This window comes from Micromonospora sp. NPDC049107, assembly GCF_040648595.1.
Lineage (GTDB): Bacteria > Actinomycetota > Actinomycetes > Mycobacteriales > Micromonosporaceae > Micromonospora.
In genome coordinates this window covers 500618-671357 of record NZ_JBEZEC010000002.1, presented here as the reverse complement: position 1 = coordinate 671357, position 170740 = coordinate 500618, and the positions used below count along the sequence as shown (strand labels likewise).

159 protein-coding genes, 1 tRNA gene and 5 pseudogenes are annotated in these 170740 nt (G+C 69.3%); 67 read left to right on the top strand and 98 right to left on the bottom strand.

Annotated elements, in window-relative coordinates; genetic code table 11:
• Positions 1-54: 54 nt before the first annotated feature.
• The 10 genes from AB0B55_RS08220 to AB0B55_RS08175 all read right to left on the bottom strand — a co-directional run bounded on the left by AB0B55_RS08220 (position 55) and on the right by AB0B55_RS08175 (position 10105).
• Positions 55-234, bottom strand: a complete 180-nt coding sequence (locus AB0B55_RS08220; RefSeq protein ID WP_357171211.1) for a hypothetical protein — start codon at positions 232-234, stop codon at positions 55-57.
• Positions 235-312: 78 nt separating this feature from the next.
• The gene (locus tag AB0B55_RS08215; RefSeq protein ID WP_357171209.1) at positions 313-1344 is read right to left on the bottom strand and encodes a DnaB-like helicase N-terminal domain-containing protein; all 1032 of its coding nucleotides are present in this window, start codon (positions 1342-1344) and stop codon (positions 313-315) included.
• 23 nt (positions 1345-1367) lie between these two features.
• Positions 1368-2144 (bottom strand): hypothetical protein, encoded by a 777-nt coding sequence (locus AB0B55_RS08210; RefSeq protein ID WP_357171207.1) that lies wholly within the window; start codon positions 2142-2144, stop codon positions 1368-1370.
• Complete coding sequence (locus AB0B55_RS08205; protein WP_357171205.1) at positions 2141-3928, bottom strand: type IV secretory system conjugative DNA transfer family protein; 1788 nt, start codon at positions 3926-3928, stop codon at positions 2141-2143. The genes AB0B55_RS08210 and AB0B55_RS08205 overlap by 4 nt, the downstream gene beginning before the upstream one ends.
• Before the next feature lie 41 nt (positions 3929-3969).
• On the bottom strand, positions 3970-4443 hold the full coding sequence (locus AB0B55_RS08200) for a hypothetical protein (RefSeq protein WP_357171203.1): 474 nt from the start codon (positions 4441-4443) through the stop codon (positions 3970-3972).
• A 41-nt stretch (positions 4444-4484) separates the two neighbouring features.
• Positions 4485-5981 (bottom strand): type VI secretion protein, encoded by a 1497-nt coding sequence (locus AB0B55_RS08195; protein ID WP_357171201.1) that lies wholly within the window; start codon positions 5979-5981, stop codon positions 4485-4487.
• Between the two features lie 64 nt (positions 5982-6045).
• A complete protein-coding gene (locus AB0B55_RS08190) occupies positions 6046-7581 on the bottom strand; it encodes an SCO6880 family protein (RefSeq protein ID WP_357171199.1) in 1536 nt (511 codons plus the stop codon).
• Positions 7578-9077 (bottom strand): hypothetical protein, encoded by a 1500-nt coding sequence (locus tag AB0B55_RS08185; RefSeq protein ID WP_357171197.1) that lies wholly within the window; start codon positions 9075-9077, stop codon positions 7578-7580. The genes AB0B55_RS08190 and AB0B55_RS08185 overlap by 4 nt, the downstream gene beginning before the upstream one ends.
• On the bottom strand, positions 9074-9736 hold the full coding sequence (locus AB0B55_RS08180; protein WP_357171195.1) for a hypothetical protein: 663 nt from the start codon (positions 9734-9736) through the stop codon (positions 9074-9076). Before AB0B55_RS08180 ends, AB0B55_RS08185 begins: the two co-directional genes overlap by 4 nt.
• A 69-nt stretch (positions 9737-9805) precedes the next feature.
• On the bottom strand, positions 9806-10105 hold the full coding sequence (locus AB0B55_RS08175; RefSeq protein WP_357171193.1) for a hypothetical protein: 300 nt from the start codon (positions 10103-10105) through the stop codon (positions 9806-9808).
• A gap of 222 nt (positions 10106-10327) precedes the next feature.
• On the opposite strand from AB0B55_RS08175, the gene AB0B55_RS08170 reads away from it, so the two are divergent.
• The 6 genes from AB0B55_RS08170 (at position 10328) to AB0B55_RS08145 (ending at position 15982) form a co-directional block, all read left to right on the top strand.
• The gene (locus tag AB0B55_RS08170; RefSeq protein ID WP_357171191.1) at positions 10328-10783 is read left to right on the top strand and encodes a helix-turn-helix domain-containing protein; all 456 of its coding nucleotides are present in this window, start codon (positions 10328-10330) and stop codon (positions 10781-10783) included.
• 437 nt (positions 10784-11220) lie between these two features.
• Entirely contained in the window at positions 11221-11451 is a 231-nt protein-coding gene (locus AB0B55_RS08165) for a hypothetical protein (RefSeq protein WP_357171189.1), read from the top strand.
• A complete protein-coding gene (locus AB0B55_RS08160; protein WP_357171187.1) occupies positions 11444-12598 on the top strand; it encodes an MAB_1171c family putative transporter in 1155 nt (384 codons plus the stop codon). Before AB0B55_RS08165 ends, AB0B55_RS08160 begins: the two co-directional genes overlap by 8 nt.
• Positions 12595-13188 (top strand): hypothetical protein, encoded by a 594-nt coding sequence (locus AB0B55_RS08155; RefSeq protein ID WP_357171185.1) that lies wholly within the window; start codon positions 12595-12597, stop codon positions 13186-13188. Before AB0B55_RS08160 ends, AB0B55_RS08155 begins: the two co-directional genes overlap by 4 nt.
• Before the next feature lie 151 nt (positions 13189-13339).
• Positions 13340-14413 carry a M23 family metallopeptidase gene (locus AB0B55_RS08150; protein WP_357171184.1) on the top strand — a complete coding sequence of 358 codons (1074 nt, stop codon included), beginning with the start codon at positions 13340-13342 and terminating at the stop codon, positions 14411-14413.
• A 612-nt stretch (positions 14414-15025) separates the two neighbouring features.
• The gene (locus tag AB0B55_RS08145; RefSeq protein WP_357171182.1) at positions 15026-15982 is read left to right on the top strand and encodes a DUF4238 domain-containing protein; all 957 of its coding nucleotides are present in this window, start codon (positions 15026-15028) and stop codon (positions 15980-15982) included.
• Between the two features lie 224 nt (positions 15983-16206).
• Here the strand turns inward: AB0B55_RS08145 and AB0B55_RS08140 are convergent, their stop codons facing one another.
• The 10 genes from AB0B55_RS08140 to AB0B55_RS08095 form a co-directional block, all read right to left on the bottom strand.
• Entirely contained in the window at positions 16207-16953 is a 747-nt protein-coding gene (locus tag AB0B55_RS08140; RefSeq protein WP_357171180.1) for a hypothetical protein, read from the bottom strand.
• Between the two features lie 403 nt (positions 16954-17356).
• A complete protein-coding gene (locus tag AB0B55_RS08135) occupies positions 17357-17617 on the bottom strand; it encodes a hypothetical protein (RefSeq protein WP_357171178.1) in 261 nt (86 codons plus the stop codon).
• Between the two features lie 105 nt (positions 17618-17722).
• A complete protein-coding gene (locus tag AB0B55_RS08130; RefSeq protein ID WP_357171176.1) occupies positions 17723-18412 on the bottom strand; it encodes a hypothetical protein in 690 nt (229 codons plus the stop codon).
• 41 nt (positions 18413-18453) lie between these two features.
• Positions 18454-19596 (bottom strand): hypothetical protein, encoded by a 1143-nt coding sequence (locus tag AB0B55_RS08125; protein WP_357171174.1) that lies wholly within the window; start codon positions 19594-19596, stop codon positions 18454-18456.
• 29 nt (positions 19597-19625) lie between these two features.
• Positions 19626-20294, bottom strand: coding sequence for a tetratricopeptide repeat protein (locus AB0B55_RS08120; RefSeq protein WP_357171172.1), 669 nt, complete (start codon positions 20292-20294; stop codon positions 19626-19628).
• A gap of 306 nt (positions 20295-20600) precedes the next feature.
• Positions 20601-21470 (bottom strand): hypothetical protein, encoded by an 870-nt coding sequence (locus AB0B55_RS08115; RefSeq protein ID WP_357171170.1) that lies wholly within the window; start codon positions 21468-21470, stop codon positions 20601-20603.
• A gap of 76 nt (positions 21471-21546) precedes the next feature.
• Positions 21547-22191: a GNAT family N-acetyltransferase gene (locus AB0B55_RS08110; RefSeq protein ID WP_357171168.1), complete on the bottom strand. Its 645-nt coding sequence runs from the start codon at positions 22189-22191 to the stop codon at positions 21547-21549.
• A gap of 53 nt (positions 22192-22244) precedes the next feature.
• A complete protein-coding gene (locus AB0B55_RS08105; RefSeq protein ID WP_357171166.1) occupies positions 22245-22922 on the bottom strand; it encodes a GPP34 family phosphoprotein in 678 nt (225 codons plus the stop codon).
• Between the two features lie 11 nt (positions 22923-22933).
• Complete coding sequence (locus AB0B55_RS08100; RefSeq protein WP_357171164.1) at positions 22934-23947, bottom strand: acetamidase/formamidase family protein; 1014 nt, start codon at positions 23945-23947, stop codon at positions 22934-22936.
• Complete coding sequence (locus AB0B55_RS08095) at positions 23944-25347, bottom strand: APC family permease (RefSeq protein ID WP_357171162.1); 1404 nt, start codon at positions 25345-25347, stop codon at positions 23944-23946. The genes AB0B55_RS08100 and AB0B55_RS08095 overlap by 4 nt, the downstream gene beginning before the upstream one ends.
• 514 nt (positions 25348-25861) lie before the next feature.
• Between AB0B55_RS08095 and AB0B55_RS08090 the strand changes: the two genes are divergently transcribed.
• Positions 25862-26467 (top strand): hypothetical protein, encoded by a 606-nt coding sequence (locus tag AB0B55_RS08090; RefSeq protein WP_357171160.1) that lies wholly within the window; start codon positions 25862-25864, stop codon positions 26465-26467.
• Here the strand turns inward: AB0B55_RS08090 and AB0B55_RS08085 are convergent.
• Positions 26457-26726 carry a hypothetical protein gene (locus AB0B55_RS08085; RefSeq protein WP_357171157.1) on the bottom strand — a complete coding sequence of 90 codons (270 nt, stop codon included), beginning with the start codon at positions 26724-26726 and terminating at the stop codon, positions 26457-26459. The two genes, AB0B55_RS08090 and AB0B55_RS08085, sit on opposite strands and share 11 nt — an antisense overlap.
• A 9-nt stretch (positions 26727-26735) precedes the next feature.
• Here AB0B55_RS08085 and AB0B55_RS08080 point away from each other — a divergent pair, with 9 nt between their 5' ends.
• The 8 genes from AB0B55_RS08080 to AB0B55_RS08045 all read left to right on the top strand — a co-directional run bounded on the left by AB0B55_RS08080 (position 26736) and on the right by AB0B55_RS08045 (position 34307).
• Positions 26736-27527: a metal-dependent phosphohydrolase gene (locus tag AB0B55_RS08080; protein ID WP_357171155.1), complete on the top strand. Its 792-nt coding sequence runs from the start codon at positions 26736-26738 to the stop codon at positions 27525-27527.
• Positions 27524-28504, top strand: a complete 981-nt coding sequence (locus AB0B55_RS08075) for an aminoglycoside phosphotransferase (RefSeq protein WP_357171153.1) — start codon at positions 27524-27526, stop codon at positions 28502-28504. Before AB0B55_RS08080 ends, AB0B55_RS08075 begins: the two co-directional genes overlap by 4 nt.
• Positions 28501-29604 carry a radical SAM protein gene (locus AB0B55_RS08070; protein WP_357171151.1) on the top strand — a complete coding sequence of 368 codons (1104 nt, stop codon included), beginning with the start codon at positions 28501-28503 and terminating at the stop codon, positions 29602-29604. Before AB0B55_RS08075 ends, AB0B55_RS08070 begins: the two co-directional genes overlap by 4 nt.
• Positions 29601-30200, top strand: coding sequence for a dTMP kinase (tmk, locus tag AB0B55_RS08065; protein ID WP_357171149.1), 600 nt, complete (start codon positions 29601-29603; stop codon positions 30198-30200). Before AB0B55_RS08070 ends, tmk begins: the two co-directional genes overlap by 4 nt.
• A 15-nt stretch (positions 30201-30215) precedes the next feature.
• A complete protein-coding gene (locus AB0B55_RS08060; protein ID WP_357171147.1) occupies positions 30216-31010 on the top strand; it encodes an endonuclease/exonuclease/phosphatase family protein in 795 nt (264 codons plus the stop codon).
• Positions 31011-31222: 212 nt separating this feature from the next.
• Positions 31223-32743 carry a helix-turn-helix transcriptional regulator gene (locus tag AB0B55_RS08055; RefSeq protein WP_357171145.1) on the top strand — a complete coding sequence of 507 codons (1521 nt, stop codon included), beginning with the start codon at positions 31223-31225 and terminating at the stop codon, positions 32741-32743.
• A 60-nt stretch (positions 32744-32803) separates the two neighbouring features.
• Entirely contained in the window at positions 32804-33838 is a 1035-nt protein-coding gene (locus AB0B55_RS08050) for an asparaginase (RefSeq protein WP_357171143.1), read from the top strand.
• Between the two features lie 10 nt (positions 33839-33848).
• Positions 33849-34307: a DUF296 domain-containing protein gene (locus AB0B55_RS08045; RefSeq protein WP_357171141.1), complete on the top strand. Its 459-nt coding sequence runs from the start codon at positions 33849-33851 to the stop codon at positions 34305-34307.
• A gap of 166 nt (positions 34308-34473) precedes the next feature.
• On the opposite strand, the gene AB0B55_RS08040 is transcribed toward AB0B55_RS08045, so the two are convergent.
• A complete protein-coding gene (locus AB0B55_RS08040; RefSeq protein WP_357171139.1) occupies positions 34474-35061 on the bottom strand; it encodes a CYTH domain-containing protein in 588 nt (195 codons plus the stop codon).
• Positions 35062-35249: 188 nt separating this feature from the next.
• Here AB0B55_RS08040 and AB0B55_RS08035 point away from each other — a divergent pair, with 188 nt between their 5' ends.
• On the top strand, positions 35250-36512 hold the full coding sequence (locus tag AB0B55_RS08035; RefSeq protein WP_357171137.1) for a helix-turn-helix transcriptional regulator: 1263 nt from the start codon (positions 35250-35252) through the stop codon (positions 36510-36512).
• On the opposite strand, the gene AB0B55_RS08030 is transcribed toward AB0B55_RS08035, so the two are convergent.
• Positions 36509-37345 (bottom strand): HAD family hydrolase, encoded by an 837-nt coding sequence (locus AB0B55_RS08030; protein ID WP_357171135.1) that lies wholly within the window; start codon positions 37343-37345, stop codon positions 36509-36511. The two genes, AB0B55_RS08035 and AB0B55_RS08030, sit on opposite strands and share 4 nt — an antisense overlap.
• A 101-nt stretch (positions 37346-37446) precedes the next feature.
• Here AB0B55_RS08030 and AB0B55_RS08025 point away from each other — a divergent pair, with 101 nt between their 5' ends.
• From AB0B55_RS08025 to AB0B55_RS08015, 3 genes are all read left to right on the top strand, one after another.
• Complete coding sequence (locus tag AB0B55_RS08025; protein ID WP_357171133.1) at positions 37447-37986, top strand: AAA family ATPase; 540 nt, start codon at positions 37447-37449, stop codon at positions 37984-37986.
• Complete coding sequence (locus tag AB0B55_RS08020; protein WP_357171131.1) at positions 37983-38504, top strand: hypothetical protein; 522 nt, start codon at positions 37983-37985, stop codon at positions 38502-38504. The genes AB0B55_RS08025 and AB0B55_RS08020 overlap by 4 nt, the downstream gene beginning before the upstream one ends.
• A 72-nt stretch (positions 38505-38576) precedes the next feature.
• Entirely contained in the window at positions 38577-38717 is a 141-nt protein-coding gene (locus tag AB0B55_RS08015) for a hypothetical protein (RefSeq protein ID WP_357171129.1), read from the top strand.
• 114 nt (positions 38718-38831) lie between these two features.
• Here the strand turns inward: AB0B55_RS08015 and AB0B55_RS08010 are convergent, their stop codons facing one another.
• The 5 genes from AB0B55_RS08010 to AB0B55_RS07990 all read right to left on the bottom strand — a co-directional run bounded on the left by AB0B55_RS08010 (position 38832) and on the right by AB0B55_RS07990 (position 46180).
• Entirely contained in the window at positions 38832-39653 is an 822-nt protein-coding gene (locus AB0B55_RS08010; RefSeq protein WP_357171127.1) for a sugar phosphate nucleotidyltransferase, read from the bottom strand.
• A gap of 167 nt (positions 39654-39820) precedes the next feature.
• A complete protein-coding gene (locus tag AB0B55_RS08005; RefSeq protein WP_357171125.1) occupies positions 39821-41950 on the bottom strand; it encodes a hypothetical protein in 2130 nt (709 codons plus the stop codon).
• Complete coding sequence (locus AB0B55_RS08000; RefSeq protein WP_357171123.1) at positions 41947-43536, bottom strand: hypothetical protein; 1590 nt, start codon at positions 43534-43536, stop codon at positions 41947-41949. Before AB0B55_RS08000 ends, AB0B55_RS08005 begins: the two co-directional genes overlap by 4 nt.
• On the bottom strand, positions 43533-44585 hold the full coding sequence (locus AB0B55_RS07995; protein WP_357171121.1) for an Ldh family oxidoreductase: 1053 nt from the start codon (positions 44583-44585) through the stop codon (positions 43533-43535). The genes AB0B55_RS08000 and AB0B55_RS07995 overlap by 4 nt, the downstream gene beginning before the upstream one ends.
• Entirely contained in the window at positions 44582-46180 is a 1599-nt protein-coding gene (locus AB0B55_RS07990; protein ID WP_357171119.1) for a glycoside hydrolase family 3 N-terminal domain-containing protein, read from the bottom strand. The genes AB0B55_RS07995 and AB0B55_RS07990 overlap by 4 nt, the downstream gene beginning before the upstream one ends.
• Before the next feature lie 259 nt (positions 46181-46439).
• Between AB0B55_RS07990 and AB0B55_RS07985 the strand changes: the two genes are divergently transcribed.
• From AB0B55_RS07985 to AB0B55_RS07970, 4 genes are all read left to right on the top strand, one after another.
• Complete coding sequence (locus AB0B55_RS07985; RefSeq protein ID WP_357171117.1) at positions 46440-47852, top strand: hypothetical protein; 1413 nt, start codon at positions 46440-46442, stop codon at positions 47850-47852.
• A gap of 197 nt (positions 47853-48049) precedes the next feature.
• Positions 48050-49084 (top strand): methyltransferase domain-containing protein, encoded by a 1035-nt coding sequence (locus AB0B55_RS07980; protein WP_357171115.1) that lies wholly within the window; start codon positions 48050-48052, stop codon positions 49082-49084.
• A gap of 180 nt (positions 49085-49264) precedes the next feature.
• Entirely contained in the window at positions 49265-50725 is a 1461-nt protein-coding gene (locus AB0B55_RS07975; RefSeq protein WP_357171113.1) for a hypothetical protein, read from the top strand.
• A gap of 387 nt (positions 50726-51112) precedes the next feature.
• A complete protein-coding gene (locus AB0B55_RS07970; protein WP_357171111.1) occupies positions 51113-52702 on the top strand; it encodes a hypothetical protein in 1590 nt (529 codons plus the stop codon).
• A gap of 41 nt (positions 52703-52743) precedes the next feature.
• Here AB0B55_RS07970 and AB0B55_RS07965 read toward each other — a convergent pair whose 3' ends face one another.
• On the bottom strand, positions 52744-52962 hold the full coding sequence (locus AB0B55_RS07965) for a helix-turn-helix domain-containing protein (protein ID WP_357171236.1): 219 nt from the start codon (positions 52960-52962) through the stop codon (positions 52744-52746).
• 1217 nt (positions 52963-54179) lie between these two features.
• Positions 54180-55046 carry a CBS domain-containing protein gene (locus tag AB0B55_RS07960; RefSeq protein ID WP_357171109.1) on the bottom strand — a complete coding sequence of 289 codons (867 nt, stop codon included), beginning with the start codon at positions 55044-55046 and terminating at the stop codon, positions 54180-54182.
• Between the two features lie 894 nt (positions 55047-55940).
• Between AB0B55_RS07960 and fxlM the strand changes: the two genes are divergently transcribed.
• From fxlM to AB0B55_RS07930, 6 genes are read left to right on the top strand one after another with little or no spacing between them, the layout of a single operon-like run.
• Positions 55941-57182 carry a methyltransferase, FxLD system gene (gene fxlM, locus AB0B55_RS07955; RefSeq protein WP_357171107.1) on the top strand — a complete coding sequence of 414 codons (1242 nt, stop codon included), beginning with the start codon at positions 55941-55943 and terminating at the stop codon, positions 57180-57182.
• A complete protein-coding gene (locus AB0B55_RS07950) occupies positions 57179-57730 on the top strand; it encodes a kinase (RefSeq protein WP_357171105.1) in 552 nt (183 codons plus the stop codon). Before fxlM ends, AB0B55_RS07950 begins: the two co-directional genes overlap by 4 nt.
• A complete protein-coding gene (locus tag AB0B55_RS07945; RefSeq protein ID WP_357171103.1) occupies positions 57727-58638 on the top strand; it encodes a phosphotransferase in 912 nt (303 codons plus the stop codon). Before AB0B55_RS07950 ends, AB0B55_RS07945 begins: the two co-directional genes overlap by 4 nt.
• Positions 58635-60026 carry an MFS transporter gene (locus tag AB0B55_RS07940; protein ID WP_357171101.1) on the top strand — a complete coding sequence of 464 codons (1392 nt, stop codon included), beginning with the start codon at positions 58635-58637 and terminating at the stop codon, positions 60024-60026. Before AB0B55_RS07945 ends, AB0B55_RS07940 begins: the two co-directional genes overlap by 4 nt.
• A 52-nt stretch (positions 60027-60078) precedes the next feature.
• Entirely contained in the window at positions 60079-60471 is a 393-nt protein-coding gene (locus AB0B55_RS07935) for a hypothetical protein (protein WP_357171099.1), read from the top strand.
• Positions 60472-60513: 42 nt separating this feature from the next.
• Positions 60514-61083, top strand: a complete 570-nt coding sequence (locus tag AB0B55_RS07930; RefSeq protein ID WP_357171097.1) for a nucleotidyltransferase family protein — start codon at positions 60514-60516, stop codon at positions 61081-61083.
• Between the two features lie 58 nt (positions 61084-61141).
• Here the strand turns inward: AB0B55_RS07930 and AB0B55_RS07925 are convergent, their stop codons facing one another.
• The 6 genes from AB0B55_RS07925 to AB0B55_RS07900 all read right to left on the bottom strand — a co-directional run bounded on the left by AB0B55_RS07925 (position 61142) and on the right by AB0B55_RS07900 (position 65572).
• Positions 61142-61855, bottom strand: a complete 714-nt coding sequence (locus AB0B55_RS07925) for a sulfotransferase domain-containing protein (protein ID WP_357171095.1) — start codon at positions 61853-61855, stop codon at positions 61142-61144.
• A 323-nt stretch (positions 61856-62178) separates the two neighbouring features.
• Positions 62179-62820: a hypothetical protein gene (locus tag AB0B55_RS07920; RefSeq protein WP_357171093.1), complete on the bottom strand. Its 642-nt coding sequence runs from the start codon at positions 62818-62820 to the stop codon at positions 62179-62181.
• Complete coding sequence (locus AB0B55_RS07915) at positions 62796-63311, bottom strand: RusA family crossover junction endodeoxyribonuclease (protein WP_357171091.1); 516 nt, start codon at positions 63309-63311, stop codon at positions 62796-62798. Before AB0B55_RS07915 ends, AB0B55_RS07920 begins: the two co-directional genes overlap by 25 nt.
• Before the next feature lie 493 nt (positions 63312-63804).
• Positions 63805-63975, bottom strand: coding sequence for a hypothetical protein (locus AB0B55_RS07910; protein WP_357171089.1), 171 nt, complete (start codon positions 63973-63975; stop codon positions 63805-63807).
• A 228-nt stretch (positions 63976-64203) separates the two neighbouring features.
• Positions 64204-65022, bottom strand: coding sequence for a carbon-nitrogen hydrolase family protein (locus AB0B55_RS07905; RefSeq protein ID WP_357171087.1), 819 nt, complete (start codon positions 65020-65022; stop codon positions 64204-64206).
• A gap of 16 nt (positions 65023-65038) precedes the next feature.
• Positions 65039-65572 (bottom strand): 8-oxo-dGTP diphosphatase, encoded by a 534-nt coding sequence (locus AB0B55_RS07900; RefSeq protein WP_357171085.1) that lies wholly within the window; start codon positions 65570-65572, stop codon positions 65039-65041.
• Between the two features lie 340 nt (positions 65573-65912).
• Here AB0B55_RS07900 and AB0B55_RS07895 point away from each other — a divergent pair, with 340 nt between their 5' ends.
• Positions 65913-66773 carry a phosphotransferase gene (locus AB0B55_RS07895; protein ID WP_357171083.1) on the top strand — a complete coding sequence of 287 codons (861 nt, stop codon included), beginning with the start codon at positions 65913-65915 and terminating at the stop codon, positions 66771-66773.
• A 522-nt stretch (positions 66774-67295) separates the two neighbouring features.
• Here the strand turns inward: AB0B55_RS07895 and AB0B55_RS07890 are convergent.
• A complete protein-coding gene (locus AB0B55_RS07890) occupies positions 67296-67799 on the bottom strand; it encodes an NUDIX hydrolase (RefSeq protein ID WP_357171081.1) in 504 nt (167 codons plus the stop codon).
• 660 nt (positions 67800-68459) lie between these two features.
• On the opposite strand from AB0B55_RS07890, the gene AB0B55_RS07885 reads away from it, so the two are divergent.
• The 3 genes from AB0B55_RS07885 to AB0B55_RS07875 all read left to right on the top strand — a co-directional run bounded on the left by AB0B55_RS07885 (position 68460) and on the right by AB0B55_RS07875 (position 69885).
• Positions 68460-68987, top strand: coding sequence for a DUF6244 family protein (locus AB0B55_RS07885; protein ID WP_357171079.1), 528 nt, complete (start codon positions 68460-68462; stop codon positions 68985-68987).
• Between the two features lie 74 nt (positions 68988-69061).
• Positions 69062-69472, top strand: a complete 411-nt coding sequence (locus AB0B55_RS07880) for a DddA-like double-stranded DNA deaminase toxin (RefSeq protein ID WP_357171077.1) — start codon at positions 69062-69064, stop codon at positions 69470-69472.
• Positions 69469-69885 (top strand): Imm1 family immunity protein, encoded by a 417-nt coding sequence (locus AB0B55_RS07875; RefSeq protein ID WP_357171075.1) that lies wholly within the window; start codon positions 69469-69471, stop codon positions 69883-69885. Before AB0B55_RS07880 ends, AB0B55_RS07875 begins: the two co-directional genes overlap by 4 nt.
• 205 nt (positions 69886-70090) lie before the next feature.
• Here the strand turns inward: AB0B55_RS07875 and AB0B55_RS07870 are convergent, their stop codons facing one another.
• Both AB0B55_RS07870 and mobF read right to left on the bottom strand, forming a co-directional pair.
• Complete coding sequence (locus tag AB0B55_RS07870) at positions 70091-70219, bottom strand: hypothetical protein (RefSeq protein ID WP_357171073.1); 129 nt, start codon at positions 70217-70219, stop codon at positions 70091-70093.
• Between the two features lie 268 nt (positions 70220-70487).
• On the bottom strand, positions 70488-75092 hold the full coding sequence (mobF, locus tag AB0B55_RS07865) for a MobF family relaxase (protein WP_357171071.1): 4605 nt from the start codon (positions 75090-75092) through the stop codon (positions 70488-70490).
• 487 nt (positions 75093-75579) lie between these two features.
• Here mobF and AB0B55_RS07860 point away from each other — a divergent pair, with 487 nt between their 5' ends.
• Together AB0B55_RS07860 and AB0B55_RS07855 are read left to right on the top strand one after the other, a co-directional pair.
• Positions 75580-76029: a hypothetical protein gene (locus AB0B55_RS07860; RefSeq protein ID WP_357171069.1), complete on the top strand. Its 450-nt coding sequence runs from the start codon at positions 75580-75582 to the stop codon at positions 76027-76029.
• Positions 76030-76051: 22 nt separating this feature from the next.
• On the top strand, positions 76052-76879 hold the full coding sequence (locus AB0B55_RS07855; RefSeq protein ID WP_357171067.1) for a hypothetical protein: 828 nt from the start codon (positions 76052-76054) through the stop codon (positions 76877-76879).
• A 113-nt stretch (positions 76880-76992) separates the two neighbouring features.
• Here the strand turns inward: AB0B55_RS07855 and AB0B55_RS07850 are convergent, their stop codons facing one another.
• From AB0B55_RS07850 to AB0B55_RS07825, 6 genes are all read right to left on the bottom strand, one after another.
• Positions 76993-77154, bottom strand: coding sequence for a hypothetical protein (locus AB0B55_RS07850; RefSeq protein ID WP_357171065.1), 162 nt, complete (start codon positions 77152-77154; stop codon positions 76993-76995).
• Positions 77155-77633: 479 nt separating this feature from the next.
• Entirely contained in the window at positions 77634-78074 is a 441-nt protein-coding gene (locus AB0B55_RS07845) for a hypothetical protein (RefSeq protein ID WP_357171063.1), read from the bottom strand.
• 26 nt (positions 78075-78100) lie between these two features.
• Positions 78101-78319, bottom strand: coding sequence for a hypothetical protein (locus AB0B55_RS07840; protein ID WP_357171061.1), 219 nt, complete (start codon positions 78317-78319; stop codon positions 78101-78103).
• Positions 78320-78433: 114 nt separating this feature from the next.
• A complete protein-coding gene (locus AB0B55_RS07835; protein ID WP_357171059.1) occupies positions 78434-78880 on the bottom strand; it encodes a single-stranded DNA-binding protein in 447 nt (148 codons plus the stop codon).
• Positions 78881-78967: 87 nt separating this feature from the next.
• Entirely contained in the window at positions 78968-79396 is a 429-nt protein-coding gene (locus AB0B55_RS07830; RefSeq protein WP_357171057.1) for a single-stranded DNA-binding protein, read from the bottom strand.
• Positions 79397-79847: 451 nt separating this feature from the next.
• Positions 79848-80720, bottom strand: coding sequence for a bifunctional DNA primase/polymerase (locus AB0B55_RS07825; protein WP_357171055.1), 873 nt, complete (start codon positions 80718-80720; stop codon positions 79848-79850).
• Between the two features lie 181 nt (positions 80721-80901).
• Here AB0B55_RS07825 and AB0B55_RS07820 point away from each other — a divergent pair, with 181 nt between their 5' ends.
• Positions 80902-81234: a hypothetical protein gene (locus AB0B55_RS07820; RefSeq protein WP_357171053.1), complete on the top strand. Its 333-nt coding sequence runs from the start codon at positions 80902-80904 to the stop codon at positions 81232-81234.
• A 126-nt stretch (positions 81235-81360) separates the two neighbouring features.
• A complete protein-coding gene (locus AB0B55_RS07815) occupies positions 81361-84192 on the top strand; it encodes a DUF6042 family protein (RefSeq protein WP_357171051.1) in 2832 nt (943 codons plus the stop codon).
• A 1286-nt stretch (positions 84193-85478) separates the two neighbouring features.
• Here AB0B55_RS07815 and AB0B55_RS07810 read toward each other — a convergent pair.
• The 12 genes from AB0B55_RS07810 to AB0B55_RS07755 form a co-directional block, all read right to left on the bottom strand.
• Positions 85479-86420, bottom strand: coding sequence for a hypothetical protein (locus AB0B55_RS07810; protein ID WP_357171049.1), 942 nt, complete (start codon positions 86418-86420; stop codon positions 85479-85481).
• Positions 86420-86944, bottom strand: coding sequence for a hypothetical protein (locus AB0B55_RS07805; protein ID WP_357171047.1), 525 nt, complete (start codon positions 86942-86944; stop codon positions 86420-86422). The genes AB0B55_RS07810 and AB0B55_RS07805 overlap by 1 nt, the downstream gene beginning before the upstream one ends.
• Entirely contained in the window at positions 86941-87345 is a 405-nt protein-coding gene (locus tag AB0B55_RS07800; protein WP_357171045.1) for a hypothetical protein, read from the bottom strand. Before AB0B55_RS07800 ends, AB0B55_RS07805 begins: the two co-directional genes overlap by 4 nt.
• On the bottom strand, positions 87342-87782 hold the full coding sequence (locus AB0B55_RS07795) for a hypothetical protein (protein WP_357171043.1): 441 nt from the start codon (positions 87780-87782) through the stop codon (positions 87342-87344). Before AB0B55_RS07795 ends, AB0B55_RS07800 begins: the two co-directional genes overlap by 4 nt.
• Positions 87783-87935: 153 nt before the next feature.
• A complete protein-coding gene (locus AB0B55_RS07790) occupies positions 87936-89576 on the bottom strand; it encodes a ParB/RepB/Spo0J family partition protein (protein WP_357171041.1) in 1641 nt (546 codons plus the stop codon).
• A 281-nt stretch (positions 89577-89857) separates the two neighbouring features.
• Positions 89858-90985 carry a DUF932 domain-containing protein gene (locus AB0B55_RS07785; RefSeq protein WP_357171039.1) on the bottom strand — a complete coding sequence of 376 codons (1128 nt, stop codon included), beginning with the start codon at positions 90983-90985 and terminating at the stop codon, positions 89858-89860.
• A gap of 412 nt (positions 90986-91397) precedes the next feature.
• A complete protein-coding gene (locus AB0B55_RS07780) occupies positions 91398-91802 on the bottom strand; it encodes a hypothetical protein (RefSeq protein ID WP_357171037.1) in 405 nt (134 codons plus the stop codon).
• Complete coding sequence (locus AB0B55_RS07775; protein WP_357171035.1) at positions 91775-92089, bottom strand: hypothetical protein; 315 nt, start codon at positions 92087-92089, stop codon at positions 91775-91777. Before AB0B55_RS07775 ends, AB0B55_RS07780 begins: the two co-directional genes overlap by 28 nt.
• Positions 92086-93078 (bottom strand): DUF4192 domain-containing protein, encoded by a 993-nt coding sequence (locus AB0B55_RS07770; RefSeq protein WP_357171033.1) that lies wholly within the window; start codon positions 93076-93078, stop codon positions 92086-92088. Before AB0B55_RS07770 ends, AB0B55_RS07775 begins: the two co-directional genes overlap by 4 nt.
• Positions 93079-93275: 197 nt before the next feature.
• Positions 93276-93782, bottom strand: a complete 507-nt coding sequence (locus tag AB0B55_RS07765) for a hypothetical protein (protein ID WP_357171031.1) — start codon at positions 93780-93782, stop codon at positions 93276-93278.
• 557 nt (positions 93783-94339) lie between these two features.
• A complete protein-coding gene (locus AB0B55_RS07760; RefSeq protein WP_357171029.1) occupies positions 94340-94885 on the bottom strand; it encodes a hypothetical protein in 546 nt (181 codons plus the stop codon).
• Positions 94886-94996: 111 nt separating this feature from the next.
• On the bottom strand, positions 94997-95632 hold the full coding sequence (locus tag AB0B55_RS07755) for a hypothetical protein (protein ID WP_357171027.1): 636 nt from the start codon (positions 95630-95632) through the stop codon (positions 94997-94999).
• Between the two features lie 150 nt (positions 95633-95782).
• On the opposite strand from AB0B55_RS07755, the gene AB0B55_RS07750 reads away from it, so the two are divergent.
• On the top strand, positions 95783-96382 hold the full coding sequence (locus AB0B55_RS07750; RefSeq protein WP_357171025.1) for a hypothetical protein: 600 nt from the start codon (positions 95783-95785) through the stop codon (positions 96380-96382).
• A 17-nt stretch (positions 96383-96399) separates the two neighbouring features.
• Here the strand turns inward: AB0B55_RS07750 and AB0B55_RS07745 are convergent, their stop codons facing one another.
• From AB0B55_RS07745 to AB0B55_RS07730, 4 genes are all read right to left on the bottom strand, one after another.
• Positions 96400-97149: a hypothetical protein gene (locus AB0B55_RS07745; protein ID WP_357171023.1), complete on the bottom strand. Its 750-nt coding sequence runs from the start codon at positions 97147-97149 to the stop codon at positions 96400-96402.
• 170 nt (positions 97150-97319) lie between these two features.
• Positions 97320-97637, bottom strand: coding sequence for a hypothetical protein (locus AB0B55_RS07740; RefSeq protein ID WP_357171021.1), 318 nt, complete (start codon positions 97635-97637; stop codon positions 97320-97322).
• Positions 97637-97996 carry a hypothetical protein gene (locus AB0B55_RS07735; protein WP_357171019.1) on the bottom strand — a complete coding sequence of 120 codons (360 nt, stop codon included), beginning with the start codon at positions 97994-97996 and terminating at the stop codon, positions 97637-97639. The genes AB0B55_RS07740 and AB0B55_RS07735 overlap by 1 nt, the downstream gene beginning before the upstream one ends.
• A gap of 157 nt (positions 97997-98153) precedes the next feature.
• Positions 98154-98621, bottom strand: a complete 468-nt coding sequence (locus AB0B55_RS07730; protein WP_357171017.1) for a hypothetical protein — start codon at positions 98619-98621, stop codon at positions 98154-98156.
• Between the two features lie 585 nt (positions 98622-99206).
• On the opposite strand from AB0B55_RS07730, the pseudogene AB0B55_RS07725 reads away from it, so the two are divergent.
• Positions 99207-99347, top strand: a pseudogene (locus AB0B55_RS07725) (IS630 family transposase); the annotation flags it as partial.
• A gap of 35 nt (positions 99348-99382) precedes the next feature.
• Here the strand turns inward: AB0B55_RS07725 and AB0B55_RS07720 are convergent.
• From AB0B55_RS07720 to AB0B55_RS07690, 7 genes and pseudogenes are all read right to left on the bottom strand, one after another.
• A complete protein-coding gene (locus AB0B55_RS07720; RefSeq protein ID WP_357171015.1) occupies positions 99383-100237 on the bottom strand; it encodes a hypothetical protein in 855 nt (284 codons plus the stop codon).
• Between the two features lie 62 nt (positions 100238-100299).
• Positions 100300-101344: pseudogene (locus AB0B55_RS07715) on the bottom strand (IS630 family transposase).
• A 110-nt stretch (positions 101345-101454) separates the two neighbouring features.
• Positions 101455-102111, bottom strand: coding sequence for a hypothetical protein (locus tag AB0B55_RS07710; RefSeq protein WP_357171013.1), 657 nt, complete (start codon positions 102109-102111; stop codon positions 101455-101457).
• 5 nt (positions 102112-102116) lie between these two features.
• Positions 102117-103196, bottom strand: coding sequence for a GGDEF domain-containing protein (locus tag AB0B55_RS07705; RefSeq protein WP_357171011.1), 1080 nt, complete (start codon positions 103194-103196; stop codon positions 102117-102119).
• Between the two features lie 238 nt (positions 103197-103434).
• Positions 103435-103950, bottom strand: a complete 516-nt coding sequence (locus AB0B55_RS07700; protein ID WP_357171009.1) for a hypothetical protein — start codon at positions 103948-103950, stop codon at positions 103435-103437.
• Between the two features lie 187 nt (positions 103951-104137).
• On the bottom strand, positions 104138-105253 hold the full coding sequence (locus AB0B55_RS07695) for a DNA-processing protein DprA (RefSeq protein WP_357171007.1): 1116 nt from the start codon (positions 105251-105253) through the stop codon (positions 104138-104140).
• 381 nt (positions 105254-105634) lie between these two features.
• The gene (locus tag AB0B55_RS07690) at positions 105635-106264 is read right to left on the bottom strand and encodes a helix-turn-helix transcriptional regulator (RefSeq protein ID WP_357171005.1); all 630 of its coding nucleotides are present in this window, start codon (positions 106262-106264) and stop codon (positions 105635-105637) included.
• A gap of 154 nt (positions 106265-106418) precedes the next feature.
• Between AB0B55_RS07690 and AB0B55_RS07685 the strand changes: the two genes are divergently transcribed.
• Genes AB0B55_RS07685 through AB0B55_RS07675 form a run of 3 tightly spaced genes read left to right on the top strand, consistent with a single transcriptional unit; the run spans position 106419 to position 108215 of the window.
• Positions 106419-106652, top strand: a complete 234-nt coding sequence (locus AB0B55_RS07685; RefSeq protein ID WP_357171234.1) for a helix-turn-helix domain-containing protein — start codon at positions 106419-106421, stop codon at positions 106650-106652.
• Entirely contained in the window at positions 106639-107163 is a 525-nt protein-coding gene (locus AB0B55_RS07680; RefSeq protein WP_357171003.1) for a hypothetical protein, read from the top strand. The genes AB0B55_RS07685 and AB0B55_RS07680 overlap by 14 nt, the downstream gene beginning before the upstream one ends.
• Positions 107160-108215: a site-specific integrase gene (locus tag AB0B55_RS07675; protein ID WP_357171001.1), complete on the top strand. Its 1056-nt coding sequence runs from the start codon at positions 107160-107162 to the stop codon at positions 108213-108215. Before AB0B55_RS07680 ends, AB0B55_RS07675 begins: the two co-directional genes overlap by 4 nt.
• 153 nt (positions 108216-108368) lie before the next feature.
• Here the strand turns inward: AB0B55_RS07675 and AB0B55_RS07670 are convergent, their stop codons facing one another.
• On the bottom strand, positions 108369-108704 hold the full coding sequence (locus AB0B55_RS07670) for a hypothetical protein (RefSeq protein WP_357170999.1): 336 nt from the start codon (positions 108702-108704) through the stop codon (positions 108369-108371).
• Between the two features lie 14 nt (positions 108705-108718).
• Between AB0B55_RS07670 and AB0B55_RS07665 the strand changes: the two are divergent.
• Positions 108719-109316, top strand: a pseudogene (locus AB0B55_RS07665) (hypothetical protein); the annotation flags it as partial.
• Positions 109317-109430: 114 nt separating this feature from the next.
• Entirely contained in the window at positions 109431-112349 is a 2919-nt protein-coding gene (locus AB0B55_RS07660) for a hypothetical protein (RefSeq protein ID WP_357170997.1), read from the top strand.
• Between the two features lie 202 nt (positions 112350-112551).
• Here the strand turns inward: AB0B55_RS07660 and AB0B55_RS07655 are convergent, their stop codons facing one another.
• The 4 genes from AB0B55_RS07655 to AB0B55_RS07640 form a co-directional block, all read right to left on the bottom strand.
• Positions 112552-112938 carry a hypothetical protein gene (locus AB0B55_RS07655; protein ID WP_357170995.1) on the bottom strand — a complete coding sequence of 129 codons (387 nt, stop codon included), beginning with the start codon at positions 112936-112938 and terminating at the stop codon, positions 112552-112554.
• Positions 112939-113096: 158 nt separating this feature from the next.
• Positions 113097-115049, bottom strand: coding sequence for a hypothetical protein (locus AB0B55_RS07650; RefSeq protein ID WP_357170993.1), 1953 nt, complete (start codon positions 115047-115049; stop codon positions 113097-113099).
• Positions 115046-115618, bottom strand: a complete 573-nt coding sequence (locus AB0B55_RS07645; protein ID WP_357170991.1) for a hypothetical protein — start codon at positions 115616-115618, stop codon at positions 115046-115048. The genes AB0B55_RS07650 and AB0B55_RS07645 overlap by 4 nt, the downstream gene beginning before the upstream one ends.
• Positions 115611-116942 carry a hypothetical protein gene (locus AB0B55_RS07640; protein ID WP_357170989.1) on the bottom strand — a complete coding sequence of 444 codons (1332 nt, stop codon included), beginning with the start codon at positions 116940-116942 and terminating at the stop codon, positions 115611-115613. Before AB0B55_RS07640 ends, AB0B55_RS07645 begins: the two co-directional genes overlap by 8 nt.
• 806 nt (positions 116943-117748) lie before the next feature.
• On the opposite strand from AB0B55_RS07640, the gene AB0B55_RS07635 reads away from it, so the two are divergent.
• Both AB0B55_RS07635 and AB0B55_RS07630 read left to right on the top strand, forming a co-directional pair.
• Entirely contained in the window at positions 117749-118105 is a 357-nt protein-coding gene (locus tag AB0B55_RS07635) for a DddA-like double-stranded DNA deaminase toxin (protein ID WP_357170987.1), read from the top strand.
• Positions 118102-118515, top strand: coding sequence for an Imm1 family immunity protein (locus AB0B55_RS07630; protein ID WP_357170985.1), 414 nt, complete (start codon positions 118102-118104; stop codon positions 118513-118515). Before AB0B55_RS07635 ends, AB0B55_RS07630 begins: the two co-directional genes overlap by 4 nt.
• A gap of 439 nt (positions 118516-118954) precedes the next feature.
• Here AB0B55_RS07630 and AB0B55_RS07625 read toward each other — a convergent pair whose 3' ends face one another.
• The 3 genes from AB0B55_RS07625 to AB0B55_RS07615 all read right to left on the bottom strand — a co-directional run bounded on the left by AB0B55_RS07625 (position 118955) and on the right by AB0B55_RS07615 (position 120696).
• Positions 118955-120034 (bottom strand): site-specific integrase, encoded by a 1080-nt coding sequence (locus AB0B55_RS07625; protein ID WP_357170983.1) that lies wholly within the window; start codon positions 120032-120034, stop codon positions 118955-118957.
• Positions 120031-120639: a hypothetical protein gene (locus tag AB0B55_RS07620; protein WP_357170981.1), complete on the bottom strand. Its 609-nt coding sequence runs from the start codon at positions 120637-120639 to the stop codon at positions 120031-120033. Before AB0B55_RS07620 ends, AB0B55_RS07625 begins: the two co-directional genes overlap by 4 nt.
• Positions 120613-120696, bottom strand: a tRNA-Leu gene (locus AB0B55_RS07615). The genes AB0B55_RS07620 and AB0B55_RS07615 overlap by 27 nt, the downstream gene beginning before the upstream one ends.
• Before the next feature lie 208 nt (positions 120697-120904).
• On the opposite strand from AB0B55_RS07615, the pseudogene AB0B55_RS07610 reads away from it, so the two are divergent.
• Positions 120905-121327: pseudogene (locus AB0B55_RS07610) on the top strand (tetratricopeptide repeat protein); the annotation flags it as partial.
• Here the strand turns inward: AB0B55_RS07610 and AB0B55_RS07605 are convergent.
• Complete coding sequence (locus AB0B55_RS07605; protein WP_357171238.1) at positions 121315-121803, bottom strand: hypothetical protein; 489 nt, start codon at positions 121801-121803, stop codon at positions 121315-121317. The pseudogene AB0B55_RS07610 and the gene AB0B55_RS07605 sit on opposite strands and share 13 nt — an antisense overlap.
• A 1438-nt stretch (positions 121804-123241) precedes the next feature.
• Between AB0B55_RS07605 and AB0B55_RS07600 the strand changes: the two are divergent.
• The 5 genes and pseudogenes from AB0B55_RS07600 to AB0B55_RS07580 all read left to right on the top strand — a co-directional run.
• Positions 123242-123676, top strand: a pseudogene (locus AB0B55_RS07600) (fibronectin type III domain-containing protein); the annotation flags it as partial.
• A 201-nt stretch (positions 123677-123877) separates the two neighbouring features.
• Positions 123878-126505, top strand: a complete 2628-nt coding sequence (locus AB0B55_RS07595; RefSeq protein ID WP_357170979.1) for a fibronectin type III domain-containing protein — start codon at positions 123878-123880, stop codon at positions 126503-126505.
• A 27-nt stretch (positions 126506-126532) separates the two neighbouring features.
• Positions 126533-127528 carry a MoxR family ATPase gene (locus AB0B55_RS07590; RefSeq protein ID WP_357128317.1) on the top strand — a complete coding sequence of 332 codons (996 nt, stop codon included), beginning with the start codon at positions 126533-126535 and terminating at the stop codon, positions 127526-127528.
• A 14-nt stretch (positions 127529-127542) separates the two neighbouring features.
• On the top strand, positions 127543-128697 hold the full coding sequence (locus AB0B55_RS07585; RefSeq protein WP_357170977.1) for a DUF58 domain-containing protein: 1155 nt from the start codon (positions 127543-127545) through the stop codon (positions 128695-128697).
• Positions 128673-131060 carry a transglutaminaseTgpA domain-containing protein gene (locus AB0B55_RS07580; RefSeq protein ID WP_357170975.1) on the top strand — a complete coding sequence of 796 codons (2388 nt, stop codon included), beginning with the start codon at positions 128673-128675 and terminating at the stop codon, positions 131058-131060. The genes AB0B55_RS07585 and AB0B55_RS07580 overlap by 25 nt, the downstream gene beginning before the upstream one ends.
• A 50-nt stretch (positions 131061-131110) precedes the next feature.
• On the opposite strand, the gene AB0B55_RS07575 is transcribed toward AB0B55_RS07580, so the two are convergent.
• Together AB0B55_RS07575 and AB0B55_RS07570 are read right to left on the bottom strand one after the other, a co-directional pair.
• Complete coding sequence (locus AB0B55_RS07575; RefSeq protein WP_357128308.1) at positions 131111-131917, bottom strand: SDR family oxidoreductase; 807 nt, start codon at positions 131915-131917, stop codon at positions 131111-131113.
• Positions 131914-132897 carry an LLM class F420-dependent oxidoreductase gene (locus AB0B55_RS07570; protein WP_357128607.1) on the bottom strand — a complete coding sequence of 328 codons (984 nt, stop codon included), beginning with the start codon at positions 132895-132897 and terminating at the stop codon, positions 131914-131916. The genes AB0B55_RS07575 and AB0B55_RS07570 overlap by 4 nt, the downstream gene beginning before the upstream one ends.
• Before the next feature lie 153 nt (positions 132898-133050).
• Between AB0B55_RS07570 and AB0B55_RS07565 the strand changes: the two genes are divergently transcribed.
• Together AB0B55_RS07565 and AB0B55_RS07560 are read left to right on the top strand one after the other, a co-directional pair.
• Positions 133051-134271 (top strand): low temperature requirement protein A, encoded by a 1221-nt coding sequence (locus AB0B55_RS07565; RefSeq protein WP_357128305.1) that lies wholly within the window; start codon positions 133051-133053, stop codon positions 134269-134271.
• Positions 134272-134360: 89 nt separating this feature from the next.
• Positions 134361-135224, top strand: coding sequence for a DUF1028 domain-containing protein (locus AB0B55_RS07560; RefSeq protein WP_357128302.1), 864 nt, complete (start codon positions 134361-134363; stop codon positions 135222-135224).
• Positions 135225-135245: 21 nt separating this feature from the next.
• On the opposite strand, the gene AB0B55_RS07555 is transcribed toward AB0B55_RS07560, so the two are convergent.
• Both AB0B55_RS07555 and AB0B55_RS07550 read right to left on the bottom strand, forming a co-directional pair.
• On the bottom strand, positions 135246-136133 hold the full coding sequence (locus tag AB0B55_RS07555) for a phosphatase PAP2 family protein (RefSeq protein ID WP_357128604.1): 888 nt from the start codon (positions 136131-136133) through the stop codon (positions 135246-135248).
• Positions 136134-136618: 485 nt separating this feature from the next.
• A complete protein-coding gene (locus tag AB0B55_RS07550) occupies positions 136619-139516 on the bottom strand; it encodes a glycoside hydrolase family 48 protein (RefSeq protein ID WP_357128601.1) in 2898 nt (965 codons plus the stop codon).
• A gap of 851 nt (positions 139517-140367) precedes the next feature.
• Between AB0B55_RS07550 and AB0B55_RS07545 the strand changes: the two genes are divergently transcribed.
• Entirely contained in the window at positions 140368-141711 is a 1344-nt protein-coding gene (locus AB0B55_RS07545; RefSeq protein WP_357128299.1) for a GH1 family beta-glucosidase, read from the top strand.
• 77 nt (positions 141712-141788) lie between these two features.
• Here AB0B55_RS07545 and AB0B55_RS07540 read toward each other — a convergent pair whose 3' ends face one another.
• The 3 genes from AB0B55_RS07540 to AB0B55_RS07530 form a co-directional block, all read right to left on the bottom strand.
• Positions 141789-142202, bottom strand: coding sequence for a roadblock/LC7 domain-containing protein (locus AB0B55_RS07540; protein WP_197281421.1), 414 nt, complete (start codon positions 142200-142202; stop codon positions 141789-141791).
• A gap of 5 nt (positions 142203-142207) precedes the next feature.
• Entirely contained in the window at positions 142208-144754 is a 2547-nt protein-coding gene (locus AB0B55_RS07535) for a nitrate- and nitrite sensing domain-containing protein (RefSeq protein WP_357170973.1), read from the bottom strand.
• Positions 144755-144853: 99 nt separating this feature from the next.
• The gene (locus AB0B55_RS07530; RefSeq protein WP_357170971.1) at positions 144854-146266 is read right to left on the bottom strand and encodes an FGGY family carbohydrate kinase; all 1413 of its coding nucleotides are present in this window, start codon (positions 146264-146266) and stop codon (positions 144854-144856) included.
• 263 nt (positions 146267-146529) lie between these two features.
• Between AB0B55_RS07530 and AB0B55_RS07525 the strand changes: the two genes are divergently transcribed.
• A complete protein-coding gene (locus tag AB0B55_RS07525; protein WP_357128290.1) occupies positions 146530-148443 on the top strand; it encodes an anthranilate synthase family protein in 1914 nt (637 codons plus the stop codon).
• A gap of 97 nt (positions 148444-148540) precedes the next feature.
• Here the strand turns inward: AB0B55_RS07525 and wrbA are convergent, their stop codons facing one another.
• From wrbA to AB0B55_RS07505, 4 genes are all read right to left on the bottom strand, one after another.
• On the bottom strand, positions 148541-149158 hold the full coding sequence (gene wrbA, locus AB0B55_RS07520) for an NAD(P)H:quinone oxidoreductase (protein WP_355047649.1): 618 nt from the start codon (positions 149156-149158) through the stop codon (positions 148541-148543).
• Positions 149159-149461: 303 nt separating this feature from the next.
• Entirely contained in the window at positions 149462-149830 is a 369-nt protein-coding gene (locus AB0B55_RS07515) for a DUF3037 domain-containing protein (protein WP_357128287.1), read from the bottom strand.
• A complete protein-coding gene (locus AB0B55_RS07510; RefSeq protein WP_357128284.1) occupies positions 149827-150585 on the bottom strand; it encodes a HipA family kinase in 759 nt (252 codons plus the stop codon). Before AB0B55_RS07510 ends, AB0B55_RS07515 begins: the two co-directional genes overlap by 4 nt.
• Positions 150586-150611: 26 nt before the next feature.
• Entirely contained in the window at positions 150612-151175 is a 564-nt protein-coding gene (locus tag AB0B55_RS07505) for a TetR/AcrR family transcriptional regulator (RefSeq protein WP_357128598.1), read from the bottom strand.
• 157 nt (positions 151176-151332) lie between these two features.
• On the opposite strand from AB0B55_RS07505, the gene AB0B55_RS07500 reads away from it, so the two are divergent.
• Positions 151333-152283, top strand: a complete 951-nt coding sequence (locus AB0B55_RS07500; RefSeq protein ID WP_357170969.1) for a chlorophyllase — start codon at positions 151333-151335, stop codon at positions 152281-152283.
• 53 nt (positions 152284-152336) lie between these two features.
• On the opposite strand, the gene AB0B55_RS07495 is transcribed toward AB0B55_RS07500, so the two are convergent.
• Complete coding sequence (locus AB0B55_RS07495) at positions 152337-152729, bottom strand: DUF4190 domain-containing protein (protein ID WP_355047644.1); 393 nt, start codon at positions 152727-152729, stop codon at positions 152337-152339.
• A gap of 124 nt (positions 152730-152853) precedes the next feature.
• Here AB0B55_RS07495 and AB0B55_RS07490 point away from each other — a divergent pair, with 124 nt between their 5' ends.
• A complete protein-coding gene (locus AB0B55_RS07490) occupies positions 152854-153957 on the top strand; it encodes a winged helix DNA-binding domain-containing protein (RefSeq protein ID WP_357170967.1) in 1104 nt (367 codons plus the stop codon).
• Between the two features lie 59 nt (positions 153958-154016).
• Here AB0B55_RS07490 and malQ read toward each other — a convergent pair whose 3' ends face one another.
• The 6 genes from malQ to AB0B55_RS07460 all read right to left on the bottom strand — a co-directional run bounded on the left by malQ (position 154017) and on the right by AB0B55_RS07460 (position 161167).
• Entirely contained in the window at positions 154017-156179 is a 2163-nt protein-coding gene (gene malQ, locus AB0B55_RS07485) for a 4-alpha-glucanotransferase (RefSeq protein WP_357170965.1), read from the bottom strand.
• A gap of 158 nt (positions 156180-156337) precedes the next feature.
• Entirely contained in the window at positions 156338-157525 is a 1188-nt protein-coding gene (ugpC, locus tag AB0B55_RS07480) for a sn-glycerol-3-phosphate ABC transporter ATP-binding protein UgpC (RefSeq protein WP_357128272.1), read from the bottom strand.
• Between the two features lie 10 nt (positions 157526-157535).
• Positions 157536-158372, bottom strand: a complete 837-nt coding sequence (locus AB0B55_RS07475) for a carbohydrate ABC transporter permease (RefSeq protein WP_357170963.1) — start codon at positions 158370-158372, stop codon at positions 157536-157538.
• A gap of 1 nt (position 158373) precedes the next feature.
• Positions 158374-159357 (bottom strand): sugar ABC transporter permease, encoded by a 984-nt coding sequence (locus AB0B55_RS07470; RefSeq protein WP_357170961.1) that lies wholly within the window; start codon positions 159355-159357, stop codon positions 158374-158376.
• On the bottom strand, positions 159354-160646 hold the full coding sequence (locus AB0B55_RS07465) for an ABC transporter substrate-binding protein (protein WP_357170959.1): 1293 nt from the start codon (positions 160644-160646) through the stop codon (positions 159354-159356). Before AB0B55_RS07465 ends, AB0B55_RS07470 begins: the two co-directional genes overlap by 4 nt.
• 299 nt (positions 160647-160945) lie before the next feature.
• Positions 160946-161167, bottom strand: a complete 222-nt coding sequence (locus AB0B55_RS07460) for a flavin reductase (RefSeq protein ID WP_357128264.1) — start codon at positions 161165-161167, stop codon at positions 160946-160948.
• A 306-nt stretch (positions 161168-161473) separates the two neighbouring features.
• Here AB0B55_RS07460 and AB0B55_RS07455 point away from each other — a divergent pair, with 306 nt between their 5' ends.
• The 5 genes from AB0B55_RS07455 to AB0B55_RS07435 all read left to right on the top strand — a co-directional run bounded on the left by AB0B55_RS07455 (position 161474) and on the right by AB0B55_RS07435 (position 164705).
• A complete protein-coding gene (locus tag AB0B55_RS07455) occupies positions 161474-162274 on the top strand; it encodes a helix-turn-helix transcriptional regulator (RefSeq protein ID WP_357128260.1) in 801 nt (266 codons plus the stop codon).
• Entirely contained in the window at positions 162262-162450 is a 189-nt protein-coding gene (locus AB0B55_RS07450) for a DUF397 domain-containing protein (RefSeq protein WP_357128257.1), read from the top strand. Before AB0B55_RS07455 ends, AB0B55_RS07450 begins: the two co-directional genes overlap by 13 nt.
• 569 nt (positions 162451-163019) lie before the next feature.
• Positions 163020-163721 carry a VOC family protein gene (locus AB0B55_RS07445; protein WP_357170957.1) on the top strand — a complete coding sequence of 234 codons (702 nt, stop codon included), beginning with the start codon at positions 163020-163022 and terminating at the stop codon, positions 163719-163721.
• Between the two features lie 187 nt (positions 163722-163908).
• Positions 163909-164340, top strand: coding sequence for a hypothetical protein (locus AB0B55_RS07440; protein WP_355624547.1), 432 nt, complete (start codon positions 163909-163911; stop codon positions 164338-164340).
• Between the two features lie 47 nt (positions 164341-164387).
• A complete protein-coding gene (locus tag AB0B55_RS07435; protein ID WP_357128251.1) occupies positions 164388-164705 on the top strand; it encodes a hypothetical protein in 318 nt (105 codons plus the stop codon).
• A gap of 364 nt (positions 164706-165069) precedes the next feature.
• Here the strand turns inward: AB0B55_RS07435 and AB0B55_RS07430 are convergent, their stop codons facing one another.
• On the bottom strand, positions 165070-165780 hold the full coding sequence (locus tag AB0B55_RS07430) for an HAD family hydrolase (RefSeq protein WP_357170955.1): 711 nt from the start codon (positions 165778-165780) through the stop codon (positions 165070-165072).
• A gap of 213 nt (positions 165781-165993) precedes the next feature.
• On the opposite strand from AB0B55_RS07430, the gene AB0B55_RS07425 reads away from it, so the two are divergent.
• Positions 165994-166620 carry a hypothetical protein gene (locus AB0B55_RS07425; protein ID WP_357170953.1) on the top strand — a complete coding sequence of 209 codons (627 nt, stop codon included), beginning with the start codon at positions 165994-165996 and terminating at the stop codon, positions 166618-166620.
• A 17-nt stretch (positions 166621-166637) separates the two neighbouring features.
• Here AB0B55_RS07425 and AB0B55_RS07420 read toward each other — a convergent pair whose 3' ends face one another.
• Positions 166638-167213, bottom strand: a complete 576-nt coding sequence (locus AB0B55_RS07420) for a TetR/AcrR family transcriptional regulator (protein WP_357170951.1) — start codon at positions 167211-167213, stop codon at positions 166638-166640.
• Positions 167214-167390: 177 nt separating this feature from the next.
• Here AB0B55_RS07420 and AB0B55_RS07415 point away from each other — a divergent pair, with 177 nt between their 5' ends.
• A complete protein-coding gene (locus tag AB0B55_RS07415) occupies positions 167391-168593 on the top strand; it encodes a low temperature requirement protein A (RefSeq protein WP_357170949.1) in 1203 nt (400 codons plus the stop codon).
• A gap of 13 nt (positions 168594-168606) precedes the next feature.
• Here AB0B55_RS07415 and AB0B55_RS07410 read toward each other — a convergent pair whose 3' ends face one another.
• Complete coding sequence (locus AB0B55_RS07410) at positions 168607-169482, bottom strand: RNA polymerase sigma-70 factor (protein ID WP_357128237.1); 876 nt, start codon at positions 169480-169482, stop codon at positions 168607-168609.
• A gap of 158 nt (positions 169483-169640) precedes the next feature.
• Between AB0B55_RS07410 and AB0B55_RS07405 the strand changes: the two genes are divergently transcribed.
• Both AB0B55_RS07405 and AB0B55_RS07400 read left to right on the top strand, forming a co-directional pair.
• A complete protein-coding gene (locus AB0B55_RS07405; RefSeq protein WP_357128234.1) occupies positions 169641-170024 on the top strand; it encodes a DoxX family protein in 384 nt (127 codons plus the stop codon).
• 40 nt (positions 170025-170064) lie between these two features.
• Complete coding sequence (locus AB0B55_RS07400) at positions 170065-170433, top strand: hypothetical protein (RefSeq protein WP_357128231.1); 369 nt, start codon at positions 170065-170067, stop codon at positions 170431-170433.
• Positions 170434-170740: the final 307 nt, after the last annotated feature.

Sequence of the window (170740 nt, the reverse complement as noted above, 5' to 3'; positions counted from 1 at the left end):
GTTGAACGCCTTCGCCATCACCTTCAGCGACCGCTTCCCAGCCGCTGAAACCTACTAACCAAGATCGCCGGAAACACCGTTAGCGAGACAGCCCCGCATGCCGTTGAGGACGTCGTCGACGATGAGATGCCAGCCGTCGCGGTCGGCGATCCACCATCGGTTGTCGTATCGGACGTGATCGGTGATCAGTCGCGACAGTGGCGTTGCCAGGCCTTGGCCGTGCAGTTCGCGCATGTTCGCGTGGCTGATGAAGCCGTCGGTGGTGTCGTTTGATGGTGCTGTCAGGGGTGTTCATCGCAGCCGGTCCCCTTCTCACAGCTCGAATGTTGGCTGCTGGCCGCGCTGGACCGCACTTGGCGGGTTGAGGGTCGGGGCGTGCTGTGGCGCGGGCTGGGACTGAGGGGTGGGGCTGACGTCGGGGGCCTCGCGTCCGAGCGCAGCGGCGGCGCTGAGCTGGAGCTGATTACGGACGTCTTCGACGACGAGTTCGTGGCCGATGGTGATGGCGGTGCCGTTGATGACGGTCATGGTGGCGAGTCGGGCGACGTAGGCGGCGTTGGGTTCGGGGCTGTGCGCGTCGGCGCGGTAGGTGTTGCCCCAGTTGTCGGTTCCGTAGAGGTCGGCGGAGGCGCGGAGCCGCTCGAATTCCCAGAGCAGGATGATTTCGTCGATGGGTTCGCCTTCGGCGGCGAGGGTGACGAAGGTCATGAACACCTCGCGACGCTGGTCGCTGCTGAAGGTCTCCGGTGGAACGATCTGGGAAACCGTGCGGGCCTGCTCGGGGTGAGCGAGGAGGTCTGCCAGGAGTTGGTCTTCGCGGGCGGCGCGTTCGCTGGTGGTGACCGCAGCATCGAGTTCGTCCGGTGTGCGCCAGACTCGCAGGGCCTGTTGTTCGTCGATGGTGGTGAACGCCTGGTATGCCTGGGCTTGGTGGGTGAGTGCTTGGGCCATGCCGGTCATCTCGGTGCGGGTTTGTTCGGTGGGTTGTCCGGTGATGGCGGAGACGGCGATGCGTTCGCCGTGCTCGGCGATTGTGCGTCGGAACCCGGAGACCTGGACCATGCGCGCGTACGAGGCGATATGCGTGGTGGAGGGGCATGCGCCGCGTAGTTCTTGCAGCCAGTCGGCGTCGACGCCGGGCTGGTCGACGCGGTTGGCAACGTGCCAGGTGAGTTCGTCGCCGTGGTGGTAGTCGCGCAGGTCCAGGACCGCGGTGTAGATCTGGCGCAGCACGCGGTGGCCGAACGACTCCGGGCGCAGGTAATCGAACTCGGCGGGTAGTGGCTGGTCGGCGAGCATCGCGCCGACCAGGGCTTGTTCGGCCCGTACCGTCAGGTAGCTCATGGTCGTGTCCTGTTTCCTTCGTTCTACGGCGCGTCGTGGTGGCGGTGGCTGTCGTCGACCAGGGCGTCAGCGATGGCCATGCGTTCGGCGCTGGCGTCGAGTTCGGTGCTGAACAGCGGGTCGGTTACCTGTTGCCAGCCGTCTCCGTCGGGGCGGGGCATCCACCAGACGCCCTCGTAGTGTTGGAAGTCGCTGATCTTCGCTCCGACTGGTCGGGCCTTGCCGGCGTCAATCGCGGCGTACATCTCGGGGTTGGACAGGGTGCGCGGGTTGCCGGCGATGGGGTCGGTGGCTGTCATCAGGCCGGGTGGTACGCCGAGGAGCGGGTCACCGGATAACCACTTGGTGCGCAGGGCTTCGTCGGCGGCGGCGAGGTGGCCGGGGCTTTTGTGTCCGGCGCGGCATCCCTTGGCGTAGAAGGTGGCGGCGGCCTGCACGACCTGGCGCATCTCGTTGTGCCAGTAGCGGGCGGCCTGCCCGGAGGGCTCGTCGGCGGCGTAGATCTGCTCCCGCCAGACCTTCAGCGCGAACAGTTCCTCGATCAGGCCGGGGTGCAGGTGCCAGCACGAGGGGACTCGGGTCTCGGTGGCCAGTTCGTAGCGGTCGTGCAGCCAGACGACCCATTCGACGAGTTCGACCCAGGCAGCTTTGCGCTGAGTGGGGGTCTGGGCGTGCCATTCACGCAACAGGGCGCCTGTGCCGACCGGTTGGCCGTCAACGGGAACCATCTGGCTGCGGGCGGCTACGGCATCGGCGCGTCCGCCGGGCCGTAGCCGGGCGGTGGGCAGGTCGGGGTTCATGGGGTGCCTCCGGTGCGCAGCGCGCGTGCGGCGGCGCGGGCTGCGGCGAACTGTTTGCGGTGCGGGCCTTGGTAGTGGCGGGTCATCCGGGTTTTGATCGCCGGGGTGTTGGCTTCGATGATCAGTGCCTCGCGGTGGCGTTTGGACAGGGTGCGGATCTGGTCAGGGGTGATGGTGTCGCGGTCTTGGAGACTGGGCGAGGACGTGATGCCCTGTGGTCCGCGTTGGATGGTGGTGACGGTCTCGCGGTATTTGCCGGCTAGCCGGGCGAAGTCGTCGAGTTCGTCGCCGGACAGGCCACCGAGGGCGATCTTGATGGTGGCGTTGCCCCACATGATGTCCGCGCCGTCGCGGCCCCACCGTTTGCGGGCCTGGGCGAGGCTTTGGAACACCGCGACGATGAAGATCCCTGAACCGGCGGCGGTGGACATCTGGGTCGCGAGATCCGGCAGCGGCACCACGTTGGCGACCTCGTCGAGGATCATGCCCAGCGGGGGTGAAAGCCGGCCGCCGTTGCGCTCGGCGAGGGTCTTGGCAGTCTCGGTGACCTCGTCGACGAACGCCGACAGCAGCGGCGCGAGGTCCGCGGCGTCCTTCTCCGAAACGGTGATGTAGATGGTGCCGCGTTCACGCAGGAACGCCTCGATGTCGAACGATTCCCAGGCGGGTGGGCAGAACACGTCGCGTGCGGTTTCGCCGACCAGTGGGGCGACCGCGGTCATGACGGTGGCCCACATGTTGGAGCGGGTCTCGGCCGGGGCGGCGTAGATACCTTCCAGCATCGGCGCGACGTTCGGGTTCGCGCCCGAGTGGTCGGCCAGGAGCTTGATCGGTTCGTCGTCGCCTTCGTTGAGCGCCCACGTCAGGACGTCGGTCATGGTGCGGCCGGTGATCGCCGCGACGTGCATCCAGCCGCCGAGCAGGTTGGTGGCGGTCATGCCGAAGAAGGCCGCGTTGGTGGAGTCCCCGGCGCCGTCCTTGCCGACCCGCACCATTGTGTTGGCGCGCTCGCGGGCTTTGTCGTAGCTGTCGCAGCCGGCCAGTGGGGACCAGCGCAGCCGGTAGGGCCAGCCTTCCCGGGCGAAGTCGATGATCGCCACCGGGCCGAGGTCGCGGCGGATGGTCAGGGTGTTTTCGATGACGTCCCCACGGACCGAGGTGACGAGCGCCGGCCCAGCCCAGTCCCGTAGCCACGGGATGATCACCTGGGAGGTTTTGCCCTGACGCGGCGGAGCGAACAGCATCACCGCGTGCTCGACAGAGGCAAACAGGCGCATCCGCGACGGGATCGCTCTACCGAGCTGCACGGCCACGTCGGTGATCTGCACGGCTTTGCGCGGCAGGTCGGGCCGGATCACTGCGGCGCTCTCGAGCGCGGCGGCGGCGCTGAGGTTTTCGGCCAACTGCGCCTTGGAGGCGAATCCGCGCTGCTGATGGCCACTGGCGACCTGCCGGCCGATGAACACTCCCGCCGACACGAGGACCGCGAGGACGAGCAACGCGGCGAGGTAGAACCCGACCGGGCCGGGCAGGTCGGGTTGCGCGTGTTCGGGCCAGGCCAAACGCGGGTCGTCCCAGTGCTTTGGCAGCCGGGAGGCGATGCCGAAGGCATCGGTGAACGGCACGTCGGGCCAGGTCCGTGAGAACAGCAGCCCGGCGACCTGGCCGCTGCCCCAGGTCCCGACGGTCAGCAGCCCGAGACCGCCGATGAGCACGACAATGAGGTAATCGGAGGCATTGGTGAAGGTGCCACTGCCGGTCGTGGTGGTGGTGTTGGTGCTCAACGCGCACCTCCTCGTTCGTGGTCTGGCCAGGCTCGGACGCGTTACGGGCGCAACCGTGGTCCGCCGTCGTCCGGTAGGACCGGACCCGCGGGCTGGTTGGGCGGTGCTGGATCGGCGGTACCGGTTGGTAAGCGCAGATTCTCGGTGATGTCGCGGGCGAGCAGATCGCGCGCCGTGGCGGCGCACTGCGCCGGGTCACCGGTACGGCGGCGACATCGGCCAGCTCGCGGTGTTCCTGCTTGCAGATCGCGGGGCGTCACCGCGGGGATGTCCCCGGAGGTGCGCGGCGTCTTCTCGATGCGCGTCCACACGGTGTCGAACATGCTCGCGCCGGCCGAAGCTTCGTGCTGTGCGGCGTAGAGCAGTACCTCGAACGTGTCCTGGAACAGCGGAACCGAGAACGTCCTGTTGTCCAGCCAGCCGCCGATCGACCAGACGAGCTGCGGGTGCTGGACGAGCCCGGCCACGATGGTCCGTTCCGCGTTGGCCCACTCCGGGTCCGACTTCGCAGGCACCACGACATCGCCAAACTCCCTCTATCCACCAGGCGGTTTGTCTAAACGGCCATGCGTTCGTTGGTGTAGAACAGCTGCCGCTCCTGGGCGGAGAGGATCGTCTGCACGATCTGGCTGGGCTGGCGTCCGACCTTCCACAGCGCGCGGCCGACGTGTTCGCCGGACCAGGAGGCGATGTGGGCGCATTCGGTGTCGGTGAGCCCGATCTGCTCCTTCGTCATGGCGAGGGGTGCGGTGTCTTGGCGCAGGCAGACCCGCACGTCGCAGGAGGCGATCAAGTTGCTGGCGATCATGACTTCTTCGCTGCCGGCGGCGCCGACGGCTTCGAAGTCGGCGAGCCGGTGGGTGCTGAGCATCTGCAGGGTGCCCTGGGCGCGGGAGAGCCGTAGGTCGGAGTCGACCTTGCGGATCATCGCGGGGACGCGCATGGCCCGCCAGAGTTCGTCGCGGATGACCATGCGTACCGGGCCGCCGGGTTCGTCGATCGCCGCCTGCCCCCACGACGACACACACGCGAGGGTCATCGCCACGGTCTCGTCACCGCGCCCGTCGATCCGAGACAGGTCAACGGTCTGGATCGGTGCGTCGAAGTCCAGGTTGACCGTGGTGGGTCCGTCGAACAGGCCGCTGAGGGAACCGTGGATCATGTTGCCAAGCGCGTCGGCGGTAGGCCGGATCATCTCCCGCAGTTCCGCGGTGTCGTCTCCGCGGATACGCAGTTCGGTCGCCATCTCCGGCAGCGGATCACGGAGCAGTGCCCAGACGGCAGGGATGGTCGGATCGGTCAGATCGCTGTGACCAGTGGCCTCGCCGGAGGCGTGTTTGATCGCCAACGACAGGGCCGCTTCCTCGGTCGGTGACAGGGCACGGCCGAGGCGCATGACCAGCAGCGAGGACAACAGAGTGATCCGACGGCGGTGGATCTCGTCCAGTCGCTCGCGTAGCTGTTCAGGGTCGGCGGGCAGGTTGCGGCCGAGGGGTCCGCTGTCGAGGGGGTTGAGCCGGTTGCCGAGGCCTGGCCCGAGTTCGAGGGGTTCGACGCCGAGGTGCCGGGCGAGGGTGGCGTATTCGTTCTTGATGTCGCCGAGGACGAACGCTTTCACCCCATACGCCATCAGCCGGTAGCAAAGCAGCTTGATGGTGGCCGACTTACCCGACCCGGGTACGCCGGTGATCAGGAAGTTGGGGTTGGTGATCAAGCCGAGTCGTAGCCATTCGATGGGGTGGCAGGAGAAGCTGCCGCCGGATTGGGTGTCGATGCCAATGTAGGTGCCGGTCGGGGGCATGGTTTGCCCGTACAGCCAGGGGTAGAGGCCCTGCATCTGGCCGGTGGAGCTGCGGAAGACCGGGACCTGCGGTGCACGGGCGGTGCGGCCGGCGAACGGGCGGGCCCAGCCGCGTCGCGGTGGTGTCGGCTCAGGCCGGACCCGCTCCGGTGCCGCTTGCGGTGTCCGGACCGTGGTTGGGGTGGGCAGGCGTCCGAGCACGTCGGCCAGGTCCACGACGGGCAGGTCGTCGCCTCGCTTACGCCGCAACATGCAGATCACCGCCCTCGGTTTCGGTTGGGGTGGAGGCACTGCGGGGTGTGGTGTTCATGGCGGCTTACCACCTCTTCTGCGGTAGGCCGAAGCCGAGCGGGAGGGCGCCCATGACGAAGCCGACGTCGTGGGCGTACCACATGCGGCGGATTTCGATCCGGGCCGCGGCGGCGTCGGCTTCCAGGGCAAGGCAGGCGTCTTCGAGCTGGTCGGCGTCGGTGACGGTCAACGTCACGTAGCCGGTGAAGCGGACCAGTCCGTGGCCGGCGGCGAGTTCGGCGTCCTGCGCCTCCGCGCGGGCCAGTGCCTGGCGTTCGTGTTCGGGCACGATTTGCTTGGTTCGTTGGCGCATGCCGACGGCGACGGAGCGTTTGGTCCGCTCCCCCATCACCTTCCGCGACGCCTCCCGAGGGCCGAGGGGTTCGATGTGCATCGAGAACGACCGGCGGTGCACACCCTCACCGAGCAGTGGCGCGAGGACGGTGGCGTACACCTGGTTACGCGGCCAATCGTGAATCCAATAAGTCACGGAGTGGGCGCCGTCGTGGGCGTAGGCGTGCGGTTTGGTCTCCGCTGCCGCCGGGCCGGCGACGGCCGGGTCGACACCAGCGGCCAGGCCATCTGCGTTCACGGCGTTCGCGTTGGCGCGGCGTTCGGCCAGGTGCCGCCCCGAGTGCGGGTCATAGGCGGTCCGGATCACCTCGGCGAGATCACGTGGGCCGAGCCACGATTCGATTTGCAGGTCCGCTCCGGCGATCGACGCGCCCAGGGCACGCAGGTGCCGGGTGAGGATGCCGGCGGCGGCGGCGCTTCCGCCGCCGGCGCCCTTGATCGCCCCGGCGGCGCGGCGTTCGTCCATGGTGAACGCGAGGTACGCCTCCCGGCCGCTGGTCGACAGGGTGGCGCCGGCGAGTAGACCTGAGGTGACCTCGACCGCTTGCCGTGGTGCTCCGTCGGCGATGTGGTCGGCGTGCCAGCGGCGCAGCGCGGCGCCGGACTCCGGCACGATCCGCTGTAACGCCTGCACCCGCGTGATCGGGTTCCCTTCGGTGCACAATCCGGCGAGGAGTGCCCCCCAGCTCGCGACGCGTTGGTCGCGGCGGCTGGAGTCGACCAGGCTGATGCCGGAGTACCGCACTCGGGCGACTGCGGTGTAGGTGCGGTCGAGGCGGTGGTAGGCCACGGCCAGGGGTGCGCCGGTTGGCCCTCGCCCTTCCATGATTTTGATGGGGGCGAGGAGGCCGGGTAGGTCCATCGGTTTCGGCGCGGTCTTGTCTGCCGTGGCCTCGGGGGCGAAGGCGGCGGACAGGAATCGGTGGCGGGTGCGGGATCTGCCGAGGTGGTAGGAGGTGAAGGCGAGGACCCACTCGTCGACGGTGCGTCCACCCAGGCGCAGGAACGCCAACGCTGTCAGGATCGCGGCGACGGGCCAGAGGGCCACGCCGGCCTGCATCCGCGCGGACGCGAGGGGCCAGATCGCGGCGAGTACCGCTGCGGCAACCATGACGACGCGTTGGAGTGTCATCCCGAACAGGAATGCGACCTTTTCGTGCTGCCACCCGAAGTAGGTGCGGGTGCTGTGGTCGGAGTTGGTGCTCACTTGCCGACCTCCTCAATCGGGCTGGTGTACGTGGGCTGGTGAGGGACCGGCGGCGGCCCGGGATCCGTCGACACCGGTTCCGTGCGGGTTTCCGGCATCGCTCCCGGCGCGACGGGATGCTGGACGTCGGCCACGACAGAGTTGCTGCGGTCGGTGTCGACTGGCGGAGTCGGCTGCGGACTGCCGCCGGAACCACCGCGAGTGGCGGCACCGGTCCAACTTCCCCCGTACTGCGGGTAGCCGGCGGGTCTGGCGTGCGGATTCGCCCCGTGGATTCCGGCGTGCCCGGCGGTCTGCTCCATTCGCCCGGCGAGGGAGTTCACGGCGCGTTGGGCCATGTCGATACCGGCGGCGGCGACCGCGATCGGCAGAGCAACCGCTCCCAACGCCCCGGCAGCCCCAGCCGCTCCGGCACCAGCCGCGGCGGATCCCCCGGTCGCAGCAGCGCCGGTCGCACCGGCTCCCGTCGCTCCGGTGGCGCCGGCCGCGCCGGTTTCGGTGCCGGCGGCGGCCATGGTGCGGGCCTCGGTGGCCTGGCTGAACTGGGCCGGGTTCACCCCGACCGGGGATCCGCCGCCGCTGTTGGTGCGACCGGCCGCGAACCCAAGTAGCCCGGCCATGCCTCCGCCAGCGGCGGCCTGCACGGTGGCGAAGGTGAAGAAGCGGGCGATGACCGGCCACGCCACGACCGCGAGCAACAGGATCAGCATGCCGGTCAGCAGGGTGGTGAGGTCCTTGGCCCGGGTGGGGTCAGTCGGGTCACCGAAGACCCCGAATCCGATCGCGAACACCATCGCGATCACGGGCTTGAGGCCGATCAGCTGGATCGTCGCCGCACAGAGCTTCGGCCACCAACTCCTCGTGGTCTCCGAGATTTCCCCGACCGCGGCGATCGGTGAGGTCGCCAGCAGCACCGCGATCGCGGCGTTGCGCAGCAGCATCTCGAACCAAAGCACCAGCGTGAGCACGATCCCGACCAGGGCCAGGATCAGCACCAGCGAGGCGGACGTGCCGTTGACGCTGCTGAGCTGGAAAAGAACGGTCAGCTTGGCCTTCAGTCCGTCGTTGCCTCCCAGGGATCTGTCGACGATGCCCTTGGTGATCTCGTCAGAGGCGATCAGTGCCGCGTTCGCGACGAGCATCGTCGCCAGGAACGCCAGCACCGCTTTGCCGGTGCCGACCAATCCCTGGGCCAGGGCGGAACCGTCCTGGGTGACCGCGGTCCGGATGATCTGGATCAGCAGCAGCAGCGCCCCGATCCCCATCGCGAGCCACTTCGAGATCGCGTACGGCCCGTCGATGCTCATCAGGTCGATGTTCGGGAAGGCCACGAACGCGTCCGCGAACGTCTTCAGCAACGACGTCGCCGCGTCAGCGAACGACTTGCAGACCGACTCCCACGCGTTGCCCGCGACACCACCGACGATGCCGCCGATGATGTCCCCGGGGTTGCAGCCGCTGGCGCCGGTGTCGAGGGGGTCGCAGGCGGCGATCATGGGGTGAGCACCTGCCACCCCTTGGCTGCGGCGTCGGCGGTGTTGGGCCGGGCAACGAGGCTGTTGTAGTCGGCGTACTTGCTCGCCCCGGCCTTGAGGGCCTTCCAGTCGGTGCCGTCCCAGTGCAGTTCTATGGGGTACGCGCCGAGCGTGGACGTGACCTGCCCGCCGGTGGTGGTGGTGAGGTAGGCCAGGATCAGCACCGTGACGGTGTCCGGTGAGGCGTCGCGCAGCTGGTAGGCGGCGGGTCCGAAGGTCATCGACGCACCGGGCGGGACCGGGCCGGTGGTCGGCAGTCCGAGGGAGTGGCGGGTGTTGAGCCTGCCCCGCGCCAGGGAGTCCTCGGCGTCGTCGTAGGAGGGGTCCGCGATTACCGAGGCGATCTCCCGGCCCCGCTGCGGGTCGAGGGTCGACATGACCTGGGTCAGGTACTCCACGCCCGCTACCGCCGCACCCTGCATGGAGTGGGGATAACCCACCGAAATCCCCGCCTTGGTCCGCTTACCCTTGACCAGTTGGAGCGGGCCTGCGGGAACCTGCTGGACCGGGGGCTGCGGAGCCGGGGACGCCGACGCCGCACTGCCCCTCGGTGGGGCACCGGCGGAGCGGGAGAGCGTCCAGGTGATCAGCACGGCCGTTGCGGCCACGACGATCGTCACGGAGACGATCACTGTTACGCGTCGTGTACGACGGGTTTCGTCCAGGAATGTGTTCATAAGCGCTGGTGGTCAGCCGGCCGCACCGAAGACGGTGTTGACCAGGGGAATCGCGATCGCGGTAGCGATCACACCGGCGAGCGACCAGATGAAAGCGCTCTTGCCCTTCTCGGCCGTGTCGGGCCGGTTGGAGAGCTTGCCGGCGGCCATCAGGCCACCGGAGGCAAGAGCCGCGATGGCGCAGGCGATCAATGCGCCCCACTTGACGTAGGACAGCAGCAGCGTGACTCCGTTGCTGCCACCGGTCGGATCGGCGGGGGCGGGATTGGGCACGTCCGCGAACACGGACAGCGCGGAGGCAAGGTGGTGCATGGGGTCTCTCCTCGCGAGCAGGGGTGTCGCCGCCGCGTGTCTTCCCTGGTCAACCCAGGTCGTAAACAATCACGAACAGCGGGGGAACTGTAAGCGGTCCCCCACCCCGGCGCGATAGTCTCCAGCGGAGTGACATGGCTCATAGGCCATGGAGTTGCGTCTACGATCGTGAACAACGCATCCTGAGTCGGAACGTCAACAGTCGAGAGGCCAACCACTGGGATGACCACCGACGATGACGGGCCAAACTTCGTCGCGGCGCGCTTGGACCACCTGTTCCGGACGGTCTATCCCGCCTCGCTCGGCCGCCCCTACAGCTACCGCGAGGCCGCCGCGAAGATCGCGGAACTCGCCGGCCACCGGGCCGTCTCCCCGGTGTATCTGCAGCAAATCCGCACCAGCAAGCGCGCGACCCCAAGCCTGGACAAGCTGATCTGGATCGCCCGCCTGTTCGGCGTCCCGGTGACGTACTTCGCCGACGGCGTCATCGCCGATCGTGTCGACGCGCAGTTGGCGATCGTCACCGAGCTGCGCGATCACGGCGTGCGTGAACTGGCCCGGTTGGCCACCGGACTGTCCGCCGAAGCCTTGGAGCCGATCAAGGCTCAGCTGCGCTACGCCCGGCGTTCGGAAGGGCTGCCGGAGATCACGGACGACCCGGCGGAACCGTCCGTCTGATTGTGAGATGTTCCTCTGACCTGCACTTTCCCCCTGGTCGACACTCACATTTCCTCGCTACTCTCCCGAATGCGGATATTCCAGCCCGGTGGCTTCTGTCGCCGGGCTTACCCATGCGACACGGGGAGAAGCTGTGCGCCGACCACGCACCCCACAGCACAACACCGAACCCCGCCCACGCGACCTCCGGCGCCGGTGCGAACGTCTGCTCGACGACAACGGGATCGTGGTGCCGTCGCCGTTCGACCGGCACACCCTGGCCGCCGTCATCGCCCACCACCGCGGGCGCCCCGTCGAGGTACGGGAACTGCCCGTGCCCGTACGGGCAGACCAGCACTCCGGCGTCTGGGTACACCACGACCCGGGACCTGATCTTCGTCGACCCGACGCGCAGCCCCTGGGAGCAGGACCACATCACCGCCCACGAGGTCGGCCACATGCTGTGGAACCACGAGGCATCCGACGTCGACCTCGGCGAGATCCTGCTACCTGACCTGGACATGAGCGTCGTACGGGCCATGCTCGGCCGGCACGACTTCAGCACCGAGCAGGAACGCGAGGCCGAGATGATGGCCACCGTCATCATCGACCGGGCCGCCCGCACCACCCCCGCCGCTCGCTCCCCCATCGACCGGGTCACGTCCGCCCTGTCGCTCGACGATGTCTGAGATCTCGGGTTCCGAACTCGTCGTCGTCGCCGTCCTGTGGCTGGCCTCCGCCGCCCGCGTGCACACGGTGCGCGCCGGCCCGGCCCACCGCGCGCTGTTCGTGGCCATCACCGCCCTGGCGCTGTCGATGACCGCCCGCGTCGACGTCATCGCCCACGACATCGACCAGGTCACCGGGATCCACGGCGCGGGGGTACTGATCAAGCACGTCAGTGGGCTGATCGCCGTGGCCGCGCTGTTCGACCTCGCCGTCCTCGGCACCACGACCCGAATTCGCCGGCACGGCCTGCCCCTGGCCGGACTGGTGGTCACGACCGTGACCATGACCGCCCTGTTCTGGGCGATGCCCCGCGACGATTCCGCCGACTTCGCCGACCGCGCCGCCGGTCACACCCTCACGACCTGGTACATCCTGATCTGGACGACCTATCTCGGCGTGGCGATGGCCCTGTCGACCCGGCTGTTCCACCACGGCCACACCGCCAGCCGCAACCAGGTCGTGCGCGCCGGGCAACTCATGCTCACCATCGGCTGCGCCATCGGCACCGGATACGCCCTCTACCGCCTCGCCTACTTCGCCGCCCGCCTCGACCACGGCCCACCGGCCCGAGGCGACACGTTCTACGTCGACCTGTCCGACGACATCAAATATCTCGCCATCCTGTTCATCGCGGGAGGTCTCAGCACCGCTGGTATCCCCGCGACCCGGGCCAGCCTCCGCGCCCGCCGTCACCTGCGCGCCCTGCAACCGCTGTGGCAGGCGCTCGTCCCGGCCAACCGCCGCCTCGACCAGCCCGGCCTCACTCCCCGCGACCGGCTGACCCGACACACCGTCGAGCTCTACGACGCCATCCACGTGCTGCACCGCAACGCCGCCCCACACCTCGCTCCCCTCGCCCGCACCCGACTGGCCGGGCGTGGACTCGTCGGCGACGACCTCGACATCGCCACCTACGTCTGCGTGCTCCGCGCCACCTGGCTACAGACCACACGGCGGTCCACCGTCATCCAGACCACGTCACCACCGCTGTCCGCCGACCCGGCCAGCGGACTCGCCTGGCTGCTCGACCTCGCCCACCTCTGGGACACCCCCGCCGTCAACGACACCCTCGCCGACCTGTTCACCGCACCGGAGGCCGCCCGATGACCACGGTCACCGCCACCGAATCCCGCACCGCCCGCCTGCTCACCGACTGGCTCGACCCCAAAACGTGGATCATCGCCGTCAGCCTCATCACCGGATGGACCGCCGAGCGGTGGCCCGGCCTCGGTTGGGGAGCACTGAGCGCGTTGTTCGCCGCGATCATCCCCGTCCTGATCATCAAGCGCGGTGTGCAGGCCGGACGATGGGCCGACCGGCACCTCGGCGTCATCCGCGCCCGACTCATCGTGATGGCCCTCATCCTCACCTCAGTCGCCCTCGGCATCGCGATCATGCTCCTCGGCGGCGCGCCCACGTCCCTCGTCGCGCTCACCGTCGCCATGTTCGCCACCCTCGCCGTGCTGACCGCCATCACCCCACGCTGGAAAATCAGCGTCCACGCGGCCGTCTCCGCCGGAGCGACCACCATGCTCGCCGGCCAACTACCCCTCGCCGCGATCCTGATCCTCAGCCTGGTCGTGGCGGCCGTCGCTTGGTCCCGCGTCGAGCTCCGTGATCACACCCCAGCCCAAGCCGTCGCCGGCGGCATCATCGGCGCACTCATCGCCGGACTCGTGTTCACCTCACTGAGCTGACCAACCGGGAAACATCCGTTAACAATAGTTGACAGCCCTGCTTCCGCAGGGGTTACCCTCGGCCGCGCGCCTTGCCGCCAGCAATCGCGTACACCCTTGATGGCTTGTCCCCGAGGTAGCCCGCAATGACCCCACGCCCCCGGCAGCCACGATGAGGCGGCTGCTCACACTCGCACCCCTCGCCCCCGTAGCGCTCGCGCTCGTCGTCGCCGTCTCCGCGACCGGCAGCGGCGCCCTCGACCCCGTCGCATCCACAACCGGCTGCCTCCCCGCCGTCGCGGAGGGCAGCGAAGCGCAGAGCGCCCTCAAAGCGCTCACCCCGACCGCCCTGGCCAACGCCAAGACCATCTACGACACCTCAGCGCAGATGAAACTGCCCGCGCGGGCCGCGGTCGTCGGCATCGCCACCGCGCTGCAGGAGTCCTACCTCAAGAACATGGCCAATTCAAACGTGCCCAGGTCACTCACCCTGCCGCACGAGGGCGTTGGCTCCGACCACGACAGCGTCGGACTGTTCCAACAACGCCCCCTACCGCCGGATGGCGAAGGCGGATGGGGCACCGTGCAGGAGCTCATGACCCCCACCATCTCCGCCACCAAATTCTTCTCCAAGATGCGCACCATCGACGGCTGGGAAACCATGCCCCTCGCGGTCGTCGCCCAACGGGTCCAGGTCAGCGCCTTCCCCGACGCCTACGCCAAACACGAGCCCCTCGCCACGGCGATCGTCAACGCCATCACCGACGGCACCCTCACCTGCACCGCCCCCGGGTCCCCCTCGACCTCGGGATGGATCAAACCCGTCAACGGCACCTTCACCAGCGGCTTCCGTACCCCCGACCGACCAGACCACGACGGCGTCGACGTGGCCGCACCCAAGGGAACACCGATCTACGCCGCCGGCGCCGGAATCGTCATCACCGCCAAGTGCGACAGCGCCAACTGCGACATCGACGGCTCACTCAACACGCCAGGCTGCGGATGGTACGTCCAGATCCGCCACGCCGACGGCACCGCGACCCGCTACTGCCACATGCTCCACCGCCCGTACGTCACCGTGGGCCAAGCCGTCAGCACTGGCCAGCAGCTCGGCGTCGTCGGCACCAGCGGCCACTCCAGCGGGCCACACCTGCACTTCGAAACCCACACCAGCAACCCACCAAGTAGCACCAACGCCACCGAACCATTCACGTTCATGGCCGCTCGCGGCGTCCGCTTGAGTTGATCATGATAATTGTAGGTTCTCACCGCCGACGGCGATTCTCCCGATCTTGGCGGCCGCGTCGGCGGTTCCGCCATGATCACGAGAATTCGACGGCTACCGGCGAGAAGCGAGCGCCTCCATCAACGCATCGGCCTGAGCCGGCGAAAAACGAACTCGACATAGTCCGCCTCCTCCGGGGGCCCACCAGCCGCCCCGACCCCGAGGCTAAACAACACGCTCCCATCAGGGTCGCCGATGACCTCCAGATCCCCTGACACAATCCCCGGTTCGCCATCGATACTGGAACCAGGCCAAGAATTCGCAACCTCAAGCAACACGCGTCGTTCCGTCACCCGGAGCACGCTATACGCCTACAGGCCGGGGTCCAAGACGCAGGCCCGCGACGGCCAGCCCCGCGCCCGGGCTTGGCACCGCCCGCCACAAACGCCTGGTCACCCACGCTCTCAATGGCGACCCCGTTCCTACCGAGACGGCCGGACAGGTCGGCCATGGTCTATGTTCGTGGAGTCGCTCCACGGTGATCGTTCAGCCAGCCTCCTGCGGCACCAGCCGATCAGGATGAGGCGGCAGGTTCCTTTGAATTCTCCTTGACCCTGGTGTGACCATGGAAACGTGCCCGCTCAGCCTCTTCTTGACCGCTTCGCCGCAGCCCGGCGTATCGCTGAACTTCGCCTGCAAGCCGACGACAACATCCGTGAGCAGCACGTTGTCTCGCGCGTCGTCTTGAAACAATGGACGGACCGCACACGGTGCCTGCACGCGGTGAGCGTTACGGACAGGACGGCGAGGGTCATCGCTCGCGGTCCAGGAGGACTGGGTAAAATCCCGAGCTTCGTGCCGCGGGCCTCCCGATCGGCGGAGGAACGATGGGCCATGACCGAACGGCACGTGCCACGGCTGGTTCGGCTCTGTGATACCGATGCGATCCTGGACGACCCAGATGCGGCAGCGACACTGCGCGATCTCGTGGCCCTGCACCTGGTACGAACCCGGAGTTTCTGGCGGGTCCACGTCCAGGGCTTTCGGCACGAGAGGGAGGCTTTGAGGCAACGGGCTCGGACCTTCCCTGGGTACGCGAACGACTTCCAGCGCCGTTTCGGCCGGCCGCCACGAACCGACGAAGATCACGACTTCTACTTCGAGATGGTGCTGGCGCAGCGTTCGGACATCGACTTCCACAGCGGCCTGACATTCCGGTACAGCGTCGAGCGAATGTTCGACAGATGCCGTGCGTGGATGGCGGACCGCCAGATCCAAATCGTTCACCCGTCATCAGGAGAGTTCCTCGTCGGCGACGCCCCGGTGGTGCTACTCGATCGAAGAGGGCGATTGGAACCAGGAGTGGGAGTCACTCTCGGCAACGCCAGTCAGATCTTGATGCCCGTCACTCCGCAGTCGTTGGTGGCGTTCGGCCCAACTGCGAAAGGTGAGGTGGCGGCACACGTGGTCGACGAACTGAATACGTACCAAGTCCGGGCGGCACACACGCACGTCTTCGTCCGCCCCGGCAGCGGACTCGAGAATTTCGTTCGCAGCACCCGGTTTGACTCCATCGCTGCCACGGCGTAACTCCAGAGGTGTCTGCGGACCCTTGATCCGATTCGTCGAGACCGGCTGCCAGGCCACTACCGAGTCCTTCCCGTCAGGAGCTTGTGCCCCGACAGGAAGAGCGATTTCACGTACTCAAATCAGCACGTCGCCGGATCAGACACCGTCACGCTCCGCATTTGCGTTCTTCGCGCGCGGCCGTCGTCTCGCCTGACCGCGCGGCGGTCCCCGACGGGGCGGGTGGCTCAGGGTCGTGTGGGGGGTGTGGCAGTGTCGTTGGCGGTGTGGCCGCGTTCGAGGATCAACACGTAGGAGAACAGTCCCGGCTTCGCGCCGGATACTTGTTCGTGCGCGGCCAGGATCTCGCCCGTGTGTGGGTGAACGACGAGCTGGGTCGTTGAGCCGCCCGCGATGACGGTGAGGCTGATGCCGATTCGGCCGGCGAGGTCGGCCTGTTCGCCCTGGTAGGTGATGTTTGGTACGTCGGCCAAGACGCGCAGGGTGGCCGCGCGTTGGGTCTGGTTGAGGTACTGATTGGTGGCCAGTCCGATGATTCCGTGGACCAGCATCCGCGGGTAGGCGGGCTCGCCGGCCATCTGGCGTGGGGCCAGCATGCCGGCGAGGGCGGTGGGTTCGGTGGGAAAAGGGTCCGCGAGATACGGCCGTAGGTCCCCGCGCAGGTAGGGCGTGTCCGTCGCTCGGGCTGCGGTGAACTGGTCGCGCTCGCGAGACGTCGGTCGGTAGGCGAGGCCAGGCACATCGGGAAGCCGGCGGGTGACCTCGCGACCGGAGTCGTCGGTGTCTCGGCGCCAGCGCTGCAGGTCGATGCGGGCGATCACGTTCGTGGCGCGGGCCCACGACTGGGTGTGCAGGTAGGTGTAGGGAAGGTCGGTCGAGGCGTCGGCGGGAGTGGCCTCGACGCTCGCGGCGAGAGCCATGAGGCGTTGCCGCGCGCTGAGGCGGACCTGGGCGGAGGCGGTGGGCGTGGTCATGGTGGGCTGCTGTCCTGGTGCTGGGGATGTGGGCGATGCCGGGGCGTGGTCAGCGGGGGTGTGTGGCTGGCAGGCGGCGAGCAGGATTCCAACAACGCTCGCAGCGGCCAAGTGGGCACGCATGGGCAGTCGGGGCATGGGCATCGGGGCGTTGATTCCTCGCTGGGTAGCGGGTCGTGTGGACGTTGGTTCGCATCGACGATGCGGCGGCCTGGCGTTGGTGATGTCGGTACGTCGGCCGGGACGTCACTTGTTCTCGGGCGGACCTGGGCACGTCGACCGCTGGCGAGGCTTTCGCCTCCGCGCGGGTGCGGGATTTGTCCGGTCGGGCTGCCCGCAGTTGGAGTTGCGGCATGGGCGGCAGGAGACCGTCCGCTCCCCCGTCGCAGCAACTCGCGGGCCATCAGGTGACACCGCGCAGCAGCCTGGTCAAGGATTGTTTGCCGTGGTCGGTAAGCATGGCTGTCAGGGCCCGCCGGTAGGGCACCGGCCGCAGGAACCCGTCGGCGAGCATGCGGTTGAAGGTGTCGCGGACGGTGCCTTCGCCAACGGTGTTCACCGCGGCGGTCAGCGCCCGCACCGTCCACTCCCGCGCGGGATCGTCCAGCAGCACCATGTAGATGCGGCGCCGGTTGGCCTCCGCTGACTCGCCACCAGAGTGCATGCTCGCCCGCCTTAGCTCAGATGTACCCGCCGCACGGGGCCGGGCCGCAGTCGCCGCGTGCCTCGACCGAGGATGTGCGAGAGCACTGGATTCGACCGGCCGGCATCAGGGGCCCATCTGGGCGTGGAGGGTGACGGTGTTGCTGAGGCGCAGCACGACTGCCGGGTCCTCAAGGATTCGGTCGAACTGGCTGAGTTCCGCGGTAGTGAATCCTGCGACGTCGGTGAGCTGGTCGTTCAGGTGGTGGGCGATGTGGCGGTAGAGGGTACATCCCGGGCCGCCGCCGCGGCTGGTCTCGGTGTGGGTGGTGGTGCAGACGTGGTCCATGCCGAGGGCGATGAGGAGTCCAATGGTGTCGTCCACCGAGGGAGGCGCCGCCGGAGACGAAAGAAAGGTGTGGATCGCCCGGATGACCCGGTCGATGACGCTGGTGCCACCCGGGACAGAGGTGTAGACGACAGGCGGGGCAACGACGGTGCCGGCGAGGATCAGCCATCCGCCGCTGCGGAGCAGATTGGCCATCGGTGCGAGCGTGTCGATGTGGTCCGGTTGCCGGTCAGCGAGCACGACGTCATAGCCGCCTGCTCCTGCGAGCAGGTGTGCCTGCTCGGGATTCTCGACGACGTCGACGCGTCCGCTCGGTCCGACCAGGCGAGTCAGCTGTGCGATGTCGGCGACGCCCGTGATGTCCACGACTTGCTGACCGGCGCTGACCTGGACTCGGCCAAGCTCGTCGGTCAGTAGCCGCGTGAGCGTTCTGCGCGCCGCCGTACGCCACTGCTGGTCCCCGGTCACGTCGGCGCCGCTGGCCGGATCGGTGGGGCGGGTGTCATCGGTCATGTGGACGGGCTCCTATCGGTATCTGCGGTCGGGGGATCGAGTGGCGGGTTATCGACTTCTGACGAATGGCGGTGGCCTTGCGCTGTGCAGCTGGCACGCATGCGGGCGAGTTCGTGGCGCAGGCGCGGGCCGTCGCGGTGACCTGCGTGCGCGGCAAGGTGGTCGGCGGCGGTGCGGGCGAGGAGTTGACGCGCTTGGGCGCAGTGCCCGTCCTGGTACAGGACGAGAGCGAGAGTCGCTTGGGCAGCGAGGGTAGGCAGCGCCCGAGGACCCTCCGCGGTGCTGTGGTGGCAGGCGAGGTCGCGGTAACAGTTCGCGGCTTCGGTGAGGTCACCCGTGCGGCGGTGCGCGTCGGCGAGGACCTTGAGGGCGGCGCGCGCCTGCGGTGAGGTGGCAGCGAGCAGGTGGCGCAGGAAGCGGTACGCCCACCGGGCCCACGGAAGCGCAGTGGCGAGGTCGTCGGCGGTGAGGGTGAGTTCCGCGAGCAGGGCTGCGGCGCTTGCGGTGGCGACGTCCAGAGGAGGATTGCGATCGGTGGGATCGACGTAGAGCAGTCCGGTACGCAGGGCTCCGACGGCGCGCTCGTAATCGCCGCGGCCGGCGCGGCTGTGGGCGTAATCGAGGCGCTGTGCCATGGCCATCCGGGGTCCGACGAGCTGCCACGGGCTGGACCGCCAGATGATGTGCAGGTCAGTGGGTTTGGCGCCGACGGCGACGCGAAGGATGCCACCGGGGGCATAGGCGGCAGCATGATTGATCATGCCGCGTGGCACGAGGTGCGGAATGTGGTGCAGGACCGTCTGGGCGACCGCGTTGCCCAGCGGCTGCGCCGGGACGGGTGTCCGCCCGCAGGTGGGCATGCAGAGGTAGACCGGCGAGCTCTCGGGAAGCTGCACCAGGATCATCGGATGGTCACAGGTGTGGCAGGTCGCCAGACCTGGCGGGACCGGGGCGCCCGGCACCGCTCGTGCCCGCGCCACCCACTCTCCGATCGTGGCGGATGACACGCCCAGCTCGCTGGCCACCGCGCTGATCGCCCTTAACAGGCCGTGCTCGACGGCACGATCGAGCGTGGCTGCCACCGAATCGACGACGAACGCCGGCGTCCACGAGGCCACCGGCACGGACCGCGTCGGCATAGTGCGCTCCCCCCTTTCTGATCTGATCGCTATGCGGCCAATGAGGTGGCCCGCACCGACCACGACGGCGTGAGCTGCATGCAGACGGCGCGATGGTTCTCGCTGGCCGGAGTTCGCGCGATGTCGCTGATGTGGGTGCGAAGAGGGTCGCCGATCCTCAGGTAGCGGGCGGCGATGGTCGCGGCGACCCTGAGGCAGCGCTTCGAGATGTCGGGTGATCCGCAGTCGCGGTAGAGGCACGCGAGCCGGGTGAGCGCTTTCAGGGTGACGGATGCTTCTGGTCCGTGGCGGCGTTCGGCGGTGGTGTAGACGTCGGCGAGGTCCCGGATTGCCTGGTCACAGCAGCCGATGCGGTGGTGTGCGTCGGCCAGGCCGGCGCGGGCGTGCAGGGTCCGCTCGTGGTCGGCGCCGAGTGCGGCGGTGGCGAGGTCGACCAGGTCGCGGTAGGCGGTGACGGCCTGATCGGCGTGTCCGGTCAGCACCGCCAGGGGTGCCAGCAGCACCACCGCGTCAAGTTGCTCCGCCGCGGACGTGCCGGGGTGGGCGAGTGTCCGGGCGTAGACGGCCCATTGGTAGGCGTCCGTGAGGTCGCCGAGCGTCTGCCGCGCTGCGGCGTAGTCGATCGCCGCGCGCGCCGGCGTCTGGTGTGCTCCGCGCGCCGGTTGACGGGTCCGGGGCATCGGCGTCCGCGTTGGCATGTCGTTTGGCTCCCGATCATGTTCGGCATTAGGCAGGGGTGGGTCTGCGGGGTTGGTGTGGCCGGCGGCGGCAGTTAGGGCTGGTCACCGCCGGCCACGTCGATCGCCGCTGCCCTCCCCTTGCTGGGCGGGCGACCGGCTTGTGCACCCCCCAGGCGCGGACTGAGCGCGACGGGCGGGCAATGATGCCGACGACGGTGAGACGTAGGCATGGCGGCTGGCTTGGCCTGGCGCCTCAGCGTCGGCATCCGGGTCTGCCGCCGGTGACCTCAACGGGCAGGGTCGTGAAGCTCACCAGCGGCGCTGTCATGACGGGGCGTGCGTCGGTCGGTGGGTGGTGTCGGCGGAGGCGAGCTGCCGCAGGGGATGAAACTGCGGGTGGGGCCTCGGTGGGCGGCGCAGGAAACGCTTGGCGAGGCTGATGGGCATGCTGGGAAGGTGCCCGACGGTGTGCCATCGCGGGTCGCCCTGTGGGTAATAGCCGTGCTCGGCGAGTGCGGTGGCGATGCCAAAGCGGTGTGCCGCGCCCCAGACCAGGACCGCCGGGCGTTTGGTCGCGAGGGCGGCAGCAACCACGACCGCCTCACGCGCGTCGAGGAGAACCCGGTCGAAGGCTTCCACCTGAGGATTGCGGTGCGGCCGACGGGTGCCAACGCCACGGGCCAACATGCGGTTACTCGCTGCGAAGACGACACGCATCGAGTTATCGCGCCAGGGCCGCTCGTCGGGCCAGTCGAGCATCTGCCGCCTGCGGCGAAGGAAGTAGGTCATGGCGTCGGCGCCGGCTGCGCGCAGGATGTCCGGGTCGGTCAAGTCACTGGCCTTCCACGACGGACGCCGCAGTTCCTCGCGCTGGGACACCCAGCCGAGCGCTGTCGTCATCCGACGCTGTTCAACGTCCCGCAACCTCTTCATCTCGGTGAGGATCGCCTGCTCCCCCGCTGTCGGCGCGCCGACAGCAGGGTCGTGTTCGGTGCCCTCCAGGTAGACCTCGAACTCGCGCTGCTCGTAGTCGGTGACGTCGTCGACTATCTGTTGGAAGTAGGTGCGCTCACCGAAGTGGGCGGTCGACACCACGACGACCTGCCGGCCGGATTCGGTGTGGATGAACGTGGTGACGGGTGTCTGGACGACCGACAGGCTCCCGTCGACTTCCTGGATCCTGAGCGGCTTCATGAGGTGCATCCCTGTTCCCTTGTTTCCTTGCTTTGGTTGATGATCGGTGGGGAGCTGCCGCCGCGTGACTCGCCGGTCAGGTGCCGGCCGCGGCGGCGGTGGGGTTGGCGGCGACGATCGGCCGCGATTCGCGGGCCGTGCGTGGAGGGCGGTACATCAGGGTCACCGTTGGCCCGTCGGGGAGGGTGAGCGTCGCTCGGGGTAGGTATTTATGCCGGAGGTACATGTCCTGGGTGTCGGGAAGGGTTTCGGTCCAGGCGGGCAGGTTGATGCGGTCGAGGCGGGCTTCGTGGTGGGTGAGTATCGCCGCGCCGAGGCCACGCCGCTGGGCGTCGGGGCGCACGGCGAGGATCGCCAGGTGGTGGTGCGGGTCGAAGGGACGCTGGTTGGTGAGCAGTTGGTCGAGGACGGCGAAGCGCTGCGCGTGGGTGCTATCGACGGTGTCGAGGCGGCTCTGGAAGTTCGCTGGTGGCGCGATGGGCCGATAGCGGTGAAAGGCGACGGCGGTAGCGCTCAGGTCGTCGGTGATCTGGATGTCGCCGTGGAACATGGCGTGCTCTACCCAGATCGCCGCGACGCCGGCCAGGATGCGGCGGCGCGCGGCCGGGTCGGGCACCAACCATTCGCCAAGCGAGCTGGGGTGCATGGCGTCGGCAATGAGGGCGGCGACCGGGTCTTTGTCCACCCAGCGGGCGGTACGGATGCGCGGAATGACGTCCATTGAGTTCTCCAAGCGCGGCGGGGCAGATGGAACTGCCGGTGGTGTCCGGGAGGTCAGCGGTATGCGGCGGTGGCGAGATCCCCCACGGCGGCGTCAACCGCCGCGGTGATGTCGCGTACCGGCTGGTAGTGGCGTTCGGCGATGGCGCGTAGCTGTGCGGCGAGCACGGCGACGTCATCGGCGAGGTAGAGATGGTTGAGCAGCCCGAGGGTCGTGACCAGCCCGGCGAGAGCGGCGGTGTGGTTGTCAGGCTGGTCGCGGCCAGTGGCGATGTAGTGCAACCGTGCCCGAGCGACAACCGGCCACTTGACGTCCAAGAGCAGGTAGCGGTCGCTGCGGGCAAGCCCACCGAAGCGGCGGCGCTGCTCGTGGCGCAGGATCCCACCGGCGACCAGGCCCGCGCGGGTGCGGTCGTAGAGGCCGGGGGAGAACCCCCGCAGCCACATGCGCAGCAGCGGGTGAGCGTTGCGGATGGTGGCGGCTGCGGCGTCGGCGATTAGGTCCCCGACCGGGCGGTCGACGTTCGGGTGTACCCGCTGGTGGCCTGCCGCGCGCGCCTCAGCGTTCAGGTCGAGAGCCACCCGCCCGGCGAGATACAGGTCGATCAGGACCGCGCCGGCGAGCCCGAGCGCGAGGGCCTGCCGGTGCACGTGGAGATGTCCGGTGTCGTCGTCGTGGCCGAGGAGGAACAGCTCATCGCGCAGCGGCAGGCGCGGGATCGACGCGGGCATCGGCGGGGCTCCTACCGCAGTCCGGCGGTGAGCCGCCGCAGCCGCTCGTGTGCCCCGCCGTACGCGGGTCCAGGGGCGGGGAGCAGCGTTTTGTCGACGGCGGCGAGGACGGTGTAGTTGGGGTCGCACACGTTGCCGATCGGCGCCCGCCCCGCCTGCGACACGAGCTGGTAAGCGTCCAGGGCTTCCAGGCCGGTCAGGCCGCTGGCCCAGCCGACGAGGTCGTGCTGGGCGATGCGGTACGCGTCCTCCAGGGGCCTCGCGCAGCCGATCGTCAGGATGTCCCGGTCGGTCTCCAACCGCGGCCAATGTGTGGTGACGCCTTTGATGACGTCGATGGCGAGGGTGGTGGCCGTGGCGATCTCCACGCCGACGCCGCAGGCCTCGCCCTCACCCTGGCGGGCGTGCCCGTCGCCGAGGGCCAGCATCGCCCCGTGAACGTTCACCCCCAGGTAGAGAGTGGTGCCGGCGCGCAGGTGCGGGGTGTCGAGGTTCCCGCCGTGTGTGTCCGGCACGAGTGTGGAGCGGGCCTCGAAACCGCCGGGGGCGACACCGATCGTGCCGATCATCGGGTCCAGCGGCAGATCCACGCTGTGGTCGCTGCGGGTAGCCTCGAACCGGACGGTCCCGGCCTGCCGGTCGATGCCGTACACCCACACCCGCTCCTCCAGCGGCGACTGCAGGGTGGCGGTGTGGGAGGTGGACGTCAGCGCTCCGAAGTGCGGGAACGTCGATGACACGCCCCAGTCCCGCGCCGGCACGATCGACACGACATGGACGGCGAGGGTGTCCCCCGGTTCGGCGTCCTCGACGAAGAACGGCCCTGACACCGGATTCAGGTACGGCATCCTGCACACCTGCGACGGCAGGTCCGCCGGACCGCGCACGAGACCACCGAAGCAGTCCTCGGTGTGCACCTGCAGGATGTCGCCGGAGCGCACCTGAGCCACCGGCAGCCGCCCGCCGAAGGTGTAGGCGAACTCGTCGCGAACCGGCCGGTAGGTGATCGTGTCCACGGCCGTCACACCCGCTCCACGTCACGCGTCGGCACCTGCGTGGGCGCCAGACCCGACAGGGCAGGCCGACGCCCGGACGCGTACAGGCCGGCGAGAACGACGACCCCGAGCGCGAGCCACGCCAGGCCGAGGCGCTGCGCGGCGATGTTCGCGTTGACCACGACATAGGCGAGGATCGCGAACCCGACCCCGGGCATCACCAGGTGCGCCCACCAGTTGCCGCTACGCGAACGGATGAGGTGATGCACCACCACCGAGACATGCAGGACCAGGAACGCGACCATCGCCCCGAAATTGATCAGCGACGACAACAGGGTGATCCCGTCCGCTCGGGTCGCCAAGTACAGGCCCAGGGTGAGGGACACGAACCCGGTGAGCAGAGTCGCGTTGATGGGCACGTTGCGCCGGATCGACACCTTCGCCAGGAACGCCGGCAGTTGCCGATCCCGGGCCATCGCGTACAGCAGCCGAGACGTGGCGACCTGCGCGACCATCGAGTTCGGCAAACCCCACGCGATCGCCGTCGCGACCGCGCACAGGGTCGCCAACCAACCGCCACCGGCCACCCGCGCGGCGTCGTAGAAGGCAGTCCCGTTCGGATCCCCCTCCGCAAGAAGACCAGCGGGGTCGGGGACGAGCATCGCGGCCAGCCACGTCTGGGCAACGAACAACACCCCAGCCAGAACCAGAACCGCGGCCATCGCGCGACCGATCTGCCGGGAGCCGCCCTTGGACTCCTCGGCCAACATGCTGATCCCGTCGAAGCCCAGGAACGACAGCACCGCGATCGACACCGCGCCCGCCACCACCGACCAGGTGAACGTGTCGGCGTTGTAGAACGCCTCCCAGCTGAACCGGCCCTTTCCGGTCGCGAGGGCCCAGCCGGCGACGGCCAGGAATATCGCCAGGACGATCAGTTCACCGACGAGCATCACCCGAGTCACCACCGCCGTCATCCGGATCCCCACCGAGTTGACGACCGTGTTGACCGCGACGAAACCGAGCAGCCACAGCCACACCGGCACCGCCGGCACGGTGGAGTGCATCGCCACCGATGCCACCAGATACAACAGCCCCGGTACGAGAACGTAGTCGAGCAGGATCACCCAGCCGGCGAGGAACCCGACCGGTGCGCTGATCCCCCGCCCGGCGTAGTTGTAGACGCTGCCCGACATCGGGAACGCCCGCACCATCTGCGCATAGGAGAACGCCGTGAACACCAACGCCACCACGCCGATCACGTACGCCAGAGCGACCATGCCGCCGGAGCCGGCGTAGACGCTGCCGAAGATCGCCATCGGTGCGATCGGCACCATGTACACCAGGCCGTACGCGATCAGATCCCGGAACCGCAGTTGCCGACTCAGCTCTTGGCGGTAGCCGTAGCGGGCCAAATCCTGCTCGTGCACAACATCCTCCGCGGGTTCAGGTATCAGTGGGATGGAGATTTGCGCTTGCTAAACACGCCGGCCGGGCGAAGGAGCCTCAGCGGCCCTGCCTGCTCGACGGCAGCAGCTGTGGCGCGATGACCGAATGCGCCGCCAGCGGTGTGATCAGCAGTGGCATGGAACTCCTGGCGACAGGCACGGTGAATCTTTTTCGGTGAGCGGTTTCGCTGGCTGGTGAGTACCGGCAGCAGCGATGACGCCGACATAGACCGACCTAAGACGAGGTCGATCAATGTCGGCCAGCCCCGTCAGACGGTTCTGACATTCCGTTGACATTCACGGCACCCCCAACATCCTCCGTAGGTGAATGTCAGCGGATTGTCGGAGATGGACGGCAGCCCTTATCGACACGGTCAGCGGCGACTTTTGATGTTCTAGTCATCGCCCGCGTCGATGTCGCAGGCGATGAGGGACCGCAGCCGCGATGCGGGGCGACGGTCTGCCGTGTCCACGACCGCTTGGGAGGGCATGCACCATGACCAGTTCATCCATGCCGGAGGTCGGAGAGGTTGGCCGTCGGGCTGCCGAGATCCTCGACAAGATGCAGGCGCACCCGGCCTACGGCCGGCTGCAGAGCTCGTCGATGAAGTACTCCACCTGCTGGGCCACGTTCACCGGCTACCCGGCTATCAGCCGTTGGTCGCTGGAGCGCGATGCCGCTCCGCTGCTGGACGAAGCGCTGCGCGTGCTGGCGCTCAAAGCTGCCGTGTTCGAGCTTTCCGGCGGGGACGAGCACGCCGCCGAACTGCTGGTGCCGGCGCCGGTGGACGAGATGATCCACGCCGTGCTGGCCCAGTTCACGCTGATGACGCGCCTGCAGAGCGACCTGGACGTCGCCTTCCCCCATGCCACCGAGTTGGAGGAGTTCACCTACACCCGCGGCGGCATCACCGACGCCTACTACGCCGCCGCCGGGTGGGGAGAGCAACCACTGCGGTACTGGCTGGACTCGGCCGAGGTGAGTCGACGTCTCGGCCTGCTCAACCAGCACTACCAGGCGGCCGGCCTCGGCCGGGACGGACGCAGCCACGACTTCGACTTCGACCGGAACGAGCCGGTCGCCGCCGGGGTCAGCGCTTAACCAACTCCACCGACAGCACCCGCCGCAGGGCCGTCACCGCTTCCTTCGCTCCGAACCGTTCGGCGGCCAGCCGCTCGGCGCGGGCAACAGCGGCGAAGATCCCTTCGGCGGGTGCCTCCCGCAAGACGGCTACGAGCCAACCTTCCAGGTCCACCAGGTCGTCGGGCAACTCCAGCGCCGCCGCCGTCGGCGCCGGTCGGGGCGCCTGATCGGGGACCAGTTCCCCGGCCGAGGTGTACCGGCCGGCGGGAAGGCCCACCCGGAACGGATGAACACAAACGGCGACACCGTCCGCGGTTGCCCGCCAGCCAAGGTCAGATCGGTACGCGAATTCGGGTCCCGGCCGGTCAATGACATCGAACTGGCCCGGCCCGAGCTGCTGAGCCGGACACACCACGCAGGTCTGTTCACACCACTGCGGAAGGGGCCCCGACATGCCGCCGATCGTACGGCAATCAGGAGGTATCAGGGTATGACGGTCTTATCGCTTCCCCGCACCGCCGACATCGAGCGCGCCCTGCGCGACGCTCGGACGTGGTGCGCGGGGCACACCATCGACGACCGGCCGGCCCTGGTCCACGCGCTGCGCGTCGCCGTGACCATCGGGCAACACGTCCCCGCCCCATCGCAGGACGTCATCGTCGCCGCGCTCCTACACGACGCACCAGAGTTCGCCCCGATAGAAGCGGACGTCTACCAGGCCCTCACCGCCGCATACGGGATCGAGGTCGCCCGGATCATCGCCGTCCTTCAGGCCGAACATCGTTCCCTTGATGAACCCAACCCGCCCATCCACGTCGACGACCAGTCCGTCTTGCTGGCCTCGACCGCCGACAAGATCGTCGCCCTGACCTCGCTGCTACGGCGGGCCCAGAGCACCGGCAATGCACCAGACTTCTTCGACCGGCGCCCTGTGTTACGCGGACTACTGCCGTACTTCCGGGCCTTCCAACGCGCCGCACATCCTCGGGTGCCCGCCAGCATGTCGGCGCACCTCGACGCCGCCCTCACGCCGCTCGAACGCGCCAGCGCATATCCGCAGCGAGTGGGTGCGCGGTGAACAGCACCATGCTCGACGAGCAGCTCCGCACGCGACTACGAGTCGACCTGCTCGCCGCATCACGACGAGTACCGACGCGGCGACACATCATCCAGACATGGGAGCTGTCTTCGGTCGAGCGCTGGTTCTTCCCCGATGGCAGCAGCTTGGTCTGCAAGCTCGCCACCGCACCGTTCACCGGCGAAGCGACCGTCCTTCGCGCGCTCAACAACCGGCAAGCCCCAGTCCCGCTGCTGGACGGCTACACAATGCGCCCCGACGGGGTGGGCATGCTGATGGAAGACCTTGGCGAGCCTCGCCGGCCCGCGACGTCCGCAGAGGTTGCCGCCACGGCCCGATGGGTTCACGCCACTGCCGGCATCCCCAACCTCCCGACCTTCGACGAAGCGGGACTGGCGCGGCTGCCAGAGCAAGGACTCGACGCGTTAGACGAGCTCCGTCGACAAGGGCGCTTCATCCACGACGCGAAAGGGATCGAAGCGGTGCTGCAGCGACTCGCTGCCACCGCACAACACAGGGCCGACGGTGCCGAGCGGCCACCGTTCGGGCTGTGCCACGGCGAGTTCCACCGCACGTCGCTGCACGTCAGCCGCACCGGCTGCCGCCTCGTCGACTGGGCCAAGGCATTCACCGGACCGGGCCTCCTCGACCTGGCCACCTGGTTCGGCACCCGCACATCCACCGAACCCCGACTCCTCGCCAGACTTATCAAGGCCTACGTCGCCGCAGGCGGGCATCCCGACGCCGAAGTCCACCGGGGCGGGCTTCCCGCTGTCCGATGGGCGCTGGGCTGGCACCGGGTGTGGGCAGCCTGGTGGCTGCTGACTACCGCCGCCGCTGGCCACTACCAAGCTTCTGCCGATCGGCGCCATACCGAAGTCGTCCTCCGGCAACTCCGAGCCGCAGTGGACCTACTCGGAGCACCGCCGCTCATCAGCCCCAGCCGCCCATCGCCTACTGCAGGAAGATCCTCGTGAAGCGCCTCGTCGTCGACACCCACGCCTCGTCCTGCTATTTCCGCACCTCCGTCGGTGGCGACGGACGCAAGGCGTTGGTGCAGGTCACCGAACGGTGCAACCTGCACTGCGCCCACTGCTTCGTTTCGTCGACTGCCGCCGGGTCCGACCTGTCCCTGGCAGATTTCACCACCCGCGTGCTGCCGCGGCTGCTGGACGCCCGCGTCGAACGCCTCACGCTCACCGGGGGCGAGCCGTTCGTGCACCCCGACCTGATCGCCATGTGCCAGGCAGTAGCCGACCGAGGACTGCCGGTGGGCCTCTGCACCAACGCGACGCTGACCCGCGACGCGGACATCGACGCCCTGGCCGCACTCGGCAACGTACACATCAACGTGTCCTTCGACGGATTCCGGCCCGAAAGCCACGGCAAATTCCGCGGCGACCGGTCGTCGTTCGACACCACCGTCGCGACCACCCGCAAGTTCGCCGACGCCGGCTTACTCAAGGGCCTGCTGTCCACGCCCAACGCGCTAACCACGCCGGAAGAGTTCGCCGATCTGTGCGCTTTCGCCGTCGATATCGGCGCCGAATACGTCCTGATGAACCCGCTCTCCTCCTTCGGCCGAGGAGTGAAGAGCCGCGGCAAGCTCGCCGCGACCACGACTGCCATGGACGCGATCCGGGCGGTAACCGACCGTTTCGCTGACCAGCTCGATCTCGTACGTATTCGCTTCCCCAACGACAACCTGCCGCTGGGTGGCTGCGACGCCGGCAAGCTGATCTACGTCTTCGTCGACGGGCAGGTCGCTGTCTGCCCCTACCTGGTCTTCGCCGCCCGCACACCCGCTTCAACGCACCGTGACACCGAGTTCCTGACTGGCAACATCCTCGATGGGGAGGCCGCCCCCAGCCTCGACGCCTACGACTTCCACACCCGCTACCAGCTCGGCGCCAACCCGACCTGCGGCTCCTGCGACATGGCCGGGCAGTGCGGCAAGGGCTGCCCGGCCGCGGTCGTCGCCGCTGGTGGCCGCATCGGCGACGTCGACACCGAGCAGTGCCCCATCACGGCACCCAACGGCCGTCGCTTGCTACCGCTGTCCCTGTCGAAGGGGTGAGCAGTCTGTTCATCGCCGTCGAGGGCCCAAATGGAGTCGGCAAAACCACGATTGCCCGCCTCCTGGCCGACCGCCTCGCCGAACACGGATCGACCGGGGTCCACCTGACCGGCGAGCCCACCCGCACACCCCTGGGCCAACTGCTGCGCAGGCAGGAGTCCTTCCTACATGGCAAGGCCCTGGCCCTCGCCCTGGCCGCCGACCGTGCAGCGCACATCGAAACAGAGATCATCCCCCGCCTCGACGACGGACTGCACGTCGTCACCGACCGGTATGTCGCCTCATCGCTGGTGCTGCAGCGGATCGACGGGCTCGACCTCGGCGAGATCTGGTCCTACAACCGCTACGTCCTGCCCGCCACCGTCGTCTACCTCGAAGACCACCCAGAGGTCATCCGCACCCGCCTGGCAGCCCGACAACAACTGACCAGGCTGGAGCTCGCCGGCTCACCCGAGAAGGAGCTCGCCCTCTACCGCGAGGCCGCAGCTCACTTACACCGGCAGCAGTGGCGCCAGCACGTTGTCGTCTGCCACGGCCTCACCCCCGAGCGGGTCGTGGACACTATCCTCGGCCTGCTACCCGCCGACGGCCCCTGACCAGCGAGGCTCACCGTGCTGTCCATCCTGACGATCAACGTGCAGGCCGCCGCGCTCGCACGCGCGCAGAATTTGCTGACCTGGCTGCTCCAGCGCGACGACCACCTGGTCATCCTGACCGAAACCAGCAACGGACCCGGCACCCAGCACCTACTTGCCGGCCTTCGTGCGGCCGGCATGTCCGTCACCCACCAGCCCTCACTCGACGGCGACCGAGGCTGCGCTATCGCCAGCCGCATCCCGACCCGGCCTGCCCCAGACCTCAGCGCCGGACTCAGCCTGCCCGGCCGCGCCCCCGCCGTCACCCTCGACACCCACCCAGCCGTCACGATCCTCGGCCTCTACGTCCCCTCCAGCGACCGGGCACCAGCCAAACTCGCCAAGAAACGGGACTTCCTCACCACCGTCACCGACGCACTCACCCGACTATCCGCCGCCGACCGCGCACACCTGGTCGTCGGCGGGGACTACAACGTCATCAGCCGCGACCACCAACCCCGCTACCCCGGCTTCCGACCCTTCGAGTACGACTTCCTCGACGCCCTCGACGCACTCGGGCTCATCGACGTTCACCGCGCTCTACACCCCGGAGTGCAGGCGCACAGCTGGATTGGTAGAAACGGCAACGGATACCGCTTCGACTATCTCCACGCCGGCGCCGCGCTCATGCCTACGGTGGTGTCCAGCACCTACCTACACCAGCCCCGCCAGGCGAAGCTCACCGACCATGCGGCACTCACCGCCTGCCTCAACGTCACCCCGGGCGCCGTTGCCGAGCGGCTAACTACTGCCGTGCCAGCACTGTTCTGAACAGTGTCGGCCTCGAATACTGTCTGCGGTCATCGCCGAGTCTGCTTCCCGCCTGCTGCGGGTATGGAGCCGAGCAGAGCGGAAGGCCGGCTGAGCCTCGTGACCCCGGACTTCCCTGGCCTGTTTCTTTACGGAATCCAGCTAGAGTCGTGACGGTAGGTCACCTCAATGCTCATGTCTTGGTAGCTTGTCCCGCTCGTCCTCCTCGGAGCGTGATCGTGTCCGTTGCCCCGCCGCCGCAGCTGGCCCAAGCCCGGGCTGACCTCGGCAAAAGACTCGCCGAAGCGCGCAAGTCCGCCGGCTACACGCAAGAGACGCTGGCGCCGCTGACGCACTACGTGCGCAGCACGATCGCGAACGTGGAGCGCGGTCGCCAGAGCATCGGCCGAGAGTTCTGGGTTCGTTGCGACGAGATCCTGCATACCGGCGGTGTGCTCGCAGCGGAGTACGACCGGCTCCGAGTATTGGTAACGCGCAACACCGCAGGACATTTCGACGGTGGACGGGCACGCGGGGCCACGTTCGCCACCCGCACAGAAACACCGGCGCCAACGGCGCTTTCCTTGCTCGCGCCCCAGACAACAAATGGCGATTTCGCCCCCCAGACATACGTCGTTGACCTGTGGGCACCCGACGGCAGGTTCTTCCCTGGACTGGCGATACCGGCCTACGTTCATCCTGCTGTGGCCGAGGACGGCCGAGTTCTCACGGCGGTACCGGCCGGCTACTGCGACGACCGGCTACTGCGCACACCGCGACGGAGTCTGGTGGTAGGGCGGATCGAAACCGATCAGGGTGCCCAACTGTTCGGCTTGGACGCCCGCCATGCCCGCCAACGCCTCGCCCAGGCGGCCCCTGACGCGCGGCTCGTCATCCCGCAGGCGTACCAGCTTGACGAACTGGTCCTCGCACTGTTGTGGGCTGTGGCGAACCTTGACGAAGCGCTTCTGGCCGACGACGCCCGTATTGAGCAGGCCACCGCTGAACTGGCCTCCTACGAGCAGATGAGCCGATCCGCAGTCAGCCACGATCTTGCCGCGGATCTCAGCGACGTCGGCAGGATGTGGCTCGGGTCGGTCTTCTGCGCCGGACACATCCACCGACACGCAGATGCCCTCACCTCGACCCCCGCCTACTGGACCCGCGAACAGCGTGGCGAGGAAGCCAGCACCTGGCTGCTGTTCGCCCATAAGCACAGGTATCTGGACCTCACCGCCGCGCGCGCCGGTAATCACCGCATCATCCGCGCCTTCTGCATTCCCCGCGCGGCAGTCGACGCCTCCCCTCGCGGAGAGCGGATTCTCCTGCTGTTGGCGGTGGCACTGATGGAGTCATACGGCATCGAGATCGTCATCACCGACGAGCCGGAGTACGCAGGCACACCCGGCTTCGTGACTGATCGCGACCGTCACGCGGTGCTCGCCAACTGGGTCGGCGCCCAGGGCATCTGGCACGTCGACGTCACCGACGACCACCGCACCGTGCGCCAGTACGGCGCGGCCATCAACCACGCCAGCGGCCGGTCGGTTATCGCCGCTGCGTCTCCGCCCGCACGCCTGCGTGTCCTGACCGAGTACCTGGATCTGAACTGGGAAAATCTCGCCAGGCGTTGCCGAGACCTCGCCGACCAGGGGTGCGCCGCCGTTGTGCAACCCCGCAGCAGACATCTGTCCACCGCCGGCATCGACCGCGCCTGCCGCTACCTCGCCGACGTCGCTGCATTGACCGACTAGTCTTCCCGCAGCGATGATCGTCGCCGTTGGGAGGCCAGGGAATTGTCATCAGGAAAGCGCGTGTCGCCGCGGGTGACGGTCTTCGGGCTTGGCGGCACTATCGCCATGACCGCGTCAGAGGGCGGCGGCGTTGTGCCCGCGCTGACCGCCGGTGATCTTGTGGCCGCTGTGCCCGGCCTTGCCGATACCGGCATCGCGGTCGACGTCGTCAGCTTCCGTAGCCGCCCCGGTGCCTCCCTGACATTCGCCGACTTGGCTGACCTGAGCCGGAGCGTCCACCAGGCGGCAGCCGCGGGCGCCTCCGGCATCATCGTCACCCAGGGCACGGACACCCTCGAAGAAACCGCCTACTACCTGCATCTCCTGCACACCGGACCGCAGCCCATCGTCGTCACCGGTGCCATGCGCAACCCCACCCTCGCCGGTCCAGACGGGCCCGCCAACCTTCTCGCCGCCACCAGGGTCGCTGCCAGCCCTCATGCCCGAGACCGGGGCGCTCTCGTCGTCATGGCCGACGAGATCCACGCCGCCGACCGTGTCCGCAAAACGCACTCCGTCAGCACTCAGGCGTTCACCTCACCCAACGGCGGCCCACTCGGCTACGTCGTGGAAGGCGAACCCCGCTTCCTCAGCCGCACCGCCCCCCGCCACGCTGTACCGACACCCGTACGCCAGCCGCGCGTGGGCCTCTACACCGCCACAGTCGGCGACGACGCGACTTACCTGTCCGCAACGGCAGCACACCTTGACGGCCTCGTCATCGCTGGCTTCGGCGTCGGGCACGTCCCGGACACCTGGGTCTCCACTCTCACTGCGCTCGCCCAGCAGATCCCCGTGGTCCTCGCCTCCCGCATCGGTGCGGGACCTGTGCTCACCAGCACCTACGGCTTCCCGGGCTCCGAGCGGGATCTCACCGAGCGGGGACTCGTTCCTGCGGGCTTCCTCGACCCCTACAAGGCCCGGATCCTGCTCCATCTCACCCTTGCCGCAGGCGCCACCGCCCACGAGACGGCAGCGGCGTTTCGCGCCGTGGCCTACCCCGGCGAGCCGTGGCCATGGCCGCAGCAGCCGGCCACCAACGCCCCGACCGCCTGAAGGAGCCCTCTTGCGCAGCCGCGAAGTCGTCCCCGGACGTACCATCGTCGCCGTCTTCGACCACGGGGAAGACTTCTACGACGCCCTCGACCGCACCTGCCGCACCTATGGCATCCGCCAGGGCTACATCCCCACGTTTATTGCGGGCCTCGCCACCGCGGACATCGTTGGCACCTGCGAACGCCTCGACAACCCCGACGCCCCCGTGTGGACCAAAGTCCACCTGACCAATATCGAGGCCCTGGGCGGCGGCACCCTCGCCTACAACCCCGACACCGAGACCGTCGAGCCGCACATCCACCTCACTGTCGGCTTGAAAGCACACAGCGCCACCGCCCACACCAGCCACCTGCTCGCCGCGACCGTTCAATTCCTCACCGAAATGATCATCGTGGAGATCGCCGAACCACCGATGACGCGCGTCCGCCAAGCCGACCTCTACGAGGTGCCACTCTTGCAGTTCCCATGAAGACAATCGAGCGCGGCGGCGTAACGGAAGCGAGTTGAGGCGCTCGATCAAGGGGGCGGTCAGCCTGAGCTGCCGCACCCGTTAATCGGGCACCGGTGTCATCAGCAGATCCAACCTGGCGGTCAGGTTCACAGCCGGGACGGCGTCCGGTGTGGGTTCGACCACGTCAGACCGGGGCCGACATCCTGGCGGCGGCGCTAACCAGGTTCCAGATCAACGTGTCGTAGGTGTCCACGACGCGCAGCACCGGCACGCTCAGTGAACGAATCATCGCATCGAGTCCGTGCTGCACCTGCTCACCCGAAAGCTGGGAGCTAACCAGGCGCTCCACTTCGACGAACGTGCCTAGGCCGTCGACTACGTCTACGCATACCGTCGCGCCGTCCCATTCGCCGGTTCGGCGCTGCTTGACGATTCGCACGGTTGGCACCCAGCCCATCGTGGCGAGGGCAGCGTGCATCGCGTCGCGGTCGGAGATCACGCATTCGTGCTCCAGACACGCCATCTCGTTGTCGACCGGCTTCTTCACGGTGAACAGATGGCGGCCCCCCTGCGTGCGCAGACGCGCGAACGGAACACCGATCTTCGACATCCCGTACGACCAGCCGGCTGGCGCGTACGCCTGGTCGTCCTGCACCGACGGCTCCGTCAACGCCACCTGCCGCTGGGCGAGCGCCGTGATCAACTCTCCCAGGTCGCTGACCTGGTACTTGGCTTCAACCTCATGATCATTCTTCTCTGGCGCACGGGTCACGAGCAGGGAGCATACGAAAGTCGCAGGTCACACGAGTTCCGGCCAACGCGAGAGCGATGTCGGAATTTTGTCGGAAGAATGTTGGAAGAAGCCGCTGAGTAACCGACGCACCACAGCTCCGCACTAGAGTGTCCTCACGCCACCACGTGTCGCCTCGTGCGGACGTTCGTCTCCATCGGGAGCTGCTGATGCCGAGCGTTCCACCGCAAGAAATTGCCAAGGCATGGATCGCTCTTGGCCAGCTGCTCGCCAGCAGCCGTAAGGCCGCCAGTTACACGCAAGAAGCGTTTGCGCCTCTTGTCAACTACGGACGAAGCACGATCGCGAACGTGGAGACTGGCCGTCAGCGAGTGGGGCGAAACTTTTGGTCCCAATGCGATGAGCTCTTGCGGACCGGCGGCAGTCTGGCCCGAGAATACGATCGGATCCGCCACGCCAGCGCCCGACACGTGCCGAGCAGTATGCCGGCACCTCAGCCGCTTGAGGTTGCTCCAGAGCCGTCGTCCTCCACCGCTCTTGAGGCGCTAGCCGGCAGGGTCGGCGGCGACTACCTGGCAGGCGAGTGGCACACTTTCTCCACGCTGACCAGCATGCTGGCGCAACAACGCCAAGCCGTGTCACCCGACGCGCTGCTGGGCCTGATCGAGGCGCACCGTGAATGCCTGTCGACGCTCTACCGCAAAGCCGGCCGTGCACCCATCCGTGCTGATATTGGGGCCATGCTCGCCGAAGCTTCCGTCGTCGCCAGCAGGCTGTGGAGTGCGCAAGGCAATCGTGCTCTCGCAATCGCTCACTGCGCCTACGCCCGCCAGTTGGGCGACAGGCTCGGTGACCGCAGGATCAGCGCCACCGCACGAATCTTCGAGAGTAACCTTCAAGCCGCCACGCTGATCGAAGCCGATGGTGACGTCATGATCGGCCTGCGGCTTCTCGACGAGGCCGACCGCGCCTCCGCAGATCTCAGCCCCGCCGCGCGAGCTCGCATAGCCGCCGAGCAGGCCCAGGCCTACGCCTCTCTGCGACTTCCGCGCGAGGCTACCGCTGCCCTAGCGCGAGCAGAGGCAGCGGTCAACGACTTGTCACCGATTGACTGTGTCGGCCTCTACAGCGACTGGAGCAACGCCCGTCTCCACGTCTACGCGGGCACATGCCATCTCCTCCTCGGCCAGCCCGAGCAGGCTGTCGAGGTGCTCGAAGGCGTAGTACAGGCCCTCGAACACAACTCCGCGAACATCAACGTCGCCCTCGCCGCAGCGGTCGACCTCGCGAGCGCCTACGCCGAGACCGGCGAGCTAGAGCAATCCTGCACTCTGCTCGGCGACACCTACGGTCAGCTGAAGGCCGGCGGCAACCAGCGGGGCATCGCCCGAGCTCAACGAGCCCGAGAGCGGCTGGCCCGCTGGCGCGCTGAGCCGGTTGTACGCGAACTTGAGGAGCAAATGGCTGCCTAAGAGGTAGCCGGCGACCCGCCCGAAGCCCACAGCGAGTTAACCGCCGCCACTACCGCCGTTGGGTCAAGACTGTCGAGTACCACGTCAGGGTGGTGGGAGGCCAACTCTTGATGTCCAATCCGGTGAGCGACAACAGCGACATGGAAGCCTGCGTGACGTGCGCAGGCGATGTCGTTGGGCGCATCCCCGATGACGATCACTCGATCAGGATCGAGCTGTTGGCCGTAGGTCGCGAGGTAGCGTCCAGCTACGACCGCCGGGAGTTGGAAGCGGTCTCGCGCGTCCGACCCGAACCCGCCGATGCGGAGATCGAGAAACTCGTCCAAGCCCGACACCTGCAGCTTCACCTCGGCGGCCGAGCGCAGGTTGCCGGTCAGCACGGTCTGGTGGAAACCACGGCCGTGCAGCTCCGCGATGCTCGCCGCAGCACCTGGATACGGTGGCTGCACCTCAGCCAGCTCCCGCCGGCCCTCTTGCATTACCGCGGCGATGGCCTCGCGGAAGGCGGGTATGCCGGCCTCCGCAGCCAACGCGTCGACGCCCGAGGTGATCGCCGTGTCGATGGCAATCGACTCGTCCGTATAGCCGTGCACCTTCTTGTCAGGGAAGACAACCTCCGACTCGGCCATGCCGTAGGCGCGAGAGATCGCTCGCGTCAGCCAGCGCAGGTCTGCGGGGATGAGCGTTCCGTCAACGTCCCAGATGACCAAGCCGGTGCCGCCGTGGTTCATCGAACCATCGTCGCACGCACGCCGAAGCAGGCAACTCGACAGCACCATCGGGTTCTTCGGAAGGAACGTAGCGGTGCTGACATAGACGCACGGTCTGCTCACGATCTCCTGGCCGACTGCAAACTGGCCGCCCTCGGCTGGCCGAGCCATCCCCTGCCCAGATCAATCACTAGTGCATCCGCCGGAGGCCTGAGGAGGGGTACGTGCGCGTGATCTGGATCAACGGTGCGTTCGGCGCTGGGAAGACGACTCTGTCGCAGCAGTTGACGACGGAGGATCCCCGGCTGCTGATGTTCGATGCGGAGTTGCCAGGCTTCATGCTCCGCGAGATCGTTCCGCCGCCCGTGAGCGGCGATTTTCAAGACCTGCGGGTGTGGCGTCGCACCGTCGCGGACACAGCTATCGCACTGCTTGAGGAGTACGGACGCACGCTTGTCGTACCGATGACCGTGGTGGTGCCGTCGTATCTTGACGAGATTTTCGGCCGGCTGCGCGCCCACGACGTGCTTGTCGACCACTTCTTCATCGACGTGCCCACCGACGTCCTACGGACGCGCATCGCGGCGCAGTCGGTCTGGCCGGATGACCCGGATCGTGATGCGCAGGTACGTGCTTGGCGGCTGGAACAGGTAGCCCGCTGCGCTGCGGCTGTCAGCATGCTGCCGGCCGACACGGTGGTGCTGGATGGTCAGCTGCCGGTGGCGCAGTTGGCCTCGGAGGTCCTGGCACGGTCAGCAACGTGATCTCTCTTAGCGGCCAACCGAGCTCATTCGGGAACGGCGACGCGGCTGACGACGGCCGCGAGCCCATCCTCATGTCGCTGAATCCCCTGTACTACGACCTCCTCTGGGCAGGCGAGAAGACGCACGAGTTCCGACGCCGGTTCCTGACCGGCCAGTCAGCGCGTTGGTACGTCTACCTCACCTGGCCCGTCGCCCGGCTCGACGCGGTGATCGACCTCGGACCCGCCATCATCGACACTCCGGAGCGAATTGCCGAGATCGCCGAACGGTCTCGCCCCGGCAACGGCGCCTCGGTGCTCGAGTACGTCCAGGACCTGGACCAGGCCTTCGCGATCCCGATCCAACGAGTTACGGAGTACCCCGGGATGTCGCTGGAGCAGCTCAGGGCTCAGCTGGGCGCATTCCATCCTCCCCAGGGGTATACCAAGCTGCGCAACCACTCTGAGCTGCTCAGCATCTGCGAGAAGATCACAGCCGGTCCACCGAGCCGCGAGATGACCGTGCCTGATCACACCTAGCTAGGCGGTGCCGTCAACCACGACCCGGGCCCTGTTACTGATCCTCGCCGTTTGACGGCCAGCCTGAATGCCATGAGCGCCGGTTGGATCTCCTGGGCGAACGAGCGGGGGGCGGGCAAGACCATCATCGCCGCATGGGCCGCATTCGGTGGCGCGCTGGGCCTGATGATCGGCTCGTACAACTTCGTCATGCACCCCGGAAACCTAGGCTGAGCCGTCGGTTCAATCACCCTGGCAGGCGGAACGCGCATTGAAGAACCGACGTGCGTATCCGCCGGGCTGGCCCCCGACGTGGGGCGTTGTGACATCCCCGGGAAGGCCAGGCCCTCAGGCTAGAGCTGCAGCGGTGTTGGCAGCGAGCCAGCCGGCAGGGTTGCCGCAGTCGTGGTACTCGCCGCTGACGGGGTGGATCAGTACGTCGTTGTCGCGGGCGAAGGCGATGACGGCGTCGGTGGCCTGGTACTCGCCGTTCGGCGCCGGGGTCAGCTTCTGAAAGTAGGCCATGGCTTCGGCGGGTAGCAGGGTGCGGCTGATGTTGATGTACGCGGTTGGCTCGCCGTAGTCGTCCGGCTTTTCGAGCAGCTGATCGAGTAGTTGGTGACCCTCGGCTGCTCGCGGGTGCAGGATGCCGTAGCGGTGGGCTTCGGCGCCGGGCACCGTGGCGGCGGCGAGTGCGGCCGGTACTCCGGCGGCGGCTCGGGCAGCGGCGAGGTCGGCCAGGTCTGACCCGCCGTCGTTGCGGAGGAGGAGGTCGTCGCCGGCCACGAGGAGGAAGTCGTCGCCTGCGATGAAGTCAGCGGCGACGATGGCGGGCAGCGCGGTGCCGTACCGGTCGTCGCGTGGTTGTTCGATGAACGTGAAGTCGGCTTGGCTGTGCAACTCGGCGAGGGGCGTGTACTTGTCCTGCCAGCCGCGTGCGGTGAAGTAGTCCTTCAGGTCGTGGTCTTCAGTGAAGTAATGACGCACCTGGCGGCCGATCTCGCCAGGGGCGGTGACGATCGCGATCTCGCGGGCGCCTGCGGCGACGCAGTCAGCGACCGCGTAGGCGACGACTGGTTGGTTGAGGATCGGCAGCATGCACTTGTTGATGGTTTTGCCGATGGGGAAGAAGCGGCTGCCCATGCCGGCGACAGCGATGACGGCCCTCACGTGCTTACCTTTCGGTTGGGTTGCACCGGCCGTCAGAGTAAGGCGACAGTGAGCCGGGCGGATCTGTGCAGTTTACGCATCGCACTGGTCCGATTCGGGGCACATGAGGAAGGCGCGCACAGGTGCAGGCCGCCGGCGTGTCGACGCCGGCGGCCCGCGATGATTCGTCAGCGTGAGGTGGGTGCCTTGAGCATGGTGGTGGTCGTGGGTTCGGCGGCGGCTGCGGCCAGGGAGCCGGCCTGACGGATGCGGTCCCACGTCGGGGTCCGGCGTGTGTCGGGGTCGAGGCCGTGGCGCAGAGCCTGCCGGTAGACGCCGTTGAGCATGGTGTCGTAGTCGTGCGGGCTGCTCCGGTGACCTTCGACGTAGTGGTGGAGGGCGGCGACGCCGACCTCGGCCACGGTGTGTCCGCTGCGCGCGATGGCGGCGAGCAGGTCGGTGTCGAACGCCAAGCTGTGGTCGGCGGTGAGGGGCAGTGCGGTGCGCAGGGCGGTGGCTGGGAAGGCTTTGAAGCCGGCCTGCGGGTCGGTGGCGTCGAGGTGCAGGAGTTCCCGGACGGCTCGTTGGTAGAGCCAGGTGGTGGGGGTCGGGCCGGTTGGCGGGTAGTAGCCGTGGGAGTCGGGGCGGCGGCGGGAGCCGATTGCGGCGCCGACGCCGGGTTGGTCGAGGGCGGCGACGTGGAGACCGAGTTGCTCTAGTGGGTAGGTGAGGTCGAGGTCGGTGTAGGCGAGGGTCGTGCGGCCGGCGCCGGCGAGCTCGGTGAGGCCCCAGAGCACGGCGCCGCCTTTTGCGCTGGTGTCGTCGGGGCGTTGGGCGACGGTCACGCGGATCTGCGGGTGGTCGACGTCGATCGCGTGGGCGGCGCGGGCGGAGGCGCCGTCGGTGCTTTCGTCGACCAGGAGGAGGTCGGCGTGGGCGTCAGGACAGGCTTGCAGGAGCCAGCCCAGTTGGGCGACCTTGACGGTGAGCGCGTCGTCGCAATGTATGGCGGTGAGGCGGTGGGCTTCGGCGCGCATCGGCACGACGATGCCGAGGTCGGCGGGGACCGGCCGGGTCAGGAGGGCGGCTTTGGACCGGGCGGCCTTGATGGCGGCGATCAGGCCGTGCAGGTGTAGGTCCGCGGGGATCTTGTCGTGGCGGTTCTTGGCGAGGCCGTGCACGAAGGCGATGAGGAGTTGGTCGTTGTAGTGCGGGAGGGGGCTGTGTGTCTGGTGGCCGGTGAGGTGGTCGGCGACCAGGTGCAGCAGCGCGCGGCCGGTGGGGTCGGCGGCCCAGTACTGGTCGGGGGTGGGCGGGGTGTGGGGTGATCCCCAGGTTTTCCGGACATGGTCGGCGAGCAGGTCGTAGCCGGCCACGAGGGCGCGTTGGGTGTCGTCCCACCGAGCGCCCTCGTCGGTGAATTCGGCTGCCTGCCACGCCTGCTTCCAGCCGCCCGGCTGGGCTTCGGCGGCGCTTGCGGCGGCGGTGACGTGCAGCCAACGGCGACGGACGGCGGGCCAGGCGCAGGACTGGTCTTCTCCCGAGGCGAGGGTGTTGGTGGCGTTCTCGGCCAGGGCGAGGGCCTGGCTGGCTTGAGTGGGGGTGTCGGCGGTGGCCGTGAGGGCGGAGTACCACAGCTCGGCGGCCAGGGTCAGTCCGGCGGTGTGGTCGGCGAGGTCACGGATCGTCTGTTCGCGCCGTGTGAGAAGCGCGGCGCGAACCTGCTGCTGGCGGGCGCGGTCGAGGGCGGTCGCGCCCGCCAGGTCGATGGGGGCCATCGGGACGCGGCCTGCGCGGGCGCCGAGCAACGCGAGCAGCCCGGTCTGGGCTGGAGCGGCCAGGGTGCCCCCGTCCAGGATCGGAGCCAGCAAGTGACCCAGGACCACCGGGTCCGCTGCGGCGGCGGATGCGCGGAATCGTTCACTGTCGAGGTACGCATCGTCGACCGATGCGGGCTGATGGACGAGGGTCGCCATGGTGCGGGCGAATCGATGACACGCCCCGGGTGAGGTGCTGTTGGGGAAGAGTCTGCCCCGCAGGGCACCGATCGCCTGCTTAGCGTCGGGTTGGTGCGCCACGAGCAGCGCGAGTGAGGTGAGGGGCAGGTCCGTTCGCTCGTCGAGCGCGCGGGCGATCCGGTCGGCGGCCGGCACGGCGGTGATCGACAGCAGCGCCCGTACGGTGGCCGGTTCCGGGTCGGCGGTCGTGGCAAGGAGCACGGCGAGGTCGACGTCCTCGTCGTGGCAGTGGTTCAGCAGCGGGGACTCGGCCAGGGGTAGGAAGTTCCGCTTAGGCGCGGGACGTGCTGGGGCGGTCATCGGGTGATCCTTCCGGCGACGAGTTCGGCGGCCTGCCGGGCGGTGTGCACCGGGTAGAGCAGGTTCTGGCGCAGGAACGTTCGTTCGAACGGGCTCAGCTCGGCGTGCACGACGACGGTGGTGCCGGCGATGTCCACCCGGGCGTCAGGCCTGCCGATGCGTGCCAGGAGGTGCCGGACTGTTTCCTCGTTCGGCGGCTGCGCTGCCGCGCACACCTCATGCTGGGCTGCGGGGCAGCGCAGGCGGCAGTTCGTGGTGGGCTGGTCGTAGTGGCCGTTGTAGTCGGGGATGTGGCTGCCGCGTTCCACCGCTCGACCGCACGAGGACCGTTTCAGGACCGCGGGGCGCCGGTCGGGGGCCACGTCGGCGTACACCTCGTCGAAGGCAGCCATGATCCGCGCCTCGGTGCCGGCGGTGAGCAGCTTCTTGCCGGGGGTGAAGGACCCTGCCGGCAGGGGAAGCCCGTAGGACATGAAGGAGTGGACGTGGTCGTCGGCGAACTTCAGCCCGCCGAGGACCACGGTGCGGGCGTCGGCGTCCTTGAAGGTCTGCCAGACGTGACGCAGGTGGGCGTCGGTGGTGTTGAGCCCTTCGGCGATCGGCCGGTAGTACGCCAGGACGTTGATTTTGTCGGAGTGCAGGATGCGGCGTAGGAACCGCAGGCGGCGCCCACGGTTGGGCGGCTCGATCGACTCGGGCATGGCTGCGTAGCAGACGTTGATGTCGAGGTCGACGTGGACGAGGGATTCCAGGCAGTCGATCTGCTCATCGGAGAGGGTGTACTTCGTGATGCACGAGACGCGGTTGGTCAGACCGAACTGGTCGAGCAGCTGCAACGCGCGCCAGGTTCGCGGCCACAGCTTCGGCAGGAACGTCTCGGAGGTGGACATGTGCAGGCCGATGGGCGTGTGGTGCGGGGTGAACCACGGGTGCGACAGCAGCCGCGCGACGACGTCCTCCGGTTCGAGGAACCCGGTCGGCTCCCAGGAGCCGAGGTAGCCGTCGACGGTGTCGCCTTCGCGCCGGTAGCAGTAGGCGCACATTAGCGGGCAGCCGATGCCGAAGTCGGCGGACATGCCGCCCTTCATCTGCGAGATCATGTAGCTGGTGTTCAACCCGTCAGGCCCGGCGGTTGCCTGGCTCGCGGCGATCTGCTCGACCGTTGCTTTCGGCGCGAATCCGGCAGGGAGCACCGACTTGAGCGCGTGCGGCGCGTCCGGGGTTCCGACGACGCCGGGCCACGCGAAGGCGCAGCGCAGCGCGAATCCCAGGGCGTCGCTCTGGTCCGCGTCGAGGTGGTGGGTGCGGGTGAGCGCAGCGATCGTGCGGGCGGGCAGTTCCTGTAGCGGGATGCGGCGGCCGGTGGGCTCGTGCAGTAGCCGGCCCGCAACGACGTCAGCCAGAACCCGCTCCAGCGCCCCGGCGGCGAGTTCGCGCGCCGCGTTCACGACCGGGTAGGGGTCGGCTAGGTCGAGGATGGCTTGCAGGCGGTGGGCGACCTCGGCCCGGGCCGCACCGCGGTAGAGGGCCGGTTGGTCGGCGGCCGGTGGGCCGCCGAGGGTCGGTGTGCTGGTCGGACTGCTCACATCTGCTCCTTCTGTGATCCGGTGCTGGCGTCCAGGGGTTCGGGTTGGATCCATCCGTGGGGAGCACGGACGTTCACGCGGCGACCGGCCTCAATGAGCGCGGCGAGATCGTCGGCGTCGAGGGCGATGCCGTCCTGGTGAGCCCGGTCGCGCTGGGACCAAGCGCGGTCTCCGGGCATCCGGGCGCCCTGCTCGCGCACCGCGTGAGCGACAGCGGCTACGCCGGTGGCCAGCGACTCGGCGACGGCGAGGCTGCGAGGGTCGACCGCTACGACAATCAGCCCGCGGCCGTCGTCTCCTGCCGGCAAGGGGGCGCTCCCGGTCAGCGCGCCGACCAGCAGTTCCAGGACGATCGCCAGGGCTTGGCCGCGCTCGCCCGCAGGCAACAGCACCTTGGCGAGATTCGAATCGTGGACCCGGTGCCCGCTCGCGTCGAGGGCGGACCCGGTGGGTAACGCTTGTCCCGTGCGGGCCAGGTGGTGCAGGCGGCCCCAGGACATCGCGGCGGCGGCCAGGTCCACTAGCACCGGGCGCTGCGGGTCCGGACTTGGAACGGCGACCGCCAGCGCGCTGCTGCCCAGGACCGGCGTGCTAGTGCCTCCGCGCAGGGCCACGCTGCGTGCGGACGCCTGCGCGGCGGCCACGCCCACCAGGCCGCGCCGGGCCAACTGCGCGGCGGGAATGCCGAGCGCGCCGACGTGACCGGCCCGGCGAACGGTCACGGCGGCGATGCCACAGCGCCGCGCACGGAGCATGGCTGCGGCGACCGCCAGGCGGGCGGCTACCGGTCCCGGGGCCAGGTCGGCGTCCACGACCAGGACCGCTTCCTCGTCCTGCATGATCCGAATCAGGGGCCGCGGGTTCAGGTGCCTGGTGCGCAGCTTGTCCAGGTAGCCGGGGGCCAATCGGCTGCCGTGGCCGGGGATGCCGCGAAGGTCGGCCTCCACGTGGGTATCGGCCATCACTCGCGCCCCGACTCGGGTCATCCCCGCTGCCTCATACAGGCACCGCAGGAAACTGGCGAGCTGGCCGGCCGGAACCCGAGTCACCACGACACACCAGAGACGGGCACGACACCGTGGGCGCGGCCGTCGCCGAGCAGGACTCGGGCCACCACCGCGACCGAAGCCCAGTGCGGGCTGAACGCGGCTACCAACACCGGCGCGGGCGAACCGCCCAGGTCGTCGACATCACCGAACGCGACCTGAACCACCGTCCGGCCGCACTCGACCAGCCGGGTGGCTTCCTGTGCAGCTCTACTCGGACCCGCCGTCGTGGTGCGGGTGTTGTAGCCGTAGACGACGACCGGGCCGGCGGTTGGCACTGGAGCGCCGACCGGCACCTGCACCACGCGGTGGTGCGCGGCGAGCAGCGCGGGTAGATAATCCGGCGTGTAGCGGGCACTGTCGGCGCGCCGCTGCCCCTCGTCAGGCACCCGCACCAAGGCCAGCACCTTGCCGGACGGCACGTCCAGCGGAAGGAGCCGGTCTCCACGCACGACCGCCACCGAACGGTCGGCAATCCCTTCCGCCGCACGCCAGGCCGCCGGGTTCGCTGTCGGCCAGTCCGGCCGGACCGAGCCGGGCGTCAGGCCGTACCGCCGGTGCAGCGTCTGTACACGGTCCACGGCCTCACCGATGCGGCGGCGGTCGATCACGCCGTGCTCGACCGCCGCAGTCAGCGCCTGCACCACCTCCGCGCGGCGCCGAACCGCCGCCGTCTGTGCCGCCGGCGAGCTATGCCCCCGGGATACCTCCGAGTCCAGCATCACGATGTCCACCCCGGCGGCCACCGCGGCGACCGCCGTCCGGGCCGGACCGCCGAGCGGCTCGTGCACCGCCCGAATCGAAAGGTTCTCGCTCACCACCACACCGCCGAAGCCCAGCTCGTCGCGCAGCAGGCCAAGCACGCGCGGCGATGCCAACGCCGGCTTGTTGTCCACGGCGAGCACGGTGTGACTGCCGACCATCACGCACGCCACCTGCGCGCCAATCGCCGCTCGAAACGGCAGCAGCGCACCCGGGCTGAGTCGGTCGACCACCGGCGCGACGTGGTGCGGGTCCCCACCAACCCCGCCCAGCCCCGGGAAGTGCTTGGCGGTCGCCGCGACGCCAGCCGCCTGCACTCCGCGTACGAACGCTGCCGCCAACAGCCCAACCCGTTCAGGATCGGAGCCGAAGGCGCGAGCGCCAACCGCAGCAGACGCCGGCCACCCCGTGGTGTCGCACACCGGCGCCAAATTCCAGGTCAACCCCACCGCCCGGAGCTGCTCACCGATCGCCGTCCCTGCCAGCTCGGCCAGGTCCTCGTCCCCCGCCGCCCCAAGCGCCAGATTCCCTGGCAACTGGGCCACGCCTGGCCAGTCCAGCGCGTTCAACCGGCCGCCCTCCTGATTCACGCTCAGCAACAGCGGCAGCGAGCCAGCGGATTTCTCGCTCGCCGTCCGGGTGACCTGACTCAACCGCGCCGGGCCGGCGACGACGGCTTTACTGATCCGGCCCGGCTCACTACCGGCCTGCTCGTGCAATGACTGAGCGCAATCGTCGGGCCGTAGGAACATCCGGCCGGGACGCACCAGCAGATCAATGTCAGCGGCAAGGACGGGATCGACTCCTACCGGCAGGCCGGGAAACAGACGTGGCATGGCAGCTCTCCCTTGCGACCGCAGGTCGACTAGCGGGCATCAACTGCAGGAATCCCGGAGTGACAATCGAGGCCCTGACCGTGCCCACACATCGACCTTTGTCGGTGCCGAGCGCCTGGGGCAGGCATCGACGCAGTGCCATCGGTGCCGCTCGCTCGGAACCTGGTGCGGATGGTGCGCTTCGCTCCCCGCCACTGACCCTGGCCGCTACTGTCAGGCCCGCGGCTGCACTACCGGCACCCGGAAGGGGGATCCCACCGTGGAAGCCGAACCCACAACATCCCGCGCCAACCAACGGCTGGCCGGCCTCCTCCGCGATGCGCAATGGGGACCCGAGGCCCTCGCCCGACGAATCAACTCCGCTCTGGTGACCCGAGGCAGCACCCGCAGAATCCACCCCAAAACCCCCTACAAATGGGTCGCAGACGGCGCGGTGCCGCACGGTGACATACCCGAACTCGTCGTCGAGGTGCTATCCGCCAAGCTCAGAACCGATCTGATGTTCGAGGATGTCTGGGGGGTAACCGCCCCACGTTCGCATCCAGCGATGCCGGCGAATCACGCGATGGATCTACCCTGGGACAGCAACGGACTGCTCAGCCTCGTAGGAGGACCCGTGCCGACCCGTCGCACCGTCATCGCAGTCACCGGCGCCGCGCTCACCGCCCACGCCTGGACCGCGCTGCACCAGCCAAACCCAGACCTGATCGCGGCTGCCGGAGACGGCGGACCGGTCACCCCACCGCTACTCGACATGATCGACACAGTCGTCGCCCACGCACAACAGCTCGACGACCACCAGGGCGGCGCCGCCCGCGGCTTCGTCAGTGACCAGTTCACCGCCGTGGCCCGGCTCCTGCGCCGAGCTTCCTACAACGCGGAGGCCGGCCGCCGCCTTGCCGCCGCACTAGCGCAACTCGCCCAGACCGCGGGGTTCATGGCGTTCGATGCCAACGAGGACGGCCTCGCCCAACGCTGGTACCTCACCGCTCTCCGCGCCGCACACGCCGCTCGCGACCCCGGCCTAGCCGCCAGCATCCTGGCCCTCATGTCCAACCAAGCCGCCGACCGAGGACACGCCCTCGACGCCCTGCAACTCGCCTCAGCAGCCCAAGAATCAGCGGCAAAGGCCCCGCCCGCCGTCCGCTCGCTGGTAGCCGCACGCAGCACCCTTGCCCACGCCGCCGCCGGCGACCTCACCAGCTTCTTCCACACACGCGAGAACACCCTCGCACTCCTCGACACCACCCCCGACGCCCCACTGCCCCCATGGGCGTCGTACATCGATCGGGTCGAACTGGACGCGATCACCGGCCGCGGCCTCGTCGTACTGGCCGAGCAGGTGCCGACTCAACGGCCAGCACTCCTTCGCCAAGCTGAACGGCTGCTTCACGCCCGCGCGCACACCAGTCCAGCCGACTCCCCGCAACGCTCCGCACTACGCCACGGCGCCTGGCTCAGCCTCGCACACAACGCCGCCGGCGACCTCGACCTCGCGGTCAGCACAGCCCGCCTCGCCCTTGGCCGCCTACCCGCCGTCAGCTCCGTACGCAGCGTCGCACTGCTACACCGACTTCACGACGAACTCGCCCCCGCCGCACCGCGCTCACCAGCGGTCCGCGACATCCTCCGCGAACTTCGTGAGTTGCCGCGGACATCACCCGCACGGTGATCACTTCGAAGGTCGTGCATGCCTCCTACCCGCTGCATCACCCGTGCACACTCACTGGGCCACATCGGGCTCTCGTTCGCCAGCTCTTGACATCGCGCAAGCAAACCGCCGCACATGCCCTTGGCAGAGCGAATGTCCGCAGGCGGATCGCCTATGCACGGCATGGGCAGGCCATCTCACGTCACGAAAGGGGTCCCGTGACCGCCGTCGATCCGGTGTTTGATCGTGTGCCGGAGCGCTACTACACCCACAATGAGCACCGAGGCAAAACCCTGCACCGGTCCGCCGCAGAAGCTATCCAACGCGACGTGATCGCCCTCGACGTCAACGAAGGCGCCCGCGTGCTGGAGATCGGCACTGGCACGGGATACTCCGGCGCGTTGCTCGCCGCGCGAGCCGGGACCACCGGCCGCGTGACCAGCATCGACATCAGCGACCACCTAGCCGGCTGGGCAGACCGGCTCCACCGCCATCGCGGCGTCACCACGATCACCTGCCACGTCGCCGACGGGATGTCCGGCTACTCACCGCACGCTCCGTACCAGCGGATCGTGGCGTGGTGCGCGCCCCCACGGCTTCCCCGGGCGTGGGTGGATCAACTCACCCCGGACGGCCGGATCGTGGCCTGCCTGCCCATTGCCGCGCAGCCATCCACCACCCTGATCGCGACCATCACCCTGTCCGTGGGACAACCGCGTGTCGAGACGGTCACCTTCGGCGGCTACGCCCAGAGCACCGCCACCGCCGTTCACGACGCCCTGACCATTCCGGGACGCTGGGTGGACCACCACATCGACCAGCCCCAGCCGGCATGGATATCCGTCGGCTGGCGCTACCACGACGATCCGCAACACACCGGTGCCCGCACAGCCCTCAGCCTGTTACTCAACCCCGGCCATACCGAAACCTATGAGAGCGCACCCCTGGACTGGCTGTCATGGACGGCCTACTCCCTCGTCGCTGGCGGACCACGCCGGACCGTCGCCGCCCTGGGCAGTGGAATGCGCGGCATCGGGCACACCACCGTGAGCACCGCCGCCGTCATCCTGACCGACGGCACCATCCTCGCCGACACCGCGGACTCCCCGTCCCTGACCGCCCTGCGGACCTGGCTACGCCAATGGGAGCAGGCGGGACGCCCGGACGCCGCGTGGTTCGACACGAACCTTGTGCCCAACGACGGGGATGACCTGCCTGGATGGGACCTACGAATCACCGCCGGTACACCGTAATCTTATCGAGCACAGGGATCGGGTCGATCTGCGACGAGAGTGACTTCCCGTCAATTTGCTGAAAGACCCCAACCGAGGCCTGCGGTGCCACTTCGCGTTGCCCGGTACGGTGCGAGGGCAGGTTCAGGCAACGCGGATATTGCAGCGGGAGCTTGAGCGCCGGGTACTACGGTGGGACAGATGAGCTCGCCGACCAATGGTCTGGTGTTCGTACACATCGGCCAACCCGAACCCGGCTCCCAACGGGAGCAGCAGATGCTGGTGCAGACCGAGTACGACCGGGAGCGGTACGGAGTACGCTCCTTCCGCGTCCCCGGGAACCTGGACTGGCAGGGCAAGGGCCTTCAACCGCGGTGGCTCGGTATGGAGACCGGCGACTGCACCGTGGCCATCGAGCCGAGCCGCTTCCACGGCCAGGGCGCGGACGAACGTAACCGCTTCCTCGCCGGAGCGCGCCAGCGTGGGGAACTTGCCGTGGCCGTGACAACAATCGGCACCGTCAACGACGACGCCACACACCATTCGCTGTTCTCCGCCAGCGCTAGCGTTCACCTCGGCATGCAGTACACCAAGGTCAACGGTCGTCGTCTGCCGACCGGCACTCGACCCGAAATCGTCCCAAGTCTGGGCGCCGCCGACCGCGACCTCGCAATCCGGCTCCTCAGCCGTTCCCCGGACGCCCCGTGGTGGGCGCTGGAACTTGACGGCAACCGGCTCAGCCGGGCCGGTTACGGCACCGAGATTCACGAGCCGGAAGGGCAACTCCACCCGATCCTGGTCGACACTCTCGGCAAGCCGGTAGTCGCGGCCTGGACCTCGCCGGAGGACGACCAACGGTGGTATATCCTCCCGGCCTCTCCTCCCTGGAACAACGTCCTTGGATGGCTTGTCGATCGGGCGCTACCCGAGTACGTTCCCAACGCCCTTCGCCGAGCGCGCTCACCACACTTCGAAGACCCCGATCTGCGGACCATCGACGAGCTGGCCGCCCGCCAGGCCCTTGACGACCTTGAGGCGCGGTACGCCGAGGAGAAGTTGCGTATTGAGGAAGAGCTGCGCGAGGCGAAGGACCGCGCCGAGCCGGTCCGGTACGGGCTGCTCTACGGCAGCGGCAACGAACTCGTGCGCGCGGTCACAACGGTGCTCAACGCGGCCGGCATGCGGACCGTCGACCTAGACGACGAGGTCGGCACCAAGTCAGCCGATCTACTGGTGGGCGGCGAGGACTCCCTCCGCCGCCTCGTCGAGATCAAGGCGGCGGGTGGCGCCGCCCAGGAGAACCTCGTCAGCTACCTCCAGCGGCACCTCGAGACCTGGCCCCAACTCCGCCCCGACCAGCCCGTGACCGGCGGCGTCCTGGTTGTCAACCACCAACACAAGCTGCACCCATCCGAACGCACCGCGCAGGTCTACTCCCGGCCAGAGTTCGTCGCCGCGCTGCCCTTCACCGTCCTGAGCACCGTCGCCCTCTTCAACTGGTGGCGTACCGGAAACTGGGCCGAGATCCGCAAGACATTCCTCGGCAACGAGCCACTCCGAACCGCGGCCGGCGCCGTCGAGCCAGCAACCGAGCAACACGACACGAAGCCTGCTGCACAACCGCGACGTCCGTGGTGGCCGTCAAAGGCACGAACCTCGTAACAGCAGCGCCCGGAGTTCAACACCCGGTGCCCTACCACTCCGGCCAGGGCCGGCGGGGCGAGGCAGACCAGGCAGCCTGACCAGTCGATCACGTTCGAACGCGACCACGCCAACGCACCCGGCACCAGCCTCGTCCGGCTCACCTCGCCGAGGAGGTCATCGAGGACGGCACTCTCGCCTACCCCACCTCCGCCCAGCCCAATGCGAACCAGCCGCCGCCCCGACAGCGGGGCGCCCGCACCAGATCGGCGTCATCGGCTGCGGCCCCGGCGGCGGCGATCTGAGCTGATCACGTTCGACCAATTTCAGCGCCACCTGCGCCACGGGGTCTGAACTCTGTCCGTCCAGCCGAAGCTTCCAGGTTGCGTATCAGTCTAGGTTCTCGTCATGACCAAAGCTGTTCGCAGCCGCCGCTCCGAATCGGCACTACAGTTAGATGGCCAGACGCGTGAGCAGCTATTGGCGGTGGTTCTGGACGCGAATGCCTACGGCCGCGCTAGGCCGGATCTGACCGATTTGGCGCGCATGGCATTACGGCTGCACGGAATCGGCGTTGAGACGTGGGTTCCGGAGCCGGTGGCATGGGAATGGGCTCAGCACCTGGCAGAGGATTGGAAAGCGGTTGCGACTGCCGCGTCGTATGAGCGGAAGAATCTCGCCCGCGCCAAAGTCCCAGTGCCCGAGCTCCTATACAAGGACGCCGGCGAGGTGATCGAAGCATTCATGCAGGCAGTCCAGGGAGTCGAGCACGTGCGCGTGATCGCCGCGACGGCCGAGCACGCGTTAGAAGGCCTGAAGGATCAGATAATGCTACGGGCGCCGGGAAAGCATAAGGGACCGGACAAGGATCGGGTCAAGACCGGAGCCAGTGACGGCACCTGGCTCCGTGACTCCATAGCCGCCGCCGATGGCGCCCTAAATCGATTGCTGTTCCTCACCGAGGACAAGGACCTCGCACTAGCATGCGAGGCTTGGGGGCTTCCCGCGCCGGTGACACGAAAGCGGCAGGAGCTTCGGCCAACACTGTTCAACGTCACTGTCGATGACGGCCACGCGACGCCGGCGGTCGTGCGTTACATCCTTCAACGTCTCCCCATCCATCTGAACACTGAGGGGATCGGTGGCGCTGACAGCTTCGACATCGGCAGCACTCCAAGCCTGGACCAAGCGATTGAACTCGGCGGCGAAGGCACTGATGACACTCGCGTCTACGGCGCGGACGTCACAAGCCTGACCTGCCTGGTCGGCCTTGATGGCGTGACCGTTGAATCCGGAGACGCCGACGGCCTACTCGAGCCTCGTTGGTCAGGCGATCTCGGTGAGCCCCGTCGCGATCAAGTCTCGGCGACGGTGTATTTTCTCGGCAATGCAGAGGCAACGATCAACCGTCTCCATCTGGGCGACGACCCCGAGACAACGAGCGTGGAGTACAACGATCTGTTTATTCGCACGCAACTTGCGTTTCATTTCACCGACGGCGTGATAACGGAGGTTTCTTCCGAAGGCGACGCCGTCGTCTCCTTGCCGAACCCCACCTACAGCGATGCACATGATGCGGTCGACGACATCCGTGATGCACTGTCGTGCGTGCCGGGGCTGGCAGTTCCCGACGACTTTGGATCTGACTCTCAGAACGGTGAGCACCGTCTACAGATCGACGGCCACAACGTCGAGTTGCTTTTTTCGTGGCAGCCGGACGACAACTGGCGATTCACGCTGCAACTCGAAGGCGGCGACAAGCATGAACATGTGGAGATGCTCTGCGAATACGACCGCGGTTCCTGGGTCGGAGGCCGGGAAGGGTTCCACGCATACGACCCCTACTACGTCCGCGTCGAAGAGGGCGACCTGGCATCCAGAAATCCGATATGGTCGATAGGAGCTTGGGTCGTCAGGCATCTTGATTGGACCACTCGCTTGGCCAGTTCAGCTGACTCCCGTGCCGAGCGGAGCGAGGAGAGCGACGTGGAGGACTAGCTTGCTGTGGCAAGGAACTCGGCGGAAGTCCTTTCTCCCGTTTAGGCCTTCTTTCGCCTTCTAACACCCCCTCTTTGCCGCAGTTGCACGCCTGATTCCGTGAGGATCCGGTGGATATAGCCGTAGCTACGGCCGGTTGCCTCAGCGAGCGCGCGGATGGACTCGCCCGCGGTGTACCGCCTAACGAGCTCTCCAGCGAGAGTCAGCCGTTCACTTCCGATCAGGCGTCGCCCCTTCGCCGTCGGCGCTAAGACGGCAATAGCTTGCGTGTTTGTGTTGGACGAGAACGCTCGGGCGCTGGACTCGGGCATGAACCCTTGCGTTGCCACGGACGTCGCCGCTGACTCCACGCGGACAGAGTCGGTTATCACGACGACTCTGACGCCGGGACCGGGCAGGGCGATGCTCGACAGCAGGCGGTCACTAAACGGCGCCGGCCACAAAATCAGAGTTGTGTTTTCGGGCCAGCGGTCGAGTGGCGTCACTATAGGCGTGGCTACCACGCAGTCCCCCGGACCTACGGAGGCCATTGCTGATCGCCGGTCGTCGGCGCGCATCCTGCTGCTGATGACCGCGCGCGGAGTTCTGGTCGTGCCGTTTAAGTGCTCGGCGATGTAACTCGCATCCGTCGTCGTTGGTGCTATGACGACGCATCGCGCGTCCCTGGCAAGTGCTACATCCAGAACTCGGTCGAGTGCCGGCAATCGTGAGTCGGGACCGGGGAAAGCGTCCATGCGGTCGAGAACATTCCACATTCGGTCCGTCAGATCGTCTCGGGGGGAGGCGCCGGTCGCGGCGATCAGGAGCCGCGAGTGCAGCGCTGGCAAGCTGTCGCTCGGTAAGACCAGCGGTGCGCCGTCTTTACGTGCGTGTTCCGTCAGGGCGGCCACTGCGGCGCCGCGGAGTTCACGCTCTTCCGGCTCTTCCTCGTAGAAAAAGGCAGTTACGTTTATCAACCCCTTGTTGACCATGCCCTGCAGGGTCATGCGCCAGATCACCGGAAGCGCCGGGCCGCTCTCCTCCCGATCGACAAGCGTGACGGTCCGGCGAGCGCTGAGGCGCGATTCGGCTGTTTCGGTGGGAGGCGGCCCGAGAGAGTAGTCATAGATCGCGAGCTCGAATTCCATCGCCGAGAGCGCTTCGCCGCTGAGCTTGCGCTGAACCGACGCGCTTGTGGTGACGATGACTCCGTTACTTGGCACATCGAGTTCCTCAAGAATCGTCAGTGCTGCACTTGCGCCGGTCAGCAAAACGACAGGCTGGACGCTAGCTGCCTCCAGTCGTGTGGCCCACTGTGCCGCGAGCGTCTCGTTCGCGGCCACGACAAGACAGAGCGCCTCTGGCGCGATCTCCGCCAGGTGAATCTGGAGTGGTAGGCGAGCGCCGCTGCCGGGCGGGGCCACCACGACAGCACGTGTGGGGCACGCCGGGTCATGGAGCCTGTCAAGCAACTGCCGGTGGTCAGGGCGCAGAGCGGTCACTTCGCCTCCCCTCTGATCATCACGCGACGACGGACCCAGGTCAGCGCCGCAGCTAAGTTTTCCAGTTCATCGGGTGACGGCTCGGCTCGGAAGTGGAAGACTTTGTTCCTGATCTCGCGTACGGGGTCGAGGGTGCTCCGAACCAGATCGCGATTGTTGCCGAAGCGCAGACGGAAGAATCGGCCAAAGTTCTCGCCGTTCAGTAGCACTGATAGCAGCTCGGCCATCGTCAGGTCCTCCAGTCGGCTGCGCGAGCGGCCGGGATCCGCCGGGACCGAAGCCGCGATCAGACCGGGAAGGGAGCCGGCGTCGCAGGCCGAGCGCATCAGGTCGCGTACACCGAGCTCTATGTCCTGCAGCAGCACGAAGGGACGCGTCCGGTGCCACAAAAAGCGGCTCACGTCCGCGGGCGTCACGATCGCGAGTAGGCGGTCCTCGTCGCCGACCAGGAGAGCATTCCCCTGCTCAACGAAGGTGAGCACCTCACCGAGCTCTTGCGACGAGCGGACGAACCGAAGTTCCTCCAGGTGGTCCTCTACCGTCGCATTGAGGGCGTCGTTGCGCAGGAGCGGCAGCCCTCCGGCCATCGACCTATAGGTGAAGACGCCGATCACGCGCTGCGCGGCAGTGACGACCGGAAGCTGATCGTAGTCGTGGGCCCGCATTACATCGAGCGCGCTCCCGACTTTCGTTCCCACGGGGACGGTGAGGAGCTCTTGGTCGTCGGGCACAAGCTGGCCGACCCTGGCAAATCCCGGCGTCCTGAGCACGCCGTTGACATGTCGAATGCTCCGCCACCCACGCAGCCGTGCCTCCTCCAAGTCGACGGCGACTCTATCCGGCGCAGCGGCGTCCACTTCCATGCGCCTGCTGCCTAGGATTCCAGGGTGCGCCCAGCCCGTCGACCGCCCAGCATGGTGGACCGGGCGACCGTTCTCGTCGGCATCGAGGGACAGCCCTTCTGCCAGCGGTTCCAGGGACGAGCGGCGCTGGTCGATGCGCTCAGACGGGACCTTCGCCTGCCCGATTGGTGGACAGCCGCGTGGTCCGCTTCGACTAACCCCTCTCCGATGGGCGCACCGCCCTCAGAGCTCGACGCAGAGACGTACTGCCTCGCGACTCGCCGAGGCGGCGCGCGTTATCGGTGGCCAACCCGCCGGCTGAGCGCCGCTGCCACAGCGCCTAGGAACGTCGCCGTCGTGGGCGCCGCGGCCGGGGACGTGGGCGACGGTCCTTGGGATGGTCGTGCGCCGGTCGGGTTGGCCGGCTGGTTGCGTCGACTCGATGTTGCCAGGCCCGCAACTAATGCGTTGAGGATGGCCGACACTTCCCGGCGGTCGTACTGGGCGGTCAGCGCGCCGCCCGTTCGACCGTAGCGGCTCGTTGTGACATCTATCGGGCCGACAGGCGGCGCATCACGCGGCCAGGCAGGACCATCAGATATTACCGAATGCGGTCAAGATTGCGGGTGTTGAAGTTGGTGTCGGGATGTGCCGACATTGTCGGTGTGTGGCGCTGCGGGCGTGTCGGCTGCCGGGAGTTCTACCGTGCCCACATGCCCTCCGACCCCAGGAATTCACCGCTGGCCCGCCGCGTCAGCGAATGCCTCCAGGCGCGTGTCGACGGGTCGACCCGCCACCTCGAAGACGGCGTGCCCGCCTCCTGATCTCGACCTGCCGTATTCCAGCAAGGGGCCGATGCTCGTCGCGGTCGGCCGGCTGCTCACCTGATATTCGTTCGAGGGAGGAGATGTCCTCGTGGCACCTGGAAGCGGAACGACCGAGACGTTAACGGCGGAGGACGCTCGCCGGCATCTGGTCGACAAGCTGCGCAGTCAGGGTTGGATTACCCGACCGGAGGTGGCGGCGGCGTTCGCCGCAGTGCCGCGGCACCTGTTCGCTCCGGCCGGCACCAGCATCGAGAGCGCGTACGCGAATGATGTTGTCGTCACCCGACGCGGCCCGGACGGAAAGGCGACCAGTTCGATCTCCGCGCCGTGGTTGCAGGCGTACATGCTGGAGACCGCCGGGCTGAGGCCCGGAGCCCGGGTCCTTGAAATCGGCTCGGGAGGGTACAACGCGGCGCTGATCGCCGAGGTCGTCGGCCCGGCCGGAACGGTCGTCAGCGTCGACATCGACGTGCAGGTCGTCACCCACGCGCGAGCGGCGCTGGCGCGGGCCGGCTACCCGCAGGTCGAGGTGGTCCACGCCGACGGCGTCCACGGCCATCCTGGCGACGGGTTGTGGGACGCGGTGCTCATCACGGTCGAGGCCAGTGACCTCCCTCCCGCGTGGACCGAACAGCTCGCACCAGCCGGCAGGCTGGTGGTGCCGTTGCGGATGCGCGGCAACACCCGCTGTCTCACCCTGCAGACCGCGGGTGATCACCTGGCCGCGACGGCGTCCGTGCAGTGCGGTTTCGTCGCGATGCAGGGCCACGGCCGGGATCCGGCCCGCCGGGTGCCGCTGCGCGGCGATGATGCCGTTCTCACCCTGGATGACGACACCACCACCATCAACGCCGAGGCTCTGCGCGCTGCGCTTGATGGCCCGCGGGTTGAGGTGTCCTCGCCGGTGACCGTGGACATGAGCATGGGCACTTACTTTGAGAGCCTGCACCTGTGGCTGGCCAGTCAACCTCGCCCGTACGGCGTGCTCAGAGTCGATCGGGACCGCACTGCCGGCCTGCTGGATCCACAGGACCGTTTCTTCTGCCCCACCCTGCTGACCAGTGACAGCCTTGCCTACCTGACCATGCGCCGCCACGACACGACGACGTGGCAGTTCGGCGGGCACGGCTTCGGTCCGCACGCCACCAGACTGACAAGCGATCTGATGGACCTAATAGTCGCCTGGGATCAGCAGTTCCGGGCCGGCGTCGTCCCGGACGTCACCGTGCACCCGGCCGGCACGCGACTGCCCGACAGCGAACGATTGCGCCTGCTCGTGCCCCGCCGCCACACGCTGACCGCGATCACCTGGCGGGAGACCGACCGATGAGCAACACGGAGTTGCCGATCCTGGTCTGCCTTCGGGGGAACTCCGGTGCCGGTAAGAGCACGATTGCCCGTGCGTTGCGGTATCGGCACGGCCGCGGCTGCGCCCTCGTCGGCCAAGATCATATGAGGCGGATCCTTCTGCGGGAACGCGACAAGCCAGGTGGTCTCGCACCCACGCTCATCGCGCAGAACGTTCGCTTCTGCCTCGACCACGGCTACCACGTGATCCTCGAAGGGATCATGCACACCGCCCGGTACCGGAGCATGCTCACCGAACTGCGCGACACGCACCGCGGCCGAACCCTGTTCGTGTACCTCGACGTGTCGTGGCCGGAGACTCTGCGCCGACACCAGACCCGTCCCGAGGCGCAGGAGTTCACTGCCGACACGATGCTCGGCGTGTACGCCCCGCGCGACGTCCTCGGCTGGCCCGACGAACTCGTCCTCCCCGAGACCACCACCCTGGAGCAAGCGATCGAGCGCATCGCCACCACCGCCGGCCTGCCGTTGACCGGCCGCGACGACGACCTGCTCCCTGCCGTCCCATGACTTCATCCCAGACAGCCAGCGCAGGCAGTGCCGGTCTCGGGGCGGACGGGGCGGATGATGTGTTCGCGGCGCTGATCGCCCGTGCCGCTGCCGCAGGGGTGGGCACCGGCCGGGTTGTGCACCGCACCGACAAGGCCGTCGTCGCCACCGGCCGCCGCGACGGCCGACCGGTGATCGTGAAGCTGTTGACCACCGACGACCCGTACTGGGTCGGCCGGCGCCAGCACGAGCTGCGCATGTACGAGCTGTTCACCGATCAGCCGCCCCCCGTGCGCGTGCCGCGTGTCCTCCACGCCGACGCCTACCTGACCGTCCTGACTCAGCTACCGGGGCAGCGCCTGGACGACCAACGCCACCTCACTCGCGACGTCAGCCCGGCCACCGCACAGCTGGTCCTGGACACCCTCGACACCTTCGCCGGCTGGTCGCCAGCACCGCCACTACCGCAACCGCTCGACTACCACGGCCGCATCGACGCCGAACACGCCGCCGGGCTGCTCGACGACGCCGACCAGCACGCCCTGCACACCCTCGTTGACCAGCTCGGCCCGGGCCGGGTCAGCGCACACGGCGACCCCCTACCCGCGAACCTGCTCCTCGACCGCGAGCACTGCGCCCTCATCGACTTCGAGCACACCGGCAGCTACCTACCCGGCTATGACCTCGCAATGCTGCACATCATCGGCACCGCAGCCAGCCCGACCCTCACCGCCGCGATCGCCGAACGCGTGCACACCGCCAACATCACCACCGCCTACTCCGTCAACCTGCTCCTGCTGACCTGCCGAGAGATCCGCCTGCACACTGTGCTGCCAGCACGCGGCGCGACAACGTCCCGGCTCGCGTACCTACGACAGCTACTCAGCCAGGCACGCCACGACGTTCAGGCGCTGATGCGATGGGCTTGAACCGGACAACCGCCGGCGCAGCGATCCAGCGCGGCCTCGCGGGCGGCTCACAGGCACCTGCCCCGCTGAGCCGTGACTTTCACCGACTGTGGGGCGCCTACTCGGTCAGCCACCTGGGATCCGCCGTCGGGGCAGGCGCGCTGCCGCTGGTCGCGATCCTGCTGCTGGACTCATCGGCTCTGCAGGTCTCCCTGCTCGCGGTGATCTCCGGCCTCGCTTCGGCAGTGATCGTCTTACCCCTGGGTCCCTGGATCGAGTTCCGGCGCAAACGGCCTGTGATGATCGGCGCCGACCTGCTGCGCTGCGCGGCCCTGACCAGCGTCCCCATCGCCGCCGCGCTCGGCGCCCTGACGTACGAGCAGCTGTGCGTCGTCGCCGTCGTGCAGACCGCCGGCACCATCGTGTTCAGCGCCGCCAGCGGCGCGCACCTGAAGCACCTCGTCACCATCGATCAACGTGTCACTGCCAACAGCCGATTCGAGACCTCCCAGTGGACGGCCAACAGCCTCGGCTCACCCATCGGCGGTGTCCTCGTGTCCTGGCTCGGCGCTACCGCGTCCATCACCGTCGACGCCGCGAGCTTCTTGATGTCCGCGCTCGGGATCCGCCGCCTCCGCAGCCCCGAGCCGCCGCCACCTGCCCGGCAAACCGCCCCGAGTCGGGGACGGGAAGCCATCGAAGGATGGCGGCACATCCTTCACCATGCGGGCCTGCGAGCCCTGTTCGTCAACGCCGTCATCTTCGGCGGCGCCATCACGGCCACCACGCCCATCATCGCGGTGTTCATGCTCCGCGACCTCCACCTGGCTCCCTGGCAGTACGGCCTGGCCCTCGGACTGCCCTGCCTCGGCGGCATCCTCGGCTCCCTCACCGCCGGCCCCCTCACCACCCGATACGGCCTCCGCGCAGTCCTACTCACCACCGGCGTCGCCCGCACACTCTGGATGGGACTCATCCCCCTCGCCCCACCCGGCACACCGGGCCTGATCATCATCACCCTCGCCGACACACTCCTGCTGTTCATGGCGGGAACGTTCAATCCCACCTTCGCCGCCTACCGAATGAACCACACCAGCGAGCACTGCCTGTCCCGCGTCCTGACCGCCTGGTCCATCACCAGCAAACTCACCCAACCCATCTTCATCGCCGCCGCCGGCATCCTCGCCGCCGCCACCGGCCCCCGCACCGCCCTCACGGCAACCGCCGCCCTCACGCTCACCAGCGCCGCATTCCTGCCGTGGAAGACAACCCCGACCAGCCCGCCGCGAGCCCGCCCAGCGGAGGTCGCCTACCGGCACGTCGTTCCGGTAGCGCGAGCACCGGCCTGCCTACCGCCGTCACGGCCACCGCCACCACCACACCCAGGGAGAACGCAGAACGAGCGATGACAACCCGCAGCTGCGGGCACCCCGCCGCTACACCGGCACCACGACCGATTTCGTGCTGGACGGCACCACGGGACGCCTCACCACGGCCACCTCGTCCGGTCAGCTCACCCACGTCGACCTGCGCGTCGGCAAGCACGGCTCCACCCTGGCCGGCTTAACCGAAGCGCTGTCCACGGCGATCACCGCCGGGCTGCAAGCCGGCGCGCCCCCGTCCGAGTTCGTGGCCCCACTGCGGCACACCCACTACACCCCCTCCGGCGCCACCACCGACCCGGACGTACCGCACGCGACCTCGCTGAGCGACTACCTCGCACACCGCCTCCACCAGCAGCACACCAGCAGCGCGCCACCGCACCCAGACGCCGCGCAGCTGCCTGGAGCCGCCCGAGCCAGCACGCAGCCACGACTTCCAACGGCGAGCTGGGTGCCGCACCCGCGCAGCTGAGCCGACCTCGATCAACCTGGACCTGTCGGAGGTGAAGAGGGCATGCGCGATGACGAGTTACGCGGTCTGGTTGGCGGGAGCCAGCCGCTGATGCGGGCGCTGCGCACCGTGCGGGACTCGGGCCTACCGGACGCCTGGATCGGCGCTGGTGTCCTCAGGGACCTCGTCTGGGAGCAACGCTACGGGCACGGATTCGACTTCTCCCAAGCCCGGGACATCGACGTGGCATTCGTCGACCCCACCGACCTGACCCAAGCCAACGACGAGCACGCCACCGAACGGCTGGCGACGATGTGGCCGGGACCGCCGTGGGAGGCGAAGAACCAGGCCGCCGTGCACACCTGGTACCCCGCCCGATTCGGAAGCGACCCCGTACCCGCGCTGCGAAGCATCGCCGACGCGGTCGCGACCTGGCCCGAATACGCCACCGCCGTCGCAATCCGTCTCGACGTCGGCGGGCACGTGGCTGTCTGCGCACCACACGGACTCGATGACCTTCTCGACGGCATCTGGCGCCGCAACCCGACCCGAGTCAGCCTGGTCGTGTCCGCGCAACGACTAGCGCGGCAACGCCCCGCCCACCGCTGGCCCCGAGTCCGAGTCCTCACCTGACCACCCGCGATCGCCGCCAGGACGCTGACCCCCATGATGTTCGACTCGCCGCGGACGCTCACGTTCGTTGCGAACCGTCCGCCCTCGTCCCGTAGCCGAGTAGCTGCATCGCGGTCACGTTGTCGGGTTGGGCCCAGAAGAGCTGGTGTAGCTCGTCGGGCAGTTCGTCGCGATGGGTGCTGTTGAGCCCTCTACGGAAAAAGCGGTCATCGGCCTGTTGAAGCTCGGTGAACGACGGGATCTGGGCGCCGGCGTCGGGTCGGAGCTGGGGCGTCAAAGTGTGGATGACCCGTTCCACAGCAGCTCTCGGCTTCTGAGCAAGTGCTTCGTACCTCAGCACCACTCGGTGAGGTGCCGACGGCAGCAGCCAGCTCAGCACATTGCGTCCCCAACTGCCGGTTCCGAACTCGCCCCGTCGGAGGATCATGGCTCGCAACTCGCTCTCGAATCGTGCAGCGTCTGCCTCGCTGGCCAGGCGCGCCCACGAGACGAGCGCATCGCGCCCGTCCCGGACGAGACAGACGGCCTTGTCCGCTTCATCGACCTGGTCGTCGCGCTGTCGGTGCGTCTTGACGAAGTGAACCTCCATCGAGTCACGCATGGCTTCAATCGCTGCCGGGCGTTCGGTGAAACCGACCAGATCGGAACCCAGACGTTCGGCCACGCCATCGACGTCATAGACGACGGATGTCCTTACGCCGTAGAGCCGATTGAGGACGATCCGAAAGAAGGTGTTACCTGACCGGGGAAAGGAGCACACCCACACAATCACCAAACCAGGGTAGCCAATTCTATCGCCTACGCGCGGTTCACCATGGCCTCGGCGGTGCCTTCTGCGCCGACCTGTTGGGCTACGAATGTTGATTCTGACGGTCCCACTCGGCCCCCACCCGGACGGCGCGGTCTGGCCCCACCGCCGCCCGTCAGGCGGCCGGTGTGGCGGTCTCATCTGGCCCACGAGGCGGCTTATTTCCCGACTACCGAGTGTCACCGCGGCATGGGTAGCGAGCACGCGGATCGCGGCAGTTGAGCAAGTGAACCTGGCGAAACATCGACTCTCATCGGCCGGTCTTCGGAGGCGTTCCTCGAACGCCTTCATGCGGGGCGATTGGCAAGCTCACCGCGGATCTGATTTACCAAACCGAGAATCTCGGTCAACTCCTCAGTTTGCGGCGTCGGCCCTTTGACTCCATGGGCAAGGCTATTGCGAAACTGCTGAAGCCTGCGTACGCGTGGGAGAATATCCTCGTCTAGAACTCCAATCTCTACGAGCGTACTCGCTATCGATTGAGCGTTCGGAAGGTAGTCGACTCCTTCTTGCCGCGCTAGCCGCGCCAATGACCATTCCAGGGCAACGAACGCGGCCATGAAGGCTGCACCAATGTCAAGGTTTGCTAATTGCCCTACGGCAGCTATGCGTCGATCGATCTCGTCTTCATCTAGCAGATCCGGACCAGGATCTGGAATCACGAGCAATTCGAGATCCCAGCCGGGGATCGCTCGGACAATCGTACGCAGGTGCTCAATATTCCTCGTTTTGTCCTGATTCCTGAGCGCTCGCCGCGAGGTCACCTCGAAGACAATGCCACCCTGCGGTCCCCGCGCTACGGCGTCGACTTCCCGACCAGACAGGCCCGCCGGCAGTGATGCTGGTTCGGGGTTGACTTCCATCGTCCAGTCTGGCGGCAAGCGACTTGCCCGCTTGCGAAGCTCTAGCTGCCCGGGATACCGATCCATGGGATCTCCTCCTCGTCAATCGGCGCACCCATCACGATATACACAAAAGGCCCGTTCCATGACAATGCCTGAGCCAGCGCAGGCGAAGGATTGCGAAACGTGAGCGGCTTTGTTAGATCTCGGCGAGACCCCGACACATCACGCACTTGGTTGTCATCTGCAATAACCTGGGGCCATAATCCATCCAGGATAGGCTTAAGCATGTTGTCCACGTCTAGCGGCGGATCCTCATGAAAGTAGGTGACTGAAACTGCCAAATCGCCGAGGAGCGGGAAATCAGGTCCGCTAAACGCTGTTGTTGCATGTTGACGCACACGTTCTGTCCAAGCGTGTTTTTTGGCGGTGTTTCGTGTAGAAAGCGACACCGGCACTCCGGGAACTGCAAAGTCCCACTGCATGCCATTCGGTCCCCGTTCTGTCCAGCCGCCGAGAGTATGTCCGCTCAGCGTAGCCCCGTGCGTGCCCGGTAAGTCGAGCGCGCGCCGCTGCACGCCTGTTATTTTCTGAGCGGGGACTCGCCCGCTCAGGTGTGCCGGCACCGCCCCCACATCGGCAGGAGCGGGCAGGTGACCGAGGTGACGCTCGGCGTCTATCAACTACCCTGAGTGACGCCGCGCTTGAGATTCTGACCATGAGGTGGGGCCAAGTCAGACCCTCCCCTCTTCCGCTGCCTCGACCGCGGTGGAGCCAGAGGGAGCCGTCACGGTGGGGCCACCTATGGCCGTCAGAATCAGAATGTCGACTGGCGCCGATCTAGGCTGCGCCAGTCTCGATCGCGGTGAGCTGTCGCGCGTCGCCGGCACCACCGCCGCCGAATGGGACTACTCTTCGCCTCCGTCGCCCGTCGACGCCACTGGACTCGGCACTCTCCCGAACGGTCCGTTCGACAGCCGACGCCCACTTGAGGCTGGCTACGCGCTCCAGCGCCCGCCAGCGTGGGACCGAGGTGTCCCGCCGCACCCGGCGGCGGGACACCACCCGGTACTACTCGATGTCGTAGTCGTAGTCGTCCGGGTCTTGCGCATCATTGCGGTCAGCGGCTTCCTGCGCCCGGTCGTCAAACCCGCTGGTCGCGGTCGGCGAGTCGGGATCGCGGTCGGCGGCCGCGCTGATGCGGTCGGCGGACTCGTGGTCCATCGGCTGAGATCGGGCCATGACGGTTCTCCTCCGTCGGCTCGTGCCCTCGGTTACGCCTGGGGCGACGCGCACCCGGACCGCATGGTGCGGCCGGGCAAGCGATTCCGTGGCTACGTCGGTGCCGGGCCCGCTTCGGCGGGCTGCCCATGCTGGTCACCGCGAGTGAGGCGTCCGGCGGAATCAACCGGAGGTTCACACCGTCACACACCCGGCTGAGGAATGCCGGTCCCATCAATGCCCACCAGGCTACGCCAGTCGCGGGCGAGGCACGGGCGCCAGGCCCGGTAGCGCCTTGCGGCAATCAACCGTGGCGGTGGCCATCCCAGGGGTCATCTCCGGAACTTGGGCGACGACCTCGCCCTGAGGGCTGATGATGCTCGTCGGCCCGTAGCCGATGCGGTCCGCGCCCCGCTCGCCGGTGACGTCAGCCGAGACCAACCACAGGCCGCTTTCTCGTGCACGGGCGGCGCGGATAGGAGTGTGCCGGTCTTTCCATTGCAACGCGGAGGTGCGGCGCATCATGTTCTGCGCCGGCACGAGGAGAAGCTGCGCGTCCTGCGCTGCCACTGCCGCAGCTGCGGCTGGCACTTGCGTGTCCGAGCAGATGTTGATGCCGAACCGCACGCCCTCGACGTCGAAGGTCGGGTAATCCTCACCTGCGGTGAAAAGCGCTTCGCCCGGCATGAGGTGGACCTTGCGGTAGATGCCGAGAAGCTCACCGCCACCCACGACGACCGCGGAATTGAAGTAACGACCTTCCCGCCGTTCAATCACCCCGAAGACCAGAGTCTGCCCGATCGGGTCCAGGCGGCGCAGCAGCGCGCCGAACGACGCCGAGCGCAGGTCCATGGCGTAGGCGTCCAGGTGCCGCTCCTGCACGAGATAGCCCTGAAGAAAGCACTCCGGGAACAGCAGCAGCTGCACACCCCGCTGCTCGGCCTCCCGAGCGAACTCCTCCATGCACCGCAGCGCCGCGTCGACGTCACCCAGAGTCTCCGGGGTCTGACAGGCCCCGACTCGCAACACCCCAGTCACCCCAGTGATCCCGGCGAGTTGTGACGACATCGCTGCTTGTGCGCAGTCATCGCGGGGACGACGCCGCCGCTGGGGGATAAGAAGTGAGGCTGTCGGTGACGCTGTAGGACCAGCTGACGGCCCTGCCGTGGGCGAAGGGCATCACCCCGTGAAAGACGCGGGGCTGGCTGCTAAACACCAGCGGTAAGAAGTGTCGGTCACTTTCCCACATCGGCACGCGCCCAGCGAGCACGTCTGCGATCTTGGCCCAGACCAGGGTGCCCTCAGGGCACTCCGGCCGTAGCTGTCCTGTCCAGCAGGGGATGCGGAACAGGAACCCGAACCAGTTTTCCCCACTGCGGCCGAAGCCGGGCCAGGAGATCGTTCCTGAGAGCTGAACCTCGCGGCACTCCAGACCGCTCTCTTCTCGGATCTCCCGGCGCATCCCAGCGACCACGTCCTCGTCCGGCTCGAGCTTCCCGCCCAGCCCGTTGTGGTAGCCGAAGTGCACGTCGTCGGGTCTCTTGTCCCGCCGGATCAGCAACACCTGCTCGCCGTCGGGGTGCAGGACGTAGCCGAGCGTCGCGAGGATGGTCAGCATTCCCTCACCCTATGTTTACCGCTTCAGACGCTGAACAGACGCGCCGCTTTCGCCGCATCAGGGCGGACGCGGACTCCCGTAACCTGGACGACGCGTCTGCGGATGAGTGGGGGCGCCGTGCCCCGCGAGGCGCCCGCCCGCTTCGAAGGCCCGGAACCCGAACCAGGGGCCGTCGCGTCCAGCGACCGCGTTAGCTACCAGCTCTCCTCCGAAATGGCCCGGACGCGGCCAACGGGAGTCCGCGGAGGGCCACTGGGGGTTAGCGCTTGAAACGGCGGGGCGAGGTTCGGCTGTCCCAGAGTTCAACTCACTTCAGCATCGGACCGGAGAAAGATGATCAATGCGTAGTGCCTGGACCGATCTGCCTGACAACGTCACCGGGGCGATCGCCGAACGGATCGGTGAACCCTTCGACGTCACCCCGGCCGTCCACGGTGACCACGCGGACATCGCCGCGACAGTCACCGGACCAAGCGCGAAGGTCTTCATCAAGGCAGCCTCCGCAGACCTTTGCGTCCGATCACTGCGCTACGAGCTGGCGGCGAGCACGGCCATCGACCGGTACCCGCCGGCGGTCCTCTGGCACTTCGAGTCCGACGGATGGTTGGTGGTGGCGACCGAGCACCTTGCTGGCCCGCACCCCGACCTGTCCCCCGCCAGTCCCGATCTCGACCTCCTCGCCGCGACGCTCATGGAGCTGCAGAACACCCGCGCGCCGAACGGCACCTGGTACGACCCGGCGGGCCGGCTCGGGTTCGCGCATCCCCTGATGGCCGGCGAAGGGCTCGTGCACTCTGACCTCAACCCGACCAACCTGATCGTGACCGACAGCGGCCTGCGCATCGTCGACTGGGCTTTCGCGACCAAGGCAGCGCCTTGGGTGGAACTGGCACTGCTGATCCAATGGCTAATCGGCTGCGGCCACACCCCCGGCCAAGCAGAACGCTGGGTGGCGCAACTTCAGGCGTGGGCTGCGACCGATCGCGACGCCCTAGACGACTTCGCGATCCGCAACGCCGCGAAGTGGGCAGGCAAAGCCGAGAAGAGCACCCAGGTATGGGTCCACGACCTTGCAACCTGGACCAGTGAGTGGGCGACCTACCGCCGATCGAGGATCCGGGCGCGCTCCGTGGTGTCGCAGCAGCCCGGTCCCGGCGCGGACGCATGCGCCCTTGCCCCCAGGGGAACCTACAGCCTGTAGGGCTGCAGCCCATGCCCCACCGATGCCGGCGGCATCACCGATGCCTTGCTGCAACGGGCTGCGGCTCGGATACGAAGCAGACGCCGTCTCGCCCGCGCCGCCCACCGGACTGTCCTACATCCCCTGGCCGTTGCGAGCGACAGGCAGGTTACGCGCAGCCAGCGTCGGTGCGAGGTCACTGCAACTGATTGTGCCGGCGGAGCTGACGTCTACGGCGGACGCAGCGCGGGGACAAACGAAGCGGCAAAGCGAGGCGCCAACCTTGTTGTCTGGCGAGGGGAGGTGTCCCTGTCAGCCCCCGTTGTCACGTGCTCGCACACGCTAGAGCGCCGATAGCCGCCGGCAACACCAATGCCGACGCCGTCCCAGAACGCGGATGAGCCGTCGATGTGGCAGCCCAGGGTGTGCCAGGTAAACCCCGGCTTCTCCACGCGCAGCGCCACCAGCCGCCCACACCCTGAACCTCGACGTCGACATCTTCACAACGAAGTTCCCCTGCTGGATCAGCGGATGGCGGATCACCTAACTACGGCACCTGCGTTCGTCAGGGATCGCCTCGGGCTCCAACGCCGGCGGGCCACAGACGACGAGCATCGTCGGAACAGCAAGTCCCTGCGTCTCGGTGGGCAACCGAGGCAGCGGCACCCAATCCAAACCCACCATGACCGGGCAGTCACACGGCAACTCGTCCGCACCGAGGGTCGGTTCACCGGCAGCCACGTCGACCGCGAAGCACGCCGTCAAGCCCGACGGGTACGGCACCTCGAACAGGTAACGCACCGCGACAGGCCGCAGCCCGACCTCCTCGACCACCTCGCGCCGGACCGCGTCCTCCGCCGTCTCACCAGCGGCGATACCGCCCCCAGGCAGCGTCCAGTACTCCTGGCCATCATGGCGACCCGACGGACCGAGGCCACGCTCCCGCACCATCAGCACTCGGCCGTCACGAACGATCACCGCAGCGGCTCGACGACGTAGCGTCACAGTCACATCATCCCCATCCCGGCCGTGCACGGGGCGCTTCACCGCCGACAAATCTCACCGCAAAACCGGTGCCGATCACTGGGGCGGCGGCCAACCGTGGCCGGCCCCTGTTCCAAGAGCACCTACCGAATAGCACTTCCCGCCCCGCTCTGATGAGCCCGTACGCACCGGGCGAGACCAGTGGTACGGGCTCTTACGTAGCTGCCGAGACGTGCCCTTCAACCGGTGCGGACCCGACAAACACAGCGAGCCCCGGCCGCTACCCGTCGAGCCCGGCACCGCCGCAAGTGCTCGCCCACCCCCACGGGCGTGGGGGTGGGCCGATCCCCGACATGCGGCGGATCGGCGACGGCGGGTGCTCCCCATGCCCGTGGGGGTGGGGCCGGAAGGCGACCCGGTGCGCGCCTGGACCAAGGTGTGCTCCACACGTCCGTGGGGGTGGGCCGGCGGTCGAGCGGCTCAGCCGCCAGCTGGTCAAGGGCTCCCCGCGCTAGTGTGGGTGGGCCGCAGCCCACGCCGCCAGGCCTGCACCCGCCAGTGTTTCCCACGCCCGCAAAGGGTGGGGGTGGGCCGTTGGAGACCGGCACAACTCGCACCGGCATGCCGAACCCTCGGTGCTGTCACCTATTGGTTGTGCTCGATAGGCGCCCGTCTCTACGCTCCCACGGTTCGGTGTGGACTCTGAGCCCCGGAGGGTGCGCGATGTCGTTGACCGACACCATTGGTGCCGATTTGCAGGCGATGAAGGAGGGTGTGGACCGGGCGCAGCAGGAGGCTTCGGCCGTCGACCGAGCGATCGAGCAGATTGCCGTCCGGGCGGCGGCCTCCGGCTTTGCTGGCATCACTGTGGGGTTGGCTCGAGTGCGAGAAGTGCTCGGGCAGGTGCGGTCTGACCTGGCGGAGGCCGGTGGCGTCTTGGGTGAGGCGTCGCGGTCGCTGGGTGCCGTGGCACAGCAGCCGTCGCCGCAGGAGACGACCGCCGCGCTCACGCCGGTCGTGGCCGCGCTGGCCGCCGTTGACGGCCACGTCACGGCGGCGGCATCCGCGGTCGACGACACCCGACGGCTGGTCACGGCGGCGTTGCAGGGAGGACAGCCCGGTCCGACGCTGGCGCGACTGCAGCAGGTGCTGCAGGTCCTGGTGACTGTCCGGACGCGCGGAACTGCCGCCCGGCAACACGTCGATACGGCGCTGGCGCAGGCCCGGCAGGTCGGTGAACTGGGAAACTGATAACGGGCGGTGGTGGCGACATCCGCCAACCGCCCGCCGCACGCGGCACGTCTGCGAGTGCAACGGACGTGCCGGTGCCATCTGAGCCCTTGCCCGAATGGTTGAAAGATGCCGCTCGTGACCTGCCTCGCCGGCAAGCGAAGGACCCCACCTCCGGTGTCGCGTTGATCGGTGGTAAGCGGATACCCCTGAAGTCGGGCCGCGACCCAGCCGCCGCCGCCGACCTCAAGCCGGCCTACAAGCTCATCGCCACCACGACCGACCATCTGGAGGCCAAGCTTGCCGCCCGGATGCGCCGCGACCGGATCACACAGGCGGCTGTGGTGACGAACAATCCTCCCTGCGACTACACCCCCTACGGCTGCGAGAAAGTCCTCGCCCGACTCTTACCGGCCGGCACCCAGCTCGCTGTCTACGTACGCGACGATGACGGGCAGGTACGCCATTGGCGTACCTACACCGGCAACGGAAAGGCGATCGCATGAAGGTGACCTGGACCTACGACCGGGGCGAGCAGCGCGACAACCACGAGGTCGAACTGACCGACCCCAACGCCTTAGAAGCTCTCCTTCGCGAAATCCAGCAGGCCGGCGAGCCCGTCGTGCTGACCATCTTCAGCGACACCACCGACGACCCCGACGACCTGCCACCCGGCATCCAGATCGGCCTCGGTCACCCCACCCACGCGTTCGCGGTACACATCACCGACGATGGCGCCTACCTGCACGACCCCACAGCGGAGATCCCGAGCGACGGAGTGGCATTTGATCTCGGTGGGGTACCCACCGAGTACCCGGCCGAGGACCTACAACTCCGGCCCGAAACGGCAATACGACTGGCAGTCACCTTCTTCAAGACCGGCGGCGAACCGCCGGACTTGACGGCGATTGCCGAATGACCGCGTAGCGAATGGGCACGTGCCACGTCTTGGTGCCACCGCCCCGCGACGCCGAAGGCCTTCGTGCCCCGCAGCGCACGACACGGCCGGCTCCCGCAGAGCCCGGTCCGACGCGACGCCCAGTGCCTACTGACGGTGTGCGCGGCAGCTACCCAGCTCGTCGTCTCCTCCGTCGAGACCCGGAAACGCGGCCTCGGCAACTCGGTCACGCGCCGTCGGCGCGGGAGACAGATTCGCCGTAGGCGTGCTCGCCGCCGTAGCGCTCGCCCCAGGACATCTCCAGGAAGGGGTCCGGCTCGGCATGGCCCTCGCCCGACACGCGATTCAGCACCATGACCTCACCGGGGCCGCTTTCAAACCCGCCTCCGAAGCCGAACACCGGCGCCTGAGCCGATGCTCGGCTTCCGGAGGCGGCAACAAGGATGAACCGGCCGTGCGGACCTCGCGCGACGTTGGATCTCCCGGAACAAATCGAGGTGATGCGGCCGGCATCAGCCCGGCCAGTCGCCCGCCATCGGCGCTCTGCTCGGCCCAGCACGCGGGCGGTGAATAGGTTCGTGGCCGTATGGAAACGGGCTCCTACCGTACGAGCACTACGGGATTCACCTTCTCACAGTCGGTCCGCTCTGTTGCGGCGGGAAGGCTGGCGGCAAGAGGTCTGGCTGGATTGTGGCCGTCGGCGGTGCCTGGTGCCGCCGCGCCTGATCGGCGAATCTGGCTAGGCGCTCGGCTTCCTGGGCCGTTAGCGTCCGGTGCGCCTCGTTCTGGGTCATGGCGACGTCGTTCGCGTGGAGGTGGCCTCGTTCACGGAGTGCCGCCGCGAGGTAGGTAGCGTGGATTGGCTGGGTGGCCGCCGTGTCGGCGTCACCAGGATCGCCCTGCCACAGTGGTCCGAGACGTGAAGCCATGGCGCTGCTGATCTGGGCGCGTTCGTCGGCGGCCAGGCCGGTGTAGATGTCGGCGGCGATCCGGTGCCCGAGTGCGTCGGTTCGGTCTGGGCCGCTGGTCTCCCGGTGGGTGATGCGATGGGCCGCGATGACGGCTTCGGCGGTTTTCCAGTAGGCGTGGTGGCCGGCGCGGCCGGCGTCGATGTAGGGGCCGAGAGGTTGGGTGGTGGTGTCGTCGGTGACCTGGTGCTGGTCGCGGTATGCGGCGGCGGTGCCGAGATGGTGTAGCCAGGTGTCGTAGTCGGGTCCGGGTTGCGGCGCGGTACCGAAGACGGTGGTCCAGGCGGGTCGGGTGGTCGCGGCGTCGAGGGCGAGGTCGCGGATCCGTGCGCCGATCTGCTCGCGGGCGTCGGCGAGGTATTCGGTGTAGCGCGCGTCGCCGGTTTCGGTCGCGGGCGACAGCCACGGGGGCAGGTCGGCCGTGTGGGTGGCGGGTTGATTGTGGCTGCGGGTGGATGCTTCGAGGTAGCGCAGCAGTTCCTCCGGGGTGACCACGCCTTGCACCTTGGCGAACACGATGCTGGTGTCGGTGCCGGCGCCTTCTGCGGCTTTGAGCGCCCACGCGAGCTGGTTCCAGGTGTTTTCGGGATCGTTTGGTCCGGTGGCGGGGTGGTTGTCGAGGTAGCGGCCGATGCGCCAGGCGAGGACTTCGCTGAGCGAGTCGGCGGTGGCCAGTTCCCGCTGGGCGTAGGCGTGCTGCAGAACCTCGGCTGGATGGTGGCCGGCGTATTCAGCGCGGCGGACGGCGGCGGCCAGCGCCGGCCATGCTGACTCGCTGGCGGCGCGGATGGTGACGCGCGGGCCGAGAACCCCGACGATGATCGACTGGTAGTGGTCGGCGTCCCGCGCAGCTGCCATGGCGGGGTCGACGGTCAGCGCGCCGGGACGTCGCAGCGCCCGCCGGGTGTCGAGCTGCGCCGGGGTGAGACCGGTCAGCGGCGCGATGACCGCGGCGTAGCGGGCGGCGTCGAGCGCGGTGGGTTGGGCCAGGCGCGTGGGTGCCCGGTGTTCGTGGATGGTGGTGGTGCAGCGCCAGGCCAGCAGTTGGGCGGGCGAGTCGCCGGTGGTGAGCGGACCTCGGCGGGCGGCGGTGGCGAGCAGTTGCTCGGGCTGCCATCCGGCGGCTTCGGCGGCGTGTAGTGCCCGCACGACGGCGGGGAACGCGGTGTCGTTGGTGACGAGTGCGGCGGTGGTGGGGTCGAACATCGAGTGGATGAGCTGCTGGTATCCGGCGGTGGTGGCCTGCTCGGCGGCGTGCAGGTAGTGCGGGACCAGGGTCGAGAGCGAGGCGGCTTGTTGCTGGGTGCGGCGGATGGTTTCGGTCGCCGACAGCATGGCGCCTTCGCGGTCGAGGATGGTGTCGAGGACTTCGCGGGCGGCGCGGGCGTTGGCGTCGTAGCGGGGCCGGTCGAGCCGTTCGTCCTCGTCGAGCGGGAGTAGTTCGTGGGTGGCGACGTAGGCGTGGTTCGCGAGCCGGGCGCGGGTGATCGCGACGTACAGGTTTTCGCGGGTGAGTTGGTCGTCGACGAGTAGGTGCGCGGTGTCGACGGTGGCGCCTTGGGCGCGGTGGGTGGTGGTGGCGTAGTGCAGTTGGACATTCCGTGTGACGTAGTCCGCGGGCAGGGTGCACCGGCCGCCGTGCTGCTGGTGACGTACTCGGAGTGACCCGTCGCGGTAGCGGTGTTCGACAGTCCAGGCGTCGCCGTTCTTGACCCAGTCCCGGCCGCGGTTGGTGCTGAGTTTGCGGTTGTTGTGGCGGGTGACGATCCAGTCGCCCTTGCCCGCGAGGTTGTCATCGGCCAAGGCGACGCCGAGGGTTTCGACCTGACCGGCGGCGACTCGTTCGGCGCGGGCACGCGCGGACAGTGCGGTGATGTCGCGGTTCGTGGCGGCGATCATCAGGGTGACGTGGCCGGCGAGCATGTCGGCCCGCCACGCCTTGTAAACAGCGTCGGCCATGGCCTGGCGGGAGCCGCCGTGGAGGCGGCCGTGGGTGTCGTAGAAGTCCAGGGCGGTGGTGTCGCCGGTGCGTAGCGCGATGGTCGCGGCGGCTTCGGCCGGGTTGGCGAACCGGTGCACGGTGTCGAGCTCGACGGCTCCGGCGTCGTGGGCGATCAGCCGCAGCGCGCCGCCGGATTCGACCGCGCCGAGTTGCCGCCAGTCGCCCAGCAGTCGGACGCTGGCGCCGTGCCGTTCCGCGATGGTGACGAGTCGTTCCAGCGGCAGGGTTCCGGCCATGCCGGCCTCGTCGACCAGGATGATGTCACCGGGGCGTACCTGGAACCAGAGTCGCTGGGGCGAGACCTGCTTGTGGTGGTGGAGGTTGTGGGCGTCCGGACCGTTGGTGTGTTCCCACAGGAACTTGTGCAGGTTCTCGGCCGTGGTCCCGATGTCGTTGCCGAGTACGGCGGCTGACGCGGCGGAGGTGGCAAGCGGGATCAGGCGCCTGCCGTGGGCGTCGGCGACGTGGCGTAGTGCCCGCATGGCGGTGGTCTTGCCGGTGCCGGCCGCGCCGATGCCGACCGCGATGCGGGTGTCCGTGGTGGCGAATGCGGTCACCAGGTCGCGCTGCCCGGCGTCGAGGGTCCGGCCGTGGCGGGTCTCGAACTGGCTGAGGCTGGTGGTGACCGCTGCGGCGGGAATGCCGATGAGGGTGGGGGTGCGTGCGGCGTCGAGCAGGCGCTGTTCGGCGTCGAGAATCTGCTGGCTGGTGTATCGGGACGTGCCGTGGCGGGCGAAGACTGATTCACCGTCGGAGCGGCGCAGCACGTCGGGTTCGTCCACCATCGCTGGGGCGTCGATCAGGATGCTGTGCGCTGGGGACACGGCCCGCTGTGTGATCGCGTCGGCGATGCGCTGTTGCGCGTCGACCGTGGCGAACCGGAGTCCGCCGACGCGCAGCGTTCGTTCGGTCTCGGCGTGCACGTTCCACCGGGTCCAGGTTGCCCGCGCCGCGGCGACCCTGCCGATCACCTCTGCGGCGAGTTCGTCGACCTGCTGATTGGTCAACGGGCCGATCTTGGCTGCGGTCGGAACGGTGGCGATCGTCGCCAGGACGTCGAGGGCGGCCGGGCCGTGGGCGTCGGTGATCTGCTCGCGCCAGTCCGCCCGCATTGCCTGCAAGGAGCGGGGTGGCTTCTTCCCGTCGCGGGTTTCCAGGGTCGCCTGGCGGGCGAGTTTCTGGGCGACCTTCGTGCCCGGGTCGTAGCCGTGCTCGCGGCGGTAGTCGCGCAGCAGCTCGTCGTAGCGTGTCTCCAGCTGGGTGCGCCGCTTGGAGAACTGGGTGATCCAGGTGTCGGGCACACCCTCGATCTCGCGGACCGGTTCCTTGCCCGCGGCCGTCCCTGGACGGGAAGCGAAGCTCACCCCGAGCCGGGCGGTCAGCGCGGTCTCGAAGGTGGTGTTGTAGTGCTCCGACGCGGCGACGGTCATCTGATACAGGGCGGTCGCGTCCAGGGACCGCCACTTGCCGTCGACGCCTTGGACCTTGTTGGCGATGACCACGTGGGTATGTAAGTTCGGGTCGCCGCACCGCGAGTCGTAGTGATCGAACGCTACCGCTACCAGGCCCCGCGTTTCGATCTGGGCGATGCCGGCCTTGCCCGTGCGGGTGTAGGCGGCGTGCTTCTCCAGCATCCCGAGCGCGGAATTCTTGGCCTCCTCATGCGCGGCGCGGACAGCCGCTCGAACCGATTCCCGCTCGTCGAGAGCCCACAGCAGCGCAGCCGATTTGACCGGGGCGAATACGGCGTCGTAGCCGGCATTGGCACCGCGCTGGCGGGCGGACTCCTCGTGCCGGACCTTCTTGACCTCCGCCTCGGTCGCGTCGCGGCCCATGTCCGTGGCGATCACCGCCAAGCGGCGGGCTACCCGCTCCTCGTACGGGTCGAGGGCCTTGTAGACGGGGAACTGGCGGCCGAGCGTGGCGTGCCGGCGGGCCTGATCGTTAACGGTGGCGATCTGCTCGGGCGTCATGTCGGCGGCAATGTGCGCGGCCTGGTAGGCGGCGATAATCCGGTCGGCGTCGGGGTGCCAGCCAAATCCGTAGAGGGCACGCATCTGCGCCTCGTCCACAAAGTCGCCGGGGGTGATTCCGAGACCGGCCAGACCCGCGCCGACCCACTGGCCGGTCGGGTTACCTTCGGCCGTGTAGTAGTCGGTGGCGTCCTGACCGCGCCGCCGGTCGACGTCACCACCGGCGACATGCCGAGTCAGGTAGGTGTACCCGTCCCCCACGGTGATCTTGTGAATGGTCATCATCGCCGGACTCCGACATGTCCGTACGCGGCCAGGGTCGGGCGGGTGGGTGCAGCTGCGAGCAGGCCACCGGCGCGTCCGGAACACCCTGGCCACCGGGCCGCGGAAATTCGCGGGCCGGCGGACAGGCTTCGCCCGGCCGCCCGGCGATACGCAACGCCCCGCAGGCGTGAGGGCCGGCTCGTCATGCCCCCCGACCACAACCGGATTCGGGAATACGGAACGGCGACTTCGATACCCATCCCGCACCTCCCAGGGTCGCCTTTGAATTGTTATTGGAGACCAACGCTCCCCCATGGTCACTACAAGTGCAAGAGGTGTCTGGCCCCTGTTTTTTTGATCTTGATGAGCGTATTGGGCTGGGATTTTGTCCGTTTCCTGTCGGCTTCGTCGAGGATCATGTGACGGCGGTTATTCGATGCTGGCTTTTCTTATCCAGTCTGTTTAACGCCTCTTTCGCGCACCTATTTCCGTGATTACTTTTCCCCGTATGGCACGAACGAGTGGTACCCGAGCGGCAGCGATCCGCAGGGCGCAGGAAGCCAAGCAACGTCGTGACGCCGAGCAGCTTCAGCGGTCGCGGCAGATCACCGACGCGCTGACCGACTTCTACGAGCAGACCCAGCGCGCGGCCGACATCACCGCTCACGGCGCCGAGAAGGCGGCCCGGATCATCGCCGACGCGGAACAGGCGGCCCGCGAACCGGCCCGGCTCGCCGCGCAGGCGGTGGCCCGGCTCGAAGCACTCGGCGAGACCCGCGGCGCGATCGCCGAACTGACCGGCCTACCGGTTGGCGCCGTACGGGACCTGATCAGTCAGGCATCAGCGGCGCGCGCCGAGCCCGAACACGAACGGACGCCATCCCATCCTCCGCACGCAACACACCCGGGCGATTCCGAGTCCGGGGCACACACCGACCCAGGCCACCCTGGCCTGTGAGGGGACTTCTGCGATGAGGACCGTGTTCGCCGACGACAGCGAGATCAACGCCAAGCACGTCCATCGCCGGGGCTTGCATCACCTGGTCGCGATGGCCGCCGTCGCGTTCACCGGCGACGGCATGACTCGCTACTCCATGACCATGCGCAATGTGCGGACACATCTGGGCGTCCCGACAAACTGCGAACTGAAGTGGAGCCCCGCCAACGGAAGCTGGCTCAAAACGCCGGAGGGTAACCGGGCACGTCCGATGCTGCGCCGGGCGATGCTACACGCCGCCATCGAGGCCGGCGCCCGATCGGTCACCGTGATCTACGACCGGACCGGCGACGAGCCAGTCGACCAGGTGCGAGCCAAAGTGATGCGCTACCTCTACGACAAGGTGTCACTTCACCTGGCCAACAGCGGCGGCAAGGCGCTGATGATCGCCGACGAACCCGGCGGCGGAGGCGAAGCCCGCCGGACCTGGTTGGCTGCCTCCCGGGAACTCACCCAAGTGGGCACCCCGTTCACCGCACCGGAATGGATCGGGCTGCCCATCATGGCCTGCCCGTCCGACCACCTCGAACACCTCCAGCTCGCGGACCTCATCGCTGGAGCCACCACAGCCGCAGTCGCCGGGAACCCGCACGCCCTGGAACTGCGCGACGACCTGGCCCAGCTCGCCGACCGCAACCGCGCCGGACGACTCGGCGGAGCCGGCGTAACCCTGTGGCCGCCTCGGCTGGTGGACCTCTACTGGTGGCTGTGGGACGAGCCACTCTACGGACGGCGCGGATACCTGATGAAACTCGGCCCGCAGTCCGCGCCGATGAGTTGGCGCACCTTCCAGACATCACCCGGGGTGTGACCGCGAGGGCGACGACACCGGACACCCGGTGGCGTCCGACGAGCGTCTGCGGTGCGTCGTGACATGCGGAAAGGGCCGGACCCGATGGGTCCGGCCCTTTCTGCGTTGGTGGCTCAGTGGTGGCGGTAGCGGACGACCATTCGGTACTCGGCCAGGTCGGCGGGGTTGCTCGGGTCGTAGAAGTCCTTCTGGCCGACCAGGACGAACCGGTGGCGGCGGGTCGAGTTGGCGTTGCCGCTGCGGCGGTAGTCGGTGGACTGGTTGGTGTGGCGCATGACGATGCCTCCTGGCGGTGCGTACCGGGTGCGGCGGTGCCCTGCGGGTTTGGCCCCCGGGGTGCCGCGCTGACAGATCGGTGAGGGACCGGCCATGGCCAGCGGGCAGGCAAGAAAGCCAGACAAAAGATCTTGGAAGCGCAGCGGCCGGGGAGCGAAGCGGACCGGGCCAAGATGTTGTGACGGCTCTTGCCTGACGCGGCCTGGTCGGTCACCACTGGGGCTGGCAAGCGCGCACCCGCGGGCCAGCCGGGCGGTCCGTACGGTCGCCCGCCGGGGCGAACGGTGTGCGACGCCAACGACTCCGGACAACGGCTCGCGCATCCAGTGCCCCGGGCACGGGCCGCCGCGTTCAACGGCGGGACTGCGTGCGGGGCTCGCACCAACGCCGGCCAGGATGTGCGATGCGATTCATCCGCCGCTGCGGCGGGATGCGGCAGGGCCGTCTCCGGCAAGGAACCCGTGAGGGCAGGGGACGGTCAGCGATTGCGGCGCCGGCCATCAGCCGGGTATTGGTGCAGCCAGTAGAAGAAGTTCTTGCTGCGGTCTTCGATGTCGGCCGCGGAGCCCGGGACGGGTCTGTCGTCGACGCGGTACCAGACGGCGGCCAGTAGTCGGTACCAGCGGTAGTAGAGCTCTTTCAGGGCGATGGCGCGTTCACGCTCGAGGTGGGTGCACCGGTTCCAGGCGGTGATCCACTGACGGTGCGTGCCGTGCCACTTGGGGTCGAACAGGTTGGCGGCGAGCATGTCGAGCTGGGTGCGGACGTCCGCGATGGTGTTGGGGACGCTGATCGGCGGGATCGGTAGGCACCTCGCCGCGTTCGGGTGGGCGGCTTCGACGACGGGCGACAATGCCCGGTGAGCGGCGACGAGGTAGGTGCGGGCGGCGGTGAAGCGCTGTTGGCTCGTCGGGGGCATGGGCGCTCCAAAGGGTTCGAGCTGGGTTAGGTGCAGTCCAGGCCGCAGAAACGGCAGACCAAGACCTGGCCGTTGGCGATCCACTGGCCGTCGGGGCGGTCGTCGCGGCACAGCTCGGGCGAGGGGTAGAGCCAGTCGCCTTCGACGACGCGGCGGCCGGGGTAGACGTGTTCGCCGCCGTGGTGGGTGACGGGTTGGTCCCGGTGGTGCACAGGTGGGGCGGGCGCGGTCGGGATCGTGAACACCGTTGACTCCAAGGGGGGATCGGTGTGAGAGGCCGTACGCGTCGGGGCGGAACGGCGGGCTCGGGCGGGCCAGTCGCGGTGGGAGTCCGCGACCGGCCCGCTCCGGGAGGTGCGTCAGTGGTGGAGGAGTTCCCGGTCGGTGGTGACGTCCGGGTAGGCGTCGGCGGCGTACTGCTCACCGTCGGCGGTGGTGATGATGTCGCCGCGACGGGTTTTGATCTGCGGCCCGGCGTGGGCGTCGGTGAACCGCATGGAGATCGACAGGTTGCGGGCCTGGACCTTCATCGCGGGTAGGTCGCTGTCGTTGATGTAGGGCAGGAGTTGCCCGGCTTCGATGATCACTTGATCGCCGCGGGTGAGGTTGCGGGCGCGGGTGGCGAGGTCGCCCCAGCACATGACCTCGAAGAACATGGCGCGGGTGTCGACCCACTTGCCGGTGTGGTCGCGGTAGCGGTCGCGGTGTACGACGGGGAACTGGACGAACTCGCGGCCCTCGCGGGTGTGGCCGGTCTGCGGGGACGCGGTGAGCCGGGCTTCGATGACGCAGGCGAACAAGGACATGACGGGGCGCTCCAAACGTCGACAGGGGTTCGGCGAGGCGAGCGGGGCCGGCCGGTGAGAGGTGACCGGCCCCGCGCGGGGGTGGGGTCAGAAGGCCGGTTCGAGGTCGCGGTCCGACGGCGCCCACGGGTCGTCGGCACCGGCGGCGGGCTTGGCGGTGCGCTGGGACTGCGCGGGCGCGAATCGCATCGACAGGGCGACGTTCGCGGCGGTGACTTGGAGCTGACCGGCGGGCTTTTCGGTGCTCTGGTTGAGGTAGGCCCAGACGCTGAGGTCGTCGCGGGCGTCGACGATCACGGTGTCGCCCTTCTTGGTGCTCTCGGCGACCCGTTCGGCGAGTGCTTCCCAGCAGGTGACGGTGACCCACATGGTCGGCCCGTTGACCCACTCGCCGGCGGTGGTGCGCCGGCGGGTGTTGTGCCCGACGCGCAGCTTGCAGACGGCCTTGCCGGCGGGGCTGAAGCGCAGTTCGGGCTCGTCGGCCAGGTTGCCCTCGAAGGTGAAGCTGAACAGCATGACGGTGCTCCCATCAGGGTGGTGCGGGGTGCGGGTGCCGGCCGGGTCGTGTGATCCGGCGCCGGGTGCCGCGCTGACGGGGCCGGTCAGAGCCCGCCCGTGGGCCGGGGCTGCAAGCAACCAGACAAAAAGATCTTGGCGTCGAGCGGAGCGAGACAAGACAGCCAAGATGTTTTTGGCTGGGCTTAGCGGCCCCGCGCCCGGGTGGGCTGACCTTCGGGTCCCTCAGCAGCGGCATCAGGCGGCCACGGATCCCACCGACCACCAACGGCCGACAACCGCACCGCACCCTGCCGGGCCCAGCACCGCACTGTTCAGCCTTCGGTACGCGGCCGGGTGCGGTAGCGGCCCGCAAGCCCCAACCCGCCCGCTCCCCGCGCACGCTCGGCCCCACCGGACCCGGCCCTCACCAGCGGTGGACAACGACCGCCATGACGAGTCGCGGACCGGGTTAGCGCCGGGGGCGGCGGAGACCGGCCCGCCAACCGGACGCGATCGTGCGCCGCGCCTCCGCCTGGCTCAACCCCACCGACACCGCCGCGTCGGTCAACCGGGGCCACACCACGGCCTCGTCGAGCGCTCCACTCGCGTCGAGCTGTCCGAGCCGGAACGCCGCCCGGTTCACCGCGTTGTTGCGCCCGCCGCCCGTCACCCGCTGCCCGCCCCGGAACACCGGACGCGGCGCGGCCAGAATCCGACCCACCTCCCCGTCCAACGCGGCCTGCGCGTACCGGTCGAGATCCGCGATCGGCTCGGCGCCGAGCGCCAACACCGGCGCTGGCGGGACCACCAACCGCGCAAGCGCCGGCGGGCACTGCGGCAGCGTGCCGCCGTCCCACGGCTGGGTGAACACGTACCGGTGGCCGGTCGAGTGCAGCGACGGCGGCGCGACAGCGGCTCCGCCCCGGCCGCGCCAGTCCACCCCGGGCAACAACCCGATCCGACTGCCGTACCCCGTCGGGCCGAACCACAGGTGGTAGCCGAGCCCCGTACGCACGAGCGGCCCAGCCGGGCGGACCACGTCGAGCAGATCGAGGACCGCGCGCAGACCGGCGTTCGTGTCGACGTCGCAGACATCCAACGTGGTTCCGGTGGCCAGGCCGATGTTCGCCCTCGGCCAGCGCCGCCACCACGACTGGATCAGCCGGGCGTCGGTGGACGCCTCGTGCAGCCCGTGCCGCAGCCGTGGATGCTTGCCCGGCGAGCCGCACTCGTCCCGCTCCCGGCAAGAACAACCCCCGCCGGGTACCGGGGTGTGCAACGGCATCACCGGGATTCCGGCCTGCGCGTACCCCAAGGCCGCTCCGAGCAGACTCTTCACCATCTCCTCACCTCCCCTGCTTCCGTCTCCATGTTCCGCAGCAGCCGTCCGCCTTTGATAGCGATGCGGCGGGCGTGACCCACTCCCAGCGGATCAGCGGACCCGGCCGAGTGGTTGCGGCAGTCCGTGCGCCCTCGGCTGGGCGGCGGTCGCGGCGCGGCCAGGGTCATGCCATCTCGGCCATATGTGCCCGGTACGCGCGACCGGTGCGTTTCCGCTGTGGGTCGCCGTCACCGTCGACGTCGCCGTGCACCCCCTCATCGGCGGTGCGGGCAAGAGTGTCCAACTCGTCGCCACTGAACTGCCCGGCAACGCCTCCCACAGTCACCACCCGCTGCACGCCACCGCGCCCCGGCGGGGCCAGCGGCGGGGCCGATTCGTCGTATGCCAGCGTTACGCTGTCGACGGACCACGACTCGTCCTGCGCGGTCTCGAAGTAGAGGAGAGTGACCTTTTGCTGCCTCGGGTGGCGGCGGCCTGGTCGACGCCCGCCTCGCGCATCGCGGCCTGCACCTGAGCGGGCCGCTTCGACAACGGGGCTCGCAGATCGGCCGGGACAGCGGCCACTTCCCACGTCTTACCACGGCGCCCGCTCGGCGGAGCCTATGGTTGGTGAGTGAACCGCGCTCGATAACATCGGCTGATGTACTCGCTGACGGTTCAGGAGACGAAGGTTGTCGTACTTGCCGAAGGCAGTAGTTCATCTGATTTGGCCAACGCCAGAGGGCATCTCTTCGAATATTTCATCGCGCGGCTGCTGACCCGCTTCGGGTTCGAGGAACCCCGCCGTGAGAACATCAATGTCACCAGCAGCGGTATCGAGCTCGACGTCGTGCTCAGACATGGTAAAACCGGCCGGACTGTGCTGGTCGAGTGCAAGGCGTACGGCAGTCCGGTCCCGGCCAAGGAACTCGTCGCCTTCTACGGCAAAGTTCACGCGCGGCGGCTGGCCGAACCGGAAACCGAAGGGCTCCTGTTCGCGCTTCCGGGGTTGTCGCGCAGCGGAGCCGAGCAGGCCCGCACCATCCAGGCCAAAGACAGCCTGTTCGCCTACTTCGACGCTGACCGGACCGCCGACATCGCCCGCCAGCTGCACATGATCGAGCCCTTGCCCGCCCCGCTTCGCGACAGAATGCTCACCGACCCGGCCCTGGTGATCACCGAGTATGGGGTGTTTTCTGCGAGGGTCGTGCTGGACACCGACACTCGGCAGGGCACGGAGATCGTCGTCTGGGGCACGGCCCCGGTTCCTGCGAAGGTGCTGGAACTCGTCGCCGAAGACGCGTACGCCCGGGGCCTGCCCGTCTCGCCGTACCGCACTCCGCCGGATGCGCAACCTGTTGGGGTGGCAGCCGACCTACCGGTGCTAGTGGAGGTCCGCGGTAGTGACACTGGCCTCGACTACCGGCTGCCCGCAGCCGCCGAGTTCTTCGTCGGCCGGCGGCAGTTGATCGACCAGATCATGGGAAAGGTCGGCACGGCCTCCTCTATTGTGATCCACGGCAAATCGGGATGGGGCAAGAGTTCGGTCGCCCTGCGCCTCAAGACCGAGATTGAGCGACATGGCGGCTACGCAGCCGTTTTTGACACCCGCACCGCGGGCCGCAGTGGATACGCGGCCGCCGCGCTGGGTTGGTTCGTCGAACAGGCCGCAGCGGCCGGGCACGTCACACTAGGGGACGACCGGTCCTGGAACGGCGTGGCGAACGCCGTCAAGAGTGCCGGCAACGCGACATGGCACACGCCGAAACGGCCCCTGCTGCTGTTCTTCGACCAGTTCGAGGCGGTGCTCACCGACGAACTGGCCTCCCGCGACTTCCGCGACCTGGTCCTCGCGATCGCCGGCACCGACGTCCCGTTGACGCTGGGGTTCGCCTGGCGAACCGACATGGGCGAATGGTTCGACGACCTCGCGCACCCGGTCCGCCACCAGATATTGGCGACGTCCGCGGTGTTCACGCTGGAGACATGGACCGATGACGAGATTGATGACGCCCTGGCACGACTCGACGCAGGGTTGCCGCCCGGCACAAAAGCGAAGCTACGGACGTACTGCCAGGGGCTTCCGTGGCTGCTGAAGAAGCTTGCCGAGCACGTCGCCGATCAGCGTCGTGACATGCTGGCGCATCAGCAGTTCGATGTCGCAGCCCTGTTCGACAAGGACCTCTCGGGCCTGCGGCCGGTGGAAAGGCACACACTGGAGAAGGTCGCCGCGGTGGCGCCGGTCTCCATAGCCGAGGCAGCCGAAATGGTTCCGGCCGCCGTCATCGACTCGCTGATCGCCGCACGTCTGCTGGTGGAGATCGGCGGCCGGCTCGACACGTACTGGGACACCTTCCGCGAGTATCTGATCTCTGGACGACTACCGGAGGAGGTCCGCTCGGACGTCGCGCACTGGCGCCGGGAATGGCAGTTGTCCGGCTGGCAGCGGCTGCTTCCGCACGATGCGATGTTCGTCGAGATCGCCGTCGCCACCGCCACCGTCCTGGAAATCGACGGCAGCCTGGCCGACCTGCTCGACCATCTCGGCGTCGTCCGCGCCGGCGTGCTGCCCGAAGGCACGCAGACGCCCTTGGACTGGGGGATCAGCGACGACAACGACGAGGAGACCAACCTGCTGAAGGCACATTCACGGGAGTCCTTCCGGTCGGCGTTGTCCGCGCTGGACATCAGGGAACCGGCAACGATTGGGGAACTCGCGGACACGTTGGCAGCCATTGGCGTCTACCACCGCAGCGTCGAGGACGGTGTCGAGCGGTGGCGGTGCGAGGACGATCTCCCGCCGGTGGCGCAGGTGCTGACGCTCACCGACCAGTTCGTGCACGACGAGGAACGGGTAGCCTTGCTAACCCGGATCCGGCCGGCCGTCGACCATCTGCTCCGGCACCTTCGCGGCAGGGGATGTCCGGAGGTCGTTGTCACCAGCGTGCAACGGCTCGCCGACGAGGCGTCGATGGGCGGGCCCGCGGTCCGCGACGCGCTCGCCGGCATGATCCGTGACGGGGACACACGCGTCCAGCGGTTCATGAAGGACGTTGATCCCGCTGACCTGGAGCGTATTGCCGAGCACGCCCGCATCACGCTGCTGCTCGACTGGAGCCGAGACGCAGGCGAGGCCGACCACGAGGACGACGACTGGGATGACATCGACCTGCAGCATCTGCGATGGTCCGGGCCGCCGTGGCAGGTCTACCAGAGCTTGGCCGAGCAGTTCCGGCAGGACGACGGCGACGTCATCGCGGTTCTCGGGGCGCTGCCGTTCGCCGTCCGGTTCCCCAACGGCAACAGGATCTTCTACAGCATGGCCCAGGCTGCGGTCGAACAACGGATCTCGGTTCCGGCGGCCGCGGGGGCGCTCCTGGAACTCGCACGGAACGGCCTGTTGATCTGGAATCACGAGGTACAGGAAGTGCAGTTCCGGGAGTCGGAGGACCCAGCGGTGTCGTCTTTCTTCGAGATTGCACCCAGACGGTGATCATTGAAGTCAGCCGCAGGCGTCGAAGCCACCTGGTCGCGCCGCCGTCACCCGGGGGCGACTCTGGTAGCGACCGCCCGGGTGAGCCTTGAATCCACAAACGACGAGGGTTGGAGTAGCACTGACGGTTGATAGCCGTTTCACAGGCATTCGTGATGGTTCTCGACAGGTCGAGCGCTCAGCGACCCGTCACCGGGGTCAGTCGTTGGCGGGGGGCGGCCACTTCCGCCCGGACCCAGGCGACCGCCAGGTCCGACGGACCGACCCACCTCGGGTATCTGGTGCCGAATGCCTGTTAGACCTCGGCGTCGGACGCGGCCTCCCGTGACACCGAGCAGCTTCAGCGGTCGCGGCAGATCACCGAGGCGCTGGCCGATTTCTATGAGCAAGCCGAGCGGGCGGCCGGCGTCACCGCTCAGGGTGCCAAGAAGGCGGTCCGCGTCATCGCCGATGCCGAACGGGGCGCCCGCGAGCCCGCCCGGCTCGCCGCGCAGGCGGTCGCCCGGCTCGAAGCCCTGGGCGAGACTCGTGGGACCATCGCGCAACTGACAAGCCCGTCAGTCAGTGCCGTGCGGAACCTGGTCGGCGAGGCGTCAGCGGCGCGAGCAGAGCCCGGGAATAACCGGCCGTCTCCCGGCCGCGCATACGTAGCGAGCGCGGACGATTCCGGGTCGGACAGCGACACCGACTCTGACCATCTTGGTCTGTGGGGGACTGCGATGAGGGCCGTGTTCGCGGACAGCGCGTCCGTGTCGAGCCGGCGGTAGGAGTCGGCGAGCACGCTGATCACGGTGAGGAGATACCAGCGGATGCGCTCGGGCAGCTCGGCGGCAGTCGCGGGACGGTTCCGCTTCGTCTGTTCGGGCACCCCCGGCACGTCCAGGCGGTGCGGCCAGGTCGGGTCGCGTCGGGTCGGTTCACGACGGCGCCGCCTTTCGCGGTGATGCCGTAGACGGCGACAGGTCGTCCCGGTGGTCGGCGAAGAATTGGTCGCCCTCAGCGAGTTGGATGATGATCCGGTCCCGACGCCCTGGTCATCGAGGACGTGGGGTTTGAACGCGATCGAGCTGCGTAGGTGCGGCCCGGTCACCTGCTAGCAGACGACGCCGGTCGCCCCGGACGTCGGCCGCGACGGCGACCAGGCCGTAGCCGGCCATGGCGTGGCTGGTCTCGGTCATAACGTGGCCCTCGTGGTGGAGACCTCGGCCGGGTCTTGAGAGACGGCGCAGCCATCGCCGGTCGCCGCCTGGGCGTCGGGATCGGTGGTCCGCCGGTGGGTGGTTGTGTCAGGTGCGGCGAAACACGGCGATGCCGGTGCCGGGGATCCTGACGTCGCGGACGGAGTCGCGGAACAGGTGCTCGACGAACGCTTCGGTGTGGAAGAACCGGTCCGGGATATCGGCGGCCCGCAGCGCGCCGGTCCAGCCGCGTCGGTCGCGTTCGACGGTGGCGAAGCCGTGGCGACCGGAGTGGACTCCGACGTACGCGGTGTTGACCGCGGTCGTGATCTGCTCGGCGGTGAGGTCGGTGGTGGTGGCACCTTCAACGTGCAGCCAGTCCCCGACGACCGCTGGCGGCAGGTTGTGGGTGGCGGCGAGGGCTTCGATGATGCACAGCACGTTGATGTCGAGACGGTCGCGGAGGCGGCCGTAGTCGCCGTACCCGAACGCGTCGACGATCAGGACCGGGCCGGTCGCGTCGCAGACCTGCCGCACATGACGTAGCGACTCGGCAGGGTCGGTGGTGATCCGGGTCCAGTGGGTGAGGGTCGGGTCGGCCTGGTCGGCGACGAGCACCTGCGTACCCGAATCACTCCGGTGCGGCTCGGGCCCGGGGCTGCGGCCGTTGCTGGCGTCACGCAGACGGGCCAGGCACTTGATGGCGCCGCGCGACAGGTGGGACAGGGCAACAACGGCTTGGGCCTGGTGGCGAAGCTGGTAGCTGGTCAGCGTGGCAGCGGGTGTGACGACCCGCGCGTTGTAGGTGAGCCACGCGACTGGGGTTCCGTCGCAGGAGACGACGTAATAAATCGTGTCACCGGTCACCGGAGTCCCCCGCTCCCGGTAGACGCTGTCGTGCAGCAGCGCGGCGGCCTCAGGCGTCAGGGCGCCAGCCGGGATGGGCCCGTGGCTGCGGTATCGCAGCGACTGGCCTTGAACCCTCCCGGCGTTCGTGTCGATGAGGTTCCGCATCTCCCGCAACGCCTCGGTCTGCGAACTCCGACTCATCACAGCCCTCCGACATCGCGACGATTCGCGGAAGGGTGTCGTGACGGGCCTGCCGGGGGCCCCTGGTTCACGACCGGTGCCCGCGTGTCGGGCTTCGGGAACGCGTACCGGAACGTGTCGAAGTCCTCCAGAACGAGGGCGAGCCAGGGCCGCCGCTGGCGGGCCGCCGCCCTAAGGAGGTCGATCAGGAGGCGGCCGTCGGAGAACCGCTGGGTCAGTTCGAGGTGCTCGACGAAGTCGTCGCCACCGATTTCGTCGGTGTGCCCGAGTTCCTGGCGGGTACCTGAGCCCCAGCCGTCGGCGTAGACGACCTGCTGCCCGGAGTCGGGCCGGCCCGGGTCGGCGGGCAGGCCGGGGATGCCGTTGCTCATCAGGTAGGTGCCGTCGTCCTTGACCCACAGCAGCGCCGGCACCGCGGGCCGGCCCTCGTCCTCGCGGGTCAGCGACCGCACGTTTTCGGGTGCGGCAAGGGCGTGCTCGGCCAGGCGCAGCGCCTCGTCCAGGGGAAACAGCAGGCTGATCATCGGCGGGTTTCCCTTGTCAGTTGCAGGTCTGGCGGGACGGTGCTGGTCCACGTGAAGGTCATGGCGTCCAAGACCGGACGGCCGTCGACGGTCACCGCGAGCCCGAAGTCGTCGCCGTCCTCGGTGAGCACCTCGACACGCAGATCGGCGCTGCGGTCGGTGGGCTGATACACGCGCACGACGTACTTGTCCGCGGTGACGGCGGCGACCTGTAGCCCGTAGCGGGTCTCGGTCACCTCGGCCTCGATCTCCCACGCCTCATCGATCAGTGGCCGTCCGCTGCCCGAGATCAGCCCACACAGCAGCTCGACCACGTCGGCACCGGAAGGGTCCGCCTCACGGTTGAGAAACGCCGTCAGCTCGTCGACGATCATCGTGTCCGGATGCCGGTCGCCGGTCATCGCGCCGCCCTCGTGGCCAGGACATAGCGGCGGACCCGATCCCAGGACTCCTCCGTCAGCACGCCGAGCGCCCGTGCCTCGTCAAGGTGATCCAGTGCCGCCGGATGGTCCCCGGCCTCGAACGCCGTCTGGGCCGCGGCGAACGCCGTCTCACCCTGCTCGCGGCGCAGGTCGTGCCACTGCTGCGGGTTGCGGACCGGACCGGTCTCCGTGAGCGCCTCGGGATGGGTCCGACCGTAGGCGTAGATCCAATCCCACTCCTCACGAGTGGCTTTGACGATCTCGGCCACGTACCGGCAGCCGTCGCCAGTGACCCGCTGGTAGCCGGGGCCGTGCTCTTCGAGGGCGAGCAGGATCTGTCGCTGGCGGATGCGCACCAGCCGGGCAGCCCGGTCATCGGGGATGGTGCCGGTGGCTGCCTGGGGATTGCTGGTCATGTTTGCGGTTCCGATCAGGTCAGGGGACGGGGTTTCGCCGGAGACGGCCTCGATAGGCGCATCGATGAGGTCCGGGGCACCGACGCGGCAAGACGGCGGGAGGCCAGCGCGCTGCGCTGGCCTCCCGCCGAAGGGCGTTAGTGCGGTGAGACGTCAGACGGTGGTCAGGGACTCGGACTCGGTCAGTTCGGCGAGGGCGAGGTCGGTGACCAGTTCCTCGATCGGGTCGCTGGCCTCGGAATCTGCTCCCTGTCCGCCGCCCGGCTCGCCGCGCTCACCGTCGGCGGTGCCGTCTGCCGGCAGCTCGATCTCGGCGACCTCGCCGTCGAGGTCCGGATCGAGGTCCTGGTCGGCGCTCTCATCGGGCTCCTCGTCGCCCCGCAGGGACTGCCGCAGCGTCATTTCCGCCTCCGACAGGGTGTAGCCGTCGGCGACGAGTTGGTCGAGCCAGAACGCCGCCGAGTCAGCGTCGAATTTCCAGGCTATGTCGGCGGCGGCGTAGCCGAGGTTGCGCTCGTGGGCGCAGATCCACTGCGCCACCAGGCACCGGCGCAACCGGTCCTCACCGGCCGCCAAGATTACGTCTATGCCGTGACCACCCAACGCCGTGTACAGGTCGTCGACGTCGGCGAACCGGATCGAGGCGGTGTCGGCCACGGCGTTGCGCAGCGCCTCGGGGAACAGGCGCTTCGAGGCGCGGGCTGAGGCGTAGGACTTGCGGTAGAAGTCCTGCCGCACGGTCGTGGCCAGCGTGAGGTTCTCGAGATACTCGGCGTGGACCCGCTCGGCTTCCTCCCGCTCGGCCAGCTCATCCTTCGACAGTTGGGGGCCGAATCTGTTGAAGCGGGTGTAGCCGTACCGGTCCGGGTCGGTGCAGTACACCACCGCCCGCGCGGCGTCGCCGAGGCCCTTCTCCACGAACGCGGCGAACCCCGGCCGTGCCATCACCACATCCGGATCGAGGCGCTGCCCATCGGCGTCGACCAACGCGTCGGCGGCCACCTCGAGACCACTGTAAGGGAACGATTTCGGCTTCCCGGTGACCTTCACCCCTGCGAGAACCAGCTCGGCCTTGAGCCGTTCCTTCGCCGCGCCGAACACACGCTTGGACCGCTCCGAGGCGATCGCATGCCGCAAACCCCACGCCGACCCTGTCGCCTTGAGGATCCGGGTGAGGGCGGCGGGTTCCTCGGTGAACTCAGCGAGCGCGGCGGCGTCCTCCAGGGTCAGAGCACCAGCGTCGGCGGCGCCACGGGCCGCCTGCGGAAGCGCACGCAGTTGCAGGGTCTGCTTGACCTTCGCCGTGGGAATCGCGCGGACCTTCGCGATCTGCTCCGGGGACCAGTCCAGCAGGGTGAGCTGGTGAAACGCCTCCGCTTCCTCAGTCGGGGTCAGCCCGATCCGGTGGCCGTTCTCCGCGAGCTGGGCGACGATCTGCAACGCAGCACCCTCGTCGGCGGCGACCCAGCACGGCACCTGGCTCACCCCCAGGTCGATCGCCGCGTACTTACGACGATGCCCGATGATCAACTGGAACATGTTGTCGCTGCCCTCGACCGGGATGACGACCAGGGGACACAGAACCCCGACCACGGCCATCGACGCCTTCAGGTCGGCCAGGTCACCGATGTCGGTGCGCAGGTTGCGCGGGTTGTCGACCAACTCGCTCGGATCGATGTACTCCGACCGAAGCGTCGGCAGATCAGTAGGCGGAATCAGATCGAGACCGTCACCAACGATCTCGCCGGTGACGACCTCGTCGGAAGTGACAGGGGTCAAGGTGGCTGTAGACACGGAAAGTCCTTCCAACAACGGAAAAAGGGGAAGCCGCCCATCGGCCGGCGCGGTGGCCGGGTGAGCGGTGCTGGCCCGATCCGTCAAGGCCGACCGATCGGCACGGCCCCGCAAGACCCACCCCCGGCCGTATCCACGCAGCCGGGCACGGTTGAGACGGGGTGGGCCTTGCGGGGCCAGCCGCGGTCGGCCAGGATCGAGGGCCAGCAACCGCACCCCGGGCATCCCGCCTCAGGCGAGCGGCAGAATCGGTTCGCGAGACCCGAACAGCTCAGCCGCTCTCAGGCAGCGGCTAGGTGCATCGCCTGGATGGCGGTGGACTCCAGTTCGTGCGCCGCGTCGGCGTCGGTCAGAGTTTGCGCCACCGACGTGACGGCGTGCATCACCCCGCCCGCGGACAGGTCCGCGCCGGCGATGAAGTGCGCGAGGATGCTCTGCTGCTGCTCCTCGGTATACCGCAACTGCTGCCCGACCACCTTCAGCGTGGTGTTCGGGTCGGTGATCGGAGTGCCCGCCGCGGCTTCCAACCCCCGCAGCGCCTGCGCGATGTAGTCAGGGTCGAGGAACGCGGTCACCGCGTCCGTGGTCCGCGACGTGATCAGCTCCAGGGTCTTGCGATTCGTCGCCTCCGACGCGGTGACCACCCCGTCGTCAGCGGTCATCCGGGACCCGACGTGCGTCCGGCGCAGGGCGTCACGGCGCAGGGTCATGCCGTTGCGGCACACCTCGAACCGCACCCACGGGGCGATAGAGAACGCCCCACAGCCGGTTTCGGAGTTGCGGATCAGGAAACCGGCCGACACGATCGGCAGGTCGGCACCGGCGCGGCCGTCGAACGGCGACCGGTAGCGGTCCAACAGCCGGGGCGCGGCCACCTGCACCTGCGGTGAGTAGACCCGCAGATACATGCGCCGGTCAGTCAGGTCACAGCCAGCGAACCGCACATGGACACCGGCTTGGCGGATCCCGTCGAGGGCGGCGAAGAGGACGTCAAGGTTGTCGATGCGGGCGTACCGGTCCGACAGCACCGCCCGGGCCACACCGCCGCCGGTGTTACCGCGCAGGCAGCGGACCAGGAACGTGCGGTGGTCGCGCTGCAGCCACCCGTTGACGTTGTCGTCCCACAGATCCGGGTGCTCGGCGGCCAACCGCCGCAGGTAAGCGACGGGGATACCGAGCTTGTCGGCCAGGCCGGTGTTGGCCACATCGTTCGGGGCGTACGTGCCGGCGGTCATCGTCACCCCGTCCGGGCCGAGTTGCGGCTCGGTACCGTCGAGGACCAGTTTCCCGCCGACAGCGCGCATCCGCCCGGCCCCGGCCTTCACATCCACCACGCGGGTGGACTGGTCAGCGAGCATGCGGCGGAGCTGGTCGAGTTCCAGATTCCGGTTGGCCGGCACAGTGATCATCGGAGACACACAAAGCACTCCTTACAACAGTGAGGGGAAAGAGAGGCCGCCCGTCCTCGTGGCCGAACGTGGCTTGATAAAGGCCACAGCGCGCGTCGGGACGGGCGGTGGTGCGCCCGGCCTCCCCGGTGGGGGCTGGGGCACGAGGACAGCTACCCGCCGGTCGCGCCGACGACGTCACAGCCCCGACAAGCCGGAAACAGGCGGGAGACGATCACGGCCGGCAGGCCGAGATCGTCTCCCGCCCCGGCGTGGGCGGGGCTTGACGGCGGCCAGCGGCGGCGGGAGCGTCGGTCCTCGCACCCAGCACCCCGGGGAAGGGCCGGAACCCGGCAAGCCCTGAGTGGGAGCAGGGTGATGTGTCGTTCGCGTCAGCCGGAGGACGGTTGAGGTAAGGATCGAGCGACGGTCATCAGAGCGAGATGACGCTCGGTTCGCCGCCGACGTGGTCGAGCACCTGTTGGAGGGCGTCGGTGCGGGTGTAGTCCCCTCGCCAGATGGTGGTGCAGCGCCCTTGGCGGATGACGTGTACAGCCCAGCCGCCGGGCTCGGGATTGATGACGTGAACGGAATCGGCGTACTGGCCCTCGCCACCGATGACGACGACCGATCGCTGCTGCACGCGGGACAACGTCTCGGCGACCAGGCGAGTGAGGTCGCGTCTGGCGTCGGCCTCGGTTAGTGCTTCGCAGGTGAACGGGTTGAACCCGGTGTGGCCGTCGAGCCGGAGGTCGACGTGCCACGGAGCGCCACGGGTGCCGGCGCGGTAGAGGGTGATCGGTAGGCGGATCACGGATGCCTTCCGGACACGACGCACGCGACTCCTCCTTCCGGGAGGAGTTCGCTGCGGCGTGCGGTCTGGTGCTGCCACGCATGGACCTGGGCGTGGAAGCGGGTGAAGCCGAAGCCGATCAGCTCCTGCTCCTCGGCGAGGAACACGGCGTACACCGGTTCCCAGGCCCGCCATCCGCGGTTCGCCGACGCGACGATCAATTCGGGGGTGGTGGGCATCGACGCGAGTTTCGGTGTGCTGAGCAGATCGGCGTAGGCGTGCAGGTGCTCGCGAATGTTCGGGTCGCCGGTGACGGCCAGCACGGCGCTCATTGCCGCTCCCCTCCGGTCGAGGTCGTGGCGGGTGGCCACGCGCCGACGGTGAAGCCGGGGATGTGCGCGTCGAGCGCCGCGGCGATGAGCAAAGTCAGCCGGTCTACAGGGTTGACCGTCAGGACACGGCGAGCCGCGGCGTGGGCGATCGCCTCCTCGCCGCGCATCCACGCACACCACGCGGCCAGGCTCCCCGGCCCGGTGACGTAGGCGTCGGGCATCCGGCGGGTCATGTCGAGCCACAGATCGCGCTGCCACATTCGCCCCGACGTGGCCTTCCACGCCCGTGCGCGTAGCCGCTTGTCGCGCAGCAGCACACCCAGTTCGGCGACCTGTGCGGTGGTGAGCCGGAACCCGTCGCCGGCCACATCCATGAAGAAGGCCAGCTTCGCCTGCTCCGGGTAGCCCCTGCTGCGGATAGCGGCGATCTCCGCACCGACCGCGGCTTGTTCGACCGGGTCGGGCTTGGCGAGCGCGAGCAGGTGGGACCGGTCAGGTAGGGCGACGATGCCGTGAAACGCGGCCCGCGCCGCCGTCGCGGTGGCCGTCGGATCGAACACCACCCCACCCGAGGCGTCACAGGGGCACCCGAGGCAGAAGTAGTGCCCGACAGCGACCAGGAACGCCTCCGCCACGGGCACGTGACGTGCCAGGTCAGCGGCCACTGCCGCGACCGCGCCGGACGCGCTCAGCGGACCGTAACCGACGACGATCAGGGACTGGGAATTCCCCCGGGCGGCGACGGTACGGACCGTGTCGGTGACGTGGGTGGCAGGCGCGGTCAGATCGTGACGGGCGGCTGCCTGGATCTCGTGGTCGGCCTGGACGAACAGCACCACCAGGCTGTCCGCCGGGTGATAGCCAAGCAGGTACGGCACCAGCCCGAGCAAATCCTCGGGGGTCCGCATCTGAAACGGGAATCGGTTCTCGGGCATGGTGAGGAACTCCGTCAGGTCGCAGGAGAAAAGGAAGAAGCGACGAGAAGCCACGAGCGAACCGCGCAGGGCTCTGCCCCGGGTCGGCGGCTGTCGCAGTGAGGACGTCGTGGCGAACCCGGCGGGGTCGTTGCCCGCGCTGGCGCGTCGACGCCGATTCAGGCGCCGACGCGCCAGTGGCGAGGGGCCGCGCAAGCAGAAGGCGCGCACCAGCGCCTGGGGGTTCGGCGGTTTCCGTCGGCGATCGGGGGTCAGCGGTCCCGGGCCCCGGCCGTCAGAAACACATCGGTGTCCTCGATGACCCACGGGGCGTCGGAGTACCTGGGCAGCCGGCCGATGGCCTGCCGGCGTAGGGCGTTGCAGAACTGGTACGCCTCACTGCCACGCCAACCCGGGTGCTCACACGACTGGTACTCGTAGCAAGACAGCGCCTTGAGGACCACGATCGGGTCCGGAGTTCCCGGAAGCCAGGTGAACAGGTACGGCTCCTCGATCTCGTCTTCGGCGTACCGGTGGTTCACGCTGGCCCGGTTCTCCGCCAACAACATCGCACCGACCCGACCCGCGGTTGGTAGCGTCAGATCGCGGCGGCGCTGGACGGACTCCAGCTGCGACTCCGACGACGTCCAACTGCCCCGATCTGACGTCGCGGTGGGGCTCGGCCAGTACCAGGACAGTGGGTAGCCCGTCTCGGCGAAGCGAAGACCGGCGGTGAGCATCGCGTCGATGTGCACGTTGGGAACCTCGAAGGCACTCATCGGGCACCGACCAGCGGAAACGGGGACAGGGCAGATCGCATGGGACACCTCTTCGGGAGTCGCACGATCGCGTACCCCGACGACGGTGAAGCCGCCGGGGACGCGCTGACTCCCGCCGCGTACCGGCCCGGATGCCCGCAGGCAGGCAAGGGCCCCGGCCAGCACCGGTCACCCGCGCCAACGCCCGACCAGCGAACAGGTACGTCGGTGACCGGTGCGGACGGAAGCGCCCTTTGCCGGACAAGGGCCGGGACGGTAAACGCGCGGGAAGGACAGCACGGCACCGCGCGGCCGCGATCGGTTCGCCACCCGCGACAGAGGAAGACACGCGATGGGGCATCGTGTGGTTCTGACGGTCTCGCTCGATCGGCCCCACCGGGGCGGCGCAAGCTGGCCCCACCGGAGATCGTCGGGGTGGTGGCGTGGCGGCCTGAACTGGCCCCACCAGGCGGCTCGCCCGCGACTACGGTGTGTCACCTCGGCGGGGGTAGCGAGGGCGCGGATCACGGCTACGCCTGATCAAGCGATAGCGGCTGCCGACGTCACCACCTTTGTCGTCAACCGACAGTGGCGGCAGCGGCACCCACCCGCAAACCGGTCCCGCTCCTCTCGATCGCGACGGCCACGACCGGACCCCGCAACGGAAGGCTCCATGTCAACCTGACCACATCCTCGGTCACGTGCTCCCGGCTCGGCAGCCTGCGCTGTCCGGTGCCGTCGATCATCACGAACGAGGTCAACCTCACGTCGCCGTCCGGAACCTCGACCCGTACCCCGTCGCCATCGCTGACCGCGGTCATCGGCAGCGTCGGCAGCTCGGGATCGATCCGCTCGTCGCCGACCTGACCGAGCGGCACAAGGACCAGCAACGGCCAGACCGATCGCAGCGGACCGGTCGAGTAGCGCACCACCACGACCTCGCTCAGCATGTCGGAACGCAACCGGTCGTCCACCGCCAGCCAGCCAGCCGCCGCGCCATCCCCGCCGGCGCCAGCGTCGGCCTCTCGGAGCGCCTTGCCGAGACGGGCGAAGACGGGTTGAAACCCATCCACATCCACATACACGCTGATCAAGTGGTTCCCGGATCGGCCGGGGATGACCACCGCCCCAAGTGGATTGCCCCCACTTGAAGGGCCGGCGGACGCGCCGCTACTGGGCGGGGACAAGGTCAACGTCGCTGGCGCCTCGCCCGAGCCGAAGAGCTAGAACGAACATCAGAAAGTGTTGTAGCCGAGCCGGTCATTCTCGTCCTGCATCGCGGCAGGAATCGGCGGCGATACCCGCTTTGGAGTCGTCACTGGGACGGTCCAGGTCCAGTGTGCGGCTTCTGAGGAACTCGTCGGTCTCCCGCACCGGCACGTCCACTGGTCCATATCCTTGTCGACCGGATGAGGCGGGTAGAACCGCAGCTTCAGTTCCTCGACCAAAGAGGTGTCGCGGTGCGGCCGCAGCACGTCCACGAACACCCGTACCGGCTTGCCGGCGACGTGGGTCATGCCGTTCATTGAGAGCGTTGACCTGCTGTTGCCTTGCACCGTGTCGCCGAGGATCCGATACGAGTGCTTCGGGATGAAGGTGAAGAACAGGTTTTCCTCACCGGTGCGAGGGTTGCGCTCGATGACGAAAGTCGCGTCCGGGTCGCCCGGACGGTAGAACTCATGATCGCGGTCGAGTTCGACCTGCGCGACCTTGGCGGCCGACTCCGCGGAGGCCTTGGCGTGGACCGCGGAAGTCTCCGATGCATCGGCGGATCGTTGCGAGGCCGCGGCGCTTCGAGCGCCATATACCCAGGACACGATCAGGGCCGCGACGCTGACCACGACTGCGGCGACGGTAAGAGTGGTATTCACGGCGCTGGAGCGTAGAGCCAAGGTGTGACAGTTCCGCGTTTGGGAGGCTGTCCAGGGCGGGTTTGTCTGCTTCGCTGCGAGCGCAAATGCACCCTGTCGAGGGCTCCACTTCGGGATGGCGGTCGAGCGGTCGGCACCTACCCTGTGCGGGTGATCTCCGCAGCGGTGCAGAAAGTCGACGTCGTTCACGACTGGATGGACTGGGTCCAACTCCTGGTCGGCGTCCTGGGAGTCCTTGCGCTCTGGTTGGCCTACCGGGCGCAAAGGGAGGCCACCAGGGCGCGGCAGGAGATCCCTGCCGAACGCCGGCGACAGTTCGAGTTGGAAATTCTGCGCGGTGTGCTCGACGACCTCGACGAAAAGCAAGTCCTCCACGAGGTCGAGTTCTCCCCATCCCGCCTGCAGCGCTACCAGCACCGGCTGGCGCCGCTGCCCGACTCGGCGCTGCCGTTCTGGCGGCAGGCAATGACCGTGGATTGGTACGACAGCCTGCCCGACGATCACGGTTTCCGGGCGCGGCAGAAGGCCTTGAGCGTCAGCCGGTTCGCGGTGGTCCAGCAACTCGGCAGTAACCCTGACGACGCAGAGCTCAGGGCCGAAGCCGACCGGCAGGCGGCCGAACTTTCGGCGGCCGCCACCCAGTTCGCCGACGACATCCGCGGGCGCCTGCTGGACGAGTTGCTGGCGGCGATCAGGGAACGAGTTGAAGCGGGCGCTGATCAGCCTCAGCGCTGGTGGCAGTGGCGCTGACGACAAACCCTGCGAGGCTAGGAAGAACCTGACCGGTCGACCGGGTCCGCGGCTGCGGGTGTTTCAGTGAGCCGCAGGGCGAGCAGCACGTCGGGATGCGGGCGGGCGGTTACGCGGTGCGGCTGGTCGACGTCGGGGACCACGTCGGTGACCAGGTCGCGGTCGGCGAGCGCGCTGAGCAGGTCGGCCGGGCCGTTGCCGTGCTGGTCGCCGAAGGGGCGCAGCACGTGCTCGTGGACCAGGCGCAGAACTTCGTGGGCTTCGTGGCCGGTCAGCGGGGCGAGTAGCCGCTGGCTGTCGGTGAACCGGGCGCGGATGTCGTCGGGCACCGCGCCGGGGTGGATCAGGCAGGCGAGGTGCTGGTCGGTGACGGCCAGCCGCATCGGTCCGCCGGCGAGCAGTTCTTGGCCTGCGGTGGTCGCGGTGTGCAGCCGCTCGCGGGTCCAGCCGAGCAGGTCGAGAAGCTGGTCGACGGTGAGGACTCCGTAGCTGAGCAGCAGCGCCAGCAGCAGTTGTGCGTCGCCGGGCGTCGCGGCCGCGGGTGACGCCGGCGCGGTGGTGTCGGTGTCGAGCACGAGGTCGGCGATGCCGAGGTCGAGGACCTCGCCGAGGCGGGCGAGCAGGGCGAGCGAGACGTCGCGGTGGTGCTCGAGGGTTTCGTGCAGGTCGGCCAGGCGTAGCCCGGTCAGCTGCCGGAAGGTGACCTCGGCGATGCCGATCTCGGAGGCCCGGGCTCGGATCAGCGGGTAATTCAGCGTCCAGGTCATGGTGGGGTTCCGTCCTGTCCGTGCAGCGGGGTGCCGACCCACCAGCACTCGGCCCGCCGGTGCCACGGCTGACCGTCGTCGGCGGGTCCGCGTACCGGTAGCGCGATGCCGCACGCCGCGGCGGAGGCGACGAGAAGCCGGAAGTGCTGGCCGACGCCAGCGCGTCGCAGTCATCCGGACGAGCGGGCGCCGCGCAGCTGCTCGAAGGTGCGGGCCGCGGCCAGCAGCGGCCGCGCCGCCGGGGGCACGGTGTAGTCGGCGCGGCTGGTCAGTGGCGCGGAGCGCAGCACGGCGGCCCCGTCAGCGAGGGCGTGGATCGGCCAGGCGCCGACCTCGTCCGGACTCTGGCCGGTGAACAGGGCGACCGCGAGCGCGGCGGCGTGCACCGGGTGGGCGATCGTGGCGCGAATCCGGTCGACGAGCTCCGCGCCGTCGGGCGCACCCGGGCCGCGGCGATCACCGCATGATCCGGCTGCGCGAATCAGCATCAGCCCCGAAACAGCGCCCGCAGCCAGCCGCCGCGCGGCGGCTTCGCAGGGGCTCGGACTTCTAGAATCTCCCCGTCGTCGTAGTGAGAGACGACCTTCACCTGGTATCCGTGCTCGGTCAGCGTCTTCGCGTGCTGACGCATCAACGGCGGCCACACACGGAACGGGTCGTAGTGGAAACCGCCCACGTAGTGCGGGCCGCCGTCCTTCGCGACCTGGATCTCGAAGCCGCCTTCGTAGTGCTCGTCCTCGTGGAAGGCGTCGTAGTCACGCCCGCCGTGGCGTCGCAGCAGAAGGCGAATCCGGTCCGCCTCGAGTTGGGCGTCGCGTTGCTGTTTCTGGCGAACCTTGTCGCTCATGGCGGTGACAGTAACCGAGCAGTAGCACCGTGTGCATCACGCACATCGATGCCGTGCCGGGCCCCGACCGGCCGGGACCGTGCCGAGTCCCCAACCCAGGCACGCCGTCTACGCCGGTCCGGGCGCTTGAGACCGTGATAAGCGGTGCGCTGAACGTTCACAGCACCGTCCCCCGTTCCTGGTCATCGTTGTCGGTGGCGGTCTGGTCCGTCACGGTTCCGGCCGGGGCCTGCCCGGTGACGGCGAGTAGCTCGAACCCGAGGTGTTCGCTCTGGTATCCGTCGTTGAAGGTGAGCCGCCACCAGCCGGCTGTGCCGGCGTGGCGGGTGGCGAGCGTGCGGGTGAGGCCGGCGTATGGCCCCCGCTCGCAGTAGAAAGTGTGGACCATTCCCGCGTGGTCGACGGTGCCGAGGACGACCGCCCCCGGGTCGGCCTGGTCCACGCGGATGGGCGTGAACGCGGGTACGTCGCGTTCCTGCGCCGTGGCGGGAATGTCGCGCACCTCCTCTTCGAGGCCGGGACACTGATCGCGCCACGTTCCGGCGATCCGGTGCTTCGCGTGCGGCTGGGTGTTAATGCACACGGCCTGCGGGAACTCGATGTCGTCGATGCCGTCGTCGTACATGGTTCGCAACTCCTAAAACGTTCGGGTAGCTCCGGTGTCACAGCTAGGAGCCGTCCAGCGAGGGCGTCACCGCAGGGTTGCGAGGGCCGTCGACGCGGAAAGCAAACAGCGCGGGCCTGCCTTCGCACCCGGCCGCCGGTGATCTCGGCAGGTTCGGTGTTTTCAGCGCCGACCGACAATGGGCGCCGGACCCAACGCGGCAAGGCAGTCCGGATCTGTCGGCCCGGCCGGTGACGCTTGGGGTAACGGTGGGCGGACAGGTCGATACGAGTACGCCGCCGCTGGGCCGGTGAGCCCAGCCGCATCAGGTACCGGTGGTTACCCGGATGCCGGACGGTCGTGGCCCCGATGACGGCGAGCGTCATGGTGAGCCACCGGCGCGGAGGTTGGTCCTCGGTGGGAGGTGGTGCGCCGAGAGCTAGTGCGTTGACCACGAACGTTCACCGGGTCGGCGACACACCGGGACATGTCCGCCGGTAGCTGCTGATCAAGGCTCACTCTCAACGCGGTGATGTTGGTTGTTGAGAGTGAGGTGACGGGTTGGCCGAGCCGGTCAGGGCACGGCGGTTGACGCAGGACGAGGGCCGCAAGCTGCAGCAATATCTGCTCTGGCGCAACGCCAACACCCGCCACCCTGACGTCCTGACCGCGCAACGCCGCGAACGAGCCCGCGTCCGCAGCGAACGCCAGCAACACGGGGGACGCCCCCGAGCCAAGGCCGCTTGACCAGTCAGACCCGGTGAACGTTCACGGCCAACACACTAGGGCCAGATGACCGGCCCGTTGCCCGCGCGCACCTGCAGGTCCGCGGTGAGCACCCCGGCCGACCGCAGCGTGCCGAGCACCCGATCCCGTTGCGCGGAGGTCAGCGAAGTCCCCCTGGGATAGACCCGGAACCGTAGGCGCGGCGCCGACGGGCCGCCCGAGGCGGTCACCGCCGTGACGCCGTCGAGCTTCGCGAGCTGGTCCGCCGCGACCAGGACCGGCTCGGTCAGGGCGGCGCCGCCGTTGCTGTCCACCTGCATCTGCTCGGTGGGGTGGGCGCTGAGGGTCAGCCGGTCGGCCGTCATCCCAGCGGCGGCCCCGGCCGCGACGAGGTTCCGGTATACCGCGGTGGCGGCCGGGCGGGCGGCGGCGGCGCCGTCCCACCCCTGGACGGAAACCATGAACTGGGTCGTGGACTGCTGCATCGCCAGCACCCGGTGAAAGCTGCCGGAGTCGATGGTCTGCCCCCACATGTCAGCCTGCCGGTCGAAGGCGTCGCGCGCGGCCGTGCCGTCGTACCACCGCCCGTCGTGCTCGGCGCTCCCGCGCCGCACCACCAGCATCAACGTGAGCGCGCTGACGCCGTCGGCCCGCATCAGCGCCGCCCGCAGCTGTTTCACCGCAGTGGCGACGTTCCCGGTGGCGGGGCGGATCGCCACGTCGGCGTGCACCAGGATCCCGTCCCGAGCCTTGCCGGTCCGGACGTCCAGACTCTCCACCCCGGCCAGGCCCTTGACCGCGGCCAGAACCTGCTTCTTGGCCCCGGCCGCCTTCTCCGCGTCGCTCGTACAGCCGGCCACACCTGCCACGCACAGCGCCAGAGCCGCGCCCACTGCCATCCATCGCCGCACCAGCCCACCGTATCCGGCCCCATCTAGTGTGTTGGCCGTGAACGTTCACCGGGTCTGACTGGTCAAGCGGCCTTGGCTCGGGGGCGTCCCCCGTGTTGCTGGCGTTCGCTGCGGACGCGGGCTCGTTCGCGGCGTTGCGCGGTCAGGACGTCAGGGTGGCGGGTGTTGGCGTTGCGCCAGAGCAGATATTGCTGCAGCTTGCGGGCCGGGACGGTGTGGTTCGGGTGGTTCGAGTTCGCCATCGTGAACATGCGTAGCGGCCCGAACTGCGCCTCGATCGGGTTCGCCCAGGACGCGCTGGTGGGGGTCAGGCACAGCTCGACCTTGTTGCGAGCTGCCCAGGCTCGGATGGCCGGCGTTTTGTTCGTGGACAGGTTGTCCTTGATGACTTAGATCGGGGCGCCGTCCGGCCGCGTTTTGCGGATCGATTTCAGCGCGGACAAGGTGTGATCTGCGCCTTTGCGTCGCCGGTTCACTCCCCAGAGCTGGTCGTCGCCGAGGCTGTAGCAGCCGTGGAAGTAGCGGATGCCGTGCGTGCGGTGATACGTCGCGGGCAGCCGCTCCGGGTGCGACTGCGGTGCCCAGCCTCGGCCGTGGTGCGGACGGACCGACAACGGCCCGAACTGGTCGAACGCGAAACAGCGGGCCGGGAACTTGCTCGTCACTTCCTCGATTCGGTCGAGTTTGGCGTCGAAGTCCGGGTCCTTCGATTCCTTCCAGGTGCGGGTCCGCTGCCAGCTGACGTCGTTACGGCGCAGGATCTGCCGCAGCCGTTCCCGGCCGACGATGACCGTCCGGGCGGCCCTTGGCCGTCGCGACGATGAACGCCTCATCGTCGTCACTGATCCGGCGGGGACGGCCTCCCGCCCACTGAGGGTCGAGTGCGCGAAGACCGATCTCGTTGAACGCGTGGATCACGTCGCGGACGGTGTCCTCATGCCCAGCGATCAGCGCAGCGATCGCCGGGACCGGTGTTCCTGACGCCGACGCCATGATGATCAACGCCCGACGCACCCGGACCGAGTCGTGCTTGCCTCTACGGACGAGTTGCTGCAGCTTGCGGCCCTCGTCCTGCGTCAACCGCCGTGCCCTGACCGGCTCGGCCAACCCGTCACCTCACTCTCAACAACCAACATCACCGCGTTGAGAGTGAGCCTTGATCAGCAGCTACCGGCGGACATGTCCCGGTGTGTCGCCGACCCGGTGAACGTTCGTGGTCAACGCACTAGCAGGCGGGCGACGACACCGCGCGCACCACGCTCATTCCCGACGAGCTTGGCGACCGCCCGTGCGTTGAGAACGGTGGCGTTCGGGAGCATGATCAGCGATCGGGGTGTGGCCAGGCCGGTGTAGATCGCCGAACATGCCTGGTAGATCGTGCCGGCGTGCCCGGGGCTGATGGTCACGGGACCGTCGGGCGTATGCTGGATCCGAGGGATGGGGTCGGCGAACGCGACCACTCCGCGTGCTCCGCGTTCGGCCGCCATTCGTAGAGCGGCTGTGGTGAACCACGATTCGCCGTTCGCGGGCACATCACCTAGGACGAGCCGCGCAAGATCCAATGATTCGGTGTAGGGCTCGAGGTCTGGGAACGGGCGGGTCAGGACGTGCTGGTGCACGGGAACGCCGAGGACCAGCACCCCGCACAGGCTGCCGTCGTGTCGGTCGACCATGCCGAACCGCATCCGCGCCGATGGCCAACTGTGGGCGTAATGATGCCGAAGGACGTAGCGTTTCGCCTCGGCTTCGGGTAACTCGACGGTGTGGTAGCGGCGGGCGTTGAAGCCACCGTGGCGGCGGTGGACCCAACTGTGGCGGCCCTGGTGCCACCGCTGGCACCACGCCGTCAGGTGTGGCAGCGCGGTGTCGCTCATCGCGGTCACCGCGGGGTGAACGTGTAGGCACGGTAGGTGTCATAGACCCGGCAGACGGTCTCCGCGATCTCCGTGAGCACGAGGTCCGCCGGACGCGGGCGCTGGTGGAACATGCGTGGGTGGATCTGGTCGGAGGCGACGGTGACCGCGTTGTCGATGCGGACCAGGAGGAGGAACCCACCATCACGGGCCTCACCAACGGTGGTCGGGTGGACGCTGACGTCGCTGATCGGGTCCCGGTAGCGCATTGCGCCGTGGTCGACGCATCGGGCGAGCAGGTCGTGGACGTCGGTGCCGAAGTCACGACTGCCCGGGTCGAGTACCTCCAGGATGCCGTTCAGCTCGGCGATGTCGTCCGGGTGCGCGATGGCGCTGGAGACATCCCCGGCGGCCAGGTGCTGAAACCTGGTGGTGTCGAAGACGGCGACGGGCGGCGCGGGTCGCTGGTCACGCAGGCGGGCACCGTGCCGGTCGGCGGCGGTGGGGTAGGTCATGCCCGGGTGGTAAACGGCGTGGGTCTGCCGGTGGTGGCGGGCGTGGTAGAGGGCGATGTCGGCGGCCCGGAACGGTGTGCCCGGAACGGGTGTCGCGGTTGGCGGGGCCAACCCGATCACGCAGGTCACCTGTAGCGGCTCGGGTGCCCCGTCGATGGTGATGGGTTCGGCGAGGGCTTGCTGGACCGAGGCGGCGGCGTCCAGGAGTTGCGGGCTGGTGGTGGCGTGCGGGAGGAGTAGGACGAACTCGTCGCCGCCGAGACGCCCGGCGAGCCCGTGCAGGGCGGTGGCGACGGTGTGCAGGCGGGCAGCGACGGCGGACAGGAGGTCGTCGCCGGTGTCGTTGACGTCCTTGAACAGGGTCAAATCGAGGAGCAGGACCCCGGGCGGGGTGCCGGCGATGGTCATGTCGCGGTGGGCGTCGTGCAGGCCGCGCCGTCCGGCGATGCCGGTGAGGTAGTCCCGGCCGGCGGTCGCGGCGATGGTCGCGATACGCGTGTGCAGGTGCCGCAGTTTGAGGCCGACAGCGACGGCTTGGAGGACTTCGGCGGTGGCGATGGCCGCGATGACGGCGATGGCGGTAGCGGACATGAGGGGTCTCCCAGAAACGCAAAAAGCCCGCCATCAGGCGGGCTGAGGAACAGCGATCGGGACGCGGCGAACCGCGACGGATCTTCGTGGTGCCGAATGGGCTATGGCGCTCCGGCGGACGGGCCAGTCACACGGCTTGCGAGTCGCGCTGCGGACCTTCGAGGTCATCGGGTAATCAGTTCCCGTACGCCGCGCAAAGACGGTAATCAGAGTGAAGGGGCCGTGACGACAAGGCTCGTCAGGCCGCTGCTGCCTCACGTGGCACGGCTCCGGCGGCACTGCTGGTGGCTGTTATCCGCGACTGCTGGCGCAGCTTTTGGCGAAGCCATGCTTCCTGCTGGTCGATCGACGAGCCTTCCAGGGCTTCGTAGTGCACGCCGCTGTCGGTCATCTCGATCGGCGGCAGTTGGGCGAGTGTCCACATGCGGGCGTAGAGGCCAGCGGCGCTGGTGTGCAGCGGTGCCCGCAGGCTGGTTTCGCACAGGGCGATGCAGCACTCAGCGGCGGTGCCCGATCGGGTGTCTTCCCGCCTTGCTACCCGGTCGAGCAGTTCCCGGCAATGCGACCGGTACACAGCCTCCGAACGGCTCATCAGGTCGTGTGTCGGCGTGAGCAGCAGGAAACTGTCCCAGATACGGTCGGCGGCGTAGCGGTGTCTGCGTCGCGCCGCTTCGATCTCTTCCTCCGCCCATTCCATCGCCTGGAACAGCGGAGTGAGCAGGTCTTGCAACTCGTTGATATCGGGCAGGAACACGGATTCCTCCTGTGAGGGCTGTGATTCGAGGGGTGTTCGCGAGGCCGGGAGGTGGTGACCGGTCCGGGGCGCAGGGCACTGTCACCGCGCGGCCGGCAGGCCGCTCTCCTCCGGGGGGAAGGACGGGCGAGGTGGGAGGCATCGTTGGCCTGCCACCTTTGGGAGGCGCGCGGGATGCGCGTGGTGGTCAGCCGGTGGTGATCTGGATTGCCTGGTACACCCCGCCGGGTCCGACGACCCCAGCGTCGAAGGTCGCGTACGCGTGTGGGTTCGCCGCGAAGACCACCTCGAACCCGCGGTCGGCGGCGTCTCGGTGCGATGCGGCCCGGACAAGGAACTCCGGCACCTGCCGGCTGTGCCAACGGCCCTCATCCCACGACGCGGTACCGGTGATCTGAAACAACGGCTGCTCCGAGTTGTCGGGGACAACCGGCGGGTCGATGGCCGCGATGACATCGGCGGCGAGGATGACCAACCGGGCGCTGCCACCGGCGATCAACCGGTGACAGCCCGCCGACCATGCGGACGTGATGGGGCCCGGTACCGCGCAGACGATCCGACCGGTCTGGGCCGCGGCCTGGGCGGTCAGCAACGCCCGGCTGGTGACCCTGGCCTCGACGACCACCGTGGCCCTGGTGATCGAGCCGAGGAGCCGCTCCTGCACCGCCCACCGCGCCCGACTTCGCGGGCATCCCGGCGGGAACGCGGTGACCACCGCACCGTGCTCCGCAACATCCTGGAGCAGCGCGGCCAACTCGGCAGGGTGGGGCTGGTCCAGGCCATTGGCCGCGACCAGCAGCACGGGGCGTCCGGCGGCACGCGCGGCCAGCGCGGCGTGAGCGTCGATACCAGCGGCGGCGCCGGCCGTGACGGTCCAGCCGTAGGTCGCGAGGGCGTAGGCCATGTCGGTCGCGGCCTGCTTGCCGTACGCCGTCCCACCCGCCGCGCCGGTGACCGTGATCGCCTCGCGCAGCAGACCGGCGACGTCAGCATCACCTATCACCCACAAGCACGGCAGCAGATCGCAGCCGGTGCCAGCCGGCCAACCAGGGTCACCGGGCACCAACTGCGTGACCCCGGCCTGTCGCGCCTGATCGAGCAGAAGCCCACCGAGGGTGAGGAGATCGGTCGGCAGATCACGGCCGGCGTCCGAGATCGTGGCTGACTCCGCCGGGAAGACCCACCCGTCTGTTGGTAGACCATGGGCTTCGGCGGTCCCGTGCAGGTCTTCGGGCAGGGCACCGCCCACGTACAGCGACAGCGCCGCTCGAACGCTTCGGAAAACGTGATCATCGGTGGACATCGCTCGGCTCCCAACGTTCGGGTGATCCCGGCGACCGCCGTTGGGCGTGCCGTCGGGATGGGGACGAGCACGACAGGCCCGGCCGGGCGCCGCCGGGGTCAAGCCAGACCGGCAGCCCCCGCGCCGAGGATCTGTGGCCGAGCGAAGCGCCCCGGCGCGGCGCAGCAAGCCGGGCGGCCCAGATCCGAACGTGGGGCGTCGGCGGGCGGCTTGACGACGGCACGACCGGCCGGGACCGTGCCGAATCCCCATCACAGGCACGCTGCAAGAGGCGATTCGCGGACCCCTAGGTACCCCTCTGGAGAATCGAAGCCGCGACTCCGCGGGAAACACGTCAGGGCTCGTCCCAGCCCCACCGTGGCGCGGCTACCGCACGTCGTTTCAGGATGGTCTCGATTGATCACGCACGATGTTGGCGCGGATTCGGGCAAGGCGTTCGAGGATCTGTTCCTTGGGCGCACCGCTCGTGACCTCAGCACTCACGTCGTCGACGAGTGCGAGGGTCTGGCGCCGGGTGCGCTCCAGAAGGTCGAGCGCCTGCTTGTTGTAGACCTCTAGCAGTTCGCGTTGCCGGTCGGCGACCAGTGCCCGCACGTAGGCCGCCATCGCCTGGCCGCCCGGGGCCTCCATGGTCTCCAGCGCCGCGCCGTAGAAGAGCCGGGGATCGGAGCCTTCCAGCGCGGCGTCACCGACCAGCCAGTTGCGCCATTCCTCGGGATCGCGAACCTCAACGCCAGCGGTCACCGTGACGGTCTCGTTCCGCTGGGCGTCCAGGGCAAGGAGCGCCAGGGGCGCGACATCGAGCGCGTATGCCAGCACGATCACGTCATTGACGGAGACTCCGCGACGGCGGGTCTCCAGACTTGTCAGGAAGTCGCGAGTGATGTGCGCAGCGCCAATCTCCTTGCACCGGTCGGCCAGCTTCTGGGCCGTCAGGCCCCGGCGTTTGCGTAGTTGCTGTACCCGGTAGCTGACCACATCGCGTACCGAAAGCTGCCCGTCTGCCGTCACCTGATACCGCCTGCCCGACTTGCCAATGTGTGATCTTCACACATCATAGCCAGTCTGTTGACGCAAAATGCGGTTGGCCTGCACAGTTCTCGTCACCCGTACCGAGGCTGACCCAAGGGCCTCCCGGGGCTTGGACGGGAAGGACGTGATCGTGATGCAAGACATCGGCCGGCTGCCCGAGGTCACCGACTTGTGGACCCATAGGAAGACCGCCTGGTTCCTCAAGGTCACACCCGGCACCCTCTACGTCTGGGTCAGCAAGGGCATCGGCCCGCGCTCGTACAAGCTCAACGGCAGCCGCCGCTACGACCCGCGCGACGTTCAAGAGTTTCTGCGCGAGCGCTACGCGCGGGCAATCGAAGGGCGGGGCACTGATGCGGCCGCGTGACAAGATCGCGATGCCGTCAACACCGCCATCCCACGCGCTGATGCATCGAGGGCTGCTGTCGCCCAACGGTTCTGTGGACCCTGGCCGAGCGGATGGGGACCTGCGCGGACACCTGGCAGCTCGCCAGCCGCTGCCTCTGGTTGAGCTGTTCAGCGGGTCTCGCGACCGGACGAGCTTCACGGCCACGTCGTCGATAGATGACCGCGGGACGCTGACGGACCGGGCAGCGGTCAAGGAACTCGGCTGGGCTCCCGGGACAACGGTGTCAATCTCGACACTCCCGGAAGCGGGGATCGTCATCATCCGCCGTAGCGGGTCAGACGCGGTTTCTGGACGAGGTCACCTTCGCCTCCCCGCACGGGTGCGTCACCGGCTACGCCTGAGCGCAGGCGACCGGCTGCTGCTTCTTGCCTTGGTCCATGACGACATCCTCCTGGCCTACCTCGCCTCGGCGATCGACCGAATGGTCACCGCGCTCCACGCAGGCATCACCGAACAGGAAACACGATGAGCACCAACCCGCCTTCATCGGGCGAGCTCGACGCCGCCCGCCTTCTTCTGGACCGGCTTGGTGTGACGGCCGAACAGCTGCTGAGCACACCAGGCCCTGAAGTGGCGATGCCGACGTTCGACACGTTCATCGATCGCGCGTCTGCGGCTATTAGCGTCGGAGCGTTGAAGGTCTACCAGCCGTACTTCAAGAAGATCCGCAAGGAGTGGGGCCAGCGGCTCATAGACGAGCCAACCGGCCTGGAGATCCAGCGGTTCGCCGAGCAGGCGCGCAGTCAAGCCGTAGTACGGCGTAACGCCCGAGGCGGCAGAGTTGCCGGCGAGCACATGATCGGCGCATTCCGCTGCCTGTACCGCCTCGCTGTAGCTGATGAACTCATAGATGAGAACAAAAATCCTGCGGCAAAGGCAGTCAAGCCACGAAGGCTGAGCAACTCACGCCGCGCACTGCTGGACCACCAGCTGATGCAGATCAACGAGATCGCTGTCACCACCGGAAACGACCACGATCTCGACGGCTTGCTCATCAGGCTGCACGTGGAAACCGCATGCCGCCGAGGAGGCGCTCTGTCCATGCGGCGCTACGATCTCGACCCCGATCAGTGCCTGGTCCGGCTACGGGAGAAAGACGAAACCGAACGCTGGCAACCGATCTCACCAACACTGATGCGTCACCTCCTCGCGCACTGGCAGCAACGCGGCGATGGCGATCCACACAGCACCGGCCAACTGCTGCGCTACCGACACGGCCGGCCCATCAGCTACCGCCGCTACGACCACCTTTGGAAGCGGATCGGCGAGAACCTGCCATGGGTCACCGCCCAACAGGTGAGCACCCATTGGCTGCGCTACACCACCCTCACCTGGGTCGAGCGGGCCTTCGGGTACGCCGTCGCACGCGCCTATGCCGGGCACAACAACCGGGCCGACAACGGGAGCACCGCCACCTACGTCCGGGCCGAACTCTACGAAGTGGTCCTAGCGCTGACGGTGCTAACCGGAGAACCGCACCCGCTGTTGCCCGTCGAACATGCGGTTGCTCTCACGCGATGAACTATTGCCGGAGCAGCGGCCTGAGATACGCAACGACTGTCGCAACGCGGGTGGTCAGCGAGCGACGGCAGAGTTGATTAGCTCCCGTGCGCTCGCGGAAAGGAATTTGCCGCCGACCCGGGTAGCCACGTCTGTGGCTTCCGCAGCCAGACCCTACTCGGTGGCGGTCACCTGCTCGGAGCCATCGGGACTGTCGACGGCTGCAAGCAGCCATACCGTCTGGTCCGGCCCGACCTGGGCGAGCTGCCGATCGGACTGTGGCAGTGTCCGCTCAGGGTACGCCGCTTGGCGCGTTCGGCGGTTGCCGCGAGGGCGGTGAGCGGGTGGTTGAGCCGGGCGATGAGTTCGGTGGTCGCGGTGTCCGGCGGTGCGGGTGGTGATCACGATCGTGCCGGCGCCGACAGCGGGCAGCATGTCCTCGACCGGCAGCACGGCGGCGATCCGGGCTGCCTGGCCGATGCGGTGCAGCCCGGGAGCTGGACCGGGCATAGCTCGCCGGGGAGGTCACGATCGCCGTGCGCTGCCTCAAGCACCTCCCCGGCGATGTCGCCCTGCCCGAAGGTCTGATCATCGCCGCGTATCTGCCGCGCGAGGACGTACACGATGCGGTCGTGTCCCGCCATATGCCTCGACGACCTGCCCACCGACGCGATCGTGGCGACCAACTCTCCGCGTCGCCGCGCCCAGCTCACCGCAGGGTGGCCACATCTGCGCGTCACCGCCGTAAGCGGGGACGCCAACACCCGGCTGCGCAAGCTCGACGGCCGCGAGTGCGGCGCGATGATCCCCGCCGTCGCCGGGGACAAACGCGCCCATGCCGCCGATCGCGCCAAGCTCACCGGTCGCCACTGGCCGTCATCGGCACCAACCGGGCTCCTCCAACCTCTCGCATCTCGGCGCGCCGATCGGGACGATGTCCGCACCCACGGTGGGTTCGCCAACCGGATGTACCGGCTCGACACCGATCAGGGGTCGTTCGCGGTGAAGGAGGTAAACCCCGTCGACCGCCGCTGGGCCCACCACGTCGAGGACGTGTGGTCCCGCCTTCCCCTATCTGGGGTAGGTAGGACGAGGCGGCGACCTGACAGTGGGCGCCGCTGACAGCGCGGGCGCGCAGACGCGTAAGCTCAGGCCGATCGAGGGCTATGGAGGGTCGGCTCATCGCCAACCGGCCGGTGTAGTGGCAAGGCAGCCGCAGACGATGGGGACGACCCGATGCCGGACTATGACTTGAACCGCCTCGGGTCACGAGCCTTCGAGCAGATGATCGTGGCGTTGGGGCGTCTCGAGATCGGGCCGGGTGTCCGGGTTTTCGGCGATGGACCTGATGGCGGTCGTGAAGCAACTTTCGACGGGACGATCAACTGGTCGGCCACGTCAGCGGGCGTGAGCGACCAGGCCGATTCTTGGACCGGCTACACGGTGCTGCAGTCGAAGTTTCAGATCAAGCCGAAGGCGGAGCCGCGTGACAACGCGCTCTGGCTCCAAGGTGAGATCAGCCGCGAGATCGCTAGCTGGGTCAAGGCCGCCAAGGGCCGCACCCGATCACGCCTGCCCGACTATCTGATCTTCGTCACCAACATCGATCTGTCCCCGGTCGCCAAGACGGGTGGCATTGACACGCTGCACACATTCGTGAGCGGGAAGCTGAAGGAAAAAGAGACTGTCAAGGCGGGCCTGCGCGTCAAGGGCTTCATGATCTGGCACGCGGAGCAGGTTCGGTCGATGATCGATGCCCACCAGGATGTGCGCTGGGCATACCCGGGACTTCTCACCGTGGGTGACGTCTTAGCGTTGCTCGGATCCGACAACATGCCGCTCGGCAGCATGGATCTGAGGGACCCGCTGCGCGAGGAGATGTTGCGCTCGCTCAAGCTCGACCGGTATATCCGCCTTGGCCAGGCTGGCGGCCCCGGCGACGCAACCCTTTGGCTCGATGAGATCGCGATCGATGTACCGGCCCGCCTCGACGGGGATGAGGGCACGTCGTTAAGGGCAGTGCGTCACATTCTGGATCTTGGCGAGACTAATCTTCGCCAGCGGCAGGCCGACCGAATCGAACGTCCGAACGTGGTCATCGTGGGTGGTCCGGGCCAGGGCAAGTCGACGCTCAGCCAGCTCATTGCGCAGGCATATCGCGTTGCGATGCTCACCGAGGTTAGCCTCGGACCGAGCACCGATGAGGTCGTCAAGGGCACTGCCGCAGCGCTTGATCGGCTTGGACTCGCGGCTCCCAGGAACCGTCGATGGCCTGTCAGGGTGGATCTCGCGAAGTACGCGGAGGAGCTGAGCACCGGCAGTGAGACGACGCTGCTTCGGTGGATCTCAAAAATGATCCAGAAGCGGACTGAGCAAGACATCCAGCCTGGCCACCTCCGGGAGTGGCTGAAAGCGTGGCCCTGGGCGCTTATCCTCGACGGTCTTGACGAAGTACCCTCGGCTGCCGCGCGGCGGATGCTTTATCAGCAGATCGAGAACCTGCTTACCACCGCAGAAGACTTGGACGCCGACCTGCTGGTTGTAATCACCACCCGTCCCACCGGCTACGACGAACGGTTCGCTCCGGACCGTTATCAGCATCTGTACCTGCAGCGTTTGTCTGCCAGGGAGGCAGCCGAGTTTTCATTGCAGATCACCAACAAGCGATTTGTTAACGATGATGAAATGCGCGTCAAGGTCGCCGACCGGATGGCAGAGGCGTCGCGGGACCCAGTCTCCGCCAGGTTGATGGAGACACCTCTTCAGGTGACGATCATGTCGTTCATCGTGGAGAAGTACCCGAACCTTCCACCCGACCGGTTCACCCTGTTCAATCTCTACTACTCGACGATGTGTGATCGAGAGGGGGGCAAAGAGATTGCGATCGCCCGATTCATTGTAGAGAACCGTCCGCGCATCGACCGCCTCCACGAACAGGTCGGGCTCGTCCTGCAGGCCGAATCCGAGGTGGCCGAGGGAGCAGAAGCCTCGATGCAGCCCGAAGATCTCCGGAAGCTGGCCCGGCAACAGTTGCTGGAGCGCGGCTTCGCCGCCCGTGACGCCGAAAGTATCGCCGAGCAACTCGTGGATGCGGCGACGAGGAGGCTCGTCCTACTTACCCCACGTGACGGTGGCGTGGGTTTCGAGATCCGGAGTCTGCAAGAGCTTATGGCGGCGCGTGCGCTCACTGAAGGTGAAGACAGTGACGTGCTCGGCCGGCTCCGCCTTGTTGGACACAGTCCGCATTGGCGCAACACCTGGTTGCTGGCCGCCGGGCACCTACTGCTAACGTCGGAACGATTCGAGAAGTTGATCATCAGGCTCCTGCGTGACCTCGATAACGAGCCGCGTCGGTTCGGTGGGCGGTATCCGACGGCGCCCTTGCTGGCGGCGGACATCATCGCAGACAACCTTGCGGTCGCCCGGCCGAACTTTGAAAGAGCCCTCGTTCAGCGAGTGTTCGCCATTCTCAACCGTCCGCCAGTGGTCGGGCTCGACCAGATAGCCAAGGCGGTCTCGAGCTTGGCTCGGACCCGCCATCGGGAAACGATCTACGACCTGCTGAAGTCCGCGGCCCCCGGTAGCGCGGCTAGCAGGGCAGCAGCAAGCCTTGTTTTGCGGCGTATGCAGTCGATGACCGGCAGCCGCGAGCCGCAGGTCGGCATCCGTCTGGCCATGGAGAAGATCAACCTGTCGGCCATCGAGGAGCGAGCTGTCTCGGAGTGGCTGAAGATCTACATGAACGATGCTGCCCGGAGCCCGAGCACCCGTAGAGGCAAAGACGTGGTTGATCATTTGGCTAGATTGGCGGAAGCCACTGGGCTTGACGGGTCCATGCTCGAAACTTTGCGCGATGGCCTGACCGTCGTAGCTGGATCGATCTTCGAGCCCGTCGACGACGGACACTCCAGCATCGCGGTTTTGTTGAAAGCGAGGGCCGGCGACCCGACGGCCCTGGTCAACGCGCTGGAAAACGAGGATATCTCGGTCTCACTCGACCTCGCCCTAGATACCCTTCCCTCCTCTCACTGGGCAGTCGAGGAATTGCTTGGGTGGGCCGTGAAACCGGCACTGGACCGGCTGCCTGTCGGACCAGAGGTCGTGGAGCTTGTACGAAACGCAAAGACTGAGGAATCGACACTCGATGACATCTAACTTCCTCGTGCCTGGCGAGCGTGGCGCGAAGCGGGTGTCCTCGACGTTCCATGTCACCTGTTTCGCATCGCAGGGAAGCGCTATTTGCGCACCACCGACGACGGAGATGCCAGCGACGGTTCCGCGACGGACAAGCCCTCGCCTGGGTGGGTGAGCGCGAGTTCGAGTTCCGCCCGCCCCATCGGGACGCCGCCTGATCCGCTCACGCCGCGGACAAGTCGTGAACGGACAGGTACACACCATGTTTCCGAAACGCGGCCGGCGCCCATGCCAGCACGTCGGCCTGGTGGATGGCCAGTTCGGCTGGGAACCACGCCGGGCGCAGCACACGTGCGTCGACCCATGCAGGCGGAGCAAGATCCGCCTGGGCGAGCAGGTGCTCCGCGAGCGCCGCGAGCAGCGCGTCCCAACGCGCATCCCCAATTGGCCCAGGCTCATCCCTCAATAGACCGGCTCTGGTCTCGGCCGGTTCCCAGCGGTACTCCTCCAAGAACTCCCACACCAGCTTCCAGCGGATTCGGTCGGTGTCCGCGGACGCCAGATGGGTGGCCAACCTGGTCAGGCTCATCGGTTCGTATCTGGTACCCACCGGTCGAGCCTCACCTTCAAACCAACGGCATCTGTGGTTACAGGTAATCGCGGGTGCCGCCGGCGAACACCCAACGGTCAGGCGGCGGCGCGAGTGCATGTTTCAGCCGGGGCCTCACAAACCTTTGATTACCGGTGGTATTCGGCTACTGCGGTGGCTTATTCGATAGCGGCGTCTTCCACGCGGGTTTTGGCTGCTGCGGGACCGCTGTGCCAGACACCAGGAATCATTGCGCGGTCTTCGTAACCGAATTCGATGACGTGGATGTGACTCCAATCCGCTCGCGCAGGCAGTGGCGGTAGGGAGTTGTCCGCGATGATCATTTGGATTCGCTGGCTTGCGGCGTTGGTGACGTTCGCGATTCGATCGTAGATGCGCTGGCTAAGTTCGACGTCGGTAGGGCTTCGACCTATGGCGTTCTGGGGCGAGTCGATGATGAGCAGCGACGGCACGGTGACGTTAGGGTCGTCGAGCGCGGTGGTTATCAGGGCGATGTTGTAGGCGACGTGGACGGCCGTGGCGACACCTCCGCCGGAAGCTTGGATCTCGTGGAAGGCGGCTCCGTCGATCCGAGGCAGATAGTCTTCGGTATCGATGTGGGCTTCTTGCACTCCGGGGACTCCGATGAGCTGGATTTCTCGCTGGAAGGCCGTGTCGAAGCGGGCGACTCGCGCTCTGGCTTCGGTCATGGCCTGCTTGCGTCGCTTGATGTCCGCACGAACTGTCTTGCGTTGGTCCTCGTCGGTGCGTAGCCGTTGTTCGATGTCCTTGAACCGCTCCCAAGTGTTGGTCATGTCGTCCAGTCGGGCCAGGCGCGCCAGCATGGTGGCATGCTGACCGCTGAGAGCCGCGGTCTGGGTGAGCAGCGGCGCGGTACGGCTTCGGGTGAGTTCATCGAGACGTTGTCGAACCGCGTGCAGATGCAGCCGTGCGGTGCTCGCCAGTTCAGCGGCTCGGGTTGCGGCGTTTTCGTCTTCGTCGAGCAGTTGTCGGGTCTCAGCGATCTGGTTCTCGAAGCGGAGCCGGGTCTCGTCATCGACGGCGGAGGCTGCCACGGAGACGGGTTCCGGTTGGCGGCAAAGCCGGCACTGGTCATCGGCGAGAGTCTGGTGATCAAGATTTTGCAGGCAGCGGGGACAGACCTCGAACTCAAGCGCCCCGAGGATATGACCGGCAACGTGAGCTTGTTGAGCGCGAAGATAGTCCAGTTCCAGTTGCGCCAGCGCGGCGCGGCGTGCCGCGGCGGCTTCGGCTCGCCGGGCGGCGTCGGCCTGTAGCTGGCGTTCCTGGCTGGCGGTCTGGTCGAGTTCGGCGAACAGTACGTCGGTGGCGGGCCCGGGGCTTGACGATTGCGAGGCTAGGGCTTGCAGTCCTGCATTGATCTCATTGAGTCGGACTAGGATTACGCGTCGGTCTTCGTCGATTTTGTCCTCGGGTGGCGTCTCGGTCTGTCCGAGGAAGTTGCGTACCGCGGTCACCTCGGCTTTGTGTGCGGCGATGGCGCTGTTCAGCGTGCCTTCGCGGCGCTGCAAGGCGGCGAGGTCAGCGTCGTTGAGTCCGAACATGAACTCGAACAGCGCTCGACGCGGTCGGTCGGTGTAGGTCTCCGTGTGCCCGGCGATGGACCGGTCGATGTCGACTGCTTCGACATACAGGTAGGCCATGAGGTTCTGGAAGGTGACCGCTACGGTGTCAGCGGTGGCGCCGCGCCGTCGGGTCGGGATTCGTTCGCGCGGGATTCCGAGTCGTTCCAGGAGCCGGTCTGAGATCGTCTCCTGGCCTTCGCGGCTTCGGACGGGCAGCTGCGCCTCGATGTCACGGGTGTACGGGTCGAGAATCTCAACGATGCCTGATGGATCGGGCACCCTTCGCGCGAGCATCAGGCGGGTGTCTTCGACCTGGAGATCGAGGACGATCCTGGTCACGTTGGCGCGCACTGCTGGGGTGAGTGCGGCGCGACCGCCGGTCGCGTGTTTGATCAACATGAGCAGGCTGGACTTGCCCGTGCCCACCGAGCCGATGAGGGCTGTCAGCGGACGATCGAGGTCGAACCTGCGGCTTGTTTGGGTGGTGACCACCTCGACGGCTCGGATGCGCAGGCGCCTGGTCATGCGGTTGCCTGGGCGGTGTCGGCTTCCAGGCGGCGGATCGCAGGTCGCAGGAGTGCGTCGAGCTGTGGGGCGGACATGTTGAGCCGTCGGTGGAGAAACTCGGCGCGAAGGTGGGTGGGGTTCCACTGTGCTGTGTTGGACAGCTGCTTGGCCGCCTCTCGGCCGGCGGGGGTGGTGATGACCTCGAGAATGCGTCCGGGCACAACGTTGAGAAGTTGCTTGCCGATGAGGGAGCCGATGATGAGGGTGTAGCGGTCGGTCCATAACCCGTAGCGTGTCGCGGCGAAGTTGATGTCCGTTGCCCGGCGCTCGGCTGGCAGCGGTTTCGCTGAGCTTGGCCACTGCGCTTCGTCGGTCAGGTTGATGTATTGCAGGACGGGCGGGAAGCGCAGCAGGTAATCGAGTCGGGATATGCGGGCGAGGCTTCGCAGGCCGCGGCTGCGGCCGGAGAAGGCGGCGATGAGGAGGAGCACCCGGGCTTGGTGGAAGGCTGCCTCGGCGGCGATGGCCCGGGCTGCTGCCTGCTGCCGTGCGGCTAGCAGACGAGTGCGTGCCCCGCGGTCAGTCATGCACCTGCTCCTGCTGAGTGTCACTGCTGGTTGGCGGGAGGAAGTCGAAGATGCACTGGTCGCTCAGTTCGAACGACACGCCCAGGGCGTGCTGATCGTTGATGCGCAGCGGGGGCCGCTGGCGGAAGGACGACACACGGACGGTGTCGCGCAGTTGGCGGAAAAACGTCCGCCCGTAGGGGGTGGTGCCTGCCGCGAGAGCGGCGTCTTGGGCGTCGAGAACCAGTTCCAGCACTTCGGCTTCGATCTGCGCGAGGACTCCCGCATCTCCGGGCAGGTCGGGTAGGCGCGATCGATGAGTGCTGTACCAGGCGGACCGGAGTCGTTCGGCGAGATGGACGGCGCTGGCACTGAGCTGCCCGTCTGCCATTTTGCGGCGTAGTTGGGATCCGCCGGGCGCCGGGAGCGGGGCGTCCTGGGGTGGGAACAAGGGCACATCGCCGCCGTAGATGATGGCTGTGTCCAGTGCCTTGGCATCGAGCAATCGTGCTGCGAGCCGTTCATCTCGTTCCATGCCGTTGGGCCACACCGCCATGCCGACCACTTGGCGGGCGAGGTCCAGACGGCGTTTGCCGAACGTCCGGACGGTTTTCTCAACGATCGTCATGACCGCGTCGTGGATATGCTGGCCGTCGTGTGTGTCCCAGCCTTTCGCGCGACACAGCGGCAGAGCCACCTCGATGATGGTGCTTGCGGCTATGTCGTCGCGGTGTGACACCGGCACGAAGGTCAGCATCGGTATGAATCGCGCTACCAGCTGTACGAGCGGATCGGTGTCGAGCAGGTGTTCGGGACGCGCTGGTGGTTGACCTGTTGGCATGGCGGACGTTCGTTTGCGCTGCGACACCATGAGAAATTGTCGGGCGAGTTTCTTCGACCAGGCTAGGAGTAGGGCAGCGTCTGGTTGCGTGGCTTCGCATATGCCTGCCAGTTCCGCGGATTGACCTGGTCCGTTAGTCAGGCCGGCATTGGTCAGGTGTAGAGCACGGATGGGGCGCCCAGACGCAGCCACCGCGACCCATCGGTCGAACAGGTGTGTGAGACCGCCGTCGTCGCAGAGGTCAGCGACGGACCACGTCCCGCGGTTGCGGCTCCGATGCTTGACTGATGCGAGGTCAACCTGGCCGTCGGCGAAGAGCACCATGAAGTCTTCATGGTGCTCGCAGACCACTGCGATCGGGCCGTCAGGCTCGAACAAGCCGTAGCTCCAGCGGGCGATGACTTCGCACTGGAAGCGGAAGTTGGCTTGTGCTTCTGCGCCGTCGTCTTCTGGGGCGTCCGGCAGCTCCAGGACAAGGGGCAGGGCCTCCTGTCGCTCGCTCAACATAGCCACCTCCAAGACGACGCAGCGCAGCGTAGTCTTTCGACTTCGCAGCGCTGTGTTCTTCGTACCGGAAGCCGGGCATGGCGTAAAGACCTAGATCGGGCCGTTCGCATCAGCAGACGGGTGCTTGTTGCGACCTTGCGAGCCAAAGGGGTTTAGCCAGTCATGGCACAGCCCGCAAGCGTCCTAGGAAATTAGGTACCTGGCGGGCCTTCTGAACGTCTGGGGGCCGGGGTCAGGTGCGATGGCTGGTTGGCCCTCCCTTGCTGCACCCGACCGCATCCTTCGGGCAGCGGGCCTCGCTGCTCGCCGTCCGTCCTGGAGCCGCTTCGCCCAGCACCGCTCCTGGCAATCAGCCGCTACCTACGCACGTCTATGTTCTGGCACAGTGATTCGGGTGAGCGCGGCAGAGTTGATCAGTCGGCTTCTTCAGGCCAAGGCGCATCTCGACCGGGCTCGGGAACTGATACGAGCTGCCGGCTCCGAGCTTCACCAAGCGCGGGCGTTGATCCAGGCGGCGCTGCAGGGCGCCGCCGATCACAGCACTGCCGCGATGGTGGACCGCAGCTCACAGCAGCTCGATGGAGCGGGCATAACGGTCGGTCAGCGGGCAAGGTCGAGGAGATCCTCACGCGGGCGCGTGGGCTGGACGGTCTGGGAAACTGACTGCGGGTGGCGACGGGAACCGTCGACCACCCGCGCATGTTGACCCGCCGCAGGCGGTCCTTCGGGCAGCCGCGAGTCTGGCACGTCGCAGCGAACCGCACGACAAGACCGAGGCGTTCCTGCTCGTCGACGGGGCGATCATGCGCGATCCTGACCTCTCGGCGGAGCCAGACGGTCGGTTGCGCAGCCGGCAGATCCGGGCAGGCAGGCTTCCCGCCGCCGGCGTCGGACTCAAGCCGCCGCTGGCTCAGGCCATCGTGATGGACCACGCCGAGGCGCAGGCCGCAGCCGTGCTGCGCCGTTCCGGCAGCCCATCAGAGGCCACGCTCGTGCTCAATCACACCCCCTGCGACGATCCGATCAGACCCCTGGTCTGCGAAAAGATCCTCGCCACGATCCTGCCGCAAGGAACACGCCTGACGGTATTCCTCACCGACGGCGACCGCACATGGCTCCATAAGCTGTACGTCGGAACAGGAGAAGGGATCCGGCGATGAGCATCGACATCACCTGGGGACGCGGGGACGGCGCCGCGTCGGTCAGCACCGTCGCCGAACTCAACGCCACGCTGGACACCATCAGCCACATCCCCGCCGATCGGCTGCCCTACTGCGTCACCCTCATCGCTTCCGGCGGAGGCGAGTTCCCTGTCATGCTCGACATCTGCGTCGGGCACGCTGAACGGTCGTTCGTCTATCACGTCGCTGCCGACGGCAGCAGCGCTTGGGGATACCAGCCAGACCTCGAACCGGGGCCCGCGTTCACCTTCGACTACGCCGGCACGCCTACCGACGCGTGGCCCGAACGCACCCGCGTCACCAACGCGACCGCGCGGCACGCGGCACGACAGTTCCTCACCAGCCGTGGGCAGCGACCCCCCGCGCTGGCCTGGGAAACTGTCGAATAGCTTCGAGCCTGGACGGCTCCCGAGGCAAGTGCCGCAGCCAAGCGCCTCACCCGGAGCACCGCACGCGGTTCCCCGCCCCTTACTCGGTTGTAGGTGAGACGGCGTAGGTCGTCTGCGACCACCGCAAGCCTCGATGGCGAACTCTCAGGCTTCTAGCTACGAGAACCTGTCTCACCAGCGGACGGCGAGAGCAGCACGACGACGTCATGCAGTCCAGGCCCGGTCATCTCAGCGGGCGCGATGATGCGCCGCAGAGACTCGTCGTGAATCGCATCCTTGATCATCTCTTCGGCTACTCAGTACGAGGTGTCGCCGGCGGTCAACACTTGCGGACAGTTTTCGGGGCAGGCCCAGTGACCTTCAGCGGAAGCTGTAGAGGTGGTGAAGCCAAAGGTGAGGGCGCCCTGCTATAGGCGGCCCTCACCCTTGCTCTGCCCCTTCAGCTGACAGGACCCTGCCTGGGTTCGTGATGACCCTGAGATACAAGTGGATGCGGTTCACCGGTAAGGACTGACAGTGCTGCGGCCACTTCGACGATGTCGGCCTTCGTGTAGACGATGGTGGCCCCGACATCGCCGGTGTCCTTCTCCGCGTGACCCGCATACTTTCGTGCCACCGCGTAGCCGAAGTGACGCTCCACCCACCGCAGGATGGTGTGGCGCAGCCAGTGGGCGCTGATGCACTGGACCGCTACCCACGGCAGATACTTACCGAGCCGCACCCACAAGCCGTCATAGCGCCTGTAGGTCAACGGTTTCCCTGTGCGGTACCTCAGCAGCGGAGCTGTGCTGCGCGGGTTCCCGTCTCCCCGCTCGTCCCAGTGCGACAGCAGGTGGCTCATCATCGACGGGGAGACCGGCTGCCAGCGGGTGGTGAAACCCTTCTCCCGCAATAACACCAGGCACTGCTCCACGTCCAGGTCGCAGCGGCGGATATTCAAGGCACCGGCCCGGCGGCAGGCAGTCTCGGTATGCAAGCGCAGAAGGAGACTGTCCAGGGCGGGATCGTTGCCGGTGGTCGAAGCGACCCGGTTGATGTCGGTCAAGCGATCATCGGGCAACGCGGAACGGGTACTCGCGGTCCGTTTCGGCTTCGTGACCCGGGCAGCGGCATTCTCGGCCTGCGTGATCACCCCGTCGTTCACGGCGAACTTGTAGAGGCATCGGATCGCGGCGACGTAATTCTCCTCTGCCCCGGCACCACCCCGCCCGTTGCGCCGCACGACCCGTCCGCTGCGGATCTTCTTGCCCAGCGAGATCAGATCCAGGGTTGTCGGCTCGGTCAGCCGCTTGCCTGGCCACGTCTCCACCAGCCGATCCCAATAGGTGCCATAGGTTTTCAGGGTTCCCGGCGTCACCGCCTCCTTGACCTTCGGCACGTACTCGGTGAACGTCGGCACCGGCGGCCGACTCTCCGCCGCCGCAACATCAAGATCCGCAGGCGTCAGTCCCAGCCCGGCGAGAAGCACCAATGCCGCCTGGATCTCGGGACGACCACTGGTGGCCGTAGCTCCCGTCATGACGCATCACTCGGGAAGACCTCGGCATAGGCGCGCGAGATCATGGCATCAACCGACGCCGGAGGATGAATCACCAGACGCTCTTCATCCGGATCAGCCACCAGCAGGACGCGGGCACCGGCCTCCAACCCACACCAATGCCGAAGGGTAGACGGAATCCGCAGATGCCCTGTCGAAGTGAGCTGGTACCGCCCGCCTTCATCCGCTCTGACGACAAGCAGACCGGACAACTCGGTCAGCGAAAGGACAGTGGCGGGCTCCCAGCCCAGATGACCCAGCACATACTGCGCCCAGATCTTGCCGCGATCATCGACAGCAGCCATTCCATACAGCGACGAGCGCACACGGATGGGCGCCAGACCCGCTGGTGTTACCCGCACCCGATCCAGGTTCGCGGTGGCGACCCGGCGCGCCGACACGGCATCGATCTTGGGTGGGATGAGAGAAGAGACGAGACCGGCAGTCACGATGACCACCGCCTGGACAACGCCGCACGGATCGAAGAAGTTAACGATCCGACGACCCGCCAGAAGCGGGCTGACCTGCTGGAAAGTGGTGGTGAACTCACCACATTTTTGTGTCCGAGGGGGGACTTGAACCCCCACGCCCTATACGGGCACTAGCACCTCAAGCTAGCGCGTCTGCCATTCCGCCACCCGGACTTGCTCGTTCAGCCTACCTTGCCGACCCAGATGATCTTGCATCCGAAGGCCGGCCCAGCGGGCCGCACGGGGAGTTACTGTACACGGCGCCCATGGATCATGCACATCACCCTCCCGCCACCGCTCACACCGCCACTGAGGGTCACCAGAGTCGGCTCGAGCGCAGGGCCGGGTAGCGTCGACGGCCCGGTGACGGCAGCATTGCCCTGTGTCCCATCCCTCTCCCCTGGCCGCCGTACAGCAACGGGCCCTCGCGCTACGCGCGGCGGGCGACCACGACGCCGCCCGGACGTTGCTCGCGGACGCCGTCGACTCCGCCCGTCCGCCGTACGGCGAGGACCATCCCGAGACGTTGCACACCGCTCACCTGTTGGCCCGCCTGCACCGCGAGGCGGACGACCCGCTCGCCGCCCGCCGGGTGCTCGAGGAGGCCTTCGCGGCGGGCGAGCGGCGCTGGGACCATTCCGAACCGACGATGCTCGCGCTCGCCTTCGAGCTGGCCGAGGTCGCCGAGGAGTTGGGTAACAGGCACGAGGCCCGCCGTAACTACACCAGGGTCGCCAGCGCCGGGCCCGCGGCGCTCGGGGAGAACCACCCAGTCGTACGCGCCGCCCGTGACTACCTCGGCGAGGGCAGCGCTGCCGTGGAGCAGACGTACGTCGGACCGCCGGCCTCCGCCACCGGCACCTCGATTGATTCCGGGGCCCGCTCGGCGCTCTCCGGCCCGACGCTGTCTCTGGCGACCCTGGCCGCGATGCGCCCGACAACGGACGGTCCGCCAGCGCCCGCGTCGCCCTGGGCGCCGCAGCCCTCCCCGACCCCTGCCGGTCCGACGCGGCCCGCGTCGGCCGTCCCCCCGGTGCCGGCCGCACCGCCGATGCCGCCCCGCCAGCGGGTCGAGCAGCAGGCGGCCACACCCCGGCCAGTGGCCGGCCCACCACCCGGGGTAGCCGCCCAGCCCACCCCACACCTGCGGCAGCAGCCTCCGTCCGCGCCGCCGCGCCAGCGCACCAACGACGGGCCGATCCGCCCGGCCTCCGGCGGGCCGCAGACACCGCCCATGACCGGACCGCCCGCCACCGCGCCGACCTCCGCCGGTCCGCACACCGGCCCCCCGCCAGCGCCGCGGTGGGATGAACCCACGATTCAGGTACGGCAGATCGAGCCCCTGCTGGCCGAGGAGGCGGCTCGGCTCGCGGCGGCAGGGCCGAGCGGCCCGGCCGTCACGGCAGCAGGTACGGCACCGTCTGGTGCGATCCCGACGACCAACGGTCCGGCGGGCACGCCCACGCACCACGCATCCGGTGCGACGCCCGCCGCACCATCGCTGCCGGTCTCCGGGCCACCCCTGCCCTCGGCGCCGGCCTCCGGACCAGCCGTACCGCCCGGCCGCCCGGTGTCCGCTCCGCCCGGGTACGACCAACCCGTCTCCGGGCCGCCCGCCCAACCCCAACCGCTGGTCGGGCCGCCCACCAATCCGGTGTCCGGACCACCCGGCCACGCCTACCCCGTCTCCGGTCCGCCGGCCCAGGCATTCCCGACGTCCGCACCGCCCTACCCCGTGTCCGGTCCCCCGGCCTCGGCATTCCCGACGTCCGCACCACCGCACCCCGTGTCCGGCCCCCCGGCCCAGAGGTCCGCATCGGCCTACCCCGTGTCCGGCCCCCCGGCCCAGGCATTCCCGACGTCCGCACCGCCCTACCCCGTGTCCGGTCCCCCGGCCTCGGCATTCCCGACGTCCGCGCCGCCGCACCCCGCCTCTGGCCCACCGGCCTCAGCGTTCCCGGTATCCGGGCCGCCCGCCTTTCCCGTATCGGCACCACCTGGGCAGAGCCAGCCGGTGTCGGCGCCTCCGGTGAGCGCACCGCCGTGGGGACTGACCGCGCCGCCGTGGAGCAGCAGCGCGCCTCCGCAACCGCTGCCCGCGTCGAATGCTGACTCCCCTGGGTCGACGGACGTCCGGCCCACCCCGGCCGTTGGGGGCACACCGGGTTCACCGGGCACCGGGGACGGCCAGGCGGGCGTGCCCCAGCGGCCTGGACCGGGCGACAGAGGCACGGAAGCGCTGTCGGCCGGACCCGGTGAAGCGTCAGGTTTCGCATCCGCGTCGACGGAGGTGTTCCCGGCCGTCGGGCCGTCGACCCCCCAGCCGGGCAGGCGCGACGCCGGAGATCTGGCTACCCCGCCCGACCGGGCACCGAACCTCGAACGGGCCCCGACGACGCCTGTCGCCCCGATCCTGAACGAGCACAGCGGACCGGGACCCGTCCCGGGTGGACATGGCGGCCCGGCGCACCTCACCGGCGGACATGGCGCCTCGGCGTCGACTCCGGTGGACGATCTGGTGCCGGGCCTGGCCGCGCCCTACGGCCCGCCGGTCACGCCCGCCTACCCGGCCGCCGAGCAGTACCGGGCCGCCGAGCAGTACCCGGCCGGCCAGCGGTACCCGGCGCAGCAGGCCCCGGCCGGCCACGAGGTGTACCCGGGGCAGTACTACCCGCAGGAGGCGTACGCGCCGTCGTACACCGATGGGACTGGCTCGACGGGCCGCAACCGGGCGACGGTGATCGGCGCGGCGGTGGCCGCCGGGGTGGCCCTGGTGGCGGTCGCGGGCCTGGGCGCGGTGGTGTTGAGCCGTGACGACGCGCCGCCGCCGTCCGGGACACCGGTGTCGGTGGCACCGGCGACGACCGGTCCCCCTCCCGGCGACCTGAAGCTGAGCGACGATGCGGTGACGATCACGCTGAGCTGGACGGATCCGTCCGGGGGCACGGTGCCGTTCATGGTCGCGGGTGGGCGGGCCGGGTCGGCGCTCGGCGTGATGGCGACAGTGGAGCCGGGGCGGACCCGCCACACGGTCAACGGGCTCAGCTCCCGGGTGGACTACTGCTTCACGGTGCTGGCCGTCTACTCGACCGACAGCTTCGCCACCTCGGGTCAGGTGTGCACGGATCGTGAGCGGTCCACACCCCCGAGCTGAGCACCGCGCCGTGGAGCTGGTCATCGTCGGATTGACGATTGTGGAGCTGAGCTGGGCGTCCGCCGCCCACGCTCGGTATCCACAGGGGTGACGGTGCGGGTTCCCCCGTTCCCGGCCGGGCCATATGATGGCACCCGGCTCAGGGGAGGGGTCGCCGCGAGGCGTACGCCACCTGCCACGACTCAGGGAAGGCAGCCGGCTGTGGCCAGCATCGACGACGCCGAGCGGACCGACGCCCCCCGTTCCCGGTCCCGACTGCGAGGCGGGCTCGTGACGGTGGGCACGGTCACCGCGCTGCTGGCCGCCATGGGGCTGACCGTCCTGGGGTTGGGCGCGGCGGACAACGCGGTGGCCAACTACGACGCGAGTTCCTGGCTGTGGAGCGGGGTGCGCAGCGAGCTGGCCCGGGTCAACGGGGTGACGGCCCGGGTGGACACCCGCACCGAGATTCCGGGTGCCCGTCGGCACCCGATGCAGGTCGCTCAGACCGACCGGCTGCTGATCCTGCGGGACCTGCAGACCGGGCAGATCAGTTCACTGGACCTGGCCACGTTGCAGCTCACGGCGACCACGCCGACCACGCCCGGCCTGGGTGTGAGCGTCGCCCTGCACGAGGACGCGGCGTTCGTCGTCGACGCGGTGCAGGGCATCGTGCGGCAGCTCGACCCCCGCTCGTTGAGCCCGGTGGGTGAACCGGTGCGCTATCCGCCGGGCATCACCGGCGGCGCGTTCGACGGTACGGGCCGGCTCTGGATCGCGGTGCCCAGCGAGGGCACGGTCTCGGCGGTCACCGCCGCGAAGCTGCCGTCCGCGCCGGCCTCGGCCGCGCCGGCCGGCGCAGGGCTCAGCCCGGAGCGGGTCGAGACGTACGACGTCGCCGACCCCAGCCACGATCTGGTGGTCTCCACGCTGGACGACGGAGTGGCGGTGCTGGACCGGACGGCCGGCCGGCTGCTGCGAGTGCAGCGCGGCGAGGTGCGCCCGACGCCGTTGACGCTGCCCGGCCCCGCGGCGTTGCCGGCCCGCACGTCGGGGCCGCGGGTGCCGGTGACGGTGCCGGCCGAGCGGCGGGTGCTGGTGGTGGGGGACGTCGGTGAGGAGCGCACGTTCACGGTGCCGGGTAGCGGCGACCGGCTGAGCCCGGCGGTGGCGTGGGCCGATCGGTTCTACTGCGCCGACGAGGCCACCGGCACCATCTACTCCTTCGACGCGGGCGGCCAGTTGGTCGACACCATCAAGGGCAAGGCGACCGGACCGTTGGAGATGGAGGTCCGGGAGAACCACCTGTTCATCAACTCGCCCGACTCGGCGACGGCTCGGGTGGTGGACGACAAGCACCAGGTGCGCGAGGTCGACAAGTACGCCAATGACGTGTTGGGCGGTGACCCGCCGCCGGCGCCCCCGCCGCCGCCTCCGCCGAAGAAGCCCCGGGTGAGCAAGCCGAGCGCGCCGCGCAGCGTCACCGCCGCCGCCGGCAACGCCCAGGCCCGGGTGAGTTGGCGGCCGGCCGCCGCGAACGGCGCGGAGATCATCAAGTACGTCGTGCAGGGCGCCGGTCGGCGCCTGGAGGTGGGCGCCAACCAGCGCGCGGTCGAGGTGAAGGGGTTGACCAACGGCGAGACGTACCGGTTCGCGGTGCACGCCGTGAACGCCAAGGGTGACGGCCCGCCGCGCAGCAGCAACCCGGTCACTCCGACCGCCGCGGTGCCCGATCCGCCAGCCAGCATCACGGCGCAGGAGCGGCCGGACGGCACGGTGGTGGTCAAGTGGCCGGCCGCGAACGCCCAGGGCAACAAGATCGCCAAGTACGCGGTGACGGCCACGTCGGCGGGGACGAACGCGCCGGCCGGCGAGTCGACCAAGACCGAGCTGGTGGTGCCGGCCGGTGAGCTGGAGTACGGGACGCAGTACGCGTTCACCGTCGTGGCGGTCAACGACAAGGGCGCCGGCTCGGCGGCCTCGCCGGTCAGCAACACGGTGGTGCCGTTCGCGGCGCCGGGTCGTCCGCTCGACCTGCAGGCCGGCACGGTCGCCGACCAGCCGGGCGCGGTCACGGTGCAGTGGTCGCCGGCCGAGGCGAACGGTCGACCGGTGACGAAGTACCAGGTGGACGTCGGTGGCAAGACCACCGAGGTGACCGAGACCCGCACCACCGTCACCGGTCTGGGCAACGGCCAGAACGTCACGGTGAAGGTGAAGGCGGTCAACGAGGCCGGGCCGGGCCCGGAGGCCACCGCCACGGCCCGCACGGTCGCGGCGCCCCGGGTGACGGTGACCGGCTCGTCGGCGACGGCGACGGGAGCGACCGTCACGTTCACCGTGGACGCGGGCGGCGGCAGGGCCACCTGCTCGCTGAGCACGTCGGGTGAGCCGGCGAAGGCCGGGGCGTGTTCCAGCATCACGATGTCGGGTCTGACGCCGGGCACGGCGTACACGTTCACGGTGACGGCGACCAACGCCGCCGGCAGTAGCACCGCCAAGCGGGCGCAGACCACCCAGGCGCTGTACGGGATCGCGACGTGCCGCAACGGCGCGTCCGGCCCGGAGGCGAGCTACTGCACGCGGGAGATCCCCGGCGAACGCAACGGCAACGAGATCTTCGAGGTGCCGCGGCAGGACAACGATCGCCAGGCCGGCTGGGTGCCCAACGGGCAACGCTTGCAGGCGTACTGCAAGAAGTCGGGTGAAGAGGTCTACGCGTACATCTACAACAACGACAAGCGCAGCACCTGGTGGGTGCAGGTGGACTACAAGGGGAAAAACTACATCCCCTGGGCCTGGCTCAACCTGGAAGGCGGCGACAACATCAACGTCCTGCCCACCTGCTGAACCACCAGGCGAGGAGCACCACCGACCGTGAACACCCACGAGCCGCTAACCCAACCGGAGGTCCAGGGCTTCGCCGCCCTGGCCGCCCGGCTGGCCGAGAACGTCAACGCGGTGGTGCTCGGCAAGCCGCAGGTGGTCCGGCTGGCGCTGACGGCGCTGTTCGCCCAGGGGCACGTGCTGCTGGAGGACGTGCCGGGGGTCGGTAAGACGACGCTGGCACGTGCCATCGCCGCGACGGTGCAGGGTCAGTGGCGGCGCATCCAGTTCACCCCGGACCTGCTCCCGTCGGACGTGTCCGGCGTGACGATCTTCAACCAGGCGAGCAGGGAGTTCGAGTTCCACCCGGGGCCGGTGTTCGCCAACATCGTGATCGCCGACGAGATCAACCGGGCGTCGCCGAAGACGCAGTCGGCGCTGCTGGAGGTGATGGAGGAGCACACCGTCACCGTGGACGGGGTCCGACACCCGGTGCCGGCGCCGTTCCTGGTGGTCGCCACCCAGAACCCGGTGGAGATGGACGGCACGTACCGGCTGCCCGAGGCGCAGCTCGACCGTTTCCTGGTGAAGCTGTCCGTCGGCTACCCGGACGAGGCGGTCGAGGTGGAGGTGCTGCGCGGCGCGACGGTCCGCTCCCCCGAGGCGCTCGCCCCGATCACCGATACGGCGACCGTCGGGGAGATGGTCCGGATGGCGCGTCGGGTGCACATCGCCGAGCCGCTGTACGCGTACGCGGTCCGGCTGGCCGCCGCGACCCGCACCCATCCGCAGGTACGGGTCGGGGTGAGCCCTCGGGGTGTGATCGCGTTGACGCGGGCGGCGTGCTCGTACGCGCTGATCGACGGGCGGGGCTGGATCATGCCGGAGGACCTCAAGGCGCTCGCCGAACCGGTGTTCGCGCACCGGCTGCTGCTGACGCCGGACGCGCAGGTGCGCGGGATGACCGCCGGGGAGGTGCTGCGCCAGGCCATCGCCTCGGTGCCGGTGCCGCTGCCGTCGGGGCAGCCGGCCCCGGTGCAGGGCTGACCGGCAGCAGCGCCATGGGGATCACCGCCCGAGGGGTCGGGCTGCTCGTCGCCGCCGTCGTGTTGCTGGGGACCGGTTTCCGGTTCGCGTACCCCGAGTTGACGTTGCTGGGCGCGGCGGCCGGCGCGGCCGTCGGCTACGCGGCGCTGACGGCGGCCTGGCGGCCCCGGCTGGTGGTCGCGCGCCGCGCCGACCCGGATCGGGTGGCGCGCGGCGAACCGGCGAGCATGACGTTGACGGTCCGCAACGCCGGCCGGCTGCGCTCGGCGAACCTGCTGGCCGAGGATCGGTGCGGGAGCCGCGCGGTGCCGGTGCCGCTGCTGCGCCTGCGTCCCGGTCGGGACACCGAGGTCCGCTACGACGTGCCGACCGACCGTCGTGGGGTGGTGGCGGTCGGTCCGCTGCGGGTGACCCGGCGGGACCCGTTGGGTCTGGTGGCGCTTGCCCGACCGTACGGGGAGACGGCACCGGTCTGGGTGCACCCTCGGATCCACCCGCTGTCGGCGGTGCCGACCGGTGCGGGGCGCAGCCTCGACGGTCGGGTGGACGGGGTGCCGCACGGGTCGATCACGTTCGACTCGCTGCGGGAGTACGTGGTCGGCGACGAGCTGCGGCGGGTGCACTGGCGCACGAGCGCCCGCGTCGGTGAGCTGATGGTGCGGGAGAACGTGGACACCAGCCTGCCCAGTCTGGTCGTCCTCCTGGACAATCGGGCGGCCGCGCATCCGCACCGCACGGGAGGGGTGGCGGAGTCGTTCGAGTCCGCGTGCGAGGCGGCGGCGTCGGTCGTCACCGCCGCGCACCGCGCGGACCTGCCGGTGCTGTTGCTGCTGGTCGGCCCGGAGCCGATCGAGGGCGGGCCGGCCGGGGTGGGGCCGCTGGACCGGCTCGCCGCCGCCGAACTGTCCGACTCCGACGACGCCCTGCGCGCCGTCACCACCCGGCTGCGTCAGGACCGGCTCGGCGACACGCTGATCTTCCTGACCGGCCCCGGTGGGCGGGACGGACTGGGGCACGTCGGTGCGCTGCGCGGCGCGTACCCGTCGGTGGTGGTCGGGGTGTTCGGCGCGGCGGAGCCGACGCCGGCGGGCACGGGCGGCCTGGTGGTGGTCGACGCGGTGGACGGCGCGCAGTTCGCCGCCGAGTGGGACGGGGTACGCCGGTGGTGACGGGCATCGCGCCGCAGCGCGAGGCGCAGGGGGCGACTGCTGGCGGCCCGAGCGCGGCGGGGCGGGTGGTGCGCGCGCTGCGGGCGGCCGTCGTGCCACTGGCGCTCATCGCACTCATCGCGCTCGCCGGGGTGGTGCTCGGCCGGGTGTACGCGGGCGACCTGCTGACCCGGCTGGTGATCGGCGCGGCGGTGGGTTCGGTGCTGGCCAGCGTGGCTGCCCGGCGGCTGCCGTCGTGGCTGGTGGCGCCGGTGTCGATGGTGGCGTTGGCCGGGTGGACACTGTGGTCGCTGCGCCTGGCCGCCGCCCGCGCCGACCTGCCGGGCAGCCTGCTCGAGGTGAGCGCGGACGCGGCGCGCAACGGCATTCCCCGCCTGCTCACCGCGATGATCCCGGTGGAGCCCACTCCGGACACGGTGCTGGTGCCGGTGGTGGCGGCCTGGCTCGCCGGTCTGGCCGGGGCGGAGGTGGCGTTGCGCACCGGCCGGGTGTTGCTCGGCTACCTGCCGGCGGCGGGGCTCTACGCGGCGGCCCTCTACGTGGTCGGCCCGAACGCCGAACCGGCGATCGGCGCGACGGTGGCGTTCGTCGCGGTCGCGGCGGTCGGGCTGGCCGTGCCGACCGGCGCGTCACCCGCCGGCGGCGACCCGGCGGCCGGTCTCGCCCCCGGGGTACGGGCGGCCGTGCGACTTCGGCTGGCGGCGTCGGCGGCGCTCGGCGTCGTCCTGGTGATCGGGCTGGTGGCGCTGCTCGGCCCGGTGGTCGCCGGTCAGGTCGACGGGCGGCCGGTCGACCCGCGCCGCTATGTGGAGCCGCCGCAGGTCGAGACGCTCGACGAGAACCCGCTGATCCGGATCTCGGGGTGGGCGCTGCACCCGGAACAGAAGCTCCTCGACGTGAGTACGTCGGGCACCACCGCTCCGGCCGGCGACGCGGACGAGCCGAGGGCGGCCGGGGTGCGGATCCGGCTGGCGGTGCTCAGTGACTACGACGGGATCACCTGGCGGGTCGGCGCGACGTACCGCAACGCGGGGCGGATCCTGCCGGCCGGCGAGCCGGCCCGGGACAGCACGGTGCAGACCGTCCGGCAGCAGATCACCGTGGCCGAGCTGACGGGGCGGCTACTCCCGGCCGTGGCGACGCCGCGTGAGGTCAGCGGCGCGCGGGTGGCGTACGACCCGGCGACGGGGACGCTGATCCGGCCGGAGGGGTTGACGCCGGGGCTGCGGTACGAGGTGACGTCGGTCCGGGAGCGCCCGGACAACAACCTGCTGGCGACCGCGAACGTGCCCGCCGGCGAGGAGGTGGCCCGGGTGCTGCGGGTCGCGGACGGTGTGCCGGATCCGCTGCGCCGGCTGGCGACCCAGCTCGCCGAGGAGAACGGCGCCCCGTACGCGCGGGCGGCGGCGATCGAGCAGTTCCTGGCCGAGCACTACCGGGTGGTGGCGGACGCGCCGAGCGGGCACGCGTACCCGAACCTGGCCTTCTTCCTCTTCGGCCCGCGCAACGGTGGCGGGCAGCGGGGCACGTCGGAGCAGTTCGCGGCGGCGTTCGCGGTGCTCGGCCGGCTCTCCGGGCTGCCGACGCGGGTGGTGGTCGGTTTCTCCTCGGGTGGTCAGGGGCCGGTGCGGGCGGGTGACGCGTACGCCTGGCCGGAGGTGCTGTTCGACGGGCTGGGTTGGGTGGCGTTCGACCCGTTGCCCCGCCCGGAGAACGAGCCGCGGCCGGTGGAGGAGGACTTCCGCCCCACGCCCGAGGATCCGCCGCCGTCGGAGGTGCCCGCGCCCACCGCGGAGCCGAGCGCGTCGCCGGAGCCGGTGGCCGCTGGTGACGGGCCGCCGGCGCGCGGTGGGGTGTCCAGGCCGGTGCTGGTCGCTGGCGGCAGCGGGTCGCTGCTGCTGCTGGTGGGGGCGCTGCTGCTCACCCTGCTGGCGATGCGCCGCTCGCTGAGTCGGGGCCGGTTGGTGCGGGGTGACCCCGGCCAACGGATCGCGGGCGCCTGGCGGGAGGTGACCGACGCGCTGCGGCTGGCCGGTCGGCCGGTCGGCGACGACCTGGCGGCCACCGAGGTGGCCGGACGCGCCCGGCAGGCCCTCGTCGACGCCCGTCGCACGGCTGGTTCGCCACCGGAGGTGACGACCGACCCGGCGGTGGACGAGCTGGCGACGCTGCTCAACCAGGTGGGCTTCGCCCCGGGCACCGCGACGGCCGACCAGGCGGTCCGCGCCGCCGAGGTGGCCACCGCCTACGTGACGACGTTGCGGGAGGCCCGTCCGTGGTGGCGTCGCCTGCTCTGGTCCATCCACCCCGATCCCCTCCGCCGCGCCCGCCGGCTCCGCCGCGCCCGCCGGCTCCGGCGCTGATCAAGAGGTTCGCGTCATCGGTGGACGTCTTTCTGACGCGAACCTCTTGGTCAACTCGGAGACTGTCGGGCGGTCAGACGGCGGATGAGTTTGCGCATGCCGGCCTGCCAGCCGTCGGGGTCCTCGGCGCGACGGCGGGCGTAGTCGGCGACCTCCGGGTGCGGCAGGATCAGGAACCGCTCCTCGGCGAGCCCGGCGATCGCCGCGTCGGCGACCTGGTCCGGGGTGAGCACCGCGCCGGAGGCGGTGATCACCCGGGCGCCGAGGTGCCCCTCGGCGATCCCGTCGGCGAGCATCGGGGTGTCCACCCCCTGCGGGCAGAGGGCGCTGACCCGGATGCCCCGGTCCCGGTAGGTGATGGCCAGCCACTCGGCGAAGCCCACCGAGGCGTGTTTCGTGGCGGTGTACGCGGCGTCGCCCACCGCGGTCAGCACCCCCGCCGCAGAGCAGGTGTGCAGCAGGTGACCGCCACCGCGAGCGAGCATGCCGGGCAGCACGGCACGGGCCGAGTAGACGTGGGCGAGCACGTTGACCCGCCACGCCCGGTCCCAGCCCGCGTCGTCGACCTCCACTCCCCCGCCGGTGGTGACCCCGGCGTTGGCGCAGAACAGGTCGATGCGGCCGAACCGCCGTTCGGTGTCGTCGACGAGCGCCCGTACCTGGGTCTCGTCGGTGACGTCGACGGCGACGGCGTGCGCCACCGGGCCAATGCCCTCGGCAACGGCGCGCGCGGCCTCGGCGTCCAGATCGGCGACGACCACGGCGGCGGCGCCCTCGGTGGCGAAGCGGCGCGCGAGGGCCGTTCCGATGCCACCGGCGCCTCCGGTGACGACCACGACCCGGTCGGTCAGGTTCACGCGGACGCTCCCGCCGGCTCGGCGCCGAGTTGGGCGATGAGGGTCGTCAGCGCGGCGGCACCCCCGGCGGTCACCTCCGGGGTGGGCAGCAGCGCGAGGATCGGCACGTCCACGCCGGCTTCGGCGTAGCGCCGCGCCTGGGCCCGACACCGCTCGGGTGAGCCGTGCAGCACCAGGGAGTCGACCACCTCGTCGGGCACGGCCGCGCTGGCCGCGCGGCGGTCGCCAGCCGCCCACGCCGCCCACATCGGCCCGAGCGTTTCGTCGCGGCCGAGCCAGCGGTGGAACTCGGCGTACGCCGGGACCGTCAGGTAGCTGGTGATGAGCCGGCGGCCGAGGGTACGGGCGTACGCGGCGTCCTCGGTGGGGCAGACGAAGATCCGCGCGGCGACCTCGAAGCCGGCCCGGCGCTCGCCCAGCTCGGCCAGGGTTCGCGGCACGTCGTCGGCGCTGAGCCAGTTGAGGATGACCCCGTCGGCCTCGGCGCCGGCCAGCCGGAGCATCCCCGGGCGCAGCGCGGCGAGCAGGATCGGCGGCGGCGCCGTGGGCGGGCGTTCGAGGGTGAACCGGCGCACGGTGAAGGTGTCGTAGACCTCGTCCACCGTCTCACCGCGCAGGGCGGCCCGCAGGAAACGCAGCACGTCCCGGGTACGCCGGAACGGCTCGTCGAACCGCGCCGCGTTCCAGTCCCGCACCAGCACCGGGGAGGACGCGCCGATGCCGAGCGCGAACCGGCCCGGTGCCGCCTCGGCCAGCGCCGCCGCGCTCATCGCGAGCAGCCCGGGTCCACGGGTGAAGACCGGGGTGATCGCGGTGCCCAGCCGTAGCTGCGGCTGCCACGCCGCGGCGAGGGCCAGCGGGGTGAACGCGTCGGTCCCGGCGACCTCGGACGACCACACGTCGGTGAACCCGGATCGCTCGAGGGTCGCGTAGACCCCCTGGTGCTCGGCCAGCGGAATTCCGCCCAACGGCACCGTCATGCCCCATCGATTCGTCACCGATCGATCCTGCCTGGTGACGGCGCCCCTGAGCAAGATCCCCTTAGTGGGCCTAATCGCCGGTTCGCCGCGCCCCAGCCCGCGAAGGTGTTACCACTGCGAGGTGGACCGGAGCACCGGCGCAGGCCGCTGACCATGGGTTCCAGGGCGGCAGGACACCTGGAGCCGGTCCCGGCGGCGGCCGCGCCCGGCCGGGCGACGTTCCTGGAACTCTTCTTCGACCTGGTGTACGTCTTCGCGCTCACCCGGATCTCCGCGCGGGCGTTCGAGGATCTGAGCCGGGAGCCGGCCCGCGACCACGCCGCGGCGGCGATCACCGGCAGCGGCAAGACGCTGCTGTTGCTGCTGGCGCTCTGGTCGGTCTGGCAGGGCACCGCGTGGACGACCAGCCGCTACGACCCGTACCGCGCGCCGTTGCAGATCGTCGTGTTGACCGCGCTCGTGAGCAGCATGGTGATGGGGGTGGCGGTTCCTCGGGCGTTCTCCGAGACGTCGCTCATGTTCGCCACGGCGTACGTGGTTGCGCAGGTGACCCGGCCGGTGATCCTGTCGATCGCGTTGGGGCCGCACCCGTACCGCCGGCTGAAGGTGCGCATGGCGGTCGTGTTCGCCGTCACGGGGGTGCTCTGGATCAGCGGGGCGCTGCTGGACACCAACACGCAGGTGGTGCTCTGGTCGGTGGCCCTGGCGGCCGAGTACCTGGCCGCACGGTGCGGCTGGCCGGTGCCGGGGCTGGGCCGCTCCACGGTCTCGAAGTGGGAGATCGCCGGGGAGCACCTGGCGGAGCGGTACCAGCAGTTCTTCCTCGTGGCGCTCGGCGAGACGATCCTGGTGGCCGGTTTCGCGTACAGCAAGGGTCCGTACGGGTCGGGGCACCTGTGGGCGTTCGCGTTCGCGGTGGCCACGTCGATCATGCTGTGGCGGATCTATGTGCAACGCGCCGGGCAGATCCTGGGCGAGGCGGTGCAGATGGCCCGTCACCCCGCCAACATCGGCCGCTCGGCGGCCGACACTCACCTGATCATGGTGATCGGTCTGGCCGCGACGGCGATCGGTTACGAACTGGTGATCGAGCATCCACTCGGCCACGCCCCGGCGCCGTGGGTGGTCATGGTGCTCGGCGGACCCGCGCTGTTCCTGGCCGGCCGGGCCCGCTTCGAGTACGAGGTTTTCGGGCGGGTGTCGCCGTCCCGGTGGATCGCCATCGGAGCGCTCGCGGCGGCGGTCGTACCGCTGCTGTTCCTGCCGGGGGTGGTCGCCACCGCCACCGGGACGATCGTGCTCGGCGGCGTCGCGGTCGCGGACGCCCGTCGGGCGCGCGGCGCGCCGCCGGAGGCCGCCGCGACGCCGTTCTGAAGCACCGGTGTACGCGACCAGGTCGGTTGGGTCGAGTCTCACAGCCCTTGGCCGGCCGAGGAACCGGACACACGCCCTAGTCTCGGCGGGTGACCTTCTCCCTCGTCGCCCGCTCCGCCGACGGCCGCCGCCACGGCGTCGTCGTGGCCAGCAAGTTCCTCGCCGCCGGAGCGTTGGTGCCGGCGGCCGCGGCAGAGGTCGGCGCGCTGGCCACCCAGGCGCACGTCAACCTGGCCTATCGTCCGCAGGGGCTCGCGTTGTTGCGCACCGGGGTGCCCGCCGCCGACGTGGTGGCCGGCCTGGTCGCCGCCGACCCCGAGCGGCAGCACCGGCAGCTCGCCGTGGTGGGCGTCAGCGGGCCGGGCGCGAGCTGGACCGGGCCGGCCTGCCATCCCTGGGCGGGCGGACGCGTCGGCGACGGCTGGGCCGCGCAGGGCAACATCCTGGCCGGCCCCGAGGTGGTCGACGCGATGGGCGAGACGTGGCAGGGCGCCTCGGCGCTGCCGTTCGCCGAGCGGCTGGTCGCCGCGCTGCGGGCCGGTGACGAGGCCGGCGGGGACCGGCGCGGCCGGCAGAGCGCCGGCCTGCTGGTGGTCGAGCGCGGCGGCGGGTACGGCGGCACCAGCGACGTGGTCGTCGACCTGCGGGTGGACGACCATCCGGACCCGGTCGCCGAGCTCGGTCGGCTGCTGACCGTGCACACGATGCTGTTCAGCCGGCCCGACCCGGCGACGCTGCTCGACCTGAGTGGCGCGCTCGCCGACGAGGTGGCGGCGCTGCTCACCGCGCTGGGTCACCCGGTGGGCGACGCCGGGCCGGAGGCGGCGCTGGTCTCCTGGGCGGGGCTGGAGAATCTGGAGGAGCGCCTGGTGCCGGGGCGGATCGATCCGGTGGTGCTCACCCACCTGCGTGGCGTCGCCCCGCACGTGCCCGCGCCCCGCCAGGGCGCCTGATCACACTGGACGCTCGCCGGGTCAACCTTTTACGCGGGGTACCAGCCGGTGCACGACGGTCAGCGCCAGCGCCATGACCACCGCCATCGTCCCGGCGATGCCGGCGGCGCTGCCCGCGTACCCGGCGAACAGCGGTCGGCGGGCCAACTCCTCCGGGCCGGTCCCGCGCAGATCCACCAGCCAGGTGAGCGCCAGCCCGGAGGCGATCAGGGCGAGCACTCCGGCGACACCGAGCACGGCGGCGGCGACGCGGTGCGCGTCGCCGGGCTCGATCTGGGCCTGCTCCCGTTGGGTGATCAGCAGGAGCAGCCCGGCCAGCGCCGCCCAGACACCCACCACCAGATAGGCGGCGACCGCGTCACTGGGCCGGTGCCAACCGGCGGAGAGGGTGGCCACCCCGGCGACGGCGGCGTAGAGCGCGCCGACGAAGGCTCCGACGGCCCGCACCTTGCGGGGCAGGACGAGCATCAGCGCGACCGCCACCGACGCGGCCACCGCGGTGTGCCCGCTGGGGAGGCTGTTGCCCACCGCGGCCCGCTCCGGGTCGACGCCGAAGTCGGGCCGGCTCAGCCCGTACTTGAGTAGTTGGGTGGAGACGTTGGCCCCGGCGATGAGCAGGGTCGCGGTGACGGCCAGGGCGATCCGCCCCCGGATGAGCGCGATGAAGCCGATCATCGCGGTGGCGGCGAGCAGCGACACCACCGACATCGCGTTCAGGATCCGGTCCACCGGCCCGTCGATGCGGTCGTGACCGATCTCGTTGCCGGTGAGGGCCACCGTGTCGACCCACTGACCGATCTCGGTGTGCACGGCAACCCGCCACACGGCGAGGAAGGCGGCCGCCTGGACGAGGGCCAGTACGACCAACCAGACCGCGGTCCAACCCCGTGCCGTCGCGCGCATCCGCACACCGTAGCGGCCGGACCGGACCGGGCAGTCGGTGGCCCACCGGCTGTTGGCGGTCAGGTTGTGGCGGGGGTCAGGAGGTGGCGGTGAGCGACACACCGGAACGCGAGTCCGGCCAGGTCGAGCCCGGCCCGGCGCTCGCCGTCGGCGTCGGCGTGGCCGGCGTACGACCGCGGCGGGGTGACCGGCCGCGCTCGGGCATAAAAGTGGAGAGGCCGCCACGGGGGGAGCGGCCTCTCCGGTGACGTACGTTACTCCGTCAACGTCCTTGGTGTGATCCCGTGACAGCCGGAATTTCTGGGCTTTTTCGCGGCAGTCTTCAGTCCGGGCGGTGGGGTGGGCCGGTCGACCCGCTGCGTTGACCAGATGACCGGCCCACCCCGGCCTGACCGTGGGTGTCAGGCCGTCCGCCGGCCGGGTCCCGTCGTTCCCCCGGACCCGGCCGAACCCCGGGGTGGGCGGGGCACTCCACCCACCCCGGGTCGCTCTCAGCCGTTCGGGAAAAGGCTCCCGTAGTCGGCGTACGCCATGGCCACATCGGCCTGCGCCCAGAAGCGGTGGTAGTTGAACGTGGGCTCCGGGCCACCGTTCAGGTACGCCTGCACCTTCGGCCAGTCCGGGTCGTTCTTGTAGAACGACCGGATGTCCAGGAAGCTCTTCCCGGCGGAGATGGCGTCGCCGTTGGGCATCTTCCCGGTCCAACCCGGCGGGACGTAGAGGCCCTGACCGCTGGAGGCGTCGTAGACGTCGTCGAAGCGCTTGTAGTCGCCACGCGTCTCGGTGGTGGAGACACCCTTCGAGTCACTGGCGGCGTCCAGCGCGTCGAGCAGACCCTTGGCGGTGGTCTTCGCCGCCGCGTTGCCCGACTTGGCCGCGTACGCGATCAGGATCCGGGCGTAGGAGGCGGCGACGCCGACGTCCTGGCCCTTGCTGATCACCTCGACGTGCAGGTTGGTGTTGGGCTGCGGGCTGCTCGGGTTCCAGGTGGTCGGCTGGCCGGTCCACTTCATGTCCGACGGGATCGACCAGTTGGTGCCGAGCGTGGTGTTGGCGATCGCCCACGGCACCCACTTGTCCAGCAGCGCCTTGGCCTTCGTGTTGCCGGTCTGCAGGTACAGCTCGGCGATCCGCTGCATCGACCACGCCTGCATGCCGAACCACTGGTTCGACGGCGGGTCGTTGTAGACCGGGTCGACGTCGTAGAACATGCCGTAGAAGGTGCTGGTGCCCGCCGGCGGCTGGGCGTAGCTACCGTCCCAGCTGTTGGTCGCGCCGCCGGCGATGCCGCCCTCGGAGGACTGCAGCCAGGTGTAGAACTCCAGCTGCCGGTCGAAGCTCTTGGTCCAGTCGGAGACCGCGGTCGACGACTGCGGCTTCAGCTCCGGCGTGTTCGTCAGCGCCCAGGCCGCGAACGGGTTCTGGTAGCCGAAGTGGTTGTGGCTGGAGCCGATCCGCCAGGACCAGTTCTGGCTGGTGTCGTACGCGCCACCCCAGGCGTAGTACCAGGACAGCAGGTAGTGCGCCGAGTCCCGGCCGCTGCCGGCGGGGCAGGTGCTGGCCCCGACGCAGTTGCCGATCTTCTTGAAGTACTTGTCGAACATCGCGTACCGCAGGTAGTCGCCCATCTTGGCGGCCTTGGCCACGGTGGCGGCGACGTCGGCCTGCTTGCCCTGCGCCTTGGCCCAGGTCAGCGCCCAGTAGGCGGCCTGCACCGCACGGGCGTCGGCGTCCGGCGCGTTGGTGTACTTCCACTGCTTGGCGGGAGCGCCGGTGTCCTTGACGAACAGGTCGAGGTAGCCGTACTGACCGCCGTGCTTGAAGGTGTCACAGGACGGCTGCGGGATGGTCTCCCACACCGACTCCTGGGTGCCCCGCTGGAAGGTGTTGATGTACGCCGGCTTGGTGGTGCCGTCGCCGCAGCGGCCGAAGCCGTATGTGTTGTCGACGTCCATCAGCCAGTGCATGCCGTAGATGTCGCCGGTGCCGTAGGTGGACTGCAGCTCCGAGCGCAGCGGGTCCTGCCCGACCGAGATGTTCGGGTTCAGGGCCGACGGGTACTGGCTGGGCAGGTTGTACTCCGCGGCGTACTGCGGGGTGCCGGCGGAGCCCGCGGTGGGCTGGTCGGCGTGCGACGGGATGATGTACTTCTCCATCACCGTCCAGGCGTTGTTGAACGGCGCCCAGTTCTGGGTGACGCGGCCGTACTGGGCCTCCAGCCAGATCCAGAAGCTGAACGCCTCCGAGGTGGTCTCGTGGCCGTAGTCGGGCGCCTCGACGATCAGCGTCTCGACCGAGTGGTACGGCACGCCCTCGGGGCTGAAGTAGCCCGAGTTCTTGATCTTGCCGTACTGGTCGAGGAACTTCTTGATGTAGGCGTTGTCGCCGCCCGGGGTGTCGTTGTCGATCTCGGTGGCGGCGACCGCCAGCGAGGCGAGACCGGTGGCGGCGGCGGTGATGGTGGCGCTACCGCCGACGGTGTCGGTGTCCTCGGCCGCGGCGACCGTGACGGTGACCCCGGTGTTCCAGTTGGTGGGGGTCAGCGTGACGGTGCTCGGCGAGACCGTGATGTCGCTGTCGCCCGAGGGGGTGAGGGTGACCGGCACACTGGTCGTCGGCGCGGCGCTGAGCTTGAGGTTGAAGGTGGACGTGCCACCCTCGTTGACGCTCACCGCGGACGGCGTGGCGACCAGCGTCGGGCCGTTGGCGGCGCCGACGGTGAACGACTTCTCGGCGACCCCGATGCCGTTGGCGTTGTCGTACGCCTTGGCCTGCACGGTGTAGCTGCCGGCCGGCAGGTCCTCCTGCGTGTAGGAGTACGGCGCGGTGGTGTCGGTGTTGATGAGCAGGCCGTTGCGGTAGAACTCGACCTTGCTGATCGTCCCGTCCGGGTCACTGGCGGTCGCGGTCAGCGGCACGTCGGCAGGCGCGGTGAACGGCCCGGAGGGCAGGTTCAGCGAGACGGTCGGCGGCTGGTTGGCCGGGGTGCCGTTGCAGGGGGTGCCGTTCAGGGTGAACGAGGTGGGCTTCGGGTTGCTCCCCGTGTGGGAGCCGTTGAAGCCGATGGTGGTGGAGGCCCCGGTGCCGAGGTTGCCGTTGTACGACTCGTTGGTCGCGGTGACCTCGCTGCCGGACTGGCTGTACCGGGCCGACCAGCCCTGGGTGACCCGCTGTCCGCTGTTCGGGAAGGTCCACTTGAGCGTCCAGTTGCTGATCGGGTCGCCCAGGTTCTTGATGGTCACGTTGGCCGTGAAGCCGGTGTTCCAGTCGTTGGTCGCGTAGACCACGTCGCAGGCCGGTGCGGCCTGTGCGGCGCCAGCGGGCAGCATCACCCCGCCGACGGCGAGCGCGGCGGCGGCGAGGATCGCCACTCGACGGCGTCGTGCCAGATGTCTCATGTGCGCGGTGTCTCCTCGGACCAGGCCGGGTGGTTCCCGGCGAGGCGCCTGCCCGCAGGTGGTGGTGGTACGCGGGGGATTCGAGGCGCCCGGGAAGGTGGTAGCCCCGGGCCCGGCCGGGGTGCGGCGATGCGGCCCGCGCGGGAGGGGGTCCCGCCGGCTCGCTCGGGTGCCGTGACCGGAGGTGGTGCTCCGGCTGCCCTCGGCGGTCCCGCGCCCACGCGATCTGGCTCCTGTCGCGTTGAATCGACAGTGTGCCATGGAAGCGCTCCCACAACAAGCGCGGAGCGAGCTGGTTCACCCACTTGTTTCGATCTCGTTTTGGGTCTTTCACAAAGGCGTGACGGGCGTTACAGTCGCAACATCGGTCGATGGGAGCGCTTCCATCGACAAAGGTTCCAACTGGAAGATCGCCGGGACCGTCCTCGTGGCGGGCCCGGGGAACCATCCGAAGGCCGACGGCGGGCCAGCCCGGACGCCGCCGTCAGCCATCATCCCGCCACAGGGAGGGAGGTGGAACCAGAGCCACTCGCGTGGCCCGGCTCCCGCGCGACACGCACGGCAGGACCCAATTCCGCCCGTGTGTGTGCAGTTACGGTGGGGACGGGGGTTGCCCTCCCCCGTCCCCACACTAAACCCCCGTACACGATGGGAAAAGAGGCCGACGGGACAGGCGCGAAGCGCCGCCCGGTCGGCCTCGTTCGCTGTCCGGGGCCCTCAACCGCCTCAACCCGCCATCGTCGGCCGCCGTGACGGCCGGCTCACCGGGTCGAGCGCTTCTGGCCTATCCTGGGAGCGCTCCCGAATCTGGGCGGTGGGCCCCGTATCCACGAGGAGAATCCATGTCGATACCTACCGGGCCCGCCGGCCCGCTGCGCTTCCCCCGCCACTTCGGTTGGGGCGCGGCCACCTCTGCCTACCAGATCGAGGGCGCCGCCAAGGAGGACGGCCGCGGCGAGTCGGTCTGGGACACCTTCAGCCGCATCCCCGGTCGTACCCGCAACGGCGACACCGGCGACGTGGCCGCCGACCACTACCACCGGTACGTCGAAGACCTCGACCTGATGCGTGACCTGGGTCTGCGCAGCTACCGCTTCTCCATCTCCTGGCCCCGCATCCAGCCCGACGGCAGCGGAGCGCCCAACCAGCGTGGGCTCGACTTCTACCGTCGCCTCCTCGACGGTCTGCACGAACGCGGCATCGCCCCGATGGCGACCCTGTTCCACTGGGACCTGCCGCAGGCGTTGCAGGACGCCGGTGGCTGGGAGTCCCGCGACACCGCCCTGCGCTTCGCCGACTACGCCAACGCCGTCTTCAGCGCCCTCGGCGACCGGGTGCCGGTCTGGCTCACCATCAACGAGCCCAAGACCGTCGTACAGAACGGCTACCTCACCGGCCACCACGCGCCCGGTCGACAGGACCCGGAGGCCGCCTACCTCGTCGCCCACCACCTGCAGCTCGCGCACGGCCTCGCGGTGCGCGCGCTACGGGCCTCGGACAGCACCGCCCGGATCGGCCCCGCGCTCAACCTGCACCCCTGCTACCCCACCGACGACTCCGCCGAGGCCGCCGCCGCCGCGCACCTCTACGACGGCTACGAGAACCGCCTCTACCTCGACTCGGTGCTCAAGGGCAGCTACCCGCAGGACGTCCTGGCCGACCTCGGCCCGCAGAGCCGGATGGTCCGGGGCATCCGCGACGGCGACCTGGCGGTGATCTCGTCACCGGTCGACCTGCTGGCCGTGCAGTACTACACGCCCATCTACGTCGCCGCCGACGGCAGCACCGAACACCGCTGGCCCACCTCCGAGGCCGGCTGGCAGCAGATCTACCCCGACGGGATGTACGACATCCTGACCCGGGTCACCCGCGACTACGGCCCGATCCCGCTCACCGTGACCGAGAACGGTCTGCCCACCCCCGACACCCTGGCCGCGGACGACACCGTCGACGACAGTGGCCGGATCACCTTCCTGCGCGACCACCTGGCCGCCGCGCACCGCGCCATCGCTGACGGGGTGCCGCTGGAGAGCTTCCATGTCTGGTCGATGCTCGACAACTTCGAATGGGACGAGGGATACGAGCAGCGTTGGGGCCTGGTCTACGTGGACTACGTGACCCAACGGCGCGTGCTCAAGCGCAGCGCCCACTGGTACCGCTCCGTCATCACCGAGGGTGGCTTCTGAACGGCTCGCCCGGACGGCCGGGCCCGGACGGCTCGGCTCGGGTGAGCCGGTGACCGTCCGGGTCACGGCCGGAAGACTCAGCGGGGCAGCGCCTGCTGCAACTCCGCTCGCAGCGCCGGGGTGAGCATCTCCCCCGCCTGCTTCGCCAACCGGGCCATCTCGTAGCCCACCACGCCGATGTCGGCGTCCCCGGCCGCGAGCGTGGCCAGGATGGACCCGTCGCGCACCTGCATCACCAGGAAATAGCCCCGGCCCATCTCGACCACCGTCTGCTTGACGATGTCGCCGTCGAACATCTGCGCCGCGCCCGCCGTGATGCTCATCAGCCCGGACGTCACCGCGGCGAGCTTGTCCGCGTGGTCGCGGGGCAGGTGGTCGGAGATCGCCACCAGCAGCCCGTCGGAGGAGACCACCACCGCGTGCGCCACGCCCGGCACCCGCTCCGCGAACGCGCTCACCAGCCAGCTCAGGTCACGTGCCTCCTGGCTCAACGTCGTCACTGTCGTCGTCCTCCTTCGTCGTGCCCCCACGAGGGTGGCACCGGTATCTCGGTGGTGTCCTCGGCCTCGGCACGCCGTACCCCGCTGTAGAGCCGGGAAAGCATGCCGCCGACCGCGTCCGGGTCGAGGTCGGCGCGCCGCGGCGACGACTCCGGCTGGGCGGGGCGGGTGACCGCGGAGAGCTGCGCCATGGGTACGCGTACCGGAAGGCCCCGCTCGTTCGTACCGGCCGTCACCGGAGTCGCGGGCGGCACGGGCTGGACCGGGGCCGCCGACGCGGTCGGCCCCTGCCGGGACCACCAGCCACCGCCGTCGCCGGCGGAAGCGGCAGCCGGAGCCAACACGTCCTCGGCGCGTACCGGCACGGGTCGGGTCTGGCGGGGCACGGCCGCGGCCGGCGGACGACCGGCCACCGGAAGGTCCAGCGGCGCGGTCGCTGTCCCGTGGACGGAGCCGGACGGGGGCACACCCGCCCCACGCTGCGCCGCGGCGCCCCGGGCCGCGTTCGACGCCAGCATCCGGGCGGACGCCGGCGGATCCAACTCGACCGCGCCGCCGGGCGCCAGCAGGGTCGCCGGCAGCACGAGCCGCGCGACGAGGCCACTGTGGCGCCCGTCGAGCTGCACACGCACACCGAGCCGGCTGGCCAGGTGACTGACCACGAACAGGCCCATCCGCTCGACCGCCGCGACGTCCGCGGCCGGCGGGCTGGCCAGCACCGCGTTCGCCTCGGCGAGCGCGGACGGGCTCATGCCCAGACCGTCGTCGACGATCTCGATGAGCGCGGTCGACGCCTCGACCCGCGCGGTCACCACGACGAAGGTGTCCGGACGGGAGAAGGCCGTGGCGTTCTCGAGCAGCTCGGCCAGCAGGTGCACCAGCTCGCCGACCGCGTGCCCGACCACGTTGACGGCACCCATCGACTCAAGCCGTACCCGCTGGTACTGCTCGATCTCGGCGGCGGCCGCCAGCAACACGGTGCCCAGGCCCACCGGACGGTTCCACCGGCGGGTGGAGTCCGTGCCGGCCAGCACCAGCAGGCTCTCGTCGTTACGGCGCATGCGGGCGGCCAGGTGGTCGAGCTTGAAGAGGTTCTCCAACTGGTCCGGGTCGCTCTCCTCACGCTCCAGGTCGTCGAGCAGCTCCAGTTGCCGCTCCACCAGCACCTGGCTGCGGCGCGCGAGGTTGACGAACATCGCGTTGACGTTGCGGCGCATCAGCGCCTGCTCGACGGCGACCGTCACGGCGCTGCGGTGCACCGCGACGAACGCCTCGGCCAGCTCGCCGATCTCGTCGAGCGAACGGACGACCGCCGGGGACACGTCGATGGTCGGCACACCACCGGTGACGGTGCGCAGCCGGTCCAGCGCGTCGGGCAGCTCCACCTGCGCGATCCGCAGCGCCTGGCTGCGCAGCAGGCGCATCGACCGGGCGACCGAGCGACCGACCAGCAGAGAGATCAGCAGGGCGACCAGCAGCACCGCCACGACGCCGCCGACCACCAGCAGGGTGGTCCGGAGCTGGCCGCTGCTCGCGTCGTCGGCCTGGCGCACCGCGTCGTCGAGCACACTCGCCTCGACCTGCCGCAGCAGCTCCTGGCGTTGCTGGCTCGCCGACCACCACTGCTCCGAGGGCAGCACCTCCGGCGCCGCGTCGCCGACCGGAAGACTGCGCTCCTCCAGGCGGGTGGCGACCTGGAACCCCGGGTTCACCGAGGTCTCGTCGTACCGGCGGATCTGGTCGCTGGTGGCGGACACCCGGAACGCGCCGAGCGCGGTGAGCTGTTGGGCACGCAGGTCGGAGAGGATCACCCGGTCCTCGGTGCCGTACCGGCCGGCCCGGCCGGCGCCGTAGAGCTGCGCCCGGACCCGGGAGGACAGCTCCTTGACCCGGGCGATCTGGACGTAGCGCAGCACCGCGTCGCTCAGCCCCGGTCGGTCCTGGCCCGGTGTCGGCTCGGCGAGCAGGTCCAGCAGCGCGTCGACCGCCCGGTGGTAGTTGCTCAGGATGGTGTCGTTGCTGAGCACCGCCGGCGGGATGGCCGGTCGGATGTCGACGACCTGGTCGTACGCCTCGAGCACCTCGGAGTAGGCGACCCGCCAGGAGGCGTCGGCGTCGGCCAACGGCTCGGCCGCCCGCCGGAGGTCCTCGACGGCGCGGTCGGTGGCCGACTGCAACGGCCGCAGGGCGGTGGCCGCCGCCTCGCGGTCGCCACCGCGGCGCAACTCGCCCAGCTCACCCGCCGAACGGTCCCGCTCCTGCTGGAGCTGGTCGACCACGGCGGTGATCTGCCGACCGATGCCGACCTGCCGGGAGAAGTCGTTCAACGTGGCCGTCCGACCGACCAGCGCGCTCGTCTGCACGCCCGCCAGCACCAGGAACGCCATCGACGGCACCAGCAGCACGGTGGCCAGCTTGGTGCTCATCCGCCAGTCCCGCAGCCGGAACGGCGAGCGGCGTCGATGCGGGACGACCCGGACGTCGAAGCGACGCCGACGGTGGTTCGACACCGCACCGATCGACGGGTCGGGACCTGCCGCCACCCTGCCTCCTCCGTCCTGCCGCGTCCACCGCGACCCGGGGAGCGGAGTCCATCCAACCAGGCTCGGTGGCGCTGTCAACGGCCCGGGCAGGGCGAAAGTTCAGGAAGGATACTGCGGGTGGGAACGTCCTGTCGTGGTCGGTGAGACCAGTTCGTCCGTCCGGCCGATGTCGGCGAGCGCCGCCGCCGCATCAAAGTGACCCAGGGCCACCAAAGCGGCTCCGGTGGCACCGATCTCCGGGTTGCGTTGGTGCGACACCGGTCGCGGCGCGAGCGCGGCGGCGAACGCCTGCCGCCACCACACCGACGCGGCCACCGCGCCGCCGCCCAGCACCACCCCGACCGGCTTGTCGACTGTGGACTCCAGCACCGCGAGGTCCTCGGCGACCAGCTCACACAGCCCCTGCATGAGCCCGGCCAGGATGTCCACCGCCGTGGTGCTGAAACTCAGACCGCGCAGCTCGCCGGTGCCCGCCGGGGCCAACCCGGGCGCCCGGTCGCCGCCGAACCGGGGATCGGCCGGCCGGCCACCACCGACCGGCACCAGCGCCAGCGCCGCGTCCAGTTCGTCCCCGTGGGGCAGCCGCAGCTCCCGGTCCGCCCAGGCGAACAGGTTGCCACCGCTGGAGTACGCCGCCCCGGTCACCACGTGGTCGTGGTCGACCCGGTAGCGCCAGAGCCGCTCGGGCAGCCGCGGCAGCGGCTCGCCGGCCGGGATGCGCTGCATCAGGCGTACCGCCGCGGAGGTGCCCACCGTGACGGCGGCCCGGCTCGGGTCGGCGCAGCCCGAGCCGACGTTGGACGCGCCACCGTCGCCCACCGGCGGCGCCCACCGGGCCTCGGCCAACTGCGGCCAGCGGCGGGCCCGGTCGGGGCGGAGCCGGCCGTGCCAGTCCAACTCGCCCAGCGGCGGCAGGTCGCGGGGCCGTACGCCGGCCAGCGTCAGCGCCTCCTCGTCCCAGCGCAGGGTGACGAGATCGAGCAGGCCCGTGCCGGAGGCCTGCGAGATCGACATGGGCGCCGTCTGGAGCAACTCGCCCAGCACGTACTCCGGAAGGCCGACGAACCGGGTGATCGGCGTGCCCGACTGGTCCCGCAGCCAGGGCAGGCGCACCGGCCAGTAGGAGCGGTGCCACCAGCAGCCGGTGCGTTGGTGGAAACCGTCCGGGTCGGCCGGGCCGGACGTGTCGCCGACCGGCGCGGGCCGGGTGTCCAACCAGGTGACGACCGGGCCCAGCGGGGTGCCGTCACGGTCGAGCGGAAGCACCGAGTGCCACTGCGCGGACGTCGCCACCATGCCCACGTCGTGCAGGTGCCCCGCCTCGGCCAACTCGTCCAGACACTCGACGAGGCTGGCGAGGTAGTCGGGGCCGGAGAGGGTGCCCGTGCCGTCGTCCCCGATGGCGATTTTGACCTTGCGCCGGGCCAGGGCGCCGGGCAGCGGCCGGGTTTCCCCGTCCAGCACCAGCCCGCGTACGGAGGAGGTGCCCAGGTCGAGCGCGAGAATGTTCATCGCCGGTCAAGTTACCCGGTGCCGGCCGCGCCGGGACGAGGGTCCGGCCCGGCACACCCGTACGCCGGAAGGGGTCCCGAGTGAGGCCTCGACCGCGTAAGGTGATGCGCATGCTCGCGCACCCAACCTCCTGGTGGCCCGCCGACCCGGCGGCCACCCCCCGCGCGTAGCTTCATCCACGCGGCCGCCACCGAGGCGGCCGCCGGATCTCCGGCCCGGATGGCCGCCCCCGATGGCGGCGCCCAGCGCCCACGGAGACCACGATGACCAGCCAGAACCCCCTGACCGACCTGCTCGCCGCCATCTCCCGGGGCGACGACCCCGGCCCCTTCGCGCTGCTGCGCCGCGAGGGCGCCGACGACCTGGAACTGTTCACCGGCCCGGTCGGCACCGTCGACCGGCTGGCGGACATCCCGCTGACCCCGGGCGAGCCCGGGGCGCGGACGTTGGCCCTGGTGCCGTACCGGCAGATCGCCGAGCGCGGCTTCGCCTGCGTCGACGACGACGCCCCGCTGGAGTGTCTCCAGGTCCGCGAACACGATCGGATTCCGCTGGCCGAGGCGCTTGCCGCGCTGCCCGACGAGCCGGTCCGCACCCGGGACGCCGCCTTCGACGTCAGCGACGAGGAGTACGCGCGGATCGTGCAGCAGGTGCTCACCGACGAGATCGGTCGCGGCGAGGGCGCCAACTTCGTCATCCACCGCACCCTGCACGCCACCGTGCTGGGTGCGCCGCTGGTGGCCGCGCTGGCCGCGCTGCGCCGGCTGTTGGTCGCCGAACGCGGCGCCTACTGGACGTTCGTGGTGCACACCGGCGCCCGCACCATGGTCGGGGCCAGCCCGGAACGGCACGTCAGCGTCGACGACGGGCTCGTCATGATGAACCCGATCAGCGGCACCTTCCGGCCCACCGGCGGCATCCCGGACCGGGCGGCCCTGCTGCGGTTCCTCGCCGATCCGAAGGAGATCGAGGAGCTGTACATGGTGCTCGACGAGGAGCTGAAGATGATGGCGACCGTCGCCGAGCACGGCGGCCAGGTCATCGGCCCTTATCTCAAGGAGATGTCGCACCTGGCCCACACCGAGTACCTGCTCGCCGGCCGGGGCACCCGCGACGTGCGGGAGGTGCTGCGGGAGACGATGTTCGCGCCCACCGTGACGGGCAGTCCGATGGAGAACGCCTGCCGGGTGATCGCCCGGCACGAGCGCCGGGGTCGGGGCTACTACGCGGGCGTGCTGGCGCTGCTCGGCCACGACGACGCCGGCCGGCAGACGCTGGACGCGCCGATCCTGATCCGTACCGCCGAGATCTCCCCGTCCGGTCGGCTGCGGGTGCCGGTCGGCGCCACCCTGGTCCGGCACTCGACGGCGGCCGGTGAGGTGGCCGAGACCCACGCCAAGGCGGCCGGGGTGCTGGCCGCGCTGGGTCTCGGCCCGGCGGCGTCCACCGGCGAGCGCGGGCCGGTCGTGCGGCTGGCCGACGACCCGGAGGTACGCGACGCGCTGGCCGCGCGTAACACGCCGCTGGCCCGGTTCTGGTTGGACCAGCGCTCGCCCGACGCGTCCGGGCTGCCCGGCCTGGCCGGGCTGCGGGCCCTGATCGTGGACGCGGAGGACACCTTCACCGGCATGTTGGCGCACCAACTGGGCGCGTTGGGTCTCGCGGTCACGTTGCGCCCGTGGCACGCCGGCGGCCCGGTCGACGGGTACGACCTGGTGGTGGCCGGGCCCGGCCCGGGTGACCCGGGCAGCCCGGACGATCCGAAGATGGCGGCGTTGCGGGACCTGCTCGGCGAGTTGCTGGCGTCCGGTCGACCCACCCTCGCGGTCTGCCTGGGGCACCAGGTGCTGGCCGGGCTGCTGGGGCTGCCCCTGCACCGCAGGGACGCGCCCTACCAGGGGCTGCAACGGGAGGTGACGCTGTTCGGCCGGTCCCGCCGGGTCGGCTTCTACTCCTCGTTCACCGCCCGCGCCCAGGTGGACCGGCTGGACACCGCGTACGGGACCGTGGAGCTGGCCCGGGACGTCCGCGACGGGTCCGTGCACGCCCTGCGTGGGCAGGGCTTCGCCGGGGTGCAGTTCCACCCGGAGTCGGTGCTCAGCCCGGACGGACTGACCGTGCTGACCGAGGTGTTGACCGACCTGCTGCCGGCGTCACGCCCGGTCGGCCAGGGTTAGCTCCCGGCCACGGCATGGTCACCGTCGTCCCGGGGTAGGGCTGAGGCGACCGGTGGCGCGGGCGGGTCGAGAGCCCCCGTCCGCGCCACCGGTCGCCTCAGCCGCCCAGGCCCTGCTTGAGCGCCGTGCCGATCAGCACCGCACGGCGGGCGGTGAGGGCGCAGGCGCCCAGCGCCACCGCGTCCGGGGCGATCTCCCCGTTGTTGCTGGTGTGCGAGGCGCCGTACGGGTTGCCGGCGATGAACTGGCTGGAGTCGGTGTAGCCGGGAGGGACCACCACACCACCCCAGTGGTAGAAGACGTTGAAGAGCGACGTCAACGTCGTCTCCTGACCACCGTGCGACGTCGCCGTGGAGGTGAAGGCCGCGTACACCTTGTTGGCCAGCGCGCCCTGCGCCCACAGCGGGCCGGTGGTGTCGATGAACTGCTTCAACTGCGCGGCGATCATGCCGTACCGGGTGGGCGAGCCGAAGATCGTCACGTCGGCCCAGGCCAGGTCGTCGATCATCGCCTCGGGAACGTCCTGGGTCTCCAGATGGTGCGCCTGCCAACCGGAGTTCGAGCGGATCGCCTCGTCCGGCGCGAGCTCCCGTACCTTGCGCAGGCGCACCTCCGCGCCGGCTTCCCCGGCGGCCTCACACGCGGCCTGCGCCATCTGGTAGGTGATGCCGGTGGCGCTGTAGTAGATCACCGCCACCTTCGTCTGGGCAGCCATCAGAGTTGTCCCCTTCTCGTCTCGGGTCAGCTCCCGCGACTACCCCGGCGGCGCGGAGACAAACGACGGATCGCGGTGTTCCGGTCGTCCGGGTTCAAGTTTTCCGCAAGTTCCCGGACGTTCCGATCCGGCCGTCCGCGCGGGCGGCGATCCTGATGCCAACCGGTGCCGGCGTGCAATCCTGCCGCCCCCCTGGCACCGGCGCCTGAACGGGGGATCGCGCTCCGCCGGCAACGGCGCTGGCGCAGCGCGATCAGGGGTCCGCCGTCATCGAAGGCCCCGCCCGCTCAGCCCACCGGCCGGTCAGCGGACCAGCATCGTCATCAGCCGGTCCAGCTCGGCCGCCGGGTCGGCGGTGAGGCCGGTGTGTACCGGACCGGCCTGGATCATCGTGCTGCGCGGCGCGACCAACCAGTGGAAGCGCTCACCGAGCCGCATACGGGTGGCCGGCCCGTCGCCGGAGCAGGTCCGGTCCAGCGACTCCAGCACCGCGGCGACGGCCGGCAGATCGACGTCGGGCGCCAGGGCGCGCGCCCGGTCGGCGTCCAGGTGCGTCCGCGCGGCCAGGAAGTCCCGCTGCTGGCAGTAGAGCAGCACACCCACGTTGATCTGTTCGCCGCGCTCGACGCGGGGCACCAGCCGGATGACGGCGTACTCGAAGGGATGCCTCACGCCGCGCTCCCCGCCGGCAGCCAGTCCGCCGGGTCGGCGACCCGCCGCGACAGGTGCGACACGTACGCCTCGCGCGCCTCGTCGGCCGAGTCGAAGTCGGCGGCGGTCAGCCACTGGGCCGGCACCAGCGCCAACACCTCCCGGAGGAGGTCGGGGGTGACCCGGGCGGCCAGCTCGTCGTTGGCCTCGGCGACCCGGTGGGCGTACGGCGCGAGCACGTGATCCTCGGCCCGGTAGGCGCGGTGCACGGCGGCGTCGGCGCGGGGCCAGTTGTGGTGGAAGTACAGCGCGGCGCCGTGGTCGATGAGCCACAGCTCCCGGTGCCAGATGAGCAGGTTGGGGTTGCGCCAGCTCCGGTCGACGTTCTCCACGTACGCGTCGAACCACAGCACCCGGGAGGCCAGCAGCGGGTCGACGGGGTGCGCCACCGGGTCGAAGCCGAGCGCGCCCGGCAGGAAGTCCATCCCCAAGTTGGCGCCGCCGCTGTTGCGCAGCAGCTCCTGTACCTCCTGGTCGGGCTCGGCCCGGCCGATCACCGGGTCGATGTCGAGGACCACCAGCGGCGGCACCCGCAGGTCCAGCCGGCGGGCCAGCTCGCCGCAGATCACCTCGGCGACGAGCGCCTTGGGCCCCTGCCCGGCGCCGGTGAACTTCGCGACGTACGTGCCGAGGTCGTCGGCCTCCACGACGCCCGGCAGTGAGCCACCCTCCCGCAGTGGGGTGACGTAGCGGATCGCGGTGACCTGGCGGAGCACGCCGCCCACCCTACTGTGATCTCCGGTCAGCGGGGTCGCTGGAGGCCGCGCAGCAGCAGGTCGACGAGGCGGCGGGGGTCGTAGTCCGGGTCGTTGTCGCGACTGACGCAGAGGTTGCCGATGCCGCGCATCAATTCGTACGGGCGCGTGCCGGGGGTGATCTCGCCCGCGTCGACGGAGGCGTCGAGCAGTTGCCCGCAGACCGGCACGAGGCGGTCGAGGAACCAGGCGTGCAGCGTGTCGAAGCCGCCGGCGTCCGACTGCAGCGCGCTCGCCAGGCCGTGCTTCGTGACCAGGAAGTCGGTGAAGAGGTCGACCCACTGGCGGAGGGCCGCCAGCGGGGAGGCGGCGTTCGCCAGCAGGGTCGGGCCCGCTTCGGCGCAGGCCTCGACCTGGTGGCGGTAGACGGCGACGACGAGGTCCGCCCGGGTCGGGAAGTGCCGGTAGATCGTCCCGATGCCGACCCCCGCGCGGGCCGCGATCTCCCGGATCGGCGCTTCGACGCCGGAGGTGACGAAGACCGCGGCGGCTGCCGTCAGGAGCGTCTGCTGGTTGCGCACCGCGTCGGCGCGGCGGCCTCGGGCCGGCATCTCCGGGGACTGGCTCGTCGCCGACACGGTTCTCCTCCACACGCCGTTTGGAAAACGGATCAGCGTTCCGTATATTAGTGGAACGGTGATCCGCTTCAACTGTAGCGGAGGCGGGGACACCCCTGCCGTGCCACCTCCGCACCATGGGAAGGCAACCATGACCACATCGACCCTCGTCGCCGACACCATCAGCACCCCGATCGTGTCCGTCGGCCCGATCACGCTGCCGGCCCCCGGCCGCGCCGTGGACCTGCAGGTACGCGTCTCCGCGCCGATGACCGGCACCCGGCTGCCGATCATCCTGCTCTCGCACGGCCACGGGCACTCGAACAACCTCTCCTCGCTCAACGGCTACGGGCCCCTCGCCAACCACTGGGCGGCACTCGGCTTCGTCGTGATCCAGCCGACCCATCTGGACTCGAAGACCCTGAGCCTCGACCCCGGCGACGCCGAGGCACCGCTCTACTGGCGTTCACGGGCCCACGACATGACGCGCATCCTCGATGCGCTCGACGCCATCGAGGCCGCCGTCACGCAACTGCACGGCCGTCTGGACCGGGAGAGGGTCGCCGTGGCCGGGCACTCCATGGGCGGGCACACCGCCAGCCTGCTGTTGGGCGCGCGGCTCACCGACCCGCACGACGGGACGCCCGTCGACCTGACCGAGCCCCGGATCAGCGCGGGGGTGCTCCTCGCCGCCCCCGGCCGGGGCGGGGACGCGCTCAGCGAGTTCGCCCGGAGCTACGGGTTCTTCCAGACCACGGACTTCTCCGCGATGACGACGCCCGCGCTCGTCGTAGCCGGCGACCGGGACACCTCCGAGCACCTGACGGTGCGGGGCGCGCAGTGGCACGCCGACCCGTACGTCCTGTCCCCCGCCCCCAAGTCGCTCCTGACCCTCTTCGAGGCGGAGCACGGTCTCGGCGGGATCTCCGGCTACGACGCCGCCGAGACCACCGACGAGAACCCGCGACGGGTGGCGGCGGTCGCGGCGCTCACCGCGGCATACCTGCGCAGCACGCTCTACCCGGGAGATCCCGCGTGGCAGTCCACCCGCGCGGCGCTCACCTCGGGGGTCGACGCGGTCGGACGGGTCGAGTCCAAATAGGCCGGGGTGGGGGCCAGCGGCACGCCCTGGCCCCCAGCCACCCGGGCCCGGTGTCAGTCGAGCTTGTCCCGTAGGTCGTCGACCTGGTTCTGAAGGCGGTCCACCGCGCCCTTGTTGTTGACGAACGTGGTGATGCCCGCGGCGAGGCCCAGGCCGATCAGGACCGCCAGGATGCTCAGCACCAGGCCGCCGATGGACACGCCCCGGCCGGTCACGCCCGGCCGGCGGGCCATCTTCAGCCCGACGATGCCGAGGACGATGCCGATGATGCCGAGCACCAGTCCGACCCAGGCGAGGATGGCCGTCAACACGCTGAACAGGCCGGCCACACCGAAGACCAGAGCGAAAGTGGCGGCCGCGCTGGTCTTGGCGCCGGTGGACGCCCGATGGGCCCGAGAATCGGCCGGTACGCCGGCACCGCGGGCCGGTTGGCTTGCGGCAGTCATGAGACTCCCTTCCGTACGCGCGGCGCGCGTACTTCCGGCCGGCCGCATTCCCACCGGCACGGCGGTTAACCGTGCGTGTCGGTCCTCGGGCCTAGGCTGCGGCGTGGCGACCGGAAGGAGTGCGATGACTGCCGACCTCAGCGCGGCCGAAGCGCTGGCACTGCGGATGACCAGCCTGCTGCTGCGCCCGCCCGGCGGGCCGGGCACCGTCGCCGAGGTGGTCGAGTGGTTCGGGGCGATGCAGGCTCAGGACCTGGCGAGCGGGCTGTGGTCGCTCGGCGCCCGGCTGCCGGGGTGGACGGTGACCGACGTGCAGGGCGCGCTGGAACGCCGCGAGGCGCTGCGCACCTGGCCGATGCGGGGCACCGTGCACCTCATCCCGCCCGCCGACACCTGCTGGATGCTGGAGCTGACCGGCGTACGCGCGCTGGCGGGCTCGGCGACCCGGCGCGTACAGCTCGGGCTGACCGAGGCCGACGAGGCGCGGGCGCTCGACGTACTCGGCGTCGCGCTGGCCGGCGGCGGCCGGCTCAGCCGGGCGCAGTGTCTCGCCACCCTGCGCGCGGCCGGCATCGGCACCGACGGCCAGCGCGGCTACCACCTGCTCTGGTACGCGAGCGTGCGCGGGGTGACCTGTGTGGCGCCCACCATCGGCACCGAGCAGACGTTCGTCCTGCTCGACGAGTGGGCGCCGGAGCAACGCCGCCCGGAGCGGGACGAGGCGTTGGCGCTGCTCGCCCACCGCTACGTCCGGGGCCACGGGCCGGTCACCGACCGCGAGTTCGCCGGGTGGAGCGGCCTCACCCTGACCGACGCGCGGCGCGGCCTGACCGCCGCCGCCGACCTGCTGAGCACGGTACGCGTCGACGGCGAGCCGATGTACGTGGACGCGGCGCTGGCCGACACCCCGCGCGCCCCGGCGCCCGAGGTGCTCGCGTTGCCGGGCTTCGACGAGTACCTCCTCGGCTACCGGGACCGCACGCTGATGCTCGACCCCGCGCACCGGGCGGCCGTGGTGCCGGGTAACAACGGCATCTTCCAGGCCACCGTGGTCCGCGCCGGTCGCGTGGTCGGCGTGTGGAAGCGCAAGGTCGGCCGGCAGGCCGTCACCCTGACGGTACGGCCGCTGGTGCCGATGACCGCCGCCGAACGGGTCGAGGTCGAGCGGGCGCTGACCCGGTACGCGGACTTCCTCGGACTGCCACCACGGTTCGACTGGTCGACCTGACCGGACGGGCTACTGGCCGACCGGGTGGGGCGGCCTACTGGCCGGCCTGACCGGGTGGCCTACGTGCCGGCCGGGTCGGGCGGCCTATCTCCGACCGGGTTCGGGGTGGTCCGCCGACCGGCCTTCTCCCCGGCCCGGTCGGGCGGGGTCGTCCGGGGACGGGCGGCGGTGAGCAGGTGGACGATCCGGGCCACGCCGGGGTCCGTCCGGATCTGCGCCACGCTGGCCGGCAGCGGCAGCCGCCAGTTCGGATACTCGTCGACGGTGCCCGGCATGTTGGGTTGGCGCACCTCCCCCAGCACGTCGTAGAGGGACACGCCGAGCAGTCGTGACGGGCTGGCCGCGAGCGCGGCGTGCATCGCCACCACCACGTCACCGTCGGCCGGGTCACCGTCGGCCCCCGCCCCGGAACCGACCTCGGCTTCGGCGGCGGCCTCTGCTCCGGCGGCAGCCTCGGCCCCGGCGGCGGCCCCTGCCCCGGCGGTCTCGGCTCCGGCGGCGGCCCCTGCTTTGGCGACGCGCGAGCCGGGCAGCAGCGCCTCGTTGCGCAGCATCGCCAGCAGCCGCTCGCGGTCGGCGGCGGCCCGGGCGCGTTCGACGGCCACGTCGGTGCCGAGCAGCTTCAACTCGTCACGCACCCGCACGTGCTCGCCGGTCAGGAATCCCGGGGCGGTCGGCAGGTCGTGGGTGCTGATCGTGGCGAGGGCGTTCGTGGGCCAGCGGGTCGGTGGGGTGAACTCGCCGTCGTCGTCCCGGGCGAACCACAGCACCGTCGAGCCGAGCATGTTGCGCCCACGCAGCCCGCGGGTCACCGCCGGCTGGACCGTGCCCAGGTCCTCGCCGACGACCACCGCGCCGGCCCGGTGCGCCTCCAGCGCCAGGATGCCGAGCATCGCCTCGGCGTCGTACCGCACGTAGGTGCCCTCGGCGGCCCCGGCGCCCGGCGGCACCCACCACAGTCGCCAGAGCCCGGCGACGTGGTCGACCCGCAGGCCGCCCGCGTGCCGCAGGGTCCGCCGCAGCATGTCCCGGTACGCCGCGTACCCGGTCTCGGCGAGCCGGTCCGGTCGCCACGCGGCGAGGCCCCAGTCCTGGCCGAGCTGGTTGAAGTCGTCCGGGGGCGCGCCGACCCGTACCCCCTGGGCCAGGACGTCGGCGAGCTGCCAGCCGTCCGCGCCGCCCGGGTCGATGCCGACGGCCAGGTCGTGCACCACGCCGACCGGCATGCCCGTCGACCGGGCCGCCGCCGTCACGGCGTCGAGCTGCTCGTCACAGAGGTGTTGCAGCCAGGCGTGGAACGCCACCCGGTCGGCGAGTTGGCGACGCTGCTCGGCGACCGCCGGGGCGTCCGGGTGGTGCAGCTCCGCCGGCCACGCCCGCCAGTCGTTGCCGTGCCGCTCCGCCAGCGCGCACCAGGTGGCGAAGCTGGTCAGCGCCGGGTCCGCGTCGAGGTCCATCGCCGGGGCGTACGGGTGCAGCAGCTCCAACGCGTGCCGCTTGGCGGCCCACACCTCGTCGTAGTCGATCAGGTCCCGGCGGTCGGGGCGTAACGCGTCGACCACCGCCCGGGTGGCCGGGTCCGCCGCCGTGTACGCGGTGGTGTCGCTGACGCGCAGGTAGAGCGGATTCACGAAGCGTCGGCTGGCCGGCGAGTACGGCGACGCGGCCACCGGGTGCGCCGGTCCGACCGCGTGCAGCGGGTTGAGCAGCACCAGTCCGGCGCCCGTTCCGCCCGCCCATCCGGTGAAGTCGGCCAGGTCGCCGAGGTCGCCCATGCCCCAGGACCGCTCGGAGCTGAGCGCGTAGAGCTGGAGCATCCAACCCCAGGTGCGGGGCGGCACGGGCAGCCGCCGGGGCACCACGACGAGGGTCACGTCCCGCCCGTCGCAGGCCAGCCGGTGCCAGCCCAGCGGCAGGTCAGCGGGCAGCTGCGCGTCAACCGTCCGGCGACCACCGTCCTCCAGGGACACCACACCCGGGCCGGGCAGCACGTGCGTCGCGCCCTCGGCAAGCACCAGGGTCGGCGGCAGCGCGGTCCGGTCCACCGCGCGGGCGGCGGCGAGCGCGTCGGCGATCGCGGCGGGGCTGGTGGCGTCCACGCCGAGCAGCCCGAGCACGCCGACGACCGTCTCCGACGCGACCTCGACGCGGCGGTGCCGCCAGTCCTCGTACCAGGTGGACACGCCGTGCGCGGCGGCCAACGCCACAAGTCCCCGATCCATCACCAACCCACCCTGCCACGCCCACCCCCGTGCCGCAGCACCACACGCCCCCGCTCCCCTTCCCGCGATCTTGCACTTTCTGCGGCGACATAAAGGACCTTCCCCTCCATGTCGACGACACAAAGTGCAAGATCGACGGGGCCGGGGCCGGGGCCGGGTTAGTGGGACTTGTCGAGGGTTAGGTTGCGGCCGGTGGATGGGTCGAAGAGGTGGATCTTTTCCAGGTTGAACCAGGCTCGGCGGGATTGCCCTTCGGCGGCGCCGGACTCGGCGGACAGTCGGGTCACCAGGTTGCCGCCGCCGCCGGCGAAGTCGCCCGCACCCGCGTCCGCGGCCAACTCCTCCAACTCGGCGGCGCTGGCCCGCTCACCCTCCACGGTGAAGTACACGTACTTGTCCGAGCCCATCGACTCGACGATCTCCACCGGGGCTTCGAACTCCAGACCCCGGCGGCGGGTCTCGTCGTCGACCAGCTCGGCGTCCTCGAAGTGCTCGGGCCGGATGCCGAGGATCAGTTCGCGGGGCGCGTCGGCCGCCTCCAGCTCCCGGCGCAACCGGTCGTCGAGCGGCACGTCGCCCAGGGCGGTCCGCAGGCTGCCGTCCTGCACCGCCGCGTGCAGGAAGTTCATCGACGGCGAACCGATGAAGCCCGCCACGAAGAGGTTGCGCGGGTGGTCGTACAGCTCCTGCGGAGGGCCGACCTGCTGCACCGCGCCACCCCGCATGATCACCACCCGGTCGCCGAGGGTCATCGCCTCGGTCTGGTCGTGGGTGACGTAGACGGTGGTGGTGCCGAGCTGCTTCTGCAACCGGGACACCACCGTGCGCATCTGCACCCGCAGCTTCGCGTCGAGGTTGGACAGCGGCTCGTCCATGAGGAACGCCTTGGGCTGGCGGACGATCGCCCGGCCCATCGCCACCCGCTGCCGCTGACCACCCGAAAGGTTCGCGGGTTTACGGTCCAGCAGCGCGGTCAGCTCCAGCACCTTGGCGGCCTCGTCGACCTTGGAGTTGATCGTCTCCTTGTCCAGCTTCGCCAGCCGCAGCGGGAACGCCATGTTCTCCCGCACGGTCATGTTCGGATACAGCGCGTACGACTGGAACACCATGGCGATGTCCCGGTCCCTCGGCGCCTTGTCGTTGACCCGCTGGCCGCCGATGCGCAGCTCGCCGGAGCTGATGTCCTCCAGCCCGGCGATCATGTTGAGGGTGGTGGACTTTCCGCAGCCGGAGGGGCCGACCAGGATCACGAACTCGCCGTCGGCGATCTCCAGGTCGACGTCCTGCACGGCGACGGTCCCGTCCGGGAAACTCTTGCTCACCTTGTCGAGCACGATGTCAGCCATGACTACCCACCTATCCCTTGACTGCGCCGGAGGTCAGGCCGGAGACGATGCGGCGCTGGAAGAAGAGGACGAACAAGATGATCGGTACGGTGATCACCACGGCGGCGGCGCAGATCGCCCCGGTGGGGTCCTCGAACTGGGACGCGCCAGTGAAGAACGACAGCGCCGCCGGCACCGTGCGGGACCGCTCGGTGGAGGTCAGCGAGATGGCGAACAGGAAGTCGTTCCAGCAGAAGATGAAGACCAGGATCGCCGTGGTGAACAGGCCGGGCGCGGCCAGCGGGGCGATCACCCGCCGGAACGCCTGGGCCTGCGTGGCGCCGTCCATCTTCGCCGCCTTCTCCAGGTCCCACGGGATCTGCTTGAAGAACGCCGACAGCGTGTAGATCGCCAGCGGCAGCGCGAAGGTGATGTACGGCAGGATCAGTCCGGGCCAGGTGTCGAAGATCCCGAGCTGCCGTTCGATCTCGAACAGCGGCGACACCAGTGACACCTGCGGGAACATCGCGATCAGCAGGGAGATGCCGACCAGCAGCTTCTTGCCCGGGAAATCCAGCCGGCTGATGGCGTACGCGGCCATCGCACCGAGGACCACCGCGATCAGCGTGGCGATCAGTGCGATGCCGATGGAGTTGACAAGCGCTCGGACGAACTGGTCGGTGTCGAAGATCGTCCGGTAGTTGTCCAGCGTCCACTCGCGGGGGATGAACTTCCCGTCGGTGAGGGTGGCCGGCGTCTTGAACGACAGCGAGGCGATCCACAGCACCGGGACCAGCGCGAAGACGACCACGAGGATGTCCAGCAGGCCCCAGCGCAGCTTCGCGCGGGTGGTGGTTTCCGCGGCCATGTCAGCGCCTCTCCCCATCGTCGCTACCGGGGGCAGCGGTACCGAACAGCTTCACGAAGACGAACGCGATGATCGCCACGGTGAGGAAGACCAGCACCGACATCGTCGAGCCGATGCCGAGGTTGAGACCCCGCAGCAGGTTGTTGTAGGCGAGCATCGACACCGACGAGGTCTCGTTGCCTCCGGCGGTCAACACGAAGATGTTGTCGAACACGCGGAACGCGTCGAGCGTGCGGAACAGCAGCGCGACCAGGATCGCCGGCTTCATCACCGGCAGCATCACCTTGGTGAACTTCTGCCAGGCTGTCGCGCCGTCGGTGGAGGCGGCCTTGAGCAGGTCGTCCGGCACCAGGGCCAGCCCGGCCATCAGCAGCAGCGCCATGAACGGCGTGGTCTTCCAGATCTCGGCCAGCATGATGATCGCCAGCGAGCTGGCCCGCTCGGTGAGCGGAGCGCCGTCGCTGAACAGGTCCGCCAGGTAGCCGGTGCCGGGGGTCCAGGCGTACCGCCAGGAGAAGGCGGCGACGACCGTGACGATGCCGTACGGGATGAGCGCCGCGGTACGGACGATGCCCCGCCCGACGAGCGTACGGTGCATGATCAGCGCCAACCCCATGCCGAGCACCAGCTCGACGGCCACGGTGACCACCGTGATCAGCGCGGTCACCCCGAACGCCGTCCACCAGAACTCGTTGCTGAGCACGGTGACGTAGTTCTCCAACCCGACGAACTCGCGCTGGTCGGGAAAGCGCAGGTCGTAGCGCTGCAACGACAGCCAGAACGAATAGATGATCGGGTACGCGGTCACCAGCACCATGACCAGCGCGGCGGGCGCGCAGAGCAGCCAACCGAGCCGGCGTTCGGCCTTCTTGTTCTCGCTCAGCGGCGGCTTGCGGCGACCTCCGCGCTGGGTGGGTACGGCGGCGCGCTGGCCGTCGGTCACCTCGGTCGCCTCGGTCGACTCAGTGGTGGCGGGCCGGGTCATGGCAGCACCCCCTTCGATTCCAGGGCGTCGGCGATGGCGTCGCGCAGCTCGTCGGCGGTCTGCTGCGGGCGGATCCCGGACGGCGGCGACAGGATCGCCGACATGACGGTGGAGATGCTCTGGTAGGCGGGGGTCAGGGGGCGGGTCGCCGGGTCCTTCAGCTCTTCCAGGATGGTGTCCTTCATCGGGTACGCCTCGGCCATCTCCGGCTCGTCGAAGACGGCCTCGATGGTCGGCGGCACGCCGTCGTTGATCGCGGAGAACTTCTGGTGCTCCGCGCTGCGCAGGCACCGCGCGGCCTCGAACGACAGCTCCGGGTGCTTCGAGTACGAGCTGACGGCCAGGTTCACCCCGCCGATGGTGACCTTGCTGGGGGTGCCCTCGTCGACGCCCGGCACGCGGGCCCAGCCGACCTGCTTGGCCAGCTCCGGGTTGGCCTCCTGAAGGGCCGGGTAGACGAACGGCCAGTTCACCTGGAACGCGCCCGACCCGGACTGGAACTCCAGCCGGACCGGGTCCTCGGTGGCGTTGCTGAACGACGGCGAGGTGACGCCCGACGTGGCGAACTTCTGCAACTGCTCCAGCGCCCGGACCGTGCCGTCGTCCATCACGGCCTTCTTGCCGTCGTCGGAGAGGACCTTGCCGCCCGCGCTCTCGGCCAGGGTGTTGTAGAGGACGACCAGACCCTCGTACTGCGCGCCCATGGTGAGCACCTGGTACGGCTTGCCCTGTTCCTTGAGCTGCCGGGCAGCGGTGATCATCTGGTCCCAGGTGGTCGGTGGCTGCGGCACCAGGTCCTTGCGGTACCAGAGCAACTGCACGTTGGTGTTCTTCGGTGCGGCGTAGAGCTTGTCCTCGTACCGGGCGGTCGCCAGCGGCCCGGCGAGGGTGCCCTGCTCGACCTCGGCCTTGTCCTGGCCGGTCCACTCGCGGATCCAGTCGGCGCTGGCGAACTCCTGGGTCCAGGTGACGTCCAGGCCGAGGATGTCCATGCCGGTGTCCTCGGCGGCAAGCCGGCGCACCATCTGTACCCGCTGGTCGTCGGCCTGTCGGGGCAGCACCCGGTAGGCGATCTTGTACCGTCCCTGGGCCTGCGTGTTGCAGTCGTCGACGACCTTCTGCAGGTTCTGCTCGGGCGGGTAGTACAGGTTGAGCGTCGGTGGTCCACCGTCATCGGCTGCGCCACACGCGGCGAGCGGCGCGACCAGCGCCAGCGCGGCGGCAGCCGCCCCGACCCGGGCAACCGGCCGGCGTCGGTGTCGGTGTCGGGCCGTTTCGGGGTCCGTCATCGCCTTCCCCCTCTCGTGCACAACGGACCGGGGAGGGCATCCGTGCCCCGGCGCACGGTGAGCTATCTCCGAGCCCAGGAGCTGCAAAAACGCCCCGCTCGGGTACTCCGTGCGGCTACACTGCCCCACTCCCCACGCCGCGAAACCTGCCGGCAACACGACAGGCTCCCACCCCAACCAAACCCCCAACCCCCACCCCACCCCCTCTCAGCCCTGTTGATCAAGAGGTTTGCGTCAGGAAAGGCGTCTTTCCTGACGCAAATCTCTTGATCATCGGGAGCGGGCGGGGTGGGCGGCCGTCAGCCTCGGGCCCGCGCCCAGGAGAGGAAACGCTCGGTCATCCGGGCGGGCGGGTGGTCGGGGTGGAGTTGGGTGAGCTGCTGGGTCGCCTCGTTCATCAGGGTGCCGAGGTAGATCAGCAGTCCGGTGCGGTTGGTCCGGTACTCCGTGAGCAGGGCGAGCTTGGCCGGCTGGCAGGGCCACTCCCGGCCGCAGTTGCGGCACCGCCAGAGCGGACGCATGGCGACATGCGGAACGGGCGGACGGACCACCATCACCACCACCGCGCTTCGTCGTGGTCTCTCGGGCTGAGCACATCGACCTCCTCGTGCAGGGGAAGGGGGTCGCTCCCGCAAGGGGGAAACGGGAGCGACCCCGGGCAGAGCCCGCCACCGCCATTGCGGCCACCAGCGAACCCGCCATTGGTGACAGTCTGCGAGGAGTCAACTACGGTCGATCCGTGCTCGCGGCATCCGCGCAGATCAGCGGTCCGGTCGAGCAGCCACGAGGGACACGCGGCTTCGGGTTGGGCAGAGATGGGGGAGTCAATGGGGACAGTGACGGACTACGTGCTGGAGGAACTGCGCCTGCTGCGGGCGGAGACAGGGCTCAGCCAGGACGACTTCGGCCGGGGAATCGGCTACTCGGGCTCGCACGTCAGCTCCGTGGAGACGGGCGGGCGACCGCCCACGAAGGAGTACATGCGGGCCGTCGACAACCACCACCGGACGGGCGAGCGCTTCCAGCGGATGCTGGAACGGTTGGGCCGGCTCGACGCCGAGCCGGCCTGGCTGCGCGAATGGATCGAGTTCGAGCGGGAGGCGACCACGCTGCGCTGGTTCGAGTTGGCGTACGTGCCCGGCCTGTTGCAGACCGAGCGGTACGCCCGCGCCACGCTGGCCGGCGGGCGGTTCGACGCCGAGGACGTCGACCGGATCGTCGCGTCCCGGCTGGAACGGCAGGCGATCCTGCGCCGCCCGCGTCCGCCGCAGCTCATCGCCGTGCTGGACGAGGCGGTGCTCCGCCGGCCGGTGCTCGACCAACCGGGCCTCATGGTCGAGCAGTGCGAGCACCTGGTGGAGCTGGCCACCCAGGAGCACATCCAGGTGCATGTCGTGCCGGTGGATGCTGGCATGTACCTGGGCTTGGCCGGCCAGTTCATCATCGCCGAGATGCCCGACGGCGAACGGGTGGCGCACGCCGACAACCAGCTCATCGCGCAGTTCGTCGACGCGTCGACCGACGTCGCTAAGCTGGCGAAGACGTGGGAGATCGTCCGCAACGAGGCGCTCCCCCGCCGGCCGTCAATCGAGCTGATCAAGGAAGTGGCGAAGTCATGGACACCCTGACCCCACGGTGGCGCAAGTCGACCCGGTCCGGCGGTAACGGCGGCTCCTGCGTCGAGGTCGCCGACAACCTGCCGCACGTCGTGCTGGTGCGCGACACCAAGGACCGCGACGGCGGCACCCTGCACGTAACCCCGACGGCCTGGAAAACCTTCGTCGCCTACGCCAAGCAGCACTGACCGCACCCCACACGCAGACCTCCCCGCCCCCGCCCCCGCCCCCGGCACTCCGCCCCGCCCCAGCCCCGGCACCCCGCCCCGCCCCGCCCGCCCGCCCCCCCGAACGGCCGAACGGCCGAGCGGCCGAGCGGCCGAGCGGCCGCCCGCGTCGATCTTGCAGTTTCGGTCGTCGAAAAGCCTGGAATGCCGCCTATGCCGGCACAGAAAGTGCAAGATCGCGGCCAGGCCCCGTCGATCATGGAGTTGTGGTGCCCGTCTTGGGTGGCGTGGGTAGTTTTGTCGCCCACCACAACTCCTTGATCGACCGGGCGCAGGGCGGCGACCGGGGCGCCGAGCGGCAACCGGGCGCAATGCAGGAACCCGGGGGGCCGAGCGGCGACCGGGCGCAGCGCGGGGACCCGGAGGGCCGAGCGGCGACCGGGCGCAGCGCGGGGACCCGGGGGGCCGAGCGGCGACCGGGCGCAGTGCGGGGACCCGGGGGGCCGAGCGGTGATCGGGGGGGGCGAGTGGCGCTGGATCCGTCACGCGGCGTCCCCCACGGGCGTGCCCGGAGCGGGCATGCTGGGACGATGATCGCTCGTTTCAAGGACCTCTGTCTGGACGCCGCCGACGCGCTCGCCCTGGGCGGCTTCTGGGCGCGGGTGCTCGACGCCGACGTCGCCGACGCGGGTGACGGCGACACCAGGATCGACCCTCGTTCGGCGCGGTCGGCCGCCGAGTCGATCTGGGTGAACCGGGTGCCCGAGCCCCGGGTCGGCCGTACCCGCGTACACCTGGATCTGCGGTTGGCCGACGCGGACACGGCGGCGCTGCTCGCGGCCGGCGCGCGGTCGGTGCGCGAGCCGGACGGCGACGTCGAGCGGTGGGTGCTGGCCGACCCGGAGGGCAACCAGTTCTGCGTGCTCCCGGCCGGCGGCGAGGCCCGGCCGGGCCCGGTCGAGTTGGTGGTGGCCGCCGTCGACCCGGCGGCGCAGGCGGCGTGGTGGGCCGGCCTGCTGGGCGGCACGACCGGGGCCGGGCCGAACACCACGTCGCTGCACGACGCCGCCGGTTTCCCGTGGCAGGCGTGGGTGTTCGACGGGGTCGACGAGCCCAAGACCGTGAAAAACCGGATGCACTGGGACGTCGAAATGACGGCCCCGGAGCCGACCGCGCTGCTCGACGCGGGTGCGACGCTGCTGCGTGAGCCGGTCGACCGGGCGCGCTGGTGGGTGCTGGCCGACCCGGAGGGCAACGAGTTCTGCGCCTTTTCGCCGTCGACCACCGGGTGAACGACCGACTACCGAGCGCGGGCGCGGTGCACTAGCGTCTTTCCCAGCGCCGCAGCCAGCGCGTTCGCCGCCGCCGTCGACACGCCTCCGGCCGACCCAGCCTGCCCGATCGGTTGGTTATCGCGGGAACGCCCCTCCGCCACTGCACCGGTTCGGCAGGATCGTCCCCAACGAGGGAGGTGCCGCCGTGCAGGACACCCGCGCTCTCGCCCTGACGTTCGAGGTGAGCGGCCTGCCACCGGTCAAGACCGAAGCGTTGTCCATCTTCGCCGCCGGGCACCGGCAGGCGACGAGGGTCCGCACCCTGCTCCAGGCCGCCCTGGGCGCGGCCCAGCGCACCGGCTGGACGCCGTTGCCCGGGCCGATCGAGGTGGACGTGGTTCTGCGGTGCCCGCCCGGGCACCGTACGTCCGACGCCAGCACCCTGCTCGGCGGCGTCTGCGCCGTGCTCCAGGACAAGAAGCGCGTCGCCACCATCGGCCTGGCGCATCTCGGCGTCCTGGTGGACGTCGCCCTCTACGACGACGACCGGCAGATCCGCCGGTTGTCGTACCACGAGGAACCGGCGGAAGACTTCTCCTACCAGGTGCGGGTCGCCGCCGTACCGACCGGAGTTTGACCGACGGCCGCGGTGGGGTATCGCGGACGCCGACGAAGGGAGCACCGATGTCGGAGCCACATGTCACGCTCGACCCGCGCGGGCTCGATCCTGTGCAGCAGAAGCTGCGTGGCCCGTTGGAGGACCAGCTGACCTCGGCTCTCCAGGCGGCCACCGACCGGATCCGCGCCAGCTACGCGGGCGAGCCGGTCGAGCAGGTGTGCCAGCGGCTGTTGGACGAGACCCGCTCCGGGTTGCACCCCGACATCGCGGCCGGCTTCAACCCGGACATGGACGAGTTCTGCCGCGTGGCGATCTCGATCGTCCGCGGCGGCTCGGACGAGGCGGACGCCCGCCACACCGGCGACGGCCGGCACCGCGCCTAGGTTCTGTCTCACAAGGACTGGCCGGGTCAGGACCGGGTCCGCAACTACCCGGCCCTGACCCCCGGCCGTCCGACGGGGGAGCGGCAGCTCCGGCATTCACCACGCGCGTGGGCGTGGCACGACGCCACGCGGCTCGGTGGGGAGGCCCGGCCGCCCTGCACTCAGCTCCACGGTGCCCACCTGTCGGACGCCGGTGCGCCCCCGGCACACCCCGAAAGGCCGCGAACGCCGGCTCAGGCTAGGCGGATCGCGCCGGGCCGGACAAGCGCTGCCGGGCCCGCCGCGACGTGACTGATCTCAAGGGCGAAAAGCGGCACGTCCGCGTAACGCGACCATGATCGCCGACGCTGTTCGGATTCGACGGTCAGAAGTGGTCCAGCAAGTCCCGGAAGGCCGCGAGCCGCAGCACGCCGGTGTCGGTCGGGTCCAACTCGTCGTTCTCCAACACCCAGGTGTTCTCGTTCGGAATGAACACCGCGTTCAGCCCGGCCGCCCGGGCCGGCAGGATGTCCGACTTCGGGGAGTTGCCGATCATCCACGCCTGGGCCGGCTCGAACCCGTGCTCGCGGACCAGCCACCGGTACGTGTCGACGTCCTTCTCGGCCACGATGTGCGCGGCCCCGAAGTGGTGCAGCAGGCCGCAGGCGTCCAGCTTGCGCTGCTGCTCGGCCTGCTCCCCCTTGGTCAGCACCAGCAGCTCGTGCCGACCGGCCAACTCGTCGAGCGCGTCGGCCACGCCGGGCATCAGCTCCACCCGGTGCTCCACCAGCGCCAACGCGAGCCGGTCGATCTCCTTGCGCTCGGCGTCGGTGGCCGGCCGCTCGCGCAGCCGCTCCAGACAGTCGCCCAGGCTGCGCAGGAAGACCTTGCTGCCGTACCCGTGGGCCACCGTGTTGGCGCGTTCGATGTCGTCGAGGATCGTCCGGATCTCCACGCGGTCCAGGGTGGGGTGATCGAGCCAGGCCAGGAAGTCGTCGATCACCCGCTCGAAGACGACGTTGTTCTCCCACAGTGTGTCGTCCGCGTCGAAGATCAGCACCTGCGCCTGCCGTCGAGACGTTTCGCTGGCGGCCATCCCGTACCCTCCTCATGTTCCTCACGGCCGAACTGAGCGATCAGGATAGGCGCGTGATCACGACGGCGTCGTCCCGCGCCCGAGGGTGCGTCCGCCGGTGGAATTCGCGCACCGCCGACGGTCGTGAGGGATGTCGACGTGATCGTGCGACGCGGCGTCCCATCGGGCAGTCCCCGGCCGACCGGCTCGGGCCAGAAGCTTCAGGAGCACGGCATGATCACGGTGAGATGGTGGGCGGGCGCCGCGATGCTGGCCTGCGTCGGGACACTGCTGGGGTGCGGCGACGGAGACGACCGGGTGCCAGGTGCCGCAGCGGGGACGCCGACCCCGTCCGCTGCGGCACCGTCGAGCCCGGCACCGTCGAGCCCGGCGGCCCCGGCCGATCCGCTCCTGTCCGGCAAGCGGGAGATCAGCATGGTGAGGGTGCGGGGGTCCGGGAGCGAACTGGAACTCAGCGGCAGCCTGGTGGAGGGCGGCGACACCGGCGGTCGAGTCCTGTTCGTTCCGGTCCCGATCGGAGATGACCGGTACGTGATCAAGGCGTACGGCACCGCCGACGGTCATCCCGCCAACGACGACCCGTCGTGTTGGCAGGTGAACGGCCTGGACATCGAGCCGGAGCTGACCATCCAGGCCTCCACCTGCGACGCTGACGACCCCATCCAGCGGTTCACCATCATTGCCCAGGGCGACGGGACGTACGTGATCGGCAGCGAGTCCCGGACGCTGCAACACGCGCCCGGCAACGGTCTGGTCCTCAAGGAGCGCGGCGACGCCCCGCCACCCACCACGTTCCGGTTCGTCGACAAGGGCCCGTTCAAGCGCGAGCCCCTCAACTGAGACGGCGCGGCGGGCGATCAGGGCCATCTCAGCAGGCCTTCCGCGATCATCGCTTCCCGCTCCTCCTGCGCCTCGGGGCGCAGGCGACCCCCACGGGTGAGCATGACGACGCCGTGCAGCAGGCTCCAGCCCAGCTCGGCGAGGGTGTCCGGGTCACGGCCCTGGGCCAGCGGGAGCAGGGCCGCCCGCAGCGCGGCAAAGACGGCCCGTGGCGCCGCCGGCACCCCGGCCGCGCCGAGGGCGAGGTCCGGCGTCAGGGCGAGCATGGCGTCGTAGACAGCAGGATTGGCGTACGCGAAGTCGAGGTACGCGCCCGCCATCACCGCCCACGCCCGTTCGGGGTACGGGTTGTCCGCGTGCGCCGCGGTCAGCGCGGCGGCCAGGTCAGCGAAGCCGTGCACCGCGACGGCGGCCAGCACCGCCTCCTGGTCCGCGAAGTGCCGGTAGAGGTCGCCGACGTCCGTGTTGGCCCGTTCGGCTACCCGACGGGCGCTCAGGCCCAGCCAGCCCTCGGCCTCGGCCAACTCGCGGGCAGCGGTGACGATGAGGAGTCGCCGGTCCTGCTCGGTGGCCTCCTCGGCGGGTACGGACACCGGCCGAGCGTAACGACCAGCACTGTTCGCATCTGTCTCGTGACGGATTGGTGACTGATCGCCTGCTCCGGGGCCGTTCGCTGCCCCACCCGGTGGTGCGTCGTTAGGTGATCAGGTCACCGCGACGGGAGGGCACGTGGTCGTTCGACGGCGTCCGCCCGCCGAGGCGGTCGGCGGATGAGCAAGATGCCCGGCGGGGGGTTGGTGCGGGGCGCGGGCGCCCGCGAGCGGGCCACCTTCCTGGAGCTGTTCCTCGACCTCGTCTTCGTCTTCGCCCTCACCCGGATCTCCCTGCGGCTGATCGACGACTTCACCGGGGGTGGGCGCGGCACTCTCGCGGGCCTCGGTCAGGCACTGCTGCTGTTCCTGGCGCTGTGGAGCGTCTGGACACTGACGGTCTGGTCGACCAGTTGGCTCGACCCGGAGGCGATGATCGTCCAGACCGTCATCGTCATCACGATGGCGGGCGCGATGACGATGGCCGTCGCCGTACCCGACGGATTCGGCGCGCGGGCCTCGCTCTTCGCCATCACGCTCGTGGCACTCCAGGTCGCACGGGTGGGGTACTTCCACATCGCCGGCCACGGTGGCCCCGACCCACACCAGTCCGTCCGGATCGTGTTCTGGCTCAGCCTGCACGCGCCGTTCTGGATCGTCGGTGGGCTCGTGAACGACGGCGACGTTCGCGGTTGGCTCTGGGCTGTCGCCGTCCTGGTGGACTACACCGGGTCGTACCTCGGGTGGCCGACCCCGGGACTCGGCGCGCAGCGACTCGGCATGCAGGGACTCGCCGCCGAGCACCTGGCCGAGCGCTACCAGCAGTTCCTGCTCATCGCGCTCGGCGAGGCCATCTTCGTCATCGGACTGGCGTTCAGCGGCAGCAGCTTCCATGCCGCGCAGACCGCCGCCTTCGTGCTGGCGCTGGCGACGACGGTCCTGCTGTGGCGGATCTACTTCCACCTGGCCGGCGGGACGCTGGACGCCGCCATCGGCAGCTCCCGTGACGCCGCCCGGCTCGCCACGCAGATGGCGTTCGCGCACCTGGCGATGATCGCCGGGATCGTGCTGACCGGCGTGGGGATGGAGCTGTACATCACCAAGCCGCTCGGCCACCTCCCGCCGACCTGGCTGATCGCCATCCTCGGCGGCCCGGCGCTCTTCCTCGCCGGACGGGCGGCCCTGGAATACCAGGTGTTCGACCGGATCTCCCGGTCCCGGACAGCCGGCCTGCTGGCCCTCGCCCTGCTGGTTCCGGTGGCACTCCCCCTGCGTCCGCTCGCCGTCGGCGCGGCCGCCGCACTGGCGCTGCTCGGCGTCGCCGCCGTGGACACCCGACGATCCCGTGACCGGCCCCGCGAAGCCGCCAGGCCACCGTTCTGACCCGCGTGGTCGTTCACCGGCGCAGCGCCGTGGCCTGGCGCATGTGCGACAGCTTCTCGGGATTGCGGACGGCGTACAGCCCGGTGACGATTCCGTCGTCGAGACGCACCGTCAGGACGGTGTCGAGTTCGCCGTCGAACCGGACGATCAGCGCCGGACAGCCGTTGACCTCGGCCGGGTGCAGCGACAGCCCGGCGACCTCCACCTGCCGGGAGGCCAGCAGACGGGCCACCTTGTCCGCGCCGACGACAGGCCGCAGTACCGCCTGCTTGATGCCGCCGCCGTCGCCCAGCAGGACGACGTCGGGCGCCAGGATGTCGAGCAGACCCTGCACGTCGCCCAGATCGACGGCCCGCTGGAACGCCTCCAACGCGCGCCGCGCCTCGGTCGCGGAGACCACACCGCGCGGTCGACGCGCGGCGACGTGCGCCCGTGCCCGGTGGGCGATCTGGCGAACGGCGGCGGGGCTCTTCCGCACGGTCGCGGCGATCTCGTCGTAGTCCACCTCGAACACCTCCCGCAGGACGAACACCGCCCGTTCGGTCGGGCCGAGCGTCTCCAGCACGAGCAGCATCGCCGTCGAGACGTGCTCCGCCAGCTCGACGTCGTCGGCGACGTCGGGTGTGGTCAGCAGCGGCTCGGGCAGCCAGGAGCCGACATAGGACTCCCTGCGCCGACCGATCGTCCGCAGCCGGTTGAGGGACTGGCGGGTGGTGATCCGGACCAGGTAGGCGCGCTCGTCCCGGACCGCCGCGTGGTCGGCGTCCGCCCACCGCAGCCAGGTCTCCTGGAGTACGTCCTCAGCGTCGGCCGCCGAGCCGAGCATCTCATAGGCCACCGTGAAGAGCAGGTTCCGGTGCGTGACGAACGCGTCCACGGCGGAATCCACCCGCGCCTCCTGTCCTCGACGTCGCTTCACCACCATCCGACACCGGTCGACGGTCTCCTGTGACACCACGGGCCTGTGCGGCACATCACCCACCGGGATGAGTCACAGCCACCGGGCCGGCGGTGTCTCCTGGTCGACCCCGACCGAAGGGAACGTCCATGAACATCGTGCTGTGGATCGCGGCCGGACTGCTGGCCACGGTGGCGCTGGCCGGCGGCATCACCAAGATCTTCGTACCCCGCAAGAAGCTGGCCTCGCACCGCGGCGGCGGGTGGACCGGGAACGCCAGCGACGGCTTCGTCAAGACCCTGGGGGTGCTCGAACTCCTGGCCGCCGTCGGCCTGATCCTGCCGGCCGTGCTCGACATCGCACCGGTCCTGGTGCCGGTCACCGCCATCTGCTGGATCGTGCTGATGATCGGCGCGATGATCACCCACCTGCGCTACGACGAGGCGAGGTTCGTCGCGGTGAACGCGGTGTACCTCGCCCTGGCCGCCTTCGTGGCCTGGGGTCGGCTCGGCCTCGAACCCTTCACCGGCTGACGTTCACTGGATCTCCACACCGCCTCGCTAGCCTGGCGCGATGACATCACCTCGACGCCTTCTCCTGGCCGGGCTCGGCGTCGTGGGCCTGCTGGCCTGCGGTTGGGGCCTGTGGTTCGCGTCGCTGTGGGCGTTCGGCGACGAGGGCTCGCTGCCGCCGAAGTGGCGGATCCCGGACGTGCCCGCCGGGGCGACGGTCGTCGACGAGAGCGAGACGTGCGCCTCCGGCGGGTGCTCGTGGCAGGTTACGGTGGCGCCCCCGGCCGGCCAGTCAGCGGAGGAGCTGGCCGAGCGGATGGGCCTGTCCGAGCAGCAGGACCTGCCGCCGAAGCTGCTCGACCCCGGGTCCGTCTACGTGGTGGCGGAACCCCGGAACGGCCAGTTGATCATCCACGTCGGCTACGAGTAGCCCGACGGGTCGACGCCTGCTCGGCACAGTGCCCCGCACCCGCATGATCGTGCTTGATCCAGGATGTAGTGGCCTCCCGCGCCGAGGACACCACTACAACAAGGATCGGGCACGATCATGCCGCGCCCGTCCCGAGACCCGCACAACTTCGGCGATGTTGCTGGCTCAGGCCGTCGTGATGCAGCACCATCACCGTAGTTGCACGGATCTTGCGGCGCAGCGGCGCTCACGGCGCAGCGGCGCTCACGGCGCAGCGGCGCTCACGGCGCAGCGGCGCTCACGGCGCAGCGGCGCTCACGGCGCAGCG

Excerpts from the sequence above, each read along its gene's own strand:
- AB0B55_RS07990 (WP_357171119.1), bottom strand. The coding sequence starts at position 46,180 with ATGCCACGTCTGTTTCCCGGCCTGCCGGTAGGAGTCGATCCCGTCCTT.
- AB0B55_RS07885 (WP_357171079.1), top strand. The coding sequence starts at position 68,460 with ATGTCGTTGACCGACACCATTGGTGCCGATTTGCAGGCGATGAAGGAG.
- AB0B55_RS07490 (WP_357170967.1), top strand. The coding sequence starts at position 152,854 with ATGACTGCCGACCTCAGCGCGGCCGAAGCGCTGGCACTGCGGATGACC.
- AB0B55_RS07435 (WP_357128251.1), top strand. The coding sequence starts at position 164,388 with ATGTCGGAGCCACATGTCACGCTCGACCCGCGCGGGCTCGATCCTGTG.
- AB0B55_RS07400 (WP_357128231.1), top strand. The coding sequence starts at position 170,065 with ATGACATCACCTCGACGCCTTCTCCTGGCCGGGCTCGGCGTCGTGGGC.
- AB0B55_RS07645 (WP_357170991.1), bottom strand. The coding sequence starts at position 115,618 with ATGACTGACCGCGGGGCACGCACTCGTCTGCTAGCCGCACGGCAGCAG.
- AB0B55_RS07810 (WP_357171049.1), bottom strand. The coding sequence starts at position 86,420 with ATGAGTCGGAGTTCGCAGACCGAGGCGTTGCGGGAGATGCGGAACCTC.
- AB0B55_RS08170 (WP_357171191.1), top strand. The coding sequence starts at position 10,328 with ATGACCACCGACGATGACGGGCCAAACTTCGTCGCGGCGCGCTTGGAC.
- mobF (WP_357171071.1), bottom strand. The coding sequence starts at position 75,092 with ATGATGACCATTCACAAGATCACCGTGGGGGACGGGTACACCTACCTG.
- wrbA (WP_355047649.1), bottom strand. The coding sequence starts at position 149,158 with ATGGCTGCCCAGACGAAGGTGGCGGTGATCTACTACAGCGCCACCGGC.
- AB0B55_RS07850 (WP_357171065.1), bottom strand. The coding sequence starts at position 77,154 with ATGCGCCACACCAACCAGTCCACCGACTACCGCCGCAGCGGCAACGCC.
- AB0B55_RS07415 (WP_357170949.1), top strand. The coding sequence starts at position 167,391 with ATGAGCAAGATGCCCGGCGGGGGGTTGGTGCGGGGCGCGGGCGCCCGC.
- AB0B55_RS07710 (WP_357171013.1), bottom strand. The coding sequence starts at position 102,111 with ATGAGCGACACCGCGCTGCCACACCTGACGGCGTGGTGCCAGCGGTGG.
- ugpC (WP_357128272.1), bottom strand. The coding sequence starts at position 157,525 with ATGGCTGACATCGTGCTCGACAAGGTGAGCAAGAGTTTCCCGGACGGG.
- AB0B55_RS07910 (WP_357171089.1), bottom strand. The coding sequence starts at position 63,975 with ATGGCCCGATCTCAGCCGATGGACCACGAGTCCGCCGACCGCATCAGC.
- AB0B55_RS07525 (WP_357128290.1), top strand. The coding sequence starts at position 146,530 with ATGACCAGCCAGAACCCCCTGACCGACCTGCTCGCCGCCATCTCCCGG.
- AB0B55_RS07740 (WP_357171021.1), bottom strand. The coding sequence starts at position 97,637 with ATGCTGATTCGCGCAGCCGGATCATGCGGTGATCGCCGCGGCCCGGGT.
- AB0B55_RS07505 (WP_357128598.1), bottom strand. The coding sequence starts at position 151,175 with ATGCCGGCCCGAGGCCGCCGCGCCGACGCGGTGCGCAACCAGCAGACG.
- AB0B55_RS07845 (WP_357171063.1), bottom strand. The coding sequence starts at position 78,074 with ATGCCCCCGACGAGCCAACAGCGCTTCACCGCCGCCCGCACCTACCTC.
- AB0B55_RS08165 (WP_357171189.1), top strand. The coding sequence starts at position 11,221 with ATGCTGTGGAACCACGAGGCATCCGACGTCGACCTCGGCGAGATCCTG.
- AB0B55_RS07930 (WP_357171097.1), top strand. The coding sequence starts at position 60,514 with ATGCGCGATGACGAGTTACGCGGTCTGGTTGGCGGGAGCCAGCCGCTG.
- AB0B55_RS07475 (WP_357170963.1), bottom strand. The coding sequence starts at position 158,372 with ATGGCCGCGGAAACCACCACCCGCGCGAAGCTGCGCTGGGGCCTGCTG.
- AB0B55_RS07970 (WP_357171111.1), top strand. The coding sequence starts at position 51,113 with ATGACCAAAGCTGTTCGCAGCCGCCGCTCCGAATCGGCACTACAGTTA.
- AB0B55_RS08080 (WP_357171155.1), top strand. The coding sequence starts at position 26,736 with ATGAACACAAACGGCGACACCGTCCGCGGTTGCCCGCCAGCCAAGGTC.
- AB0B55_RS07745 (WP_357171023.1), bottom strand. The coding sequence starts at position 97,149 with ATGACCTGGACGCTGAATTACCCGCTGATCCGAGCCCGGGCCTCCGAG.
- malQ (WP_357170965.1), bottom strand. The coding sequence starts at position 156,179 with ATGGATCGGGGACTTGTGGCGTTGGCCGCCGCGCACGGCGTGTCCACC.
- AB0B55_RS07805 (WP_357171047.1), bottom strand. The coding sequence starts at position 86,944 with ATGATCAGCCTGCTGTTTCCCCTGGACGAGGCGCTGCGCCTGGCCGAG.
- AB0B55_RS08150 (WP_357171184.1), top strand. The coding sequence starts at position 13,340 with ATGAGGCGGCTGCTCACACTCGCACCCCTCGCCCCCGTAGCGCTCGCG.
- AB0B55_RS07835 (WP_357171059.1), bottom strand. The coding sequence starts at position 78,880 with ATGTCCTTGTTCGCCTGCGTCATCGAAGCCCGGCTCACCGCGTCCCCG.
- AB0B55_RS07650 (WP_357170993.1), bottom strand. The coding sequence starts at position 115,049 with ATGACCAGGCGCCTGCGCATCCGAGCCGTCGAGGTGGTCACCACCCAA.
- AB0B55_RS08035 (WP_357171137.1), top strand. The coding sequence starts at position 35,250 with ATGCCGAGCGTTCCACCGCAAGAAATTGCCAAGGCATGGATCGCTCTT.
- AB0B55_RS07950 (WP_357171105.1), top strand. The coding sequence starts at position 57,179 with ATGAGCAACACGGAGTTGCCGATCCTGGTCTGCCTTCGGGGGAACTCC.
- AB0B55_RS08220 (WP_357171211.1), bottom strand. The coding sequence starts at position 234 with ATGCGCGAACTGCACGGCCAAGGCCTGGCAACGCCACTGTCGCGACTG.
- AB0B55_RS07730 (WP_357171017.1), bottom strand. The coding sequence starts at position 98,621 with ATGTACGACGACGGCATCGACGACATCGAGTTCCCGCAGGCCGTGTGC.
- AB0B55_RS07470 (WP_357170961.1), bottom strand. The coding sequence starts at position 159,357 with ATGACCCGGCCCGCCACCACTGAGTCGACCGAGGCGACCGAGGTGACC.
- AB0B55_RS08160 (WP_357171187.1), top strand. The coding sequence starts at position 11,444 with ATGTCTGAGATCTCGGGTTCCGAACTCGTCGTCGTCGCCGTCCTGTGG.
- AB0B55_RS07425 (WP_357170953.1), top strand. The coding sequence starts at position 165,994 with ATGATCACGGTGAGATGGTGGGCGGGCGCCGCGATGCTGGCCTGCGTC.
- AB0B55_RS07975 (WP_357171113.1), top strand. The coding sequence starts at position 49,265 with ATGAGCTCGCCGACCAATGGTCTGGTGTTCGTACACATCGGCCAACCC.
- AB0B55_RS07830 (WP_357171057.1), bottom strand. The coding sequence starts at position 79,396 with ATGCTGTTCAGCTTCACCTTCGAGGGCAACCTGGCCGACGAGCCCGAA.
- AB0B55_RS08210 (WP_357171207.1), bottom strand. The coding sequence starts at position 2,144 with ATGAACCCCGACCTGCCCACCGCCCGGCTACGGCCCGGCGGACGCGCC.
- AB0B55_RS07405 (WP_357128234.1), top strand. The coding sequence starts at position 169,641 with ATGAACATCGTGCTGTGGATCGCGGCCGGACTGCTGGCCACGGTGGCG.
- AB0B55_RS07625 (WP_357170983.1), bottom strand. The coding sequence starts at position 120,034 with ATGACGGGAGCTACGGCCACCAGTGGTCGTCCCGAGATCCAGGCGGCA.
- AB0B55_RS07820 (WP_357171053.1), top strand. The coding sequence starts at position 80,902 with ATGTGCCCGGTACGCGCGACCGGTGCGTTTCCGCTGTGGGTCGCCGTC.
- AB0B55_RS08125 (WP_357171174.1), bottom strand. The coding sequence starts at position 19,596 with ATGCCGACGCGGTCCGTGCCGGTGGCCTCGTGGACGCCGGCGTTCGTC.
- AB0B55_RS07815 (WP_357171051.1), top strand. The coding sequence starts at position 81,361 with ATGTACTCGCTGACGGTTCAGGAGACGAAGGTTGTCGTACTTGCCGAA.
- AB0B55_RS08110 (WP_357171168.1), bottom strand. The coding sequence starts at position 22,191 with ATGGACGTCATTCCGCGCATCCGTACCGCCCGCTGGGTGGACAAAGAC.
- AB0B55_RS07920 (WP_357171093.1), bottom strand. The coding sequence starts at position 62,820 with ATGGATCGGTATCCCGGGCAGCTAGAGCTTCGCAAGCGGGCAAGTCGC.
- AB0B55_RS07570 (WP_357128607.1), bottom strand. The coding sequence starts at position 132,897 with ATGACGGTGCCGTTGGGCGGAATTCCGCTGGCCGAGCACCAGGGGGTC.
- AB0B55_RS08105 (WP_357171166.1), bottom strand. The coding sequence starts at position 22,922 with ATGCCCGCGTCGATCCCGCGCCTGCCGCTGCGCGATGAGCTGTTCCTC.
- AB0B55_RS07565 (WP_357128305.1), top strand. The coding sequence starts at position 133,051 with ATGGGTTCCAGGGCGGCAGGACACCTGGAGCCGGTCCCGGCGGCGGCC.
- AB0B55_RS07430 (WP_357170955.1), bottom strand. The coding sequence starts at position 165,780 with ATGGCCGCCAGCGAAACGTCTCGACGGCAGGCGCAGGTGCTGATCTTC.
- AB0B55_RS08015 (WP_357171129.1), top strand. The coding sequence starts at position 38,577 with ATGAGCGCCGGTTGGATCTCCTGGGCGAACGAGCGGGGGGCGGGCAAG.
- AB0B55_RS07455 (WP_357128260.1), top strand. The coding sequence starts at position 161,474 with ATGGGGACAGTGACGGACTACGTGCTGGAGGAACTGCGCCTGCTGCGG.
- AB0B55_RS07785 (WP_357171039.1), bottom strand. The coding sequence starts at position 90,985 with ATGATCACTGTGCCGGCCAACCGGAATCTGGAACTCGACCAGCTCCGC.
- AB0B55_RS07460 (WP_357128264.1), bottom strand. The coding sequence starts at position 161,167 with ATGCGTCCGCTCTGGCGGTGCCGCAACTGCGGCCGGGAGTGGCCCTGC.
- AB0B55_RS07895 (WP_357171083.1), top strand. The coding sequence starts at position 65,913 with ATGCGTAGTGCCTGGACCGATCTGCCTGACAACGTCACCGGGGCGATC.
- AB0B55_RS07945 (WP_357171103.1), top strand. The coding sequence starts at position 57,727 with ATGACTTCATCCCAGACAGCCAGCGCAGGCAGTGCCGGTCTCGGGGCG.
- AB0B55_RS07585 (WP_357170977.1), top strand. The coding sequence starts at position 127,543 with ATGGGGATCACCGCCCGAGGGGTCGGGCTGCTCGTCGCCGCCGTCGTG.
- AB0B55_RS07685 (WP_357171234.1), top strand. The coding sequence starts at position 106,419 with ATGCAAGACATCGGCCGGCTGCCCGAGGTCACCGACTTGTGGACCCAT.
- AB0B55_RS08175 (WP_357171193.1), bottom strand. The coding sequence starts at position 10,105 with ATGCACCACCTTGCCTCCGCGCTGTCCGTGTTCGCGGACGTGCCCAAT.
- AB0B55_RS08115 (WP_357171170.1), bottom strand. The coding sequence starts at position 21,470 with ATGAAGCCGCTCAGGATCCAGGAAGTCGACGGGAGCCTGTCGGTCGTC.
- AB0B55_RS07905 (WP_357171087.1), bottom strand. The coding sequence starts at position 65,022 with ATGTCGTCACAACTCGCCGGGATCACTGGGGTGACTGGGGTGTTGCGA.
- AB0B55_RS08185 (WP_357171197.1), bottom strand. The coding sequence starts at position 9,077 with ATGATCGCCGCCTGCGACCCCCTCGACACCGGCGCCAGCGGCTGCAAC.
- AB0B55_RS07800 (WP_357171045.1), bottom strand. The coding sequence starts at position 87,345 with ATGACCGGCGACCGGCATCCGGACACGATGATCGTCGACGAGCTGACG.
- AB0B55_RS07875 (WP_357171075.1), top strand. The coding sequence starts at position 69,469 with ATGAAGGTGACCTGGACCTACGACCGGGGCGAGCAGCGCGACAACCAC.
- AB0B55_RS08120 (WP_357171172.1), bottom strand. The coding sequence starts at position 20,294 with ATGCCAACGCGGACGCCGATGCCCCGGACCCGTCAACCGGCGCGCGGA.
- AB0B55_RS08005 (WP_357171125.1), bottom strand. The coding sequence starts at position 41,950 with ATGACCGCCCCAGCACGTCCCGCGCCTAAGCGGAACTTCCTACCCCTG.
- AB0B55_RS07445 (WP_357170957.1), top strand. The coding sequence starts at position 163,020 with ATGATCGCTCGTTTCAAGGACCTCTGTCTGGACGCCGCCGACGCGCTC.
- AB0B55_RS07825 (WP_357171055.1), bottom strand. The coding sequence starts at position 80,720 with ATGGTGAAGAGTCTGCTCGGAGCGGCCTTGGGGTACGCGCAGGCCGGA.
- AB0B55_RS08195 (WP_357171201.1), bottom strand. The coding sequence starts at position 5,981 with ATGTTGCGGCGTAAGCGAGGCGACGACCTGCCCGTCGTGGACCTGGCC.
- AB0B55_RS07635 (WP_357170987.1), top strand. The coding sequence starts at position 117,749 with ATGCGCGATCCTGACCTCTCGGCGGAGCCAGACGGTCGGTTGCGCAGC.
- AB0B55_RS07545 (WP_357128299.1), top strand. The coding sequence starts at position 140,368 with ATGTCGATACCTACCGGGCCCGCCGGCCCGCTGCGCTTCCCCCGCCAC.
- AB0B55_RS08090 (WP_357171160.1), top strand. The coding sequence starts at position 25,862 with ATGACCAGTTCATCCATGCCGGAGGTCGGAGAGGTTGGCCGTCGGGCT.
- AB0B55_RS07495 (WP_355047644.1), bottom strand. The coding sequence starts at position 152,729 with ATGACTGCCGCAAGCCAACCGGCCCGCGGTGCCGGCGTACCGGCCGAT.
- AB0B55_RS07735 (WP_357171019.1), bottom strand. The coding sequence starts at position 97,996 with ATGAGCGACAAGGTTCGCCAGAAACAGCAACGCGACGCCCAACTCGAG.
- AB0B55_RS07680 (WP_357171003.1), top strand. The coding sequence starts at position 106,639 with ATGCGGCCGCGTGACAAGATCGCGATGCCGTCAACACCGCCATCCCAC.
- AB0B55_RS07900 (WP_357171085.1), bottom strand. The coding sequence starts at position 65,572 with ATGCTGACCATCCTCGCGACGCTCGGCTACGTCCTGCACCCCGACGGC.
- AB0B55_RS08140 (WP_357171180.1), bottom strand. The coding sequence starts at position 16,953 with ATGACCACGCCCACCGCCTCCGCCCAGGTCCGCCTCAGCGCGCGGCAA.
- AB0B55_RS08155 (WP_357171185.1), top strand. The coding sequence starts at position 12,595 with ATGACCACGGTCACCGCCACCGAATCCCGCACCGCCCGCCTGCTCACC.
- AB0B55_RS07465 (WP_357170959.1), bottom strand. The coding sequence starts at position 160,646 with ATGACGGACCCCGAAACGGCCCGACACCGACACCGACGCCGGCCGGTT.
- AB0B55_RS07630 (WP_357170985.1), top strand. The coding sequence starts at position 118,102 with ATGAGCATCGACATCACCTGGGGACGCGGGGACGGCGCCGCGTCGGTC.
- AB0B55_RS07775 (WP_357171035.1), bottom strand. The coding sequence starts at position 92,089 with ATGAGCGCCGTGCTGGCCGTCACCGGCGACCCGAACATTCGCGAGCAC.
- AB0B55_RS07450 (WP_357128257.1), top strand. The coding sequence starts at position 162,262 with ATGGACACCCTGACCCCACGGTGGCGCAAGTCGACCCGGTCCGGCGGT.
- AB0B55_RS07960 (WP_357171109.1), bottom strand. The coding sequence starts at position 55,046 with ATGGAAGTGGACGCCGCTGCGCCGGATAGAGTCGCCGTCGACTTGGAG.
- AB0B55_RS08215 (WP_357171209.1), bottom strand. The coding sequence starts at position 1,344 with ATGAGCTACCTGACGGTACGGGCCGAACAAGCCCTGGTCGGCGCGATG.
- AB0B55_RS07530 (WP_357170971.1), bottom strand. The coding sequence starts at position 146,266 with ATGAACATTCTCGCGCTCGACCTGGGCACCTCCTCCGTACGCGGGCTG.
- AB0B55_RS07670 (WP_357170999.1), bottom strand. The coding sequence starts at position 108,704 with ATGCCCGGTCCAGCTCCCGGGCTGCACCGCATCGGCCAGGCAGCCCGG.
- AB0B55_RS07870 (WP_357171073.1), bottom strand. The coding sequence starts at position 70,219 with ATGGTGCTGAATCGCGTGTCGGGCGAGGGCCATGCCGAGCCGGACCCC.
- AB0B55_RS07765 (WP_357171031.1), bottom strand. The coding sequence starts at position 93,782 with ATGAGTGCCTTCGAGGTTCCCAACGTGCACATCGACGCGATGCTCACC.
- AB0B55_RS08135 (WP_357171178.1), bottom strand. The coding sequence starts at position 17,617 with ATGCACTCTGGTGGCGAGTCAGCGGAGGCCAACCGGCGCCGCATCTAC.
- AB0B55_RS07705 (WP_357171011.1), bottom strand. The coding sequence starts at position 103,196 with ATGTCCGCTACCGCCATCGCCGTCATCGCGGCCATCGCCACCGCCGAA.
- AB0B55_RS07795 (WP_357171043.1), bottom strand. The coding sequence starts at position 87,782 with ATGACCAGCAATCCCCAGGCAGCCACCGGCACCATCCCCGATGACCGG.
- AB0B55_RS07695 (WP_357171007.1), bottom strand. The coding sequence starts at position 105,253 with ATGTCCACCGATGATCACGTTTTCCGAAGCGTTCGAGCGGCGCTGTCG.
- AB0B55_RS07860 (WP_357171069.1), top strand. The coding sequence starts at position 75,580 with ATGGCACGAACGAGTGGTACCCGAGCGGCAGCGATCCGCAGGGCGCAG.
- AB0B55_RS07660 (WP_357170997.1), top strand. The coding sequence starts at position 109,431 with ATGCCGGACTATGACTTGAACCGCCTCGGGTCACGAGCCTTCGAGCAG.
- AB0B55_RS07675 (WP_357171001.1), top strand. The coding sequence starts at position 107,160 with ATGAGCACCAACCCGCCTTCATCGGGCGAGCTCGACGCCGCCCGCCTT.
- AB0B55_RS07500 (WP_357170969.1), top strand. The coding sequence starts at position 151,333 with ATGACCACATCGACCCTCGTCGCCGACACCATCAGCACCCCGATCGTG.